We start from the raw sequence: 219,743 nt of genomic DNA, 5'->3' as shown, positions 1-219,743 counted from the left end.
TCGTACTTCAGCGTGTAGATCAGGTCGAGCCCGCTCGTCTGGCCGGCCTGGCCGCGCAATGTGAGCCGCTGCGTCAGGTCGTAGAAGATGAAGAGGGTGCCGAAGGTGCCGCCCACGCTGCGCTCGTAGGTGAGGTAGAAATCCTTCGAGAGCCGCTTGCCGAGCGTCACGGCCGACTCGCGCAGGTCGCCGCCGTTGCCCGGCCCCTTGAAGCCGAGTTCGTCCAGGCCGAAGCGGCTGGCCAGGCTGCCGCCGCTGCCGCTCTTGCTGACATGCCCGATCAGCGCAAGAGCCGCCTGCTGCAGCAATGCCGATTCGCCGCCGCTGGTGGCCGATGCGCGGCCCAGCACCACCCACGAAAGGGTTTCCGCATCCGACAGCGCGGGCTCGGAGTAGAGCTTGACGCGCGGCGCCTGCGCGGTGCCCGTGATCTGCACGCCGGCGCGTTGCGAGATGTTGGGCCGAATGGCGAGGATGTCGAGCGACGGATTGTCGAACGGGCCGTTGAAGCGCGCGAGGCCCGTTTCCACATCGAGCTGCTGTCCGTAGGCGCGGTACTGGCCCTTGACGGTTCTGACCTCGCCGGTGATGCGCGGCGGCGCATTGAGCCGGTTGCTTCGGATTTCCAGGTCGCCTTCGAGCCGGGTGGTGATGCCGCGGCCCTGCACCGCGAAGTCGTCGCCCAGGTCGAAGTTCACCACGATATCGGGCGGCTTCGCGGTCTGCGGCTTGGCAGCCTGCGCCTCATTGCGCGCGGCATCGCGCTGGGCCTGCTCCGCCGCTTCGCGGTCCTTGGCGGCGGAGCGCACGACCACGTCGGAGCCCAGGCTGGGTGCGGTCTCGTCGGGCAGGATGATCACGGCGCGGTCGGTCTTGAGCTTGCCGCGCACGTTGAACTGGCCGTTGTCGAGCCGCGCCTGCAGGTTGCCCGAGAGCGTGACCTGCCGGTCGGTGCGCACCAGCACGCGCAGCGCGCGCAGGTCGGCCTGCAGGGCCATGCGGATGCCCGTGCTCGACGAACTGGCCGCGCCCCAGCCGATGTCGCCGCGCGCGGTGAGCGAGCCGCCATCGGTGCCGGCTTCGCTGGCCGCCGTGCTGCGATTGCCGCTCTGGCCCGCGATGCGCGCGGTGCTGCCGGCGCCGCCCTTGAGCGTGAACTCGGTGATCTCGATGCGTTCGCCCGTGAGCGAGGCGCGCAGGCGGCCATCGCGCAGGTCGAGCCCTTCGACCGGCGCGCGCAGCGCAAGCTTGTCGGCGCCGAGCGTGCCGTTCCAGCGCGGTGCCGCGCGGTTGCCTGCCAGAACGGCGTCTGCATCCAGCGTGCCGGCCACGCGCCACCCGGGCGGCGCGAGCATCGACCACACGCCGAGGTTGGGCAGCGTGGCCTTCACGTTGCCGGCCAGCGGCGCATCGGCTGCCCATTGCCAGCCGCCCGCGCGCTGCTGCATGCGCGTGTTCAGCTCGGCGTTGATCTTTCCGGCGCGCTCGCTGTCCCAGGCCAATGTGGCGCGCACGGCCTGGCCCTGCGCATCGAGCCGCAGCTCGGCTTGGCGCAGGCCGGCGGGCGTGCTGGGTGCCTCAGCGCCGGCCGTGGCGGAGTTCATCGTGCGCTCGCTGGCCGTGCCGGTGCCGCGGCTCGTGATGCGCGTGACGAGGGCCGCTTCGCCGGCCTGCACGCGGATGTCGCCGCTCTGGCGCGCAAGCCGCGCGTGCGCGCGCAGCGTGGCGCCGGCATCGATGTCCCAGTCGCCGTCGAACATCAGGTCGCCGCTCACGCCCAGTTCGTTGAAGGTGGTGCTGGCGCCGAAAGCCTCGGCCCATGCCATCGGCAGGCCCTGCAGCTTGCCCTTCGACTGCACGCGAAAAGCCTGGTTGGGCGCCGCGCCGCTGCGTGTGAAGCGCAGCGGCTGCCATTCGATGCGAACGGTGCCGGGCGCCGGCCCGCGCAGCGTGGCGTCGGCCGCGGAGGCTTCCAGCTCGAGCCGGCTGGTGGTGCCGCTGCCGCTGGTCCTGATGGTGGCGGTGACTTCGCGGCCGAGCTCCACGGTCCACGGTGCGGCGGCGGTGCCCGCGGTGTTGACCCGCGCGCTGTCCTGGGCCTGCAGCCGCAGGCTGGCAAGGGCCGCGCGCCAATGGTTGGGGCCCGCAAGGCCGCCGCTCGCGCGGGCGTCGAGCGTGAGCCTTTGCGTGCCGGTGGCGGCTTCGCCCTGCAGCGCGAGCGTGGCCTGCGCCAGGCTGCCGTCGAGGGTGGCACGCACGTCCTTCAATTGAACCGTGGTGGCTGCCGCATTGGCATTGGCATTTGCGTTGGCCGCCGGCATGCGCAGGTCGAGGCGCGGCACGCCGAGCGTGGCCTTGAGGCTCGGTTCGGCCGCGCCGCGCTGGGCCGGCGCACCGGGGTTCTCGAGCCGTCGCTGGATGGTCTGCCATCCGCCCTGCCAGCTGGCATCCAGCCGCGCGGAGCCCTTGGCCGTCTTGCCGGCGAACACGTTCGCCATTTCGGGCAGGCCTTCGATCCAGCGCTGCACGGCGTCGGCGTCGTCGATGCGTGCGGTGATGTCGCCGCCGCCTTGCGACGGCGCGATGCGGCCTTCGAGCTGCGCGCCGCCGCCCGGCAACGCCAGGTCGAGCTTGCCGCTTGCGGCCTGCTCGGCCACGCGCACCTGCAGCTTGCCTTCGATGCTGGCGCCCTCGGCCTCCAGGCGCAGCGTGCGCAGGTCGAGCACCTGGTTCTTCCATTGGCCCTGCGCAAGCGCGCGGGCCAGGCCGAAGCCGGGCATCGCCTTGCTGCCGGCACCGCCTTCGGCCCGCAGTGCCAGGTCGAAGCCGATGGTGTCTTCGCGCTGCTGCGCCGTGGCCGTGCCGCTGATGGGCGCGCCCGACAGCTCGCTGTGCAGCAGGCCGGCGCGCACGCCGCGCACGGTAGCGCGCACTTGCCATGGCGCGGGCGCGGGGCTCCAGCGGCCCTCTGCTTCGATGCGACCGCCGCCCGTGCGCAGGGTGGCTCCGGGAATCGTCCAGTTGGTGCCGTCGAAGCCCACGCGCGCTTCCACCTGCTCGAGCGGCAGCGCGCCGTTGTCCCAGGGCCCGGGCACCGCATTGCGGATGCTGGCCGAGGCCTGCCAGGCCGATGCGCCGGCGGCTGCGTCGGGCTGCAGCTCGACGGTGCCCGTCAGGCGCGTGCGCGGTGCGCCGGGCCACAGGGCGGCCGCATCCACGTTGCGCAGGTCGGCCTTGGCGTCGATGACGGGCTGCGGCAGCCAGGGCGCGATGTTGGCCTGCAGCTTTGCTTCCATCGGGTTTTCCGCGGCGGGCTCGGCCGGCTTCAGCTCGGCGGCGACCAGCAGCCGCGCGTCGGTGCCGGCAAGCGTGCCCTTGATGGCCGCTTCGGCCAGCACGTCGATGCTGCGTCCTTCTGCCAGCGGTGCCTTCACGCGGCCGTTCAGCGTGGCGTCGATCGCCATGGGCGCGGGGCCCTGCAGCTTCACGCGCGCGCTGTAGTGGCCTTCGGCAATGTCGACGCCCTTGACCTCCAGCTGATGCTCGGCGCCGGTGTAGCGGTAGCTGCCCGCGAGCTGGTTGGCCTGGAGCGCGGGCGGACCGGCCCACTGCAGCTGGTCGATGCGAAACGGCAGGTCGACCTCGATGGGCAGCGCGAGCTGCTCGAGCGGCTCGGTGGGCGTGTCGCTCGGCGGGCCGCGCTTTTCGATGACGAGCCGCGCCGCGTGCACTTCGCCCAGCTGCAGCTTGCGCTTGAACAGCGGCGCGAGGTGCCAGCCGATGTCCGCCTCGTGCACCTCGACCGCCAGCTTCTCGCTTTGCCAGCGCAGCCAGCCGATGCGCCCGCCCGTGCGCAGCGAGCCCGTGACATCGCGGCTTTCGAGCGTCTGCCCGGCGGGCAGGTAGCGCGCGGCCTTGGCCAGCGCGAACGCCAGCGACTGGTTGGAGCCGAGCCACCACCACGTGCCCGCGCCCAGCACAAGCACCAGCGCGAGCAGTCCCGCGGCAGTCCACCCGAGCGCGCGCAGCACCCGCCGCGTGCGCGAGCGCCGTGCGCGCGGCGCTGGCTTGTCGGGCTGGGGTTCGGCGTCCGTCTGCATTCGTGCGTGCTGGGTCAAAAGGTGAAGCCCAGGCGAAAGTGAAGGCGGAACTTCTTCGTGTCCACGCCATAGGCAAGGTCGGCCTGCACCGGCCCCACCGGGCTGCGCCAGCGCGCACCCACGCCCACGCCAACCTTGGGCTTGAGCTCCCCGGGCTTGTCGGCCACTGCGCCCGCGTCGACGAAGACGGTGCTTTCCCACTCGGTGAGCTTGTCGTTGTAGACGAAGGGCCGCTGCCATTCGAGGCTCATCACGCCCAGGTAGCGGCCCGCCACGATCTGGCCGTCGCTGCGCACGGTGCCGATCTGGCGGTAGCTGTAGCCGCGCACCGTGGTGTCGCCGCCGGTCAGGAACATCAGCGTGGAGGGAATCTGCGCGCTTTCCTTGGCGCTCACCGCGCCGGCTTCGGCGCGCAGCTGGAACCGGCTGCGGCGCGCGAGCGTGGCGGCGTCGCGGCCGTTCGCAAAGCCCAGCGGCAGCACGCCCAGCCAGCGCGCATAGGTGCGCGTGAAAGGCACTTGTTCGCCCGTCAGCGTGTAGCCCGCGGCAAGCTCGAGCGCCAGGCCGTAGCCGCGTGTGGGCGCGGCGTTGTCGTCGAAGTAGCGGCCGGTCCAGCCCCAGTTGGCGGTCACGGCGGAGGCCGATGGCGGGGCGTTGGTGCCGCGGTTCTGGGCGTAGTCGTACTGCAGGAAGTAGCTGCGGTCGATGTGGCCGCTCGACTTGTTGCGCCCGCTGCGCACGCGGCCGCTGTCGACCACGTAGCTGCCGGAGGTCTCGCTCTTGAGTTCGGCGCCGGCAAACCAGCGCCAGCCGGTGTCGTCGGGGATGGCGTTCCATTCCGTGCCGAGCGACTTGATGTCCCGGTCGACCGACAGGCGCGACACGGCGCGCCAGCCGAGCAGCGGCAGGCGGTTGTGGATGTGGTCGATCGACAGCCGCGGCCCGTTGTCGGTGGTGAAGCCGGCGCCCAGCACCACCTTCTGCATCGGGGCTTCGCGCAGTTGCGCGATCACGGGGGCGGCCAGCGGCGTGCCGCTTTCCGTGTCGAGCGTGAGGAACACCGAGTCGTAATAACCGCTGCTGGCCAGCCGCTGCTGGGCGTCGAGCAGCTTCTGCTGGTCGTAGTCGGTGCCGGTGGGGAGCTGCGCGATGCGCCGCGCGCCGTCGGCGTCGTAGCGCTCGACGCCGCGCAGCACGAGCGGGCCGAAGCGGTAAGCCGGGCCCGATTGGTACCTGACGCTGAGCCGCACCTCCTGCCGGTCGGCATCGACCTCGGCGCGGCTCACCTCGATGCTGCCGGTGGGAAAGCGCTTGGCGGTTAGGCTGCGCAAGGCCGTGTTCTTGGCGTTGTCCCAGCCCTGCTGCGTGAAGGGCTGGCCGGCCCGCAGCGCCCAAGCGGTGCGAATCGAATCGCGCTGGGCCTCGGCGGTGGGGTCGCTGGCAATCTGGCCGCCGTAGCTGATCTGCACCGTGCTCACGCGGGTGAGCTCGCCGGGCTGCACGGTAATGACGATCTCGCGCGGGGCCTTGGTGCTGGCCGGCGTTTCGTTGAGCTCCAGCGTCAGCGTGGGCGTGAAGTAGCCCAGCGTGCCGAGCAGCTCGCGGGCATTGGCTTCCGCGGCCACCATGAGCCGCGAGATCTCGGTGGCGCCCAGGTCGTCGAGCGTGCGGTAGCGCTGGATGTCCAGGTGCAGCGCCAGGTATTCGCGCACCGCGGCCGGCCCGCGAACGTCCACCGTGAAGGCGTCGCGCCCGCCGCGCTTCTCGCCTTCCTTGGCGCCTTCGTCAGTGGACGTGGCGGCCGCATCGCCGCTGCGTACCAGTGCCGGCGCAGGGGAGTCCTTGGCCGCGTCTTTCTTGGGCAGCAGGCTGCACCCCTGCAAAAGCATGACGCCGCAAAAAAGCAAAGCCGGCAACCATGCCGGCGCAAAGACTGGGACCACCCTGAACATGGGCGGATTTTGACAGCAAGGCGAGCGGGCTCCGGAAGCATCCGGAAACACATCCGCCCGACCCGCGCCGGCTTACTTCGAAAGCATTCGCATCGCTTCCTCGAGGCCCCGCAGCGTGAGCGGGTACATGCGGTTGGACATGAGCTGCTGCATCACCGCGATGCTCTGGCGGTATTGCCACACGCCCTGCGGCTCGGGGTTGATCCAGGCGAACTTCGGAAACGCGTGCGTCAGGCGCTGGATCCACTCGGCGCCGGCCTCTTCGTTGTTGTATTCGACGCTGCCGCCGGGCTGCAGGATCTCATACGGGCTCATGGTCGCGTCGCCGACGAAGATGAGCTTGTAGTCCTTGTTGTACTTGCGCAGGATGTCCCAGGTGGCGAACTTCTCGGAGAAGCGGCGCCTGTTGTTCTTCCACATGAAGTCGTACACGCAGTTGTGGAAGTAGTAGAACTCCAGGTGCTTGAACTCGGTCTTTACGGCCGAGAACAGCTCTTCCACGCGCTGGATGTGCTCGTCCATGGTGCCGCCCACGTCCATCAGCAGCAGCACCTTCACGTTGTTGTGGCGCTCCGGCCGCATCTTGATGTCGAGGTAGCCTGCATTGGCCGCGGTGGAGTGGATGGTGTGGTCCAGGTCCAGCTCTTCGTCGTGGCCTTCGCGCGCAAACTTGCGCAGCCGCCGCAGCGCCACCTTGATGTTGCGCGTGCCCAGCTCCTGGCTGTCGTCGTAGTCCTTGTAGGCGCGCTGGTCCCACACCTTCACCGCGCTCTTGTTCTTGCCCGCGCCGCCGATGCGAATGCCCTGCGGGTTGTAGCCGCCGTGGCCGAAGGGCGAAGTGCCGCCGGTGCCGATCCACTTGTTGCCGCCCTCGTGGCGCTCCTTCTGCTCCTCGAAGCGCTTCTTGAGCGTTTCCATGAGTTCGTCCCAGCCCATCTTCTCGATCTTGGCTTTCTCTTCGGCGGTGAACTCCCGCTCCAGCGTCTTGCGCAGCCAGTCGAGCGGCACTTCCTTGGTGAAGTCGGCCAGCATCTCGACGCCCTTGAAGTACGCGGCGAAGGCGCGGTCGAACTTGTCGTAGTGCTTCTCGTCCTTGACCAGCGCGGTGCGCGAGAGATAGTAGAAGTCGTCGATGCCGCAGGCGCCATCGGAGTTGGGCCCCACCACATCGGCCTGAAGCGCCTCGAGCAGCGTGAGGTATTCCTTGACCGACACCGGCAGCTTGGCCGAACGCAGCGTATAGAAGAAATCGATCAGCATGGCGGGCCTTTCCTGGGGCTTCCCTTCAGCTTCGGGGCTTGTCGAGCAGATAGCGCAGCTGCGCCTTCACTTCGGGCCACTCGCCTGCGCGCAGGCTGTACATCACTGTGTCGCGGATCGTGCCGTCGCGGCGCATGGCGTGCCCGCGAATCACACCGTCTTTCCTCGCGCCGAGCCGCTCGATGGCCTGCTGCGAAGCGAAGTTGAAATTGTCGGTGCGCCAGCCCACCACGTTGCAGCCGAGGGTATCGAAGGCATGCGCCAGCAGGAGCAGCTTGCAGGTGGTGTTGACATGCGTGCGCTGGCAGCGCCTGGCGTACCACGTGTAGCCGATTTCGACTCGCTTCACGGCCGGCAGGATGTCGTGGAAGCTGGTGCTGCCGAGCACCGTGCCGGTTTCGGCCTCGGTCACGGCAAAGGCAAAGCGGTGGCCGGCTTCGCGCCCCTGCAGGGCGGCTTCGATGTAGGCGCGGGTTTCGTGCGGCTCGGGCACGGAGGTGATGCGCAGCTTCCAGAGCTCGCCGTCGGCCGCGGCGGCGCGCAGGCCCTCTTCATGGTCGAGCGACAGCGGCACCAGGGCCAGGTCGCGCGCCTTCAGCGTGACAGGTTCGACAAACGCCATCTCACACACCCCTGAGTTTCAGCTTCTCGGATTGCCGTATTTGCGCACATACCAGGCGCGTGCGATCTGCACCCCGCCGCCGCCGCCCAGGCCGATCAGCAGGATGCCGAAGATCTCCTTGTTGCCGTAGCCGCCCGGGCCGAAGGCATCGAGGCCCAGCAGCAGCCCGACCCACCGGCCGAGCAGCGCACCGATGACGAACAGCACCGCCTGGGCCGCGCCCAGCTTGAGCAGCTGGCCCGTGGGATGCGGCCGTGGCGATTCGCTCATCGGTTGTTCCGCTGCATGAAGACGAGCTTCTCGAACAGCGTCACGTCCTGTTCGTTCTTGAGCAGCGCGCCCACCAGGGGCGGCACCGCAACCTTGTCGTCCCTGCTCTGCAGGGCTTCGAGGGGGATGTCCTCGGCCACCAGCAGCTTGAGCCAGTCGAGCAGCTCGGAGGTGGAGGGCTTCTTCTTGAGGCCCGGCAGGTTGCGCACGTCGTAGAAGGTCTTCATTGCGGCCGTGAGCAGCTCTTGCTTCAGGCCGGGGAAGTGCACGGCGACGATGTGCTTCATCGTCTCGGCATCGGGGAACTTGATGTAGTGGAAGAAGCAGCGGCGCAGGAAAGCGTCGGGCAGCTCCTTCTCGTTGTTGGATGTGATGAACACCACCGGCCGGTGCTTGGCGCGGATGAGCTCGCGCGTTTCGTAGCAGTAGAACTCCATGCGGTCGATTTCGCGCAGCAGGTCGTTCGGGAATTCGATGTCGGCCTTGTCGATCTCGTCGATGAGAAGCGCCACCGGCTGGTCGGCCGTGAAGGCCTGCCAGAGCACGCCCTTGACGATGTAGTTCTGGATGTCCTTGACGCGCTCGCCGCCGTCCACGTCCTTGAGCTGCGAGTCGCGCAGGCGGCTCACCGCGTCGTATTCATAGAGGCCCTGCTGCGCCTTGGTGGTCGACTTGATGTGCCACTGCAGGAGCGGCAGACCGAGCGATTCGGCCACTTCCTCGGCAAGCATGGTCTTGCCGGTGCCGGGCTCGCCCTTGACGAGCAGCGGGCGCTTGAGGGTGATGGCGGCATTGACGGCCAGCATCAGGTCCTGAGTGGCAACGTAATTGTCTGAGCCCTTGAATTTCATGAATGGACGGAAAGCAAATGGAGGAGGCAGGGTGGAGAAAAGAACACACTCGATTCGCTTCGCGCAACCTCTTGGGCGGCTTGCCGGGGGTCTTGGAAGACCCTTGCATATAATCGAATGTTGATTCGAAAAACTGTATCTCCACGAGATTGTGCGCGCAAAATGAACAAGTTGTTGACCACGATGTTTGCCTTCGCTGTCGCTTGCGTGACGGTCTCGGCGCAAGCCCAGCAAGTCACGGGCAAGGCCCAGGACGGTTCCAAGAAGGTGGCAATGTGCGTGGGCTGCCACGGCATCATTGGCTACCAGGCCAGCTTTCCGGAGATCCACAAGGTACCGATGATTGCCGGCCAGAGCGCCAGCTACATCACCGCAGCGCTCACCGCCTACAAGGGCGGCGACCGCAAGCACCCCACCATGCGCGCCATTGCCGACAGCCTGAGCGAGCAGGACATTGCCGACATTGCCGCCTACTACAGCCAGCTGGGCCTGAAGGAAGGCGACGCGCCCCCGGCCGCAACGGCCAAGCCCATGCCTGAGAACATCCAGGCCCTGGTGTCCCGCGACAAGGACAACAGCTGCACCAAGTGCCACGGCGCCAACTTCAACACGCCGAACGACGGCACGGTGCCCAAGCTGGCCGGCCAGCATGCCGACTACCTCTTCGTCGCGCTCAAGTCGTACCGCGTCAAGAACAACCTGCACCTGGGCCGTTCGAACGCCGTCATGGCACAGCAGGTCGAGCCCAAGAAGTTCACCAACGCCGAACTCAAGACGCTCGCCAACTACATCAGCACGCTGCCGGGCGAACTCAAGACGGTGCCTGAATCGCGCCTGCACCGCAGCGGCGGCGAGTAACCAGCCCCAAGGCCTGGCAGCAACGCAGAGTTGCCTGCCGCGCACGAAAAAAGCCCGCTTCGAGCGGGCTTTTTTGCGACTGGCGGGTTTTACCGCACGCGGGTCAGACGTCGAAGAACACCGTTTCGTCGGCGCCCTGCATGCGGATGTCGATGCGGTAGCTCACCACGCCGCCGCGCTCCGTGCGCTGGGCAATCAGCGTGTGGCGGCGGTCGGCCGGTACGCTGGCCAGCACCGCGTCTTTTGCGTTCGCCTCGGCCTCGTCGCTGAAATACACGCGCGTGAACGCATGCAGCAGCAGGCCGCGCATCAGCACGATCACGTTGATGTGCGGGGCCTCGCCCGGCGTTTCGGCGCCCGGCTTCACCGTGTGGAACACGAAGCGGTTCTGCGGATCGGTGCCCGTGCCGGCGCGTCCGAAGGCGCGAAAGCCCATTTCACGCGCTTCGGCCGGGGTTTGCGGATAGCGGCCTTCGCCGTCCGCCTGGCTGATTTCGACCAGCGCGTCGCCGATCGGGTTGCCGTCGCCGTCGAGCACGCGGCCTTCGAGGCGGATGCGCTCGCCCGCGGCATTGTCCAGTGCCACGGCGGCGTCGAAGGGCTGGTTGAAGTCGTAGCCGTATTGCGTGGCGGTGAGGCCGTAGGCGAAGTAGGGGCCCACCGTCTGAGAGGGGGTCTGGCCGAAGTCGGCTTCCTGGGCGGTCATCAATGGCATGGGAAATCCTTTCAGCGGTTCTCGAACGGCGTTTCGTCGGCGCCGCGCAGCACGATGTCGAACTGGTAGCCCAGCGCGTAGCCCTCTTCGGTGATGTCGAGGCTGAAATCGGCGATGAGGCGGTTGCGGTAGCGCTCGGGCGTGCCGGTGATCATCGGGTCGTACTGCAGCAGCGGGTCGCCGGGAAAGTACATCTGCGTGACCAGGCGGCTCGCAAAGCTCTGGCCGAACAGCGACAGGTGGATGTGCTGCGGGCGCCAGGCGTTCGGATGGTTGCCCCACGGGTACGCTCCGGGCTTGATGGTGAGAAAGCGGTAGCGGCCCTCGCTGTCCGTCAGGCAGCGGCCCGCGCCCAGAAAGTTGGGGTCGAGCGGCGCGTCGTGCTGGTCGACCTTGTGCACGTAGCGGCCCGAGGCATTGGCCTGCCACAGCTCCACCAGCGTGTTGGCGACCGGGCGGCGGCGCTCGTCGAGCACCTGGCCGGTCAGGATCATGCGTTCGCCCAGCGGCTCGCCGTTCTTGCGCGCGTTGCGCGTCAGGTCATGGTCGAACTCGCCGATGCTGTCGTGGCCGTAGACCGGTTGCTGCAGCTCGCCCAGCGAGGCCTTCAGCGGCACCAGCGGCTTTTGCGGGCCGCGCTTCACGGTGGACTTGTAGCCGGGGTAGACGTAAGAGGGGTGGGCCTCCCAGTCGCGCGGCGTGAGGATGGCCGAGGGGGTCTTGGCCTTGGTGTTGGTCAACATGTCGTTGTCTCCTGTCGTGGGGACGGATCGAATCCGGAACCCGGACTTTAGAAGTCCCGTTCGATGATGTAAATTGAAGATTGATTCGTTCTGAATAACCAACGGTAATTGAAAAACACCGCCGACCTTCGCCAGGATTTTGTGCGCAACGTGCAGTTGCGCCACCTGCGCTGCCTTGTCGCGGTGGCGCAGGAGCGCCATCTGGCCCGCGCCGCGGAGCGGCTTTCGCTGAGCCAGCCGGCGGTTTCCAAGACGCTCTCCGAGCTTGAATCCATTGTTGGCACACGCCTGGTCGAGCGCAGCAAAGCCGGCCGGCGCGGCGTTCAGGGGCTCGCACCCGCCGGCGAGCAACTGCTGGCCCATGCCCTGCGCGTGCTCGAGGCGCTCGACGCCAGCGCCGAGGCTGTGGCACCCGCTTCGGGCGAGCGCGTCGAGCGGCTGCGCATCGGCGCGCTGCCAAGCGTGGCGCCGGCCCTGCTGCCCATGGCGCTCGCTCGCTTTCGAGAGCGGTGGCCCGCGGTTCAGGTGGTGGTGAAGACTGCGGCCAACCCGGTGCTGCTCGACGAGCTGCGCGCCGGCGAGCTCGACCTGGTGGTCGGCCGCATGAGCGATCCGCGCCTGATGGGCGGGCTCAGCTTCGAGCTGCTCTACACCGAGCCGCTGGTGTTTGCCGTGCGCGCCGGCCATCCGCTCGCGGTGCGGCCCGCCCGCGCGGTGTCGGCGCAGGCGGTGCTGGACTACCCGCTCGTGGTGTACGGCGAAGGCACGATTCCCCGCCACAACACCGAGAGCTTCCTGTCCGCGCGCGGCCTGGCGCTGCCCGCCAACGCGCTGCAGACGCTCGACGTGGCGGTGGCGCGCGGCCTGCTGGCGGTTTCCGATGCGGTGTGGATCACCCCCCTTGGCGCCGCGCGTGGGGAACTGGCCGACGCGCGCTTGGTCAGGCTGCGCATCGAAACCGCCGGCACCGACGAGCCCGTGGGCCTGCTGCTGCGCAGCGAGGCCGAGCCGTCCGCCCTGCGAGGCGCCATGGCCGCCCTGCTGCGCGAGGGCGCGAAGCAGCAGGGGGCGCTTCCAGCCCGAAAGGCCGGCTAGTCCTTGGTTGCCCGGCGCTGCACGCAGGCTACGTAGCCATCGCCGTCGGGCGGCCGTCCGGCGCGCTGGCTCTCCCACATCATCTGCCCGAGGCACTCCATCGCCTCGTGGTGCGCATCGAGCAATGAGCCGCGGCGCGCCGCCAGCAGCTCGACCGCCTGGCGGATTCCGCGCGGCTGGTCGATCGAGCATTGCTCGCTGATCGACAGATGCATCGACAGGTGCAGGAACGGGTTCTCGCGGCCGTTCGCGCCGTCGTACACGCGCGCCACCGCCGCGTCGGCATCGGCCAGGTCCTCGTGGTATTCGGGGTGCGCGTCGATCCATCCCGCGGCAATCGTCTCGAGGGCTTCCATCGGCAAGCCTTGCCGGTGTTTCGCATACACGTCGCAGAAAAAGCGGCGCACGTCTTCCTGGGAGGGATTGAACATATCTATATGAGAGAGCCGAGAAGGAGAAGAAAAAAGGGTGGGGAGATTCGCGTGTGGGTGGTCCCGGAACACGCCGGATGTTCCGGTCGCACGACGTTACATCGTTACGTAACGAACGGCTAAAAGACCCCCGCAAGGGGTATTTTCAACACCACGTTTCGCCGCTGAAAATAAAAAAATACCTATATAAATCAATGGCTTGCCTCATTCGAGGTGCGGCGACGAACAACTGTTAACGATTTGGCACGCCAGTTGCCCCTGTACATGCATCTTTGTCACAGAGGCCAACCATGAACGCACCCCAAGCATCGACCGTTTCGACCGAAGGACTCGCCGCCAGTGGCGTGGCTCCCGTGGTCATCGCCCAAGCCACCAGCATGCCGCTCGGCGCTCCCGCCGCAGCCAGCTCGATGGCGCCTGCCGCAACCGCGGCGCCTGCCGGCATCGGCACATTGTCCAATGCTACGCCGGGCGTCGCCGTGATGCGCGAAGGCGTCCGCATTCCGGTGGAGGGTAACCAGACATTGATGGCGGGCGACCGCGTGATCGTTCCCGAAGGCGGCCAGGCCAACGTGCTGTTCCCCGGCTCGGCCACCAACAAGGCGCCGCTGGCCGGCGTCTTCACCGGCGGCACTGACGCCACCATCGGCTCGACCAAGCTGCCCGGCGGCCTCGAACAAGTGAACGTGGACGTCGCCTCGGGCGACCTGCAAGTGGCCCCGCCTGACAGCGATGCCGATGCGTCCGCACTGGCGGTGACGAAGAAGGTCGCCGCGGGCGGCGGCCTCGGACTGGGCGAATTCGCACTCGGCGCACTGGGTGCCGCCGGCCTGGGTGCCGCACTCGGCGGTGGCGGCGGAGGCGATGGTGGAACGATTCCGTTCTTCGTCGGCGGCGGCGAGACAGACGCCGATGCGGATGCCGACGCCGACGCGGATGCAGATGCGGACGGCGACGCTGATGCGGATGCGGATGCGGATGCGGATGCTGACGCTGACGCTGACGCTGACGCTGACGCTGACGCTGACGCTGACGCTGACGCTGACGCCGACGCCGACGCCGACGCCGACGCCGACGCCGATGCCGACGCTGATGCTGATGCTGACGCCGATGCCGATGCCGATGCCGATGCCGATGCCGATGCCGATGCCGATGCCGATGCCGATGCTGATGCTGATGCTGATGCTGATGCTGACGCTGACGCTGACGCTGACGCTGACGCTGACGCCGATGCGGACGCCGACGCTGATGCAGATGCAGATGCAGACGCAGACGCAGACGCAGATGGCGACGCACTCCTGAACCCGGGCGACAACCTCCTCGAGGGCGTGATCGACTCGACGGACGGTAACCTCGGCCTGGGCGATTCGCTCGACCCCGTCACCGGCGTCATCGACGGCACGACCGACCTGATCGACGACATCGTTGCGCCGGTGCTCGGCTCTGAATTCACACGCGACGACCCGAACCAGTTCGATCCGGTGGACGATGTTGCCGAGACCGTGCTCGACAGCGTCGGCGGCGTGATCAGTCCCGCCCTCGACGGCCTGCTCGGCGAGGGCGCCACCGATTCGCTGGTCGGCCAGGTCGACTATGTCACCGACGCGCTTCAGAACGGTCTCGACAACCTCTTGGGTGACAACGGCATCTTGAGCGGCGCGACCACCGCGCTCGGCCTGGACGGCGTCGTCGGCGATCTCATCGGCGACTGCGGCGTGGTCGAGAACGTGGTCGAAGGCCTGCTCGGCGACAACAGCCTCGTAGCCGGCCTGGTGAGCGAAGACGGCCTCGTGGGCGGCCTGCTCGCCGAAGACGGCGCCCTCGGCGGCTTGCTTGCTGAAGACGGTGTCGTCGGCGGCCTGCTCGGCAGCGTGACGAGCGACGATGGCCTGGTCGGTGGGCTGCTGGGCGACGACGGGGTCCTGGGTGGCCTGCTCGGCGGCCCGCTGGGCGAAAATGGCCTTTTGGGTGGCCTGCTCGGCGAAGACGGCGCGCTCGGCGGCTTGGTCGGCGGTGACGGCCTCGTCGGCGGCCTGCTCGGAGGCGACGGCGCGCTTGCCGGCCTTCTTGGCAGCGAAGGCCTCACGGGCGGCTTGCTGGGTCAGGAAGGTGTGGTCGACAACCTGCTCGGCGCGAACGGTGTCGTAGGCGGCCTGATCGAAGACGGCCCGCTCGGCGGTCTGGTGGGCGGCGACTTGCTCGGCGGTGACCTGCTGGGCGGCGTGCTGGGTGAAGACGGCCTGGTCGGCAACCTGCTCGGCGGTGACCTGCTGGGCGGCGTGCTCGGTGAAGACGGTCTGGTCGGCAATCTGCTCGGCGGCGACCTCCTGGGTGGCGACTTGCTCGGCGGTGACCTGCTGGGCGGCGTGCTGGGTGAAGACGGCTTGGTCGGCAACCTGCTCGGCGGCGACCTCCTGGGCGGCGATTTGCTCGGCGGTGACCTGCTGGGCGGCGTGCTGGGTGAAGACGGTCTGGTCGGCAATCTGCTTGGCGGTGATCTCCTCGGCGGCGATCTGCTGGGCGGCGTGCTGGGAGAAGACGGCCTGGTCGGCAACCTGCTCGGTGGCGACCTCCTCGGTGGCGATCTCCTCGGCGGCGACCTGCTAAGTGGTTTGGTGGGCGACGACGGCCTGGTCGGCAGCCTGCTCGGCAACGGCGGTTTGCTCGGCGGCGTGTTGGGCGACAGCAGCCCGGTCGCGAACATCCTCGATCCGGTGCTCGACATGGCAAGCGCCGCCGGCGAGACGCTGGAGCCCGCGGTCGCCGCGGTGTCCGGGGTGGCTGAACCCGTCACCGACATCCTGGCCGGAACGGCCCCGACGCTCGCGCCGGTGATCGAGACGGTCGCCGGCCTGGTGGACACCGTGGAGCAATCCGCTCCGCTCGTGACCGACGTGGTGACCCCGATCACGAGCCTGGTCGATCAAGCGGCCGGCGCCGGCAGCGTTCTGACTCCCGTCACGAACATCCTGCACGGCTTGCTGGGTTAACGAACAAGGGCAGCAGAAGGAGAAGGAAAACTACAGCACGGGGCAGGCCATGGCCGGCCCGCCCCGTGAAAGGACCGAACATGAAAAACACTTTCCGGATACTGGCCGTCGTTGCATTGGGGGCAAGCCTTGCCGCCTGCGGAACGGGGCCCAAGAACGGACGCGAAGACGCGACGTATTACTACTCGAACAAGGCCGCTCCGGTCGCGAAGGTGGAGCCGCCTGCGCCAGCGCCGCCGGTGCAGAACAGCCCCGCCGTGTCGAAGATCGTGTATTTCGATTTCGACAAATACGACATCAAGCCGCAGTACGTCAACATCGTGGAAGCGCATGCGGGCTTTCTCAGGAACCGTCCTTCCAGCAAGGTGGTGATCGAGGGCCACACCGACTCGCGCGGCGGCCGCGAATACAACCTTGCGCTCGGCCAGCGCCGGGCCGAATCCGTGCAGCGCGCGCTCACGCAGCTCGGCGTGCCGGCCGAACGCATCGAGGCCGTCAGCTGGGGCATCGAAAAGCCGGCGTCCTCCGAAACCACCGAGGAGGGCTATCAGCTCAATCGCCGAGCGGAATTCAGCTACCGCTGAAATCCGGAGATCTGCGATGCCTTCGAGGGGAGCTTCCGGTCCGCTGCGTCAAAAACACGAGAGCACATGACAGGGCGGGATCGGTCTCCCGTATTCGATCGGGGCCGAATGATGTCCTTCTCCGACCAGCTCCACGCCTGCCATGAGCGCCTGGTCTCGGTGTGCGCGGCGCTGCCGGCGCCGTATCCGGCGTTCACGCTTTTCTTCTCGGTCAGCGATGGGTCGCAGCGCGCGCACGTGGTGCACGCGCGCGCGGCCGAGTTCGAAACCGCGTGGCGCGAAGGCGCCGGAATCATCGCGCGCTGGGTGCGCGAGAACGGCATCGTGTCGCCCTGGCTGCGCATCGACTGGGTCGAGGGCGCAAGCCCCATCGACTGGGCCCAGTTCAAGGCGCAACTCGCGGCCGTCAAGCGCAACTACTTCCGGCTCGGCCTGGCGTTCGACAAGAACTTCGAAACGGCATTCACCGAGCAGGAGCTCAATGCCAACGCCATGCTCGATGCCGATTCGACCATCGCGCATGCGGTGGTGAACATGCGCAACTTCGAGAGCTACAGCCAGGCACGCTTCGCACGCACGCTCATGCTCGACCTGCCGGCAGACCAGCCGGTGTACCTGCTGGCCACGGTGGGTGTTTTTTGCCAGCCCGACTGCGTGGTGCACAAGCTGGTGGGAACGGGACTCGATGCAGGGCGGCGCCAGGCGCCCGCGCTCACGCCGCAGTCGGTGCTCGACCTCGTGCGCAGCGGCGCCTGCTATCTCGCGCAGCAGGTCCAGGCCGACGGGCGGTTTGCCTACGGCTACTTTCCGTGCTTCGACCGCCGCATTCCGACTTCCGACCCCGCGCGCCACCCGAGCGTGCTCCACGCCATGATCGAGGCGTGGGAACTCGCGGGCGACGACAAGCTGCGTACCGCCATCGACTGTGCGCTGGACCATCTGTCGAACTGGCTCATACGGGGCTACAGGCTCGCGGACGGCAGCGAAGCCGCGTTTCTCGTCGAGGCCGGTGAAGAGATCAAGCTGAGCGGCACCGCGGCCTGCGTGCTCGCATTGGCAAAGTATTGCGAGGCAACCGACACGCGCCACTGGCTGCCGCTGCTCGACAAGCTGGGGCAGGGCATCGTGTCGATGCAGGACGCGGGCACGGGCCGCTTCAACCACGTGCTGCATGCCGCCGACCTGACGGTGAAGCATGCTTCGCAAGCCATCGCCTACGACGGCGAAGCGGCCTTGGGCCTCATGCGGCTGTATGACCTCACGCGCGACGCACGGTGGCTGGCAGCGGTCGAGAAGGCGTTCGAGCATTTCATCGCAAGCCAGCACTGGCAGGCGCACGACCACAGGCTGAGCTGCTGCGTCAACGAGCTCACCCGGTGGAGCCCGCAGGAAAAATACTTTCGCTTCGGCCTGCAGAACGTGGCCGGCTACCTGGACTTCGTGCTAGACCGCAAGACCACGTCTCCGACGCTGCTGGAGCTCATGGTGGCCGCCCAGCAGATGCTGCAGCGGCTCGAAGGCATGCCCGCCATGCAGCACCTGCTCGAAGAACTCGACGCCGAGAAGTTCCACCGCGCGCTCGAGTACCGAGCCCACTACCTGCTCAACGGATTCTTCTGGCCCGAGATGGCGATGTATTTCCGGCGGCCGTCCACCGTCACCGGGGCGTTCTTCACCCGGCACCACGCCTTTCGCGTGCGCGTGGACGACGTGGCGCAGTACGTGTCGGGCTTGGTGGCCTACCACCGCTACCTGCTCGAGCGCCGCGCAGTGCCAGGTGCTGCCGCCGGCAGTGCCCGGGAAGACGGCGCCGCGTGGACCGCCAACGAGATGGCGCGCGTCACCGGTGGCGAATGGGTCGTGCGGCCGGAGGAGGGCTGGCGCGCCACCGGCGTGGCGCAGCGCTCCTTCCTGCGCAAGGGGCGCGTGGTGTTCGAGCACCAGGTGCGCCCCTCGAAGACGCCGCTGGCCGCGGTGGCGCTCAAGGGCGTCCTGCAGCCGGCCGCCGCTGTGCTGTGTACCGATGCCGCGCCGCACCTCGACAAACGCGTGCCCGTGCTCCAGGTGCCCGACGTGCTGCAGGCGGTGCTGGCGCTGGGCGCGCATGCGCGCACCGAGTTCGGCGGGCGCGTCTGCGGCGTGCTGGGCAGCGGCACCGGCAGCAGCACCGTGGCCGCGATGCTCGGCGATGCGCTGGCTGTGTGGGGTGAAGTAGGCCGGCCGGAAGGCAATGTCAGCCTGCCTTCGGGCATTGCCTGGAACCTCACTTGCATGCCGCGACACGCCGCCTACTGGGTGCTCGAGATGGGCTCGCCGCACATGCTGGCTTCGGCGCAGCTGGTGCGCCCGATGCTGGCGGTGGTCACGGGGCTTTCGGCGGCTGCGCAAAAAACGCGCGGCCCATCGGAGGCCGCCGCGCGCCTGGACAGCCGCGTCTTCCAGGGCATGGCACCTGGCGACGGCGCCGTCCTGAACCGCGACATTCCCGAGTTCGCGACCTTCGCGGAGGCCGCGATGGCGCAGCAGCTCCAGATCGTGACCTACGGCGAGCACAAGGACGCCGATGTGCGGCTGCTCGCGTTCGACCACGGCGAAGTGCAGGCATTGGTACTCGGGGAGCCGTTTCAGCTCAGGCTCAACGCACCGGGCCGCCACATGGGTGCGAGCGCGGTGGCTGTGCTCGCGGCATTGCAGGCCATGCGCCTGAAGCTGGCCGCCGCGGTGGAGTCTTTTGCGCACTTCGAGCCGCCGGGCGGCCGCGGTGCGCTGCACACCATTCACATCGGCGGCGGCAGCTTCAAGCTGATCGACGAGACCTACGACGCCAACCCGAGCTCGATGCGCGCCGCGCTCGAGCTGCTGTCGCAGGCGCCCTGCGAGCCGGCGCGACGCGTGGCGATTCTCGGCGACATGCAGGAGCTCGGCCCCGCCGCGCAGCGGCATCACCTCGACCTGGAGCCGGAGCTGCTCGCAGCTCAACCCGACCGCGTGCTGCTGTGCGGGCCGCTGATGCGGGCGTTGCATGCGCGCATCTGCACCAAGGTCCGGTCGCACTGGTTCGTCGATGTGACCGATTTGTCGACCGCGCTCGGAGGCCTGGTGCAGCCGGGCGACTGGGTGCTGGCCAAGAGTTCCGCAGGCGTCGGCCTGTCTCGGCTGGCCCGGGTTTTGAAAGCACTGCCATGAGATTCAGCGCGTATCTGCCACTGTCCATCCAACGCTATCCGGCAGAGCCGGCAGAGCCGGCAGCGCCCGCCCGCCGCTGGTGGCTCGGCTGGCTGCAACTGCTCGGCGCCTGGCTGCTTTGCATGTTGCTGTGCGCCAACATCGCGCTGGTGCTGGCCAAGGGGCTGCCCATGGATGACGCTCGTCCGGGAGCCGGAAAACCCAGGAGATGCGTGGCCGCCGAAGGCATCCTCAAGCCTGTCGCTGCCCTCGACGAACGGCAAGGCGAGCGCCCAGGCCAGCGCCGCGATGCCGCGCCGTGTAAGGATGGATTTTTGCTTGTAACAACTGGGTAACAGTTGATAATCGTCGAGCCGTCACTGCCCAACGGATCGGCCATTTCCCATGATCAAGTTTCTCTTGCCCAGCCAGTTGGTTGCCGATGCGCCCGAACAGCCGGGCGCGAGTCCGTATGCAGGTGCGCTGAACAAGGCCTTTCGCGACGCCTATCCGCTGGTGAAGAGCGCGGCCTGGCGCTCGCTGCCCATCAGCCTCTTCGGCTTGCTGCCGTCGATCTTCCTGCTTCAGGTGTATGACCGCGTGCTCTCGCGCGGCGGCATCTCGACGCTGGCCGCGCTGGTGAGCGGCATCTTGTTTTTCCTGTGCCTCGAGTTCTGGCTGCGCGCGCGGCGCTCGCGCCTGCTGCGCAATGCGGGCGCCATCATCGATCACGGCGTGTCGGGTGCGCTGCTCCATTCGATGCTGAACCGGCCGTTGCGCGCGCTCGAAGCGCGGCCGGCTTCCATCTGGCACCAGTTCTTTCGCGACGTGGCTTCGGTGCGCGGCACGGTCAGCGGCGGCCTCGCGCAATCGATCTTCGATCTGCCGATGGCGATCTTCGCGCTGGTGGTGATCGGCATCGTCGCCTTGCCGGTCTTGCCGGTGGTCGCATTGTTCCTGGGTGTCATGGCCTTCCTGGCCTGGTGGTGGGCCGACGAGGTGCGCACCGGCCGGGTGGAAGAAGTGCAGCGCGGGCGCGGGCTCGACCGCATGACCTCCGAGATCTGCAATGCGCGCGAAACGCTCAAGACGCAATCGAACGACGGCCCCACCATCGAGATGTGGCGTCAGACCTACAACGCCTGGCTGAGCGAAAGCTTCAGCAAGAACGGCCAGATCGAATCCGCGCGCGACGGCACCACCGTGCTGCTGACGGCCTTCTCGGTGATCGTGGTGACAGTGGGCGCTGTCTCCGTGATGCAGCAGTGGATGACGGTGGGCGGCCTGGTCGCCTCGAACATGCTGGCCCTCAAGGCGCTGCAGCCGGTGGCGGGCCTGGTCTCGAGCTGGCGTTCGCTGGCCGCCGCGAAAGAGGCAGCCAAGCGGCTCGAGAAGGTGCTTTCCGAGCCGGTCGAAAAACCGCCGATCGGCATGACGCTGCCGCAGCCGCTGGGCCGCGTCACGTTCAAGGACGTGAGCTTCAGCTTCACCGAGGCCGCGCAGAAGCCGGTGCTCGAAAACGTCGACCTCGACATCGGGCCGGGTGGCCTGCATGTGATCGTCGGGCGCAACGGCGCCGGCAAGTCGACCCTCGTCAAGCTGCTGTCGGGCCTGTACACGCCCACGCGCGGCGTCATCAGCATCGGCGAGTACGACCTGTCGCAGTTCGGCCGCGAAGAGCTCTCGCGCTGGATCAGCTATCTCTCGCAAGAGGTGTATTGGTTTGGCGGGCCGCTCATCGACACCATGCGCCGCACGGCGCCGGGGCAGAGCGACGAGCAGGTGGTGGCGGCGTGCAAGCTCTCGGGTGCGCACGACTTCATCTCGAAGCTGCCCGACGGCTACCGCACCGTGGTGGGCGAAGGGGGCACCGGCTTTTCGGTGGGCGAGCGGCGCAAGCTGGCGCTGGCCATGAGCTTCCTTCGCAAGCCCTCGGTGCTGGTGCTCGACGAGCCGAGCAACGACCTCGACTTTCAGAGCGAACGCACGCTGCTTGCCACGCTGCTTGCGGTGGCCAAGGTGCGCACCGTGGTGGTGGTCACGCATTCGCTGCGCATCGTGTCGGCCGCCACGGTGGTCTATCACGTCACGGGGCAAGGCAATGTCGAACAGGGAACGGCGGCGGTGATGGTGCCGAAGCTTTTCGGTGTCAAGAAGGCGCTGGTGGCCCTGACCGACTCCACGGTGGGTGACGACGATGCGGACACGCATTCGCAGGGCAACGCCGCCGTAAACCGTTCCATGGCTTGAGCCAACCGATCGAAGAGTAGATAGGGACCGCGACTTGAAATCAGATCTGCCGCAGATACTCCAGGATGAAGAGCAGAAGCGCACAGCGCACGCATCACCGGAGGGAAAGCGCCGCCAGTGGGTCATCGGCGGCGTGGTGGCCGTGCTGGCCGTCGTCGGCCTGGGCTTTCCGATGGAAACGGTGGTGGTGGCGCCCGGCCGCGTGATTCCGTCGGACCGCGTCAAATCGATCCAGCATCTGGAAGGCGGCATCGTCAGCAACGTGCTGGTGAAGGAAGGCGACCGCGTGAAGCAGGGCCAGTCGCTGGTCGAGATCGACCTGGGCGGCAGCGGCCTCAACTTCGAGGAGCTGACCGCGCGCCACGCGGCCACGCAAGCCACTCGCATCCGTCTGTTTGCCGAGAGCCGCGGCAAGCCGCTCAAGCGCGAGAGTTTTGCGGCGGACATCGACGAGAGCGTGCTCGACGGCGAAACCGGCGCGTATGAAGCACGCGCGCTCGAGCAGCGCGGCGTGATGGCCGGTGCGGTGTCGGGGCTCGAACAGGCGCGCAGCAAGGAGCTCGAGCAGCAGGCCAAGGTCAAGGGCCTGAACGACCGGCTGGCGCTGATGCAAATGGAGCTCGAAATTTCGGAGCAGCTGCTGGCTGAAAAACTGGTCGGGCAGGTCGAGGTGCTCGAAAAGCGCAGGCTGGTAGAAGGCGTGCGAAGCGAACTCGCGGTGGCACGCCAGGGCGCCATTTCTGCCAGTGCGGCCATTGCCGAGGCACAGGCCAAGATGGCCGAGGCCGAAGGGAGGTTCCGACGCCGCGCCTCCGACGAGCTGGCCACGGTGGAGCGCCAGTTCGCAAGCCTGAGCGAAGACCTTGCGCGCGCGCGCACCCAACGCTCCCGCACCATCGTCAAGGCGCCGGCCGACGGCATCGTGAAGGGGCTGCGCAGCGCCAGCCCGGGCTGGGTCATCAAGCCAGGCGAAGCCATCATGGAAGTGGTGCCCGACAAGGACGAGGTCATGATCGAGGCGCGGCTGAACCCCAACGACCGCGGCTTTGTCGAAGTGGGACAGGCGGCGCGCGTGAAGATCACCGCCTACGACTACCTGCGCTACGGCGCCATCGATGGCAAGGTCACGCTGGTGGCCGCCGATGCAGACCGCGATCCGGCCGTTGCCAACGCGGCGCCTTACTACCGCATCCTGGTGAGCACCGGGCAGGCCTATGTAGGCCACCAGGACAACCGCGTCACCGCCGGCATGGAGTCCGAGGTCGACCTGAAAGTGGGAACCGATCCGTTCATCTGGTACATCCTTCGTCCCGTGCTCAAGCTGCGGCGCGAAGCATTTCGCGAACCATGAGGGGCAGCAGATCGGCAGGCCCGCGCCGCATGGGCCGCGGCGTTCTCTGTGCAGCGCTGTGCGCGAGCTTTGCGCTGCCGCCGGGCGCCGCCATCGCGCAGGAGCCGCCCGCGCAGCTTGTGCCGGCGCGCCGCCTTTCTCCTCCGTCGATCGGTGCCGCAAGCTATGCGCAGCGCGTGAAGCAGGCGCTGGTCGCGCTCTCGCAGGAATACCCGGAAGTGCAGACCGCGCAGGCGGCCGCCAACACCAGCAGCTTCAGCGTGGACGCTGCAAAGAAGGCGCGCTTTCCGCGCTTCAAGATGGGCACCGCCTCGGGCAACTACAACAGCGGTGCGGCCAACGCCAAGACCGAGAACTACACCGTGCTGACCGCCGAGGCGCGCGTGAGCCTGATCGACGGCGGCGCCATGAGCGCCGCGGTGCGCGCGGCCGAAGCCGGCAACCAGGCCGACGACGAGGCGGTGGTGACCACGTCGCAGAAGGTGGTGCTCGATGCGCTGACCGCCTACCTGCAGGTGCAGCGCTTCGACCTGAAGAAGCAGATCGCACGAAAGTCCACCGAGGTGGTGGCCGAGCTGTCGAAGGCCGAGGCCCGGCGTGTTGCGCTCGGCGCCGCGGGCGAGAACGACCTGAACATGGCGGCCGCGCGCCGCGCCAGCGTGGCCGCGCGCGAATCCGACTTTCAGGCGCAGCGTGATGAGGCGGTGGCCAAGTTCAACACGTACTTCAAGTTCACGCCCAATACCGATTCGCTGCCTGTGCTCGCGGCGCCCACGTTCTGGCGCATCGCTTCGCATGAAGAAGCCCTGCGCCGCGCCGAGGAGCGCAGCACCGAAATTGCCGAAGCCAAGGGCCGCGTCGCACGGGCCCAGGCGCTCGTCGATCAGCAGGAGGCCAGCATCTACCCGACCGTGGACGCGGTGTTCGTGAAAAGCAAGGACCCGCGCGGCGTGTCGCCGCAAGACCCGACGCGCGCGGCCTTCGAGCTGAACTGGAACTTCGGCAATGGCTTCGATCGCCAGTTGCGCCTGAAGTCCGCGCTGGCCGAGGTTGCCAACCAGGAAGCCAAGCTTGAAGGCGTGAAGCTCAATCTGCTGGAGCTCACATCGGCCTCATGGGCGCGCACTGTGTCGGGCCGAGAGCGCGAGCGCCAGCTGATGGAAGCGGTCAGCACATCGGGCCAGGCCTTTCGCGGCCGGCGCCGCCTGATGGAGTTCGGCCGCGAGACTTTGCCCGCCGTGCTCGACGCGCAGCTCGACTACTACAACCTGCTGTTCGACTATGTCGACGCCGTCTTCGACCTGCGCATTTCGGAGCTGCGCCTGGCGCGCACCACCGGCGAGCTGCGCATCGATCCCGAAGCCAGCAACGCGTGGATCGACCGCATCTTCGGCCCGCCGAGCCGGCCGGCCCTGAGCGAGGACGGCCTGCTCACCGCGTTGTGCATTTCGAGCAACGCGAGCTGCGCCAGCGAACCTGTTGTCGATCGCGGCGCCACCGCGGCTGCGGCGAACCCGCCGCTGCGACGGACCGCCCGCCTGGCGGAGCGCTGACCAGCGGCGAGGGGCTCAGGCGTCCTCGGGGATGCCCGGCTCTCCGTCCAAAATTTGGTACTTGCGCATCTTTTCCCACAGCACCTTGCGGCTGATGCCCAGATGCTGTGCGGTGTCCTGGCGCTTCCAGTCGTTGATTTCGAGCGCCGCGATGATGCGATTGCGCTCGCTGCCGTTCCATCCCTTGCGGTCGCCGTTGCTGTCGAGCGCCACGCCGTTGGCGCTGCCGTTGTGTCCGTTTCTTTCGGACGAGCCCGGCGTGGGCGTCGGCGTGCCGCGCGTGAGCGCAATGGCGCGCTGGATCAGGTTCTGGTCCCATGCATGCAGCTGCCGTGCAATCACGCCCACCCGTTCGGCCAGGTTGCGCAGCTGCCGCACATTGCCGGGAAAGTACGTTTCCGCCACCGCGTCGCTCAGCCAGTGCGGCGTTTCACCCAATGCCTCGAGCTCGTCGCCCAGCACGTTGGCCAGCAGTGCCTTGAAGATCGCGATCTTGTCGATCTCGCCGCGCTCTTCGAGGCTGGGCACATGCAGCTCGATCACCGCAAGCCGGTAGAACAGGTCGGCGCGGAACTCGCCATTGGCCACCATCTCGCGCAGGTTGCGGTTGGTGGCGGCCACCAGCCGAAAGTCGACCCGGACCGGCGCCGTGGCACCCAGCCGCGTGACCGCGTTGTCTTCGAGCACGCGCAGCAGCTTGACTTGCTGGTACTTGGGCAGGTCGCCGATCTCGTCGAGAAACAGCGTGCCGCCCGTCGCCTGCTCGAAATAGCCGCGATGCGCATGCACCGCGCCAGTGAACGAGCCCTTGGTATGGCCGAAGAAAAGCGACTCGAACAGACCGTCGGGAATGGCGCCGCAGTTCACCGCCACGAAAGCGCCCTTGCTGTAGTGCTGGTGTCCCAGGTGCAACTGCTGCGCAATGCGCTCCTTGCCCACGCCCGTTTCGCCGCGCACCAGCACGCTGTGGTTGCAGTCGGCAAAGGCGGACACTTCGGCAAGCAGCGATTTCATCGCGTCTGAATGCGCCACCAGCACATCGGGCGCCTGCGGCGCCACATCGCGCGCCCGCAGCTGCCGCACCAGCTTTGCCACCATCGTGCGCAGTTCGGCGCAGGTGAAGTCATACGGCAAAACGTGCAGGTACTCCGGCGGATAAGTGCGCGAATCGCGCTCGCGCGAGGCCGCTGCCACCCAGATCACCGGCATGCCCTGCAGCAGCTCGGTCGCATGCGCCAGGCCGCCGCCGTCGATGACCGTGACGCTGATGATGGCAACCGACGGCCGAAGGGCAGTGCCGCGCTCCTGCTGCGGCGCCGGCATGCCGTCGGCGCGAATCACCTCCACGTCGAAGCTCGCCATGCACCGCGCAATACGGTCGAGGATGTCGGCCTTGCCTTCCCAGACAAAGAGGTCGAGTTCGTCGAAGTTGGGGGGGGAGCTCATGTCGAAAAGGTACGCATATCAGTAAACAAGTTCGGCTCCCTGGGAGCAGCTCAACCTTGCCCCTACTTCTGTCTGGGCGAGGTTGATACCAAGTGCGTCGCTCAGCAATGTGCCGACAAGAGGGTCGAGCAGCGGTGCCAATACGGTGGATACTGCTTGTTGCAGTACATCGAGAAGGCCGCGCAGCACGCCGTTCAACGCACTGACGATTTCCAGCAGCCCATCGGATGCGCTGCCGATTGGAGGGATGACGCTGAAGAGATTGAGACCGTTGAGCGTATTGCGCAGGCTCTCGACGATGCTCTCCGTGGAAATCGCGAGATATGCGGGCGGTTGGCTCAACTCGGGGGGATCCTGGAAGGTTTGCGGCACAGAGATGGAAGCAAGGGGCGTATTTGCCTTGATCTCGAGGCCGCCGCCATAGAAGGCCTTGCGATGCGCTTCGTCGCAAAGCACGGGGATCAATCCGAGCAGCACCCGGGTGCACTGGAGAGACCCGATGTCGATGATCGGCACGGGCGTCGCGGCGGGCGGTGCATTCGACGCAAAGGCATTGCTCCTGGCCAATGCCGCCGTGTCACCCATTTTTCCGATGCGCAGGTTTGCCGCCGCTGTGGTGGTTTGAGTGACCAGCTGCTTGCCGTCGGCCGCGCAGTTGAAATCGGTTACCCGTGACTCGCCACCACCCGCGTCAAGGTTGATATCGAGCCGCATCGGCGGGGGAAGAATGTCGATATCGGTGGTGTTCTCGGTGCAGACGATCGTGCATCTGAGCACATCACCAATGACGCTGAGATCGAGACTCAGCATGCGATTCAAGAGATCCGTGACGGGGGAGACCAGGCTTGTCACTGAATTGAACACGTTGGCCATGTCGTTGAGCGCCGGCAGTTCGATCGAAATCAACGCGCGTATCTGTGCCGTACGAACATAGATGCGGTCGGGACCGTCAGGGGCCAGCTTCGCCAGTGCCGGATTGCCAACCGCGGAGAGCTGCGCGGGTTCGACGACCCTGAGGTTGGTCGTAACGTTCAGCACGCCGGGAACGGCCAGAGGCACGGCGGCCACCAACGCGTTCTTGCCATTGGCGACCTGGATCACCCCTTCTACCAGCTGAAAAAGCTGCAGGTCGAGATCCAGCCCGGCCGCATTTGTGCCGGGCTGCACGCCCAGCAACTCGCTCAGCTTCAGCACTGGTTGCGCACCGGACGCATCGGCCGCCAACTTGATCAGGCTGAGCGCATCGACCGCTGCCTGCGCCATGCCGCCGTCGCGCTGCAAGACGGTGATCATGGCTTGGATCAGCGTTCCCGCTGAAACGTCGGTGCCTAGAACTTGATCGTACTTGCCCGCCTCTATGCCCAGGTCGATTGCCAGTTGATCGAGATATGCGAGCAGCTTGAGGTTTGTATTCACCAAGCCGTTCCACCCGACGGCGTCGAGTTCGAGGCTGCCGCCCAACAGACCGCCAAGAACCGCGTTGAGCAAAGCTGATCGGGTGCTGTCCACTGTGGCGAGGGTGCTTCTGATGTTCAGGGCCGCCCAGGGTGCCCGCTTGGCCGCCAACGCCTCGACGCTGATCGCGAAAGATTGGTTGCCAGGAAGGTTCGCTAGCAGAAGCGGTGCGGTCCTGGTAAGCGTGACGCGGACGGCATTGAATATCTGGCCTGCGTCGGGTGTACCGAAATGAAGGGGCGCGGGGCGCAGCGCCGGATCCCAGTGGCCGCATTCGAGTTCCGCCGCAGCCATCGGCGTCAGCAGCCCTGGCATGTTCTGCGCGGCATTTGCCACCGCGGCAGCCGTTGCGTTGCCGCAGTTGGCGGGCAGGAGGGCCTGCGCGCCCGAGAGCGCCGCAAGATCGGCCGTCTTCTGAAGCTCGCGTTTCAGAAAGAACATGTAGCCCAGCTCAACGCCGACAAGCACGATGACCATAAGGCTCAACGCGATGACCGAAGTGATGACCACCGACCCGCGTTGCCGCCGTGCTGTTCTTCGATTGAATGCGCGCATCGTTCGCATCTGCCTATGACGAGGACCTGGCTGCCGTGGCCTTGCCAAGCAGGTGCTCGGGCATCCAGCTTCCGGTGAGCGGAACTGCCGGCAGCAGCGGATTGGCGCGGTAAGGGTAGGTCACTTTCACCGCGATTTCTCCCGACGAAACAGTCACTTCGGGAGGGGTGCCCGCCATCTTGTCCCGGAGCCATTCTTCTTTTGACGAAGGTGCGGCGCCCTTCGAGGATGGAGTGATCATGGAGAGTGCCAGCGACCGGTACACCGCCGTCCGAACATTCGCCTGCAGTTCTGCGGCCGGCGTGTCGCTGCGGAAAGACTGAGCCGCTCTCGCGCCATCCTCGGCCGCGCGAGAGATGACCTGCTGGACGTACAGAACGCCGCAGAACGTCACGAGGCCATAGATGCCGAGGAACAGAACACCGAAGACGAGCGCAAACTCGATGGCGGCAACGCCTCGCTGGCGGCGAGCCATGGCCCGTTCGAGCTTGAGCCGGCCGGGCTTCACAACGACCTCCCGTCGAGCAGCATGCTGGCCTGGCCCGCAATCCGGGCAGGGACCGCAAAACTCGGGAACGCGGGAAACAACGTATCGATCCCGCTGACAGCAACGGTCACGACCATCTGGCACCGGTTGTTCCATTCCGGGCCGCAAGGGGGCGCCGCCTGCGAGCAGTCGTCCGTTCCAGCCAGGCAAATTCTTGCCTCGACATTCCGGTTCGCTTTCAGGCCCGCGGGCAGCCAGTCGCTGCGCTCCACGGCAATGTCGTTGGCCTTGGTTTTTCTGGCTTCGAGGCTGCTCTGATAACGGAGCCCCGCACGGGCGCCGTCTTCCGCCGCGTTCTGCAGGCTCATGCGCATCGTCAACAAGAAGCCATAGCAAATCACCGCGTACAGCAGCGCAAAGATGATCAGGAACACGAACGCAAATTCGATCGCGTACACGCCGTGCTGGGCGCGTCCGGGCTTTGCGTGGTTGCGTGTTTCCATCGTGGTTCTCTTTGCGCGGCGAGGGTCGGCGTTTTGCCTATCGGCCTGCGGAAGAGGAGGCGCCACCGCCGCCCTTCGACTTGGACACCGTGGAGCCGAGGTGCTCGGGGATCGGATGCTCGAAGCTCTTGATGTAGCGCTCATAGCTGCGGCTGGCCACGCTGCCGGCAATAGGCCGGGGTGTGCGCGACGCGATTTCTCCGCTGCGTTGCCAGGCGAGCAGGCTCTGCGTCGCATCGCCCAAGAGCAGCGATGGCGGCGATTCGAACTCTTCGGTCTCGGCTTCGACCTCCCGCGCCTCCTGCACTCTCTGCGCCTCCGCGGACTGCGATGCCGGCGGCACGGCCTGCGCGCTGGCGGTGGTCGCCATGAAGAAGAGTGCGGCCGTCAACGCGATCCGTTCGGCAAGCTGGTGGTTCATGGTGTACCTCGCGAGGTCGAGTTCAGTGAAAGCGGCGCTTCAGGCGCGGAGGCCGAAGGGTGGGTCTGGCGCGCGGTTCTCATGCCGCCCGCGCCGGTCCATCGGGACGCCTTGAGCGCAAGGGGCGCCACAACAGGTTCGGCGCGAGTTCCCGCCGCTGCGGCAGCAACAACGGGCGCGGGCAGCCTGCCCGATGCGCGCATCTGCAGTGCCGCTTCGCGCACGGCCGCGCGTGTCGGCTGGGGCATGCGGTGGGCATCCATCAGCGCTGCCGCGCGCTCGGGCTGGTTGGTCACTTCGAGATAGAGCGCGAGATTGGCTTGCGCTTGGGTGCTGTCGGGGCGCAACTGCAGGGCCTGCATCAGCGGCAGCCGCGCTTCCTCGATCTGGCCCGCGCCCAGGTGCGCGTAGCCGAGATCGCTCAGCAGCAGTGCGTCGGTCGGGGTGCGGCGCTGCGCTTGCGCAAGCAGCTGGACCGCCTCGGCATAGTTGCCGCGTATGCCCGCCAGCAGGCCGAGGCCGCGGTAGCCCGCGCTTGCCAGCGGTGTGGCCAGCAGGCGCTTGTAGGCGGCTTCGGCGGCCGCGGCCTGTCCGGTGTGGCGCAGCGCTTCGGCGCGCGTGCGCGTGGATTCAGGCGACACGCCCCAGCGCTGTTCCAGGGCGTCGATGTGCGCGAGCGATGCAAACCACAGGTCTTCCTTCTGCATCTGCTCGACGAGCTTGAGATAGGTGGCCTGCGTGTCCACGGCCGCACCGGCCTTGGTGTCCGCGGCCGCTTCGGCGGCCATGCGCTGCTGCGCATCGGCGCTGGCGGCATACTGGTCCTTGGGGCCGGCGCAGCCGGTGAGGGCAAACGCCGCAGCCGCCGCGCAGGCGATGGCCAGCAAGCGGCAAGCAGGACGCGCGCTTGCGCAAAGGTCGAGTGGCTTCATTTGGCGGCGGCTCCCAGTGAACGGAAGATGGCCAGAAAGGCCGGTCCCGCAGTGACGATGACCAGCGCCGGCAGCAGTGTGGTCACCATCACCGCGGTCATCTTCACGGTGATCTTTCCGATGCGTTCCTTCATTTCGGAACGCCGGTGTTCGCGCAAGCGGTCGCTGAAGACGCGCAGCGGCTCCTGCACGGCGCCGCCGTGCTTGTCGACCTGCACCAGCAAGGACACGAGCCCGCGGAGATTCTCGTTCTTGTGCAAGGTTGCAAGGCGCTGCAGCGAATGCTCGCGGCTGCGGCCGCGGCTGTACTGGTTGTTGGCAAAGGTCAGCTCGTAGCCGAGCACGCGCAGCACATGCGAGAAGTCGCTGGCCATGATCTGCAGGCTCTGGTCCAGGCTCAGCCCCACGCCTTGCAGCAGGCGAAGCAGGTCGATGAACAGCGGCAGCTCCTGGTTCACCCGCTCGCGGCGCTTGGCGGCAATGCGGCCGAGCACCCACTTGGGTGCCATGAAGCCGATGACGAACGCGACCGCCAGCACGATGGTGACGGTGCGCTGCGGCCGGCCCGCGCTCCACAGCACGTAGACGGCAAACGGAAGAAGGCACGTGAAGAAGATGCGGGTCACCAGGAAGACCAGCTGGGCCCGCTTCGGGGAAAAGCCGCATTGATCGATGAGGTTGCGGTCCTCGTTGGCCACGAGTGCGCGGCCGATCCGCGAATCGAGCCAGTGGAACGGCAGCTCGATGTCGGGCTTTGCCGAGGCGTTGAACACGTCGGCCGCATCGACGGACACCGCGGATCCGCCCGGCGCCGTGGTGACCTGCCGGATGGCGCGGCCGATGACCTTGCCGCTGCGCGCGCGGCGCAGCTCGGCCGCAATCAGCGCGCCGGCACCGGCCATGAGGCCCAGGGCCAGCAGCGCCAGGCTGATGATCGCCAGCTGGTTGGTGGTGAAGGTCATGTGAGTTTCGCCAGCCGGTAAAGGAGTGCCGCACCGAACAGCTGAAAGCCTGCCGCGGAAAGGACCATGATGCGGCCGGTCCCGTCGTTCCACATCCCCATGAAGTAGGCGGGATTGGTGAGGATGAAGAACGCGCCCACGCTCACAGGCAGCAACCCGAGAATCCAGGCGGAAAGCCGGGTTTCGGACGACAGGGCGAGCAGCTCATGCTCGGCTTGCTCGCGATCGCGCATGAAGTTGCCCACGCGCTCCAGCAGCAGGTCGGAGCGCCCGCCGTAGCGCACGCCCAGGCCGAGGATGGACGCCAGCAGGAACATTTCTTCGATGCGCACATTGCTGGCCGTCTGGTGCAGGGCGCGATCCAGGTCCATGCCCGCGCGCACCAGCGATGCCGAGCGCTCCAGCTGGCCGCGCAGCGGCGCCTCGGTGGTGGCAATCGCAAGCTGGAAAGCCGCCTGCGTGGAGTTGCCGATGGTGATCAGCCGCACCATCGCGTCGATGTACCCGGGCAACTGGCTCACGAGCTTGCGGCGGAACTTCTGCAGCCGCAGCCAGACGGCGAACGCTGCCAGAAGAACCAGCAGCGCGAGCGCGCTCAGGCCCGACACCCAGCCGGCAAGCAGGCCCGCGAGCGCGGCCACCGTCACGATGACGGCCAACCCCAATGCGGCCATGCGGGGGGCGATCACGCCTATCAGCCATTCGGGCAGGGCCTTTTCGAGCAACCCTGCGGGCGCGGCGGCCGGGGTGCCTGCGTCTGCGTTGAGCCATGGGTCCGAGGTGACGCCCGCCATGAGGTTGTCATTGGCCGGGTCGCGCAGCGGGATGGGCATCGGCACCGGTGTGCCCGCAACCGTACTGGCCTGGATCTGCTGGTTCAGGTGCCGCGCCGCGGCCTGACGTGCCTGGCGGCCCTTGGCCCATTGCCACAGCAGCAGCCCCGCGGCTGCGAACAGCAGCGCAAGGCAGGCCACGGCGAGCAGCATTTCACGCACGGCTGTTGTCTCCCTGCTGCGCGCGTGTCAGCGACTGCCTGAAGCGCGTGATCTTGGGTGAATGCGGCGCAATGCCCAGCGATATCCAGCGGTCGCGCTCCTCGCCGTCGGGCGACGTGATCGGCTCGTAGCGGTAGAGCTCCTGCATGGCCACCACGTTGTCGTTGACGCCCGTGACTTCGCTCAGCGAGAGGATGCGGCGCTGCCCGTTCGAAAGGCGGCCGATCTGCACGATGAAATCGATGGCATTGGCAATCTGCCGGCGCAGGCTCACTTCGCTGCCCTGGTAGCCCGCAAAGCCCGCGAGCATTTCAAGGCGGTACAGGCATTCGCGCGGCGAGCTGGCGTGAATGGTTCCCATCGAGCCTTCGTGGCCCGTGTTCATCGCCTGCATCATCTCGATCACTTCGGCGCCGCGCACCTCGCCCACGATGATGCGGTCGGGCCGCATGCGCAGGCTGTTGCGCAGCAGGTCGCGGATGGACACCACGCCGGTGCCGTCGAATCCGCCCGGGCGGCTTTCGAGGCGCACCACGTGGCTGGTGCCGAGCGAAAGCTCCGCGGTGTCTTCGATGGTGATGACGCGCTCGCGCGGCGGAATGAAGGTGGCCAGCGCATTGAGCAGCGAGGTCTTGCCCGAACTGGTGCCGCCGCTCACAAGAATGTTGCAGCGCGCGCGAACCGCAATCTCCAGAAGTTGCGCCATGCCGGCGTCGAAGGTGCCGAGCTTCACCATGTCGGCCGGCGTGAGCGGCTCCTTGCGGAACTTGCGAATGGAAACCGAGAGCCCGTCGATCGCCAGCGGCTCGATGATCACGTTGATGCGGCCGCCGTCGGGCAGGCGCGCGTCGACCATCGGGTTGGATTCGTCCAGCCGCCGGCCGAGCGGCGCGAGAATGCGACGCACGATGCGCATCACGTGCTCCGCATCGGCAAAGCGCACCGTCTCGCGCTCGAGCATGCCGTGGCGCGACACGTACACGTTCTGGTAGCCGTTGATCAGGATGTCCTCGACGGCCGAATCGTTGAGCAGGTCTTCCAGCGGGCCGAAGCCCGCAAGCTCCTTGGTCAGCGCATCGGAGATGAGCTGCATCTCGCGGTCGTTGATCGGCACCCGGCGCAGCCGCACGAAGCTGTCGACCTCCAGTTCGACGAACTGCTGGATCGAGGCGCGCGACCAGCGGCCGAACTCCGCGCCGAGCTCTTCGATGCGGCTCAGCAGATGGTCATGCGTCCAGCTCTTGATGTCCTGGAACTGCTGGGAGTTGATGAACGCCTGGTCGTCGTCGGCGAATTCGAGATCGTTGGACATAAGGGCGGTTCAACCTTCACTAGAGCTTTTCCAGAAGCCGGCAAGTCGCGGAACTCGCGGCAGTCGCGCGGCCCAGCGGGATTCCTTGGCCGGCGGCTGGCCTGTGCCGGACACGAATTCCTGGTGCAGGCCGCGCGCGAGCTCGGCCACCGCTTGCGAATAGGCGTCGCCGCGCGCCGTGCGCACCAGCATTTCGCCGCGGCTTGCCGCCGCCAGCAGTTGCGTGCTGCGCGCCGGCACCACGTGGTGCAGCGGCAGTTCGAGCCGCTCGGCAACGTCCTTGGCAGACAGGCCCACGTGGCTGTCGAACTTGTTGACCACGAGCGACAGCTGCTGGGTCTCCACGCCGCGCGTGCGCAGTTCCTTGAGCATGGTCGCCGTGGAAACGATGGCGCCGATGCTCTGGTCGCACACCACCCAACTGCGCGGCGCCGCCTTCACCGTCTGTGCGACGAAGTCCAGTGTCGAAAAGCCCCCGAGGTCGGCGATCTGGAAATCGAAGAAGTCGCCGAGCCGCTTGATCAACGCCACCGAATCCGCATGCGAGATCTCGCGCACCTGCGCAAGGCTCGCAGGCAGCGGCAGCACGGCCACACCGCTTGCGTGATGGGCCAGCGCCGTGTGCAGCAGGGTCTGGTCGAGGCGGCGCAGGTTGCGCACGCCGTCGACGAAGCTGAAGCCGCTTTGCGTGTCGAGGTAAAGGAGCCCGTCTCGCGCCGGAAGCCCGAGGTCGAGCAGCGCGACGCCGCCGCGCGTGTTGCGGCCGCCCTGGGGCAGGGCGCCGGCCTGGCACAGCTGGTCCTTGAGCACGAGCGACAGGCTGGCCGCAAGCGTGGTCACGCCGATGCCGGCGCGGGCGCCCAGCAGGGCCAGCGTGCGTCCGCGCGTGCGGCCCGGCAGGCTGTTCTGGCGCTCGAGCAGCCTGCGCAGCGTGTTGACCGCGTCCGTCGGCGGCGCGGCCATGTCGACGAAGTCGTCCACGCCGGCGCGCAGCGCGGCCAGCATCGAAGCGGGCTCCGCCGAGACGCCCGTGGCCAGCACCGGCAGCGTCGGCCATTCGCGCTTGAGGCGCTGGTGAAGCTCGCTTGCCGCCGCGGCATGGTCGCCCGAAAAATCGAGAAACACCGCGGCGGGGCCGAGCATGGCCATGCGCTCGTCCAGCGACTTGGCTTCGGCGGGAAGGTTCACCACCGTGCCCAGCCGGGCGAGTGCATCGGTCAGCCAGTTGATGTGGCCGCTGTTGGGCGATGCGAAGAGGTAGGTCTCCGCACCGATGTCCGGAAGGCTGTCGCGGGGAGCGTTCATGGCGTCTGCCACCCGATCTGTGGGGTTTGTTTCAGTCAACGTGAGAAGCCCGGAACAGTGGTGCCCGAAGCGGGCCCTAGAAGATGAGCGCGCCATACGGGTCCGTCGCGCTGCTCGGCGCCGCCGGGGAGGTACGGGGCGAGATCGGTGCCGCGCGCAATCGGCTTCACCAGGTGCGGCGTGACGAGGATCACCAGTTCCTTCTCGCTCATCTGGTACTTGTTCTGCTTGAAGAAGGTGCCGAGTACCGGGATGTCGCCGAGCAGCGGGACCTTGTCGGCATTCGACGTGGTGGTGCGGCTCACGAGGCCGCCGATGATGAAGCTCTCGCCGTCGCCGAGTTCCACCGTGGTGTCGGCGCGCCGTGTGCTGATGGCGGGTACGGCCACGCCGCCGATGCTGAGCGAGTTGGTGTAATCCAGGTCGCTGGCCTCCGGCGCCACCTTGAGCACGATGCGGTCGTTCGACAGCACCGTGGGCGTGAGGGTGAGGCCGATGCCGAAGGGTTTGTATTCGATGCTCGTGGTGCCCAGGCCCTGGGGCGCCGGCACGGGCAGTTCGCCGCCCGCCAGGAAGCTCGCGCTCTGGCCCGAGAGCGCCACCAGCGTGGGTTCGGCGAGCACGCGGGCCATGCCGTTGCCTTCGAGAAAACCCACGTTCAGGCCGATGCCGGCCTTGCCGAAATTGAAGAGCAGGCTGAATGCCTGCGCGAGCGGGTTGTTGTGTTCGCCGCTGAGCGAACCGTCGGGGGCGAACGAAGCCGAACGCAGCGACGACGGCGTGAACACGCCGAAGCTGAAGCCGTTGGAGTTGGCGCGCGTGCTGAAGATGTTGAGGCCCGCCTGCTTGAGCACGCTGCGGTTGAACTCGACGATCTTGACCTCGACCTGCACCGTGCTGCTGCGCACATTGACCACGGAGCGATCGATCAGCGCCGACTTTTCTCCGCCAGCCGACATGGCTGCATCGCGCGCCTCCTGGTGTGCCTCCATGCTGTTGAGCGAGCCATTGAGCGTGGAGGTGCGGCGCCGTACTTCGAGTGCGTAGACGATGGCGTTGGCCTGGCCCTTTTCCCAGACCATGAGCGTGGTGCGGCCGGCCGCCTTGCCGGTGACGATGAGGCGCGCCGCCGGCGAGTTGGGCGATTGGCGGGTGAGCGCAACGCCCGCCACGGTTTCGTCCGCAATGGCCATGCGCTCGATGCCCTTCCCGATCAGCAGCTCCTTTTGCGTGCCCGCATCGAGGCGCAGTTGAAGCGCCACGCGCGCAGGCGCCGCCTCTGCGTCGACCGCCGTTGCGGACGCCACCGGCCAGACTCCCGAGGCCAGCAGGCACAGCACCGCAAGGGTCGGGCGCATGGAGCGCGCCGTGCCGGTTGTTTTCGCGCAAGGGGCGATCGTCATGGTGTTCGTTTCGTGGGTGGCCTGCACGTGCGGGCCACTGGTTGCTGATCAGTAGTTGATGGTTTCGCTGCGGTCGCCGCGGATGACCTCGACCTGCAGTCCGCCGCGGGAGCCGCCCGTGCGGGCCGGGGAGTTTGCCGGGGCTGCGGCGGCAACGGCGGGCACTCGCGAGTTGCCCGGCTTCCCGCCTGTCACGAAGTCGACGGCGGTCATGCCGGCCTGGGCGCGGTCCAGGCCTTCGAGCGGGGCCCTGCGGGATTCGCCGGCTTTTTGCGCCACCGGCTGCAGCGCCGTGGGCAGTTCGGCAAAAAGCTTCGGGTCGGGTTCCGACATGTCGGTCGGGTTGCGCAGCGCCAGAAGCAGGCGGCCGCTGTTCTCGGCGAGCGTCAGCCGGTTGATGTCGTCCACGGGCACCGCGAGTACGGCGGTGCGGGCTGCCTCGGCGCGCTGGGCCTGCTGCTGGGCCGCGCCGTTCTTGTCCATTCCGGAGGGCATGCCGTCGACGGAGGCGCCGCCGTAGGCCAGCACGCGCTTGCGCGACAGGAGCAGGCGCGCCTGGCTGCGATCGATGTCCTTGCCGTCGGACTTGAGCATGAGGAAGACATCGACGAAGTCGCCGGGCCGTACCTTGTGGCCCACGCCCATGACCTCGTCGGCCTTGATGGCGACCGCGCGTTCGCCTTCGCCGACGCGCAGGGCCAGTCCGGAAACCAGTTGGCCTTCGACCAGCGGCGTGCCCTCGCCCAGGTCGATGACGGGCACCCGGCCCGCGAGCTGAGCCGTCTCCTGGAAAGCGCCGGCGGGATTGATCGTGAGGCGTTCGACGCGAAGCGCGTCGGCCGGTATCGCACGGCCTGCAGGAAGCGGCTTGGAGGCCACGACCACGCGGAAGGTTTGCGCCTGGGCCGTCTTGGCCGGGGCGGCGGCCGAAGGGGCGACTGCGACCGGCGGTGGCGGCTGCCGGCTGAGCAGCCATGCGTAGCCGCCGAGCGCGAGGGCCAGGAGCACGAGGACAGCGGCAACGATTTTGGTGAGATTGATCATGGGCGGCAGGTCAAGGAAGGGGGCATTCGAGAGTCATCGATGAACAACTCGTGGTGACGGGGCGGCTAGCTACCCTGTCGACCCCAAACCATCCACACCGCGGCGGCCAGCGCGAGGTAGGCCGCATAAGGAATAAATCGAACCCGGGTGGGCGCAGGCTGGCCCTCCGGCGATGACGACGGCCCGAAGAGCGCCAGCGAAAGCCGGGGCAAAACGGGCCAGCGCTGAAGCGCGAGCCAAAGCGCGGCATGAAGACCGGCAAGGAGGCTGCCGACGAGCCATATGGGCGGCAGCGCGGAAAGGCCCACCCAGAGTCCGAGAGCTCCGGCGAACTTCACGTCGCCGGCTCCCATGACCCGGAGTGCGTAGAAAAGCAGCAGAAAGCCGAAGCCGGTGGCTGCGCCGAGCAGGGCGGCCGTCCAGTCTTGCTCGATGGGAGCCATTCCCGTTGCAAGCGCCGCAAGAGCCAGGAAGGCGCCTGCAAGCACAAGCCAGTTGGGAACGCGGCGTTGCCGGAAGTCATAGGCGGCAATGAAGAGCAACCAGACCAAATAGGCTGACGCCATTGCTTTTGCACAAATCAAGACGAGGGCGGCGTGGCGGCGGTTGAAATAGAGGATTTGATATCCGCCCAAATGGTCTTTAGGCTGGCACCGATTCCACCTGGGCCGGTAATTGCCGTAATCATCACAACCGAAATCAATCCCGCAATAATTCCATATTCAATTGCGGTGGCGCCTTCTTCGTCACGCAGAAAACGAGTAATTGAATTGAGCATGATTTACCCCTTTTAAAAGTTGTTAACAACGACTGGCAAGGCGAATGTTATCAGCGTAACTCGATGTATCAAGAGGATGGCCTCGTGAGAGGCTGTCTTTTCTGTGCTAGGGAGAAGGCGTAAGCACGATAGCGGCCAGCTTCTCGCCGCGCTCTTGGAAAGCTCTGCTTCAGAGTGAGAAATGCCTTCTGGGACAGATTCTTCCCTCTGAGGAAGAGTGTCCGCATCCCATGAACGTGGGTCGCTTGTTACGACCTTGCGGAACGTACGAAGGATTCTTGTTACGGGAACAAATGGGTTACTTGTTACGTAACGCTGCAGGTTCGAGGTCGAATGTAACGGTTAAATTTCTCATCACATCCGAGAGAAAAATCACACTTCTGGTGGCTCAATGCCGTCGCGAGGCGGTCTTGAGCAGGCACTCAACCTGGTACTTCTTCATAAAAAAGTTTCCACTCGCTGCCGTGTCGCAGCCAGTACTGGCGACGTGTGCGCCCGCTTTTTTCGCCTTCGAACACCTCGCCAAAGGTGGCGACCATGGTGTCGTCGCCGTCGCGCCAATGCAGATAGGAGACATCCTTGAGCTGGACGCGCTTGCCTTGGGCGTATTCCACTTCGTCGCGGAGAACCGAAAATCCCTCGATGGATCTCTTATTGCTGTTGCGCTGGAATTCCGGCAAATAGAATTTCTTCAGTTGCGCTTCGTTGCCGCTGGCCCGCGCTTCTTTCCAAGCTGTAATGGTGCGGGTAAACGTCTGGGCTTCTTTTTCGGCCTGGGGCGGCGAGACCCATTGCAGGCTGCGCGCCGTGACCACCGGCGTGGCTCCGATCTGCACCTTGCGCAGCAATTGCTTCAGGTCGGGGTTGGCCATGACGACGCAACCATCGCTAGCCAGCGGCGCCCGTGCAAACTGCTGCGAGGGGGTGCCGTGCAGCCAGATGCCGCCACCGGTCTTGCCGCGCCGCACGTCGTAAGGGTTGGGGTAATTGATGGGAAGCGCGCCGGCGCCATAGAAGTCGCGCAGCGACTTCGGATCGAGGCTGCTGGTGATGTAGTACACCCCGAGCGGCGTACGCGCATCGCCCTCCATGGCCTTGTCGATGCCCGACTTGCCGATTGACACGTAATAGTCGGCCACGAGCTTCAGTCCCTTGTCGGAGTTCTCGAGCAGGTAGAGCCGCGATCGCGAGGCGTCGACCGCAATGGCATAGCGGCTGCGCATCGACAGCGCCAGGAACTGCGAGGGCACGGTGCCGGCCGGCGGCCGTTCGAGCAACGCCTGCAGGCGCCGACGGGATTCCTCGCGCAGGTCGGCCATGGCGGGATCGCTGCGCAGCCGCGCAATTCCGGTGTCGGAGAAGGCGTGCGCGGGCGGCACCTGCGTTGCCAGCAGGTCGGCATAGACAAGCTGGGCAAGCTGGAAGTTGGGATGGTCGCGCACCAGGTCGCGTGCCTTTGCGAGCGCGGGCCGAGTCTTGCCGCGGCCGAACAACTCGTACACCGCAATCAGGCGGGCTTCGGCGCCGGTGGCTTGCTGGATGGCGTCCGGTGAAGATGCAGCCGATTTACGCAAGGGCTTGGCCGCCGCTGTTCTGGTTGCCGCCGCGGAGGCTTTCCTGGTGCCGGCTTTCGCTGCATTGCCGGCTCCATGTGCTGCCGTGCGCCCGGCGCCAGCCGCCTTGGGCTTGGCATTGCCGGTCTCGGTGCTGACTGGGGCCTGCGCCGACGCGTTGGCCGCGCCGGGCGCCGTCAGCAGCAAGGCCGATGCCGCCATGAGCACGGCCAGCATGTTTCCGCCGCGCTGCAGCGGAGGGTTCTGTGGCCGGCCGCGCCGGACGATGCCTGCCACTATCCGCCGACGCTTTCCTTGCGAATTTGCCATTGGTTGCCGGCGCGCTGCAGCTCCAGCGTCTTGCGGCTCGAGATGTTGAGGTTGTCGGCGCGATAGATCTGACGGAACTTGGCGGTTGCGGCTTGTCCGCTGACGTTGATCACCAGGTTCTCGATGTTCACGCTGATGCTCGACTTGCCGACGATGCGTGCGCGGCGCTCTTCTTCCCAGCTCTTGCGGCTTTGCCCGCCGCCGGGGTTGAAGTCTGGCCCGTAGGCAGCGAGATAACGGTCCATGTCCTGGCCCGCCCACGCAGAAGCCCATCCTCGCACGGCGGATTCCACCTCGGCTGTTGCGGCGGGGGAGGCTGCGGCGGGTGCCGGTGAAGCCGCGGATGCAGCGGTAGTTGCCGAAGCGGAGGGTGCGGAAGCTTCCGGTGCCTTGGCAACCACCGCAGGCGCCGGTGCGGGGGGCGCCGCCTTGGCGATCGGAGCGGGTGCAGGCGTAGCCGCAGGCGCCGGTGCCGGTGCCGGCGCCGCAGATGCCTTCACCACGGGAGCAGGCGCCGCCACCGCTGCGGTGGGCTTGCCGGCCGGCGCAGGAGTGAACAAGGTGCGGATCACCGCGAGCTTGGGTTGTACCGCCGTGTTGTTCTGGTCGAGCTGCAATGCCTTGCTGTAGGCCTGGCTGGCCAGCCGTGCATACACGTCGCCGAGATTTTCTTGCGCCGTGGCATAGCTCGGGTTGGTGCGAATCGCGCTTTCGAGTGCGCTGCGGGCCTTGTCGAACTGGTTCTGGCTGGCGTAGATCACCGCAAGGTTGTTGTACGGCTCAGGCAATTCCGGCGCGTCTTGCGTGAGCTGCGTGAAAGCAGCGATGGCTTCGGCGCGCTTGCCGGTGTCGAGCTGGATCACGCCCTTGAGGAAGCGCATCTGCGGGTCCTTCGGCTTGTCCTTCAGGAACGCGTCCGCGCGGGTCATGGCCTCGTCGAGCTTGCCGGCCTGCATGAGCCGGTCGACTTCATCGTGCTCGACCGCGGCGAGCGCGGGCAGTGCCATGCCGCAGGCGGTCGCCAGGAGCAGTGCGCGCACGGCAGGGGAAAAGCTGAAACGGGTGCGCGGCAGGCGGCTCTTGGACATTGCGGACAAGACCTTGTAAGGGAGGAGAAGGAGGGGCGGCCGGAATTGTAAGTGGGCAGTTAACCTTCGGACACAACAGCCACTCTGCCGCTCATCGCACTAGCTGGAGAGCAGAGAGGCTGCGGCTGTCAACAGTCCATCGCATAGCCACATCGATGAATACGCATCGACTTGCGCAAGGCAGCACGATCATGTAACGTTGTGTAAGCAGATTGTCAGCAATCTCCCAGTTCCTTCACTCTCTGGAGCCACCTTGAAGATCACCAAACGCCGCTTGCTGGCAAGCGGCGCAGCAGCATTTGCCGCGTCGCTTTTTGCGCCGGGTTCCCTGGCGCAGCAGCGCCCCGCAGCCGGCGCGGCCGGCGGCGACGCGTGGCCCACCAAGCCTGTTCGCATCCTTGTGGGCTTTCCCGCCGGTGCATCGCCCGATCTGGCGGCCCGCGCCATCGCCGAGCCGCTGTCGAAGATCCTGCGGCAGCCGGTCACGGTCGAGAACAAGCCGGGTGCAAGCGGCAATCTGGTAGCCGATCAGGTGGCGAAGGCCACCGACGACCACACCATCGGCGCGTTGATCAACGGCAATCTCACCATTGCGAAGCTGCTCAACCCCAAGCTCAGCTTCGACCCCGAGAAAGACTTCCTGCCGGTCGGCATCATCGGCACTGCACCGCTGGTGCTCGTGGTTTCGGGCAACGCGCCTGGCAAGACCGCGGCCGAGCTGCTGCTGTGGACGCGCAATCTGAGCAGCAGCGGCAAGTACGGCACGCCGGGTGTGGGCACGGTGGGCCACTTGGGCATGGAGCTCATCAAGAGCCGCGCCGCCATCACCGCGCAGCACAAGCCCTACACCGGCAACCCGCAAGTCATCGCGGGCCTGCTGGCCGGCGAGATCCAGCTTGCGTTGCTGCCGCCGGGCCTGGCGTTGCCGCATGTGAAGTCCGGAAAGATCAAGGCCATTGGCGTGACCTCGCCCGAGCGCAGCCCGCTGGCCAACGAGCTGCCGACCATTCGCGATGCCGACGTGCGCGGCGCGGACCTCGAGATCTGGACCGCACTGGCCGCGCCTGCAGGCATGAAACCGGCGGCCGTTGCCAAGCTGAATGCCGCGCTGGTCGAAGTGACCAGCTCGCCCGACGTGAGCCAGGCACTGCTGAAGACCGGCTGGCAGGCGCAGCCGGGCACGCCCGATGCGCTCGCCAAGCGCATGCGCTCCGACACGGCGCGCCTTGGCGGCGTGATCATCATGAAGGGCATTCAGTCAGAGACTTAGGACGCCCCCCGAAGCGCCTTCGGCGCCTCCCCCCACTGGGGGGCGCACCCGGCGGCCCGGCAAAGCCGGTTCCGCGGGTGCCTTGGAATGGGCGCTTTTCTCTACAGCAGTAGCGAGACCTTCTTTGCGGCGTCGATCAGCGCGGGGAGCATGGTCTCCTGCATCACCTTGGCGCTGGTTCGGTTGGCCTGGCCGCTGATGTTGAGTGCCGCGACCATGCGGCCCTGCTTGTTGACGATGGGTGCGGCCACGGAGATCAAGCCTTCTTCGAGCTCCTGGTTCACCAGGCACCAGTGTTGCCTGCGCGCCTGCGCCACCTTGGCCATGAGCGCATCGATGTCGGTCACCGTGTGCTTGGTGAGCGGCTCGATGCTCGAGGCTTCGAGCCGCGCGCGCACCTCGTTGTCTTCAAGGTCGGCCAGCAGCAGCCTGCCTAGCGAGGTGCAGTACGCCGGCAGCCGCGAGCCCACGCCCAGGCTGATGTGCATGATCTTCTTGGTCGGCACGCGCATCACGTAGACGATGTCGGTCGCGTCCAGCACGGCGGCCGAGCAAGACTCCTGTACTTGCTGCACCAGCGCTTCCATCACCGGCTCTGCGCGGTTCCATATAGGCATCGACGAGAGGTACGCAAAGCCCAGGTCGAGGATGCGCGGCGTGAGCGTGAAGAGCTTGCCGTCGGTCACCACATAGCCCAACGTTTGCAGCGTGAGCAGAATGCGCCGCGCGCCGGCCCGCGTGAGCCCGCTCGCGGCCGCTACCTCGCTCAACGTCTGCCGGGGGGCGCTTTCGCTGAACGAGCGAATCACCTGCAGGCCGCGCGCAAACGACTGCACGTAGCTGTCGCCGGGGGCGGGTGCCTCGGGCGTCTTGGGCGTCTTGGGCGTACCGGTCTTCAGAGCGTGGGTTGCCATGCGGGGTGATCCTCTTTAGAATTCATTATACGAACAAATGTTCGTTAGACGAACAAATTGGCGGTTCGCAGGATCGATCGGTCGCCCGAGCGGATCGCAGGCAGTTCGGTTTCTTTCTTCACTCCCGGAGACAGGCTTCATGATCAACAAGATCGCGCGCTCGGTCGCCGATGCCCTTGAAGGCATCCAGGACGGCGCCACGGTTCTCATCGGCGGCTTCGGCACCGCCGGCATTCCCGGTGAACTCATCGACGGCCTCGTCGAGCAGGGCGCCAAGGACCTCACCGTCGTCAACAACAACGCGGGCAACGGCGAAACCGGCCTGGCGGCGCTGCTCAAGGCGGGCCGCGTGCGCAAGATCATCTGCAGCTTTCCGCGCCAAGCCGACAGCCAGGTGTTCGACGGGCTCTACCGCAGCGGCAAGCTCGAGCTCGAACTGGTGCCCCAAGGCAACCTGGCAGAGCGCATTCGCGCGGCGGGCGCCGGCATTGGCGCCTTCTTCTGCCCGACGGGCTACGGCACGCAACTCGCCGGCAACCGCGAAACCCGCGAGATCGACGGCAAGCAATATGTGCTGGAGTACCCCATCCATGGCGACGTGGCGCTCATCAAGGCCGAGCGCGGCGACCGCTGGGGCAACCTGGTCTACCGCAAGGCCGCGCGCAACTTCGGCCCCGTGATGGCCATGGCATCGAAGAAGACCATTGCCACCGTGCACGACATTGCCGAACTCGGCACGCTCGACCCCGAGACCATCGTGACCCCGGGCATCTTCGTGCACCAGGTGGTGCGCATCGAACGCGTGGCGACGCAAGCCGGCGGTTTCAAGAAGGCGGCATGACCATGACAACTTACCAACGTCGCACCAAGGACCAGCTCGCCGCCCGCGTGGCGCAGGACATCTTCGACGGCGCCGTCGTCAACCTGGGCATCGGCCAGCCCACGCTCGTGGCCAACCACCTGCCAGCGGGCCGCGAGGTCATCCTGCAAAGCGAGAACGGCATTCTCGGCATGGGTCCCGCGCCCGCGGCCGGCGAAGAAGATTACGACCTCATCAACGCCGGCAAGCAGCCCGTCACGCTGCTGCCGGGCGGCTCGTTCTTTCACCATGCCGACAGCTTCGCCATGATGCGCGGCGGCCATCTCGACATTTGCGTGCTCGGCGCCTTCCAGGTTTCGGCCACGGGCGACCTTGCCAACTGGCACACGGGCGAGAAAGACGCCATTCCCGCCGTGGGCGGTGCCATGGACCTGGCCATCGGCGCCAAGCAGACCTGGGTGATGATGGACCTGCTCACCAAGCAAGGCACGAGCAAGCTGGTGCAGGAATGCAGCTATCCGCTCACCGGCATCGGCTGCGTGAAGCGAGTGTACTCCGACCTTGCTACGCTCGAATGCACGCCCCAGGGCCTGAAGCTCGTCGACCTGGTCGACGGCCTCAGCCGAGAAGAACTCGAGAAGCTCGTGGGCCTTCCCATTGCCGCCTGAAGCGGATTCATTCACTGTTGAGACAAAAGACATGACCAACCAAGCCTTCATTTGCGACGCCGTTCGTACCCCCTTCGGCCGCTACGGCGGTTCCCTCAGCAGCGTGCGCACCGACGACCTCGGCGCCGTGCCTCTCAGGGCGCTGATGGAACGCAACAAGAACGTCGACTGGCAAGCCGTGAGCGACGTGCTCTACGGCTGCGCCAACCAGGCCGGCGAAGACAACCGCAACGTCGCGCGCATGTCGGCGCTGCTGGCGGGCCTGCCGATCGAGCTTGGCGGCGCCACCATCAACCGCCTGTGCGGCTCCGGCCTCGATGCGGTCGGCACCGCGGCGCGCGCCATCCGCGCCGGCGAGGCGGGCCTCATGATTGCTGGCGGCGTGGAAAGCATGAGCCGCGCCCCCTTCGTCATGCCCAAGGCCGAAAGCGCCTTCAGCCGCAACAACGCGGTGTACGACACCACCATCGGCTGGCGCTTCGTCAACAAGCTCATGAAGGCGCAGTACGGCGTCGACTCCATGCCCGAGACGGCCGAGAACGTGGCCACCGACTACAAGATCGAGCGCGAGGCGCAAGACCTGATGGCGCTCAACTCGCAGCTGCGCGCCGTGGCCTCGCAGAAGTCCGGTTTCTTCGACGCCGAGATCGTGCCCGTGAGCGTGCCGCAGAAGAAGGGCGATGCGCTCATCGTCAACAAGGACGAGCATCCGCGCGAAACCAGCATGGAATCGCTCGCCAAGCTCAAGGGCGTGGTGCGCCCCGACGGCACCGTAACCGCGGGCAACGCCAGCGGCGTGAACGACGGCGCCTGCGCGCTGCTGCTGGCCGACGAAGCCAGCGCCGCCAAGCACGGCCTCACGCCGCGTGCCCGCGTGGTCGGCATGGCCACCGCCGGCGTTGCGCCGCGCGTGATGGGCATCGGCCCCGCGCCCGCCACGCAGAAGGTGCTGGCGCTCACCGGCCTCACGATCGACCAGATCGACGTCATCGAGCTCAACGAAGCCTTCGCAGCCCAGGGCCTTGCCGTGCTGCGCCTTCTCGGCCTGAAGGATGACGACGCACGCGTCAACATCAACGGCGGCGCCATTGCGCTCGGCCACCCGCTGGGTGCCAGCGGGGCGCGCCTGGCCACCACCGCTGTCAACCAGCTGCACAAGGGCGGCGGCCGCTATGCGCTGTGCACCATGTGCATCGGCGTGGGGCAGGGCATTGCCGTGATCCTGGAACGCGTCTGACGAACCGCCACTGCGTGGCCTGCTGCCTGGCCTGATTCGCCAAGCGGGTTTATGCGGGAAGCAAAACCTCAACTAAAGTCGAGATCGAGAGGTCTCGATGAAGAAATCCAAGCCAGCAGAACCGCCCGACTTTTCCTCCAGCCTTTCGGTGGGCGAGGTCGCGCAGCGCAGTGGGGTGCCCGTGTCCACCCTTCACTTCTACGAATCGAAGGGGCTCATTGCGAGCCATCGGGCGCCGAGCAATCACCGCCGCTATGCACGTGACGTACTCCGGCGCGTGGCCTTCATCCGCGTGGCGCAGCGCGTGGGCATTGCGCTGGCCGACATCGCCGACGCCCTTGCCACGCTTCCCACCTCCGCCGCGCCCAGCCGCGCCGACTGGGCACGGCTTTCGGCCGGCTGGCGTGCGGAGCTGGACGAGCGCATGGCCCAGCTCAAGAAGCTGCGCGACACGCTGGATGACTGCATCGGCTGCGGCTGCCTGTCGATCGACCGATGCCGCCTCCGCAATCCCGCCGACAAGCTGGCATCGCAGGGGCCGGGCGCTCACCGACTGATGGTCAGGCTCGAGCCCGCCGAAGACTGAGAACGCCGCGTCACTGCGTTCCGACGGGGAGCAGCGACATCAGCTCGTTCTTCTCCGCGGCAGACATCGCGAGCGTCAGCCGGCCGAACTCGACGCGGTAGCAAGGCAGCATCAATGCCGCCGTCAACGAATGAACGTCGTCGCTGCGCGCAAGGTATTCATTGCATGCGGCAATGCTTCGATGGATTTCGAGCGCCTGCTCGATGCGACCTGGACGGCCGGAGGGTTGCTGGTCACTGTTCATGCGACGCAATGTGCTTCCTCAACCTAACTTGAGGTCAAGCGGGAGGATCGAGAAGCCCTGCGACTCATGGGTGATCGGTGCTCCGAAACCAGGCGCGGGCGACCGTCGTTGTGCAACGTAGTGTGTTGGGCTCCCGGTTTCGACACAGTGGCATACGCAATGTGGGCCGTGTGGCCGGTGGGCGGAAAACAATCCGCCGGTCATCAACTGCGCCCTTGCGCATCGCCCGAAGGAACCACTCATGAAGCTCTCCCTCATTGCCATCGGTGCGGCCATTGCCGCGTCGGTGGGCGCCTTGACGTTTGCCGCGCCACGGCTCGGCGGCGACACGCCCGCGGGCGTGGTGCGCCCCGCGCCGGAGTTCCAGAACATCGACACATGGCTCAACTCGCCGCCGCTCAAGCTCGAGGCGTTGCGCGGCCAGGTGGTGCTGGTCGACTTCTGGACCTACACCTGCATCAACTGCCTCAACCACCTGCCGCACGTGAAGGAGTGGCACGAGAAGTACAAGGACAAGGGCCTGACCGTGGTGGGCGTGCACACGCCCGAGTTCGCGTTCGAGAAATCGACGAAGAACGTGAGGGACGCCATCCAGCGCCTGCAGATCAAGCACGCCGTAGCGCAGGACAACAGCTACGGCACTTGGAGAGCCTTCAACAACCAGTATTGGCCCGCCGTGTACCTGATCGACAAGGAGGGCCGCATCGCCTACTCGCACTTTGGCGAAGGCAGCTACGGCGCCACCGAGAAGAAGATCCAGGCGCTGCTTGCGGAACCTTCGGCCGTTGCGGCCGTTGCCCCGGCGCCGGGCGGGAGCGCCAAATGAAGAAGCTCTGGTTTGCGCTGCTCTTTTTTTGCGGGCGGCGTGGCGCACGAGGTGCGCAACCCGACCAACTGCCAGTGCATTGCGTCGGTCAGTCCTTCGCCTCGACCGACGAAGCGAGGACGTAGCCTTCGCTCCGCACGGTCTTGATGTAGCGCGGCTCGCGCGCATCGTCGCGCAGCCGCTGGCGCAGCCGGCTCACCAGCAGGTCGATGGAGCGCTCGAACAGCTCGGCCTCGCGGCCCTGGGTCAGGCTCAGCAGCTGGTCGCGGCTCAGCACCTTCTGCGGGTGGTCCAGAAACACGCGCAGCAACCGGTACTCGGCGCCGCTCAGCGCCACCATCACGCCGCTTTCGTCGATGAGGTGGCGGGCCACGGTGTCGACCTCCCATTCGCCGAATGCCAGCTTCTGCGCCGGCTCGGCGGCATTCATGTTGGGCGGCAGCATGCGCGTGCGGCGCATCACGGCGCGCAGCCGCGCGAGCAGTTCGCGCGCCGAAAAGGGCTTGGCCAGGTAATCATCGGCGCCCATCTCCAGGCCCAGGATGCGGTCGGCCTCCTCGCTGCGCGCGGTCAGCATCAGGATGGGCGTGGCCTTGTACTTGCCGGTGCGCAGGTCCCTGCACAGCGTGAGCCCGTCTTCGCCGGGCAGCATCAAATCCAGAATGATCAGGTCGAACGGACCCGACTCTTCGAGCGCGGCGCGCATGTGCCGCCCCGTGGGAACCGCAACCACCCGCAGGCCGTTCTTCACCAGGTAGGTGGTGAGCAGCTCGCGGATTTCCCGGTCGTCGTCGACGATGAGGATGTGATCGGAAGTCTTGGGTGTCATGGCAGTGAACAGGAGAAGGGTATGGCGGGAGGCGCCGCAGCCGCAATGTAGCGTCACCGCCATCCGAAGGCTGCGAACAGTGAAACGTAGTGTGTTGATTTCTTGCGCGGATACATAGGCATACGCAATGCGGGTTGGCAGGGCAGGGGCGGCCCAACAATCCGTTCGTTCGCAAACCAACGTATGTCAACCTTCATCAAGGATTCACCATGACCCGCATCGAAAAAGTCCTCTACACCGGCAAGACCCGCACCTCTTCGGGCGGCCGGGACGGCGAAGCGCGCAGCTCCGACGGCCGCCTGGACATCAAGCTCTCTTCGCCCGGCAGCGCCGGTGCCGGCACCAACCCCGAGCAGCTGTTTGCCGCCGGCTGGTCCGCCTGCTTCATCGGCGCCATGGGCAAGGCCGCCGGCCAGATGAAAGTCACGCTGCCGCCGGACCTGGCCGTGGACGCCGAAGTCGACCTGGGCATGGCCGGCAACGAGTATTTTCTGCAGGCGCGCCTGAACGTGAGCCTGCCGGGCCTGGACCGCGAAGTGGCGCAGGCCCTGACCGACGCGGCGCACCAGACCTGCCCATACTCCAAGGCCACCCGAGGCAACATCGACGTTGCCATCAACCTGGTGTGATCCGGTCCCGCCGCCCATAGAAGAAAGCGCCCATGCCCACTCCCGCGAACCTTTCTGCGAACACGGCCCGTGCCGCGAATGCCGCAAGTGCCGCCAGGGGGTGGCGCAGGCTGCTGCCGGATTCGCTGTTCTACCGCGTGACGCTGATCATCGTGGTGGGCCTGGCCGTTGCGCAGCTCCTTACTTTTGCCGCGATCCGCTATGAGCGGAACATGGCGCTTCGCGAGCTGATGATGATCGGCATCGAACGCGACATCGCGAGCTCGGTCGCCATTCTCGACCGCCTTCCCGCGGCCGAGCGCGCAAGCTGGCTCGACCGGCTGGAGCGGCGCAACTACCGCTTTGTGCTGGGCGGCAGCGCGGAGGGCACCGAGCCCGGCTCGCCCGCTTCGCGCCAGTTTGCCGCGGCCATCGCGCAAGCGATGCGCCCGTTCGAGATCGTCAAGGTGGGAGAGGTGGCCTGGCCGCCCGAGGGGCTGCAGATCCAGGTGCGGCTGGGGGACGGGTCTTCCGTGGTGGTGCATGCCAGGCGCGTGGGCATGCCTGTGTCGGGCTGGGTGATGTGGCTGCTTGTCGTGCAACTGCTGGTGCTGGCCGTTTGCGCCTGGTATGCGGTGAGGCTTGTCACGCGGCCGCTTGCGCAGCTGTCCGCCGCGGCCGACGATTTGGGCCCTGACCTCAAAGGCCAGGCGCTCGCGGAAGACGGCCCCAGCGAAGTCGCGCATGCGGCGCGCGCCTTCAACGCCATGCAGCAGCGCATCGCGGGCTACATGGCCGAGCGCGTCGAGATTTTGGCGGCCATTTCTCACGACCTGCAGACGCCCATCACCCGCATGCGCCTGCGCACCGAGCTGATGGACAACGAGCACGACCGCGAGAAGTTTCGGCAAGACCTGGACGCGATGAACTCGCTCGTGCGCGAAGGCGTTACCTACGCTCGCACGCTGCACGGCGCGACCGAGCCGCCGCTGCGCATCGATGCCGACGCGCTGCTCGAGAGCATGGTGGCCGACTACGAAGACGTGGGCCAGCAGGTGCGGCTCGAAGGCAAGGCCGGTGCGCCCATCGTGAGCCGCCCCAACGCGCTGCGCAGGATCTTGATGAACCTGATCGACAACGCGCTGAAGTTCGGCACCGACGTGCGCGTGCAGGTGCATGCCGAGGGCGGCAAGCTGGTGGTGGCCGTGCTCGACAACGGACCGGGCATTCCGCCCGACGAGCTCGAAGCGGTGCTCAAGCCTTTCTACCGCGTCGAGAGCTCGCGCAACCGCAGCACCGGCGGCACCGGCTTGGGCCTGGCCATTGCGCACCAGCTTGCCATGGCCATGGGTGCCGAGCTCACGCTGAACAACCGCGCCGAAGGTGGGCTGGAGGCCCGGCTCACGCTGGGCGCCGCGCCCGCGCACTGAACACATCCTTTCACGGACGACCCCGATCATGCTCATCCTCCTCATCGCCTATCTGGGCGGGGTGCTCACCATCCTGAGCCCCTGCATCCTGCCGGTGCTGCCTTTCGTGTTCGCACGCGCCGACCGTCCGTTTCGCTCGCACGGCCTGCCGATGCTGCTGGGCATGGCGCTGGCCTTTGCCGCCGTTGCCACGCTGGCGGCGGTGGGCGGCGGCTGGATCGTCACGCTCAACGAATATGGGCGGTATGCTGCCATTGCGATGCTCGCGCTGTTCGGCGCCACGCTGCTGTTTCCGGGCATTGCAGACCGCATGAGCCGGCCCCTGGTGGCGCTGGGCGTGCGCATGTCCGAGCCGCAAGGCAATGCCGTGCCAAGCTCGGTGTTCTCGCCGCTGATGCTGGGCGTGGGCACCGGCCTGCTCTGGGCGCCGTGCGCGGGTCCGATCCTCGGCCTCATCCTGACCGGCGCGGCGCTCAACGGCGCGAGCGTGGGTACCTCGCTGTTGCTGCTGGCCTATGCCGCGGGTGCGTGCACGTCGCTGGCGGCCGCGCTGCTGTTCGGCGGGCGCGTGTTCTCGGTCATGAAGCGGTCGCTGCACACCGGCGAATGGGTGCGGCGTGCCGCCGGTGCGGCCGTGCTGGTCGGCGTGGGCGCAATCGCATTCGGGCTGGACACCGGCCTGCTCGCGCGCCTGTCGGTCGGCACCACCTCGGCGCTGGAGCAGGCGCTGGTAGACAAGATCAAGCCTGGCAAGCCGCATGGGGAGCCGGTTGCCTTGCAGGAAGACCCGGGCTTCGTGCGGGCGTCGGACAACCGCCCGGCCGCGGTGCCTGCGCGCGGCCTGCAAGTGGAAGGCAGCTTTCCTTCGCTTGCCGGCGCTACCGAATGGATCAACTCCCCGCCGCTCACGCCCGAGGCGCTGCGCGGCAAGGTGGTGCTGGTCGACTTCTGGACCTATTCGTGCATCAACTGCCTGCGCACGCTGCCCTACCTGAATGCATGGGCCGAGAAGTACAAGGACGCGGGCCTCTTGGTGCTGGGCGTTCATACGCCGGAGTTCGCGTTCGAAAAACGCTCGGCCAATGTGCGGCGGGCGACCAAGGACCTGGACATCGGCTTCCCCGTGCCCACCGACAACGACTACGCGATCTGGCGCGCCTTCGGTAACCGGGCCTGGCCGGCGTTCTACTTCATCGATGCGGAGGGGCGCATCCGCCACCACCAGTTCGGCGAGGGCCGGTACGACAAGGCCGAGCAGGTCATCCAGCAACTGCTGGCCGAGGCGGGGCAGGCCCGCGTTCCCGCCGGGCTGGTCTCGCCCTCAGGGCAGGGTACCCAGGCGCAGCCCGCCCTCGAGACCGCCTTGTCCGGCGAAACCTACCTGGGCCACGAGCGCGCGCACGGTTTTGCCTCGCCGGGCGGCGTCGTGCGAGATCGTGCAAAGGTCTACCAGGCGGCTTCTTCGCTGCGCACCAACCAGTGGGCGCTGGCCGGCGACTGGACCGTGGAGGCCGAGCTCGCGGTGCTCTACAGTGCGAACGGCCGCATCGCCTATCGCTTTCAGGCGCGCGACCTGCACCTGGTGCTCGGTCCCACGGCCAATGGCAAGCCGGTGCGATTCAGGGTGCTGGTGGATGGCAAGGCGCCGCTGGCGGATCATGGCGCCGACACCGACGCGCAGGGCTATGGGGTTGTCGATGCGCAGAAGCTCTATCAACTGGTGCGCCAGGCCACCAATGGGACTGGCGGGCGAGACAGGCTGTTCGAGATCGAGTTTCTGGACGCGGGCGCGCAGGCCTACGCGTTCACCTTCGGCTGAGCGCTGACGCGGCCCGGGCGGGGAGGCGAATGAGCGGAGAAACGCTACTTACGCAGCCCAGGCGGTCAACGAAAGCCGCCGCAGCATGTCCGCCTGGCGCGACTCTTCGGCGTCCCGCAGGCTCTTGGCCGCGCGGGCTGCCACGTAGGCCACGTACATCGTCTCGATGGCCTTGCCCCATTCGTGCATCTTTTGCGAAACCACGCTGGTCGAGTTTGCCGACGGGTCTTCGGCCGGACAGGCGGGAACCTCGAAACCGGCTTTGCTGAGGATGGTGGCTTTCTGAAGAATGGTGAGCATGGGGCTGGCCTCTGGAATATGGGCATCAGATTAGCCATGGCGCAAGACGCGTGCCATCAGCCGCTTGACATATGTGCTTGTCAGTAAATGGCTATCCATCCCTGCAAACGGCCGCGGGTTTCTAGGCCTTAAGCCTTAGGTTGATGTCGCTTCGGCGTGCCGCCAGACCAGCGTGGCAGCGGTCAGGTCTTCGAGCGCGCTGCCCACGGCCTTGAAAACGGTGCGCTCGCCGCTGCCTGTGCGGCCCGCACATTCGCCCCGGCAGAGTGCGGCGAGCGTGCCCTGCACCTCATCGGCGCGCAGCGTGCCGGCCGCCATTGCGTCGAGCAGCTCGCCCGCTTTCTGCAGCGCCTCGGTGGTGTCGATGAAGGTGCGCGCGCCCGCAAAGCAGCGGGCATCGGCCTCGCGCATGGCGGGGGTGAAGCTGCCGATCAGGTCCAGGTGAGAGCCCGCGCTCAGCCATTCACCGCGCACCAGCGGCTCGGTCGCGAGCGTGGCGCAACTCACGATGTCGGCTTGCCGCACGGCCGCTTCGAGTGCGGTGACGGCGCGGGCATTCAAACCCTCCTCGCGCCACTGCGCGGCCAGGGCCTCTGCGCCTTCGGGCCGGTGGTTCCATACCTGCACCTCGTCGATGGGCCGCACGCTCGCATGCGCCGCGGGCAGCAGCCTGGCGATGCGGCCGGTGCCCACCACCAGCAGCCGGCGTGCATCCGCCCGCGCCAGAAACGCTGCGCCCAACGCCGATGCGGCCGCCGTGCGGCGCGCGGTGAGCTCGTTGCCGTCCATCATCGCCAGCGGCACGCCCGTGTGCGCGTGGTACAGCACATAGGTGGCGTGCAGGCCGGGCAGGCCGCGCGCCCCGTTGCCCGGAAAGACATTGATGGTCTTGATGCCGAGGAACCCCGCATCGCTCCACGCCGGCATGATGAGCACGGTGCCCTTGTTTCCGCCGGCCGTTTCGATGCTGTGCACATGCCGCGGCGGCACCTGCGCCTCGGCCGCGAAGGCGGCGCGCAGCGCGGGCACGAGCCGTGCAAAAGCCAGCGGCTCGCGGGTGGCGGTTTCGTCGAAGTGCTTCATGGTTGCCGTGGTTGCAGCGCGGCGTCGAAGAATTCGACCAGCGCGCGCTGGTAAGTGGTGCCGAAGCGATGGGTCATGGGCTCCAGATGAGCGGCACCGGCCACTTCGATCAGCCGCTTGGGCTCGCGCGCGGCCTCGAGCAGGCGGCGCGAATGGGAATGCGGAATCACTGCGTCGGCCGTGCCATGGATGAGCAGCAACGGAATGGGCGAAACGGCCGCGATGTACTTCGATGCGGCGTAGTCGTCGCTCACCAGCAGGCCTGCGCCCGGCAGCTTCTCGCTGGCAATCGATGAGTACGAATAGAAGGTCGCTTCGATGGCCGCCGCCTTCACGCCGGCCCGGTTGCCCGAACCCACCGCGGCCACCGCATTGGTGCCGCCCAGGCTCTGGCCGAAGACGAAGAGGCGCCCCGGGTCGACATCGGCGCGAGTGCGCACATGGTTCAGCGCGGCGTTGGAATCGTCGAACACCCCCTTGGGTTCCGGCTTGCCTTCGGACTCGCCGTAGCCGCGGTAGTCGAACACGAACACGTTGAAGTCCTGCTTCGGCAGCCAGGCCACGAAGCGCCAGTGCGCGGACATGTTCTGCGCGTTGCCGTGGAAATGCACCACCGTGCCCTTGGCATCCTTCGGGTTCTGGCGGCTTGCGGCGGGAATGAACCAGCCGCTCAGGCGCGTCCCGTCGGCGCTGGTAAATTGCACCGCCTCATAGCGCAGCCCGAGCGCATCGGGCGTTTCGTAGCGCACCCGGTCGGGGTAATAGAACATCGACTGAACACAGCCGGTGAGGAACACGGGCAGCGCGAGCAAGGCCAGCTTCCAGTTCATGGGTGTCGTGCGCGGGGTGTCGCCACTGCGGCGGAGTTGCGGCGGAGGATAGCTCAGCCCGCGGCAATGCGGCTCCATTCGAGCCCATGCTTCACAAGGTACTTCCGGAGCCGGTCGGCATCGTTCACCACGCTGCGCTGCGCGCGCGACGCCTGGAACAGCTGCCGCCCCGCGTCCGACAGGCTGCGCGACTCGCGGCACACGCGCACCACCGCCTCCAGCTGCAGCCGGTCGAACAGGTCGAGAGCCGATGCACGCTCATCGCCGAGCAGGGCGTCGAGGTCCACGTCCTCGGCGCCGCCGCCCGCGGTTTTCGGGCTCTCGCGGTTCCACAGCCAACGAAGCCGCGCGATCTCGGCTTCGACCAGCGCGACCGGAATGCGCCCGCCGTCCGCCAGCGTGGCCAGCCGTGTCACGCTGGCCGAGAGGTCGCGGAAGTTGCCGCACCACAGCGCTTCGGCGCTTTGCGCAAACCGCAGGTAGGCCGCGCGGGCCTCGGCGTTGAAGCGCACCACGCGGTTGTTTTCGGCCGCGTGAATGGCCAGCAGGTGGTCGAGGTTGGGCTCGATGTCTTCCGGCCGCTTTGCCAGGCCCGGCAGGTCATAGGTCCAGAGGTTGATGCGCGCGAACAGGTCTTCGCGAAAGCGACCGGCCGCCACGTCGCTGCGCAAGTCGCGGTTGGTGCCCGCAATGAGCTGGAAGTCGCTCTCCACCTCCTTGTCGGCGCCCACAGGGAAGAAGCGCTTCTCCTCGATGGCCTTGAGCAGCATCGCCTGTTCGTCGAGGCCGAGCTCGCCGATCTCGTCGAGAAAGAGCGCGCCCTGGTGCGCCGTGCGCAAAAGGCCCGCTCGCTCGCCCGCCGCGCCGGTGAACGCGCCTTTCTTGTGGCCGAACAGTGTGGATGCGGCGCCGTCGCCCCGCAGCGTGGCGCAGTTCACCTCCACGAACGGCCCCGTCATCTGGTGCCGTGCCTGCTTCAGCTCGAACATGCGCCGCGCTAGGAAGGACTTGCCCGCACCGGTCGGCCCCACCAGCAAGATCGGCGCGCGCGATCGCACCGCCACGCGTTCGATCTCGTCGATGAGCGCGTTGAAGCGCGCATTGCGCGTGGCGATGCCGCTCTTCAGGAAGGCCACCGCATCGCGCTGCTCGGCATCGAAGCGCCGCGCAATCGCGTCGTAGCGCGACAGGTCGAGGTCGATCAGCGCTACTTCGCCCGGGTTGCCCGCGCGCTGCCGCTTGGGCGGTGAGGTCTGCGCCAACACGCCCGGGATCACCCGCGATTCGGCCAGCAGGAACATGCAGATCTGCGCCACGTGTGTGCCGGTGGTGATGTGCGTCCAGTACTGCTCGCGCTCGGTGTCGAAGGTGTAGGTGCGCGCCCAGTCGTAGAGGCGCGCGTACACCTCACCGAAATCCCACGGGTCTGCCAGATCGAGCGGAACCAGGTTGACGGTGGTCTCCGGCGACACGGTGGCAATGTCGGCCTTGATCACCTCGGCCAGCGCCTTGTGCTTGAGCGTGTAGAGCAGCTCCATGCGCGAGATGACCATGTCCTCGTGCTGCGCGAGCGAAACGGTGGGGCGCCACTTCTCCCAGCGGCCGGTGCCCTGGCCGGCGTCTAGCTGCGTGCCGAGAAAGCCGATGACGACGGTTGATTTCTTCATTGTTTGGATAAATGACTATCCAAAATTATAAGAAATTCCGTCCATTTGAGCCTGCTGAATTTGGTGCGACCAGCAGAAAATCAGAAAAATCTTTTTCATATCAACAACTTAATTCAGCTGTCGCTACGGAGCTGCTGGCTGGCACACCCGTTGCAATAAGGATCACACGTTCAAGAAAACGAACGAACAAAAAGAACGCCACAAGGAGAAGTCACATGGCCAACCTTCAACTCTTCCAGACCCTGCGCGGCGCGCTGCTGCCTTCGGCCAACACGCTCAACGAAGCGGGCGGCGCAGCGTACGCGCTGTCGCCAAAGCACCAGCTGGCGCAGCTCGCGGCCACCGGCTGCCTGAACAGCACCTTCTATGCGCAAGCGCAGGACCAGCTCGACACCGTGCTGGCACTGGCCCGCGAAGTCGATCCGGTGTTCGTCGCCAAGACGGCCGTGTACGCACGCCGCGCCGGCCACATGAAGGACATGCCTGCGCTGCTGGCCGCCACGCTGGCGGTGCGCGACGTAGCACTGCTTGCCAAGGTGTTCGGCCGCGTGGTCGACAACGGCAAGATGCTGCGCAACTTCGTGCAGATGCTGCGTTCCGGCGCGGTGGGCCGCAAGTCGCTCGGCACGCGTCCGAAGAAGCTCGTGCAGCAATGGCTGCTCGAAGCAACCGAGGCGCAGCTGCTCAACGCTGCCGTGGGCAACACGCCCTCGCTGGCCGACGTGGTGAAGATGGTTCACCCGAAGCCCGCCGAAGCCTGGCGCGCCGCATGGTTCGCATGGCTGATCGATCGTCCGTATGCGCTGGAGGCGCTGCCTCCGGTGACGCAGGCCTTCGAACGCTTCAAGCGCGACCGTACGCAAGAGGTGCCCGACGTGCCGTTCCAGATGCTGACCGCGCTGGAGCTGGACGCCCAAGCCTGGGCGCAGATCGCGCAGCGCGGATCGTGGCAGATGGTGCGTCAGAACCTGAACACCTTTGCGCGCCACGGCGTGTTCGAGCTGCCCGGCCTCGCGGAAGCGGTGGCTGCCAAGCTGCGCGACCCGCAGGCCGTGGCCAAGGCGCGCGTGCTGCCGTACCAGCTGATGGCGGCCTACACCGCAACCGGCGCCGAGGTGCCGGTGGCAGTGAAGGAAGCGCTGCAGGACGCGATGGAACTCGCGCTGGCCAATGTGCCGGTGCTCGAGGGCCGCGTGGTGGTGTGCCCCGACGTGTCGGGCTCCATGAGCTCGCCGGTGACGGGCCACCGCGGTTCTGCGACCACAGCGGTGCGCTGCATCGACGTGGCCGCGCTGGTGGCTGCCGCCGTGCTGCGCCGCAATGCGGGTGCGCGTGTGCTGCCCTTCGAGACGAAGGTGGTGTCGCTGGAGCTGAATCCGCGCGATTCGGTAATGACCAACGCAGCCAAGCTGGCGGCGGTGGGCGGCGGCGGTACCTCGTGCAGCGCGCCGCTGGCGCTGCTGAACAAGGAGAAGGCGCAGGCGGACCTGGTGGTGCTGGTGTCGGACAACGAATCGTGGGCCGACCGTGCACGTGGCCGAGGTACGGCGACCATGCAGGAGTGGGAGGCGTTCAAGCAGCGCAATCCCAAGGCGCGGCTGGTGTGCATCGACATCCAGCCCTATGCGACCACCCAGGCGCAGGAGCGCGGCGATGTGCTGAACATCGGCGGCTTCAGCGACGAAGTGTTCAAGCTGCTGGCGGTGTATTCCGCGGGCGGCCTGGGCGCCGACCACTGGGTGGGTGTGATCGAAGCGACTTCGATCTGAGAGAAGAAAAGAGAAAAGGGCGCCGCGGGCTTCGGCCCGTGGTGCCCGGCTCGAAATGATTTGAATGTCGTCGTTCGGCGAATGCAGATGCGAGTACATCCAACCATGTTCTTCCTCGCATCGATTGTTGGTCGCCGAACGGGGATGAGGTTTTTTGCAGCGAATGCTGGCGGAACTACAGACTCTTAATCTCGTGGTCGCGGGTTCGAATCCCGCCGGTCGCAAGACCGTAGCTCAGTGGTAGAGCACGACGTTTCGCCGATTCTTGTCGCTGCTTTTTTATGGCAAGTGCGGATATCGAATCCGGCGCTTGAATCACACAGTCGTGAAGAATAGATTGGAGAGAGAAAAATGGAACAGAACTACAAACTGCATGAAGTAGCCAACGGCGTCCCTGTAAAAATGTGGACGAACGGCGTGCCTGTGGAAGACGAGGCGCAGAAGCAGCTCGAGAACGCGGCGCGCCTGCCCATCGTGTTCAAGCACATCGCGGCCATGCCCGACGTGCACTACGGCATCGGCGCGACCGTGGGCTCGGTGATCCCGACCTTCAAGGCCATCATTCCCGCCGCAGTGGGCGTGGACATCGGCTGCGGAATGATGGCCTGCAAGACCACGCTCAACGCACGCGACCTGCCCGATAACCTGGGACCGCTGCGTTCTGCGATCGAGAAGGCCGTGCCGCACGGATCGAACCCCAAGCGCATGGGCCGCGACAAGGGCTCGTGGGAAACGCCGCCCGATGAAACCGATGCGGCCTGGGCCAGGCTGGTGGATGAGTTCGACCTGATCTGCGAGGACTACCCGCGCCTGAAGAACACCAACAACCACAAGCACCTGGGCACGCTGGGTACCGGCAACCACTTCATCGAGGTGTGCCTCGACGAGGCGGGTGCCGTGTGGTTCATGCTGCACTCGGGTTCGCGCGGCGTGGGCAATGCCATCGGCACGCACTTCATCGAACTCGCGAAGAAGGACGCCGAGCTGCACCAGCGCAACCTGCCCGACCAGGACCTGGCGTACTTCGAGGAAGGCGCCAAGTACTTCGGCGACTACGTGCGCGCGGTGGGCTGGGCCCAGAAGTTCGCGCGTGCCAACCGCGAGGTGATGATGCAGCGCGTGGTCGCGGCCGCGCGCAAGGTCATCGCCAAGCCGTTCGAGGCGCATGTGGAAGCGGTGAACTGCCACCACAACTACGTGAGCCGCGAAACGCACTTCGGCGAAGACGTGCTCGTCACGCGCAAGGGCGCGGTGAGCGCCAAGGCCGGCGAACTCGGGATCATCCCCGGCAGCATGGGTGCCAAGAGCTACATCGTGCGCGGAAAGGGCAACCCCGAGAGCTTCATGAGCTGCAGCCACGGCGCAGGCCGCAAGATGAGCCGCACCAAGGCGAAGAAGCTCTTCACCATCGCCGACCAAATCGCCGCGACCGAGGGTGTGGAATGCCGCAAGGACGCCGACGTGATCGACGAAATTCCAATGGCCTACAAGGACATCGATGCGGTGATGGAAGCGCAGAAAGACCTGGTGGAGGTGGTTTACACGCTCAAGCAGGTGGTTTGCGTGAAGGGTTAGAAGCCCGCGCTGGTCCGAGGACGGAGGGCGTGTGCAACGGCAATCGAGTAAATAAACAATGAAAAGCAACAAGCAACGCCGCGCCGAAATCAAGGCGCACCGCCTCGAACGCGCCGCCGCGCTGAAGGTGCAACTGCGTACGCAAGACGCCCGCCAGCTGTCGGCGGGCGGTCTCGTGCCGGGCATGGCCATGGCCGACAAGTCGCGGCTTGCGCACTACAACACCACCTTTGGCGAAGTGCCGGATTTCTATCTCGATCAGGCCTACACCTGCCGTGATTGCGGCGCCAAAGAGGTGTGGACGGCCAAGCAACAGAAGTGGTGGCACGAAGTCGCGCAGGGCTCGGTGTACAGCCACGCGGTTCGATGCCGTGCATGCCGGCAGGCCCGCCGGGCCCTGCGCGATGCGGCGCTTCGGAACGAAGGCGCGAACCTGCTGGGCGACGAGGTGGCCCGGTTGCGCGCGCTTGCTGCCGAAAAGCCTGACGCTGCTGCATTGGCTCAGATAGAGGCGGCCTTGCAAAGCAAGTGGCGCAGCCTGCGTGTGGTGGCCATCGAGGTCATGGGATGCTGGGGCGGTCCCGAACAGATTGCACAACTGGAGGCTTTGGTGGCCGCCCGCCCAAGCGGGCAGAACCATCGTGTTTGGGAGCGCGAGGCGGCGGACGCTGCAGCCAAGGCGCTGCGCCGTCTGGCGGAGCTACGGCCATGATGTTGAAACTCACTTTTCTGGGTACGTCCTCAGGCACACCCACGCGCCAGCGCAACGTCTCCGGCCTTGCGGTGCAGACCGTGCTCGGTGCCGACTGGTTCCTTGTCGATTGCGGCGAAGGCACGCAGCACCGCCTGCAGAAAACGCCGCTGTCGCTGCACGACATGACTGCTGTCTGCATCACGCATGTGCACGGCGACCATTGCTACGGCCTGCCGGGTCTGCTCGCGAGCGCGGGCATGGGCAAGCGCACCAGGCCGCTGAAGCTGATTGCGCCGCTGCCGGTGTGGCAGTGGTTCGAGGCGACGCGCCGGTTGACGGACCTGCATCTGCCGTACGAGGTCGAGCATATGGATCTCGGCGCCGAGGCGCTGGTCCACGAAGCCCCGGGCCTTCGCATCGAGCGCCATGTGCTGCGCCACCGGGTGCCGAGCCACGCCTACCGCGTGCAGGTGCAAACCCGGCGCGTGCGACTCAAGGCCGACGCCTTGCGTGCGGCCGGCCTGCCGCCCGGGCCCGCATGGCGCGCGCTGCAGAACGGCGAAGACGTGCCTTTCAACGGCGCGATGCTGCGCAGTGCCGACTTTGCAGAGACGCAGATCGACACCGCAAGCGCCGTGCTGGGAGGCGACAACGCCGAGCCCGCAATGCTGCGCACGGCCTGTGAAGGTGCGCAACTGTTGGTGCACGAGGCCACCTACACGCAGGAGGCGCTCGACAAGGTTGGCGCCGGGCCCATGCACAGCTCCGCGCGCTTGGTGGCCGAGTTTGCGCAATCCGCCAAAGTGCCCAACCTGGTGCTGACGCACCTGAGTCCGCGCCACCAGAACGAAGAGGGGATGGCGGCGCTGATGGCGGAAACCCAGGCCCACTACAGCGGCAACGCGTTCCTGGCCAACGACCTGGACGTTTTTGAACTCGACGGCGCCGGCAAAGTGGCTGTCACCCGTGCCCGATCGGATGAATGAAAAAATCCGGCGGCAAGAAGAAGTTTTTATTCATGAGCAACAAAGAACAAGAATTCCTGCGCTCGGCGCACCCCATCGATCCCGCCATGCGCGTGCAGATCATGGATGCCCTGCGCGACATCGAAACGCGCCATGACGTCACGGTGCTGTTCGCCTGCGAATCCGATAGCCGCGGCTGGGGCTTTGCCTCGCCCGACAGCGACTATGACGTGCGCTTCATCTACGTGAACCGCCTGCCGTGGTACCTCACGGTTACCCCGCAGCGTGACGTGATCGAGCTGCCGATCAGTGGCGACCTCGACGTGAACGGATGGGACCTGCGCAAGGCGCTGGGCCTCATGCGCGAGTCGAACCCCACGCTGCTCGAGTGGCTGCGCTCGCCGGTGGTGTACCGTGAAGACGAGGCGGCCATGCCGCGTTTTCGTGCGCTCTCGGAGGCCGTGTTTTCCAACGCGCGTGGCTGGCATCACTACGCTTCGATGGCAAAGAAGAACTTCCGCGAGCACCTGCAGGCGGAAGAGGTGCGCTACAAGAAATACCTCTATGTGCTGCGCCCGCTGCTGGCCGCGCGATGGATCCGCACGCAGCCCGGCGTGCCGCCGATGCGCTTTGCCGACCTCGCGCAGAAAACGCTCGACCCCGTGCGCGATTCCGCGCTGATCGAAGAAATCAACGCGCTGCTCGAAGTGAAGATGCGCGCCGGAGAAGCCGCCACCAGCCCGCGCTGGCCGGGCATTCACGCGTTCATCGAAGGCGAACTGGTGGCCAATGCAGCCGAACCTGTCACACCGCTGCCGCAGGCCGAGGGTGCAGGGCTCGATGCGTTTCTCTGCGAGACCGTGCTGCGCTTCGACGCGGCCGCGTCCGCAGTGAAGAACGGAGGCCGCGCATGATTGAACTCGACGGCTCGCAGGGCGAGGGCGGCGGCCAGATCCTGCGCACCAGCCTCGCGTTGTCGGTGACAACGGGCCAGCCCGTTGCCATCGAGAAGATTCGCGCGGGCCGCGCCAAGCCGGGCCTGATGCGCCAGCACCTCGCCTGCGTTCACGCCGCGGCCGAAATCAGCGGCGCGCAGGTCGAAGGGGCCGAGCTCGGATCGCAATCGCTGCGCTTCGTGCCCGGTCCGGTGCGTGCGGGCGACTACAGCTTCACGATTGCGAGCGCGGGCAGCTGCATGCTGGTGCTTCAAACGGTACTGCCGCCGCTGCTGCTGGCCGGCACGCCGAGCCGCGTGCAGCTGCGCGGCGGCACGCACAACCCAATGGCGCCGCCGTTCCACTTTCTGGAGCGGGCCTTTGCGCCGCTGGTGCGCCGCCTGGGCGCGGACCTGCAACTGGTGCTGCGCCGCTGCGGCTTTTATCCCGCCGGCGGCGGCGAGGTCGACGCGACCATCGTTCCGTCGGCCGACGGGCTGAAGCCCTTCGACCTGATAGAGCGCGGCGCATTGCTGTCGGGCCATGCCGAGTGCCTGGCGCCGGGGCTCGCACGGCACATTGCCACGCGCGAGCTGGAAACACTGGGCAAGGCGATGGGCTGGTCGGGCGAGCAACTGCGCGTCGGCACGGCGCGGCAGAACGAAGGGCCGGGCAACGCGCTGCTCGCCACGCTGGCCTACGAGCACGTGACCGAGGTCTTCACGGCCTTCGGCGAAAAGACGCTGAGCGCAGAGCAGGTGGCGCATGCGCTGGTGAGGGAGCTGCGCGACTTCCAGAAGAGCCAGGCGGCCGTGGGGCCGCATCTGGCCGACCAGCTGGCGCTGCTGCTGGGCCTGGCTGCATGGCAAAGCGGCGATGCGGCCGCCTTCACCTGCAGCCAGGTGACCGAGCACACGCGAACCAATTGCGCGGTGATCGAGCGCTTTCTGCCGGTGCGCTATGCCATCGAAGAATTCGCTGGCGCGGCCACCGTGAAGGTGGCGCGGGCCTGAGCGGTTGCCTTACAGGCCGGCTTGCTGCGTGAACGAAACGGCAGGCTTGCTGTAAGCCGATGGCACCTGGTCGCGATAGAAGGCACGGCGATCCAGGCTTTGCAGCGGATCGTGCGCGGCGGCCACGGCCTGGGCGCGCACCGCATTGCGGTCGAGCGTGGATTGGACGGCCACCACGCCTTCCGCGGCGCTGTCCGAATACGTGTTGCCGCCGCGCGCAGCCGCCACGGCTTCGGCCTGCACGTCCGCACGGTTGGCGTACGACGTGAGGGCCTGCACGCCTTCGTAGGTTTCGGCATGTGCACCCGCGGCGCCCAGCATGGCGAGTGCGGCGGCGGAAACGGCGATGAGTTGCTTCGTGTTCATGATGAGAGTCCCCTAGGCTGAAAGTGGTGTGGTCGGCGGACATTCGTCGTTGCCACAGATGCAGTGTGAAACTGCTCCGCAGCCCGCGCTGTGCGTTTGCGCACCGCTTTTGGCAATTGCTACAGGGGCGTTGCCAAGAGGACGGGCTGCGAACAGATCACCGCAAGCGGCTCGGAGCGCCCACGCACCACCAGCGTGTCGACCTGCTCCGCGGCGTGCGCCAGGCCGGCCTGCTGCGCCGCGAACAACGAAACCACCAGCCTCGATGCGGCGGCCTTGGAATGGTCCTGCAGCCGGCTTGCCGTGTTGACCACTTCGCCGATGGCGGTGAAGGTGGTCGTGTCGAGGTAGCCCACTTCGCCCACCGCCGCACGCCCGGCGTGCAGGCCCATGCCAAAGTCCAGCCGCTGGCCGAATTGCGCCTCGAAGCCTTCGCTCCAGGCGTCCATGCGCTCGCCGATGAGCTCGGTCGCGCGCAGCGCCTGGCGGCACGCGGTGGGCAGGTCGGTCTCGAGCCCGAAGATCGCCATCACGCTGTCGCCGATGAACTGGTTGGGCACGCCGCCGCTTTCTCGCACGGCCGCACCCACCGTCGCAAAGTAGCGGTCGAGCACATAGGCCAGGTCGAACGGCCATTGCCGCTCCGACAGGCCCGACCAGCGCCGCAGGTCCACGAACAGAATGGCCACGTCGCGCTCGCGGCCGAAGCTGCTGACTGGCGCCGGCCGGCCGCTGTTGGGTGGCGGGGCGAACAGCGGAGTGACCTCGATGTCGCCGCGGGGCCGCAGCTGGCAGGCCAGCCGCACGTCGCCGGGCGCACGCACGCGCTCAAGCGTTCGCTGCTCGTCACGGCCCGGTTCGCCGATGTGTTCGGCGGGGCCGAGCACGCGCACGCGGCATGTCGAGCAGCGCGCCCGTCCGCCGCACACCGAAAGATGGGCGATGCCGTGCGAGCGGCTCGCCTCCAGCACGCTCCAGCCGCGCGGCACCTGCACGGTGCGTCCGGGGTAACGCAGCGAAACCGAAAGCCCGCACGGCCGGCGCGCCAGCCAGTGGCGCGCTCCAAACGCTGCCAGCAGGGCGGCCAGGCCAAGTGCGTAGAAGACCTCGATGCCGGTTTCCACGGCGTCGAGCGTGCGGCCCTGGGCAGCGTTCGGCACCACTGCGGGCGGTACGCCTGTCCACTGGAACTCGCGTCCCATGGAGACGAAACCCATCGCCGCGGCAAGGGGCAGCACGACTGCAAGGGCAAGCAGCAGATGGGAGAAGCGGCGGTAGCTCGGCCGTGCCCGCAGCGCAAAGTGCATGCCGATGCAGCCGTGCGTCCAGGCCGCGAACATCATGGCGAGCTGCGCCGTGGCGCCCGGCAGGTTCCACCGTCCCCAGACGACGCGCGCATACGAGCCTTCGATGCCGTAGGCCTGGTAGGCGCCGCGCATGGCCGTCAGGTGGGCGATCAGCAGCAGCGGCAGCGCGAAGCCCAGCAGTATGCGCAGGCCTTCGAGCGGGGGCATGCGCAGCGTGCGGCGCTCCCACAGCGCGGCCCCGGCAAGCGCCAGGTGAACGGTCGCGGCGCCGTACAGCAGCAGCGTGCCCGGCAGGCTGTGCCAGAAGTGCTGCACGCCGCGCAGCACCGTTTCGGCCGCGGCAAAGGAGACGATGCCCAGCGAATGGTTGAGCAAATGCGCCGTCACATAGGCCATCAGCACGAGCCCGCTTGCCCAGCGGAGATTGCGCCGGGTCGGCAGTCTCGGCAAAAAAGGGGCTTGGGGGGAACGTCTGTCCATGAACGGGTTCGAAGGGGCACCCGAGCATAATGCGCGCGCCCCTCTCACCCGGCATGGCCCCAACTACTCCTTCGACCACTCTCCGTTCCAGCCTTGCGCTGCGCCGCATCGCGCTGCTCGAGGGGCTTTCCGACCAGCGCCTGGACCTGGTCGCGCAGCAGTGCCTGTGGCACAGCGTGGAGGCCGGCAAGCCGTTGCTGCTGCGCGCCGAACAGCAAGGCGACGTGTTCCTGCTGGTCTCGGGGCGGGTGCGGGTCACCACTTATTCAGCCAACGGCCGGCAGGTCACCTTCAGGGATTCGGAAGCCGGCGAGCACTTCGGCGACATTGCCGCCATCGACGGCGGGCCGCGCTCCGCCGATGTGGTCACGCTCGAACCCAGCGTGCTCGCCAGCCTCGACAGGCTTTCCTTCATGGCCCTGCTGCGCGACGAGCCGCTGGTGGCCGAGCGCGTGATGCAGCGGCTCGCATCATTGGTGCGACAGCTGTCGGAACGCGTGATCGACCTGAGCACGCTGGGTGTGCAGAACCGCTTGCATGCCGAATTGCTGCGGCTCGCACGAATCGCGGGCGTGGAAAGCAACCAGTCGAGGCTCGATCCGGCGCCCAAGCACGCGGCCCTGGCCAGCCAGATCAGCACCAACCGCGAGCAGGTGACGCGCGAACTCAATGTGCTGGTGCGCAGCGGCGTGCTGCGCAAGGACGGCAAGGCCCTGCTGGTGGCCGACGCCGCGCGGCTCGAGCGCATGGTGTCGCAAGTGCGCGGCGACGCGGGTTGAGCCGGCGGCTTGGCCGGCTCAGTTCCAGCGGCCGCGCAGGCCCGCCAGGCTGAAGCGGCCCGCGCCCAGCAGCACCACGGCCAGCGCGCCGAACAGGTACAGGCCCTGCAGTTCGAGCGCCCAGCCCCCTTGCTTGGTCAGGGCGAACAGGTCGGTCATGTGCACCAGGCCGAAGGCCGCGAGCATGTTGATGACGACCACGCCGGCGGCGGCGCGGGTCCAGAAGCCGGCAATCATGAGCAGCGGCGCCGCGATCTCGCCCACGTACACCAGGTAGGCCAGCCCGCCCGGCAGGCCGGCCTTCACCAGAATGGCGCTGACAAAGCCCACGCCGGCCGAAATCTTGAAAATGCCGTGCAGCAGCACGAGCACGCCGATGGCCACCCGCAGCAGCAGCTTGCCGGAATCGTCCAGCGTGGCGGGCGAGGGAGAAGCGAACGAAGATGCGATCGGCGCACGCGCGGAATCGGCGGCTACGGCCTGGGTGTTCATGGCAGATCCTTGAGGAAGTTGAAGGCCCGCCGCGGAGTGCGGCGGTTGCGGTTCCAGTGTGCGCAGCCGCGGCCGGCGCGGCTGTGCGTTTACGCACACGTTTGCGCAGGTGGCCGAAGAATCCTGCGGGGCCGGCGGCGTCCTGCTACGCTTGCACGGCCCGCCACACGGCGGGCTTTTTTCTGCGCCGCCACACGGCAGCGGACCTTTTTCTGCGCAGTCTTCCATGCTCTTTCCTGTCATCACCGATCCGCATTTCTATGCGGTTGCCGTTCCGGCCGTGCTGTTGCTCGGCATCAGCAAGAGCGGGTTCGGCGCCGGCTTCGGCTCGCTTGCGGTGCCGCTGATGGCGCTCGCGGTCACGGTGCCGCAGGCCGCGGCCATCCTGATGCCGCTGCTGCTGTTGATGGACTTGCTGGGGATTGCCGCCTTCCGGCGCGACTTCGACCGGGCGCTGCTCAAGTTCCTGGTTCCGTTCGGGCTGCTCGGCACGGTGATAGGTACGCTGCTGTTCCGAACGCTTTCGGCCCATACCGTGGCGGGTATCGTCGGCGTGTTCACGCTGCTGTTCCTTGCACAGCGGCTGGTGTTTCCGCCCAAGCCCGACGATCCGCTGCCTTCGCGCGCGGTCGGCGCGGCGCTCACCGCGGTGTCGGGCTTCACGAGCTTCATCGCGCACGCCGGCGGGCCGCCGATCAATGCCTACGTGATTCCGCTGCGGCTCAAGCCGGTGGCGTTCACGGCGACGATGGCCTACTTCTTCTTCGTGGTGAACCTGAGCAAGTGGATTCCGTACGCCTGGCTCGGACTCATCGACCTGCGCACCCTGGCCACCTCGGCGGTGCTGATGCCTCTTGCGCCGCTCGGCGTGTGGGTCGGCATTCGCATTGCGCGGCGCATCAGCGCCACGTGGTTCTACCGCTTCCTGTACCTCGGCATGCTGCTGACCGGGCTCAAGCTCGTCTACGACGGGTTTCTTGCCTGAGCCCGGCGCGCCCGGTCAGAACTCGACGATCGACTTGAACCCACCGAAGATCATCCGCTTCGCATCGAAGGGCATGGTCTTCGGGTCCATTGCGGCAATGCGCGGGTCGGCCATGATCTTGGCGTTGACCGTGTCGCGGTGCTTGCGCGACTTGTAGACGATCCACGAGAAGGCCACGGTTTCGTCCGCCTTCTGCTTCACGCTCTGCGGAAACGAAGTGAACTTGCCGGGCTTCACATCGTCGGCAATGCATTCCATGTATTCGAGCGCGCCGTATTCCATCCAGATCTTGCCGGCCTTGCGCGCCAGCTTGCGATATGCCTCGACGTTGTTCGAGGGAACGGGAACAAGAAAGCCATCGACATAGCGAGCCATTGAAAGTCTCCTTGAAAGAAACGGAAAGTAGAAAAGAAAAGCGGGCCGCCGAACGGGCGTGCCCTCAAGACGCCGCCGCACGGTTTGCCGTGCTTGCGGATGCCGCGGCCTCTTCGTTGTTGCTGTTGTTCTTGTCGTTCTGGGTCGACCCCGGAGATGCGGTGCGAAGCAGCAAGGCGCCGAGCAGTCCCGCCACCGCCGCAAACACGGCGCCGACAAGAAACGCAAGGTTGTAGCCACCGGTGAGGGCAAGAGGCAGCTGCGCCCCGGCTGCCTGCATCGAGCCGGTGCGAGCCGCGGCGGCACTGGCCAGCACGGCGAGCCCGAGCGCGCCGCCCATCATGAAGGCGGTGTTGACCACGCCCGAGGCCAGGCCCGAATCGGCCGGGTCGACCTCGCTCATGGCCGCGAGCAGCACCGGGTTGAACGCCATGCCGGCACCCAGGCCGAGCAGCATCATCCCGGGCAGCACGTCGACGACAAAGCTGCCGTTGACGGGCGCACGCGCGAAGAGCGCAAGGCCGATGGCCGCGAGCCACAGCCCGGCCGCGAGCGGCTTGCGGATGCCGAAGCGCATCACCAGCCTGGCCGAGAGGCCGAGCGAGAACACCGCCATGATGATGTTGGCCGGCAGGAAGGCAAGGCCGATCTGCATTGGCGTGTAGTTCAGCACCAGCTGCATGTACAGCGCGGAAATGAAGAACCACGCAAACATTGCCGCCGCCCACAGCACGCCCACCACGTTGGCGACCGACACGCTGCGCAGGCGGAAGAGGCCCAGCGGCATCAGCGGGTGCTGCACGCGCGCCTTGATGGTGATGAAGATCGCGAGCAGCACCACGGCGGCGCCGAGCAGGCCCAGCGTTTGCGTGGAACCCCAGCCGGCTTCGTTGCCGTTGACCACGCCGTAGACCGCGAGCATGAGCGACAGCGTGACGGTGACGGCGCCCGCCACGTCGAGCTTTTCGCCGTGCGCCTGGCCGCGCGCGTTGGGCAGCAGCGCCACGCACAGCGCATACACCGCCACGCCGATCGGCAGGTTCACCAGAAAGATCCAGTGCCAGCTCAGCGAGCTCGTGAGAAGCCCGCCCAGCAGCACGCCGATGCTGCCGCCGCCCGCGCAGACAAAGCCGTACACGCCCATCGCCTTCGCGCGGTCGGCCGGTTCGGTGAACAGGTTCATGATGAGCGAGAGCGAGACGGCCGAAACCACCGCGCCGCCCAGCCCCTGCACCGCGCGCGCCGCAATCAGCACGCCCTGCGAGTTGGCAATGCCGCAGGCGAGCGATGCGAGCGTGAAGAGCACGAGGCCGATGAGGAAGAGCCTGCGGTGCCCATACAGGTCGCCAAGCCGCCCGCCCAGCAGCAGGAAGCCGCCGAAGGTCAGCATGTAGGCGTTTACCACCCAGACCAGCGAGGTCTCGGTGAAGCCCAGGTCGGTGCGGATCGAAGGCAGCGCCACGTTCACGATCGTGGTGTCCAGCACGATCATCAGCACGCCGAGGCACAGCACCATCAATGCGAGCCAGCGCTTCCGGTTGTTGTCGAGTGTGTCGGTCATGAAGAATGATTCCCTGCAGTTTGCGAGTGAGGTGGTTTCAGACCAGCGGCTTGCCGCCGTTGATGAGCCACGGCGTGCCGAAGCGGTCGGTCACCATGCCGAAGCCCTCGACCCAGAAGGTCTTCTCGAAGGGCATGGAGACGGTGCCACCTTCGGCGAAGGCGTCGAACACGCGGCGCGCTTCGGCGACGGTCTCCAGGGTCAGCGCAACGCCGAAGCCCTTCATGCCTTCGTAGGTCTGGCCGGGCATGGTGTCGGAGGCCATGAGCATGCCGTCGCCGTAGGCAAGGGAGGCATGCATGATGCGCTTCTTGACGTCGGCCGGCATCTGCTCGGTATCGGGCGCTTCGCCGATGGTCATCATCATCTGCATGGTGCCGCCGAGCGTCTTCTCGTAGAAGCGCATGGCTTCGGCTGCGTTGCCGTCGAACGTGAGGTAGGCGTGAATGGGAGACATGGTGTTTCCTTTCGGCGGTTACTTTTGTGAATCCACCACCAGCATCCAGCCGATGCCGAAGCGATCGGTCAGCATGCCGAAGCTGGAACTGAAAAACGTCGGCGTCAGCGGCTGCATCACCTGGCCGCCATCGGCCAGCGCGTCGAACCATTGGCGCGCCTCGGCGTCTGTGCTGGCGCTGAGGGCGAGCATGATGCCCTTGAATTCCGCTTGGCCGGAACACCGTCCGTCGGAAGCCATCAGCTCGGTTTCGCCGATGCGCAAGACGGAGTGCATCACCTTGTCGGCGGCCGGCATGCCGCCGGCGCAACCTGCTTCAGCTTCGCCCGCCGGCATTTCGGGCGCGTCGCTGTAGCGCATGAGCTGCACGACTTCGGCGCCGAGCGCCTTCTTGTAGAACGCGATGGCTTCGTCGCAGCGGCCTTCGAACGACAGATAAGACTGGACTTTCATGGCAGATCCTTTGGACTGAGGAGGAAAGGGTGCGCAGAAGACCTGCGCGAATACGGAATACCTAGTTTGTGTACACCGTCCACAAAGAATAGCAGACATAATGGACACTGTCCACATGGAGATTCCGATGAGCCCCCCCGTCGTTCCGTCCGCCCCCGTTCCGCCTGCCGCCCGAAGGACCTACCGGCATGGCGACTTGCGACGGGCGCTGCTCGAAGCGGGCGTGGAGCTGGCCCGCGACGGCGGCCCCGATGCGGTGGCGCTGCGCGAGGTGACGCGGCGCGCGGGCGTGGTGCCGAACGCGGCGTACCGGCATTTCGCGAGCCGGCGCGAGTTGCTGCTGGCGGTGCGCGCAGCGGCGCTCTCGGCGGCTGCCGTCTCCATGGAAAAGGAACTGGCGGTACTGCACCGCGATCAGCCGCCCTTGGACTTTGCACGGGCGCAGGTGCGGGCCATCGGGACGGCCTATCTGCGTTTCGCGCAGGCCGAGCCCGGGCTTTTTCGCACGGCTTTCGTGGTGTCGTCTGAAGATGCCGAAGGCGAGGTGGGCCCGGCGAGCGTGGGCGCCAGCGGGATGGGGCCCTTTCAGCTGCTGGGCGCGGCAATCGACCGGCTCGTGGAGGTGGGCGCGCTCGAGGCTTCGCACCGGCCGGATGCCGAATACCTGGCCTGGTCGGCCGTGCACGGGCTGGCACTGCTGATCATCGACGGGCCGCTGAAAGGCATCGGCGCCGAAGCGGCCCACGCGCTCGGGCAGCGCCTGATCGACATGGTGGAGCGCGGCCTCTAGCCGCAGCTTCTCGGAGGCGGGGGGGCTACAGGTATATCTTCTGCAGCAGCCGGATCAGCGTTTCGCGTTCGCGCGCCGTGAGCCGTGCGCTGGCATCGGCCTCGAGCTGCGTCACTGTCTGCTCGGCCTCGCGAATGAGCTTGTCGCCCGCTTCGGTGAGATGCAGGCCGACGGCGCGGCCGTCGTGCGGATGCGGCTTGCGCTCGATGAGCCCGCGGCTGTCCAGCGTGGCCACCAGGCTCACCAGGTTGGGCGGCAGGATGTCGAGCGTGTTGCACAGCTGGCGCGACGTGGCGCCCGGGTTGTGCGCCAGCAGCGAGAGCACCGAAAAGTCGATCTGCTTGAGCCCGTAAGGCGCCATGCGTTCGGCGAAGACGCCGCTGATGATCAGCCAGGCGCGGCGCGCGTTGTAGCCGACCAGGGCTTCGAGCATGCGGGCATCGAGCCGGTCGGACTTGCCGTTGCCGGGCGCTGCCGGCTCTGCCTTGGCGGAACTGTTTTTGGATGGACGAGGCATGGCCCGAGCGTAACCCGCGGCCGGCCCGGCCGGGCTTCCGTCAGCTTGATGCAGCGGGAGTTTTTGCGGCGTCGTGCGACATGGCAACGGCTTCGCAGGCGCGCTTGACGATGCCCAGCCGCATCTCGAACTCGGGCAGCACCCAGCGCCGGAATGCCGCGGCGGGGCCGGCCCTGGCGGCGCGTTCCGCATCGGATGCCTCGGCCGCGTCGATGCGCGCCCAGGCCCAGGCCATCAGGGTGAGCATCACCACGCGCAGGTAGTCGTCGGCCACTTCGTAGGGCAGCACGGGGTTGGCATGTGCGGCCATGGCAATGGTGGTGCCCAGGTAGCGCAGCTGCGCGAGCCGGCGCTGCACGTCGGCATCGGCTTCGCGCGAGGCGTCGAGCGTGTCGCGCAGTTCAAGCAGCACGGCCGACATGGCGGCGCCGGCGTCGGGCAGCACCTTGCGCACCAGCAGGTCGATCGCCTGGATTTCGTTCGTGCCCTCGTAGATCATGGTGACGCGCGCATCGCGCACGATCTGTTCGATGCCCCATTCGCGCACGTAGCCGTGGCCGCCGAACACCTGCAGGCATTCGCTCGCGCCATGAAAGGCCTGCTGCGTGCAGGCGGCCTTCAGAACCGGGGTGACCAGCGAACACCAGCGCTGGGCGCGGTCGCGCGCCTTGGCGTCGGCATCGTGCGTGGCCACGTCGAGCATCAGCGCGGTGCGGTAGGCGAGCGTGCGGCCGGCCTCGACCCACGCGCGCTGCGTGTTCAGAATGCGCCGGACGGCAGGGTGTTCTGCAATCAGGTCGGCGGCTTCGGTGCCCCGGGTTGCGGGCAACGCGCCTGGGGCGCGCATCTGGCGGCGCTCCGCGGCGTAGGCATCGGCCTTCTGCCAGGCGGCATCGAGCAGGCCGACGCCCTGCAGCGCCACGTGCAGGCGCGCCGCATTCATCATCACGAACATCGCGGCCAGGCCGCGGCCCGGCTCGCCGACCAGCCAGCCCGCAGCTTCGTCGAAGCGCATGACGCAGGTCGGGCTGCCGTGCAGGCCCATTTTTTCTTCGATGCGTTCGCAATGCACCGCGTTGCGCGTGCCGTCCAGCAGCACCTTGGGTGCGAGCACCAGCGACAGGCCCTTGGGTCCCGCGGGCGCATCGGGCAAGCGGCAGAGCACCAGGTGCACGATGTTCGGCGTCAGGTCGTGCTCGCCGCCTGAAATGAAGATCTTGCCGCCGCTCACCCGCAGGCTGCCGTCGGCCTGCGGCACGGCGCGCGTGCGCACCTGGCCCAGGTCGCTGCCTGCGTGGGCTTCGGTCAGGCACATGGTGGCGAGCCATTCGCCCCTGGCGATCTTCGAGAGATAGCGGGCCTTCAGTTCGTCGCTGCCGTGATGTTTGAGGCAAGCGTAGGCGCCGTGCAGCAGGCCCGGCGCCATGGTGAACCCGTGGTTTGCTGCGCTCAGCCATTCGTAGAGAACGGCTTCGAGCACGGTCGGCAAGCCCTGGCCGCCGTCTTCCGGCGCCGCCGAAAGGCTGGGCCAGCCGCCGTCGACCAGCGCTTGGTAGGCCTCGCGAAAGCCTGGCGGCGTGGTGACTTCGCCGGCGGCGAAGCGACAGCCGATCTCGTCTCCGCCGCGGTTCGATGGCGCGACCGCCTCGGCCACGAAGCGTGCCGCTTCCTCCAGCACCTGGGCCTGCAGCGCCTCGTCGGCTTCGGCAAAGGGCGCGAGTGCGCCGAGCCGCACAGGCGCGTCGAGCACCGCGTTCAGGATGAATCGGCTGTCTTCGGGGCGGGGGCCGTAATCCATTGACGTATCAGGACTCGGCGGTGAAGCCGATCTTCTTGACCAGCGGACCCCAGCGCTCGTATTCGGCCTGGAGCGATTTCTTCATGTCTTCGGGCGAGGAGCCGTGCGCGATCAGGCCGACCGACAGCAGGCCCTCGGCCACGGTCTTGTCCTTGAGGGCCGCCTGGATCGCGGTGCTCGCCGCGGCGACAACGCTGGCCGGCGTCTTGGCGGGCGCGAAGAAGCCGAACCATTCGTCGGCCACGATCTCCGGGAAGCCCTGCTCGATGAAGGTGGGCACATCGGGCAGGTAAGCCACGCGCTGCGCACCCGAGGTGGCGAGCACACGCAGCTTGCCGGCCTTGGCGAAGGGCAGGTAGTCGCCGACGGGCGTCATGCTTGAGGCGATCTGCCCGCCCACCACGTCGTTGATGGCCGGCAGCGAGCCGCGGTAGGGAATGTGGCGCAGGTCGGTGCCGCTGTTCAGGCCGAGCAGCGCGCCGAGAAAGTGCGGCGTGGAGCCCGCGCCCGGCGAGCCGTAGCTGGCCTGACCGGGATTGGCCTTGGCCCAGGCGATGTAGTCCTTCAGCGTCTTCACAGTGGCCGGCACCATCGGTCCGACCGCGAGGCCGTGTGTCATGACGGCGCCGATCGAAACGGGCGCGAAATCGGCAAGGCCGTAGCTCAGCTTGGTGTAGATGTGCGGGTAGGTCGACAACGCGGAGGCCTGCGCGAGGCAAAGCACCGAGCCGTCGGCCACCGAAGACTTGAGCGTTTCGAGCGCAATGCGCCCGCCCGCGCCGGGCTTGTTCTCGACCACTGCGTTGATCTTCGAGAACGGCGTATCGCCGAGCTTCTCGGCCACGCGTCGCGCCACACTGTCGCCCGCGCTGCCGGCAGGAAAGCCGTAGTAGATTTTTGCCTGCTGCACCGCCTGGGCGAGTGCGGCAAGCGGATGCAGGGCGCCGAATGCGGCTGCGCCGCCGAGTGCTGTCACGAACTGACGTCGATTGGTCATGGTCTTGTCTCCTGTATTTTTTCGAGGGGCTGGAATCAGCGCGGCGCCATGCGCAAGGCGCCGTCGAGGCGAATCACTTCGCCGTTCAAATGCCCGTTGGTCACGATGTGGCAGGCCAGCTCGGCAAATTCCGAAGGCTTGCCCAGCCGCGGCGGAAACGGAATCGACGCAGCCAGCGACTGCTGCACGGCTTCGGGCAGTTCCATCAGGAGCGGCGTGGCAAAGAGGCCCGGCGCCACGGTGCACACGCGAATGGCGTGCTGCGCCAGGTCGCGCGCCATCGGCAGCGTCATGCCCACCAGGCCGCCCTTCGATGCGCTGTAGGCCTGCTGGCCCACCTGGCCGTCGAAGGCCGCGACCGATGCGGTGAAGAGCATCACGCCCTTTTCGCCGTTGTCGAGCGCATCGAGCTTGGCGCAGCGTGCTGCGAACAGGCGCGCCATGTTGTAGCCGCCGATCAGGTTGATGTTGACCACGCGCACGAAGTCTTCGAGCGGCGCGGGGTTGCCGTCCTTGCCGACGATGCGCTTCGCGCTGCCGATGCCCGCCACGTTCATGAGGATGCGCGCGGGGCCGTGCGCCGCGGCCGCCTTGTCGAGCGCGGCGTTGACGCTCTCGGTATCGGTGATGTCGCAGACGCATGCCACGCCACCGATCTCCGAAGCCACCTTTTCGGCGAGCTCCGCATTGCGGTCGAGCACGGCCACCTTGGCGCCCAGCCGCGAGAGTTCGCGCGCGGTGGCTTCGCCCAGGCCCGATGCGCCGCCGGTGACGAGTGCTGCTTGTCCTTCGATCTTCATGGTGTGTGTCTCCTGGATGTGGGTCAGCGGGGCTTCAAGGTGAAGGGCAGGGTGTCGGCATGCAGCGCCTCGACCAGGTGGGCGCGGTGCTTGAGCACGGCGCGCTGGTTGATGGAGCCCTTGTCGGTCACTTCGCCCTTGTCGATGGAAGGCGGCTCGGCCATCAGGTGCAGTCGCGCGATGCGGTTGGCGCTGCCGGTGCCCATGGCGGCCAGTTCGTTGGCCACCTGCTGGAAGTGCGCCTGCACCGGCGCGCTTTCGAGCACCTGCTGCATCGTTGCGTCTGCCGGCAGGCCGGCGAGCTCGCGCACCTTCTGCGTGGGGAAGATCAGCGCACCGACTTCCTTCAAGTTGATACCGGTCAGCACCGCGTCTTGCACATAGGGTGCACCGGCCGCGATGATCTTCGCGCGCAGCGGGCCCACGCTCACGAAGGTGCCGGTGGCCAGCTTGAAGTCTTCGGCAATGCGGCCGTCGAAGCGCAGGCCGCGGTGGATGTTGTTCTCGTCGATCCACTTCACCGCGTCGCCGGTGCAGAAGAAGCCCTCTTCGTCGAGAGCCTCGGCCGTGGCCTCTGGCGCGCGCCAGTAGCCGGGCGTGATGTTGGGGCCGCGGTAGCGCACCTCGGTCTTGCCGTCGACCTGGATCAGCTTGAGCTCGATGCCCGCCGCCGGCAGGCCGATGTCGCCCGACTTGACCTCGGGGCCGGTAACGTACAGCGCGAACGGGCCCGACTCGGTCATGCCCAGCCCCGTGCCCATGACGATGCGCTCGCCCACTTCAGCCTCTTGCGTCTTGTGCAGGCTGTCCCAGATGGGCTGCGCGAGCGCAGCGCCGGAATAGAAGAACATCTTCACGCGCGACAGCAGGTTGCGGCGCAGCACCGCATCGGTTTCCATGGCGTGCGCAATGGCCTCGAAGCCGGTCGGCACGTTGAAGTAGATGGTGGGCGCGATCTCGCGCAGGTTGCGCAGCGTCTCGGCCATGCCGCCGGGCGTGGGTTTGCCGTCGTCGATGTAGAGCGTGCCGCCGTTGTCCAGCACGATGCCCACGTTGTGGTTGCCGCCGAAGGTGTGGTTCCACGGCAGCCAGTCGACCAGCACCGGCGGCTCTTCGCCAAGCGCGGGAATCGATTGGCGCAGCTGCTGCTGGTTGGCGCACCACATGCGGTGCGTGTTGATCACCGCCTTGGGCATCTTGGTGGAGCCCGAGGTGAACAGGAACTTGGTGATGGTGTCCGGGCCGGTGGCGCGCATCGCGGCGTCGATGGCCGGTGTTGCGGGCGTGGCGGCGAGCGCGTCCAGGGGGGTGGTGGCGCGGCCTTCGAGCTGGCCTTCGGCGAGGACGACCTCGGTGCCGGCCGGCACCACGGCCTGGATGGCGCGGGCGTAGCGAGCGGCGTCGGCGGCGAAGACAAGGCCCGGCGTGAGCGTCTCCAGCACGTGGCGCAGCTTTTCGAAGTCCTGGCTCACCAGCGAGTAAGGCGGGGACACGGGGCAATACGGCACGCCGGCATAAAGGCAACCCAGGGCCAGCAGCGCGTGTTCGATGCTGTTCTCGCTGAGGATCGCGACCGGGCGGCCCGGGCTCAGGCCGCGATCGAGCAGGGCCTGGCCGATGCTGCGCGCCTTCTGCAGCGCCTCGGCGTAGCTCACGCGCTGCCAGTCGCCGGTGCTGCCGTCGGCCAGCCGTTCGCGGCAGGCGATGAAGGTGCGCTCGGGCGCCGCTTCGGCCCAGTGCGCCAGGCGGTCTGTCATGCGGTCGCGGTAGGGGCCGAGCTCTGTTTCAGCGCGCAGGTACTGCGTGCCCGGCGCGCCTTCGCGCAGCACTGCGCGCGTGACGCCGAACGCCAGCGGACGGTATCGGATCGTGGTCATCCCTTGCTCACCTTGGCGCCGCGGCCTTCGAGGAAATCGCGCACGCGCTCCTTGGCCTCTGGCGCGTTCTGCACGATGCCGGACATCAGTGCCTCGGTAAAGAAGCCGTGGTCGGCCGACTGCTCGGCAATGCGCGGCAGCGCATGCATGAGCGCGTAGTTGGTGAGCGGCGCGTTGGTGGCAATGCGCTTGGCGAGTTCAAAGGCCTTGTCGAAAGCGGCGCCTTCGTCGACCAGGTATTGCGCGAAGTTGGCGCGCTCGCCGTCTTCCGCGTTGTAGACACGGCCGGTCATCATCATGTCGGTCATGCGGGCCACGCCGATCAGCTTGGGAATGCGGACCGAGCCCCCGCCGCCCACGAAGATGCCGCGCGAGCCTTCGGGCAGCGCATAGAAGGTGGAGCGGTCGGCCACGCGGATGTGGCAGGCGCTGGCCAGCTCCAGGCCGCCGCCCACCACCGCGCCGTGCAGCGCGGCAACCACCGGCACCGGGCCGTGCTGGACGAGGTCGAGCGCGGCGTGCCACAGGCGCGAATGCTGCATGCCCTGGCCCGCGTCGCGCTCTTTCAGTTCGCTCAGGTCGAGGCCGGCGCAGAAGTGCGGGCCTTCGCCGTCGAGCACCGCCGCGCGCACGGTGGAGGGCAGGGTCTCGAAGGTATTGCGCAACGCGAGGATCAACCCGTCCGAAAGGGCATTGCGTTTGGCGCCGCGCGTCAGGCGAACGATGGCGACTTCGTCGCGAATGTCGAGTTGGAGGTCGGGATTGGTCATGATTGCATTCGTGTGTGAGTTGGATTATGGTTATGATAAATAATCAATTCAAGGCACTTGAGCGCCCCAAAGCCTAGGGACTTACCCGTACCGGAGACAACGAGATGGACCACAAGAACCTCATCGCGATCGATATCCACACCCACGCCGAAGTGAGCTGCTGGAACCCGTTCGACAACTACGGCGAGGAATACGACCGCGCCGCGGACAAGTACTTCGGCTCGAGCGGCCGTCCGACCATTGCCGAGAGCGTGGCGTACTACCGTGAAAGAAAGATCGGCCTGGTGATGTTCATGGTCGACGCCGAGTCGAACATGGGCCGCCGGCGCATTCCGAACGAGGAAATCGCCGAGGCTGCGCAGAAGAACAGCGACATGATGATCGCCTTCGCCAGCATCGATCCGCACAAGGGAAAGATGGGGGCGCGCGAGGCGCGGCGGCTCATCGAAGAGCATGGCGTGAAGGGCTTCAAGTTCCACCCGACGGTGCAGGCTTTTCACCCCTACGACAAGATGGCTTGGCCGCTCTATGAGGTGATTGCCGAGCACAAGCTGCCGGCCATCTTCCACACGGGCCACAGCGGCATCGGCTCGGGCATGCGCTGCGGCGGCGGCCTCAGGCTGGAGTACAGCAACCCGATGCACCTGGACGACGTGGCCATCGACTTTCCGGACATGCAGATCGTGATGGCGCACCCCAGCTTTCCGTGGCAGGACGAAGCGCTGAGCGTGGCCACGCACAAGCCCAATGTGTGGATCGACCTGTCGGGCTGGAGCCCCAAGTATTTTCCCAAGCAGCTGGTGCAGTACGCCAACACGCTGCTGAAGGACCGCATCCTGTTCGGCAGCGACTACCCGCTGATCACGCCCGACCGCTGGATGAAGGACTTCGAGACCGCCGGCTTCAAGCCCGAGGTGATGCCGGGCATCTTGAAGGGCAACGCGGTGCGGCTGCTCAAGCTGGAAGGCTGACCGGGAGCCAGCCGAAGGGCGGGCTCAGCCGTCCGCCTCTTCCTTCTCGTCGAACCGGTCCCAGTCGCGGCCCGAACGGCGCTGCCGTTCCTCGCGTTCGCGCGCCATCTGCTCCTCGAACTGCTGGCGGCCTGCCTTGTTGGCCGCAATGAGCTTGGCGCGGTCCTTGTAGTGCGGGTAGATCTCCTCGCTCAGCAGGATGTTCCGGCGACGGAACCGCATGGCCGTTTCGCGCGCCTCGTGCGCGGGCCAGCCTAGCGCCTCGAGCGTCGTGCGGGCGCTGCGCAGCGACGATTCGAACACCTCGCGTTCCACATCGGTCACGCCGCGGTCGCGCAGCTGGAAAAGGTGCGTCACGTTGCGGGCCCGCGCGATGATGCGTGCCTGCGGAAAGTGCTCCTTCACCAGGTCGACGATATCGAGCGACTGCTCGATGTCGTCCACCGCCACCACAATGGCCTTGGCCGTGCCGGCGCCCGCGGTGCGCAGCAGGTCGAGCCGCGTCGCGTCGCCGTAGAACACGCGAAAGCCGAACTGGCGCAGACCTTCGACCGTGTCGGCATCGTGGTCGAGCACCGTCACGCGCAGGCCTTGCGACATCAACATGCGCCCCACGATCTGCCCGTAGCGCCCGAAGCCGCAGATCAGCACCTTGGCGTCCTGCTGCTCTGAAATTTCTTCGAGCTGCGCGCCGTTGTTGCGGCTGTAGCGCGGCAGCACGAACTTGTCGAGCAGCACCAGCAAAAGCGGCGACAGCAGCATCGACAGCGCCACGGCGCCGATCAGGAGCGAGGTGATTTCGGGCGGCAGCACGTCGGGCCCCGCGGCCTGGAACACCACGAACGCGAACTCGCCGCCCTGCGCCAGCAGCAGCGTGAACACGGGGCGCTCCTGGTAGGCCAGGCCCATGGCCTTGGCCAGCGCATAGATCACCGCCAGCTTGATGGCCATGAAGCCGACCACCAGCGCGGCCATGAGCCAGGGGCTCGCGATCAGCACGCCGAAGTTGATCGACATGCCTACGGCGATGAAGAACAGGCCGAGCAGCAGGCCCTTGAAGGGTTCGATGTCGGTTTCGAGCTCGCGCCGGTATTCGCTTTCGGCCAGCAGCACGCCGGCAAGAAAGGCGCCGAGCGCCATCGAGAGGCCCACGAACTGCATCAGCGCGGCAATGGCCACCACCAGCAGCAGCGCCGCGGCGGTGAAGATCTCTGGCGTGTCGCTGCGCGCGATCCAGCGCAGCAGCGGGCGCAAGGCAAGACGGCCGCCCAGGATGATGCCGGCGATCACGCCGACGATCTTCAGGCCCTCGAGCGTGCGGTCGAGCCCGCTGAGCGACTGTTCTGCGGCCGTGGCGCCCGCCAGCAGGGGCAGCAGCGCGAGAATGGGAATGGCCGCCACGTCCTGGAACAGCAGGATCGAAAAGCCGGCCTGGCCGCTCGGCGTCCTGAGCAGATTGCGTTCGCCGAACACCTGCAGCGCAATGGCCGTGGACGAGAGCGCCAGGCCGAGCGCCGCCACCAGCGCCACGCGCCATTCGGCGCCGGCCGCCCAGCCCACGGCAAACAGCACCGCCGCGCAGCTCAGCACCTGCGCGGCGCCCCAGCCGAAGATGGGGCGGCGCAGGTTCCACAGTCGCTTGGGTTCAAGCTCCAGGCCCACGAGAAACAGCATCAGCACCACGCCGAACTCGGCGAAATGCAGCACTTCTTCCACGCTGGAAACAAGGCCCAGCCCCCAGGGGCCGATGGCGATGCCGGCCACGAGGTAGCCGATGATCGAGCCGAGGCCCAGGGCCTTCGAAAGCGGCACCACCAGCACGGCGGCGCTCAGGTAGATAAGGCTGCTGGTCAGCCAGGCGGGTGCGTGTTCCATGCTCAGGCCGAGCCTTTCTTGCCGCTGTTTTCTTCTTCGTTGGCGGCGGACATGAAAGCCAGGCCATGGGTCATTGCGGATTGGAAGGCGCCGGAGGTCGCCGCGCCCGGCTCGTCGTGCTCGGCGGGGCGATCGGTCTCGGGCACGGGGCAGGCCACGCACGCATCGAGCTCTTCCAGTTCGGGCCAGTCGGGGTAGCTGCCGAGCCGCTGGGCGAACACGTCGACATGGGCTGCCACGTCGGCTTCGCTGGCGCTGCGCGCGCCGTGAAAGACCAGCGGCGGCAAGAAGCGCATGCCGCACAGCGCTGCGGTCTGCTCGTAGGGCGGCAGGAAGGCGTCGAAGAAATAGCGGTGATAGCTTTGCGGGTGGTAGCTCTGCTCGGGGCTGCCCGTGGTGACGGCCAGCCACAAGTCCTTGCCCTGCAATGCGGTGCCGCCCGGGCCGTAGGCCCAGCCGTAGCCGAGCACGTCGTCGAGCCAGAGTTTTTGCAATGCCGGCATCGAATACCACTGGATCGGGTGCAGCAGCACCACCAGGCTGGCTTTGGCAAGCCGCGCCTGTTCGGTCTCGATGTCGATGGAAAAGTCAGGGTAGCTGCCGTAGAGGTCGTTCACCTCCACGCCGGGCACCGAACGCGCGGCGGCCAGGAGCCGGCGGTTGACGCGGGAATCGCGCCAGTGCGGATGGGCCGCAAGCACATAGATGCCGCCGGATTCGGCGCCGGCGGCAGCCGCGGGGGTTGTTGTCGTCATGCCGCGAACATAGCTCAAGATCGGCGCCTGCCGGCCGGGTGCGCCTCGTGTCGCTACGATGCGGGCTGTTCCAGCTCTGGAGGAGATGCTCATGCCGGTGGTTCTGGTCGCCAACCCCAAGGGTGGCGTAGGCAAGTCGACGCTCGCGACGAACATCGCAGGCTATTTCGCGAGCCGCGGCCATGCCGTGATGCTTGGCGACGTGGACCGCCAGCAATCGTCGCGCCTCTGGCTCGGCCTGCGGCCGCCGCAGGCGCGGCCCATCGCCACCTGGGAGGCCACGGGCGACAGCGCCGTGGTGCGGCCGCCGCGCGGAACCACGCATGCCGTGCTCGACACGCCGGCCGGCCTGCACGGATGGCGCTTCAAGGAAGTGCTGGCCCTGGCCGACCGGGTGATCGTGCCGCTGCAGCCGAGCATCTTCGACATCTACGCCACGCGCGATTTTCTCGACCGGCTGATGGAGCAGCGCCGTGCCGAAAAAACCAAGATCAGCCTTGTGGGCATGCGCGTGAACGCCCGCACCCTGGCCGCCGATCGGTTGAACGAGTTCATCGCAAGCCTGGGCGTGCCGGTGCTGGGCGAGCTGCGCGACACGCAGAACTACGTTCAGCTCGCGGCGCGCGGGCTCACGCTGTTCGACATCGCGCCCGGACGCGTGCAGCGCGACCTGGAGCAGTGGCAGCCGATCTGCGAATGGCTGGAGGGCTGAGGCTTTCGGCTGTCGCGGTGCCGACACCCGCACCCGCGGCCTTGGCGCCAGAATGCCGCGCATGACCAAAAAGACATTCCAGACCCTTCAGGATCTTGCCGCCTGCGTTGGCCAGGAAGTCGCCGTGAGCGACTGGATCACCATCACGCAGGAGCAGGTTAACCAGTTCGCCGAAGCCACGGGCGACCACCAGTGGATCCATGTCGACATCGAGCGCGCCAAGGCCGGCCCCTTCGGCGGGCCGATTGCCCATGGCTTCCTGACGCTGTCGCTGCTGCCGCGCTTCTACGAGACGGCGCTGGACGTGGTCGAGTCGCGCATGGGCGTGAACTACGGGCTGAACCGGGTGCGCTTCATGTCGCCGGTGCCGGTCGGCAAGCGGCTGCGCGCGCGCATGAAGCTGCTCACGGCCGAGCCGATTGCGGACGACGGCATCCAGATGACCTGGGAAACCACGATCGAGCTCGAAGGCGCGGCCAAGCCGGCCTGCGTGGCGGAGTCGGTGGTGCGCCGCTACCGCTGAGTTCGCCTCGGCTGGCGGCAGGAACACCCGCTCAGCTGAATCCGTTCTGCCGCCAGGCTTCGAACACGGTCACTGCCACCGCGTTCGAAAGATTGAGGCTGCGCTGCCCCTCGCGCATCGGCAGGCGCAGGCGTTGGGGCTCGGCAAAACCCTCTCGCACCGCCGGCGGCAGCCCGCTCGTCTCTGATCCGAACACCAGCCAGTCGCCGGGTTGGAAGCGAACGTCGTGCACGGCGCGGGTGCCGCGGGTGGTGAGCGCAAACATGCGCCCGGCCGCGGGCTTTTCGGTGTCGAGCAGGGCCTGCCAACTTGCATGGCGCTTGACCTCGGCGTACTCGTGGTAGTCGAGCCCGGCGCGGCGCAGCAGCCGGTCTTCCATCGAAAAGCCGAGCGGCTCGACCAGGTGAAGCGCGCAGCCTGTGTTGGCCGCCAGGCGGATCACGTTGCCCGTATTCGGCGGGATTTCGGGGTGGACCAGGACGATATGGAACATGCGCCGATTGTCGCGGTGGCGCGCCCGCTCAATGCGGCGCAGCGGTCCGCGCCAGCACCACAGCCGTGATGTGGGCCGCGCCGGCCAGCCGCAGCGCCGCGGCCGCCGAAAAGAGCGAGGCACCCGTCGTCATCACATCGTCGACCAGCACCACGCGCCGGCCCTGCAGCTGGCTCGCGCGCAGGGGCTCCACCGCGAAGGCGCCGCGCAGGTTGCGAAGGCGTTCGGCGCGCGCAAGGCCGATCTGCGCCGGCGTGTCGCGGGTGCGCAGGAGCAGCGTGGCGTCGGTCTTGGCGGGCGCCAGCCGGCGCGCCAGTTCGAGTGCCTGGTTGAAGCCGCGTTGGCGCAGCCGGGCGGGTGCCATGGGCATCGGCAGTACGGTGTCGCAGTTTTCCAGCGCCGGTTCTACCCAAGGCACGCTGCGCATCAGCGTCGACAAGGGCCCGGCCCAGCCCGCCTCGCCGCGGAACTTGAACTGGGCGATGCATTCGGGCCACGGCCACGCATAGTCGCAGGCCGCAAGGCAGGCATCGAGCGGCGGCGGATCGCCCATGCATTCGCCACACCGGACCACGCCCTGCGGAACAGCCAGCGCACAGCTGCCGCAGCGATCGGCCTGAGGCGCAAAGCGGGCCACGCAGGCATCGCAAACGCGCCGGGAAGGCCAGGCGCGGCACACCTCGCACTGGCTGGGCAGCCGTGCAAGCAGAGAGGTCAAAGGTCGACGGGCCCAACGGCTGAACATGGCCTCAATATACTCACGGCCCCATGGCCACCGACCCCGCAAGAAGACCGCCGACCATCGATCCCACGGCGGCCGCACGCTGGAGGCGGCTCGCGCCTGCCGACGGCTCCCCCTGGCTGCACGAGGAAATCGGCCGCCGCATGGAAGACCGGCTGCAATGGATCAAGGCGCAGCCACGCACCTGGGCCGACTGGGCCCCCCTTCGCGGCGGCCTGGAGGCGCACGAACTCGTGGCCCGGCGCTATCGCGAGGCTGCCTGCTTCGTGATCGAACCCGAACCGGCCCTTGCCGCCGCAACCAGCCAGGTGTTGGCAGCGCCCTGGTGGAGCGCGCGCCGATGGCAGGGCGGCAAGGCGCGCTTCGATGCGCCGCCGGAAGACGGCGTCGACCTGCTCTGGGCCAACATGTCGCTGCATATGGCGGCCGACCCCGAGGCGCTCATCGCGCACTGGCACCGGCTGGTGGCGACCGACGGCTTCCTGATGTTCTCGTGCCTGGGCCCCGACACGGTCCGCGAGCTGCGGGCCCTGCACGCGCGGCTTGGCTGGCCGGCGGCGGGCCACGAATACACCGACATGCACGACTGGGGCGACATGCTGGTGCATGCCGGCTTTGCCGAGCCGGTGATGGATATGGAACGCATCGTGCTTACCTGGGCCACGCCCGAGGCGGCGCTTGCCGAGCTGCGAACGCTCGGGCGCAACCTGCATCCGGCGCGCTTTCCGGCGCTGCGCGGCAAGGCGTGGCACCGGTCGCTGAAAGCGGCACTGCCCGAACTGGCGCCGGCGGAAGAGGCCGGCGGGCGCATTGCGCTGACCTTCGAAGTCATCTATGGCCACGCCTTCAAGCCGGCGCCGCGCGTGGCGCTTTCGGCCGAGAGCGCGGTGTCGCTGCGCGAGATGCGCTCGATGCTTCAGCGCGGCCGGCCCGGCGCCTGAGCCGCCGGGCCGCTCCCAAGGCGAAGACCGTAGCGCGCAGCGCGGAGGCTAACGATGAGCCGCCGGGGGCCAAAGCTGCGCATCTTGCGGGCGGGCACCTGTGTCTACCCGCTACAATCCGCCGTTGCGTGAAACTCGCGGGTGTTGTTCCGCGAACGAGGTCTGTCCGATCCTGTGGAGACAAGGGGTTGGCCGGCGTCGACGCACCGATTTGCTGAACTCGCCCGTGTCGAATTCCGTGTTTCGTTTTGCCACCGTTTCAGGCCAGAACATCCACTGGTTCCTGAAGCGCAATTGCTCGGTGACGCCGAGCCAGCTGGGCTGGCTCTACGCCTCGCTGTGCGTGGTGTCGCTCGGTATCGGTACGGTGTTCTGGCTGCTCGGGGCGCCGCTGGTGCTGCCCTTTGCCTGGCTCGAATTGGCGGCGGTGGGATTTGTATTCATGCTGTACGCGCGGCACGCGACCGATGGAGAAAAGATCGCGTTGCAGGGCGGACGGCTGGTGGTGGAGCTCGAGAACGGTGGAGACTACGAGCGCACGGAATTTCTGCCGCACCAAGTGCGGATCGAACCGCAGGCCGGCGATCGCTCGCTGATCGAGGTCTCGGGTCAGGGTCGATCGGTCAGGGTGGGGCGCTATGTACGCCCGGAGTTGCGAGCCGCACTGGCGCGCGAGATTCGCATGGCGTTGCGTGGCGCCTGAACGGCTCGCGCGGCGCTGCACGGTTGGGTTTGTTGAAAAAATTGAGAAACGTGAACACGATGAAGAGCATTTGGCGCAACAAGTACAGGCCGGCGAATCTGTTGCTGGCGGCCGGCGCGGCTTTCAGCGGCGCGGCGCACGCAGTCAACGATCTGCCCGGCGGCCCCTCGGTGCGCCAGCTGAATCTTCCGCTTGGCGTTACCAAGATTGCGCAGGAACAGCACTTCCTGCACACGGTGATGATGATCCTGTGCACGGTCATCTTCGTCGCCGTGTTCGCGGTCATGTTCTATTCGATCTGGAAGCACCGCAAGTCGGTCGGCCACAAGGCGGCCAACTTCCATGAATCGGTGGTGGTCGAGGTCATCTGGACCATCGTGCCGTTCATCATCGTGATCGTGATGGCGCTGCCCGCCACCAAGGTGCTGGTGGCCCAGAAGGACACCACCAACGCCGACCTCACCATCAAGACCACCGGCTACCAGTGGAAGTGGGGCTATGACTACCTCACGGGCGAAGGCGAGGGCCTGGCCTTCATCTCCACGCTCGACAGCTCGCACCGCGCCATGTCCGATGCCGGCGCCAAGGGCGAGATGCCCGCCGACTACCTCTTCAAGGTCGACAACCCGCTGGTCGTGCCGGTGCAGAAGAAGGTCCGCATCATCACCACCGCCAACGACGTGATCCACGCATTTGCAGTGCCTCAGCTCGGCATCAAGCAGGACGCGATTCCCGGCTTCGTGCGCGACACCTGGTTCCGCGCCGAAACCGTGGGCGACTACTACGGCCAGTGCCAGGAACTCTGCGGCAAGGAGCACGCCTACATGCCCATCCACGTGAAGGTGGTTTCGGCCGCCGACTACACGGCGTGGGTCGACACCAAGCGCAAGGAAGCCGCCGCCAAGCTCGACGACCCGAGCAAGGTCTGGACGCTGCCCGACATGATGGCCCGCGGCGAGAAGGTCTACGCGGCCAACTGCGCGACCTGCCACCAGGCCAACGGCAAGGGCGCGGGCCCGATCAAGGCGCTCGACGCCAGCCCCAAGGTGGTCGACGCCGACCACAAGGTGCAGCTGCTGGTGCTGCTCAACGGCCAGAACAACGGTGCGATGCCGCCCTGGAAGCAACTGAGCGATACCGACCTGGCCGCCGTTGCCACCTATACCAAGAACAGCTGGTCGAACAAGACGGGCCAGCTGGTGCAGCCGGCCGAAGTTCTGGCCCTGCGCGGCAAGTGATCGCGAAGATCGAGCCCAAGCGCCCCGCGACGAAGAAATTGCAAGGAACAATGAAATGAGTGCAGTCCTCGACCCCCACGGTCACGCCCACGACGGCCACGCACACGATCACGACGAGCACCATGCAGCGCCCACCGGCTGGCGCCGCTGGGTGTTCGCCACCAACCACAAGGACATCGGCACGCTCTACCTGCTGTTCAGCTTCACGATGCTGATGGTGGGCGGTGTGCTCGCGCTGCTGATCCGCGCCGAGCTGTTCCAGCCCGGCCTGCAACTGGTCAACCCCGAGCTGTTCAACCAGTTCACCACCATGCACGGTCTGATCATGGTGTTCGGCGCCATCATGCCGGCGTTCGTGGGCTTTGCGAACTGGATGATCCCGCTGCAGATCGGCGCATCCGACATGGCCTTCGCGCGCATGAACAACTTCAGCTTCTGGCTGCTGATTCCCGCGGCGCTGATGCTCGTGGGTTCGTTCTTCATGCCCGGCGGCGCACCCGCTGCCGGCTGGACGCTCTACGCCCCGCTCACGCTGCAGATGGGCCCCTCGATGGACGCTGGCATCTTCGCGATGCACATCATGGGCGCCTCGTCGATCATGGGCTCGATCAACATCATCGTCACCATCCTGAACATGCGCGCGCCCGGCATGACGCTGATGAAGATGCCGATGTTCTGCTGGACCTGGCTCATTACCGCCTACCTGCTGATTGCCGTGATGCCCGTGCTCGCAGGCGCCATCACCATGACGCTGACCGACCGCCACTTCGGCACCAGCTTCTTCAACCCCGCCGGCGGCGGCGACCCGGTGATGTACCAGCACATCTTCTGGTTCTTCGGCCACCCCGAGGTCTACATCATGATCTTGCCGGCCTTCGGCATCATCAGCCAGATCGTGCCGGCGTTCTCGCGCAAGAAGCTGTTCGGCTACGCCTCCATGGTGTACGCCACCTCGTCGATCGCGATCCTGTCGTTCATCGTCTGGGCGCACCACATGTTCACGACCGGCATGCCGGTCACGGGCCAGCTGTTCTTCATGTACGCGACCATGCTGATCGCGGTGCCGACGGCCGTGAAGATCTTCAACTGGATTGCCACCATGTGGCAGGGCTCGATGACCTTCGAGACCCCGATGCTGTTCGCCGTGGGCTTCATCTTCGTGTTCACGATGGGCGGCTTCACCGGCCTCATCCTGGCCATTGCCCCCATCGACATCCAGCTGCAGGACACCTACTACGTGGTGGCCCACTTCCACTACGTGCTGGTGGCCGGCTCGCTCTACGCGATGTTCGCGGGCTACTACTACTGGGCGCCCAAGTGGACGGGCGTGATGTACAGCGAAACGCGCGGCAAGATTCACTTCTGGTGGTCGCTGATCTCGTTCAACATCACCTTCTTCCCGATGCACTTCCTGGGCCTGGCCGGCATGCCGCGCCGCTATGCCGACTACCCGATGCAGTTCGCCGACTTCAACGCGGTGGCCTCGATCGGCGCCTTCGGCTTCGGTCTTGCACAGGTCTACTTCTTCTTCTTCATCGTGCTGCCGACCATGCTCGGCAAGGGTGAGAAGGCGCCGCAAAAGCCATGGGAAGCCGCGGAAGGCCTCGAGTGGGAAGTGCCGTCGCCGGCGCCTTTCCACACCTTCGAGAACCCGCCCAAGCTCGATGCGACCGCCACCAAGGTGATCGGCTGAACGCTGCACGGCCGCCGGCCCGCATGACGACAATGACCACGCCCGAACAAAGAAAGAGCAACCGACGCATGGGGCTCACGCTGGCCTCCATCGCCGTGATGTTCTTTCTCGGATTCCTGGTCCGCATGATCTGGTTCAGCGGACGCTGAAGCGAACGGAGCCGCACGCATGAGCCTCGGTCAACGCATCAAGCGCGCCAATGTCCGCATGGTCGGCAAGCTGGCCGTGGTGGCCTGCGGCATGTTCGCGTTCGGCTATGCGCTGGTGCCGCTCTACCGCGCCATCTGCGAAATGACCGGCATCAACATCCTCGCGCTCAACGAGCTCGAAGTGCCGGGCGGCGCAAGCGGCGGCAAGAACGTGCGCGTTCCCGACAACTCCCAGGTCGACACCAGCCGCACCATCACGGTCGAGTTCGACTCCAACGTCCGCGGCGGCCTCTGGGACTTCAAGCCCGCCGCGCGGACGATGCAGGTGCACCCCGGCCAGCTCAATACGGTGGTTTACGAGTTCCAGAACGTGCAGAACCGCCGCATGGCGGCGCAGGCCATCCCGAGCTATGCGCCGCAGCAGGCCGCGCCGTACTTCAACAAGCTCGAGTGTTTCTGCTTCAACCAGTACACCCTCGACCCCGGTGAGAAGAAGGAGTGGCCGGTCGCGTTCGTGATCGACCCGAAGATCTCCAAGGACGTGAAGACGATCACGTTGTCGTACACCTTCTTCGAAGTCGGCGGCAAGACGCCGGCGGCGCCGGTCGCCGCTGTTTCCAATACCGCCCATGAGCCCCGCTCGTGACCGCCGACCCGAATTCGCCGCCGCGCAAGGCCACGCTGTGGGACACGGTGAAGGCCGTCTGCTGGTCGTTCTTCGGCGTGCGGAAGAAAAGCGCCTACCAGGACGACCTGGCCAAGCTGAACCCGCTGCACATCATCGCGGTGGCATTTGCCGCGGTCATTGTTTTCATCGTCGGCCTGGTGCTGCTGGTGCGCTACGTGGTTGCGCCCTGACCGCGCGCCGCAGGGCCCACGACATCCAGACCCCATCGAATTGAATCGAGAGAAGAAAGAAAGCCAGGAGCTGATATGAGTTCAACCACCCACGGCACCACGCCCTACTACTTTGTGCCCGGGCCATCGGCCTACCCGGTCATGGCCTCGATCGGCCTGTTCTTCGTGATTCTTGGCGCCGGCCAGTGGATCAACGGCCACCAGTGGGGCGCGTGGTCGCTGCTGCTCGGCATGGTCGTGTGGCTTGCCACGTTGTTCGTGTGGTTCCGCGCCGCCATCGGCGAGAGCGAAAGCGGCCAGTACGGCCACAAGATCGATCTCTCGTACCGCTGGAGCATGAGCTGGTTCATCTTCTCCGAAGTGATGTTCTTCGGCGCTTTCTTCACCGCGCTGTGGTGGGCCCGCACCCACGCGCTGCCGGCGCTCGGCAGCCTGGACAACGCGCTGCTCTGGCCCGACTTCAAGGCCGTGTGGCCCAGCATTGCCGCTGGTGCAACCGGTTCGCCGGCCGACATCGTCGAGCCCTTCCAGACCGTCGGCCCGTTCTGGCTGCCCACGATCAACACCGCGCTCCTGCTGAGCTCGGGCGTCACGCTCACCATTGCGCACCATGCGCTGCGCGCCGACCATCGCGCCCAGTGCATCCGCTTCATGTGGCTCACGGTGCTGCTCGGCGTGGTCTTCCTGGGTGTCCAGGGCTATGAATACTTCCACCTGTACACCGACCTGAACCTCAAGCTCAGTTCGGGTGCCTACGGTTCGACCTTCTTCATGCTGACCGGCTTCCACGGCCTGCACGTGTTCATCGGCATGCTGATGCTGCTGTTCATTACGCTGCGCCTGCAAAAGGGCCACTTCACGCCGGAGCGCCATTTCGGCTTCGAAGGCGCGGCCTGGTATTGGCACTTTGTCGACGTGGTGTGGCTTGGCCTTTACGTGCTGGTCTACTGGCTTTGAGCGAAACCCGCGGCATACAAACAAAAAGGCGCCGGAAGGCGCCTTTTTCATGGTTCTCGTGGAACGAGCACCATCTACTTGCCGAGCGGGAGCCCGGTGGGCCGGATGTACCCGAGTTTCCAGGCGAGCAGCATGCAGAGGAACAAAACCACGGAGATGCCGATCCGAAAGGTGAGCGCGCGCGCCATGCCGCCGCTTTTGGCGCGCCCGTTGCGCCCGTCTTTCAGCATGTAGAAGAGCGCAAAGGCAAGGCTCGCGAAGATGCCCAGGAAAGCCAGGGCGACGAAGTATTTCATGACCCCGATTATCGGCCGCGCGCCTCATCCCTTCCAGTGACGCCGGAACCCCTTCGACCCGCCGCCAGGGCGCCGAGGCGAGGCCGCTTCGTGCTGGTCACGCTGGCCGCGGTGCTGACCTTGGCCGCCACGGTCTCCCTGGGCCGCTGGCAGCTTTCGCGCGCCGCGCAGAAGGAGGCGCTGCAGGCCGAGATCGAAGCCCAGAAGCAGAAGCCGCCGCTCGACCAGGCCGAATTTCTCGCGCTGGAGGCACCCGCCGGCGAGTTGCATCGGCCCGTGCGGCTGCGCGGCCTCTGGCTGACGCCGCAGACGGTCTACCTGGACAACCGGCAGATGCACGGCGTGCCCGGTTTCTATGTGCTGACCCCGTTCGCCCTCGAAGGCAGCGACCAGGCCGTGATGGTGCAGCGAGGCTGGGTGCAGCGCAATTTCAATGACCGCAAGCAATTGGGCGCGGTCGAGACGCCGGTCGGCATCGTCGAAGTCACCGGGCTGATCGAGCCGCCGCCCGGCCACTTGTTCGAACTCGGCAAACCGGCCGCCGCCGCCTCGGCACCGGAAGGCGAGGGGTCTTCGCCCATCCGGCAGAATCTCGACCTGGAATCGTTCCGCGCCGAAACCAAGCTGCCGCTGCGCACCGACGTGTCGCTGCAGCAGGTCGGCCCCGCTTCCGAGGGGTTGCAGCGCGACTGGCCGGCCCCCGCACTGGGTCTGGAGAAGCACTACGGCTATGCATTCCAGTGGTTCGGGCTCTCAGCCCTCGTGGTCATCCTCTATGTCTGGTTCCAATTCATTGCCCCCTTCCGCCGCTCCAGGCGCCGCACACACGATGCAAGCAGCCTCTGACGAACCCCTGGGCCTGACGGTGCACTCGATGCCGTCGCCCAACCAGGCACTCGACGGCGCCGAGGGCCGCCGCACGGTCGTCGGGCGCTGGAAGATGATTGCCGTGATGCTGATGTGCGCCGCGCCCGTCATCGCGTCCTACTTCACCTACTACGTGATCCGGCCCGAAGGCCGCAGCGTCTATGGCGAGCTCATCGATCCGCAGCGCGTGCTGCCGGCGCTCACCGCCACCGACCGCAACGGCGCGCCGGTCGACGTTGCCACGCTCAAGGGTCAGTGGCTGCTGGTTGCGGTGGCCGATGCGGCCTGCAATGCGCTCTGCGAACAGCAGCTCTACCTGCAGCGCCAGCTGCGCGAAAGCCTGGGCCGCGAAAAAGACCGGCTCGACCGCGTCTGGCTCGTGAGCGACGCGGCCCCCGTGCCCGCGCGCCTGGAGAACGGCCTGCGCGGCGCCACCGTGCTGCGCGTGCCGGCCGAGCAGCTTGCCCAGTGGTTTGCGCCCGTTCAAGGCCATTCCCTGGCCGAGCACCTGTACGTGGTCGATCCCATGGGCAACTGGATGATGCGTTTTCCGGCCGGCATGGATGCCAAGGGTGCCAGCCGCGCCAAGCGCGATCTCGACCGCCTGCTGCGCGCTTCCGCCTCCTGGGACGAACCCGGCCGCTGACACCGCATGGACACCGGCTCGCTCTACGACCTCACACCGATCGCCTGGCTGATGGCGGCCGGCGTGCTGATCGCGCTCGGCCCGCTGGCGTGGGTGTGGCGCCGCAATGCCGGCGCCGGTCCGGCGCGCCGGCTGCACGCGCTCACCGTGCTCACGCTGTTTCTCACTTTCGACCTCACGCTCTTCGGCGCCTTCACTCGGCTCACCGATTCGGGCCTGGGCTGCCCTGATTGGCCCGGCTGCTACGGCAACGCGAGCCCGGTCGGCGCGCGCCACGAAATTGCAATGGCGCAGTCGGCCCAGCCGACCGGCCCGGTGACGCACAGCAAGGCATGGGTCGAGATGGTCCACCGCTATCTGGCCACCGGAGTGGGCGTGCTCATCCTCGTGCTCGCGGGGGGCACCTGGATCGTGCGGCGCCGCCAGCGCCGCCTGCCCGTGCAGGCGGAGGGCGAACACGCCACGCTCAGCGCGTGGTGGCCGGCGGTGACGCTGGTCTGGGTCTGCCTGCAGGGCGCATTCGGCGCGCTCACCGTGACCTGGAAGCTCTTTCCGGCGATCGTCACGCTTCACCTGCTGGGCGCCGTGGTGCTGCTGGTGCTGCTGTGCATCCAGGCCGTGCGCTACCGGCAGGCCGCCGCGGACCGGCTACCCACTGCCGTATCGCCCGCATTGCGCAACGGGTTGCTTGCCACTTCTGCATTGCTTCTGCTGCAGATTGCGCTCGGCGGCTGGGTCAGCACCAATTACGCCGTGCTGGCGTGTACCCAGTTTCCGACCTGCCAGGGCAGCTGGTGGCCGCCGATGAACTTTGCGCAGGGCTTCGAAATCTGGCGCCACCTGGGCGTGACAGGCAGCGGCGCGCCGCTCGATTTCTCGGCGCTCACGGCCATTCACTATGCGCACCGGCTGATGGCCTACGCGGTGTTTGCGGCGCTGGGTGTGCTCGCGTGGCGCTTGCGCCGCATCGAGCCGCTGCGGCCGCAGGCCGGATGGTTGGCGGGCCTGGCCCTGCTGCAGCTTGCAACCGGCCTGGGCAACGTGCTGCTCGGCTGGCCGCTCGCGGCCGCCGTGCTGCACACCGGCGGCGCCGCGGCGCTGGCCGTCGTGCTGACCTGGGCAATCTGCGAAAGCCGCCGCGGGACCGCGGCCGCAACCGTACACAACAAAGACAAGGCGCCCGGCGCCCTGCAAGAAAACCAGAGGAGGGCTACCGCGTGAGTACGCCGATTTCCGTGGAGCAGGCGAGCACCGCCAACGTGCTGCGCCAGTTCTATGCGCTGACCAAGCCGCGCGTGGTGCAGCTGATCGTTTTCTGCGCCCTCATCGGCATGGTGCTGGCCGTACCCGGTGCCCCGACATGGCCCGACGTGCAGCGCGCACTGCTGGCTTGCGTCGGCATCTGGCTGGTTGCGGGTGCTGCGGCGGCGTTCAACTGCCTGGTCGAGAAGGGCATCGACGCCAAGATGAAGCGCACCGCGTGGCGGCCCACCGCGCGCGGGCAGCTCAGCGACCTGCAGGCCCTGGTGTTCTCCGCGCTGCTGTGCGTGGCGGGCTCGGCGCTGCTGTGGTTCAAGGTCAACCCGCTCACCATGTGGCTGACCTTTGCCACCTTCGTCGGCTATGCGGTCATCTACACCGTGATCCTCAAGCCGCTGACGCCGCAGAACATCGTGATCGGCGGCGCCTCGGGCGCGATGCCGCCGGTGCTGGGCTGGGCCGCCATGACGGGCGAGGTCGGCCCCGAGGCGCTCATCCTGTTCCTCATCATCTTCCTGTGGACGCCGCCGCACTTCTGGGCGCTGGCGCTCTACCGTGTCGAGGACTACCGCAAGGCCGGCTTGCCGATGCTGCCCGTGACGCACGGCAACGAGTTCACGCGGCTGCAGGTGCTGCTGTATACCTTCATATTGTTCGCGGCCTGCCTCATGCCTTTCATCTACGGCATGAGCGGCTGGCTCTACCTGGCCGTGGCGGTGGGCGTGAGCATCGGCTTCACGGGCTATGCCTTTGCGCTCTGGCGCAATTACTCCGACGCGCTGGCGCGCAAGACCTTCCGGTTTTCGCTCATTCACCTGAGCGTGCTGTTCGCGGCATTGCTCGTCGACCACTATCTCCGCTGATCGAAATGTCCGTATCCATGAACAAGCGAAATGCTCTCAAGTTGATCATCGGCAGTGCAGGGTGGGCGGGTGCTGCCGCCACCCTCGGCCTGGGGCTTTCGGGCTGCAGCGAACCCAAGCCGAGCTTCAACGCGGTGGACATCACCGGCGCTGATTACGCCAAGGACTTCTCGCTGAAAGACGCCGACGGCAAGGTCCGCACCATGGCCGACTTCAAGGGCAAGGTGGTGGTGCTGTTCTTCGGCTACGCGCAGTGCCCCGATGTGTGCCCGACCACCATGACCGAAATGGCCCAGGTCAAGCAGCAGCTCGGCAGCGACGGCGACAAGCTGCAGGTGGTGTTTGTCACGGTCGATCCGGCGCGCGACACGCCCGAAGTGCTCAAGGCCTACATGGGCGCCTTCGACCCGGCCTTCGTCGCGTTGATTCCCACGCCCGAGCAGCTCGCCGCGGTCGCCAAGGACTTCAAGGTCTACTACAAGAAGGTCGAGGGCAAGACCCCGACCAGCTACTCGATGGACCATTCGGCGGCCAGCTTCGTCTACGACACCGAAGGCCGCGTGCGCCTCTACGCACGCTACGGCACCGGCGTGGCGCCCATGGTGTCCGACGTGAAGGCGCTGCTCAAGGCCTGAACACGCATTGAATCGGCCGATGGACGCTGCTGCCGTTGCCTTCGCCCCGGTCGATCACCTGAAGACGCGCAAGGGCGCGTTCCGCATCGCGCTCATTCCGCCCGAAGTGCTGCACGCACTGAACGACGGGTTGCTCGAAACCGTCAACCTCAACGAATTTCTGGCGCTGGAGCTGCCGCAGCTGGCGCGCAGCGTGGCGGGCCATATCGGCCTGGATCCGGCGAGCGAGCGGCTGGCCGACACGCTCGCGATGCTCGGTGCCTTCAAGCCGATGCAGCGCCACGGCCACATTGCGCGTGCGCTCTACGACCTGGCGGCACTGCATGCCGAGCGCGATGCCGTCGCGCACCGGCTGGCCACGCACGCCAGCGACGTGGCGCGCTGCTGGGCCGCACAGTGGGTGGCGCTTTCCGGGTTGCCGCTGGCGGCGCAACTGCAGGCGGTGCGCCGCTTTGCCGCCGACTCGCACTTCGGCGTGCGCGAAATCGCCTGGATGGCGGTGCGCGAAGCCGTCATCGGCTCGCTCGACGAATCGCTGGTGCTGCTGCAGCCCTGGGCAGCCGATGCCGACCCGAACATCCGCCGCTTTGCCAGCGAGCTCACGCGACCGCGCGGCGTGTGGTGCGCGCAGATCGAGGCGCTCAAGGCCGAGCCCTGGCGCGCGCTGCCGCTCATCGAGCCGCTGCGCGCCGACCCCAGCCGCTATGTGCAGAACTCGGTGGCCAACTGGCTCAACGACGCGAGCAAGACCCAGCCGGAGTGGGTCGATCGGCTCTGCACGCGCTGGACCGACGAGTCGGACACGACGGCAACCCGGTACATCGCCAAGCGCGCGCTGCGGACCCTTTCGAAGCAGGCGTGACTGAATGAAAAAAGCCCGGCATCGCCGGGCTTTTTTCTGGGCGAAGAGCCCAGCGAGGCTCACGCGTAGTCGGCCAGCGCCTTCTTCATCTTCTTCATCGCCGCGACTTCGATCTGGCGAATGCGCTCGGCGCTCACGCCGTACACCGCCGCCAGGTCGTGCAGCGTCATGCCGCCCGAACCGTCGTCGTTGACCTTGAGCCAGCGCTCTTCCACGATGCGGCGGCTGCGTTCGTCCAGCGCCTCGAGCGCCGTGGCGATGCCGTCGCTCGAGAGCCGGTCGCGCTGCTGCGATTCGAGCAGGGCGGTCGGTTCCTGCGTGGCGTCGGCCAGGTAGGCGATCGGGCCGAAGGCTTCATCGCCGTCGTCCGACGGACCCGGATCGAGCAGCACGTCGCCGCCCGACAGGCGGGTTTCCATTTCGAGCACTTCCTCGGGCTTGACGTTGAGCCGGGTCGCCATTTGCGACACCTCGTCGGGGCTCAGCGTGTCGCGGTGCGTGCCGTTGTCGGCTGCGGCCGAGTCGGCCTTGAAGCCCTGTTTCATCGAGCGCAGGTTGAAGAACAGCTTGCGCTGGGCCTTGGTCGTCGCGACCTTGACCATGCGCCAGTTCTTCAGGATGTACTCGTGAATCTCGGCCTTGATCCAGTGCATGGCGTAGCTCACCAGCCGCACGCCCTGGTCGGGGTCGAAGCGCTTCACGGCCTTCATGAGGCCGACGTTGCCCTCCTGGATCAGGTCGCCGTGAGGCAGCCCGTAACCCAGGTATTGGCGCGAAATGGACACCACGAGGCGCAGGTGCGAGAGGATCAGCGCACCGGCCGCTTCGAGGTCGTTGTGGTCGCGCAAACGGCGTGCGAAGCCCTGCTCTTCTTCGAGCGTGAGCATAGGCAGGCGGTTGGCGGCCGAAATATAAGCGTCCAGGTTGCCCAGCGGCGGCACCATCGACCATGGATTGGCGACGGCGAGCTGGTTGGCAGAGGCTCCAGACAGCGTGGTCATCAGGGGAAACTCCTTTGTATCGGGCATATTAGCACTCGATTAGAGGGAGTGCTAAGCCAAGGGTTCCCCCTAAGTTTCTATCGGGTCGATAGCCAAAGCTGTCGGCACGAGGGCGGTGCGGCCCGAGGCGCCGTCCGACTCGGGGCTTACCAGCGGATACCCAGGCGCAAAAACAGCCTCGAGAGTACGAACAGCGGCCCCACCCAGAGGTATTGGATGTCTTCGAAGAACGAAGGTTTCCTGCCTTCTATCTTGTGGCCGATGAACTGGAAGATCCATGCCACTACAAAGATGGCGGCCGAAATCGGCAGCACAAGGGTGCCCATGGCCTGAACTGCCGCCAGCACCAAGGCCGTTCCGGCCAGCATGGTGATCAGGAAGGTGGGCGAACGCAGGGTGGCGTAGTAGACGAGGCTCGCCGCCACGAAGCCGTACGCCACCCAGGGATGCAGCGCATACAGCAGGCCGACGATGCTCAGCATGATGGCGGGGATCGCGACGAAGTGAATCAGCTCGTTGGTTGGGTGGCGGTGGCTCTCGCCATAGTGGGCAAGCAGCCGGTCGACCTTGCGGTCGCCTGCCGCGGTGGGGGCATCGGCGGTGTGCATGATGTTCTGTCTCCAAAGCGTCGCTCGGTACGGCGATGTACCTGCATGGTGCCTCCGCGGCCAAGCGATGGCAAGTGCTATGAAAAAAGTAGCGATGCCTTCGCGCGACCTCAACCGTGGGCCATGACTTAGGGCACTGTTGCGCGTTCGGGCCGTCGCTAAGATCGGCCGCGTGGCTCTTCCGCTCGAATCTTCATCCCCTTCGTCGCCTTTGATCGCGGAACCCGTCCCCGCCCGCCCGCCCACCGCCATCCTGGTGGTGGACGACCACGATCTGCTGCGGCTCGGCGTGCGGGCGCTGGTGCAGGCACAGGCCGCTTCTTCCGGCGCGAGCATCGAGGTATTCGAAGCCGGCAATGTGGCTCGCGCGCTGGCGCTCTATGAAGAGCATCGGGACTCGATTGGCCTGGTGCTGCTGGATCTGGCGCTGCCCGACACCCATGGCCTCAGCGGCTTGGCTGAATTTCGCCTGCGCTACCCGGCGGCCCGGATCGTGGTGCTTTCGGGCACGGGCAACACGTCCCTGGCCCAAGGCGCGGTGGCCCTGGGTGCGAGCGCCTTCCTCCCCAAGTCGGCGGATCTGAAGGAGGTGGTGGGCTTTATCCGTGCCTGCGGCCTGCTCGATGGGGGCGTTGCGCAGACTGCGCCTCTCCCCGTCATGAAGACGCTCGGCAGCTACGCCGAAACGGCCCACGCCAGCGCCTGGCAGGAACTCACCCCGCGCCAGATGCAGGTGCTGCAGTGGGTGCTCGAAGGCAAGGCGAACAAGCAAATTGCCCAGATAGCAAACCTGAGCGAAGGCACGGTGAAGAACCATGTATCGACCATCCTGCTGCTGTTCGGCGTGCGTTCGCGCGCGCAATTGATCAGCAGCCTGCGTTGAGCCCGTCGCCCACGGCCGCCGACACGCCGCTGAGCCAGCGGGTGCTGCGCGAGCACGTGGCGTCGGTGTATTTCAACTACAAGGCGACGTTCCTGGCTCGCCTGGTTTTCGTTCTGGTGCTCGGCGGGTTCATGTACCTGCAGCTGGGCGATCCCATGGTGCTGCCGTTCGTCGTGCTGCACCTGGCGCTGTACCTGGGCATGTACTTCACGCCGCGATGGAACCCGTCGGTGCCGGCAGCGGAAAGCGCCTGGTGGGCCCGCAAGATCACCCGCATCGTGACGCTGCTCGGGTTTGCCGATGCGCTCGCACCCTGGATCTTCGTGCCCGCCGGCAATCTGCCCGTCACCGCCGCGCTGATGGTGGTGATGATGGGCAACTGCGCACGCGCGGTGCAGTCACTGCGGCCGCTAAAGGCGGCGCTGTTCGGCCACACGCTGCCGATGATGGGCGGGCTGATCGTCGCGCTGGCATGGCAGGGGGATTCGATTCATCTCTTTCTCGCGGCCTTTGCTGCGATCTATCTCGTCCTGATGCTGCGCGTGGGCGTGCAGGAGCACCAGCTCCTGGCGGACTCGCTGGCCCTGCGCTTCGAAAAGGAAGCGCTGGCCGTGCGGCTGGAGGAACAGATCGCCGCCACCGAGCGCGCCAGCGAAGAAAAGACCCGCTTCCTCGCCAGCGCCAGCCATGACCTGCGGCAGCCGCTGCATGCCATTGCGCTGTTCGGCGCCGCGCTCGAAAACGAATTGCGCGGCCGTCCCGAAGGGGCCCATGCGGAGCGCCTGATGCGCGCGGTGAACGCGCTGGGCACCTCGCTCGACACCATGCTCGACGTGTCGCGGCTCGACGCGGGTGTGGTCACGCCGGAGATCCGGGCGGTGCAGCTCGACGCCTTGTTCCTGCCGCTCAACCACATGTTTTCGCCGCAGGCCGAACAGAAGGAGCTGCAGCTGCGCGTGCGGGCAAGCGGACTGTGGGTGCGCAGCGATCCGCAACTGCTGCACCGCATGCTCTCCAACCTGATCGACAACGCGCTCAAGTACACGGTGAGCGGCGGCGTGACCGTGAGGGCGCGGGCGCGCGGCGACGCCGTGTGGATCGAAGTGCGCGACACCGGCGTCGGCATCGCGCCCGAGCAGATCGGCCGCATCTTCGAAGAGTTCTACCAGGTCGGCAACCCGGGCCGGGACCGATCGCAGGGGCTGGGTATCGGCCTGTCGATCGTGCAGCGCCTGTCGCGCCTGCTGGACCATCCGCTGCAGGTGCATTCGCGCCCGGGGCGGGGCACCCACTTCCGTGTGGTGTTGCCCGCCGCCGCGCCTCTGGCGGCTTCCACCCTGCAGGGCGCCGAGGCTCAGCGGCAGCGCGCCGCAGGAACGCAGGCGCTGCCCCGACGCGTGCTGCTGGTCGACGACGAGGCGGAAATCCGGGAGGCCATGGGCGAGCTGCTGCGCTCCTGGTCCATTGAGGTGGAGGCCGTGGCCGACGAGGCACAGGCGGAAAAGGCCTTGGCGCGGGCGGAAGACCAGGCGCGGCCCTTCGACCTGTTGGTGTGCGACTACCGCCTGGCCGAGGGCAATGACGGGCTGGACGCCGGCCAGCGCCTTCGCCGGCGCCGAGGCACCGACATGCCGCTGTTGCTGGTCACCGGCGAAACCGCACCCGAACGCTTGCAGCGCGTCCGGGCGTCGGGCGTGGCGGTGCTGTTCAAGCCGGTCGATGCCGGCAAGCTGATTCGAACCCTGAGCGAACTCGCGCCCACCGGCGCGACATGACCTTTGGCACTGGTGTGCGGATGGGGCGCGCTTTACCTTTGCGCGGTCTCACACATCAATGTTCCCAGGGAGTGATTTCATGCAAGCAAAACTATTGATATCGGCACTCGCCGCGACTCTGGCGGCCTGCGGTGGAGGCGGTGATGGCGGCGGCGGTGGCTTCGCCGGCCTGCCGGTGGTACCGGCGCCCGCACCGGCTCCCGCTCCTCCTGCGCCACCGCCCCCGGCGCCACCGGCGCCCGCTCCGGCTCCGGTTCCCGCCACGCGCACTTTCATGTACGAGGCCTTGGCCCCCTCCGCCGACGCATCGGCGTTTCTCGACCGGTTGAATGCGCAGGGCGCGAGAGCCTTTCGCTTCTTCAGCGGCCTTGCCTTCACCACGGGCCCGACGAGCACGGAAGTCGTCGAGGCTTACGTGAAGGATGCCCAGACCACCTACATCTTCGAACTGCTGCCCGATACCGCTTCGGTGGGCGACCTGCAGGCGCAGCTCAGCGCCCAGGGCGCCAGGGGCTTCAAGTGGGGCGGGCCGTACATGGTCGGTGGCCAGATCCGCGCGCTCTATCGCAAGGACAACAGCGCCTCGTCGACCTACGCCTATTCCGTGCTGACGGCGCCTACCGACAGTGCCGGCTATCTGGCACAGGTCAACGCCCAGGGCGGCAACGGTTACTTCAGTGTCGCCGGCGCCTACATGGTCGGCGGGACCACGGTGCTGGTATACCAGAAGGACTCGCAAGGCAGTGCAACCTATGGCTACGAGGCGCTGGGCCAGCCTGGCAGCGACGCCGATTTCCTCGCGCAGCTCGAGGCTCAGGGCGCCCGGGGCTTCCGGTTCAAGACGGGCTATGTCTTCTCGGATGGCATGAGGCTGCTCTACGAGAAAGACCTGACGCAGTCGGCCACGTTCAGCTACCAGAACCTGCAGCCCGCGGGCAACAGCGCGGACTACATCGTGCAGGCGAACGCCGAGGGCGCCAAGGGCAACGCGCTGGTGGGCGACTACGCGCTGCCGAGCGGCCAGATCCGAACGCTCTACATCCGGCCAACCAACTGCACGGGCTTTCTCTGCGATACCCGCTCGCTGTTCGGGTTCTAAGCAGCTTCTAAGCGGCGGCGGGCGCTGCTGGCGGCACCTCAGCCCAGCAGCGCCTGCGCGAACTCGCGCGCGTTGAAGGTCTCGAGGTCTTCCAGCTTCTCGCCCACGCCGATGAAGTAGACCGGAATCGGCCGCTCGCGCGCAATGGCGCAGAGCACGCCGCCCTTGGCCGTGCCGTCGAGCTTGGTCACCACCAGGCCGGTGAGGCCCAGTGTCTCGTCGAAAGCCCTGACCTGCGCCAGGGCGTTCTGCCCGGTGTTGCCGTCGATCACCAGCAGCACCTCGTGCGGCGCGGTGGCGTCGGCCTTGGTGACGACGCGCTTGATCTTCTTCAGCTCGTCCATCAGGTGCAATTGCGTGGGCAATCGGCCCGCGGTGTCGACCAGCACCACGTCCTTGCCGCGCGCCTTGCCGGCGGTGACCGCGTCGAAGCTCACGGCCGAGGGGTCGCCGCCTTCCTGGCTCACGATCTCGACCGTGTTGCGGTCGGCCCAGACCAGCAACTGCTCGCGCGCCGCCGCCCGGAAGGTGTCGGCCGCCGCGAGCAGCACCGAGGCGCCCTCGTTGGCCAGGTGCTTGGTGAGCTTGCCGATGGATGTGGTCTTGCCCGCGCCGTTGACGCCGGCCACCATGATCACCGTCGGCGAGAACTGGCCGATCACCAGCGGCTTTTCGAGCGGCCGGAGCAGGTCGGTGATGGCGTCGGCCAGCAGCCGCTTCACCTGCACGGCGTCGGTCGCCATCTGGCGCTTGACGCGGCCGCGCAGGTCGTCGAGCAGGAATTCGGTGGCCTTCACGCCGGTGTCGGCCATCAGCAGCGCCGATTCGAGCTCTTCGTACAGCGCCTCGTCGATCTGCGCATTGACGAACACCGCCTGGATGCCGGTGCCGGTCTTGCGCAGGCCGGTCTTGAGCTTGTTGAGCCAGCCCTTGCGTTCGGCCGCCACATCGGCAATGAGGGCGGGAGCGGGTGGGGCGGGTGGAGCAACGGCCGGCTCTGCGGGGGCAGGTGCCGGGGCCACCGGTGTGAAGACGGGCGCAGCGGGTGCCGGGGCCACGACGGGGGGCGGGGGGGGCGGAGCGGGCGCCGCGGAGGGCGGCACTGCAGGCTCGGCCGGTGGAGGCGCCGTTTCCTCCACGGCAGGCTTGGAGCCGAACCAGGTGGACGGCGAGAACACCGAGCGCGCGGGGGCAGGCTCGGGTGCCGGTACCGGCTCGGCTGCCGGGGAGGGCGCCGGCGCGGCCGGGGATTCGGCGGGTGGTTTTTTCTTGAAGAAACTGAACATCGGGAGCTTTTTACAATCCGACCCATTCTATGAAACACCCCTCGCCACGCCGTGCTGCGTCTGGTGCGGTGCTGGCAATGGCGCTTTCGGCGCTGTGGGCCATGCCTGCACAGGCCCAGCCCACACCGGCTTCTCCTGCTCCTTCCACCGCCGTTTCGCCCGCCGATGCCGCGGCGGCACCCGCTCCCCAGCAGTTCACCCTTGCCAACGGCATGACGCTGCTGGTGCTGCCCGACCGGCGCGCCCCCACCGCGGTGCAGATGGTCTGGGTTCGCGTGGGCTCCGTCGACGAGGTCGACGGCACCTCGGGCGTGGCCCATGTGCTCGAGCACATGATGTTCAAGGGCACCAGGACCATCAAGCCGGGCGAGTTCTCGCGCCGCGTGGCGGCCCTGGGCGGCCAGGAAAACGCATTCACCTCGCGCGACTTCACCGGCTACTACCAGCAGATCCCGGTGACCAGCCTCGAGCAGGTCATGAAGCTTGAATCGGACCGCTTCGCCAACAACCAGTGGTCCGACGACGAGTTCAAGCGCGAGATCGAAGTGGTCAAGGAAGAGCGCCGCATGCGCACCGAAGACCAGCCGCGCGCCTTGCTCGGCGAACAGCAGAACGCGGCGATCTTCACGGCCTCGCCCTACCACCGGCCCGTGGTCGGCTGGATGAGCGACCTCGACGCGATGACGCCCGACGACGCACGCGAGTTCTTCCGGCGCTGGTACGTGCCCGCCAACGCCGCCGTGGTGGTGGTCGGCGATGTCGACGTGGCCAAGGTGCGGGCGCTGGCCGAAAAATATTACGGCAGTATTCCCGCGCGCGCCGTGCCCCCGCGCAAGCCGCGCATCGAGCCGGCGCAGCGCGGCATCCGCCGTATCGAGTTCAAGGCGCCGGCCGAGCAGGCCTATGTGTCGCTCGCATTCCGCATTCCGCAACTGGAAAAAATCGATGATGCGGCCACCGACGTGTGGGCGCTCGAAGTACTGTCGGCCGTGCTCGACGGCTACACCGGCGCGCGGCTCGATCGCGCCCTGACCCAGGGCCCCGACCGCGTTGCCGATTCCGCCAGCGCCTACTCGGGCCTGGCCGGCCGGGGACCGCAGCTGTTCACACTCGTGGGTGTGCCCGCGAACGGCAAAAGCCCCGAAGCGGTTGAGGCGGCGCTGCGGGCCCAGGTGGCGCGCATCGCGAAGGAAGGCGTGGGCGAGGCCGAACTCGCGCGCGTCAAGACGCAATGGGTGGCCAGCGAAACCTACAAGCGCGATTCCGTGATGGCGCAAGCCCGCGAACTCGGGAGCAACTGGGTGCAGGGGCTTCCGCTCGACTCCAGCGCCCGCATCATCGCGAAGCTGCAGGCCGTGACACCGGCCCAGGTGCAGGCGGTGGCTGCCAACTATTTTGGAGACGACCAGCTCACGGTGGCCACCTTGCGCCCCTTGCCGCTGGAAGCCAAGCCCCGCGGCCGCGGTTTTGCAGCGCCCGCAGGCGAGTTGCGCTGAAGGGCCCGGATTTCCATGACCACAATGAAAAAAATTCTCCGTCCTGCGCTGTTCGCCGTCGTTGCCGCCTTGGCGGGCGCGGCGCAAGCCGCGCTGCCCATCGAACACTGGACACTCGCGAGCGGCGCCAGGATCTACCTGGTGTCGACCCAGGCGTTGCCCATCGTCGACGTGCAGATCGATTTCGACGCCGGCAGCCGGCGCGACCCGGCGGCGCAGGCCGGCCTGGCCGCCGTGACCGCGACCATGGTCGAGAAGGGCGTGCGCGCCGGCAAGAACGGCGAGCCGGCGCTCGACGAGAACGCGCTGGGCGAAGCCTGGGCCGACCTGGGCGCCGAGTTCAATGCCAGCGCCGGCACCGATCGCGCCAGCTATTCGCTGCGCACCTTGTCCGACCCGGCGCTGCTGACCAAGGTCGTCACGCTCGCTTCACGCGAGCTCGGCGAGCCGGCCTTTCCCGACGATGTGTGGCAGCGCGAACGCGAACGCATCAAGGCGTCGCTCAAGGAGGCCAACACCAAGCCGGCGACCATCGCGGGCCGTGCCTTTGCGCAGGGCGTGTACGGCGGCCACCCGTACGGGCAGGAAGTCACCGAAGCCACGCTGGCGCGGATCGACACCGCGGCCATGCGGCAACGCTACCAGCAGCTCATCGTGCCGTGCCGCGCCAAGCTCAGCATCGTCGGCGCCGTGACCCGCGCCGAGGCGGAAGCCATGGCCACCGCACTGCTCTCGCGGCTGCCCGGCCCCGAAGCCTGCACGCCGCTTCCTGCCATCGCACCGGTGGCTGCGCTCCAGGCGCCGAAGGACGAGCGCATTCCGTTCGCTTCGGCCCAGGCCCACGTCTTCATCGGCCAGCCCGGCTATCCGCGCAAGGACCCGGACCACTTCGCACTCACGCTCGGCAACTACGTGCTGGGCGGCGGCGGCTTCGTCTCGCGGCTCACCAACGAAGTGCGCGAGAAGCGCGGCCTGGCCTACAGCGTTTACAGCGGGTTTTCGCCGGGGCTGGACGCCGGAGCATTCCGCGTCGGCTTTCAGACGCGGCCCGACCAGGCCGAAGAGGCGGTGAAGATATCCCGCGAAGTGCTTGCCAAGTTCGTGGCCGAAGGCCCGACCGACGCCGAGCTCAAGGCCGCCAAGGACAACCTGATCGGCGGCTTCCCGCTCCTGATGGATAGCAACCGCAAGCTCATCGGCAACGTGGCCAACATCGCGTGGCACGACCTGCCGCTCGACTACCTCGACACCTGGACCGCGCGCATGAACGCGGTTACCGCGGCCGAGGTGCGCGCCGCCTTTGCGCGCAAGCTGCAGCCCGAACGCATGGTGACGGTCGTGGTCGGCGGCAAGTAGGCAAACAAACAGCGTTTCAGCGCAGGGCGTGCGCGCCGCTGCCGGCGGCTGCGTGCACCGTCGTCCGGAGGCGTTCGAGGAGTTGCGGCGCGGCGCGCGCCTGCTGCCAGTAGAGCGGCACCTGAAGCGCCGAGCCGGGCACCAGCTCCACCAGCGCGCCCGCGCGCATCGCATCGGCCGCCATGCTGACGGGGAGCATGCCCCAGCCCATGCCGGCGCACGCCGCTTCAAGGAAACCATGTGCCGAGGGCAGCCAATGGCGTGGCGTCTCGATGCTGCGATGGCAGATGCGCCGCACCCAGCGCGCCTGCAGCCGGTCCTTGCGGTCGAACACCAGGCTGGGTGCGTTTGCGAGCGTTCGCGCGCCCATGCCCTTGGCGAAATAACGCTGCACGAACTCCGGGCTCGCGGCCGCCACGTAGTGCATGGTGCCCAGCGCCTCGCTGTTGCAGCCGGCCACCGGCTGTGCCAGTGCGGTGACGGCGGCGAGCACGGCGCCGCTTCGCAGGCGCTCGGCGGTATGGTCCTGGTCATCCACGGTCAGGTCGAGTAAAGCGGATTCTTCCTGCTTCGCAAAGGCCGCGGCGGCTGCCATGAACCAGGTGGCCAGGCTGTCGGCGTTCACCGCCACGCGCACCGTGACCCGCTCGCGCTCGTTGCCGCTCCTGCCGCCCATGCCGAGCGCGGGCATCGCGTCGCGCAATTCGTGCTCCAGCATGCCCACGCGTTCGAAGTGGCGGCAGAGCTGCTGGCCGGCTTCGGTGGCCACGCAAGGCTGGCCGCGCACCAGCAGCGCACCGCCCGTGCGTTCCTCGAGCAGCTTCACGCGCTGCGAAACCGCCGATGGCGTGACGTTCAGAGCGCGGGCCGCGCGCTCGAAGCTGCCCTCGCGTACCACGGCGGCCAGGGCATTCAGGGCGGCGTAGTCGAGCATGGTCGGTGTGAATTAGAAAAACTGAATATGGCTTAGGAAGTTTAGTTTGAATTAATCGGCCGGCGGCGGCAAGCTGGCGCCATGGTCACCGAACAAATCACCACCGCATTCGCCAACGGGCTCTTCATGAGCCTGGTGCTCATCGTCGCCATCGGCGCGCAGAACGCTTATGTGCTGCGCCAGGGCCTGCGGCGCGAGCATGTGAGCGCCGTGGTGCTGTTCTGCGCAGCGAGCGACGCGATCCTCATCACGGCTGGCGTGGCCGGCATGGCGCAGGCGCTGCAAGGGCGGCCCGCCGTGGCCACGGCGCTCGCGGGGCTCGGCGCGCTGTTCCTCGGTGTCTATGGGTTGCGCGCGCTGTGGCGTTCGCGTCAGCCGGGTGCGCTGCAGGCGGCGGCCCAAGGCGCATCGCTCTCCCGCGCCGCCGTGCTGGCGCAGGCGGCGGGCTTCACGTTGCTGAACCCTCATGTCTACCTCGACACCGTGCTGCTCGTGGGCAGCACCGGCGCCCAGTACGGCGGCGTGCTCAAGGTCTGGTTCGTCGCGGGGGCGGCGCTTGCAAGCGCGCTGTGGTTCTCGGCGCTGGGCTTTGGTGCGCGGTGGCTGGCGCCGGTGTTTGCGCGTCCCCGTGCCTGGCAGATGCTCGACGCGCTGATCGGCGGCACGATGCTCGTGCTTGCCGCGCTGCTCGCGCGGCGAGCCTTTCTCGGCATCTAGCACCGCATGCGGCGGCGTTAAGCTTGCCGCATGCCCCAGAAGAAAGCCGCAGCCGCCAGGCGCCCCGCCTCCCCATCGTCGCCGTCGTCTTCCCGATCGAAATCGCGGCCGAGCGAGGTGCGCATCATCGGAGGCCAGTGGAAGCGCACCCGCCTTTCCGTGGCCGACAAGCCGGGCCTGCGTCCCACGCCCGACCGCGTGCGGGAGACGCTGTTCAACTGGCTTGCGAGCATCGCGGGGGCGGGCGGCGGCGAATTGCCGGGCTGGCATTGCGTCGACGCATTCGCGGGCACCGGTGCCCTGGGCCTGGAGGCCGCTTCGCGCGGCGCCGCGAGCGTGCTGCTGTGCGAGCAGGACGCCGCTCTGGTGGCGCAGTTGCAGGCCGCGAAAACCAAGCTTTCGGCCGAGGCCGTTCGCATCGAGCGCGGCAACGGGCTCACCGCGCTCGAGCGCGTCGCTGCGGGCAGCCTGGATGCCGTATTTCTCGACCCGCCTTTCGACAGCACCTCCCTCTATGAACCTTCGCTGCGCGCCGCGGCACGCGCCGTCAAAGCCGGAGGTGCCATCTACCTGGAAGCGCCGCGACATTGGACCGACGAGGAGCTTGCCGCCGTCGGTCTTGTTGGTTTTCGTTACTTAAAGGCAGGCGCCGTGCATGCACATCTGCTGCGGCACGTTGCAAACGGGACTGCATAATCCGCCGGACAAGCCGCACCGGCTGCATGAGGAAGAAGCAACCATGGCCAGCAACGTGATCGCGGTTTATCCCGGCACTTTCGATCCCATCACCCTCGGCCACGAGGACGTGGTGCGGCGCGCAACCCAGCTTTTTCCCAAGGTCATCGTCGCGGTGGCGGCGGGCCACCACAAGAAGGCGCTGTTCACCCTGCAGGAACGCATGAACATGGCGCGCGAGGCCGTGAAGCCGTACAGCGACCAGGTCACGGTCGAGAGCTTTTCGGGCTTGCTGCGCGACTTCGTGGTGGCGCGCGGCGGCAAGGCCATGGTGCGCGGCCTGCGCGCCGTGACCGACTTCGACTACGAATTCCAGCTGGCGGGCATGAACCGCTCGCTGATGCCCGATGTGGAAACCGTGTTCCTCACGCCCAGCGACAAATACCAGTTCATCTCGAGCACCTTCGTGCGCGAAATTGCGATGCTCGGCGGCGAGGTCCACAAGTTCGTTTCGCCCGATGTGGAGACGCATCTGGCCGCCAAGGTGCGCAGCCTCGGTCGTGAATAGGTCCTCCCCCAGTCTTCGCGCACTTCGTGTCGCTTCGCCAACCCCCTCGCCGGGGGCAACACCAGCGGCCCGGCAAAGCCGGTTCCGCGGTGTTCCACGAAGATGCAAGACTGTCATCCGCATAGACGGCAAGGGCTGAGATGAGCAGCCAACTTCCGTCCCCCCGCCTGCATCCGCTGGGCGACGCTGCTTTGCTTTGCGAACTGGCGCCGCCCGCCACGCTGGCGCAGCAGCAGCAGATCTGGGCGCTGGGTGCCGAGGTGCAGCAGTGGCCGGGCGTGGGCGAGGTGCTGCCGGGCATGAACAATCTCACGCTGACTTTCGATCCGACGGCGATCGATATCGATGCGTTGATGGCGCGGGTCAACGAGGCTTGGCCACGGCTGTCAGCAGCCGCCATCGAAGGCCGGCTGGTGGAGATTCCAGTGGCGTATGGTGGCGAGCACGGGCCAGACCTTGCCGATGTCGCGGCGCACACCGGGCTGACGCCGGCCGAAGTGGTGCGGCGTCACAGCGCCGGCGAATACGTGGTCTACCTGCTCGGCTTTTTGCCGGGCTTCGCCTTCATGGGCGGGCTGCCGCCCGAACTCGCCACTCCGCGCAGGGCCGAACCGCGCACAGCGGTACCCGCGCGGTCGGTGGGCATCGGCGGCGAGCAGACCGGCATTTATCCGCTGGTGTCGCCGGGCGGCTGGCAACTGATCGGCCGCACTTCGCTGGAGCTTTTCGACCCGACGGCCGAACCGCCGACCTTGCTGCGTCCGGGCGACCGCGTGCGCTTCATCGTCGAAAGCGTCGAGACATGATGCTGGTCCAGAAACCCGGCATGCTGGCCTCGGTGCAAGACCTGGGGCGCCATGGGCATCGCCAGGTCGGCATCTGCCCCGGCGGCGCACTCGACGTGCTGGCGCTCACGCTGGCGAACCGGCTGGTCGGCAATGCCGACGGCGCGGCCGGTCTCGAAATCACCATGGGCGGCTGCGAGATCCGGTTCGAAACCGACACGCGCATCGCGTTGGCCGGAGACGATTTCGCCGCATGCCTCGACGGCGCACCCGTCTGGCCTTGCTGGAGCATGCCTGTCGCGGCGGGGCAAACGCTCAAGCTCGCGGGCGCCAATGCGCCCGGCGCGAAGAAGGCCGGCTTGCGCAGCTGGCTCGCGGTGGCAGGCGGTATCGACGTGCCGCTGGTGCTCGGGTCGCGCAGCACCGATCTGAAGGCCGGCTTTGGCGGCCACCAGGGGCGGGCACTGCGCAAGGGCGACCGGCTCGCGCTGGGCGCGGCGTCGCTCGATGCCGCCCAACTCGCGCGGCGGCCCTTCGGGCTGCGCGGCCCCGAATGGGGACCGGAGCAGGGCGATTCGGCCATCGAGTTGCGCGTGCTGCCGGGACCCGAATTCGACCAGTTCACCGCGGCCTCGCATGCGCAGCTCTGGAGCGAGCGCTGGCGCATCACCGCGCAGAGCAACCGCATGGGAAGCCGGCTCGCGGGCGCTGAACTCAAGCGCAAGCGCAGCATCGACATGCTCTCATCGGGCGTCATTCCCGGCACCATCCAGGTGCCGCCCTCGGGCCAGCCGATCATCCTGATGGGCGACGCGCAGACCACAGGCGGCTATCCGCGCATCGGCGTGGTGATTCGCGCCGACCTCTGGAAGCTTGCGCAGGCGCCGCTCGATGGCCGGCTGCGGCTGGTGCAGGTCGACATGGCGGCGGCGCTCGAAGCGTGGGCCGAGCAGCAGCGCTACCTCGCGCAAGTGGCGCAAGGGCTGGCGGCTGCGGGTTGGAGCAGACCGGCATAGACTGTGCGAGCAGTGGGCGCGTGCGGCATCGATGTGCCGGCCGCCTGAACAAGGAATCAACCCAAATGCAAATCGACCTGAATGCCGACCTCGGCGAAGGCGCCGGCAGCGATGAAGCGCTGCTTGGCCTCGTGAGCTCGGCCAACATCGCCTGCGGCTGGCACGCGGGCGATGCCAAGACCATGCGGCAGTGCGTGCGCTGGGCCATCGAACACGGCGTGGCCATTGGCGCGCACCCCAGCTTTCCGGACCGCGAGAACTTCGGCCGCAGCACCATGCACCTGCCGCCTGACGAGATCGTGGCCAATGTGCTCTACCAGGTCGGCGCGCTCGCAGCGATCGTCAAGGCCGAAGGCGGCAAGCTCTCGCACGTCAAGCCGCACGGGCAGCTCTACAACCAGGCAGTGAAGGAGCCCGAGCTTGCCGACGCGCTGTGCGAGGCGGTGCGGCGCTTCGATCCGTCGCTCAGGTTCTTCGGCCTTGCAGGCAGCGGCATGATCGACGCCGCACGGCGCGCCGGCCTCACGCCCGTGGAAGAAGTATTTGCCGACCGCGGCTACATGCCCGACGGCAGCCTTGTGCCGCGCAGCCAGCCCGGTGCGCTCATCGAAGACGAAGAACAGTCGCTTGCCCAGACGCTCTCGCTGGTGCGCGACCGCAAGGTGACCGCCATCGACGGCAGCACCGTGCCCGTCAACGCCCAGACCGTGTGCCTGCACGGCGACGGTGCCCACGCATTGGCGTTTGCGCGCCGCATTCGCGACCGCCTGCAGCAAGAAGGCATCGCGGTTCGCGCGACGGCCTGAGAGCACTGTTAGTCCGTGGTGCAGCGAACCAACGTCCTGCTGACCGGTTTCGACCCGTTCGACCGCGAAGCCCTCAACCCTTCATGGGAGGCTGTGCGCGCACTCGACGGCTGGAAGTGCGGCCGCGCCACCGTGCATGCGCGCCAGATGCCCTGCGTTTTCGGCGATGCCATCGAGGCGCTTGCGGGCGCCATGGACGACCTGCAGCCGCAGCTGGTGCTGTGCATCGGCCAAGCCGGTGGACGCGCGGAGATCACGCCCGAGCGCGTGGCCATCAACATCGACGACGGCCGCATTGCCGACAACGCAGGCCGGCAGCCGATCGACACCCCCGTGGTGCTCGGCGCGCCCACGGCGTATTTCTCGACGCTGCCGATCAAGGCCATCGTGCGCGACCTGCGCGCAGCCGGCGTGCCCGCGTCGGTGTCGAACACCGCTGGCACGTTCGTCTGCAACCACATCTTCTACGGCCTGATGCACCGCATGGCCACGCACCCGGTGCCGGGGCTGCGCGGCGGGTTCATTCATATTCCCTACCTGCCCGAGCAGGCGGCGCGCTTTCCGGGCTCACCCAGCATGTCGCTGGCCACCATGGTCGAGGCGCTGCGCATTGCGGTGGCCACCGCGCTGGCGGTGGAAAAGGACATTGCCGAAACCGGCGGTCAGCTCCACTGAGCCAGCCAGGAGAGCAGCGCCGCATTGACGAGCGCGGGCTTCTCCATGGTCAGCATGTGGCCGCACTGCGGCAGCCACACCACTTCCGCATGCGGCACCAGCGCCGCAATTTCGCGCGTGCAATCGGGCGGTGTCAGCCGGTCCGTGTCGCCGCACACCAGCAGCACCGGCGCACGGAGCGAAGGCAAGTGGGTGCGCGCATCGGGGCGCCGCATCACCGCACGGTTCTGGCTGATGAGCTGCTGCGTGCCGGCGTCCAGCACGATTTCGACATAACGCTCGACCAGCGCCTGGTCGGCTGCCTGCGCCGGGTGAAACGCGAACACGACGTTGGGCTCGATCACGTCGCGCAATTCGCCGCGCTCGAACAGCTCGATAGCGCTTTCGCGCAGCTCGTACATGTCGGGCGCCTCGGGCCGGGCATTGGTGCCTAGCAGCGCAAGCCCCGCAATGCGCCCGGGCGCCTGCCGTGCGGCTTCCATGGCCACCATGCCGCCCATTGATGCGCCGCAAAGCACCAGCGGGCCGGGGTTCTCGCGCAGCACGGCCGCGGCCATGTCTTCGATGGTGTCGTGCCGCATGTGGGCATCGCTCACGCGCGCGTCGAACATGGCCGGAAGAACGGGAAGCTGGGCTTCCCAGAGGCGCTCGTCGCAGGCGAGGCCGGGCAGCAAGACAAGGTGTGGCATGAGCGGATTTTGCGTCATCGCGCCCTCCGGCGTAACGGCATAGGCTTCTTGGCCAGAAGCCATTTGGCGGCGGAATCGACATACTTTCAATTGCTGCGCGATCTGCGGTTCGCGCGTTTCCGCTTCATACCGAGGACAAGAAAATGAACCTGGTTCAACGTGTGCAGGACATCCTGCTCAAACCCAAGACCACCTGGCCCGCCATCGACGCAGAGCCCGCCGACACCGCGTCGCTCTACAAGAACTACGTGATGATCCTCGCGCTGATACCAGCGGTGGCGGGCTTCATCGGCCTGTCGGTCATCGGCTTCGGCGCCTTCGGCGTCAACTTTCGTGTGCCCGTGGTCACAGGGCTCGTGAACATGGTCGTCGGTTACGTGCTCTCGCTCGTCATGGTGTTTGTGCTGGCGTTGATCATCGATGCGCTGGCACCGACTTTCGAGGGCTCGAAGAGCCAGATCGGCGCGCTCAAGCTGTCGGCCTATGCCAGCACGGCGAGCTTCCTGGGCGGGGTGTTCAGCCTGATCCCGTCGCTGTCGATCCTGGGCGCGCTCGCGGCGCTCTACGGCATCTACCTGATCTACGTGGGCTTGCCGGTGCTCATGAAGTGCCCGCCCGACAAGGCGCTGGCATACACGGCGGTGGTGGTGGTTTGCGCCATCATCGGCGGCGTCGTGATCGCCTGGGTGCTTTCGCTTCTCACACCCTCGCCCACGCGCGTGAGCGCGGCACCGTTCGCAGTGCAGGTGGCGGCCATGCAACAGATGGTGCCGCCGAGGCTCTGAGCGCCGCGCATGCGGTGGAGAATGGGCGTTCCATGCCAACGCCCACACCCGACTCCGCGACCGAACTCATCCTGATCCGCCACGGCGAAACGGCCTGGAACCGCGAACTGCGTTTCCAGGGGCATGCCGATGTGCCCCTCAACGACATGGGGCACGAGCAGGCGCGACGACTGGGTTTGCGGATGGCGGGCGAAACGGCGCAGCACATCGTCAGCAGCGATCTCATGCGCGCGCAGCAGACCGCGGCGCCGGCATCGCTGCAGCTGTCGCTGCCGGTGGTCACGACGGCGGGGCTGCGCGAGCAGCACTTTGGCGTGGTCGAGGGCATGCGGGCCGACGAAATACAAGCCCTGCACCCCAGGGCATGGGAAGAGTGGCTGCAGTTCCGCGAGGACCACGCCATGCCCGAGGGCGAGTCGGCACGCGAATTCCACTCGCGCATCGTCGCGGCCCTGGGCAACCTCGCAGCCACCTACCGCGGCCAACGCCTCGTGGTCGTCACCCACGGCGGCGTGCTCGACATGGTGTGGCGCACCGCGCGCGGCCTCAGCCTCAGCGGGCCGCGTCAGAGCGACATTCCCAATGCGGGCTTCAACCGCATCCGCATTGCCGACCCTGCAATGCCGGACGCGATCGAGATCGTCGACTGGGCCGATACGCGGCACCTTGCCGACCTGCCGCCGCAGCCGGTGTACGACCAGCGGCGGCACCTCGAGAAGAACTGAACAGCGAAAGGCCGCGCCTCTTCGAGCGAGGTGCAGCTGCCGGTTTTTCTTTTCTCAAAGGCGAGAAACCAGTTCTCCGAGCCCAAGCCGCGCATACACATCGCCGGCCTGCCGCCGCAGCCGCAGCGATTCGGGTTGGCCGTTGAGCTGCTGCTGCAGGATGCCCTGCGCCCCCGTGAGCGTGGCTTCGCTGCCAGCACGCACGAGGGCATCGAGGTACACCTGCTCGAAGAGGTCACGCTGCGCATGGCTGCCGCCGATCTCTATAAGGCGAGGCAAGGCGCTGCCGAGCCCGTCAATGGCGCGAGCGAAGTCGCCTCGCGCATGGGCAATGAGCCCGCGAGCGGCCGGCACGCACACGTGCTGCCACGCGGGGCGGGTCGAGACGGGTGCGCGCGGCGCATAGGCCTCGATGTTGCGCAGCAGCGCATCTGCTTCGGGCCGACCCGCTCGGGCCAGGCCATAGAGGTACTGCAGGTCGAGAAAGGGCAGCACATGGTCGGCCTGGCGCTGCACGAGATAGTGGCCCACGTCGCCCCACCGCGTGCCGACATCGATACCCGCAAGCTCGAAGCGCGCCAGCAGCGAGCCCGCGCCGATCTGGTCTTGCGAGTAGTCCTTGGCTACGCCCCACACTTCGCGGTCGTACACCGCGAGCGCTTCGGCATCGCGTCCGAGCTCGATGAGGAACAGGGCCACGTGCCACCAGTTGTGCGTCACCATGAACGAATTGAGCCCGGTCCAGGTGTCGCTCACGCTGTGCATGAACGCCAGGCCTTCGGAAAGCCGGCCTTCGGTGAGCATCACATGCGCCAGCGCGTGGTGGGCCCATGGTTCCTTGCGGCACATGCCGATGGCGTGGCGGGCGCTGGCCTCGGCCTCGCGCATCAGGTGGCACTGCTCGTAGCCGAAGGCGGCCATGCCGTGCACGTAAGGCACGTCGGACGCGGCCGGCAATGCGGCAAGCGCGAGCCGGAGCATGCCCGGACAGTCGCCGGTATTGAAGCAGTGGTATTGCCCCAGCTTCACCGACACCAGGTCGCGCGGGTACTCGCGCGCCTGCTCCGCGTGCAGGGCGATGGCCCTGATGATGTCGCCGTTCGCCCAGGCTTCGATCGCCGCGATGTAGCGTTGCTCGCGCGGCGTGGCTCGCCCGATTGCGGCGCGTGCCTTTTCGAGGAAGGGGCGTGCGTTGGCAGCGGCATCGCGCGATTCAGCGAAGAGGTGCAGCGTTGCGCAATAGGCCTGCACCAGCGGGCTTGCGTCGCTGTCGGCCGCGGCGAGAAGATTCACCGCGCGCGCCTCCGTCGAAACGAAGCCCATGACGAAGTCGTCGAGAAGCGGCAGGCTGGCGGCATCGTCGAGCGTGAGCGGGTTGCCGAAGCTGTCGGCATGCAGGGTTGCGGAAGGCATGGCGGGATGGTGCCATGCCCCGCCGCGGGCTTCAAACGCCCGCTTGCTGGTGGCGGTACTCCTGCGTCCTTCCGCCGTAGCCGTAGGCCGCGCCGCGGGCGTCGATCACGTGGATGTACGACACCTCGTGCAGATTCGGCCGCAGCCTTGCCATGGCGGCATGCACCTCGCGCAGGTAGCGCGCCTTTTCGGCCTTGGTGTTGGTTTCGTCGGTGACGCTGATGTCCAGGTGAAACGCCGACTTGCCAAGGGAGGCCAGCGACCGCCCGCCGATGAACCACGTTTCGGCGGCGATGTACTGCACCGTGATGGCGATCACCGGCAACTGCTTGCCGAGCACGCTCTGGGTGAGCTCGACAACAGCGTCGACGGTCTTGCGGGTGAGATCGGCGTCGGGCTCGCCCGAGAGATGAACAACGATATGCGGCATTTGGAACTCCGTGAATGAGTGAACGATGGGGCTATTCTGCGCACTGCAGTGTCATCGGAAAAGCGGGAAGATATGATGGCAACCATCGAATTAACGAATGGATGAACCATGCAGACATTCGACCTGGAACAGCTGCGCACTCTTGCTGTGGTGATCGATGCCGGCAGCCTCACGGCGGCCGCACCGCGCGTTTTTCTTTCGCAGTCGTCGGTGAGCGAGCAGATCCGCAAGCTCGAAGAGCGGGCAGGGCAGTCATTGCTCACGCGCAGCAAGAGCGGGGTAGTACCGACCGAGGCGGGCACGCGGCTGCTGGCCTATGCGCGGCGCATCCTCGCGCTCAGCGACGAGGCCTTTCGCGACCTGCACGGCGAAACCCTGCAGGGCGAGCTGCGGCTCGCCGTGACCGACTACTTTCGGCCCGGCGATCTCACGCAACTGCTGGCACGGCTCGGCAAGAGCTATCCGCAGGTGCGGCTGAACGTGAGCATCCTGAAGAGCGACGCGCTGCGGGCGGCCCATGCGAACGGCGAATTCGACGTGGGGCTGGCGATGAACATCGCAGGCGCATCCTCTTCGCCGGAGCAGGGCTCAAAGGCGCCGGTGATACGCCGTGAATCGCTCGTGTGGCTCGGCGCAGCCGGCATGCGGCTGGCCAAGGGCGAACCGCTCCGGCTGCTGGCCTTGCCGGACACCTGCTCGTTGCACCAGTACACCGTGGCGCTGCTTCGGCGCCGCAAGGTGCCGTATGTGCTGGCGCATGTGGCGTCGGGCGTGGCGGGGTTGCAGTCGGCATTGGCCGCGGGGCTCGGCGTGGCGTGCTTGAACGAGTCTGCTGCGTGCGAGGGCGTGGGGCGGGTGGCAGGGCCGCATGGATTGCCGGCTTTGCCCCGGGTTGCATTTCAATTTCTACCTGGCCGGCGGGGAGAGACGGAGTTTGTGACCCGGGCCCGGGAAATGCTCGTGACTCACCTGGTGTGACAGCATCCATGAGGTGGCGCGAGACTTGCGTCAAACTGCCTCACATGAACGCGCCACAACCCAGAACCCCGGCGGATTTCTTGCGGCACTCCCGCTTCGACGACGCACAGGCCATCTTTTCAGGCACGTTGTTCGTCGCCATTGCCATGATGTTGTTCGGCCAGGCGGGCCTGCTCACGGGCGGCACGGCCGGCATCGCGTTTCTCCTGCACTACGCCACCGGCGTGAGCTTCGGCAAACTCTTCTTCCTGGTCAACTTGCCGTTCTACTGGTTCGCATGGCGCCATATGGGGCGAGCCTTCACCATCAAGACGTTCTCGGCCATTGCATTGCTTTCGGTCATGACCGACTGGGCGCCGCGCTATATCTCGATCGATTCCCTGCACCCGGCCTTCGCAGCCGTGCTCGGCGGATTGCTGCTGGGCACCGGTTGCCTGTTTCTCGCCCGACACCGTGCGAGCCTGGGTGGTGCGACGGTGCTGACGCTGTACCTGCAAGAGAAGCGCGGTTGGCCTGCCGGCAAGGTGCAGATCGGCATCGATTGCACGGTGGTGTTGCTCGCGCTGCTCGTGATTCCGCCGCAGCGCGTGGGCTGGTCGGTGCTGGCGGCTGTGGTGATGGGGCTTTTCTTGTGGATCAATCACAAACCGGGGCGGTACGCTGCGACTTGATTTGTCGGCGTTTTTTTTGGGTGCCGCTATTCAGGGCTTGTGCAAAGGCCACCGGGTACTCCCCTCCGCGAATGTCCCCCGGCTTCGCCTCCTCCTTTATTTCGCTGCGGGGAGCACCCGATGCCCTGTGCACCTGGGCACGCGGCTATTGATCCTGCGATCAACGACCGCTGCGCACAACACACCCGTCGGCGGGTGTGCCGCCCTGAACAGAAGCTGTAAAAGCGCTAAGGCAGAACAGGCCAAGCCCACTGCGGCTCCCGAATCTGCTCGAACGCACGAGACACGCGCAGCACACCGAGATCGTCAAAGCGCTTCCCGGCAATCTGCAGCCCGATGGGCAGTCCGTTCGCCGAGTACCCGCAGTTCACTGAAGACGCAGGCTGCTCCGACATGTTGAACGGCACCGTGAACCCGATGTGCTCCAGCGGCCGCAGCGGATCGTTGGTCGGCGAAGGCGCTTCCGCGGCTGCGGGCATGTTGGGCGACACCGGCGAAATCACGTAGTCGAACCGTGCGCAGGCCTGCACCGCCGCCACGCGCGTTGCATGGAACTGGCTGAAGCCGCGGAACACATGTTCGCCGCTGAACTCGGCCGCACTCTCGGCCCACTCGCGAATGTAGGGCAGCACCTTGGCGCGCTGGTCGGCGCGCAACGCCTTCATGTCCACCAGCGAGCGCATGCGCCACAGATGGTCCATGCCGTCGAGCATGGCTTGCGACATGAAAGGCTGCATGGTTTCGACGATGGCTCCGGCCTTCTCGAACAGGCGGGCCGCACGCTCGACCGCCGCCTCGATCTCGGGCTCTACCGCCAGGCCGCAGCCCGCGTCGAGCAGCAAGCCGATGCGCAGCCCTCGCAAATGGTCGGGCGTGACATCGAAGCTTGCCCAATCGATGTCCTGCGGCGGCAGGCTCATGCTGTCGCGCGCATCTGGCTTGGAGAGCACCTGCATCATCAGCGCGGCATCAGCCACGATGCGGGTCATGGGGCCCGCGGCGCGCCCCATGTACGGTGGATCGATGGGAATGCGGCCCAGGCTCGGCTTCAGCGTGAAGATGCCGCACCAGCTTGCGGGCAGCCGCAGCGAGCCGCCGATGTCGGTGCCGATGTGCAGCGGGCCGTAGCCGGCGGCAGCCGCCGCGCCGGCACCGGCGCTGGAGCCGCCGGGCGTCTTGCTAAGGTCCCACGGATTGCGCGCCAGCTTGTGAAAGCTCGAAAGCCCCGAAGACAGCATGCCGTAGTCCGGCATCGTGGTCTTGCTGACGATCACCGCGCCGGCTTCCTTCAGCCGCGCGGCCGGTGGGGCGTCGGCGGTTGCAGGCTTCAAGTCGACGGCGGCCGTGCCAGCCGGCATCGGGTCGCCGCGGGTGGCGATGTTTTCCTTGATGGTGGCGGGCACGCCGTCGAGCGGGCCCAGCGCTTCGCCGCGCTGCCAGCGCGCTTCCGAAGCCCGCGCCTGTTCGAGCGCGGCTTCGGGCCTGAAGAGCCAGGTGGCCTGCAGCTTCGGTTCCCAGCGCTCGATGTGCGCGATGACGGCCTGCGTCACCTCGACCGGCGACAGGCGCTTGGTGCGGTAGGCGGCGGAGAGCTCCTGGGCGGAAAGGTCGTTCAATGCAGAGGAGAGGGAAGACACGTCCGCGCTCATCCCCATGACAGCGCCGACAGGTCGTTCACGAAGATCGGGTTCTCCTTCCAGAGGCCCCTCACGTTCTTCTTCGCGATGGTCGGGAACTGCGGCTGGTACAGGAAGCCGTTGGCCGCGTCGGCGGCCAGCATCTTCTGCGCCTCGCCGAGCAGCTTGCCGCGTTCGGCCGCATTGCCCGTGGACTTGATCTTGTCGAACAGCGTGTTGAAGGCCTTCGACTGGTAGCCCCAGTAGTAGTCGGCCTTGGCGTAGTTGCCGAGGTCGAAGGGCTCCACGTGCGACACGATCGACAGGTCGTAGTCCTTGTTGCCATAGGTGCCGCTGAGCCACTGGGCCCACTCGACGTTCTGCACCTTCACCGTGATGCCGATCTTGGCCAACTGGGCCACGATCACCTCGCCGCCCTGGCGCGCATAGGGCGGCGGCGGCAGGGTCATGGTGAGTTCGAGCGGCGTCTTCACGCCGGCTTCGGCGAGCAGCTTCTTGGCCTTTTCCACGTCGAATGGATTGACGGCAGTGGTGTCGACGTAGCCTGCGGCGCCCGGCACGTAGTGGCTGCCGATCGGCACGCCGAAGCCGTCGGCCGCGCCTTCGATCACGGCCTTGCGGTCGATGGCCGAGAGGATCGCACGGCGCACGCGCACGTCGTCCAGCGGCTTCTTCTTGTTGTTGATCGAGAGAATGGTCTTGGCGCGCGAGCCGGCCAGGATGGTCTGGAACTGAGGGTTGTTCTTGAACTGCGGCACCACGCGCGTGCCGATGCGCGTGAACACATCGACATCGCCTGCCAGCAGCGACGCGGCCTGCGCGGCGGCGTCGGCAATGAAGCGGAATGTGACCTTGTTGATCTTCGCGGTGCCGGGGCTGCGAAAGCCGTCCCACTTGCTCAGCGTGATCGAGGAGCCCTTGGCCCAGTTGTCGAGCTTGTAGGGGCCGGTGCCCACCGGCTTGGTGGCGTTGGTGTCGGCGCTCTTGGGCTCGACGATCACCGCCGTGGCCTGGCCCAGCACAAAGGGCAGGTCGGGGTCGATTTCCTTGTTGATGATGACCACGGTGTAGTCGTCGACCACCTGCGTGCTCAGGTTCGCGAAGGTGCGCTTGTCCTTGTTGGTGCTCTTCTCGCCGCCCGCGCGGTCGAAGGCGAACTTCACGGTGTTGGCGTTGAAGGGCTCGCCGTTCTGGTACTTAAGGCCGCGCTTGAGCTTGAAGGTATAGGTCTTCAGGTCGGGCGAGACTTCCCAGCTCTCGGCCAGGAGAGGCGTGACGTTGCCGTCGGCGTTGATCTTGGTGAGCGTCTCGAGGATGTTGTAGTGCACCACTTCCCCGATCGCGGCGGCGGCACCCGCAGTGGGGTCGAGCCCCGGCGGCTCGAGCGCCATGCCGATCACGATGGCGTCCTTCCGCCCCTGCGCCATGCCGGCGACAGGAGTGGCCAGGGCAACGGTGGCGCCGGCGGTGGCAAGGAGGGTGCGACGATTCAGCATACGGTGTGATCTCCGGAAAAACTGGGTGTGCGATTTGGCTGCTGCAACGCGCACGGCGCCCCGAATGGAGGCGCCGCGCCGCGGAGCAAGGGCACGCAGCACGAAAGATGCCACGCGCGCAGCCAAAGTCATTCTCTCGCAGCGGGCGCGTTGCTGCTTGCCTGCAGCGGCGCTTTTTCCTCGGGACGTACCCGGATGCGGATTTGCGCGGCGTTTACTCAGGCGGCCAGCAGCGTGCCGCCCGCGGGCGTGCGCGGCACCGCGTCGAGCAGGGTGCGCGTGTACGGGTGCTGCGCATTGCGAAAGAGCTCGCCGGGCGGGCCTTGTTCGACGATCTTGCCCTTCCACACCACGCAGACCTCGTCGCACAGGTGGTTCACCACCGCGAGGTCATGGCTGATGAGCAGGTAGCTGATGCCGAACTGCTGCTGCAGGTCCTGCATGAGGTTGAGCACCTGGGCCTGCACGGACACGTCGAGCGCGCTCACGGGCTCGTCGGCCACGATGAGCTTGGGGCGCGTGATGAGCGCGCGCGCAATCGCGATGCGCTGGCGCTGCCCGCCCGAAAATTCGTGCGGATACTTGTCCATGTCGGTGGTGCGCAGGCCCACCGCGGCCAGCGCCTCCGAGGCACGCTCGCGCTGCACGGCACGGCCGGTTTCGGCCAGCGCCTCGAGCGGCTCGGCCACGATGCGCGCCACCGTCTGGCGCGGATCGAGCGAGCCGTAGGGGTCCTGGAACACCATCTGGAAGTCGCGCCGCGCCGTGCGCAGTTCGCTTCGGGGCAACTGGTGCAGGTCGCGGCCCAGCATGCGCACGCTGCCCGCGGTGGGCGTGTCGAGCGCCATCACCAGGCGCGCGATGGTCGACTTGCCCGAGCCCGATTCGCCGACGATGCCGAGGCTGCGGCCGGCCTCGACCTTGAAGCTCACGCCGTTCAACGCCTTGACGAGCGGCGGCGGGCCGAAGAGTTTTTCGCGCGGCAGGGCGTAGTGGCGCACGAGGTCGGTCACCTCGAGCAAGGGTTGGGTGCTGACGGATTGGCTCATGATGCGAGCGCGCCTTCTGAGGCAATCTCTTCGAGCCGGATGCACCGCACGGCATGGTCGTGCGGCAGCATCGTGGGCGGAGGCCGGGTCGCATGGCAGGCGTCGACGGTGTACTTGCATCGGCCCGCAAAAGGGCAGCCTTGCGGCAGGTCGATCAATTCGGGCACGCTGCCGCGAATGGTCGCCAGGCGGATGCCGCGCGGTGCGCCAAGCGCCGGCCGCGCCGCGAACAGCCCCTGCGTGTACGGATGCGCGCGCTCTGCAAACACGGTGTCGGTCGGGCCGCTTTCGACCACGCTGCCGCCGTACATCACCAGCATCTTCGACACGCTCTGCGCGATCACGCCAAGGTCGTGCGAGATCAGGATCAGCGCCATGCCGCGCTCCGCGACCAGGCCCTGGATGAGATCGAGGGTCTGCTTCTGGATGGTGACGTCGAGCGCGGTGGTGGGCTCGTCCGCAATGAGCAGGTCGGGGCCGCAGGCCAGTGCCATGGCAATGCCGATGCGCTGGCGTTGCCCGCCCGAAAACTGGTGCGGGTAGGCATCGAGCCGCGAAGCCGCATCGGGAATGCCCACCCGCTCCAGCAATGCGAGCACCTCCTTGCGTGCATCCGCGCCTGTGAGCCCGCGGTGCAGGCGCAGCGGCTCGCCGACCTGGCGGGCAATGGTGTGCACCGGGTTCAGCGCCGTCATCGGCTCCTGGAAGATCATGCCGATGCGGTTGCCGCGAATCCGGCACATGGCTTTTTCGCCCAGGCCCACTAGCTCGGTGCCGTCGAAGCGGATGCTGCCGCTGACCTTTGCGGTGGCGGGCAGCAGGCCCATGAGCGACTGCACCGTGATCGATTTGCCGCAGCCCGATTCGCCCACGATGCCCAGCGTTTCGCCGCGTTCGAGCGTGAAGCCGATGCCGCGCACGGCCTCGGCGGGGCCGCGCTGCGTTTGCAGCTCGACGTGCAGGTCCTTGACTTCGAGAAGAGGCATGGCTTAACGCGCCCTCGCCAGGCGCGGGTCGAGCAAATCGCGCAGGCCGTCGCCCAGCAGGTTGAGCCCCAGCACCGCAAGCGCAATGGCCATGCCCGGAAACACCGCGAGCAGGGGCGACTGGAACATCATGGTCTGCGCCTCGTTGAGCATGCGGCCCCAGGAGGCCTGCGGCGGTTGCGTACCCAGCCCAAGGTACGAGAGGGCGGCCTCGGCGAGGATGGCAATCGCGAATCGGATGGTGATCTGCACGATCAGCACGGCCGAGATGTTGGGCAGCACATGCTGCATGGTGATGGCGAAGGAGCCCTTGCCGCAGGCGCGCGCCGCCGCCACGTATTCGCGCGACCAGATGGCGTTGGCCGATGCGCGCGTGATGCGCGCGAACGTCGGGATGTTGTAGATGCCGATCGCGATGATCGCGTTGACGATGCCCGCGCCGAATACGGCCGTCATCATGATGGCCGACAGAATGGCCGGGAAGGCGAGCGAGAAATCGGTGAGCCGCATGATGGCTTCCTCGACCCAGCCGCGCCGCGCCGCGGCCAGCAGGCCCAGCGCCGTGCCGACGACAAGGCCGATGCCCACGGCAATCACGCCCACCAGGATGGACGCCCGCGCGCCCACCAGCAGCAGCGAGGCCACGTCGCGCCCATAGGTGTCGGTGCCCAGCCAGTGCGCGCCCGAGGGCGGCTTGAGCTTGTTGGGCATGTTCATCTCGTAGGGCGACCACGGCGTCCACACCAGCGAGACGAAGGCGGCCAGCAGCAGGAGCAGCGTGAGCACGCCGCCGAGCACGAAGCTGCGGTGCCGCAGCGCGCGGCGCCAGAAACCGGGAACCTTGAGCGCCGCCGCGCTCGGAACAGTCGTCGCGCTCATATGTCGCTCGCTTTGATGCGCGGGTCGATCACGGCGTAGAGCACGTCGACCACGAAATTCACGATGACCACCAGGGCGGCGAGCAGCATCACGCAGTTGCGCACGACGATCAGGTCGCGGTTGCCGATGGCCTCGAAGATCAGCCGGCCCAGGCCGGGAAGGTAGAACACTTTTTCGATCACGATGGTGCCGGCCAGCAGTTCGGAAAACTGCATGCCCATGACCGTGACCACCGGAATCATCGCGTTGCGCAGCACATGGGTCCAAAGCACTGCGCGCTGCGAAACGCCCTTGGCGCGCGCAGTGCGCACGAAGTCTTCCCGCATCACTTCGAGCACCGCCGAGCGCGTGATGCGCGCAAGGATGGCCGCCTGCACCACCGCGAGCGACAAGGCCGGCAGCAGCAGCGACTTGATGCCCGCGAAGACACCTTCCCCCCAGCCCTCGAAGCCGCCGGCCGAGAACCACTGCAGCTGCACGGAGAACACCAAAATGAGCAGGATCGCGAACCAGAAATTGGGAATGGCGATGCCCACCTGCGTGAGGCCCATCAGGCCCACATCGCCGAGCTTGTTGTGGCGCGCGGCGGCGGTAACGCCCACAAACAGTGCGAGCACCGTCGTCAGCGCCATCGCGAGCAGCGCCAAAGGCACGGTGAGCGCGAGCCGTTCCAGGATGAGGTCGAGCACCGGCGTGCTGTAGGCGTAGCTGTCGCCCAGGTTGCCGGTCAGGATGCCCCCAATCCACTGCCAGTAACGCGTCCAGGCGGGCTGGTCAAGGCCGAGCTTGGTGGCCAGCGCGGCCACTGCTTCCGGCGCGGCGTCGGGACCCATGAGCAACTGCGCGGCGTTGCCGGGCAGGATCTCCAGGACAAGAAACACTATGACCGAGGCGCCGATCAGCGTGGCGATCAGCGTGGCGAGGCGCTTGAGAATAAACAGGCTCATGGGGCGGGGCGCAGCATAACCCGACTCGTGCAACAAGCGTGCCTTGTTCGCGATAATCGGGTATGGCCCTCATGATCACCGACGACTGCATCAACTGCGATGTCTGCGAGCCCGAGTGCCCGAACGATGCGATCTACATGGGCGCCGAGTTCTACGAGATCGACCCGCGCAAGTGCACCGAATGCGTGGGCCATTTCGATGAACCGCAATGCGTGCAGGTGTGCCCGGTTGCGTGCATCCCCATTAATCCGGAGCACGTGGAAAGCCGCGAGACGCTGTGGCAGAAGTTCGAGCGGCTTGCCGCGGCCAAGGTAGCAGCCGCGGCCGTGGAGCCGCGGCCGCCAGTGCCTTCAGCCGGCGTCTGAGCCGGACGACGGTTTTCGCTTTTTCTTGCTGCCTGCCACATCCGGCGGCGAGGCTGGTTTCCCGGCGGAAGCGCCACTGAAGCGCGTGCTCGACTTGTGCGGCTCGGAGGCGAGTTTTCGGGCGCGTGCCTGCGCGAGTTGCTCGGAAGACCTGAGCTTTCGCTCGGCGACGGCGGCCTGCCGGGCCTCGTGGGCGGAACGGCGATCGCGCTCGTAGGCTTCTTTTTCCTGCGACAGGCGAATGCGCTCGAGCTGATCGGCGCGAACCTCGGCCTTGTGCGTGGCGGCCTCCGAGGCGCGGCGGTCCGCATCGGTGCGCAGATCGTCGACCTTCACCGGTTTTCCGCCCTCGCAGGGCCGGTCGGTGTAGGTGTTGCCGCAGCGGTAGGTTTCGGACTTTCCCTGTGCCGCAGCGGGTAGCCAGACAACACTTGATGCTATTAAAAATATAGCTATGCCGGTTTTCCTGGTCTGGGTGGCTCTTCTGCTTCTTCTCATTTTTATTTCTCTCCCTTTTCTCTCCCGCGCTCTCGTTGCCGGCTGACTAGGTGGCGGCGGGCGTGCCTCCATCGCCGGGCTCTCGCCGCGGCGGTTTGGGCCGAGGCGGTTTGCTCGTGTGAATGATCAAGGTGGCCTTTTCCATCTCGCCCGCCACCAGGGCAGGGGCCGCATGCAGCGTGCGCACGATGGCGTCCTCGATGGCTTCGCGCTGTTCCTTCAGCGGCTTCTTGAGCACCCAGTTGATCACCTCCGACTTCACGCCGGGATGGCCGATGCCCAGGCGCAGGCGCCAGTAGTCGCCGGTGCCCAGCTGTGCATGGATGTCGCGCAGGCCGTTATGGCCCGCGTGGCTGCCGCCGAACTTGAGCTTGGCCTGGCCGGGCACCACGTCGAGCTCGTCGTGCACCACGAGGATTTCCTCGGGCGCGATCTTGAAGAAGCGGGCCAATGCGCCCACAGATTTGCCCGACAGGTTCATGAAGGTTTGCGGCTCGAGCAGCCACACGCTCTGCCCGCCGATGTTCGCGCGCGCCGCAAGGCCGTGATAGCTGCGCTCGGGCACGAGGTTGAGCTTCCAGTCGCGTGCGAGCGCGTCGATCCACCAGAAGCCCGCGTTATGCCGTGTGGCTTCGTATTCAGGCCCGGGATTCCCGAGGCCGACAAACAGCTTGATCATGAGGGAATTATCTCGCCGCCCCAAAAGCAAAAGGCCCGCACGAAGCGGGCCTTTTGCAGGGTGCGGGAAGAATTACTTCTTCGCAGCGGGCTTTGCCGTCTTGGCGGCAGGCTTGCCGGCAGCTGCTGCGCCTTCGGCAGGTGCTGCGCCTTCAGCGGCGGGTGCCGGCTCTTCGGCGACCAGTGGAGGCACGGCCGACACGATGACGGGGTTCAGCTTGCCGTGGCTCACGAACTTCACGCCCTTGGGCAGCTTGATGTCGCTGACGTGCAGCGTGGCGTTCTTCTTGAGGCCGGAGAGGTCGACCTCGATGAACTCGGGCAGGTCGCTCGGCAGGCAGCTCACTTCGAGCTCGTTCATCACGTGCGTCACGAGGTTGTGGTCGAGCTTGACGGCGTCGGACTCTTCTTCACCCTTGAAGTGAAGCGGCACCTTCATGTGCAGGCGGGTCTTGGCATCGACGCGCTGGAAGTCGATGTGTTGCACCAGCTGGCGGAACGGGTGGTACTGCACGTCGCGCAGCAGCACTTTGCTCGTGGTGCCGGCGAGTTCCATTTCGAGGATCGAGGCGTGGAAGGCTTCCTTCTTGAGGGCGTGCCACAACGCGTTGTGATCGAGCTCGATCAGCTGGGGCTTGCCTTCACCACCATAGACGATACCGGGCGTCTTGCCCGAGATGCGGAGACGGCGGCTCGCACCCGTGCCCTGCTTGGCGCGCTCAAAAGCGACGAATTTCATAACAACTCCTGTGAGAGTCCACCGCGACCAGTGCGACTCCGGTTCAACAAGGGCGCCGTTCCGGAAAAAGGAAGTGGCGCCCGCTTTTTGCTCAGAACAGGTTGTCCTGGTCCGAGAACAAACTCATGACCGACTCGCCCTTGGCAATGCGCTGGATCGTTTCGGCGATCAGCGGTGCCACGGAGAGTTGGCGGATCTTTCCGCAGGCCAAAGCGCCGTCGGAAAGAGGAATGGTGTTGGTCACGACCACTTCGTCGAGTGCGGAGTGGGTGATGCGTTCGATGGCCGGGCCCGAGAAGATCGGGTGCGTGCAATAGGCGTAGACGCTTTTTGCGCCGCGCTCCTTGAGCACTTCGGCCGCCTTGACCAGCGTGCCGGCTGTATCGATCATGTCGTCCATGATCACGCAGTTGCGGCCGTCGATTTCGCCGATCACGTTCATGACCTCGCTCACGTTGGCCTTCGGGCGGCGCTTGTCGATGATGGCAAGGTCGCAGTTCAGCTGCTTGGCCAGCGCGCGTGCGCGCACCACGCCGCCCACGTCGGGCGACACGACGATCAGGTCTTCGTAGTTCCTCTGGCGAAGATCGCCCAGCAGCACCGGCGACGCATAGATGTTGTCGACCGGAATGTCGAAGAAGCCCTGGATCTGGTCGGCGTGAAGGTCCATGGTGAGCACGCGCTCGACGCCCACGGTTTCAAGCAGGTTGGCAACCACCTTGGCCGAGATCGGCACCCGGCTGGAGCGCGGGCGGCGGTCCTGGCGGGCATAGCCGTAGTAGGGAATCACGGCGCTGATCCGCTCGGCCGAAGCGCGCTTCAGCGCGTCGACCATGATGAGCAGTTCCATCAGGTTTTCGTTGGTCGGTGCGCAAGTGGACTGCACCACGAACACATCGCGCGCCCGGACGTTCTGGTTGATCTCGACGGTGACTTCGCCGTCGGAGAAACGTCCAACGCGCGCGGCACCCAGCGAGGTACCGAGGTTTTGCGCGATTTCTGCGGCCAGGCCAGGATTGGCGTTGCCGGTGAAAACCATGAAATCAGGGTGATTAGCCTGCATGAGCGCGTCCCGGCAGTCGAATGGCTTTTAGGAAGCCGCCAAAGAGTTTGAGTCGTGGTGGCGGCTTGGAGGCCGCCGATTATTGCAGCCGGTAGGCTGCAAAAGAAGCACTGCGGCCCGTGGGCCGCAGTCTGAAAGCGCTGCGGCGGTGAGACCGCAGCCTGAAGAGATTTGGCAGGGGAGAAAGGATTCGAACCTTTGCATGCTGGAATCAAAATCCAGTGCCTTAACCAACTTGGCGACTCCCCTACACGGGTCGATGGTTTTCACCACAAACCGATATATGTCGCATCGGACCCATCACGATCCGATTATCTTCAGGTCGCCCATCCCCAAAGTGGATGAACGGCCAGGTTGCTGCATTGACGAACCTGCCAGCCCGCGGGGGCTTCGGCCAGTTTCGCTTCTTGCGGCCCTTGCGGCAATTTCGCGAATACCGAACTTCCGGAGCCGGTCATCCGGGCTTTGAATCCTTGGGCGCCGAGCCATTCGATGGCTTCGGTGACCGCGGGGCAAAGCCGCTCTGCAACCGGCTGCAGGTCGTTGTGGCCGAAGTCGAAAACCTTGAAAGCGGTGCTTTCCGGGTTTGGAGCTTCAAGCTGTTCGCTATCTGCAGCAAAGCCCGAGATTATAGCAACAGGAGTGGAGCGTTGAAGGTCCGGCGCAGAAAAAATTAAGCGCGTGTCGAGTCCCTCGGGTGGCTTGGCCACAACGAAACGTGCCGCGGGCACATTCACGGGGGTGATTTTCTCGCCGATTCCCTCGACCCAGGCATTGCGGCCCCCAAGGAAAAACGGCACGTCGGCACCCAGTTTCACGCCTATTTCGGTCAGGCGCGCCAGCGGTAGGTTCAGGTTCCAGAGGCGGTTGAGCGCCAGCAGACAGGTGGCGGCGTCCGAAGAGCCTCCGCCCATGCCGGCTTGCGCCGGAACCTGCTTGGCAACGCCGATATGGGCCCCCTGGCCGGGGCTGGCATGCACCTGCAGCGCCCGCGCCGCGCGCAGCACCAGGTCGTCGGGCGGCAATTTGGTCGTCAGGTCTTCGCGGCTGAGTTGCCCGTCGCGCCGCAGTTCGACGTGCAGCGTGTCGCACCAGTCGATCAGCATGAAGACCGACTGCAGCAGGTGGTAGCCGTCTTCGCGCCGGCCCGTGATGTGCAGGAAGAGGTTGAGCTTGGCCGGTGCGGGAAGGTCGTAGATCGCCTTCATGACCGTTCGAACACGATGCGCAGGTCGGCCGTGGGCCCCGGGTTCTCACGCGTGGCCTGCAGGCGGCCGTTCGCCACCTGCGCCAAGTCGGGGCGCCAGCCCGGAACGCGGTCGTCGCGGCCCGCGAGCCAGCCGAAGAGTGCGCCGACGGGTATTGCGGCACCGGTGGCGGCTTCGATCAGCGTATCGACCGATTCGTAGCGCCGCACTTCGCTGCCGTTCTTGAGCAAGGCCTCGCCGGGCGACCAGTGCAACTGGGCCAGCGTGTTGCCGATGGGGCTCGTGAGCGACAGCTCGCCCGCTTCGGGAGAGCCGCGCAATTCGAACAGGGCGGAGAAGGTTTGCACCGGCTGGCTGTCGATGCGCAGCGACATGCGGCCGCTCCATGTATCCGTGCCCTGGGGCGCGCCGCCGGAGAGCTGCGCACAGCCGGCCGTTACCAGGAGCGCCGCAACGCCCGCCGCCAGGAAGCCCCTGCGGCCGCCGTGAAGATCCGGGACAAGCATTGCCCTCACGGCTTGACCCGCAGGCGCTTGAGCGTCTCCTGCAGGGTTTCGTTTTCGGCGTCGCTCAGCAAAGCCTCTTTCCAGATCGTGACGGCCCGGTCTTTCTGGCCGACCGTCCAGAGCACTTCACCAAAGTGCGCGCCGATCTCCGGATCGGGCCGCGTCTTGTAGGCCGCCTCAAGGATGCGAATGGCTTCGGTGGTGTTGCCCAGCCGGAATTCCACCCAGCCCAGGCTGTCCGCAATGAACGGATCTTGCGGCGCCAGCTGCACCGCTTTCTGGATCAGCGTGCGTGCCTCGTCGAGCCGGATCTTGCGATCGGCGAACGAGTAGCCGAGCGCGTTGTAGGCATTCTGGTTTTCGGGCTTGAGCTCGATCAGTCGGCGCAGGAGCCGCTCCATTTCGTCGAGTCGGTTGAGCTTTTCGGCCACCATGGCCTGGTCGTAGATCAGGTCGGTGTCGTTCGGCGCGGCCGCCGAGGCTTGCGCCAGCATGTCGTAGGCCGCCTGATATTGCTTGGCGTCGCGCAGCAACTGCACTTCGGCGAGGAACTTCTGCTTCTTGTCCTCCGGCGTGCGCTCGGGCAGGCCACGCAGCACTTCGCGCGCCTGCGGCAGCTTGCCTTGGCGTGCCAGCAGGCCGGCGCGGCGTGTCTGCGCCACGACCAGGTCGTCGGTGCTGTCGACACGTGCGAGCCAGCGCTCGGCGCCCGTGAAGTCCTTGCGGCGCTCCGAGAGTTGCGATAGAAGCAGGTAGGCCTGCGTGGTGCCGCGCTGGCGATCGTCCGCATCCTTCTGGTCTTTTTGGGACGCGGCGAGCTCGACATAACGCTTGAGCGATGTTTCGGCGGCCCCGTCCTGGCGCGCCTGCGCCTGAAGGCTGCCGAGCAGCAGCCAGGGTTCGGCCAGCTCGGGCCGCGCCGAGGTCAGCGCCTGCAGTTGAGCGCTGGAGTCGGCGAAGCGGCGGTTCTCGACCAGCACGCGTGCGTAGGCAACGCGCAGGTCGGGCGAGGCCTTGGGGTTGTTGGCAAGGTAGCGTGTGACGATCGGCTCGGCCAGCGGTTGGCTGGGGTCGATCATTTCGAGCGCCAGCGCGGCCGGCGCGTCAGAGGCGGGGTCGATTTCCTGGCCCTTGAACGCAGCGTCGAGCGCACCAGTGGTGTCGCCCGCATTCAGCCGCATCCGGCCCACCGTTGCCCAGGCCAGCCCGCCGGTGGCCGGCTTGTTGAGTTCATCGGCCAGTGCCCGCTCGACCACCGAGGCGGCCAGTTTCTTGTCGGTGGAGCGCGAGTAGTTGCGCACGATCACCGCCATGAGCATGGGGCGTTCGACTTGCGAGGTGGCGGCGACTTCGGCGCGCAGCAGCTCGGCCGTTTCGCCGATGCGATTGAGTGCGATGAGGATCTGCAACTCGATGCGGCGTGCATCGCGCGAGTTGGGCAGCGTTTCCTGCCAGGCGCGGGCCGCTGCAAGCGCTGCATCGCCCGAGCGCGATTGCAATGCGATTTCGACCGCGCGCTGAAACAGCTTGCCGTCGCGCAGGCGCCTCGCCGCGTCGAGCACCAGCGCGTAGCCCGCGCCGGGATCGCCGGAGCGCGTGGTCATTTCGCCCATCAGGATTTCGTAGAACAGCTCGGCCGTGAGCGCCGATGGCTGCGCGACGGGTTCGCTCGCCGGCTTGGCCGCGACCGGCGCCGCAGCCGGAGGCCTTGCGCCCGGCCGGGACGGGGTCGGCCGCTCGATGATGGGCGCCGGGCTGTTGGGCGCGGCGGGATCGGAGGTTTGCGCGTGAACCGCGCAAGCAAGCAGCACGAGAGACGCGGCCGCCGCAAGGCGGTGTCGGCGGGGCGATGGAATCATCGAACCATAATAATCCAAGCTTTTGAGCGAGCACCGCGTGGGGCTTCATTGCAGCCCGGAGTTTTTATCTTATGCCAGAGCTTCCAGAAGTCGAAGTGACGCGGCGCGGTTTTGCCGAACGCATTGCCGGTGCACGCATCGATGCGGTGCGCATCGGCAAGCCCTTGCGATGGGCGCTGATGGTCGAGCCCGAGGCACTCGTGGGCCGACAGGTGCTGCAGGTGCGCCGGCGCGGCAAGTACCTGCTGATCGACCTGGATCGCGGCCTGCTGCTGCTGCACCTGGGCATGTCGGGCAGCCTGCGCTTCGATGCAGCGCTGCCGCCGCCCGGCGTTCATGATCACTTCGATCTCGTGACCGACCGGGGTACCCTGCGGCTCAACGATCCGCGCCGCTTCGGTGCCGTGGTCTACGTGGAAGACGAAGCGGCGCCATGGGCCATCAAGCTGCTAGGCGGACTGGGCATGGAGCCGCTGGGCGACGGATTCGACCTCGACGCGTTTCACGCCGGGCTTCGGAAGCGCCGCACCGCGGTGAAGCAGGTGCTGCTCGCGGGCGATGTGGTGGTGGGCGTCGGCAACATCTATGCGTCGGAGGCGCTGTTTCAGGCGGGCATTCGCCCGACCCTGTCTGCCGCGCGAATCAGCCGGCCGCGCGCCGCCAAGCTTCATGCGGCGGTACGCGAAATTCTGGCCAGGGCGGTGGAGAAGGGCGGCAGCACGCTGCGCGATTTCTCCAACGTGGACGGGCAGAACGGCTATTTCCAGCTCGAAGCCACCGTCTACGGCCGCGCTGGCGAGCCTTGTCGGGTCTGCGCAACGCCGATACGGCAGCTACGCCAAGGCCAGCGTTCCACTTACTATTGTCCAAATTGTCAAAAATAGTTTTCTGGCACCCACGTTCGAATATCCTGCAAACGGTTGCTCCACAGCTTGCGATGCTATATTTGTAAGTTGTTTCTTACATATTTCCTTTGAGCCGCTCTTTCAACCAACAACTCGATCAGCACGGCGCCTGGCGAAGCAATTTTGCTCACCGCCTCCAGTGGCTGTCCCGCTGGCTGACCGAGAACGAGCTGCTCGACCAAGCCGTGGCCGAGCGCCTGCGCGGCCTCGAGCTGCAGATTCGCAACAGCAAAGTCATGGTCGCGTTCGTGGCCGAGTTCTCGCGCGGCAAGTCGGAGCTGATCAACGCGATCTTCTTCGCCGGCTACGGGCGGCGCATCATGCCGGCCAGCGCGGGGCGCACCACGATGTGCCCGACGGAACTGGGCTACGACGCCGCGGTGTCGCCCAAGCTGCGGCTGCTGCCGATCGAAACCCGGCTGGAACCCCATTCGCTCACGCACTGGCGCGAGAAGCCCACGCGCTGGACCGAAATTGCAATCGACGTAGAGAACGCCGAGCAGCTGGCCCAGGCCATGGGCAAGGTGGCCGAAGTGCGCTGGGTCAGCAAAGACGAGGCGCATGCGCTCGGCTTCTGGAACGAAGAAACACCCGACGACAACCCGGTGCAGGACGCCGAAGGCCGGGTGGAAATTCCGCGCTGGCGCCACGCCATCCTGAACATGCCGCACCCGCTGCTGGAGCAGGGGCTGGTCATTCTGGATACTCCGGGCCTGAACGCGATTGGCGCCGAGCCCGAACTCACGGTCAGCCTCATTCCGCAGGCGCATGCGGTTGTCTTCATCCTGGGTGCCGAAACCGGGGTGACGCGTTCCGACCTGTCCATTTGGCGCGAGCATCTGGTCACCGAAAACGAAGGCAGCGACACGCGCTTCGTGGTGCTCAACAAGATCGACACCATGTGGGACACGCTGAGCACGCCCGCGCAGATCGAAATGCAGATCGAGCGCCAGCGTGAAGTGGCGGCCAAGTTTCTCGAGGTTCCGCTCGTGCAGGTGCTGCCGGTGTCGGCGCAAAAGGGCCTGCAGGCAAAGATCCAGCGCGACGGGCGGCTGCTCGAAGCCAGCCGTTTGCCGGCACTCGAAACGCTGCTCGCCGAAGGCGTGCTCGGCAAGCGCGAAACCATGCTGCGGCTTGCCGTCGACGCCGGCATGGTGGCACTGCGTGTCGAAGCCGAGCGCATCCTGAAGGTGCGCCAGCGCGACCTGTCGGAGCAGGCGCTCGAGCTGCAGGGCCTGCGCGGCAAGAATGTTTCGGTGATCCGCCATATGCGCGCCCGCATCGATCAGGAGCAGAACGAGTTCGAGGGCAGCAACACGCGCATCCTTGCGCTGCGCTCCGTGCAGGGCAAGTTGCTGCGCGAGGTGTATGCCGTGCTCGGCCGCACCGCGCTCAAGGAGGACATGGTGCGGCTTTCGACCGCGCTCAAGCGCCCCGGCATCAAGCTCAACGTGCGCAAGGTGTACGGCGAGACCTTCGATTCGCTGCGCAACAACCTGCGCGAAGTGCAGGCCACCACGGCCGAGATCCAGTCGATGCTGCACGCCACCTTCCGCCAGCTCAACGCGGAGCAGGGCTTCAACCTGCAGGCGCCCGCCGAGCCCGACCTGACGAGCTTCGAGCAGGAGCTGAGCCAGATCGAGCGCAGCCACATTCATTACCTGAGCGTCGGCAATCTGCTGAGGCTGGCACAAGCGGATTTCTGCGACAAGCTGGTGCGCGCACTCGCCAGCCGGCTGCGGCTGGTCAACGAAGCGGCCATGACCGAAGTCGAACGCTGGAGCAAGGGTGCCAGCGCACAGATCGATGCGCAGCTGAAGGAGCGCCGCCGCACCTTCAGCAAGCGCATCGAGGCGATCGAGCGCATCCAGAATGCGGCCGGCAACCTCGACGAACGCCTGCTCGAACTTGCCGCGCAAGAGAGCAGCCTGGCCGAGCTGCATCTTCGGCTGCAGGAATTCACTTCGATGATCGCGCAACAGGGAAGGCCGGCCGCCGCGGCCGCCATCGGCGAACTGCGTGCGGCCTGATAGCCCGCTGACCGGCGGCGCAATGCAGGAGTTGCACGTGCCGGCTGATTTTGCGCAGCGTGTCGTGGCCTGGCAGCGCAGCCACGGGCGCAGCGAGCTGCCATGGCAGAACACGCGCGATCCGTACCGCGTGTGGCTGTCGGAGGTCATGCTCCAGCAGACCCAGGTTTCGACGGTGCTCGGTTACTTTGCGCGCTTTCTCGAGCGCTTCCCCACTGTGCGGGCCCTGGCCGACGGTACCGAAGACGAGGTGTTCGGGCTCTGGAGCGGCCTGGGCTACTACAGCCGCGCGCGCAACATGCACCGCTGCGCCCAGGAGGTGGTTGCGCGCTTCGGCGGAGAGTTTCCGCGCACGGCCGCCGAGCTCACCACCCTGCCGGGCATCGGCCGTTCCACCGCATCGGCAATTGCGGCCTTTTGCTTTGGCGAGCGCGTGGCAATTCTCGACGGCAACGTGAAGCGCGTGCTGACGCGCGTGCTCGGCTTTGGCGGAGACATGTCTTCGTCGGCGCAGGAGCGCGCGCTCTGGGACAGGGCCACGCAGCTGCTTCCGCCAGACGGGCAGAAGGAAGCCATTGCGGGCTACACGCAGGGCGTGATGGATCTGGGCGCCACGGTTTGCCTGCCGCGCAAGCCGAGCTGCATGATCTGCCCGGTGAACAGCATCTGCACCGGCTTGCGCGAAGGCCAGCCGGAGCGCTATCCCGTCAAGACCCGCAAGCTCAAGCGCAGTGCCCAATCGCTCTGGATGCTGCTGGCGCGCGATGCGCAAGGCCGCGTCTGGCTGGAAAAGCGTCCGGCCAAGGGGATCTGGGCCGGGCTCTATTGCCTGCCGGTGTTCGAGAGCCGCGAAGACCTGCTCGCCGCACTGCCGCCGGCCGCGCAGCGCAAGGCGCAAGACCTGCAGCCCTTCGTGCACGTGCTGACCCACAAGGACTTGCATCTTCACCCGGTGATGCTCCACGGCGGCCAGCCGCAAGGCGAGACCGCGCGCTGGGTGGATGCGGAAGAGTGGGGGCGGCTCGGGTTGCCGGCGCCGATGCGCAAGCTGCTGGAAAGCAGCGCGGGCTAGCTGCTCAGATTGCGTCGAGTTCGCGGTGCCGCTTGAGGGCACCCCAACGCGCGCCAAAGGCACGTGCCAGCTGTTCAACCAGGAACACCGAGCGATGCTGGCCGCCGGTGCAGCCGATGGCCACCGTCACGTAGCTGCGATGGTCTCGCGCCAGCGCATCGAGCCAGCGGGAAAGAAACTGCTCGATGTCGTCGTACATGCGCGCCACGTCATCGTGTTCGCGCAGCCATTCGACCACCGGCGCATCGCGGCCGGTGAGAGGCCGCAAGGTCGGCACGTAATGCGGATTGGGGAGCATGCGCACGTCGAATACGTAGTCGGCGTCCAGCGGTACGCCGCGCTTGAAGGCGAACGATTCGAACACCAAGGTCAGCGCGCTCTGCGGCGCGGAGATCAGCGCCTTGATGTAGCTCTGCAGCTGCGCCGGCCTGATCAGGCTCGTGTCGATCACGTCGGCGCCGTCGCGCAGGTCGGCCAGCAGCTCGCGCTCCAGTTCAATGGCTTGTATCAGCGCGCGCTCCTGCTCGGGCGCGTCGGTGCGGCCCTCCTGGCGCGACAGCGGGTGCCGCCGGCGGGTTTCCGAATAGCGCCGCAGCAGGGCGTCGGTGGTGGCGTCGAGAAACAGCGAACGCAGCGAAACACCGTCGTGCCGCAGCGCCTCTAGCTGTTGCGGAACGATCGGCAGCGACACGCCGCTGCGCACGTCCATCGCAATCGCAACACGCTTGGCTTCCTGCTCGTGTTGTAGCGCGATGAAGGGCGTCAACAATTCGGGCGGCAGGTTGTCGACGCAGTAGTAGCCCGCGTCTTCCAGCGCATGCAGCGCCACGGATTTGCCCGAACCCGACATGCCGGTGATGAGCACCAGATCGAGGTTCATCACAGCGTCGCCGACGTCTTGTGGCCCAGCATTTCTCGGGCATGCGCCAGCGAGGTGTGCGAAACCTTTTCGCCGCCGAGCATGCGGGCGATTTCCCGGGCGCGGTTCTCGTCGTCCAGGCGCGAAACGCCGCTTTCGGTGCGCGGGCCGTCCTGGCCGGCCGCTGCCGTCTGGCGCTTGGCCACCACCAGGTGGTGATCGGCGCAGGCAGCCACTTGCGGCAGGTGCGTGACGGCCAGGACCTGGCGGTCGCGCCCGAGCTGCTTCATGAGGCGCCCCACGGTCTCTGCAACAGCGCCGCCCACACCGGCATCGACCTCGTCGAAGATCAGCGTCTGCGCGGCGCCAAGCTGGCTCGTGGTGACCGCAATGGCCAAGGCAATGCGGGAGAGCTCGCCGCCCGACGCCACCTTGCCGATGGGGCGGGGGGTGCTGCCCGGATGGCCGCTCACCAGAAAGGCGACGTCTTCGAGCCCCGCGCGGCCCGGCTGCGCCAGCGGCTGCAGTTCGACTTCGAACCGGCCACCCTGCATGCCCAGCCCCTGCATGGCCTGCGTGACCGCTTCGGAGAGGCGCGGCGCGGCCTGCTTGCGCGACTTGGCAAGCGCCTTGGCTTCCTTCATGTAGGTCTGTTGTGCAGCCTGTTCGGCACGCTCCAGGCTTTCGAGGTCGCTTTGTGCGTCCAACGCCTTCAGCTCGGCTTGCCAGCCAGCGAGCAGCGCGGGCAGGTCGTCGGGCGTGCGCTTGTAGCGGCGCGCCAGCGACATCCACAAGCCCATGCGCTCGTCCAGTTCGGCAAGGCGCTGCGGATCGGCCTCGGCGTTGCGCAGGTAGCCGTGCAGCGAATGCGCGGCGTCGGAGGCCTGCGCCACGCTGGAGGCCAGCACTTCGCCGAGCGCGCGGAATTCAGGCTCGATGTGCTCGCAGTTCTGCAGCAGTGTCACCGCGCGTGAGAGCGCCGCCAGGGCGCCGTTGTCGTCGTCTTCGAGCGCCTGGCTTGCGCCCTGCGCCGCATCGATGAGCGCCTGCGCATTCGAAATGCGTGCGTGGTTGGTCGAGAGCTCTTCCCACTCGCTTTCGGCGGGGGCCAGCTTCATCACTTCGGCAATCTGCCATTGCAGCCGTTCGCGCTCGCGCTGCAGCGAATCTTGCGCGGAGCGCGCATTGTCGAGTGCCGAGATCGCTTGCCGCCAGCTGTGCCAGGCCGAGTCCAGCGCATCGGTGCGCACGCCGGCATACGCGTCGAGCAGGCCGCGCACGGCCTCGGGGCGCGTGAGGCTTTGCCATGCATGCTGGCCGTGAATGTCGAGCAGTCGGTCGCCGAGCTCCCGCAATTGCGTGGCCGTGGCCGGGCTGCCGTTGATCCAGCCGCGGCTGCGGCCTTGCAGGTCCACCGTTCGGCGCAAGAGCAGGGCGTCGCCCGATTCGAATCCGCCTTCGTCGAGCCAGGCCGCAAAGGCCGGGTCGGCATCGAATTCAGCGCTCACGTCGAGGCGCTCGGCGCCCTCGCGCACCGCGCCTGCATCGGCGCGGTTGCCGAGCGCCAGTTGAAGCGCGTCGATCAATATGGATTTGCCCGCGCCGGTTTCGCCGGTGAGCACCGTAAATCCGGTGGACAGGTCGAGTTCGAGTGATCGCACGATCACGAAGTCGCGCAGTGCGATGCGTCGCAGCGCCATCTCAGGAGCCCCCTTCGTTCCAATGAAGTTTCTTGCGCAGCGTGTCGAAATAGCTCCAGCCGCGCGGGTGCAGAAAGCGCACCCGGAAGTCGGAGCGCCGCACCACCACCCGGTCGCCGATGGCGAGCGAGGCCAGGGACTGCATGTCGAAATTGGCGCTGGCGCCGCGCCCCGACACCAGCTCGATCACGATCTCGTCCGCGTCGGGCAGCAGCACCGGGCGGTTCGACAAGGTGTGCGGTGCGATGGGTACCAAAACCCACCCTGGCACCGCCGGGTGCAGCAGCGGCCCGCCGGCCGACAGCGCATACGCGGTCGAGCCCGTCGGCGATGCGATGATCAGGCCGTCGGCGCGCTGGTTGGCGACGAAATGCCGGCCCACCGAAACCCGCAACTCGACCATGCCCGAGGTGGAGTCGCGGTTCACCACCACATCGTTCATTGCCAGTGCATCGAACACCGACACACCGTCGCGCATGACCTGCGCATGCATGAGGCTGCGGTGGTCTTCCTCGTATTCGCCGGCCAGCATGGGAATCAGCGTGGCCTGGTAATTGTCGAGCGGAATGTCGGTAATGAAGCCGAGCCGACCGCGGTTGATGCCGATCAGCGGAATGCCGTAGCACGCCAGTTGCCGGCCAATGCCCAGCATGGTGCCGTCGCCCCCGACCACCAGGCCCAGGTCGCAGCGCTGGCCGATCTCTTCTACGCTCAGTGCCTCGTAGCGGCCGCCTGCGATGGCGTCCGCAGCGGCCTCTGCAGCGGCGGATTTTTCGACAAAAACAGTGCACCCTTGCGATTCCAGGAAGGCGCCAATATCTTCCATGACGCCGTCGCGCGCGTCCGCTTGCGCCCGGGCGCCTGAAGCCTGGTATTTGCCGATCAGGGCGACGTTGCGGAAGCGGGAAGTCATGTACAAATTACAACACTAAAATCTTGCAATGCTGGACGACCGTGCCAAGTTGCTCCTCAAGACTTTGGTGGAGCGTTACATCGCCGAAGGCCAACCGGTCGGGTCGCGGACTTTGTCGCGCGCGCCGGGGCTGGACCTTTCGCCCGCGACCATCCGCAACGTCATGTCGGACCTCGAGGCGCTGGGACTGATTGCAAGCCCCCACACCTCCGCCGGCCGCATTCCCACGGCCCGTGGCTACCGGCTTTTCGTCGACACCATGCTCACTGCCGAGCGCGAGCAGATGAGTGCGCCGAGCCTGGCACCCGACCAGCCGCAGAAGGTGATAGCCAACGCGGCCAGCCTGCTGTCCAACCTGTCGCAGTTCGTCGGCGTCGTCATGGCGCCTCGGCGGGCGTCAGTGTTCAAGCAGATCGAGTTCCTGAAGCTTTCCGAGCGGCGGCTGCTGGTGATCATCGTCTCGCCCGACGGCGACGTGCAAAACCGCGTGATCTTTCCCGAGGCCGACTATTCGCAGTCGCAACTGGTCGAGGCGTCGAACTACATCAACGCCCACTATGCGGGCCTCACCATCGAGCAGGTGCGCGACCGCCTCCAGTCCGAGGTGGAAAAGCTGCGCGGCGAGATCGCCGCCTTGATGCAGGCCGCCGTCAAGGTCAGCTCCGAGGTGCTCACCGAAGCACAGGAAGACGACGTTGTGATCTCCGGCGAGCGCAACCTGCTCTCCGTGACCGACTTTTCGAGCGACATGGGCCAGTTGCGCCGCGCCTTTGAACTGTTCGAACAAAAGGCGCAACTCATGCGGCTGCTCGATGTGTCGAGCAAGGCGGAAGGCGTGCGCATCTTCATCGGCGGCGAGAGCCAGGTGGTGCCCATCGAAGAGCTTTCCATCGTCAGCGCCAACTACGAAGTCGACGGGCAGGTCGTGGGTACCCTGGGCGTCATCGGCCCGACCCGCATGCCTTACGAGCGAATGATCCAGATCGTCGACATCACCTCGCGCCTGGTCAGCAACGCGCTGAGCCACCGTAAGTGAGCCGCACGGCGAATAGAATCGGGGTCTCTCGTGGGCCGTTAGCTCAGTTGGTTAGAGCAGCGGACTCATAATCCGTTGGTCGATGGTTCAAGCCCATCACGGCCTACCACTTGCATGCATTTCTGAGCTGTCCGGTTTGGGCCAAAATGGATGCTATAATCGATAGCTGTGCGGCTGTAGCTCAGTTGGATAGAGTACTTGGCTACGAACCAAGGGGTCGTGGGTTCAATTCCTGCCAGCCGCACCACTCTCTTAAAGGGTTAGGACATCAACGTGTCCTAACCCTTTTTCTTTTGCCTATCGGCATGCCAAAGAGGGGCCTCCAGGCAAGGTGGTCACGTCGATGGGATCTCTGCCAATGCTCGTGGCAAACCACCGAAAGGTGTTCGTCCGGTTGTCGCCGCGGCCCGTGGTCCGCACGAACAGATAGCCCGACGTCGCATTGCCCAGTCCGTCGACCGGAATGCCCGCCGCCCGAAGCGCCGCGACTTCGGCGCTGGCGCTCATGCCGAAGGGCAACTGCAACGTGATGGTCGCGTTATGAATGACCTGAGTGACCATTGCTTCCCGCCAGAGTCCATGGAGCTCAGAGCTTCCCTCCCGTTCAACTCATCAGTAGCAAGGCCCGGGAATCAAGAATGTGACTTATTTCACGTGAAGGCAAATTGTTAACGTTTATTGATACCGTAACAATTAGTCTGGAAGACATGGGTCGAAGCCTGCCGGACGGGGAAACGGCTTAGAGTGAATCATGGGTACTCACGCAAAAAGACTCGCATTTCCGCTCCTTTTCTTGTTGTCCTTGGCCGCGGGCTCGGCCTGGGCAGGAAAGATCACCTGCATTCCGGGCGCGAACAGCGGAACCACCTCGTCCCTCAGTTCGATCCGCAGGATTTCAATCGACGAGCACTCGCGCACCGTCAACATGGACGTCGTTCGCTCCAGGACGAAAGATACGGAAACCATGGGCAAGCTCAGAGCGGACCTGGTGAACATGGAAGAAGGCCAGTCCGGCGAGCCCGTCTATGTCTTCAACTCCATTCCGACGGTCGGGGTCGAAACCACGAGCCTCTTCAAACTGTTCAAGACAACGGAGTGGCGCCTGATGAGCGCCGGCGTAACGTTCGTGAACAAGGTGCCCGCGCTGCGCGCCGTCGAACAAAGCGTGGTTTTCGACTGCAAGCGCTCCGACCTGGGGTGAAGCAAGCCGGCCGGCACGCCAGGCCTCGCCCCCACGGATCGGGGCACAATATGTTGAACGGGCGACTCAGGAGTTCGCCGCACTTCATCATGAAGGCCTGCAACGAAAGTTGCGGGCCTTTTTAACTTCGGAGGTTTTGCCTTGAGCAAAGCATTCACCAAGGAAACCGACGCCGACGAAGACGACGACGGCGGCGAAAGCGCCGGTCCGGCGCTGCCCAGCGGCAGCAAGAACTACATCACGCCGGCCGGATATGCCCGGCTGCGCGACGAATTGCTGCAATTGATGGACGAAGAGCGACCCAAGGTCGTCGAGGCGGTGCATTGGGCGGCCAAGAATGGCGACCGCTCGGAAAACGGCGATTACCTCTACGGCAAAAAGCGACTGCGAGAAATCGATCGGCGCATCCGCTTTCTGACCAAGCGGCTCGAGATTGCCGAGGTGACCGACCCCTCGGTGCACCATGGCAGCGACCAGGTTTTCTTTGGCGCCACGGTGCGCTATGCCGATGAAAGCGGCGACGAGCGCAGCGTGACCATCTTGGGCATCGACGAAGCGGACAGCGCCCAGTCGCAAGTCAGCTGGATCTCGCCCATCGCGCGGGCCTTGCTCAAGTCCCGAGAGGGCGACGTGGTGAAGCTCGTGACGCCGGGCGGGACGCACGAGGTCGAGCTGCTGTCTGTGAGCTATCCCGCTCCGGGTTCAGGCACTGCGCCGTAAGCGCGCCTCCGGCTTCAGGCGGAATTTCAGGGCGCGGGAACCGTCCGAGCAGCCGTCAGCACCGACGCAGTGCGCCGCGCCGCGCGCAACACCGCATCGAGATGGCTCCGGTCGCGCACGGCAATCACAAAGCGCAGGTCGGTCGAGTCCTGCGGCGTTTCATCGGCCATTTCGACGTGCGTGATGTCCGCTTCAGCATCCGCCAGGGTCGCGGCCACGCGGGCCAGCACGCCCTTGTCGTTGCGCACGGTAATCACCACGCCGGTTTCGAAAGCACGTGTGGGCTCGTCGGCCCATTCGACCGCGAAGAAGCGCTCGCTGTCCTTGTGCCGCAGGCGTTGGCCGACGCCGCAGCTTTCGGTATGCACCACCAGGCCTTCGCCATGCCCCAGATAGCCGACGATCTCATCGCCCGGAATTGGGCGGCAGCACAGGGCAAAGCGAACGGAGGAGTTCTCGCTGCCGTCCAGCGTCACGGCGCCCTGCGAAATGGTTTCGTGCGAAATGAAGCGCTCGCGGCTCAGCAGCAGCGCATCCGGCCGCTCGCCCAGTTCGGAGAGCATGGCCACGAGCCGTTTGGCGACGATGCTGGCAATTCGCTTGCCCAGTCCGATGTCGGTCAGCAGCTCGGCGCGCGTGCGGTTGCCGGTGAAGCGCAACAGCTTTTCCCACAGCGCCTGATGCTCGGCATCGTCGGCCGGCAGCTTGCTCAGGCCTTCGGCGCGCAACGCCTGCGCGAGCAGTTTTTCGCCCAGCCCTTCGGATTCAGCGTGAGCCAGCGTCTTCAGATAGTGGCGGATCTTGGAGCGCGCGCGGCCGGTTCGAACAAAGCCGAGCCAGGCAGGATTGGGCGTTGACACCGGCGCGGTAATCACCTCGACCACGTCGCCGTTCTTCAGCTCGGTGCGCAGCGGCACCTGGTCGCCGTTGATACGCGCAGCAGACGTGTGGTCGCCGATGTTGCTGTGAATGGCGTAGGCAAAGTCGACCACCGTGGCGCCGCGCGGCAGCGCCAGGATCTGGCTCTTGGGCGTGAACACGTAGACCGCATCAGGAAACAGGTCGACCTTGACGTGGTCCCAGAACTCGGCCGCGTCGCGGGTTTCGTCCTGAATGTCGAGCAGCGACTGCAGCCACTTGGTGCCGAGCCGGTCGTTGCTTGCCGCATTCGGCTCCGCGGCCTTGTAGAGCCAATGCGCCGCCACGCCCGATTCGGCCACCACGTGCATGGCCTCGGTGCGCAGCTGAAACTCCACGTTCACACCCGCCGGGCCCACCAGCGTGGTGTGCAGCGACTGGTAGCCGTTGAGCTTGGCAATGGCGATGTGGTCCTTGAACTTGCCCGGCAGCGGCTTGTACATCTGGTGCAGGATGCCAAGGCCCGTGTAGCAGGCGATCACGTTCGGCACGATCAGCCGAAAACCGTAGATGTCAGTCACCTGGGCAAAGCTCAGGTGCTTTTCTTCCATCTTGCGGTAGATCGAATAGAGCGTTTTTTCGCGGCCCGCAATCCGCAGCGTCATGCCGGCGGCCGAGAAGGCGGACTCGACCTCTTTCTGCACCTTCTGGATCAGGTCGCGCCGACGGCCTCTCGCCTTGGCAACGGCCTTGGACAGCGTGGCGTAGCGCCAAGGCTTCAGATGGCGGAACGAGAGTTCTTGCAGCTCGCGATAAGTCTGGTTCAGGCCGAGCCGGTGTGCGATGGGCGCATAGATCTCGAGCGTTTCGCGCGAGATGCGGGCCCACTTTTCGCGCGGCGCATCGTCCAGCGTGCGCATGTTGTGCGTGCGGTCGGCCAGCTTCACCAGAATGACGCGCACATCGCGCGCCATGGCCAGAAGCATCTTGCGGAACGATTCGGCCTGGTTTTCTTCGCGCGTGTTGAACTGCAGCTTGTCCAGCTTGGTGAGCCCGTCGACCAGCTCGGCAACCGGGGCGCCAAAGCGCTCGATCAGTTCCGGCTTGGTAACGCCGCAATCTTCGATGGCGTCGTGCAGCAGGGCGGCCATCAGCGCCTGCGCGTCGAGCTTCCATTCGGCGCATTGCGCAGCCACGGCAATCGGGTGCGTAATGTAGGGCTCACCGCTGTTGCGCAACTGGCCCAGATGGGCCTCGTCGGCAAAGCGGTAGGCGCGGCGGACCAGCTCGGTGTCCTCGGGGCTCAGGTAATCGAGCCTGGCCGTCAGCGCGGCAAAGCTTGCGGCGGCCGCATTCAGCGCCGCCGGGCTCGGCTTTGGCGTGCCCGAAGGGGCATGGGACTGATGTTTGGCAACCGCACTCATGGCTACCACTTTAGCGTGACCGCTGTATGGACGCGTCCAGACGTAAAAAAAGCACCGCTTTGCGGTGCCTTTTCGTTGCAGGGCTGCGTCAGATCAGCCCGGCACCTTCTTGAGCATTTCAATGCCGATCTTGCCTTCGGCGATCTCGCGCAGGGCGGTCACGGCGGGCTTGTTCTTGCTCTCGATCTTGGGCGCGTGGCCCTGGCTCAGCATGCGCGCACGGTAGGTGGCGGCCAGAACCAGCTGGAAGCGGTTGGGGATCTGAAGCAGACAATCTTCGACGGTGATGCGGGCCATGATGAGAATCTTTCGGTCAGTGAGCAGGAAATCAGGGGATGTTCAGTGCGGCGAATGTGTCGGCACGTGCGCGGCGCTGTGCAGAGTACCGAAGCCGCTGAGCGTGGACGATCGCCTTGAGATCGAAAAGCGCGCGCTCAAATAACTCGTTGATTATAACGAAGTCGAATTCCCCCGCCCGGGCCATCTCTTCGGCGGCATTCTTGAGCCGCAGCTCGATGACGGCGGCGCTGTCTTCCCCGCGCCGCTCCAGCCGGGAGCGCAGTTCTTCCCAGCTTGGCGGCAGGATGAAAATCATGACCGCGTTCGCAAAAGTCTTGCGGATCTGGATGGCACCCTGAAAGTCGATTTCGAGAATGACGTCCGCCCCCTGGGCAATCCGCTCCTCAATGGCCTTTTTGGAGGTGCCGTACCGGTGGCCGTGCACATGGGCCCATTCCACAAAGCCGTCTGCGGCAATCATGGCGTCGAACTCCGACGGCGAGGTAAAAAAGTACTCCCGGCCGTGCTTTTCTTGTCCGCGCGGTGGCCGCGTGGTGTGCGAAACCGAGGGCTGAACGGCCGTGTCCAGTTCCATGAGCGCTTTGACCAGGCTCGATTTGCCGGCACCGCTGGGTGCCGCCACCACAAAAATGTTGCCCGGATAGTCCATTCGCTCGCTCATTCGATGTTTTGTACCTGTTCGCGCATCTGCTCGATCAGCACCTTCATGTCCACGCCAATGCGGGTGAGCTCCAGCGCTGCGGACTTGGAGCCCAGTGTATTGGCCTCGCGGTGCAGTTCCTGGATCAAAAAGTCCAGCCGCTTGCCGATTTCGCCACCCTTCTTGAGCAGCCGCTCGATCTCGTCCAGGTGCGAGTTCAGCCGCGTGAGCTCTTCCGCCACGTCGATGCGAATCGCAAAAGCCGTCGCCTCGTTCAGCGCCCGGTCTTGCGCGGCCTCGGGCAGGGTGCCGCCGGTCAGGCCCATGGCCTCTTGCCAGCGCTCGAGGAAGCGCGCGCGCTGCTGCTCGACCAGTTGCGGAATCAGCGGGCCGGCCTGTTCGACCAGCGTACGCAGCTGGGCAAGGTGGGCTTCGAGCATCTTGGCGAGCCGCGCGCCTTCGCGCTGGCGGGCGGACATCAGCGCGTCCAGCGCTTTGCCGGCCACGTCGAGCAGGTCGCTGCCCCAGTCGCCACGGGTGGTGCCGTCGCCGCCGGCCAGCCGCAATACGTCGGCGACGCTCAGTTCGCGGGCGCCGGGCAGCCAGGCCTTGATGCCGTCCTGCACGCCGTTCAGCCGCTGCAGCAGCTTGACCGATGGCTCGACGATGCCGCCCTGCGCGGTGTTTTCGATGGCGGCCCGCACTTCGACCTTGCCGCGCTTCAGCTTGCCCGTGAGCAGCTCGCGCAGCGCGGTTTCATGCTGGCGCAGTTCTTCCGGCAGTTTGAAGGTGAGGTCGAGAAAGCGGCTGTTGACCGAGCGTATTTCGACCCCGAGTCGGCCTGCGGCGGTAGGCCGTGCTTCGGCTTCGGAGTGGCTGCCAACGGGGCCGTTCTGGCCACTGGCATAGCCGGTCATGCTGTAAACTGGCATTGCGCCTCACTGTGGTTTTTGCTGTATGCACCGAGGCGTCGGCATGGCGTTCGCTTGCCGCACCATCGCCTTCGGGCGAAACTCCCGGATTATGTCAAAGGTCAAGCCTTCGCCCCTGCTGCCTGATACGGTCATTGGCGGTTACCGCATCGTTCGCCGGCTTTCAGCAGGCGGGTTTGGCGTCGTCTATCTCGCCATCGACCCCAGCGGACAGCAGGTTGCCATCAAGGAATACCTGCCTTCCTCCCTTGCAACCCGCGGGCCCGGCGAGCTCACGCCCGAGGTCGCGCCCGAAAAGCTGTCTCTCTACCGGCTCGGCCTGAAGAGCTTTTTCGAGGAAGGCCGCTCGCTCGCGCAAATCTCGCATGCCTCGGTGGTCAGCGTTCTCAACTTCTTTAGAGAGAACGAAACCGTCTACATGGTCATGAACTACCTGGAGGGCGCGACCCTGCAGGACTTTGTGGTGACCGCGCGCGACCTGAAACGGCCCAAGGTCTTCCGCGAATCGACCATCCGCTCGCTTTTCGATGAAATTCTGCGCGGCCTTCGCATCGTGCACCAGTACAAGATGCTCCACCTGGACATCAAGCCCGCCAACATCTTTGTCACCGACGAAGACCGCGCCGTGCTGATCGACTTTGGTGCCGCACGCGAAGTGCTCAGCAAAGAGGGCATCTTCATCCGCCCTATGTACACCCCCGGCTTTGCCGCCCCCGAGATGTACCGGCGCGACTCGTCGATGGGCCCCTGGACCGACATCTACGCCATTGGCGCCTGCATTTACGCCTGCATGCAGGGCTACCCGCCCAACGACGCTCCGCGCCGCATCGAGAAAGACCGGCTCAGCCTGTCGCTGTCGCGCCTGCGCGGCGTGTATTCGGACAACCTGATCGAAGTGGTCGAGTGGTGCATGTCGCTCGACCCGCTCTCCCGTCCCCAATCGGTCTTTGCGCTGCAAAAAGAACTGAGCCGCGAAGGCGAGCGGCGCTACACCAAGCTCACCGTCGGCGAAAAGGTGCGGCTTTCTTTCGACAACATCCGCTCCTTCGACAAGAAGGCCCTGCCCAGGGCGGCGGCACCTACCACCCGTCCGGCATGAAATTCTCGGTATTCCAGGTCAGCCGCAAAGGCGGCCGTCTCAAGAACGAAGACCGCATGGGCTATTGCTACACGCGGGAGTCCGGCCTTTTTGTGCTGGCCGACGGCATGGGCGGCCACCCCGAAGGCGAGGTTGCGGCCCAACTGGCCTTGCAGACCATTGCGGCCCTGTATCAGCGCGAGGCCCGCCCGACGGTCAAGGACGCCAAGGCCTTCCTGGCCGAATCGGCCATGGCGGCGCACCAGCAGATCATGCGGTACGCAAGCCACAAGGCCATGCTCGACACGCCGCGCACCACCGTTGTCGCGGCCCTGCTCCAAGGCACCACGGCCACCTGGATGCACTGCGGCGACTCGCGCCTTTACGTGGTGCGCGACGGCCGCCTGCTCACTCGCACGCGCGACCATTCGCATGCCGAGCGCCCGCGCCCCCAAGGGGCGGACATGCCCGTCAACCGCAACCTGCTGCTCACCTGCCTGGGTTCGCCGACCACGCCGCTGTTCGATATTTCGGCCCCGCTGCAACTGCAGCGCGGCGACCGCATCATGCTGTGCTCCGACGGCGTGTGGGGCGTGCTCGACGACGCCGTCATCGTGCACACTCTGTCTTCCGACAAGCCCGTGTCCGACGCCGCGCCAGACCTGGCTGAAATGGCGCTGCGCAAGGGCGGCGCCCACAGCGACAACGTGACGCTCATCGCGCTCGAATGGGAAACGCCCGATTCAACGGGCGAAGACCGCGGCGTTTCCACCGAAACCATCGACGACGGCGTGTTTGCCTCCACCATCCAGGCCGGCATGCCCTCCGACGGCGAGATCGACGACATGGACGAAGACGCCATCGAGCGCTCCATTGCCGAAATCAACGAAGCCATTCGCCGTTCTGCCGCCAAGAAAATCTGATTTCAAGGCTGCTTCGGCTTGCGGGGCTGCCTCCGCTCTTGTTTCACATACCTCTACAAAAATGACTGCTTTCACACGAAGCGGCGGCCGTGCCGCCGACCAGCTGCGCCCCGTTCGCATGACCCGCGGCTTCACCATTCACGCTGAAGGCTCGGTGCTCATCGAATTCGGCCAAACCCGCGTGCTGTGCACCGCCTCCATCGAAGAGCGCGTGCCCCCGCACAAGCGCGGCAGCGGTGAAGGCTGGGTGACGGCCGAATACGGCATGCTGCCGCGCGCCACCCACACCCGCAGCGACCGCGAAGCCGCCCGCGGCAAGCAAAGCGGCCGCACGCAAGAGATTCAGCGCCTTATCGGCCGCTCGATGCGCGCCGTGTTCGACCTGGCCGCGCTGGGCGAGCGCACCATTCACCTCGACTGCGACGTGCTGCAGGCCGATGGTGGCACCCGCACCGCGGCCATTACCGGCGCCTTTGTTGCCGCGCAAGACGCCGTCAACAAACTGCTGGCCGCCGGCACCATTCCCGCGTCGCCCATCCGGGGCCACGTGGCCGCCATTTCTGTCGGCATCGTGGCCGGCACGCCGCTGCTCGACCTGGAATACACCGAAGACTCCGCCTGCGACACCGACATGAACGTGGTGATGACCGGCGCCGGCCATTTCGTCGAAGTGCAGGGCACCGCCGAAGGCGCGGCTTTTTCGCGCGACGAGATGAACATCCTGCTCGGCCTGGCCGAAAAAGGCATCGGCGAACTCATCGTCATGCAGCAGCAGGCTTTGCTCTCTAAATAACCAATGGCGGCAATGCAACTGGTCCTGGCCTCCAACAACGCCGGCAAGCTTGCCGAGCTGCAGCAGCTGTTTGCGGATCTGTCGGTCACGCTCGTGCCCCAATCGGCACTGGGCGTGGGCGAGGCCGAAGAGCCGTTTCGCACCTTTGTAGAAAACGCCCTCGCCAAGGCGCGCCATGCCAGCGCCGCCACCGGCCTGCCCGCCATTGCAGACGATGCCGGCCTTTGCGTTGATGCCTTCGGCGGCCTGCCCGGCGTCGACACCGCGTTTTACGCCACCCAGTTCGGCTATGCCAAGGGCGATGCCAACAACGTGAAGGCTCTGCTCGAGCAACTGAACGGCGTGGCCAACCGCCGCGCCGCACTCGTCAGCACCCTGGTTGCGCTGCGCGGCCACGACGACCCCGAACCCCTCATTGCCGTAGGCCGCGTGGTCGGTGAAATTGCCCAGGCGCCCATTGGCGACAACGGCTTCGGGTTCGACCCCGTCATGTACCTGCCCAGCTTTGGCAAAACCTTTGCCCAACTGCCGCCCGAGGTAAAAAACGCCAACAGCCACCGGGGCCAGGCGGCAAAGGCCATGCTCGCCCTGATGCGCGAACGCTGGTTCTGATGGCTGACTGACCCATGGCCACCGTGTTTCCCATTCAGCCGGCGCAGGCCGCGGGCGCTCCGCAGGCCAACGACGTGCTGCACTGGATGCGGCCCGGCCCGTTGCAACTGGCCGCGCTGCCGCCCCTGTCGCTCTACATTCATTTGCCGTGGTGCCTGCGCAAGTGCCCTTACTGCGACTTCAACTCGCACGAGTGGCGCGCCACCAGCGAGGCCGAGGCTGAAGGCATTCCAGAGGCGGCGTACCTCGATGCGCTGATTGCCGACCTGGACGCCGCGCTGCCCCTTATCTGGGGCCGCACCGTTCACACCATTTTTTTAGGCGGCGGAACGCCCAGCCTTTTTTCGCCCCAGGCCATAGACCGCCTGCTGGGCGACGTGCGCGCCCGCCTCAAGCTCGCGCCCGAGTGCGAAATAACGCTTGAAGCCAACCCCGGCACCTTCGAGCGCAACCGCTTTCGCGCCTACCGCAGTGCGGGCGTTACCCGCCTTTCGGTGGGCGTGCAGAGCTTTAACGACGAGCACCTGAAAGCGCTTGGCCGCGTGCACGACCGCGCCCAGGCCATTGCCGCAGTGGAAGAGGCCGCCAGTGCGTTCGACACCTTCAACCTCGACCTGATGTACGCCCTGCCGGGCCAGACCATCGAGGGCCTGGACGCCGACCTGTCGCAAGCGCTGGCGCTCGCGCCGCCGCACATATCGGTGTACCACCTCACCATTGAGCCCAACACCTGGTTCGCCAAGTTTCCGCCCGCCTTGCCTGAAGATGATTTGGCCTACGCCATGCTCGACCGCATCACCGAGCGAACCGCCGCCAACGGCATGGCGCGCTACGAGGTTTCTGCCTATGCGCGCAGCGGCCACACCTGCGCGCACAACCTCAACTACTGGCAGTTTGGCGACTACCTTGGCATTGGCGCCGGCGCCCACAGCAAACTGAGCTTTGCGCACCGCATCGTGCGCCAGGTGCGCTTTCGGGAGCCGCGCCTGTACATGCAAAACGTCAGCGCCGGCACGGCCGTGTCGCAAAGCGACGAGGTTGCGCTGGCCGACCTGCCGTTCGAGTTCATGCTCAACGCGCTGCGCCTGAAAGAAGGCTTTACGCTGCCTCAGTTCAGCGAGCGCACCGGCCTAGCCATGACCAGCATTCAAAAAGGCCTGGAAGAAGCCGAGCGCAAGGGCCTCATCGCCCGCGACCTGCACCGCGTGTGGCCCACCGAACGCGGGCTGGATTTTTTGAGCGACCTGCAGACGCTTTTCTTGCCCGAGGATTGAAGGGCCAGCGTCAGCATAAAATCGACGGTTCCGGAGAGTTGGGTGAGTGGTTTAAACCAGCAGTCTTGAAAACTGCCGACGTGAAAGCGTCCGTGAGTTCGAATCTCACACTCTCCGCAATTTGAGGGTTCCCCATCGACCCTCTGACTCCCCCAAACCCCCTGTTTTCATTGGAGAGAAGCTAGAACGGAAGTTCTGGCAGGTTCCTCGGCGTCCGTCATAATCCTTCTGTTTTTAGTGGCAAGGATAGTGGAAAGGACGGATATGCCTAAGAAGGCGGCAGAACTCGGGGCGCTGCAGGTCGGCCGGCTGACAAAGCCAGGCGCTCATGCGGTCGGAGGCGTGGCGGGCCTGAAACTGAAGATCAACGAGGCCGGGGCTCGCTCGTGGGTTCTACGTGCCACGGTGGCGGGCAAGATCCGCGACATGGGGCTCGGTGGCTTTCCCGATGTGACCCTCGCGCAGGCCCGAGAACGGGCCAGGGCTGCACGCGACAAGATCCATGCAGGGGAAGACCCCATCCAAGCCCGCCAGGCGGCCCGTAGCGCCGTTGCAGCGGCCAGCGCCAAGGCTCGGACCTTCGAGCAGTGCGTCGAGGCCTACCTGAAGGCCAAATCCGGGGAGTGGAAGAACGCCAAGCACCGCGGCCAGTGGAGCAGCACGCTCGACCTCTACGCGAAGCCGACGATCGGCAAGATGCTCGTGCAAGACATCGACCTATCCCATTTGCTGACGGTGCTGGAGCCCATCTGGACCACAAAGACCGAAACCGCATCGCGCCTGCGCGGCCGGATCGAGACCGTGCTCGACTGGGCGACCGTGCGGGGCTACAGGAAGGGCGAGAACCCGGCCCGATGGAGGGGCCACCTCGACCAACTCCTAGGCCGCCCGCGGAAGATTAAGAAGGTCGTCCACCACCCCGCGCTGCCTGTCGAGCAGGTCGGTGCCTTCATGCGCGATCTGCGCCAGGTCGAAGGCATGAGCGCCCGGGCGCTGGAGTTGGCGGTGCTGACTGCGACGCGATCGGGTGAAGTGCGCGGGGCTCGGTGGGACGAGATCGACCTCGATGCCAAGCTGTGGATCGTGCCGGCCGACCGCATGAAGGCCAAGAAGGAGCATCGCGTGCCGCTGTCGAAGCAGGCGCTGCAGCTCCTCGAAGCCTTGCCGCGCATCGATGGATCAGAACTGGTGTTCCCCGGCCGCAAGCCTCTCCAGCCGCTCAGCGACATGTCCTTGACCGCTTGCATGCGCCGGATGGACTACAAGGACGCGAAGGGCAGGGTATGCGTGCCGCACGGCTGCCGCAGCACGTTCCGGGACTGGGTAGCGGAGAAAACCGCCTTCCCGGGCGACCTGGCCGAGATGGCGCTGGCGCACACCCTCGATTCAGCCGTAGAGGCCGCCTACCGCCGCGGCGACATGCTCGCCAAGCGGCTCAAGATGATGCAGGCCTGGGCGGACTACTGCGACACCATTCCGAAGACTGGAAATGTGGTGTCTCTCAATACCTGCGTAGCCGGTCAAGGCGATCAAGTGTGAGCGAGAATCCGAGACCCCTCGGGTCTAGAAACCTCAAAAAAACACCTGACGCCTCCATCAAGGTGGGGTTTCTCCGATTTGAAACGGAGAAACTCTCAGGAGGTGGGCCCCATGCGGTCGCCTCTCACGCTGAGGCGACTTCCGCCATCTTGGCGGCGCACGGCTCGGTCGGAAGGCCCGCGAGATCAAAGATGCCCGCTAGACAGAGAGTGGCGTATACGTCCAGGGCCTGCAGAAGGGCCACGACCTCCACATCTGGGTGGGCCGCGCCGATGCCATCGGCATCGAACCAACGAGCGATTTGCCGCTGCTCTCCATGTGCGTAGTCAGACATGGATTCCCATGCAGACCGCTTGATCTGCGAAAAAATTCTTGTCGTCCCCAAGCGTAGATCGAGGCGTCGAACCATTGTTTCTATTTTCGGAAGAATGCCTTGCGCTTCGAAGCGCTCGATTTCTTGTGGAGATGCACACATGTGTGCCCAACTCGCGCGGACCCAAGCCTCGTAGATCGAGCGGCATAGCGCAAAAGCCGCACTCCGGGCGCCACGTTGCACCAGCAACATGATTGCCTCTCGATGGTCAATAGCAATGGCATACCAAGCGGCGGCGAACCTCTTGCCGTCGCTCGCGTCAACCGTGGTGGGGTGGTGTGCCTGGATCCAATCCGAAAGCCGTTGAGATCTCGCAAGCGCCGCCGTGACGATGTCCTCCGAAGTCATTCGATAGCCTCCTCAGCTCCGCGCATTCTGCTCTGAGGCTCGTTCCACGCGAAACGTACTAGGGTTTGTTCGAATAAACCGACTACGTTTAATCCTTGCGTCAGCGGATAAACGTATTACACTTATTCGGAAGGAGAAAGCGATGACCAAAGAACAAAAGGATGCTCTGGCGAGAGCCCGTGGCCGCCCAGCTCTACCGGAAGAGTTGCGCACGATACCGGGCACTGTTCGCCTTACACCAGCGCGCTGGGAAAAGCTCCGTTTGCTGGGGGCCGCGTGGCTCTCTCAGGCGATCGACAGAGCCAAGATCCCGAAGGAATGACCGCCGCGTCTCAGGGCGGCCGACATGGAGATTCCCATAACGGACATCTGAGGCACAAAAGCGAACGGCCACAGGAGTGGAGTCCTGCAGCCGTTCTAACCAAACGTGCACACCTCGGAAAGGACCGCACATCATGGCTACCAAAATTATCGGGCAAACCGCGCCCACCGCCCATACCCTGAACAGCGAAGCCGTCAAGGCGAAGATGCGCGACATCAGTACGATGGTCACTGAGACAAGGGGGCTCGCTAGCCTCTGTTTGTGGATCAACGATGCACGCCACCTCATCGAGACGGTGCGTGACTGCTCCCGGATCGACCCCGTCCTCGAGAAGAGCCTTCAGCAGAACTGTGTACCCGTCTGCATGGCGGAATGGGACGATGACGCTGCGTGTGGCATGCAGTACCTGATCATCCGCCAGAGGGTGAACTTGGACGCAGTCGCTGAGATCGCCGACGACATCGCCTATCAGGGTGGCTGCCGTGGCTAAGCCCTTCTCCCTCGGGTCCAAGGTGACGCACCGCGACGGCCGCCCCCTTGGTCTTGGAATGACCTTCAGGGCGCCCTTCGTAGTGATTCGCCATGGCGTTGTGATCGCCGACTACGGCGAAGATGAAGCCGCCGCCGAAGCCCACTATCGCCGGCTTTCTCGCTGGGGCTCGAGTCAGCCTCAGACAGCTTCCGCGGTCGGCGTCGCGCTATAACCCATTTGCCGCGCCTAGGCTGATCCCCGAAAACCCGTGAACCTGACGGGCTGGCGCGGCTTCCTATTCAGGTTGCGTGAGGTACGCCATGACACCAGAACAACAAGACTTGGGGCTCGGAGTGTTCCGAGCTGCGCAGCGGCTTGAGCAGGGGCTGCAGTTTCTCTATGAGCGGCTTTTCGCTACCAACGGCGTCAGCTTCGAAGCGTTCGTCGGCCCCGTCAGAGGTGACTCGCTCGGAGTGAATAGTGCGGTGTTCGAAGAGTTGGAGCAGATCATCACCGACCCGGACCCCGACGCTTTGCTGGCAATGGGAGACGCTTACTACCATGCCGTGCTGAAGGTCGCCTACGCCCTTTCGATGATGTCGATTCACTTCGCCATGGCCGGCCGGTACACATGGGCCTGGGAACGCGTTGCAGCAGGGACCGCTTGGATGGGCTTTCTCAATGGCCGCATGCGGCGCTTGTGGGAGGAGGGGGCCTTAAAGAGCGAAGCCGGCGTCCGCCTCAACGACATCATCCACAAGGAAGATCGATCTAGCAGGGAGGAGGCAATGGAGTGGTACGACGCGCACCGTGCAGAGTTCAAGAACGACGAAGATCGGGCGCTGGAGATCACAAAGCTCGTCCCGTACGAAATCGGCACTGTGCTGAAGTGGATCAAGAAGCACAGAAAGACGAAAAAGTAAATGCCCTCTCGACACGACAGGCCGGGGGCTCGCCGTGAGGTACCGGCATGTCGGCTCCGATAGGGGCTAACGCCTCCGCTGCGGAAAACTGAGAGTCCTTTCCTGACCGGGAACCACCCCGGGAGTTCACAGGAAAAGGACATGCAAACCAAACCATCACGCAGCGTGCGCCCCGCCCAGGCGCAGCACTTCCTTGGCATCGGAAAGACCGCATTCTGGCGTTGGGTGAAGGAACGCCCGGACTTTCCCCGCCCCATCAAGCTCGGTCGTAGCGTCACGGTGTTCAAGCTGGACGAGCTCGTTGCCTGGCGCGACAAGCAAGGCGAGAAGCAAGCCGGGGTGACGCAGTGAGCGGGCCGGAGAAGGCCTTTGCCACGCTCCAGGCCAAGGCGGCACTGCATGGCTTCGAATGCACCATCACTCGCGCCGGCAACATCGTCATGTCGCGCCGTGGTGGGGCTTGGATATTCGGGACGCTGACGGAGGCCGGGAACTGGCTGAGCCTATCCATCGGCGAGGTGCCCAAGGAGTGCGCTGAGTGAGCAACGCCGTCACGACCCTCTGCACTCCGATGCGGCTCACGCCTGCGCAGAAGGCCGTGCTGATGTGCCTGGCCGACTATGCCGATGACGCGGGGCTCGCATGGCCGTCGGTGCCCAAGATTGGCGCATGGACCTGCCTACAGCGCACGGCAGTCATCGAGGCGTTGAAGGCTCTTGAAGGAACGGGGCTCGTGACCGTCGACCGGCGCTCCGGCGTGAACAACCGATGCCGCATCAATGTGGACAAGGTTGTGGAAAAAGTCGAGGCTTATCCCCAGAAACAAGCGAACCACTCCGCAAGGCGAACCCGTCCGGGAAACGGACCAGTCCGTGAGACGGACGCCCACCCGTCCGGGAGACGGACTACACCCGTCCGGGAAACGGACCAGACCCGTCCGGGAAACGGACCCAAACCATCAATACCCAACATAGAACCATCAGTGACACACCAGCGCTCGCGCAAGCGCGCTGCAGCACCTTGCCCGGCGGATGTCCCCCAAAGCCTCATGGACGAGTGGCTGGCCGTGCGCAAGGCCAAGCGAGCGGGCCCAGTCACCGACACGGTGCTCAATGCCATCAGGCGTGAAGCTGCCAAGGCGGGGCTCGGCATAGCGGACGCAATCACCGCGTGCGTTGAGTTCAGTTGGCAAGGCTTCGAGGCGGAGTGGTACGCGCAGCGTAGGCCGCAGGCAGCGGCTACCAGCGTTGCTGCTGGCGATCCCGACTCCCGCGCGTCGATCGAGGCTGAAGGCCTCAGGCTGGGGCTCGGGGCTTGGACTCAGACGGAGCAGTGGGCGGCTTACCGAGCACGGGTCCGAGCAGCGCAGTCCACAGCCCTCCGATCATGAATGAGATCGTTTCTCGTTGCCGGGGAGGGGTGGGGGAAAAGTTGAAAGACACCCTGCTTCCGGAAACCGGGCACTACCTCACGCAGAGAAAAAATTCCCCCCTATGTTTTTGTTAATCAACAAATGGGCGGCCTGTTAACGGACGAAAACCCAGTGCTGGCGGGGCTTCCGGGCAGTTTTTATTCATTTGATTCCCTGATTTTTTCAAACGATTTTGTTAAGGCTTAACACCATGTCCAACTTCATCCCCGCGTCAAACGCGACCACTCTTTCGCAGCGCTGCGCGGCCTGGTGAGCATCACCCAACGTCATTGAACGGCATCCAGCAGCATGGAGTTATGCCCGGCCGCTGCGCATCCTCAAGGCTTCAACTTCAGCCCCAAAGGGTCAGCGTTCATGACGAAATCTCGTTCCTTCCTCCTAATCGCACTCGGGGTCATCGCCTGCGCAGCTATGGCCCTCGGCGTCGACTTCTCCAACGGACACCAGATCGCGGCCTTTGGCCTGCAGTTCGATCCCTCCCTCATCGGTCTCGCTGCCGCCGGCACGATTGATACCGATGGCATCAAGGCCGAACTCAAGCGAATTGCGGACGATACGAAGGAAGTAACGAGCGGCTTCTCTGCGCGCCTGCAGAATGTGGAGCAGGTCGTCGCAGGCGCTGAATTTCGTGGCGGGCTCAATGCTTCTGGTGCCCCGCAGCGCGTGAGCGCCACAGTTCTCGCCGATGCGGAAAGCTCACTCGAATCCTTGCGCAACGGCACCACCAAGAGCGTCCGCATGTCGCTGCCGTCGTTCTTTCCGCAGGCCGCAGCGATTACGTCCGGTGACCTGCACATCCCCGCAGAGCGCGACTCCGAGGTCTATGGCCCCCTGCGCCGTCCCTATTCTGTGCGTGACCTTCTGATCACCCGCCCGACCAGTGCACCGTCGATCGAATACTTGCGCGGCACTCGTACCGGCAGCTCGACGTGTACCGCGCGCAGTCGCTGCTGCAGAACGCGAGGGTGCGGCAAGAAGAGTTCCGCATGCGCGTTGCGCAAGACCTGCAATGGTTGAACGTGCTGGTCGGCCAGCCGGTGCCGCCCGACACGGGCAGCGCACGGCCCTGGCCGCAGAGCTCGACGGCAACGGTTGCGGCAGGCCTGCCGTCGAGCCTGCTTCAAAGGCGTCCGGATCTTCTGGCGGCCTATTCGCGGGTGGAAGCCGCCAACGCGGGCGTGGGTGCGGCCAAGGCAGCCATGTTGCCCACCATTTCGCTCACCGCGCTGGCGGGCGGCATCAGCGGAGACTTGTCGACGCTGCTGAGCAGCGGCAACAGGAGCTGGGCCGGCGTGCTGGGCGTGTCGCTGCCCATCTTCGATTGGGGCCGTCGCTCAGCCAACATCACCGGCAACGAGGAGCGGCTGGCCGCCGCCATGGCCTCTTACGAGTACGCGGCGCAAGTCGCATTCCGCGAGACCGCCAATGCGCTGATTGCCGACGACCACATGCGCCCGCAACTCGAGGCACAGCACGCCCGCGTGCAGGCGCTCGAAAAGGTGGCGAGCATTTCGCGTACGCGGTTCCGCGGCGGCCTGGAAGATTATTTTTCGAGCCAGGACGCGCAGCGCGAGCTTTATGCCGAGCAACAGCAGCTGATCGAAATGCAACTCAAGCAGGCTGTGAACATGGTGAATCTTTACAAAGCGCTTGGGGGTGGCTGGCGCGGCGCGTAAATGGCATCGCATCAGCGCATGCAAGCGCGTCAAATTTCACGACTTGAGTGGATCGTCGACTGCGCGCTGTCGTCGTCGCGCCGCTCCCTGCGTTCTTGATTGCAGACTGCGCTCGCGCTGGGCATCCGCCCCCGGGTTGCCAGTCGCAATCAAGACTTCAGGGAGATTACAAATGAAGATTCAGCACTCGATGGCTCACGTTCTGGTGACCACCGCCATGGCCTTTGCAATTGCGCCGGCAATGGCGCAAGGCATTGCACAAGCGCCAAAGACCGACATGCCCGCCATCTCGGGCAACATGTACATGCCGGCCGGACAACAAAACCAGACCGGCGGCCCCATGGGCGAAACCGGCACCACGCTGCAAGCCGCCATGCCCGCCGCACCTGTGCGCGTGGTTGCCCCGGCACCGGCGCCCGAACCAGTGCGCATGGTGGCGGCGCCGGCACCGGCACCCGTTGCTGCGCCAATGCCCGCACCTGAGCCGGCGCCCGCACCGCCGGTGCGCCGCGCCCGCGCAGACCGCGGCTGATCGACGGCCCCACCGGCGCCTGAACGCGGCCGCCAATCCTGATTGGCGGCCGCGCTTCGAGCCGGGCTCTCGTGCCATGTTTTTCTGCTGCTCATGAAGAACTCCCTGCTCCTATCCCTTGCACTCGCATGCGGGGCCACCTTCATTCATACGGCAGCTGGTGCTGCCGAGACCTTCGCAAGCATCGAAGCATCGGTTGAAGTGCGGCAGCTGGCGCAGGCAGCGACCAGCACGCAAGACAACCAAGGCCTTCCTTTCGCCATCGTCGACAAGAAGAAGGCGCGCGTTTTTATTTTTGGCGCCGACGGAACCCTGCAAGGCGCATCGCCCGTGCTGCTGGGGCTTGCGCAAGGAGACGAGTCGGTGCCCGGCATCGGCGAGCGAAAGCTTTCCGACATACGCCCTGATGAACGCACCACGCCCGCCGGCCGCTTTGTCTCAGAGCCCGGCATCAACCTGCAAGGCGAAGATATTGTTTGGGTGGACTACGGCGCGGCCGTGTCCATGCATCGCGTTCGAACGAGCAACAAGTCAGAGCGGCGCCTGGAGCGGCTGGCGTCGGCAAATGCGGAAGATCACCGCATCTCCTACGGCTGCATCAATGTGCCCGCGGCGTTCTACGACACCTATGTGAAGCCGGTGTTCGGCAGTGCGCGCGGCGTGGTCTACGTCTTGCCCGAGAAGCAGCCTGCACGCGCGTATTTCAGGTTTCTGCCCGAAGGCGACGGTTGACCCGGCGCCGGGCTTTGTACAGCGGTGCGCTGCATGTTGGCACGCCGGCCCGAACGCGTTCGAACCGACGATCGCCCACTTTGCATTGGGGCTGATGCCCCGATGGATCAGCCCACCTGGTTGATCGCGTCCTTCAACGCCTTGCCGGCGGCGAACTTGGGGCTCTTGCTGGCCTTGATGGTGATCGCTTCGCCGGTCGACGGATTGCGGCCCTGGCGCTCGGCGCGGCTGGCCACGGTAAAGGTTCCGAAGCCGATCAGCTGAACGGTTTCTCCACGCACCAGGGCGCGCGACAGATGCTCGAGCGCCGAGTCGAATGCGCGGCCTGCGTCGGCCTTGCTGAGGTTGGTGTCTTCTGCGATTGCGGCAATGAGGTCGGTCTTGTTCAAAACAGGAGTTCCTTTCAATAGAACGGTTGGAAAAAGTAAGGTACAGCCCCCGAGTTTGACTGAATGCGAATGCCGAATTTCCGCTCGGCGCGAACTTCGCAGCTGGGTGTGTGGCGTACTGGACAGAGTTGTACCCTAGTTATGTTTTCTCCACGTAAACCGATGCGGAACGTGAAGCAATTCCTGTAGCAATTCGGGTACAGCACGTATCTTCGTGGCCAGCAAAAAATGGGCAACTGCTGATGTTGCCGGCTTGCGCACCCACACAATGAACAACTCGGTATCTTCGGTCCTTCGCACGCGAAACTGGCAAAGCACACTCACCGCTGTCCTCATCGGGCTGCTGATCGTGATGGCAGTGCTCATGAAATGGCTCGTGCAGTCCCAGGTCGACGCGGCGCAGGAGCGCCGCTCTCTCGAAGCGCTCGCGCGCGAAGCAGAAACGCGTTGTTTTGCACTGGCATCGCATCGCGCAACTGAGGCGTGCCGTGCAGCGCATGCGTCAGCCGCCGCAAGCGGAACTCCCATCAGATAAAACCAATGCGCTGTCAGCGCTTGCGGCCCCTGGCCGAAGGCGCCTGCGGCTTTGCACTTGCGGCGGCCTCGAGCGGCGCGCACCCCGCAAACTCCTCCGATCCCACATTCAACAGCGGCAGCAATGCCGCGACAGGTGCTACGGCGCCCAAGGCGATTGCGGCACCCAGTTTGAGCGCAACCGCACCCTTGTCGACGCCGACATCGGGGTTCTTGAAAGTGCCTTTCACGTAAAGCGGCGAGCGCAGCGAAAGCACGCGCAGCGCCTTGTTCCGCGGCTGGATCTCCAGTGCCAGCTGCTCGCTGGACAAGTTGATTTGCCCTGTCACGTTGATGGTCGATTCGTCGGTGTCCAGCACAAACGAGCGCGTTTGCATCACGCCCTGCGTCACCTTGAAGTCGCTTGCCAGGCAGTTCAGCTGAACCTGCTTGTCGCCGAAGATCTGGGTTGCCACCACGTTGCCGATGTTCAGGCCCATGGCTTCGAGCAGGAACTTGCTCATGGTGCCCTTGCTGACCAGTGCTTTCACTTCTCCGCTCGACGTGCCCAGCAAGCTCGCGACCGAGTTGCCGACCGCGGACAAGGCCGCATCGCCGCCGACTTCGCCCAGGCTGGCCTGCATGGTGTTCAGCGTTGGAAAAAGCTCCTTGATCTTCAGGCGGCGCGCAGAAACCCGCAGGTCCGCGCGAATCGGGTTTTGCCTGCCGTCGAGCTTGATGGTGGCGGCCAGGGTGCCGCCAGCCACGCCAAAGCTCAGCGGCGTGAGCGACAGCACGCTGTCCTTCAGATGCAAATCCGCCACCAGGCTGTCGATGGGCAGGTCCTTGACGTGGATGATCTTGCGGCCGGCGAATTTCACGTCGGCGTCGATGCTGCCCCAGCTTGCCGTATCGAACTTTTCCACCGGCAGCACCTTGTCCGTCGGCTGAACGGCGGCGGCGCCACGCTTGGCCTTGCTGGCATTGGAATCCGCGCCGATCAATGGTGCCAGGTCTTCCAGCCGCAACTGGTTGGATTGCACCTGCCCGCGCAGCAATGGCCGCGGGTGCTGCGAGATGTATTCGAGCGTGCCGCCAATGTCGCTTTCGCCCACGCTGCCCTTGAAATGTTCGTACAGCCAGCGCCCACCGGCCTTGTCGAGCTTGCCGACCAAGTGGCCTTCGGTACTGAACGGCGGCGTGTTGGGCAGGGTGATGCCGGTGATCGGGTACAGGTGCGCCATGCTCGCGCCCGAAAGCTTCAGCCGCAGGTCCAGCGCGGCGAGCGCATCGGGCTTGGTCAAAGTGCCTGCGATGTCGATGCGCGTGGTGCCGATCTGCACGCCTGCCTGCAGCGGGTAGGGCTTCTTGTCCTGCTGCAGCGAAAGCACCGCGCCAGCCCGGCCGCTGCCGTGCAGCGGTGCCTGGCGAAACGTGCCACCGAGTTTCCAGCCGATGCCGTAGCCCTCAGCGGTTTCGCGCGGCAGGCTCTCGACGTCGATCTTGAGATTGAGCTTTGCCTGTGCATCGACAAGCTTCACCGTGCCGTGGTTCAGCACCAACCGCTGCAGGTCGAGCTTCCAGGCCGATGGCGCCGTGTTGTCGGTGGCCAGTGTCCAGTTGTTCTTGCCGTCCGCGGTGCGTTCGAGCGAAAGAACGGGGCCCGCGAGTTCCAGCGTGGGAATGCGGATCGTGTGGTCGAGCAGCGGCAGCGGGTTCAGCGAAAACGTCAGCTGCTTGATTTCTGCCAGGTGCGGGCCGGTCTTGCTCCAGTCCGCATTGCCCAGGGTGATGTCGTGCGCGCTCAACCTCGGCCAGGGCACCCAGCGGCGCCAGCCTGTTTCAGTCTCGGGGTTGTTCCACTGCAAGACCAGGTCGCCGCGGATGGCAAACGGGCGCCCGGTCGCTTCGCTCACGCGTTGGTTGATCCAAGGCCGCGCACGATTCCAGTCAAGGCTCAGGACAAGTGCGATGCCGATGGCCGCCAGGCCCAGCAGGAGAAGCAGGGTCCAGGCGGCAACGCGTGGGATTTTTGATTTCAATAGAAAACGCTATGCGCGCTTGATCAGGCGAACGATGAACAGGAGCACCACCGCACCGACAGTGGCAACGATCAGGCTGCCGACAAGGCCGCCACCCATCGACACGCCGAACGTGCTGAACAAAAAGCCCCCGAGAAAAGCACCGATCACACCCACGATGAGATCGCCCACCAAGCCGAAGCCACCACCCTTGACCAGAATGCCGGCCAGCCAGCCGGCGACCAGGCCCACAACCAGAAACCACAAAAGACTCATTACCTACTCCCTTGATCGACCACGATTGGCCTTGGAGCGGCAAGGGTAGCAGCGGTGCAGGCAATGGCCCGGAAACGATCAAGTCGAACTGTGAACTTGTGCTTTGTTGCCGAAAAATCGCAATCGCCTCTAACGCAGCACAAGCACCGGAATGTGCGAATGCGTCAGCACATGCAGAGTTTCGCTGCCCATCAGCAGGCGCGCAAGGCTGCGCCGGCCATGCGAGGCCATCACGATCAGGTCGCATTGCTGGTTCTTGGCCGTCGAGATGATGGCCTCGGCCACCTGGTTGGACTTGATCACGATGGCTTGCGCGCTGCGCACGCCCTTGGCTGCCGCAGTGGTCCGCACCGTATCGACCAGGCGCTGGGCGTCGTTGTCCACCTGTTCCTGCGAGGCCTCGATTTCGCGCTGGTTCATCACCATCGAGCCTTCGAAGTAGCCATAGGGCAGCAGGTGGGTGACGGTCACGCTCACCAGTTCGGCCCGCGCCAGCAAGGCCAGGTCGATGGCGGCGTCGACCGCTTTGTCGGAGAGTGAAGAGCCATCGGTTGCGACGAGGATGCGCTTGTACATGGCCTGCTCCTTGGCCCCCGGCACTGCGGGTGCCTTCACAGTCCAGTCTAGTACCCGGCAAGCGGGCCTACAAGCCAGGGAGCTGGGCGGCAGCCTCTAATCGCAAGCGACGGAACAGCGATGCTCCTTCGCGCGCTCTCAGCCGAGGTCGAGCTTCTTGTGTTCGCCCAGCGACGGCGGCTGATTGCCGGTGATGGCCGCCTTGGCCATCTTCAGCAACTGCACCATCTTGCTTTCCTTCACGTCCCAGTATTCGGCGCCGATGATCTCGACTGCGAGCAGCGCCAGGTTCGGGTCGGTCGCGCCGCCGGGAAACCAGGCCTTGGCCGCCGGGTTGAAAAGAGCTTCCTTCTTGGCCTGGTCTTCCCGCAGCGTGGCGCGGCCGGTCACGGACACGTAGCTGTCGGCGTCGGTGTTGGCGTAGGCAATGTTCACGCTGGGGTCGCTTTCCACATGGCGCGCAATGTCGCCATTCCTGGGCACGAAGAAGTAGAGCGTCGAGCCTTCTTCGATGTTCTTGCTCTGCGTGGTGAGCGGATGGCTGTGCAGCTGGCCGTCGGCGTGGCGATGGGTCAGCATGCCGTAGCGGGTGTCCTTGATCAGGTCCCAGAGCTTGGCGTGTTCGTCGGTAGTGGTCATGGCTTGGTTGCTCTCCATTGTTCGTTCGCGGGGGTCGCGTGGTTCGAAATTCGAAGGCACCACCGTAGGCGGCCGAAAGCCGGCGCCATGAGGAAGTTGAGCGCATGCGCGTGTCATCCGATGCCGACGCAAGGGCGGCACGGCTACCAACGACGCGCGGAGGTCAGTCGGCGGTGAGCATGCCGCGCTTCTCGATGAAGGCGACCACCTCGGCCACGCCGGTATGGGTCTTGAGGTTGGTCATCACGTACGGCCGCTGGCGGCGCATGCGCTGCGTGTCCTGCTCCATCACGTCGAGGTTCGCGCCCACGTACGGCGCGAGATCGGTCTTGTTGATGACGAACAAATCGCTCTTGGTGATGCCGGGGCCGCCCTTGCGCGGAATCTTCTCGCCGGCCGCCACGTCGATCACGTAGATGGTCAGGTCCGACAGTTCTGGGCTGAAGGTGGCTGCAAGGTTGTCCCCGCCCGATTCGACGAACACCACGTCGGCATCGGGAAAGTCCTCGAGCATGCGGTCGATGGCCTCTAGGTTGATCGACGCGTCTTCGCGGATGGCGGTGTGCGGGCAGCCGCCGGTTTCCACGCCCATGATGCGCTCGGCGGGCAAGGCGCCGGCCACGGTAAGCAGGCGCTGGTCTTCCTTGGTGTAGATGTCGTTGGTGATGGCAACAAGGTCGTACTTGTCGCGCATCGCCTTGCAGAGCATTTCGAGCAGGGTGGTCTTGCCCGAGCCGACCGGACCGCCGATGCCCACGCGCAGCGGCGGAAGTTTCTTGGTGCGATGGGGAATGTGGTGCAGGGCGGAGGTCATGGCAAAGGTCCGTTTCGGTCAGCTTCTGAAGAGGCGCGAGTATTGTGTTTCATGGCGTGCCGACAACACGGCCAAGAGGGGTGCAAAGGCCTGGCGCTCGTGGTCATCGAGCTGCATGGCGCGCTCGACGGCGGAGGGAATTTCATTTGCGAGCCGGGCAAGAATGCGCTGGCCCGCGCTCTGGCCGAGCGGCACGGCCTTGACTGCCGCGGCCACCATGTTCTCGGCCCAGCCGAAGGCGAAGGCAAGGCAGCCGTCGTGCACCGAGGCACCGGTGCGGCTTGCGGCAAAGGCAAAGGCGATGGGGTAGGTCGCGGGCAGGTCTGCGAAGACCTCGGCTGTGTCTGCGTGGTGCAGCTTGAGCCATTCGACGAACGAGCGGCCCATCTGTTCGGTCTGCAGGAAGAACTCGGCCGATTCGCGCGTTGTCACCACCCAGCGGTTGAGTTCGTGGATGCGCGGGGCATCGTCCGCGCGCCACGCAGGAATGGCTTGCGCTACCAGCGCGAGGTCGGCGCGTGCGAAGCTCAGGTACAGCTGGTCGGAGAGCCACTCGATGGCTTTTGATTCCGAATCGATGCCGGCCCATTCGACGGCTGCTTCGACGCCTTCTGAATAGGAAAAGCCGCCCACGGGGAGGGCCGGGGATGCTAGCCAGATGAGCTGAAGGAGGCTTTGTGCGTCGGGCATGTCAGCTGTTCGTTTGGCGCTGCTTGGTGGCGCGCTGTTGTTCAGGGCGTGTGCAAAGGCCGCCGGGTACTCCCCTCCGCGAATGTCCCCCGCCTTCGGCTCCTCCTTTATTTCGCTGCGCGGAGCACCCGATGCCCTGTGCACTTGGGCACGCTGCTGGCGCTCGACCGATCAACGACCACTGTTCATAACGCTCCCGTCGATGGGGTGCCTTGCGCAGCGAAATAAAGGAGGAGGCCGCAGGCCGGGGGACATTCGCGGAGCAAGGTACCCCGTCGGCGGGTGCGCGCCCTGAACACCCCGAGTTACGCATGGCCATGGTCGTCGAGCAGCTCCGGTGCAAGCACCAGCGGCTTGGGGCCTTTTGCATGCGAGTGACCATGGTCGTGCGCGTGGTCATGGCTGTGGCCAGCGCCGTGCGAATGCTCGTGTGATCCATAAGCGCCGCCCTCAGGCTCGAACGCTTCCTCGACCGCGACGACGATCAGGTGCATCGAGCGCAGCATGTCGGCCAGCACGTGGTCGGGTTCGATCTTTAGGTGGTCGGGCTTCAGCTCGATCGGTACATGCCGGTTGCCCAGGTGATAGGCCGCGCGCGTCAGGTCGAACGAGGTGCCGTGGGCCGTGCAATGCGTGATGCGCAGCACCGGTTGCGGCGCGGCGATCACGCGGACCAGCGAGCCGTCTTCGGCCACCAGCACGTCGCCGCCGCGCACCGCAGTGCCGCGCGGCAGGAACACGCCGATCTGCCGGCCCTGCGAATCGGTGGCGTCGAAACGGCTTTTCTGGCGCACGTCCCAGTCGAGTTCGATGGTGGCGGCGCGCTTCAGCAGAACGGGCGCGAGGCCGCGGCCCTGGGGCATGAGTTTGTTGGCGATGAGCATGGTGCGAATGGGCGCCTCGGGGGCGTGAAGCGACGGGATGAATACCTTCGAGGATACGCAGCCTGTCAAGCGGGCGCCGGGGGCCGCTTCAAGGCCCTACCGGCTCCGCTTCAGAACAGGAAATACCGCTGCGTCAGCGGCAACTGCACCGCCGGGTCGCAGGTCAGCAGATGTCCGTCGGCGCGCACCGCATAGGTCTGCGCATCGATCTCCATCTTCGGCGCGTAGCTGTTGTGGATCAGGTCTTTCTTGCGCACGTTGCGGATGTTCTTTACTGCGCTGAGGTGCTTGGCCAGGCCGTAGCGTTCCTTGATGCCCGCGGCCAGCCCGGCCTGCGAAACGAAAGTGAGCGAGCTTTTGGCGAGCGAGCCGCCGTAGCTGCCGAACATCGGGCGGTAGTGCACCGGCTGCGGCGTGGGAATCGACGCGTTGGGGTCGCCCATGGCGGCCATGGCGATGGTGCCGCCCTTGATGAGGGTGAAGGGCTTCACCCCGAAGAAGGCCGGCTTCCAGATGACGATGTCGGCCCACTTGCCCACTTCGAGCGAGCCCACCTCATGCGCAATGCCGTGCGCAATGGCGGGGTTGATCGTGTACTTGGCCACGTAGCGCCTGGCGCGGAAGTTGTCGTTGCGCTCGTTGTCTTCCGGCAGCTTGCCGCGCTGCAGCTTCATCTTGTGCGCCGTTTGCCAGCAGCGCAGCACCACCTCGCCGACGCGGCCCATGGCCTGGCTGTCGGAGCTGAACATGCTGATGGCGCCCAGGTCGTGCAGCACGTCTTCGGCGGCAATGGTTTCCTTGCGGATGCGCGACTCGGCAAAGGCCAGGTCTTCGGCAATGCCGGCGTCCAGGTGGTGGCACACCATGAGCATGTCGACGTGTTCGTCGAGCGTGTTCACGGTGTAGGGCATGGTGGGGTTGGTGGAAGAGGGGAGAAAGTTCTCCTCGCCCACCACGCGCAGGATGTCGGGGGCATGCCCGCCGCCCGCGCCTTCGGTGTGAAAGGCGCAGATCGAGCGGCCGCCCACGGCGGCAATGGTGTTCTCGACAAAGCCCGATTCGTTGAGCGTGTCGCTGTGGATCGCAACCTGCGTGTCGGTGGCGTCGGCCACGTCCAGGCAGTTGCTGATGGCCGAGGGCGTGGTGCCCCAGTCTTCGTGCAGCTTCAGGCCCATGACGCCGGCCTCGATCTGCTCGTGCAGCGCATCGGGCAGGCTGGCGTTGCCTTTGCCGAGAAAGCCCAGGTTCATGGGGAACGCGTCGGCCGCCTGCAGCATGCGTTCGATGTGCCACGGGCCGGGAGTGGCCGTGGTCGCGAACGTGCCGGTGGCCGGACCCGTGCCGCCGCCCAGCATGGTGGTCACGCCCGAAGCAAGCGCTTCCTCGATTTGCTGCGGGCAGATGAAGTGGATGTGGCTGTCGATGCCGCCGGCGGTGACGATGTTGCCTTCGCAACTGATGATCTCGGTGCCCGGGCCGATGGCGATGTCCACGCCCGGCTGTACGTCGGGGTTGCCGGCCTTGCCGATGGCGGCGATGCGGCCGCCCTTCAGGCCGATGTCGGCCTTGACGATGCCCCAGTGGTCGAGGATCAGCGCGTTCGTCAGCACGGTGTCGACGGCGCCGCCGGCGGTCGGTCCGCTGCCCTTGCCGTCGCGCGTGCGCTGCGATTGGGCCATGCCGTCGCGAATGGTCTTGCCGCCGCCGAACTTCACCTCTTCGCCGTAGCCGCCGGCGCGCAGGGTGTAGTCGGCTTCGACCTCGATCAGCAGGTCGGTGTCCGCAAGACGAACCCGGTCACCCACGGTCGGGCCGAATATCTCGGCGTATGCACGCCTTCCGATCGTTGCCATGGCTTAGAGCTTTCCTTGAACGAGGCCGCGAAAGCCGTAGACGACGCGGTCGCCCGAAAAGTCGACCAGCTCGACTGTGCGCTGCTGCCCCGGCTCGAAGCGCACCGCCGCGCCAGAGGCGATGTTGAGCCGCATGCCGCGCGCGGCCTCGCGGTCGAAGCCGAGCGCGCCGTTGGTCTCGGCGAAGTGATAGTGCGAGCCGACCTGGATCGGCCGGTCGGCGGTGTTCTGCACCACCAGCGTGAGCGTGCGGCGGCCAGGGTTGAGCGTGTGCTCGCCGTCGTCGGTAAAAAGTTCGCCGGGAATCATGGTGTCGCGGCGCCTTTCAGACGGCCTGCGAGAGCAGCGTCGCGCCCAGCGCCACCACCGCGGCGCCTGCCACCCGCGGCAGCCAGGCATTGGCATGGCGCAGCGCCCAGCCGAGCCCGATGCCCGCGAGGTGCAGCAGCACGGTCGCGCCGACCATGCCGGCCAGGGTCAATGCCGCACCCTGTCCGCTCGCGAGTTCGTGGCCGTGCGCCACGCCGTGGAAGATGGCGAACACGCCCACCACCGCCGCGGCTACCGCGGCCGGCAGGTGGGTGCGCGTTGCAACCAGCAGGCCCAGCACGAGCAGCGAAGCCGCGATCATCGGTTCGACCGCCGGCAGCTGCACGCCTGCCAGCCCCATCAGCGCGCCCACGAGCAGCATGCCCGCGAAAGCCAGGGGCGCCCACAGCAGATCGGGCCAGGCGCGGCGCGCGGCCAGCGCGCTCCAGAGTCCGACCGCGACCATGGCAGCGAGGTGGTCCGCACCCGTGAGCGGGTGCAGAAAGCCGGTGGTGAAGCCGTGGTGCACGCCGCCGTCGGCACCGGTGTGGGCGCTGGCCGCGAGCGGCAGCAGCATGGCAAGGAGGGCGAGAGTCTTGGAAGCGTTGTGGCGCATGACAGGGCTTTCTTGTTCTGGAAAAGAGTCAGACGATGGGTTGGTGGACGGTGACCAGCTTGGTGCCGTCGGGAAAGGTGGCTTCCACCTGGATGTCCGGAATCATCTCGGCGATGCCGTCCATCACGTCGGCGCGGGTGAGCACGGTGCGGCCTTCGCTCATGAGCGCCGCAACGCTCTTTCCGTCGCGGGCACCTTCCATGACGGCAGCGGAGATCAGCGCGACGGCTTCGGGGTAGTTGAGCTTCAGCCCCCGCGCCTTGCGGCGTTCGGCCAGCAGTGCTGCGGTGAAGATCAGCAGCTTGTCTTTTTCGCGCGGGGTCAGTTCCATGGGAGGGCGGCGTCGGGTGCGTGGAGGTCGGCCATTATTGGGCAGGCTTCGGCTTTGCAACAGTCGTGCCGGTGTTCGCCAAAAGACGTATGGATGGCACGAAAGCTGCACCGAAACGGTGTGAACCCCGCCGAGACTTCCACCACCCCCGACGACGCGCCGCAGCGCATCGTCAAGGTGCGGCGCGACTACAACAGCTGGGTGGCGAGCGAAACGCTCGAGGACTACGCGCTGCGCTACACGCCGCAGCGCTTTCGCAAATGGTCCGAATGGCGGGTGGCCAACACGGCTTTCGGCGCGGCGTCCTTTCTCATACTGGAGGCGGTGGGCGCCACGCTGCTGGTGCAATACGGTTTCGCCAATGCGTTCTGGGCCATCGTGGTGACGGGCCTCATCATCTTCCTGGCGGGCCTGCCGATCAGCGTGTATGCCGCGCGCTACGGCGTCGACATGGACCTGCTCACGCGCGGCGCGGGCTTCGGCTATATCGGCTCCACGCTTACTTCGCTCATCTACGCGTCGTTCACCTTCATCTTCTTCGCGCTCGAGGCGGCGGTGATGGCCTATGCGCTCGAACTGGCGCTGGGCGTGCCGCCAGTCTGGGGCTACCTGGTGTGCGCGCTGGTGGTAATTCCGCTGGTCACTCACGGCGTGTCGGCCATCAGCCGGCTGCAGCTTTGGACCCAGCCGCTGTGGCTGGTGATGCTGGTGGTGCCTTTCGTTTTCGTGTTGGTGCGCGATCCTGGTGCGTTTGCCGGCATCGTGCACTACAACGGTGTGAAATCGGGTGCGAAAGGTTTCGATCTGCACCTGTTTGGCGCTGCGCTCACGGTCGGCATCGCGTTGATCACCCAAATGGGGGAGCAGGCCGACTACCTGCGCTTCATGCCCGCGCGCACCGCCGTGAGCGCCCGGCGCTGGTGGGCGGGCGTGCTGGCCGGCGGGCCCGGCTGGGTGGTGCTGGGCGTGCTCAAGATGCTGGGCGGCGCACTGCTGGCCTACCTGGCCATCACGCACATGGTGCCGGTCGAGCGCGCGGTCGATCCCAACCAGATGTACCTGGCGGCCTATGAATACGTGTTTCCGAACTACGGCTGGGCCGTGGCCGCGACAGCGCTGTTCGTGGTGATTTCGCAGCTCAAGATCAACGTGACGAACGCGTATGCGGGCTCGCTGGCGTGGAGCAATTTCTTCTCGCGCGTGGCGCACAGCCACCCGGGGCGGGTGGTGTGGGTGGTGTTCAACGCGCTCATCGCCTTCATGCTGATGGAGATGAACGTGTTCGAGGCGCTGGGCGACGTGCTCGGCCTGTTCGCCAACATCGCCATCGCCTGGATGATGGCTGTGGTGGCCGACCTGGTCATCAACAAGCCGCTGGGCCTGTCGCCGCCAGGCATCGAGTTCAAGCGGGCGCACCTGTGGGACATCAACCCCGTGGGCGTCGGTGCGATGGCGCTGGCTTCGCTGCTTTCGATCACCGCACACCTCGGCGTCTTCGGGCCGCTGGCGCAGGCTTTCTCGGCGCTCATTGCGCTTGGCACGGCGCTGGTGGTTTCGCCGCTGATCGCTTGGGCGACCGACGGCAAGTACTACCTGGCGCGCGGTTCGGCCGGCAATGGCGCGGTCGCCTTTGTCCCGGCCGAGGGCCCGCGGGCGGTTCGCTGGGCGCGTGTCGAGAATGATGTGGACGAGCGCGGCGCCGATGGCAGCTACCAGCGGCTCAAGGTGCAGCACTGCGTGATCTGCGAGCGCGAATACGAGGGGCCGGACATGGCCCATTGCCCCGCCTACCAAGGGGCGATCTGCTCGCTGTGCTGCACGCTCGATGCGCGCTGCGGCGATTTGTGCAAGCCGCACGCGAGCCTTTCGGCGCAGTGGTCGTCGGCGCTGCGCTGGCTGCTGCCGCGCCTCAGCTGGCGTTATCTCGACACGGGGCTCGGGCATTTCCTGCTGCTGATGCTGATCATCGTGCCGGTGCTGGCCGTGGTGTTCGGCGTGCTTTACCAGCAGGAGCTGCGTGCGCTGGGCGAAAGCGCGCTGCAGCTCGCATCGCAGTCGGAGCTCGCCGAGGCGCTGGCAGGCGTGCAGCAGTCGTCGCTGCGCTCGGGCTTTCTCAAGGCGTACATGGCGCTGCTCGTGATCGCGGGCGTGGTGGCCTGGTGGCTGGTGCTGGCGCACCAGAGCCGCAAGGTCGCGCAGGAAGAATCGAACCGCCAGACCCATCTGCTGATGCGCGAAATCGAGCTGCACCGCGCCACCGACCGGGCACTGCAGTCGGCCAAGCAGACCGCGGAAGAGGCGCGCGAAGTCGCGGAGCAGGCGAAGCTTGCGGCCGAAGAGGCCCGCCGCGCGGCCGACCAGGCCAACCAGGCCAAGAGCCGCTACATCAGCGCCATCAGCCACGAACTGCGCACGCCGCTCAACAGCATCCTCGGCTATGCGCAGTTGATGGGCGAAGACCAATCGGTGCCGCCGCACCGCCAGCAGGCGGTGGCGGTGATCAAGCGGGGCGGCGAGCACCTGCTGTCGCTCATCGAGGGCACGCTGGCCATTGCCCACATCGAGGCCGGCAAGCTCACCCTGCATGCCAGGCCGATGCGCTTTGCCGACACCCTGCGCGAGCTGGCCGACATGTTCGAGCTGCAGGCGGCCGAAAAGGGCCTGCGCTTCCGCTTCGAGACGACGGGAACCTTGCCCGAGGTGGTGCGCGCCGACGAAAAGCGGGTGTGCCAGATCCTCATCAACCTGCTGGGCAACGCGATCAAGTTCACCACCGCGGGCGAGGTAACGCTGCGGCTTTCATACGCACGCGAGTTCGCCTCGGTCGAAATAGAAGACACCGGGCCCGGCATGACGGCCGAAGACATCGAACGCATCTTCGAACCCTTCACGCGCGGCGATGCGGCCGCGGCCGCAACGCCCGGTGCGGGGCTCGGCCTCACCATCGCCAAGATGCTGACCGACCTGATGGGCGGCGAGATGAAGGTGAGCAGCACGCCCGCGGAGGGCTCGCTGTTCTGCGTGCGGCTCTTCCTGCCGCGCGTGCACGAGACCGTAGGCGCCTTGGGCCGCGCCGCCCCGGCGCAGCGCGCGCGGCGCGGCTACGAAGGGCGCCGCCGGCAACTGCTGGTGGTCGACAACGAAGAGGCGGACCGCGATCTGCTCGGCCACGTGCTGGCGCCGCTCGGCTTTGGCCTGCGCACCGCCGCAAGCGGGCACGACGCGCTCGACCTCATCGCAGCCGGCTACCGGCCGGACGCGATGTTCGTCGACCTGGCCATGCCGGGCATCGACGGCTGGGAGACGATCCGCCGGGCGCGCAAACTCGGTCTGACCGATGCGCCGGTGGCCATCGTTTCGGCCAATGCCTTCGACAAGGGGCTGGAGAACGACGTGGGCATTGCGCCCGAAGATTTCTTCGTCAAGCCGGTGCGGCACTCAGAGCTGCTCGACTGGCTAGAGCGGCGGCTCGGCCTGCAATGGACGGACACGGCCGCCAAGCCGCAGCCCGCAGCCGCGCCGCGCGTCGTGCAGGCGCCTTCGCTTTCGAGGCTGCGCGCACTCGACGAAGCCGTGAGCCTGGGCTACTTTCGCGGCATCATGAACCAGCTCGACGAGATCGATGCCGAAGAGCCCGAATGCAAGGCATGGACCGAAGCGCAACGCGTGCTCGCCCGCCAGTTCCAGTTCGAGGCCATGGGCCGCGCGCTTGCCGCGGCCGTGAGTGCGGCCTGAAAATTTGCGGCGAACATCGACCCCATGGAAACCACACCGCTTGCGAAAACGTTGCGCGAACAGGGCGCCAACAGCGACCTGGTGCTGATCGTCGACGACGTGCCCGATAACCTCGCGGTGCTGCACGACGCGCTGGACGAATCCGGCTACACGGTGCTCATTGCCACCAACGGCGAACAGGCGCTGCAGCGCGCCGCGCAGGCCCGCCCCGACATCGTGCTGCTCGACGCGATGATGCCGGGCATCGACGGTTTCGAGGTGGCGCGCCGGCTCAAGGCCGATGCTGCGACAGCGCACATTCCCATCGTGTTCATGACCGGACTCACCGAAACCGAGCATCTGGTGGCCGCGCTCGAGGCGGGCGGAGTCGACTACGTCACCAAGCCGATCAAGCCCAAGGAGGTGCTGGCGCGCATGAACGTGCACCTGCAGGGCGCCCGACGTGCGCGGCAGGACGCGCGCCAGGCCGGTCAGGCCCGCAATGCGCTCGATGCCTTCGGCTATGCCAGCATTACCGTGCGCCTGCCCGAGGGCCGGCTGATCTGGCAGACGGCGCTCGCGCGCGACCTGCTGCAGCGCTATTGCGACACCCGTGCGCCCGAAACACCGCCCGAGGTGCTCGAGTGGCTACGCCGCCATGCGCCCGACGCGAGGGAGCGGGGCATCGAGCCGCCGGCGCTATCCATCGTGAAGAGCGCCGGGACCACCTCAAGCGCAAGCAGCCTCAGCCTTCGCCTGCACCGGCAGACCGGGCAGGACGACGATGGCGACGAATGGATGATCGTCATGCGCGAGATTTCGGACACGGGCGTGATCGAGGCCATGAGCCTGAGCCTGAAGCTCACGGCGCGCGAGGCCGAGGTGCTCTATTGGGTGGTGAAAGGCAAGACCAACAAGGACATCGGCGAGATTCTCGGCAGCAGCCCCGCCACGGCCAAGAAGCACCTGGAGCGGGTGTACGTGAAGCTCGGCGTGGAGACGCGCACGGCCGCCGCCGGCGTGGCCATCAAGCGCATCCGCGAGCTGCAGCCGCAGTTCGAGATCTGAGGCAATCGGTGGGGGCGCTGCGGCGTCACCGCGGCGACTTTCGCCGTCCCTAGAATGCCCGGTCCCGGGATGCAGGCGATGAAGAAAAACAGATTCACAACAACGATTCGACGGCCCCGACTTGCGTGGTTGCCCCTAGCGGCCTGCGCCCTGACGAGCGCGGGTGTTCAAGCCGCCGGCCATTTCGACGTCGACGATGCCGGCACGCTCGATGCGGGCCGCTGCCAGTACGAAGCCTGGTGGGGCCGTACCGGCCCAGAGCCGGTGACGGTGCTGCATGCCGGCCCGTCCTGCCGAGTCGGGCCCGTCGAACTCGGGCTGAACATCGAGCGGCTCTCGGTGGAGCGCATGCATTCGGTCACCGTGGGGCCGCAGCTCAAATGGAACTTCTTCGGGCTGGCGGCCGATGCGCCGCTGAGCGCGGCAATTGCGCTCGGCGCCGTGTTCGACGTGACGCGCGGCGGCCGTGCCGGCGGACAACTGGTGCTGCCGGTCACCTGGCGCCCGCTGGATCGCCTGCAGCTCCACGCCAACATCGGCGCCGACTGGGCCACAGGCACCGGCGCGCGCACGCCGCGCGGCGGGCTGGCGGCGGAATGGGCGCTCGATGACAAGGTCTCGCTGATCGCAGAGCGCAGCCGCGCAACGGGCGTCTGGACTTCGCGCATCGGCTGGCGCTTCGGCCTCACGCCGCAGATCAGCCTGGACGTGAGCGCTTCACGCACCGGGGCGGGCTCCCGCGGCGTGAACGGCTTCGTCGTGGGGCTCAACCACGAGTTCGGCTGGAAGTAAGTAGCCGGCCGGGATCAGCGCAAATAGCGCTGAATGCGTTTTTCGTCTTCCGCCAGTTGCCGACGCATGAGCGAAAGAAAGTCGCGGGCGGTGGTCGAAAGCACCTTGCCTGCTGGCATGGCCAGCACGCATAAAAAGAACACGTCGACTGAGAGGCGGCGCACCACGAGTCCGCGTTCGGCGTAGTCGAGCGCGGTGATCGGGTTGACGAGTCCCACACCCAGTCCGCGCAGGGCCATTTCGCACACGCTGGCCGCGTAGGGCGTCTGCACCATCACCCGGAGCGCGACGCCGCGTTCGGCAAGCGCGGCTTCGAGTCCGCGGTGGGAAGGATCCTCGGGGTTCAGCGCCAGGAAAGGCACTTGTGCAAGCTGCTCCGGCTCGATGCGCTTGAACCGTGCCAGCGCGTGGCCTTGCGGCATCACGACCACGCCGGGAAAGCGCGCGAAGGTCGAGTGGTCGATGCCTTCGAGCGACAGTTCGTCGGCCATCAGGCCGAAATCGGAAATGCCCTTGGCCACGCGGTCGCGCACGTCCTTGGAGCTGAGCACCTGCAACGACACCTGCGGCCAAGGGCTGTCGCCGCGCTGCGCCTTCAGGCGCGCCAGCGCACGCGGCATGAAGCCCAGCCCAAAAGCCGGATAGCAGCTGAGTTCGAGCTGGTTGGTGCCGAAGTCGCGCAGGCTGCGCATGCGGTGCTCGATGGCTTCCATGCCGATGAAGACTCGCTCGACTTCCGTCAACAGCGCGCGCGCCTCGGGCGTGGGCACCAGCCGACCCCCTGTGCGCTGGAACAGGACCATGCCGGCCTGCGCCTCGAGCCGCTTGAGCGACTGGCTGATGGCGGGCTGCGTCACATGCAGGAGCGCCGCGGCCTTGCGGGTGGAGCCGGCGCGCATCAGGGCACGGAAGGTCTCTATTTCGGTGAAGCGCATCGATAAGTTTTCTTATCGCTTGAGTATTTCAAGCTAGATGATTTTATTTGTAGATGCCTAAGATTTAGGCACGACTTCCTACCCCAGACCGCCTGAAACATGCCCGCGCCCGTCATGCACTTCAAGTTCGCCTCGCCTTCCGAGCTGCCCGCCGATTCGCCGGGCACCGCGCGGGCACGCCCGCCGCAGCCGGTGAGAAACCCCCGCTTGCAGGGCTTTCGTTGCCTGCGCTGCGAGGCTCCTTATCCGCTCACCCTGGCGAACGACGGCTGCCCGGCCTGCCGTGCCACGGGCGTCCACGCCGGCTTGCGTGCCAGCTACCTGCCCGAGAGCGGCGGCCCGCTGCCCATGCCTTACACGCCAGGGTTCACGCTGGGCGAGGGCGGCACGCCGCTGCTCGAGATGCCGGAACTGGCGCGCGAGTTCGGCGTGGCGCGCCTTGCGCTGAAGGACGAATCGTCCAACCCCACCGGCTCGCACAAGGACCGCATGACGGCCGTAGGTGTGGCCCAGGCGCTGGACTTCGGTGCCCACACGCTGGTGCTGGCCTCGTCGGGCAACGCCGCGATTTCCGCGGCGCACTACGCCTGGGCCGCGGGCCTGGGTTGCGAAGTGGCAACCTATGAAGGCCTGCCGGCCGCCTATGCACGGCAGCTCGACGCCCTCGGTGCCCGGCGATACACCTTTGCCGACAACGCCGGGCGGTGGGCGTTTGTGCGTGAGCGCTCACAACATGCGGGCTATTTCGCGCTGACGAACTACCGCCTGCCCGCATTGGGCAGCGCGCCGCTGGCAATCGAAGGCTACAAGCCCATCGCCCTGGAGTGCCTGAACGAGGGCGGCCTGCCCGATCACATCGTGATTCCGACGGCGCGGGGCGACCTGGCGTGGGGCATCCACGCGGGCTTTCGCGATCTTCTGGCCGCCGGACGCATTGCGCGCCTGCCGCGGCTCTGGCTGGTGGAGCCTTTTGCGCGCCTCTCGCGCGTGCTGGCGGGCGGCGCACTCAACGGCGCGTATCCCGGCCACACCGCGCAGTTTTCCACCGCCGGGTCCACGGTGACCTTCTTGCAGTGGCAGGCGGCCATCGCCTCCGGGGGAGGGGCGGTGGTGGTCAGCGACGACCAGGCCCGCGCCGCGCGGCGGAAGCTCACGGCAGCCGGCGTGAGTGCCGAGCTCTGCGCCGCGGGCGGGCTGGACGCCGTGCGCCAGCTGCGCGAAGGCGGCGCCATTGCTGGGGATGCCCACGTGGTGCTGATGCTTACCGCCAACGCCTCGCGCGATCCGAGCTGGCCCAACGAGGCCGCCTGAGCTCCCGAGTTACCCAAAGGAATCGAAACCATGCAAGCAATGCAACGCCGCGCCTTCCTGGCTGCCGGTTCGGCCGCTCTCTTCGGCGCCACGGCGCAGCGCGCATGGGCGGCCTTTCCCGACAAGCCCATCAAGCTGATCGTGCCGTGGGCGGCGGGCGGTAGCACCGACGCCATTGCGCGCGCCATGGCGCAGCGCATGAGCCAGACGCTCGGCAGCTCGGTGATCGTCGACAACCGGCCCGGGGCGGCCGGACAGATCGGCACCGAGGCGGCAGCCAAGGCAACGCCCGACGGCTACACGCTGGCGATCGTCGAGTTGCCGCACGCCATTGCGCCGGCAGTGACTGCGCGGTTGCCCTACGACCTGCTGCGCGACTTCACGCCGGTAACGATGATCGGCACCTCCCCGCTCGTGTTCTTTGCGGGCATGGACGACGACAGCCGCGACTTCAAGACCTTCATCAAGACGGCTGCTGCCCGGCCGATGCCGCCGGCCATTGCGCACAGCGGAGCCGGCACGGTGAGCCACCTGGCGGCCGAACTGCTGGCGAACCGCGCCAAGATCAAGTTCAACATGGTTCCCTACCGCGGGTCGGCGCCGGCGCTCACCGACGTGGCGGCGGGTACGGTGGGCGGGCACTTCGCAACGCTGGCCAGCGGCTCCAGCCTGATGGGTGCCAACCGGATCCGCCCGCTCCTGGTGACGAGCGCGCAACGCGTGAGCCTTCCGGGGCTCAGGGAGGTGCCCGCCCTTACCGAAAGCGGACTCAAGGGGCTCGAGATCGACCAGTGGTGGGCGCTGGTGGCGCCCGCCACCACGCCGCTGGAGGTGATCGAGCGGCTGCGGCGTGAAGCTATCGCGGCGCTGGACCATCCGTCGGTGAGGGAGCGCATGACGTCCCTCGGCGTGCAGCTGAAGGGTTCCACCACGGGCGAGCTGCGGGCTTTCATGCGTGCGGAGGCCGAGCGCTGGCAGAAGGTGGCGCACGACATCGGCCTTCAGCCGCAATAGACGGGATAGAGATGACCAGGGCCGGGGGAGGAGGCGCGGTCTGCCGCCTTTTTCTTTCAGCGCCCGGATTGGACCTTGATCCGGATCGTGTTCACGTCCCAGCCCCGGTTTCGCAGCCGGGTGACCAGCATGGGCGACAGCTGGCGCAACTTGGCGGCCGCAGCGCTGCCATTGACCAGCAGGCACCACACATCCCCTTCGGCCGGGCCTGCCTGCACGGCCGGGCGCATGGCCGGCGGAATCAATCCCTCCACGGCCCGCAGCCGGTCGCCAGAGTCACGCGCACGCGCAATCAGGCTCGCCAGGGTCGGCGAACCTTCGGCGGCCTGGTGCAGCGTGACGGGCGGGACGGAGCGGCGATTCATGGGTAATCCGGAGGGTGGGACAAGGGCAGCTAAAATGCCCGGTTTGCCGACGCTTGCGCCGGCAGATCCGGTCTGAGCCGCTTGCTTTCGAGGCTTGCATTCGAAGAAGGCGCGCCCAACTGCTTTCACCATATCTTAGGGAATCCGGTCGCAGTGCCTGCCTGGTCAGGTGCACGCCCATCTCCACGCCAATGGCAACCAACTTCCTGACCCAGATTTTCGGCAGTCGCAACGACCGGCTCCTCAAGCAGTATCGCAAGACGGTGGAGCGCATCAATGCGCTGGAACCCGAATTCGAGAAGCTCACCGACGACGGGCTGCGCGCCAAGACCCAGGAATTCAAGGACCGCATCGCCAAGGGCGAAACCCTCGATGCCCTGCTGCCCGAAGCTTTTGCCACGGTGCGCGAAGGCTCCAAGCGCGTCATGAAAATGCGCCATTTCGACGTGCAGCTGCTCGGCGGCATGGCGCTTCACAACGGCAAGATCGCCGAAATGCGCACCGGCGAAGGCAAGACCCTGACCGCCACGCTGCCGGTGTACCTGAATGCCCTGTCGGGCAACGGCGTGCACGTGGTCACGGTGAACGACTACCTCGCCAACCGCGACGCCCAGTGGATGGGCCGCCTGTACAACTTCCTGGGTCTTACGGTGGGCATCAACCTGCCGCAGATGCCGCGCGAAGAAAAGCAACAGGCCTACGCGAGCGACATCACGTACGGCACCAACAACGAATACGGCTTCGACTACCTGCGCGACAACATGGTGTACGAGCCGGGCGACCGGGTTCAGCGCGCGCTGAACTACGCCATCGTCGACGAGGTGGACTCCATCCTGATCGACGAGGCCCGCACGCCGCTGATCATCAGCGGCCAGGCCGAAGACCACACCGAGCTCTACCTGGCCATCAACAAGGTGGTGCCTCTGCTGACCAAGCAGGAAGGCGAAGCCGATCCGCGCACGGGCGAGGGCGTCACGGTGCCGGGCGACTTCACGGTCGACGAGAAGACGCACCAGGTGTTCCTGACCGAAGACGGCCACGAGAAGGCCGAGCAGCTCTTGAGCGAATTCAAGCTGCTGCCCGAAGGCGCCTCGCTCTACGATCCGGCGAACATCACGCTGATGCACCACTTGAACGCGGCGCTGCGTGCACGGCACCTGTACCACCGCGACCAGCATTACGTGGTGCAGCAGGGCGAAGTGGTCATCGTCGACGAATTCACCGGCCGCCTGATGACCGGCCGCCGCTGGAGCGACGGCCTGCACCAGGCCGTGGAAGCCAAGGAAGGCGTGCAGATCCAGGCCGAGAACCAGACGCTCGCCTCGATCACCTTCCAGAATTACTTCCGCCTGTACAACAAGCTGGCCGGCATGACCGGCACGGCCGACACCGAGGCCTACGAGTTCCAGGAAATCTACGGTCTCGAGACCGTCATCATTCCGCCGAACCGCATCAGCAAGCGCGAAGACCAGCTCGACCGCGTCTACAAGACCACGCGCGAAAAGTACGAAGCGGCCATCCAGGACATCCGCGAGTGCTACGAGCGCGGCCAGCCGGTGCTGGTGGGCACCTCGTCGATCGAAAACTCCGAGATCATCGACGGCCTGCTCACCAAGGCGGGGCTGCCGCACCAGGTGCTCAACGCCAAGCAGCATGCGCGCGAAGCCGACATCGTGGCGCAGGCCGGCCGCACGAAGATGATCACCATCGCGACCAACATGGCCGGGCGCGGTACCGACATCGTGCTGGGCGGCAACATCGAGAAGATGATCGAGGCGGTCGAGAACGACGAGTCGCTCGACGAGGCCGCGAAAGAGGCCGAGGTGGCGCGCATCCGCGCCGAGTGGACCAAGGACCATGAATTCGTCAAGTCGCTGGGCGGCTTGCGCATCATCGCGACCGAGCGCCATGAGTCGCGCCGCATCGACAACCAGCTGCGTGGCCGTTCGGGCCGCCAGGGCGACCCGGGCTCTTCGCGCTTCTACCTGAGCCTGGACGATCCGCTGATGCGCATCTTTGCGGGCGACCGCGTGAAGGCGATCATGGATCGCCTGAAGATGCCCGACGGCGAAGCCATCGAAGCGGGCATCGTCACGCGCAGCATCGAAAGCGCGCAGCGCAAGGTCGAGGCGCGCAACTTCGACATTCGCAAGCAGCTGCTCGAGTACGACGACGTGTCGAACGACCAGCGCAAGGTGATCTACCAGCAGCGCAACGACATTCTCGACGCGGCCGACCTCACGGCGCAGATCGCGGCGCTGCGCGAAGGCTGCTTCATCGATCTCGTGCGGCAATACGTGCCGGCCGAATCGGTCGAGGAACAGTGGGACCTGGCAGGGCTCGAGAAGACGCTTTTCAACGAGTGGGGCATCGACATGCCCCTGAAGAAGGACATCGAGGCGGCCGAGGCCGTGGACGACAACGACCTCGTCGACAAGGTGGTCAAGACCGCCAACGACAGCTTCGATGCCAAGGTGGCGCTGATCGGCCAGGAGAACTTCACCCAGTTCGAACGCATGGTGCTGCTGCAGAGCATCGACACGCACTGGCGCGAACACCTGGCCTCGCTCGACTACCTGCGCCAGGGCATTCACCTGCGCGGCTATGCGCAAAAGCAGCCCAAGCAGGAATACAAGCGCGAAGCCTTCGAGCTCTTCGGCCAGCTGCTCGATTCGGTCAAGAACGAGGTCACGCGCCAGCTCATGACGGTGCGCGTGCAGTCGGGCGAGCAGCTCGAGCAGGCGGCGGATGCGCTCGAGAGCCGCGGCGAAAACGTATCCAACATCACCTACAGCGCGCCGACCGAAACCGGCGAGGTCGAGGTTCGCCTCGACGAGGAAAACCAGCGCCGGATCGCCGCCGCCGGATTGGGGCTTGGCACGCTCAGCGCCGAGGCGGCCGCCTTTGCGCGCGTGGGCCGCAACGACCCGTGCCCCTGCGGCAGTGGCAAGAAGTACAAGCAGTGCCACGGCAAGCTCAGCTGACCCAGAAACTCCGGAAGAGAACCTCCCATGCCCGTGAACCTGTCCGCCCCTGATCCCGCCGCCTTGTTCGCGGTGCCCGGCGTCCGCATCGGCGTGGCCGAAGCGGGTGTGCGCAAGGCCAACCGCAAGGACCTGACCGTCGTGCTGATCGACGAGGGATCGGCGGTCGGAGGCGTGTTCACCCAGAACCGTTTCTGCGCGGCGCCGGTGCAGGTCTGCCGAGACCACCTGGCGGCCAACTACGGCATTCGCGCGATGGTCATCAACACCGGCAACGCCAATGCCGGCACGGGCGAAGACGGCCTGATGCGCACGCGCTCCACCTGCATTGCGCTGGCGCGCCACCTCGAAATCGCACCCGAGCAGATCCTGCCCTTCTCGACCGGCGTGATCATGGAGCCGCTGCCGGTCGACCGCATCGAAGCCGGCCTGCCCGCCGCGCTGGCCGACGCTTCGGAGAACCACTGGGCGCGTGCGGCCGAAGGCATCATGACCACCGACACGATTCCCAAGGCGTTCAGCCAGCAGGTTCAGATCGGCGGCGCCACGGTCACCATCACCGGCATCAGCAAGGGCGCCGGCATGATCCGCCCGAACATGGCGACCATGCTCGGCTTCATGGCCACCGACGCAAAGATCGACCCGTCGCTGGTCCAGCCGCTGGCCAAGCGCCTGGCCGACGCTTCGTTCAACCGCGTGACCATCGACGGCGACACCTCGACCAACGACTCGTTCGTGGTCATCGCCACGCAGAAGGCCGCGCACGCAACCACCACTTCGCTCGATTCGCCTGAAGGGCAAGCGCTCGTGGCTGCGATGCAGAACGTGGCGCGCCAGCTCGCGCAGGCCATCGTGCGCGATGGTGAAGGCGCCACCAAGTTCATCACCATCCAGGTCGAGGGCGGCCGCAATCCGGAAGAGTGCAAGCAAGTGGCCTATGCCGTGGCGCATTCGCCGCTCGTCAAGACCGCTTTCTTCGCGAGCGACCCGAACCTGGGCCGCATCCTGGCGGCCGTGGGCTACGCGGGCATTGCCGATCTCGACCAGACTGGCATTGATCTGTTCCTGGACGATGTGCACGTGGCGGTGAAAGGCGGACGCAATCCGTCGTACCGCGAGGAAGACGGCCAGCGCGTGATGAAGCAAAGCGAGATCACCGTGCGCATCGGCCTGGGCCGCGGGAACGCAAGCGAGACCGTGTGGACCTGCGACCTGAGCCACGATTACGTGACCATCAACGCCGACTACAGGTCATGAATGAGCAGTTCCAGAAGCTGATCGAGCGCGCCGAGCAGCTGATCGGCCGCATCGAATCGATCTTGCCGCAGCCGCTGGCTGCACCTGCCGACTGGAACGCGTCGATCGCGTGGCGCTATCGGCGCCGCAGTTCGGGCCATGGCGTGCTCGAGCCGGTCAAGCATGTGGCCGCAATGGCGCTCGATTCGCTGAAGGAAATCGACGTCCAGAAGGAAAAGATCGAGCGCAACACGCGCCAGTTCGTCGAAGGCAAGCCAGCCAACAACGTGCTGCTGACCGGTGCGCGCGGCACGGGCAAGTCGTCGCTCATTCGTGCCTGCCTCCAGGCCTATGCACCGCAGGGACTGCGCCTGATCGAAGTCGACAAGGCCGAACTGACCGACCTGCCGGACATCGTCGAGGTGGTGTCGCAGCGGCCCGAGAAATTCATCGTGTTCAGCGACGACCTGAGCTTTGACGAAGGCGAGCCGGGCTACAAGGCGCTGAAGTCGATTCTCGACGGCTCGATCGCTGCGGCCACGCCCAATGTGCTGATCTACGCGACCAGCAACCGGCGCCACCTGCTGCCCGAATACATGAAGGACAACCTGTCATACACCCACACCGAGGACGGCGAAGTGCATCCCGGCGAGGTGATCGAAGAGAAGATTTCGCTGTCGGAGCGCTTCGGCCTGTGGGTCAGCTTCTATCCGTTCAGCCAGAACGAATACCTGGCCATCGTCGCGCAGTGGCTGTCGTCCTTCGGCGTCGGCGAGGCCGCCATCGAGGCGGCGCGGCCCGAGGCGCTCGTATGGGCACTCGAGCGAGGCTCGCGCAGCGGCCGCGTGGCCTACCAGTTCGCGCGCGACTACGCGGGGAGGGCCAGCGCATGAGCGCGCAGCCGCAATCCCAGGGCCGCAAACACACTGAGGTGGCTGTCGGCGTGCTGATCCGTCCAGCGGACGACGCATTGCTGCTGTCGACGCGCCCCGAAGGCAAGGCGTACGCGGGCTTCTGGGAGTTTCCAGGCGGCAAGATCGAGGCGGGTGAAACGGTCGAGCAGGCGCTGCGGCGTGAACTGCAAGAAGAACTCGGCATCACCATTGCGGGCGCCGAGGTCTGGAAGATCACCGAGCACGACTATCCGCATGCACTGGTGCGGCTGCACTGGTGCAAGGTGACGGCCTGGAGCGGCGAATTCGAAATGCGCGAAGGGCAGGAAATGCGCTGGCAGCAGCTGCCGCTGGACGTGACGCCCGTGCTGCCCGGCGCGATGCCGGTGCTCGGATGGCTGGCCGAGGAACGCGGCACTCCATACGTCGCCGGGTCAGCGGCGTAGGCCCTCTTCAAAAAACAATCAGGACCGCCACAGCGCGTTCAACGACCCCTCGAGATGCTGCATCCCAAGTACCGACCGGACATAGACGGCCTGCGTGCCATTGCCGTGGCCTCCGTGGTGATCTATCACGCGTTTCCCGGTGCGCTGCCCGGCGGCTTCATCGGTGTCGACATCTTCTTCGTGATCTCGGGCTTCCTGATCTCGACCATTCTTCTGCAGAGCCAGGTGGCGGGCGATTTCAGCTATCGCGACTTCTACGCCCGGCGCATCCGGCGCATCTTTCCGGCACTCATCCTGGTGCTTTTGGCCACCTTGTGCTTCGGCTGGTACATGCTGCTGTCCGACGAGTTCGCGCAGCTGGGCAAGCAGGTCACGGGCGGTGCGGCCTTCTTTGCCAATTTCGTGTTCTGGGCGGACGCCGGCTATTTCGATACCGCCGCGGAAACCAAGCCGCTGCTGCATCTGTGGTCGCTCGGCATCGAGGAGCAGTTCTACATTTTCTGGCCGGTGCTGCTGGGCGTGGCCTGGCGCCGGCGCTGGCCGATGATCCGCGTGATCCTGGTCATTGCGGTGGTGTCGTTTCTCGTCAATGTGCTCACGATTCATCCGTTTCGCACGGCGGCTTTCTATTCGCCGGCTTCGCGCTTCTGGGAGTTGATGGTGGGCGGCATCCTCGCGTGCATGCGGCTGAAGCCAGCAGCGCCGAGCCGCATGCGCAGCCACGTGCAGTCTTTCGTCGGGGTGGGCCTGCTCGCACTCGGGCTGGTGATGATCCGTGGCGACAAGGCCTTTCCCGGCTGGTGGGCCTTGCTGCCCACGCTGGGTGCCGTGAGCTGCATCGCGGCCGGGCCCACGGGCTTCCTCAACAAATACCTGCTGTCGAACCGCGTGATGGTTTGGATCGGGCTCATCAGCTACCCGCTCTATCTCTGGCATTGGCCGCTGCTCGCCTATGCGCGCATCCTGAGCGACGGTTTGCCGTCACTGCCTGTGCGCGTGGGAGCGGTTGTTGCGAGCGTGGTGCTGGCCTGGTTGACCTACCGGTTCGTCGAGCGCTACACGCGCACGCGCACCAGCCCCGGCTTGCTGCGCGTGCTGGCGGGCCTGGGCATTGCGCTGGTGGTCGTGGGCCTGGTGGTTTTCTCCGGGGCACTGCAACCGCGCCACCACGACATCCGTCTCCAGCAGATCTCCGAGGCCGCGGCCGACGTGGGCTACTACGACGACTTCAAGAACTACGAACTCGGGCGGCATCTGCTCTACCAGGTCGGCAAGGGCCCGCACAAGAGCCTGTTGATCGGCGACAGCCATGTTCAGCAATACGGACCGCGCGCGGAGGAACTCGCCCGCACGGCGCCGGGCAAGGCGAACACCATCTACTTCGCGACGCAGGGGGCCTGCCCACCGATTCCCGGTGTTTATGCAGACGCGAACATAGGCTGCGCCGAGCGGCGCACTGCGGTGCTGGAGTTTGCCCGCAGCCCCGAGATCGACACGGTGGTGATCGGCGGCTGCTGGAACTGCTACTTCATCGCGGGCGGTGCGCCAGGCTATTACTTCCGTGATGCGAGCGGCGCGGCCCATCAGTTCCGCGGCGGCGACGGTATGGCGCTGGCATTCGACTCGCTCGGCCAGCTGCTGCGCGAACTGTCGAGCAAAGGCAAGAAGGTCTATTTGCTGCTCGACATTCCGGTGACCCCCGATTTCGAGCCGAAGCGCCTGCTAGAGGGCAGTCGGCTGACGTCCATGAAAGTATCGACCACGATGCCGACGCTGCCGATACCCCAAGACCAGCGTGAACTCAATGACAAGCTGCGGGAGATCGGGATTGCGAGCGGCGTGGAGGTGATCGATGCGGTTGCCAACCTGTGCACGGCGGATGGCCAGTGCCTGCGGACCATGTCCGATGGTGCCCCCGCATACAAGGACGCCGGCCACTTGCGGCCCAAGTACACGCGCTCGTTTGCGACCTACATGGATCGCGCGCTGCTGAACGAGGGCAGCGCAGCGCCGAAGAAATAGCGATAGCGCGGCTGCCGCCGCAGCCAGCTACTGCTGCAGCTTCGGATCGCCGAAGGGCTCGTCGTCCGGCGGCTCTTCAGCGGGCATCCTGAATTCCTCGTTGGCCCAGGCACCGAGATCGATGCCTTTGCAGCGCGCGCTGCAAAAGGGCCGATAGGGGTTGCTGGCGGCATAGATGCTATCGCCGCCGCAGGCCGGGCAGCGGACGATCCGCTCGCCGACGTCGTTGTGGGTCCTGCCGTTGCTCATGGCGTGTGTGTCTTGACGCGCTGCCGCGCTCAGGCGCAGAGCGTGAGTTCGAAGGCGGCGTCTTCCGTGCTCTGGTGCAGGCGGTCGTCGGCCTCGTGGCGCATCATTCGCACCGAAACCATGAGCCGGTTGCCGCTGATTTCAGGCACGAGTCCGAGTGCCGGGTCGATCCGCAGGCGCAGCAGCTGGAAGCTGCGCCCCTGCGGCAGGTTCTGCTGGAACTGCCCGTGGGTGGCGATCACCTTGTAGGGCACATCGGCCTCGCGCAGCAGCTTGAGGAGCAGGTAGATCGATTCGGCGAGTGGCGCGAGCGTGCCCGACCAGCGCTCCAGATCCGTGCGCCGGCTCGCCGCGCTGCGGTGCTGCCAGGCGTAGTACGCGGGCAGGTCGAACTCGCACGTGCCGCCCGGAATGCCGGCACGGCTGCGAATGCTCATGAGCCACTCGTTTTCGGTCAGCGCCTGACCGGCCTTGCCGGAGACGCTGTTGAGTGCCGAAAAATTGCGCTCAAGCTGGGTGACGACCTGGTCCAGCGCCGCCTCGGCGATCGCCGGGTTGCCACGATAACTGTTGAAGACGTTCTTGTGCTTCTCGAGATCGCGCATGACGTCGGCCTTGAGGTCGGCGCGCGCGGCAACGTCCATGATCTCGAAAATCGTGACCAGGGCGAAATGATGGGAGAGCGCGGATTCGGCGGGCACCAGTTCGCCGAGGCGGCGGAACAGGTGCTCCAGCCTCAGGTAGGTCCGGATGCGCTCGTTGAATGGGTACTCGTAGAGGATCACGCGTTCGGGTTCATGTGAGGGACGAGTTCAAGGCGATTTCGCGGCCGCCGGGGCGGGCTGCACTTCACGCACAGCCTCCAGCATACGCTGACCGAAGAGCAGATACCCGGCGGTGGAGACGTGCGTTTCGTTGGCAGGATACAAGTCCGTGATTTTGAAGCGGTTCTGCTCGGACAGTGTAAAAAGATCCGGCCCGATCTTCAGGTCGTTGAACGTGCTGCGGAACGCGGCGGCGTGGTTCTGGTCGAGGTATACCGTGCTCTTGTTGGGCACGACCATCCAGATGATGCGCAGGGAAGGAGCCATTTTTTCGGTGAACTTCGCCATGAAGATGGCGGAGTCCGCGGTGAGCGGGTCCATCAACCGATCTTCTGCGGTCATGAGCAATTTGTTGCAGGCGACGTGGCTGAATTGCTTGCAGCCGTCGGGTACCGTGCGGGCATCGATGAGCGGGCCCCAGCGGTCGGGTGTGTTGGTCCAGCTTTCGGAGCGTTCGATCGCGCGGGTATTGCGGTAGGTCAACCAGCCCCTCAACAGTTCCGCGTCCCAGTTCAGCCGGAAGCCGGTAAGAGCAGGCTTGGACGGGTTTTCGAACGGAGGAGGCGAAGGCACGAACGGGCGCTTCATGGCTGCGCATTCCTTGGACTCCTCGATGCGCCCCTGAAGCAGGCGCTCGATGCTTTCGATGATGACGACCTTGCCCTTGAAGCCGGACTTGCGCACCCAGTCCGAGAAGTCGCGGCACATTGGCCCGGTCTTGTCCCAATGCGTGGTCGCAACGCGGTAGCCGGCGCCGACCAACTCCGACTGCCAGGCATAGCGGACAGAAAAGCTGTCGCCGATCACGAGCACATCGGCTTCCTGGAGCGGAAAAGCCTTGATGTTGGCGTCCGGAATGGGCGGGGGAGGATGGCGCCACCCAAATTCGCGCTCGGAAATACGTCCGATACGGGTCAGGTCTCCGTAGGGAATGGGAGACAGCAGGCTGATGACCAGCAGCGCGTAGCAGGCGAGAAAGCCTGCTGCGAAGATGGCGAGCCACATGCGGGCCGGTTTCGTGTCTTCCATGTCAGAACTGGAAATAGAGGAAGGGACTGTAGTTGCCGAATTTCGACACGCACAGGCCGAAGAGGAAAACGCATCCCAACGCCGTCAGCGCCGTTGCAATGCGGTTGAGCGCGGGGCGGCCGGCCAGCGCGGCGATGGACGGAATCCAGCGGTCGAGCGTGATGGTCGGAGGCAGCGCCAGGCAGATGACGAGGCCGGCCAGCATGGTCTGGAAGAACTCGGGTTTGCGGAACGGCACCTTGAACTCGCCGAAAGCACTCGGAATCACGCCGTGCATGCCCAGCATGCCCTTGTAGATCTCGATGGCCGCCGTCATGCTGTCCGCGCGGAACACCACCCACGCCACCATCACGCACAGGAAGGTGACGAACCATCCGAGCACGCGGCCGAGGCCAGACGAGCTTGTCTTGCCGCGGCGGACCGTGGCGTTCCAGAGGTGGTTGACCATGAGGAAGAGGCCGTGCAGCGCGCCCCAGATCACGAAGGTCCACGCGGCGCCATGCCACAGGCCGCCCAGCAGCATGGTGAGGAACAGGTTCAGGTAGCGCCGGGCCGGGCCCTTGCGGTTGCCGCCGAGCGGTACGTAGAGATAGTCGCGCAGGAAGTTCGAGAGCGAGATGTGCCAGCGGCGCCAGAACTCGATGATGTTGGTCGACTTGTACGGTGAGCGGAAGTTGAGCGGCAGCTGCACGCCCATGCACAGGGACAGGCCGACCGCCATGTCTGAATAGCCCGAGAAGTCGAAATAGATCTGCAGCGTATAGGCAAGCACGCCGAGCCATGCGGTGTACAGCGAGGGCAGCACGCCCTCGTGAACGCCCTTGAACATCATGTCCGCATACTGCCCGAGCGGGTCGGCGATCAGCATCTTCTTGGCCAGGCCGAAGGTGAAGATGCCTAGGCCGAGCGCGATGTTGCTGGCGTTGACCCGGTAGGTGGACGGATTGCCGAACTGCGGCATCATCTGCGCGTGATGCAGCACCGGGCCGGCGATCAGGTGCGGAAAATAGGTGACGAACAGCACGTAGTGGATGAAGCTGCGCTCATGCACCTTGCCTTGCCAGCAGTCGACCAGGAAGGCGATCTGGGTAAAGGTGTAGAACGAGATGCCGATCGGCAGCACGATGTGCAGCATCGGGATCTGCGAGAGGCCCGCCGCGGCCAGCCCGTCGTTCACATTCGAAACGAAGAAGTTGGCGTACTTGAAGATTGCCAGCACGCCGAGGTTGACCACCAGCGCAACGATCAGCAGGGACTTTCGCTTGCGCTCGTCCCGGCCTGGGGCGGGTGTCAGGCGCAGGCCGAACCAATAGTTGATGCAGATCGACGCCAGCAGCAGCGGAAGCGCCTTGACGCTCCACCAGCCGTAGAAGAACAGCGACGCCAGGGCAAGAAAACCGGCGGCGGCCCGGGCATTGCGCTTGCCGATCAGGAAGAAACCGATCAGGACCAGCGGAAAGAAGACAAAAATAAAGGGATACGAGTTGAAAAGCATCGCGGGGAATGGCACCCCGGTGGCGCCTTCTCTGTCTTGATCGTTGTGCAGCCGCTGCTGCGGCAAGTCTCGAATTATCGCGTGCCGGGCGAGGCCCACAGCTTCCAGAGACTCCGCACCTCTCTGCCGAGTTCCTCCAGCGAGGGCGACTCGTTGAAAATGACCGCGTCCGCGGCCGCCCTGCGCAACCTGCGCGGCGCCTGCTGGGCGATTACAGCGCGCACCCCCTCGGGCGTCCAGCCGGAGCGCGCCACGACGCGCCGCAGCTGCGTTTCCTCGGTGGCATCGACCACCAGCACGCGGTCGACCAGGGCCCGCCAGCGGCCGGATTCGACCAGGAGCGGCACATCGAAGACCACCACCGCGTCGGGCCCGGCGTTGGAGGCCATGCGCTGCGTTTCGGCGCCGATCAGCGGATGCAGGATCGATTCGAGGCGCTTTTTGGCGCTGCTGTCGGCGAACACGAGCTGACGCATCGCCGCGCGGTCGAGCCCTCCGTCCGCCGCGATGACGGCGCGGCCGAAGGTGGCCTCGAGGGCGGGCATTGCAATGCCCCCTGGTTCCGCAATGCGGCGCGCGATGGCGTCGGTGTCGACGAGCACGGCGCCCTCGGCGACCAGCAATGCCGCGACAGTGCTCTTGCCGCTCCCGATTCCGCCCGTCAAGCCGATGCGCTGCATCACGCGCTCTTCAACGGATCAATGGGTCGAGCGGAAAGGCGAAGGGAATCCATTGCCGAGCAACGTCGGGGCCGGCGACGAGGCAGACCAAGCCCGCACCGGCGAGAAAAGGACCGAACGCCATCGGAATGTCCTTGTGCGCCAGCTTGCCGACAAGCCGCAGCGTAAGGCCGATCACGGCGCCCACCAGCGAAGAAACGAGGACGATGGCGATGAGGTAGTCGGCCCCGAACCATGCGCCCAAGGCAGCCAGCAGTTTGAAGTCGCCATATCCCATGCCCTCCTTGCCTGTGGCCAGGCGATAGCCATGGTACACAAGCCAGAGGCTCAGATAGCCGAACACGGCGCCCCAGACTGCCGAACTCAGCGCAATGCCCGTCCAACCCATCGCCGCGCCGATGAGTCCCAGCCAGAGCAGCGGGTAGTTGAGCGAGTCCGGCAGGAACTGCGTATCGAAATCGATCAGGAACTGGCACACCAGCAGCGACGCAAACGCGGCCCAGAGTGCCCCGGTGGGCGTCAGGCCGAAGCGATAGGCGCAAAGGGCGAAGAGCGCGCCCGTGATCAGTTCGACCAGCGGATAGCGCGGGCTGATCGAGGTCTTGCAGGCGGCGCAACGCCCTCGCAGCACCAGGTAGCTCAGCACCGGAATGTTCTGGTACCACCGGATCTTGTGCCCGCAAGCCCCGCAGCGCGAAGCCGGCTGAGCCAGGGTGAAGGGCGGCAGGGTCTCGATGGCCAGAGCGGCCCTGTCGGCCGCTGCTTCGAGCCCTGCAGGAGGCGCTGATTTCGGTCCGAACACCAGCGTCCAGAGCGAAGGCGCATCCTTGGACGACATGAGATTGGCCACGGCGTCCGCCAGCCAACTGCGGTACATCATCACCGGGGTGCGGTAGATCACCACATTGAGGAAGCTGCCGACCAACAGGCCCAGCACGCCCGCGAAAGCGGCGTCGAACTCCCGCGAAACCAGCATCAAACCACTTGGCCCAGCTTGAAGATCGGCAGGTACATCGACACCACGATGCCGCCGATGATCGTGCCCAGGAACACGATGATGATGGGCTCCATCAGGCTCGAGAGGCCGGCAACCATGTCGTCCACTTCGGACTCGTAGAAGTCGGCGGCCTTGCCCAGCATGTGGTCGATGGAACCGGATTCCTCGCCGATGGCCGTCATCTGGATCACCATCGAAGGAAACAGGTTGACGTTGGTCATGGCCGTGGTGAGGCTGGTGCCGGTCGAGACCTCTTGCTGGATCTTGGCCGTGGCGTCGCCGTAAACGGTGTTGCCCGATGCGCCACCCACTGAATCAAGCGCTTCGACGAGCGGAACGCCGGCTGCAAACATGGTGGCGAGGGTGCGGGTCCAGCGGGCCACGCAGGATTTTTCAATGAGAGTGCCGAAGATCGGAACGCGCAACAGCGCGCGGTCCATCACCCGCTGCACTTTTTCATTGCGCTTCCAGGCCTGCAGGAAGAAGTAAATGCCGCCGCCAATTCCGCCGAAGATCAGCCACCAGTAAGAGACGAAGAACTCGCTGATCCCGATCACGATCAGGGTTGGGGCTGGCAAATCGGCACCGAAGGAAGTGAACACTTCCTTGAATGCCGGAATCACGAAGATCATGATGATCGCAATCACCACGAAAGCCACGACGACCACGGAGATGGGATACATCAACGCCGACTTGATCTTGGACTTGATCGCCTCGGTCTTCTCCATGTACGTGGCAAGACGGTCCAGCAGGTCTTCCAGGATACCGGCGGCTTCACCAGCCTCCACCAGGTTGCAATAGAGGTTGTCGAAATACTTCGGGAACTTGCGGAACGCCGCCGAAAGCGAAGTTCCGGTCTCCACGTCGCTGCGGATGTCGTTCAGCAGCTTGGCAACGCTCGGATTGGCATTGCCCCGGCCCACGATGTCGAACGACTGCAGCAAGGGAACGCCCGCCTTCATCATCGTTGCCAACTGGCGGGTGAAGATCGCGATGTCCTTGGGCTTGATCGTCTTGCCCGAGCGCATGCGGCGCTTCTTGATCTTGGATGCAAGAACGCCCTGGCGGCGCAATGCGGCCTGCACCTGGTTCTCGCCGGCGGCACGGAGTTCGCCGCGCACCAGCTTGCCGTTGCGGTCCTTGCCTTCCCACTCGTAGACAGATTCCTTGAGCGTGTTTGAAGTGCGCTTGGATGCCACTGTTGCCATTCGATCTCCGATTTCTTACGGTGTGTTCGTTATTCGTTGGTGACCGCCACCACTTCTTCGAGTGAGGTGAGCCCTTGCATGACTTTTCTGAGCCCGGACTGCCGCAGCGAGCGGACGCCCTCGGCCTCAGACTGGCGTGCGATGTCCAGCGCGCTGCCGTCGCGCAGGATGATGGCCTGTATGGCTTCGGAGATCGGCATCACCTGGTAGATACCTACCCGGCCCTTGTAGCCGCCGTTGCACGCGGAGCAGCCGACCGGACGATAAGGCTTCCAGGAGCCGTCGAGCTCTTCTTCCTTGAAGCCCGCATCGAGCAGGGCCTGGCGCGGCACGTCGGCCGGCGCGCGGCAGAGGTGGCATAGGCGGCGAGCCAGCCGCTGGGCAGTGATCAGGATGACGCTCGACGCAATATTGAACGGGGCGATGCCCATGTTCCGCATGCGCGTGAGCGTGGTCGGCGCGTCGTTCGTGTGCAGCGTCGAAAGCACCAGGTGGCCCGTTTGCGCGGCCTTGATCGAGATGTCGGCCGTTTCGAGGTCCCGGATTTCACCGACCATGATGATGTCGGGATCCTGCCGGAGAAAGGCGCGCAGCGCGGCGGCGAACGTGAGTCCGGCGCGTTCGTTGACGTTGACCTGGTTCACCCCAGGAAGGTTGATTTCAGACGGGTCTTCCGCCGTCGCAATGTTGACGCCGGGCTGGTTCAGCAGGTTCAGGCAGGTGTACAGCGACACCGTCTTTCCGGAGCCCGTGGGGCCCGTCACCAGCACCATGCCGTAGGGTCGGCCGATCGCGCTCAGCAGCCGCTCCTTTTCGTCCGCGTCGTAACCAAGCGCGTCAATGCCCAGGCGCGCGCTGCTCGGATCCAGAATACGGATCACGATCTTCTCGCCGAACAGCGTGGGCAGGGTGCTCACGCGAAAGTCGATCACGCGGTCCGGGCCGATCTTGAGCTTCATGCGCCCGTCTTGCGGAATACGCTTCTCCGAGATGTCGAGCCGGGAGATGACCTTGATCCGCGAGGCCAGCTTTTCCTTGATGAGCGTCGGCGGGCTGGCGATCTCGCGCAGTTCGCCGTCGATGCGAAAGCGCACCCGGTAGTTGTGCTCGTAAGGCTCGAAGTGAATGTCCGAGGCACGCATGCTGACGCCATCGAGCAGCATCTTGTGCAGGAATCGGACGACCGGGGCATCCTCGACTTCGGCGATGGCCGCCTGTTCATTCGTATCGCCCGAGGTGTCCGCCGTGACCTCGTCGAACTCGAAATCCCCGCCGCCGACGATATTGTTGAGGGTTTCCGACGCGCTGACCGCGGCGGCCTCGATCATGCGCGACAGCTTGTCGTACTCGGCAATGACCCAATCCACACCCATCTGGGATGCGAACTTGATCTTTTCCACCGCCTGCTGGTCGGAGGGGTCCGCTGTTGCAACGATGAGACGGTTGTTGCGCTTGCTGAGCACCACGATGCGGTATGCAAGGCAGAGCTTCGGATCGAGCAGGTCCTTGGGCAGCCGCTGATGGTCGATCGCGTCCAGGTCGAGCAACGGGGCGCCGAAGGCGGAAGAAAGCGTGTGGGCCAAGTCGGCCGCCGAGACGGCACCGCTGCCGGTCAGCTCTGCAATGAAGCTGGTTCGGCTGCTCAGCGACTTCTGATAGATGTCTTCCGCTGTCTTAGCAGGAAGTTTGCCGGCCGAAACCAAGGCGCGCGCAAGGCCCGGCAGGGCGATTTGCGTGTTTTCTTTAACAGGAAGTTCGGCGGCAGCCATTCAGCGAATTGCAAAAGATGTGAAAAAATGCTTCACGATCATCGCTGAACACCCGCGTCCTGTAAATCGCTACACAGCAACAGGCACGGGCATTGTTGGTGCCAGCCTCAAAGACTGGTCGGGGTGAGAGGATTCGAACCTCCGGCCTCTACGTCCCGAACGTAGCGCTCTACCAGGCTAAGCTACACCCCGATTGGTTGCAAAAAAGAGAAAGTCGTCCTTGCCAACTCTTGTGAGGTGTTCAGGCACGTCGCTCAAGCAACTGAGCCGCCAATTGTAGCAAACCGTCGGCGTGCAAATTGGACGGAAAGTCGCGCAGTGCGTGAATCGCACGTTTCGCTTCGTCGGCGGCCGCGGCGCGCGATGCTTCCAGCGCCCCGGTGCTGTGGACGATTTCCACGATATTGCCCAGTTGGGCCGTGTCGCCCGCCTGGATTGCCGCGCGCACCAGTGCGGCCTGCTCGGCATTGCCGCGCCGCATGGCGAAGATCAGCGGCAGTGTGGTCTTGCCTTCACGAAGGTCGTCGCCCACGTTCTTGCCTGTTTCATGTGCATCCCCGGCATAGTCGAGCACATCGTCGATGACCTGGAAGGCAGTGCCCAGCGCCTGGCCGTAGGTGGCGCAGGCCTCCTCGACTTCGGGCGTGGCGCCGGCCAGAACGGCGGCAAGCCGCGTGCTGGCTTCGAAAAGCTTGGCGGTCTTGGAGCGGATCACGCGCAGGTACGCAGCTTCGTCCAGCGACGCGTCGTGCATGTTCATCAGCTGCAACACTTCGCCTTCGGCGATCACGTTGGTCGCTTCGGCCAGGATTTGCATGATGCGCATGTTGTTCGCATCCAACATCATCTGGAAGGCGCGCGAGTACAGGAAGTCGCCGACCAGCACGCTGGCCGGGTTGCCGAACGATTCGTTGGCCGTAGGGCGCCCGCGCCGCAGGGTCGATTCATCGACCACGTCGTCGTGCAGCAGCGTGGCGGTGTGGATGAACTCCACCACCGCCGCCAGGTTGAAGCGCTGCTCGCCGGTGTATCCGAGGGCTCCCGACATGAGCAGCAGCAGTGCCGGCCGCAGGCGTTTGCCGCCCGCGGAGATGATGTATTTGGAAACCTGGCTGACCAGGGGCACCCCCGTATCGAGGCGCCGCGCAATCACACGGTCGACTTCGACCATGTCGCCGGCGATCAGATCCAGCACGGTGGCGGTGGGGGAGGTATCGGCGGCGTGAACTGGCAAAGCGTTTGCGCGCGGCGCGTCTGAGTACGGAAGGTAGCGGCGGCACAAGGCCGGAAGGCGCAGATTATAGGGACGAGCCGGAGGCCGTCCGGGGCCGGCCTGTGCCCAAACCATGTTAGCGCGTGCAAACCGTGCTAGAATCTAGGGCTCTGCGGAATTCGCCGTAGAGCTCATATTCCCAAGAGGTTCACATGTACGCGGTCATAAAAACCGGCGGCAAGCAGTATCGCGTTGCTTCCGGCGAAAAAATTAAAGTAGAACAGATTGCTGCGGATGTAGGCCAGGAAATCGTGATCGATCAGGTTCTCGCAGTCGGCAACGGCAGCGAAATCAAGGTTGGTACGCCCCTGGTGTCCGGCGCAACGGTGACAGTCACGGTACTGTCGCACGGCAAGCACGACAAGGTTCGCATCTTCAAGATGCGCCGTCGTAAGCACTATCAGAAACGTCAAGGCCATCGCCAGCAGTTCACCGAACTGCAAATCGGCGCGATCGCCGGCTAAGGAGCAGATTCCATGGCACAGAAAAAAGGCGGCGGCTCAACGCGAAACGGGCGCGATTCCAAGCCCAAGATGCTCGGTGTGAAGGCCTTCGGCGGCGAACTGATCAGCGCAGGCTCGATCATCGTGCGCCAGCGCGGCACCCAGTTCCACCCCGGCGTGAACGTCGGCGTGGGCAAGGACCACACGCTGTTCGCACTGGTCGACGGCCACGTGTCGTTCGGCGTCAAGGGCGCACTGAACAAGCACATGGTCAATGTGACCCCCGCGGCATAAGCCCAGGTCACTTCGATCAGCTCGAAGCCCCGCTTTGCCGGGGCTTCTTCATTTGTACACTGGATACCCCATGAAGTTCGTCGACGAAGCCTTCATCGACATCGCCGCAGGCGATGGCGGCAACGGCTGCGTGTCGTTCCGTCATGAAAAATACAAGGAATTCGGCGGCCCGAACGGCGGCGACGGCGGCCGCGGCGGCCACGTCTACGCGGTGGCCGATTCCAACCTCAACACCCTGGTCGACTTCCGCTATTCGCGCCGCCACGAGGCCAAGCGCGGCGAGCATGGCATGGGCTCCGACATGTTCGGCGCGGCCGGCGACGACATCGTGCTGAAGATGCCCGTCGGCACCATCATCAGCGATGCCGAAACCGGCGAAGTGCTCTACGAGCTGCTGAAGGAAGGCGAAGTCATCACCATTGCCAAGGGCGGCGACGGCGGCTTCGGGAACATGCGCTTCAAGAGCGCCATCAACCGCGCTCCCCGCCAGAAAACGCCCGGCTGGCCCGGCGAAAAGAAAAGCCTCAAGCTCGAACTCAAGGTGCTCGCCGACGTCGGCCTGCTCGGCATGCCCAACGCGGGCAAGTCGACGCTGATCAGCGCCATCTCGAACGCTCGCCCGCGCATTGCGGACTATCCCTTCACCACGCTGCATCCGAATCTCGGCGTGGTTCGCGTGGGCCCGGAGCAGAGCTTCGTGGTGGCAGACCTTCCGGGCTTGATCGAAGGCGCTTCGGAAGGCGCCGGCCTGGGCCACCTGTTCCTGCGCCATCTCCAGCGCACCCGATTGCTGCTGCACGTGATCGATCTTGCACCGTTCGACGAGTCCGTCGATCCGGTGGCACAGGCCAAGGCCATCGTCGGCGAGCTGAAGAAGTACGACACCGCGCTCTACGAGAAGCCGCGCTGGCTCGTGCTCAACAAGCTCGACATGGTGCCCGGCGACGAGCGCGCCGCGCGCATCAAGGACTTCGTGAAGCGCATGCGCTTCAAGGGTCCGGTGTTCGAAATCTCCGCGCTCACGCGCGAGGGCTGCGAGCATCTGGTGCAGGCGGTGTATCAGCACATCAAGGCGCAGCAGGTGGCTGAACAGGTTCCGGCCGAGGTTGATCCGCGCTTCGCCGAATTGCCGCCCGATCCAAACTGAGAGCCGCGCGGCCTCGTCGGGCAGCCGATGCCCGCTTCGAGGCCAGTGCGACAGGCTTTCCACACATGGCAGAACAAGCAGCTTTCAAGACCGACCGCCACAGCCTCAAAATGACCTCGAATTCCGGATCCACTGCCTTGCGGGACGCCCGCCGAATCGTCGTCAAGGTGGGCTCGAGCCTCGTCACCAACGAAGGGCGGGGCCTGGACGAACGCGCCATCGGCGAATGGTGCCGCCAGCTTGCGGCGCTGGTGCGCGATGGGCGAGAGGTCGTGATGGTGTCGAGCGGCGCCATTGCCGAAGGCATGAAGCGTCTTGGCTGGCGCACCCGGCCGCATGAGGTGCACGAGCTCCAGGCGGCTGCCGCCGTCGGGCAGATGGGCTTGGCCCAGATGTACGAGACCAAGCTGCGCGAGAACGAAATGGGCAGCGCGCAAGTGCTGCTGACCCATGCCGACCTCGCCGACCGCGAGCGCTATCTCAATGCGCGCTCCACCCTCGTCACGCTGCTCAGGCTTGGCGTGGTGCCGGTCATCAACGAGAACGACACCGTTGTCGTCGACGAGATCAAGTTCGGCGACAACGACACGCTCGGTGCGCTGGTCGCCAACCTGGTCGAGGCCGATGCGCTGGTCATCCTCACCGACCAGAAGGGCCTCTTCACCGCCGATCCGCGCAAGGACCCGGACGCCAAGTTCGTGCACGAGGCGGCGGCGGGCGATCCGGCGCTCGAAGCCATGGCGGGTGGAGCGGGTTCCAGCCTCGGCCGCGGCGGCATGATCACGAAGATCCTCGCGGCCAAGCGCGCGGCCGGCTCCGGCGCTTCCACCGTGATTGCCTGGGGCCGCGAACCCGAGGCCCTGCTGCGCTTGGCACGCGGCGAGGCCATCGGCACTTTGCTCGTCGCCCAGACGGCCAAGCACCAGGCCCGCAAGCGCTGGATGGCGGACCACCTGCAGTTGCGCGGCTCCGTGACCGTGGATGCCGGCGCCGCGGCCAAGGTGCGCGCCGAAGGCAAGAGCTTGCTGCCCATTGGCATGACGGGTGTATCAGGCGAGTTTTCGCGCGGCGACGTGATTGCCGTGCGCGACACCGACGGCGTCGAACTGGCCCGCGGCCTGGCCAACTACTCGAGCGTCGAAGCCCGGTTGCTGTGCCGCAAGCCGTCATCGGAGTTCGAGCGCTTGCTGGGCTATGTTGCAGAGCCAGAGATGGTGCACCGCGACAACATGGTGCTGATGCCGAGCTGATGAAAAACGGGGCCCAAGGCCCCGTTACTGTTTCACTGGACTTCGCGAACCGGATTGCGCAGGTTTCGCACCATGTCCCCGACCGAATTGCGCGGTGCATTGCCGCGGCACAGCGCCTGGACTGACAGCGCCTTGGCGTAGCGCGAGTTCAGGTCGTCGATGCGCTTCCATTCGGGCGTCTTGGTTTCCTGCCAGGTCCCGTTGTTGTAGCGGGCATAGCTCTTCATCTCCGCGGTCGAACAGCGCACGCCTTCGTAAAAGGCGTTGGCGCCTCCGCCGTTGCGGTTCTGTGCCACCACCACGTAGCGCACGATGCCGTCCGGCGTGATGGCGATGGTGTTCGGATCGACGCCGAACTTCAGCGTCATGTAGGGAGGCATCTCGATCGGCAGCAGACGGCTCTCGCTGAATGCGGGCGGCGGCGGTGCCGTGGTTTCCGCCCACTCGGTGTCCGCCTCGGTCCGCTTGGGCGGCGGCGGCATGCCGGACTGCGCCCAGTCTGGGTTGTCGGTGTCGTGCTTGCCCGATGCGCATCCGGCAAGTACGGCCACGCACAGGAGAAGCAGGGCGCGTTCAGCGTTGCGACGGAAGGAAAGGCGCTTTGTTGTCGGGAGAAGAAGGTTCATCGCTCACTGAAGGAATGTCGGGATGCGGATCGAAACTGCCGCCGGGCGGCAGGTCCAGACCCGCGGGCGCGCCGCCGTCTGGCGTGTGGCGCTCGAACTCGCGGGCTCGCACGTTGCTGCGCAGAAAACGGTTGCGGAAATCCTGCCGCGGCAGGTAGCGAGCGAGCTCGGTCAGTGCCATCTCGTAGACGCCGCGTTTGAATTCGACGACCACATCGAGCGGCACCCAGTAATCGTGCCATCGCCAGGCGTCGAACTCGGGATGGTCGGTCGCGCGCAGGTTCAAGTCCCAGTCGTGACCGATCAATTGCAGCAAATACCAGATTTGCTTCTGGCCCTTGTAGTGGCCCCGTGCGTCACGGCGAATGAACCGATCCGGCACCTCGTAGCGCAACCAGTCACGGGTACGGGCCACGATGCGCACGTGCTCCGGATGGAGCCCGACTTCCTCGTGCAGTTCCCGGAACATGGCTTGTTCGGGACTTTCCCCGCGGTCTATGCCGCCTTGCGGAAACTGCCAGGAATGCGTGCGTATGCGTTTGCCCCAGAAAACCTGGTTTCTCTGGTTGAGCAGGATGATGCCGACGTTGGGCCTGAAGCCGTCCCGGTCGAGCATAATCAAACCCCAATTTTTGAACTGAGTCGATTATGCATGCCGGGTTGCGCTCGGCAAGCGGCCAGTTCGAGGCTCACGGGTTCCCGGAGGTCTCTCCCGGCGCCTGTTTTCCCTACGACTTTGAATCCACCAGCGCGATCCCGATGAAAGCTTCCCGATTTTTTGTCTCCACCCTCAAGGAAGCGCCGGCCGACGCCGAAGTCGCGAGCCATCGGCTCATGATGCGCGCCGGCATGATCAAGAAGCTCGGCACCGGCATCTATACCTACATGCCCATGGGCCTGCGTGTGATCCGCAAGGTCGAGGCCATCGTGCGCGAGGAAATGAACCGCGCCGGTGCCGTCGAGCTCACCATGCCCGTGGTGCAACCGGCCGAGTTCTGGCAAGAGACCGGCCGCTTCGAGAAGATGGGGCCCGAGCTGCTGCGCATCAAGGACCGGCATGACCGCGACTTCGTGATCCAGCCGACCAGCGAAGAAGTGGTGACCGATATCGCGCGCCAGGAAATCCGCAGCTACAAGCAGCTGCCGAAGAATTTCTACCAGATCCAGACCAAGTTCCGCGACGAGCGCCGTCCACGCTTCGGCCTCATGCGTGGGCGCGAGTTCATCATGAAGGACGCCTACAGCTTCGACCGCGACCTGGATGCCGCCAAGGCCAGCTACCAGGTCATGGCCGATGCGTATCGCCGCATCTTCGACCGCTTTGGCCTGCGCTACCGTGCCGTGGCGGCCGACAGCGGCGCCATCGGCGGCGACCTGAGCGAAGAGTTCCAGGTGATTGCCGCCACCGGCGAAGACGCCATCGTCTATTGCCCCGAGAGCAATTACGCCGCCAACATGGAAAAGGCCGAGGCGTTGCCCCCGGCCGGCCCGCGCCCCGCGGCAGCCAAGGCGCTCGAGAAAACGCCCACCCCCGGCAAGAGCACCTGCGCCGATGTGGCCGAGCTGCTCGGCGTGCCGCTCTCGACCACCGTCAAGTCGCTGGTACTAGCAACCGACATCGTCGATGAGGCCGGCAACCTGAAGGGCTCGCAGGTGTGGCTGCTGCTTTTGCGCGGCGACCACGACATGAACGAGATCAAGGTCAGCAAGGTGCCGGGCCTGGACAAGGGCTTCCGCTTCGCGACCCTGGCCGAGATCGACGACCACTTCGGCTGCAAGCCTGGATACCTCGGCCCGCTGAATCTCAAGAAGCCGGTCAAGCTCGTGGCGGACCGCGAAGTCGCCGTCATGGCCGACTGGATCACCGGCGCCAACGAAATCGACTTCCACATGACCGGCGTCAACTGGGGCCGCGACCTGCCCGAGCCCGAGCTGGTGGCCGACCTGCGCAACGTGGTGGCCGGCGACCCCTCGCCCGACGGCAAGGGCGTGCTGGCCATCGAGCGCGGCATCGAGGTCGGCCACGTCTTCGTGCTCGGCACCAAGTACAGCAAGGACATGAACGCCACCTACCTCGACGAAGCCGGCAAGCCGCAGTTTCTCGAGATGGGCTGCTACGGCATCGGCATCACGCGCCTGCCCGCCGCCGCCATCGAACAGAACCACGACGAGCGCGGCATCATCTGGCCGGACGCGCTGGCGCCGTTCACCGTGGTGGTCTGCCCCATCGGCATGGACCGCAGCCCCGAGGTCAAGGTGGCCGCCGAGGCGCTCTACGAGCAACTGCTCGCAGCCGGCGTCGACGTGCTGCTCGACGACCGAGGCGAACGCCCGGGCGCGATGTTCGCCGACTGGGAGCTGATCGGCGTGCCGCACCGCGTGGTCATTTCGGACCGCGGCCTCAAGGAAGGCCAGCTCGAATACCAGCATCGCCGCGACACCGCGGCCACCAAGGTGCCGGCCGCCGGCATCGCCGAATTCATCATCGGCAAGCTCGCCAAATGAGCGTGGAGGGCGGTCTCTCGCGACGCCAGTGCCTGGGCGCCGCCGCTGCAGCGGGCGCCGTGGCGGCGCTGTCGCTGCCGCAGGCCGCCCATGCCGGCGCGCAGATCGAAGAGCCGCTGATCGACTCGGTGCGCACCGCGCTGAGTTCGGCCATCCACAACAAGGCGCCGCCGGTTCCCGAGTTTTCGAGCACCGAAGCCCGCTTGAACTACCTGCGCTGGCTCGGCGAAATGAGCGAGCGCCTCAAGAAGAAGATTGCCGACTGGCCCACGCGCAAGGAGTTTCTCCAGACCGTCTGGTATGAAGCCAAGCGCTCGGGCCTCGACGTGAGCCTGGTGCTCGGGCTCATCCAGGTCGAAAGCAACTTCCGCAAGTTCGCGGTGTCCAGCGCCGGTGCGCGGGGCTACATGCAGGTCATGCCGTTCTGGACCCGCGTGATCGGCGACAGCGACCCCGCCAAGCTGTTCCACATGCAGACCAACCTGCGCTTCGGCTGCGTCATCCTGCGCCACTACCTCGACCGCGAGAAGGGCGACCTGTACATGACCCTCGGCCGCTACAACGGCAGCCGCGGCAAGTCGCCGTATCCGAACGCCGTGTTTGCCAACCAGCGCCTCTGGACCTTCGTGGAGAGAGACCGCGCAGCCGCCTGATCCTGCGCGAAGACGGGGGCGAGCTAAGTGCGTGTGACCATCACCTGGTCGATGCGGTAGCTGTCGACGTCCATCACCTCGAAGGTGTAGCCGCCCCAGCTCACGCTGTCGGTGCGCTTGGGCACGCGGCGCAGCATCACCATCAGGAAGCCCGCCAGGGTTTCGTATTCGTCCGAATGGGGCAGTTCGTCGATGTGCAAGGCGCGCTGCACATCCTGGATCGGCGTCACGCCGTCGATCAGCCACGAATTCTCGTCGCGCTTCACGATCTGCTCTTCGTCCGGCAGCGACACCAGGTCGCCCATCACCGTGCTCATCACGTCGTTGAGAGTGATCACGCCCACCACCAGGCTGTACTCGTTGACGATGATCGCGAAGTCTTCATGCGCCTGCTGGAACTGCTCGAGCACTTCGGTGAGCGACAGCCGGTCGGGAACGACCAGCGCCTTGTGCAGCGGCAGCCCCTTGTCGAAGGCCAGCGGCTGCCCGCTCAGCACGCGCTGGAACATGTCCTTCGCGTCGACGTACCCGAGCACGTGGTCGATGTCGCCGTCGCACACCGGGTAGGCCGAGAAAGGCTCGGCCACGATGCGCGCCCGCAGCACTGACTCCGGATCGTCGTGCAGAAACCAGGCGATGTTGTCCCGCACCGTCATCACGCTGCTGACCAGGCGCGTGTCCAGCTCGAACACATTGGCGATCACCTGCTGCTCTCGCACCGCGAGCACGCCCGCGCGCGCGCCGGCCTCGGTCATGGCCAGGATATCGGCCGAGGTGATCTTGTCGTCGCGCACGAGCGGCATGCCCAGCACCTTGAAGAGCATGTCGGTCGAACGCGTGAACAGCCAAACCAGCGGCTTGAACGCCGTGATCAGCAGCAGCATCGGTCCGACCATGCGCACGGCGATGTGCTCCGGGTTGCTCATTCCGAGCCGCTTGGGGAACAGGTCGGCAAAAACCAGGAACACCGCAATGACGATCACGAACGAACACAGGAAAGCCACGTTCGCAGAGGCTTCCACACTCATCCAGTTCTCGAAGAAGCGCGCGAAGTACGGACTGAGCGAGCCCTCACCCACCACGCCGCCGAGGATGGCCACCGCGTTGAGGCCGATCTGCACCACCGTGAAGTAGTGGCCCGGCTGCTCCTGCACGCGCAGCACGCGCTCGGCCCGGGCGTCGCCTTCGTCGGCCATCTGGCGCAGGCGCAGGCGCCGCGAGGCGGCAAGAGTGATCTCGGCAAGTGAGAAGAATGCGCTCATCGCGATCAGAAAGACGATGATGAGCAGGCTTTGGGTCAGGGTCATGGTGGCACTTCGAAGAGTGCCATGGTGCCATGACATGGCGCCCATTCCGGCGACTGCCGCGGAACCGGGCTTGCCCCGCTGCCGTAAAGCCTAGACGCCGCCGTTGGGGTGCGTTGGATCGACCCAGAGCACCGATTCCGGTTTTTCGACCGGCTCGATGTCGAGATTGACGGCCACCGCCTCGCCGTCGCTGCGGCACAGCACGCACTCGAGCGGCTCGGTCGCGCTGGCGTTGATTTCCTGGTGCGGCACGTAGGGCGGCACGTAGATGAAGTCGCCCGGTCCGGCTTCGGCCGTGAACTCGAGTTTTTCACCCCAGCGCATGCGCGCGCGGCCGCGCACGACATAGATCACCGATTCAAGATGACCGTGGTGATGGGCGCCGGTCTTGGCGTCTGCGTGGATGGTGACGGTGCCGGCCCACAGCTTCTGCGCACCGACACGGGCAAAGTTGATGGCTGCCGCCCGGTTCATGCCGGGCGTCTGGGCCGTGTTGACGTCGAGCTGGTTGGCCGCGACCACGCGCACGCCGTCGTGCTTCCACGCCGGCGCCGGAGCGCCATCGCGCGAGTGACCGTCGTGGTCGTGGCTCATGAGGGCCCGAAAGACGAATCAGGCGGGGTTGCTGCCGCCCAGCACTTGCTGCAGCTCGCCCGACTCGTACATCTCCATCATGATGTCCGAGCCGCCCACGAATTCGCCCTTCACGTAGAGCTGGGGAATCGTCGGCCAGTTGCTGTATTCCTTGATGCCCTGGCGGATGCCGTCGTCTTCGAGCACGTTGACGGTCTTGAGCGTCTTGGTGTCGACGCCGACCGCCTTGAGGATCTGGATGGCACGGCCCGAAAAGCCGCACATCGGAAAGCTCGCGTTGCCCTTCATGAAGAGCACGAGGTCGTTGGTCTTGACGAGATCGTCGATGCGTTGTTGAGCGTCGGACATGGGGACTCCTGAAAAAGTGGGCTTGAGGGGATTATTTCACCGGGCGCCAAATTCCGCCGGAACAGCGCGCGATGCCGGCAAGGTCATCGCGGCTTTGAACTTCCGCGAAACCGCGTGTTTCCAGCAACTGGCGCACTACGGCGGCTTGGTCATGGCCGTGTTCCAGCAGCAGCCAGCCGCCTTCTGCGAGGTGTGAGGGCGCGTTCTGCACGATCTGGCGGATGTCGTCGAGCCCGTCGGCCCCCGCAACCAGCGCGGCCGGAGGCTCGTGCCGCAGCGCGGGCAGATGCGGGTCGTCGATTGCGATGTAAGGCGGATTGCTGGCGATGACCGCGTAGCCGTGAGCCGCGCCGTCCAGCCAATGGGCCTGGCGGAAGCGCACCGGCAGGCCAAGGCGCTGCGCATTGGCCTGTGCCACGGCCAGCGCATCGGCGCTGGCATCGACCGCGTCGACCTGCGCGTCCGGCCGCGCATGCTGCAGCGCCAGTGCGATGGCTCCGCTGCCGGTGCCCAGGTCGAGCACGCGCGGCGCATCACGGCCCTCGAGGCATTCCAGGGCCCACTCGACCAGCGTTTCGGTGTCGGGGCGCGGCACCAGCACCCGCGCGTCCACTTGCAGTGAAAGGCCGTGAAATTCCTTTTCGCCGAGCAGGTAAGCCACCGGCTCGCCCTTCCGCCGGCGCGACAGCCGTTCCGAGAGCGTGGACCACGCCGCATCGGACATCGCATCGGTGCCGTGCGCCAGCAGCCACGCGCGGTCGTGCGGGGCGCGGCCCAGCGCATGCAGCAGCAGCAACTGGGCATCGAGCCTGTCGATGCCCAGCGCCACCGCCGCAGCCAGCGCCTGCGCCACGGTGGAAGGCGTGGTGGCAGTCTTCATCGTCACGCCGGCAGGCTCGATTCGAGCTCGGCCAGCTGCTCGGCCTCGCGCGCGGCGCGCAGGGCGTCCAGCACGTCGCCGAGGTCGCCCTCCATGATCGCCAGCAGCTTGTAGAGCGTGAGATTGATGCGGTGGTCCGTGAGCCGGCCCTGCGGAAAGTTGTAGGTGCGAATGCGGTCCGAGCGGTCGCCGCTGCCGATCAGCCCCTTGCGCATCGCCGCGTCCTTGGCGGCGCGCTCGCTGCGCTCCTTCTCCTGGATGCGCGCGGAAAGCACCTGCAGCGCCTTGGCCTTGTTGCGGTGCTGGCTGCGGTCGTCCTGGCACTCGGCCACGATGCCGGTGGGAATGTGCGTGATGCGGACGGCCGAATCGGTCTTGTTGATGTGCTGGCCGCCGGCGCCGCTCGCCCGGTAGGTGTCGATGCGCAGGTCGGCCGGGTTGATCTGCACCGCCACGGTTTCGTCGGGCTCGGCCAGCACGGCCACCGTGCAGGCGCTGGTATGGATGCGGCCTTGGGTTTCGGTGGCCGGCACACGCTGCACGCGGTGGCCGCCCGACTCGAAGCGCAGGTGCCCGAACACGTCGTCGCCGACGATGCGGATCACCACTTCCTTGTAGCCGCCGAGCTCGCTCTCGCTTTCGCTCACCACCTCGCAGCGCCAGCCGGCGCGTTCGCAATAGCGCGTGTACATGCGCAGCAGGTCGCCCGCGAACAGGGCCGATTCGTCGCCGCCCGTGCCCGCGCGAATTTCGAGGAACGCGTTGCGCGCATCGTCCGGGTCCTTGGGCAGCAGCAGGCGCTGCAGTTCTTCCTCGAGCTGCGTCAGCTCGGCCTCGGCACCCGCGATTTCTTCTTGCGCCATCTCGGCCATGTCGGGGTCGTCGAGCATTTCGCGTGCGCCGGCAATGTCGGCCTCGCGCTGCTTGTAGCGTTCGTAGCGGCCCGCGATCTGCGTGATTTCGGCATGCTCGCGCGAGATGGTCCGGTACTGCGCCATGTCGCTCATGATGTCCTCGCGCGACAGCAGAAAGTCGAGTTCGCCGAGGCGCTGCGCGTAGCGCTCGAGTTGATGGCGCAGAAAAGGTTTCACGTCGAAAAAGGGCCGAAAAGAAGGAGAGAGAGAGCGCGGCTCGCGGCGGCAAGGCGCGGGATGGCCGCGGCAACCAGGCCGGGCCGGCGGCGGCAAGCGTCGCTAACGCTCTTTGCGCAGGAAGAGCCGCGAAATCGTCTGGGCCGTCTGCTCGCGCGAAGCCGCGTCGCCCGCGTGCAGTTCGGCCAGCGCGCCGTGCAGCATCTTCTGCGTGAGCCCGCGCGACATGGCTTCGAGCACCGCATCGACCGATTCACCCTTGGCCAGCAGCTTGCGCGCGCGGGCCATCTCGGCGGCGCGCCACTCGTCGGTCTGCGCGTTGAGCTGTTGAATGAGCGGCACCGTGCCGCGCTGGCGCAGCCAGTGCATGAAGCTTTGCACGCCGGCGTCGATGATGACCTCGGCCTGCGCCACCGCCGCCTGCCGGTTGGCCTGGCCCTGCTGCACCACCTGGGCGAGATCGTCCACGGTGTAGAGATAGATGTCCTCGAGCGCCTTTACCTCGGGCTCGATGTCGCGCGGCACCGCCAGGTCGACCATGAACATCGGGCGGTGCTTGCGGGCCTTGAGCGCGCGCTCCACGGCGCCCAGGCCGATGATCGGCAGCGTGCTCGCGGTGCAGCTCACCACGATGTCGAACTCCGCAAGCCGCGCCGGCAGGTCGGCCAGCCGCATGGCCTCGCCGCCGAAGCGCGAGGCCAGCTTTTCGCCGCGTTCCAGCGTGCGGTTGGCAATGGCGATCGACTTCGGGTCCTTGGCGGCGAAGTGCGTCGCGGCCAGGTCGATCATTTCGCCGGCGCCCACGAACAGCACGCGCGTCTGGTGCAGGTCTTCGAAGAGCTGGCCCGCCAGCCGGACCGCGGCGGCCGCCATGCTGATGGAATGCGCGCCGATTTCGGTGGCGGTACGCACTTCTTTCGCCACCGCGAAAGAACGCTGGAACAGCTGGTTGAGCGTGCTGCCGAGTGCGCCGGCGGTTTCTGCCGCGCGGACGGCGTCTTTCATCTGCCCAAGGATCTGGGCTTCGCCCAGCACCATGGAGTCGAGCCCGCTGGCTACGCGGAAGGCATGGCGGGCGGCCTCGTCGTCGTGCAGCGTGTAGGAGTGTGAGCGCAGCAGCGCCGGTGCCACGCCGCCGTTTTCAGCCAGCCAGCCGACCGTGTGGTCGAGCGCGGCGTGCTCGGCGGCGCAATAGATCTCGGTGCGGTTGCACGTCGAGATGATCGCGGCCTCGACCTGCGGATGGCGTCCGGAGGCGAACGAACTGCGCAGACTCTGCAGCGTGGGTGCCAGCTGATCGAGCGCGAACGCAAAACGACCGCGCAGATCGAGCGGCGCGGTCGTGTGGTTCAACCCGAGGGTCCAGACTGACATATCTCCTGATTATAAAATCAGCAGGAGCTGCACGGCTGCCGAGGGGTTTGTCGCAGAGCCATCAACACGAAAGGGCGCCACTGGCGCCCTTGGCTTTATCTGGCGGTCCTCGCCTCGACAGCCTCGACACCTCCCTTCACTTTCCCCGCTCCATGTCCCTGCTGGATCTACTCAACCACCTGCTCAACTTTGTAGCGCCCGCCCTGGCCGTCGGTTTCCTGTGCGCGCTGGCGGGCCGGGTTTTCGGCCGCCGGGCGGCGGGTGCGCCGGCCTGGTGGATCCAGGGCGCAGTTAATTTCGGCGTGGGGGTGCTGGCGCTCCTGGGTGGACTGGTCCTTTCTGGTCGCGATGGCGCGATGCTTACCTACGCGGCGCTTGTCGTGGCCTGCGCTACAAGTCAGTGGATGGTCGCAAAAAGTTGGGGGAAATAGGTCAGCAGAGAAACAATTTTCACGCGCCGCGTGTCAAGATGTTACTTAGGTTAATATATTAATTGAAATGGTAATTTTTCACACTTGAGAATGATTTTGGGCAAACTGGCTTGAGCATGCATTGGCAAGACGGCCCACGGACGGTATAGATGTATTTGCATCCACTTATTGCCAGCGTTCCCCAGGAAGAACGGGCAGCGTTTGTCCAGCGCATCGAACTTCGTTCCTACCGCCGAAACGAGGTCGTGCTGGGTGCGGATGACTGGACCGACCGTGTGTACTGCGTTGCCACAGGCCTGCTGCGGGTGGTGGTGCAAGGAAGCGAGGACAGCGGCGATGTCACCACCGACTTCATCCGCCAGGACGATCTCTTCCTGAATGCCGCCCCCATCGAGGAGCGCTACCAGCCCGGCGCCATGCTGATCGCGGCACTGCCCACCTCCCTTTACCTGGTGCCCACGCTGGAGCTGCGCGCCCTGTGCGAGCGGCACCCGGCCGTGACGATGGGGCTGCTCGAAGTGGTGATGAAGCGCACCACGGTGCTGCGCAGGCAGATCCGGCAGATTTCCTCGGCCTCGTCCGAACGGCTCATCAGCCGCATCCTGCATGAGCTCACGGTGCTGGCCCCGGGTACCGGCGGCGGCTACGACAAGCGCATCACCCAGTCGGTCATCGCTTCTTATTCAGGGCTTTCCAGGATGCAGGTCAACAAGACGATGCGGGACCTGGAACGCCGCGGCCTGGTCAGGCGCGACGAGCACGGCGTCTATGTTCCGCCGCACTTCGCGTCGTCGGATTTCCAGGAGCTTGCGCCCGGAGAGTCGAGCCCTCCGAGCCCGCCGGCGAATCCGCCCGGCGAGGTGGACCCGTCGTTCTTTTCGGAGTTGTTCGAAGCGCCCAAGTCGGGCAAACCCTGCAAGGGCTGAGGTCCCGTTCCTTGGCGTTCGCTGTTTAGCCGACCGCCAGCCGGGTCCCGGTGCCGCTTGCGGGTTTGCGGATGCCGTCGGGTCCGTAGAAGGGCTGGGCGCTGGCCTGCAGGTAGTGCAACGCGTTTTGCGTGAAATCCAGTTGGCTGTACACCATCGAACCGTTGCGGCGGTTGTCCGCCCTGGCTTGCTCCGCAAGTTCGACCAGTGCCGTCCATGCGGCGAGCGACGCTTCGCCGTCGGCGGCCGCGGCCGCATCGGCGCCTGCGCGGCCAGGATCGAATCCGCGCGCCACCTGGGCCGACTCGCGGGCCTGGTCGAGTGCCGCCATGCGGTCGAGCAGGCCCGTCTTGCGTTCGGTCAGCGGGGGCAGCTCCGCGAAGCGGCCGTTCTTCATGGCGTCCGCTTCCTGGTCGAGCAGGGCCAGGAATTCCTCGACGCAGGATTTCTCCGCCAGCAGGTGAACCAGCATGGTGCTCACAGCTTGCCGTTTTCGTACAGCAGTTCGCGCACGCTGCTCAGCAGGCCGCGGGCGATCCGCTCGGGATGGATTTCATAGCGCCCGGCCCGGATGTCCTCGCGGATGGCCGCCACGCGCGCTGCGTCGAAGTCGGCATTGGGCGCGTCGGGCAGCGAATGCACCTGGCCCGACGAGAGCTGCACCACGTCCTTGCCGCCCTGGACGGCCTCGGTGCCGCTGGCTGGCGATGACGATGCACCCTTGCTGGTTCGGGTGAGCAGGGTGGCCGAGGGGGCGGATGGATCGATTTTCAAGATGGTTCCTCAAAGGGCTGCCTTGTGTATCGGCAGGTCGGGCCAAAACTTTAGGGCTTGGCGCATTGCGCGGTGAATTCGGCTACTGCGTCAGCCGGATCTGGCCTTCCTCGTCGGCCACGCCGCTGACCAGGCGGCCGTCCAGGGTCTTGGCCCGCACTGTGGAGCCCGCCCCGGCGCTGGTCATCGCCCGGGCTTCGGTACTGACACTGTAGCCGGGGCCTTCGGCAACAACCTTGACCGTCTGGCCCTGCTGGATCACGGACACGCCGCGCACCAGTTCGCGCCGCAGCGGCGCCCCCGATGCGATGCGGTTGGCCGCCACCACGCCTTCGAGCTCCGCGGCGTCCGTGACGACGGAGCGGGGCAGGGCGGTGAGATCGCCGTTGCGCGCGGCAAAGTCGCCCGCGCCCAGTGCCTTCCCGGTTTCGATGTTCCGCAACGCGACGAAGTAGCGCCCTTCGACCGCGACGTGGGCCAGCACGTAGCGCGTCCACGGCTTCTGGTCCGAATGGCAGCGCAGGCCGACCGACACGCGGCCCCAGGCCGCGGCGCCGCGCGGCAGAAAAGCCTCGAGCGCATCGCACGGCGGCAGCGGGCCCGAGCCCGGCGCCTCCACGCGGATGCCGACCTTGCCCGGCAACCCGGCGGTTTGCGCCTGCAGCAACTTGTCCACGGCGGCGCGCGCGTCGCCTTCAAGTGGCGCCGCGGCAACGGACGTGGCCACCGCGAATCCTGCCGCCAAGGCTGGCAGCACGATCTTCAGGAGGCGCTTGTGGGAGTGGGGTTTTTCCATCATGGGTGCCTGGCAATTCTAGGAAGACGCACCCGATCCGAAGATTCGAAGTGCACCCCAAATGCCCCTTTGTTCGGCCCATTGCGAAAGCAGTGCATGCATAGACTCGCTTTCCATCAGTCGCCATGCCCGCCAGGGACGCGATGCCACAAATGATGGAAACACATGATCGACAAGCTGGATGCGGCACTGCGCTTCAACCGCGAAGCACTCAATCTTCGGACACAGCGCCAGGAAGTGCTGGCCGCCAACATCGCACACGCCGACACGCCCAACTACAAGGCGCGTGACTTCGACTTCGCAAGCCGCCTGACGCAGGCCGTCGAGCACGGCCGCGCGTCGCAGTCGGTGCAGATGGCCGCCACGTCGCCCCGCCACATCCAGGCCCAGGCGTCGTCTTCGATGCCCGATGGCGACCTGCTGTACCGCGTGCCGAGCCAGTCCAGCATCGACGGCAACACCGTCGAGATGGATGCCGAGCGCATCAACTTCGCCGACAACGCGCTGCGCTACGAGGCCAACCTCACGGTGGTCAGCGCCAAGATCAAGTCGCTGCTCGCCGCGGCGCAATAAGCACAGGAGAGCAACGCATGCCGCATCCCAGCGCATCCATGAACATCTTCAGCGTGGCGGGCTCCGCCATGTCCGCGCAGTCGCAGCGCATGAACGTGACGGCGAGCAACCTCGCCAACGCCGAAAGCGTGGCCGGCCCCGACGGCAAGCCCTACCGCGCCAAGCAGGTCGTGTTCGAAGTGGCCTCTTCCGGTTCCGGCCAGCAGGACATCGGCGGCGTCAGGGTTGCGCGCGTCGTTGAAGACGCCTCGCCGCTGAAGATGGTCTTCGACCCGAAGAACCCGCATGCGAACCCCGAAGGCTACGTGTCGATGCCCAACGTCAACGTGGTCGAGGAGATGACCAACATGATCTCCGCCTCGCGCAACTACCAGGCCAACGTCGAGGTGCTGAACACCGCCAAGACCCTCATGGTCAAGACGCTGAGCATCGGCCAGTAACCCCCGTACACCCACACAACAAGCCATGGCCATTTCCGACACTTCCTCCATCTCCGGGCTCAACGCAGCCACCGCCGCATCGAGCGCGGGCAATACCTCCGAGGTGGACAGCGAACAGCGCTTCCTGAAGCTGCTGGTGACGCAGCTGAACAACCAGGACCCGCTCAACCCGATGGAGAACGCCGAGCTCACCTCCCAGCTCGCGCAGATGAGCACCGTGAGCGGCATTGAGCGGCTCAACACGGCGCTGAACGGCCTGGTGAACCAGACCGGTGCCAACCAGGTGCTGCAGGCGGCATCCCTCATTGGCTACAACGTGCTGTCGCCCGGCAACACCATCGGCACCACCGAACCGAAGGCCGGCGAAGAGCCGGCGGCCGTGCCCTTTGCGGTGCAGCTGCCCGGCACGGCCGGCGAGGTCGAAGTGAAGATCGTCAATGCCGCAGGCCACACGGTGCGCACCATGTCGCTCGGCTCGATGACCGAAGGCGTCAACCCCTTGAGCTGGGACGGCAAGGCCGACGACGGCACCGTGGCAGCGCCCGGTTCGTACACCTTCACGGTTTCGGCCAGCAACAACGGCACCGACGTGAAAGCCACCTCGCTGGTCTTCTCGCAAGTGGCGGCAGTCAAGCAAAGCGCCGACGGCATCACGCTCGAGCTGATGTCGGGCAACAGCATCGGCCTGGCCGATGTGCGCATGTTCCTCTGAGTACCTCCCGCATGTGTTTTTCATTGGCAGCGGCCCTGGCGCCGCGAGCCGCTTCCATTTCTTCCTCGCACTGAAACAAGGATTCGATCATGGGCTTTTCCCAAGGTATCAGCGGCTTGTCCGCAGCCGCCGCCAACCTGGACGTCATCGGCAACAACATTGCCAACTCCAACACCGTCGGCTTCAAGTCGGGCGCGGCAACGTTCCAGGACGTGTATGCGGGCTCGCGCGTCGGCCTCGGCGTTGCGGTGTCGGGCATCGTGCAGAACTTCACTCAGGGCTCGGTGCAAACCAGCAGCCGGCCGCTCGACGTGGCGATCCTCAACGGCGACGGCTTCTTCCGGCTCAGCAGCCCGAGCGGCGAGGTGATGTATTCGCGCAATGGCCAGTTCACGCGCGACAAGGACGGCTTCATCGTCAATGCCGCCGGCCTGCGCCTCACCGGCTATGGCGTTTCCGCCACGGGCGGCCTCGACGGCGGCACGCCGGGCCCGCTGCAGGTCCAGACCACGGCCATGAACCCCAAGGCCACCACCGCCATCGAAGCCCGCTTCAACCTGGACATGCGCGGCACGGTGCCCACCAAGACGCCGTTCTCTCCCACCGATTCGGACACGTTCAACTATTCGAACGCGCTCGGGCCGATCTTCGACTCGCTCGGCAGCCCGCATGAACTCGGCGTCTTCTTCGTGAAGACCGGCGCCAATGCCTGGGACGTGTACGGCGCCGCAGATGGCGCGGCGCTCAACGGCGGCGCGCCGATCTCCACGATGACCTTCGACGGCAACGGCAACCTGCTCACGCCCGCCGGCGGCTCGATCACCCTGCCGGCGATGAACTTCGGCAATGGCTCGGTGCCGCTCAACGCCACGGTGGACCTGTCGGGCACCACGCAGTTCGGCAATGCCAACGAAATCAACGCGCTCAAGCAGGACGGCTACACCTCCGGCACGCTGACCTCGTTCTCCATCAACCCCGACGGCACCATCACCGGCAAGTTCTCCAACGAACAGACCACGCTGATGGGCCAGGTCGTGCTGACCTCGTTCGCCAACCCCAACGGCCTGGAGCCCAAGGGCGAGAACGTCTGGGCCGAAACGCTGGCCTCGGGCCAGCCGCTTACCGGCACGCCGGGCGCCGGCACCAAGCAGGGCTCGCTCGCCTCGGGCGCGCTGGAAGCCTCCAACGTCGACCTGACCTCCGAGCTCGTCAACCTCATCGTTGCGCAGCGCAGCTACCAGGCCAACGCGCAGACGGTGAAGACGCAAGACCAGGTCGTCCAGACGCTGATCAACATCCGCTGAGCAGCTTATGGACCGCATGCTGTATGTCGCGATGAGCGGCGCCAAGCAGGCGATGGAGCAGCAAGCCTCCGTCGCCAACAACATGGCGAACGCCTCCACGCCCGGATTCCGCGCGCAGATCAACAGCTTTCGCGCAGTGCCGGTAACCGACGGCGGCCCGGAAGCGTCGACACGCTCCTACGTGGTGGCCACCACGCCGGGTGCCGACTTCAGCCATGGTCCGCTGACCGAAACCGGCCGCGCGCTCGATGTCGCGGTGCACGGCGACGGCTGGCTCGTGGTGCAGACGCCTGACGGCGGCGAAGCCTACACCCGCGTGGGCAACCTGCAGGTGAACGCCGAAGGCCAGCTCACCACCATGGGCGGGCGCGCAGTGCTCGGCGATGCCGGCGCACTCGTGGTGCCGCCCGGCTCCGCGGTATCCATTGCCGCCAACGGCCTTGTCACGGCGCGCGGGGCCGGCGACCCGGCCATCGGCATTGCCGAGGTGGGCCGGCTGAAGCTGGTCAACCCGCCCACCGCCGATCTCGTGCGCGGTGCCGACGGCCTCTTTCGCATGCGCGAGGGCCTGCCGCCCGCCGAAGCCGATGCCGCCGTCACGGTGACCACCGGTGCCGTCGAGGGCAGCAACGTCAACGGCGTCGAGGCCATGGTGGCCATGATCGCCAACGCCCGCAGCTTCGAAATGCAGATGAAGTCGATGCGCACCGCGGACGACAACGCGCAGTCGGCCAACAAGCTGCTGGCGTACGGCTGAAGCCTGCGCCCTACATAACTCCCAAGGAATTTTCACCATGATGCGCTCGCTCTACATCGCCAAGACCGGTCTCGATGCACAACAGACCCAACTCGACGTGGTGTCGAACAACCTCGCCAACGTCGGCACCACGGGCTTCAAGCGAAGCCGTGCCGTGTTCGAGGACCTGATGTACCAGAACCTGCGCCAGGTCGGCGGCCAGACTTCGGACCAGACCCGCCTGCCTTCGGGCCTGCAGGTTGGCACCGGCGTGCATGTGGTTGCCACCGAGCGCATCCACTCGCAGGGCAATCTCACCAAGACCGACAAGCCGACGGACGTTGCCATCAACGGCGGCGGCTTCTTCCAGGTGCTGATGCCCGACGGCACCACCTCGTACACGCGCGACGGTTCCTTCCAGACCGACCGCGACGGCCAACTGGTCACGGCCAGCGGCTTTCCGGTGCAGCCGGCCATCACGCTGCCTGCCAACGCCACCAGCCTCACGGTGGGCCGCGACGGCATCGTGTCGATCACGCAGGCCGGCTCCACCAACACGGTGCAGGTCGGGCAACTGCAGTTGGCCACGTTCCTGAACCCCGCCGGCCTGCAGAGCAAGGGCGAGAACCTCTATGCCGAAACCGACGCATCGGGCGCACCGAACCAGGTGAACCCCGGCATCGATGGCGCCGGCATCCTGAGCCAGGGCTACGTCGAGGCGTCGAACGTCAACGTGGTCGAAGAGCTCGTGAACATGATCGCCACCCAGCGTGCCTACGAGATCAACAGCAAGGCGGTCCAGACCTCTGACCAGATGCTGCAGCGCCTGGCGCAGCTATGACCTCCCCCAGTCTTCGCGCACTTCGTGTCGCTTCGCCAACCCCCTCACCGGGGGCAACACCAGCGGCCCGGCAAAGCCGGTTCCGCGGTGTTCCTGGAAGGGTGCAGAGCCTCTTGTTGGCAGTGGTCGCCGTGCTGGCCTCGGGCTGCGCGCAGGTTCCGCGAGAGCCGCTGGTGCACCAGCCGATGACGGCGCGGGCCGAGAACATGGCTTCTGCGCCGCGGCGTGCGAACGGCGCGATCTTCCAGGAGGGCCCCGGCGGCAGTGCGCTGTTCGAGGACCGCAGGCCGCGCAACGTCGGCGACATCCTGACCATCGTCATCAGCGAGCGGGTCAATGCCAGCAAGAACTCCGGCGCAACCGCGAGCCGCACCGGCAGCCTGGCCGCCGACTTTGCCGGTGGCATTCCCAAGCTGCTGGGCTCGCTGCTCGATGGCCAGGACGCCAAGCTGTCCGGCGGCAACAAGCTCGATGCCAAGGGTGGCGCCAACGCCAACAACACCTTCAACGGCGTGATCACGGTCACCGTGGTGGACGTGATGCGCAACGGCAACTTGCTTGTCAGCGGCGAGAAGCAGATGGGCATCAACCAGGGTACCGAATACATCCGGTTCTCGGGCGTGGTGAATCCGCGCACGGTCTCGGGCAACAACACCGTGCCGTCCACCCTGGTGGCCGACGCACGCATCGAATACACGGCCAAGGGCTACATCGACGAAGCGCAGCACATGGGTTGGATGCAGCGCATCTTCCTCAACGTCATGCCGTTCTAGCACCATGAAAAACATCTGCAATACCGTGCGCCGTATCGGCCTGCTGGCGCTGTGCGCCATGGCCCTGCATTCACCCGCCCATGCCGAGCGGCTGAAAGAGCTGGCAAGCATCCAGGGCGTGCGCGACAACCCGCTGATCGGGTACGGCCTGATGGTGGGCCTGGACGGCACGGGCGACCAGACCATGCAGACGCCGTTCACCACGCAAAGCCTGAACAACATGCTGCAGCAACTCGGCATCACGATTCCGCAGGGCGTGAACATGCAGCTGAAGAACGTGGCGGCGGTCATGGTCACGGCCACGCTGCCATCGTTCGCACGGCCCGGGCAGAACATCGACGTGACGGTGTCGTCCATGGGCAATGCCAAGAGCCTGCGCGGCGGCACGCTGCTCATGACGCCGCTCAAGGGCGTCGACGGGCAGGTGTATGCCATCGCCCAGGGCAACATGGTGGTCGGCGGCGCCGGCGCATCGGCCAACGGCAGCAAGGCGCAGATCAACCAGCTCAGCTCGGGGCGCATTCCGGCCGGCGCGCTGGTCGAGCGCGGCGTCGAGGCGCCGGTGGGCGGCGAAGGCACGTTCTCGCTCGAACTCAACCGATCCGATTTCGGCACGGTGCAGCGCGCGGTCGATGCCATCAACCGGCAGTTCGGCCCCGGCACCGCGCAGGCGCTCGATGCCCGCGTGATCCATGTGCAGGCCCCCGCGCCGCAGGAGCGCGTCGGCTTTCTCGCGCAGCTCGAAAGCCTGGAGGTCACGCCGACCCAGGCCGTGGCGCGCGTGGTCGTCAACGCACGCACCGGCTCCGTGGTCATGAACCAGGCGGTTCGCGTGAACGACTGCGCGGTGGCGCACGGCAACCTGTCCGTGGTCATCAACACCGAACCCGTGGTGAGCCAGCCCAACGCCTTCGCCGGCGGTCAGACCGTGGTCGGGCAGACCTCGCAGATCTCGATCAACCAGGGTGGCGGCGCATTGCAGATGGTGCGCGGCGGCGCCTCGCTGGCCGACGTGATCAAGGGCCTGAACAGCCTGGGCGCCAATCCGCAGGATCTGGTGTCAATCCTGCAGGCCATGAAATCCGCCGGCGCGCTGCGCGCCGAGCTCGAAATCATCTGAGTACCGGCATGGCAATCACGGAAAGCAGAAGCAGCGGCGCGCTGGACCAGCGCCTTGCACTCGACGTACAGAGCGTCGATGCATTGCGGCACACCGTACGCAGCTCGCCCGAAGAGGGCCTGAAGCAGGTCTCGCGGCAGTTCGAGGCGCTGTTCATGAACATGGTGCTCAAGAGCATGCGCGAGGCCACGCCTTCGAGCGGCCTGCTCGAGAACCGCGACGAGAAGGTCTACCTGTCGATGCTCGACCAGCAGCTTGCGCAGAACCTCTCCGGCCGCGGCGTCGGCCTGGCCGAGGCGATGCTCGCGCAACTCAGCCGCGCTTCGGCGTCGGGCGGTGAATCCGAAGGCGGCGCCGAGGGCATGTCGCTCGCGCCTCGCGCCGGGATGGCGCTCACGCCGCAATCGGGCATTCCCATTGGCTCGGCGCCGCCTTCACCGGTGCCGGCAAGGGCGCCGGCCGCATCGGTCGATCTGAGCATCTACCAGCGCAACAGCGAGCGTCCGGTCACGGCCGCTGTCGCATCGCTGCAAGGCAATGTCGACAGTTTCGTGCAGCGCATGGGCGGCTCCGCGCAGGTGGCCAGCGCCGCCAGCGGCGTCCCCGCGCCGCTCATTCTTGCGCAGGCCGCGCTGGAGTCGGGCTGGGGCAAGCGGGAGATCCGCGCCGACGACGGCACGCAGAGCTTCAACCTGTTCGGCATCAAGGCCGACCGCAGCTGGAAGGGCCCGGTGGTGGAAACCACCACCACCGAATACGTGGACGGTGAACCACAGCGTATTCGCGCCAAGTTCAGGGCCTACGCCTCGTACGACGAAGCCTTTACCGACTACGCCAAGTTCATCACGCGCAATCCGCGCTACGCCAACGTGCTGGCGGCCGACACGCCGGCCGAAGCCGCGCACGGCCTGCAGAAGGCCGGCTACGCAACCGATCCCCAGTACGGGCAGAAGCTCGTTCGCATCATGCAGAAGTTCAGCTGAAGGAATTTATATGACAGAGATCATGACCGCCCCCCCACAAAACCACCGCGGCGCGGCGGCGTCCGCCGTTTCGAGCCGGCTGGAGGTCGTGACCTTCACGCTGGGCCAGGAAGAGTACGGAATCGACATCCAGAAGGTGCAGGAGCTGCGCGGCTACGACGCGGTGACGCGCATTGCCAATGCGCCCGAATACATCAAGGGCGTGGTGAACCTGCGCGGAATCATCGTGCCGATCATCGATATGCGCATCAAGTTCCAGCTGGGCGCGCCGACCTACGACCAGTTCACGGTGGTGATCGTTCTGAACATCGGCGGCCGCGTGGTGGGCATGGTGGTGGACAGCGTGTCGGACGTGATCACCTTGAGCGCGGAGCAGATCAAGCCGGCGCCCGAGATGGGCGCGGTCCTGGACACCGATTACCTGATCGGCCTGGGCACGCTGGACGAACGGATGCTGATCCTGGTGGACATCGACAAGCTGATGTCCAGCGACGAGATGGGCTTGATCGAAAAAGTCATCTGACGTGACGCAAACGGAGCAACCGAAATGAAAAATCTGAAAATCGGCACACGGCTGGGCATTGGTTTCGCTTTGGTGCTGGCGCTCATGGCCTGCATTGCAGGCATCGGTGTGTTCCGTTTGCAAGGCGTAGGCAACGCTGTGCAGGAGATGGTGCAACGCTCGCTCGTGAAAGAGCGGCTGGCTGCGAACTGGCTGCTGAACACCAGCAGCAACAGCGTGCGCACCTTCGCGCTGGTCAAGAGCAACGATGCGCAAGTGCAGGAATACCTGCAAAAGCACATGAGCAAGACCAGTGCGAGCATTTCCGAGACGCAGTCCAAGCTGGAGGCCATGCTCGATTCGCCGGAAGAGCAGGCGATCAGCGCCGACATCAAGGAAAAGCGCACCCAATACGTGGGCCTGCGCAACACCATCCTCAAGCTCAAGGCAGAGGGCAAGCAAGACGAAGCAGCCCAGCTCACCAATGACAAGCTGGTGCCGATGCTGGACGTGTACGACGCGAGCATCCGCAGCATGCTGACGCACCAGGCGGAGCGGATCGACAAGGCCGCGGAGGCCGTGGAAGGCCTGAACCGCGCAGGCCGCGCCAACGTGATCGTGCTGGCCGTGGTTGCGCTGATGCTAGGCGCCGTGCTGGCATGGCTCCTGACCCGCAGCATCACACGCCCGTTGAACGAGGCGGTGCGCGTGGCGCAAACCGTGGCGGACGGCGACCTCACGAGCCATATCGAATCGTCGTCCACCGACGAGACGGGCCTCTTGATGCAGGCGCTGAAGAACATGAACACGAGCCTGGCGACCGTGGTCGGCGGCGTGCGCACCGGCACCGACGCCATCGCCACCGCCTCGGGCCAGATTGCCGCGGGCAACCAGGATTTGTCTTCCCGCACCGAAGAGCAG

Annotated in this window: 226 protein-coding genes and 5 tRNA genes; 115 read left to right on the top strand and 116 right to left on the bottom strand. The window is 66.1% G+C overall.

From position 1 onward, the window contains the following. From EJI00_RS09200 to EJI00_RS09175, 6 genes are all read right to left on the bottom strand, one after another. Positions 1-4,100 (bottom strand): translocation/assembly module TamB domain-containing protein (locus EJI00_RS09200; RefSeq protein ID WP_126747146.1); only part of this gene is annotated, 4,100 nt, incomplete at its 3' end. Between the two features lie 14 nt (positions 4,101-4,114). Continuing rightward, the gene (locus EJI00_RS09195) at positions 4,115-6,052 is read right to left on the bottom strand and encodes an autotransporter assembly complex protein TamA (RefSeq protein ID WP_126747145.1); all 1,938 of its coding nucleotides are present in this window, start codon (positions 6,050-6,052) and stop codon (positions 4,115-4,117) included. Positions 6,053-6,124: 72 nt separating this feature from the next. Continuing rightward, on the bottom strand, positions 6,125-7,312 hold the full coding sequence (locus EJI00_RS09190; RefSeq protein ID WP_126747144.1) for a vWA domain-containing protein: 1,188 nt from the start codon (positions 7,310-7,312) through the stop codon (positions 6,125-6,127). 25 nt (positions 7,313-7,337) lie between these two features. Further along, positions 7,338-7,934: a GNAT family N-acetyltransferase gene (locus EJI00_RS09185; protein ID WP_126747143.1), complete on the bottom strand. Its 597-nt coding sequence runs from the start codon at positions 7,932-7,934 to the stop codon at positions 7,338-7,340. Positions 7,935-7,952: 18 nt separating this feature from the next. After that, entirely contained in the window at positions 7,953-8,204 is a 252-nt protein-coding gene (locus tag EJI00_RS09180) for a hypothetical protein (RefSeq protein ID WP_126747142.1), read from the bottom strand. Continuing rightward, entirely contained in the window at positions 8,201-9,055 is an 855-nt protein-coding gene (locus tag EJI00_RS09175) for an AAA family ATPase (protein ID WP_126747141.1), read from the bottom strand. The genes EJI00_RS09180 and EJI00_RS09175 overlap by 4 nt, the downstream gene beginning before the upstream one ends. 162 nt (positions 9,056-9,217) lie before the next feature. On the opposite strand from EJI00_RS09175, the gene EJI00_RS09170 reads away from it, so the two are divergent. Continuing rightward, entirely contained in the window at positions 9,218-9,913 is a 696-nt protein-coding gene (locus EJI00_RS09170) for a c-type cytochrome (protein ID WP_126747140.1), read from the top strand. Between the two features lie 103 nt (positions 9,914-10,016). Here EJI00_RS09170 and pcaG read toward each other — a convergent pair whose 3' ends face one another. Both pcaG and pcaH read right to left on the bottom strand, forming a co-directional pair. Next, a complete protein-coding gene (pcaG, locus tag EJI00_RS09165; RefSeq protein WP_126747139.1) occupies positions 10,017-10,628 on the bottom strand; it encodes a protocatechuate 3,4-dioxygenase subunit alpha in 612 nt (203 codons plus the stop codon). 11 nt (positions 10,629-10,639) lie between these two features. After that, complete coding sequence (gene pcaH, locus EJI00_RS09160; RefSeq protein ID WP_126747138.1) at positions 10,640-11,371, bottom strand: protocatechuate 3,4-dioxygenase subunit beta; 732 nt, start codon at positions 11,369-11,371, stop codon at positions 10,640-10,642. A 108-nt stretch (positions 11,372-11,479) separates the two neighbouring features. Between pcaH and EJI00_RS09155 the strand changes: the two genes are divergently transcribed. Next, complete coding sequence (locus EJI00_RS09155) at positions 11,480-12,466, top strand: LysR substrate-binding domain-containing protein (RefSeq protein WP_126747137.1); 987 nt, start codon at positions 11,480-11,482, stop codon at positions 12,464-12,466. Here EJI00_RS09155 and EJI00_RS09150 read toward each other — a convergent pair. Further along, entirely contained in the window at positions 12,463-12,897 is a 435-nt protein-coding gene (locus tag EJI00_RS09150) for a DUF1841 family protein (RefSeq protein ID WP_126747136.1), read from the bottom strand. The two genes, EJI00_RS09155 and EJI00_RS09150, sit on opposite strands and share 4 nt — an antisense overlap. A gap of 290 nt (positions 12,898-13,187) precedes the next feature. On the opposite strand from EJI00_RS09150, the gene EJI00_RS09145 reads away from it, so the two are divergent. From EJI00_RS09145 to EJI00_RS09115, 7 genes are all read left to right on the top strand, one after another. Continuing rightward, entirely contained in the window at positions 13,188-15,887 is a 2,700-nt protein-coding gene (locus tag EJI00_RS09145; protein ID WP_126747135.1) for a hypothetical protein, read from the top strand. An 80-nt stretch (positions 15,888-15,967) separates the two neighbouring features. Next, positions 15,968-16,471 (top strand): peptidoglycan-associated lipoprotein Pal, encoded by a 504-nt coding sequence (gene pal, locus EJI00_RS09140; protein ID WP_126747134.1) that lies wholly within the window; start codon positions 15,968-15,970, stop codon positions 16,469-16,471. Positions 16,472-16,579: 108 nt separating this feature from the next. Continuing rightward, on the top strand, positions 16,580-19,657 hold the full coding sequence (locus EJI00_RS09135; protein WP_126747133.1) for a glutamate ligase domain-containing protein: 3,078 nt from the start codon (positions 16,580-16,582) through the stop codon (positions 19,655-19,657). Continuing rightward, positions 19,654-19,992, top strand: a complete 339-nt coding sequence (locus EJI00_RS09130; protein WP_126747132.1) for a hypothetical protein — start codon at positions 19,654-19,656, stop codon at positions 19,990-19,992. The genes EJI00_RS09135 and EJI00_RS09130 overlap by 4 nt, the downstream gene beginning before the upstream one ends. A gap of 49 nt (positions 19,993-20,041) precedes the next feature. After that, the gene (locus EJI00_RS09125) at positions 20,042-21,886 is read left to right on the top strand and encodes a peptidase domain-containing ABC transporter (RefSeq protein WP_126747131.1); all 1,845 of its coding nucleotides are present in this window, start codon (positions 20,042-20,044) and stop codon (positions 21,884-21,886) included. A 34-nt stretch (positions 21,887-21,920) separates the two neighbouring features. Beyond that, positions 21,921-23,237: an HlyD family type I secretion periplasmic adaptor subunit gene (locus tag EJI00_RS09120; RefSeq protein ID WP_126747130.1), complete on the top strand. Its 1,317-nt coding sequence runs from the start codon at positions 21,921-21,923 to the stop codon at positions 23,235-23,237. Beyond that, a complete protein-coding gene (locus EJI00_RS09115; protein ID WP_126747129.1) occupies positions 23,234-24,790 on the top strand; it encodes a TolC family protein in 1,557 nt (518 codons plus the stop codon). The genes EJI00_RS09120 and EJI00_RS09115 overlap by 4 nt, the downstream gene beginning before the upstream one ends. Positions 24,791-24,805: 15 nt before the next feature. Here EJI00_RS09115 and EJI00_RS09110 read toward each other — a convergent pair whose 3' ends face one another. The 16 genes from EJI00_RS09110 to EJI00_RS09035 form a co-directional block, all read right to left on the bottom strand. Next, a complete protein-coding gene (locus EJI00_RS09110) occupies positions 24,806-26,236 on the bottom strand; it encodes a sigma 54-interacting transcriptional regulator (RefSeq protein WP_126747128.1) in 1,431 nt (476 codons plus the stop codon). Positions 26,237-26,254: 18 nt separating this feature from the next. After that, complete coding sequence (locus tag EJI00_RS09105) at positions 26,255-28,246, bottom strand: TadG family pilus assembly protein (RefSeq protein WP_185868095.1); 1,992 nt, start codon at positions 28,244-28,246, stop codon at positions 26,255-26,257. A gap of 13 nt (positions 28,247-28,259) precedes the next feature. Then, positions 28,260-28,754 carry a TadE/TadG family type IV pilus assembly protein gene (locus EJI00_RS09100; RefSeq protein WP_260590593.1) on the bottom strand — a complete coding sequence of 165 codons (495 nt, stop codon included), beginning with the start codon at positions 28,752-28,754 and terminating at the stop codon, positions 28,260-28,262. Next, a complete protein-coding gene (locus tag EJI00_RS09095; RefSeq protein ID WP_126747126.1) occupies positions 28,751-29,236 on the bottom strand; it encodes a TadE/TadG family type IV pilus assembly protein in 486 nt (161 codons plus the stop codon). The genes EJI00_RS09100 and EJI00_RS09095 overlap by 4 nt, the downstream gene beginning before the upstream one ends. A 37-nt stretch (positions 29,237-29,273) precedes the next feature. Beyond that, the gene (locus tag EJI00_RS09090; RefSeq protein WP_221885033.1) at positions 29,274-29,657 is read right to left on the bottom strand and encodes a DUF3613 domain-containing protein; all 384 of its coding nucleotides are present in this window, start codon (positions 29,655-29,657) and stop codon (positions 29,274-29,276) included. Then, complete coding sequence (locus tag EJI00_RS09085) at positions 29,654-30,589, bottom strand: hypothetical protein (protein ID WP_185868094.1); 936 nt, start codon at positions 30,587-30,589, stop codon at positions 29,654-29,656. The genes EJI00_RS09090 and EJI00_RS09085 overlap by 4 nt, the downstream gene beginning before the upstream one ends. Further along, positions 30,586-31,551 carry a type II secretion system F family protein gene (locus EJI00_RS09080; RefSeq protein ID WP_126747125.1) on the bottom strand — a complete coding sequence of 322 codons (966 nt, stop codon included), beginning with the start codon at positions 31,549-31,551 and terminating at the stop codon, positions 30,586-30,588. Before EJI00_RS09080 ends, EJI00_RS09085 begins: the two co-directional genes overlap by 4 nt. Beyond that, positions 31,548-32,537, bottom strand: a complete 990-nt coding sequence (locus EJI00_RS09075; protein WP_260590604.1) for a type II secretion system F family protein — start codon at positions 32,535-32,537, stop codon at positions 31,548-31,550. Before EJI00_RS09075 ends, EJI00_RS09080 begins: the two co-directional genes overlap by 4 nt. 1 nt (position 32,538) lies before the next feature. Next, complete coding sequence (locus EJI00_RS09070; protein ID WP_126747123.1) at positions 32,539-33,858, bottom strand: CpaF family protein; 1,320 nt, start codon at positions 33,856-33,858, stop codon at positions 32,539-32,541. Between the two features lie 9 nt (positions 33,859-33,867). Then, a complete protein-coding gene (locus tag EJI00_RS09065; RefSeq protein WP_126747122.1) occupies positions 33,868-35,163 on the bottom strand; it encodes a CpaE family protein in 1,296 nt (431 codons plus the stop codon). Between the two features lie 35 nt (positions 35,164-35,198). Further along, the gene (locus EJI00_RS09060; protein ID WP_260590588.1) at positions 35,199-36,566 is read right to left on the bottom strand and encodes a type II and III secretion system protein family protein; all 1,368 of its coding nucleotides are present in this window, start codon (positions 36,564-36,566) and stop codon (positions 35,199-35,201) included. A 48-nt stretch (positions 36,567-36,614) separates the two neighbouring features. Further along, entirely contained in the window at positions 36,615-37,610 is a 996-nt protein-coding gene (gene cpaB, locus EJI00_RS09055; protein WP_126747121.1) for a Flp pilus assembly protein CpaB, read from the bottom strand. 65 nt (positions 37,611-37,675) lie between these two features. Then, positions 37,676-38,245: an A24 family peptidase gene (locus EJI00_RS09050; RefSeq protein ID WP_312846480.1), complete on the bottom strand. Its 570-nt coding sequence runs from the start codon at positions 38,243-38,245 to the stop codon at positions 37,676-37,678. Beyond that, positions 38,191-38,388 (bottom strand): Flp family type IVb pilin, encoded by a 198-nt coding sequence (locus EJI00_RS09045; protein ID WP_126747119.1) that lies wholly within the window; start codon positions 38,386-38,388, stop codon positions 38,191-38,193. The genes EJI00_RS09050 and EJI00_RS09045 overlap by 55 nt, the downstream gene beginning before the upstream one ends. Before the next feature lie 422 nt (positions 38,389-38,810). Beyond that, complete coding sequence (locus EJI00_RS09040) at positions 38,811-40,271, bottom strand: murein L,D-transpeptidase family protein (RefSeq protein ID WP_126747118.1); 1,461 nt, start codon at positions 40,269-40,271, stop codon at positions 38,811-38,813. Then, positions 40,238-41,359 carry a nuclear transport factor 2 family protein gene (locus EJI00_RS09035; RefSeq protein ID WP_126747117.1) on the bottom strand — a complete coding sequence of 374 codons (1,122 nt, stop codon included), beginning with the start codon at positions 41,357-41,359 and terminating at the stop codon, positions 40,238-40,240. The genes EJI00_RS09040 and EJI00_RS09035 overlap by 34 nt, the downstream gene beginning before the upstream one ends. Before the next feature lie 253 nt (positions 41,360-41,612). Between EJI00_RS09035 and EJI00_RS09030 the strand changes: the two genes are divergently transcribed. Next, complete coding sequence (locus EJI00_RS09030; protein ID WP_126747116.1) at positions 41,613-42,629, top strand: Bug family tripartite tricarboxylate transporter substrate binding protein; 1,017 nt, start codon at positions 41,613-41,615, stop codon at positions 42,627-42,629. A 101-nt stretch (positions 42,630-42,730) separates the two neighbouring features. Here EJI00_RS09030 and EJI00_RS09025 read toward each other — a convergent pair whose 3' ends face one another. Then, positions 42,731-43,543 carry an IclR family transcriptional regulator C-terminal domain-containing protein gene (locus tag EJI00_RS09025; protein ID WP_126747115.1) on the bottom strand — a complete coding sequence of 271 codons (813 nt, stop codon included), beginning with the start codon at positions 43,541-43,543 and terminating at the stop codon, positions 42,731-42,733. 139 nt (positions 43,544-43,682) lie between these two features. Between EJI00_RS09025 and EJI00_RS09020 the strand changes: the two genes are divergently transcribed. From EJI00_RS09020 to soxR, 4 genes are all read left to right on the top strand, one after another. Beyond that, positions 43,683-44,384, top strand: coding sequence for a 3-oxoacid CoA-transferase subunit A (locus tag EJI00_RS09020; RefSeq protein ID WP_126747114.1), 702 nt, complete (start codon positions 43,683-43,685; stop codon positions 44,382-44,384). Continuing rightward, the gene (locus EJI00_RS09015) at positions 44,381-45,031 is read left to right on the top strand and encodes a 3-oxoacid CoA-transferase subunit B (protein ID WP_126747113.1); all 651 of its coding nucleotides are present in this window, start codon (positions 44,381-44,383) and stop codon (positions 45,029-45,031) included. Before EJI00_RS09020 ends, EJI00_RS09015 begins: the two co-directional genes overlap by 4 nt. A 31-nt stretch (positions 45,032-45,062) precedes the next feature. Continuing rightward, entirely contained in the window at positions 45,063-46,268 is a 1,206-nt protein-coding gene (gene pcaF, locus EJI00_RS09010; RefSeq protein WP_126747112.1) for a 3-oxoadipyl-CoA thiolase, read from the top strand. A 97-nt stretch (positions 46,269-46,365) separates the two neighbouring features. Further along, the gene (soxR, locus tag EJI00_RS09005) at positions 46,366-46,854 is read left to right on the top strand and encodes a redox-sensitive transcriptional activator SoxR (RefSeq protein ID WP_126747111.1); all 489 of its coding nucleotides are present in this window, start codon (positions 46,366-46,368) and stop codon (positions 46,852-46,854) included. Positions 46,855-46,864: 10 nt separating this feature from the next. Here soxR and EJI00_RS09000 read toward each other — a convergent pair whose 3' ends face one another. Beyond that, on the bottom strand, positions 46,865-47,098 hold the full coding sequence (locus tag EJI00_RS09000) for a hypothetical protein (RefSeq protein ID WP_126747110.1): 234 nt from the start codon (positions 47,096-47,098) through the stop codon (positions 46,865-46,867). Positions 47,099-47,339: 241 nt separating this feature from the next. Here EJI00_RS09000 and EJI00_RS08995 point away from each other — a divergent pair, with 241 nt between their 5' ends. Next, positions 47,340-47,924: a thioredoxin family protein gene (locus EJI00_RS08995; protein WP_126747109.1), complete on the top strand. Its 585-nt coding sequence runs from the start codon at positions 47,340-47,342 to the stop codon at positions 47,922-47,924. A gap of 88 nt (positions 47,925-48,012) precedes the next feature. Here EJI00_RS08995 and EJI00_RS08990 read toward each other — a convergent pair whose 3' ends face one another. Next, positions 48,013-48,753, bottom strand: coding sequence for a response regulator (locus EJI00_RS08990; protein ID WP_126747108.1), 741 nt, complete (start codon positions 48,751-48,753; stop codon positions 48,013-48,015). Positions 48,754-48,962: 209 nt separating this feature from the next. On the opposite strand from EJI00_RS08990, the gene EJI00_RS08985 reads away from it, so the two are divergent. The 3 genes from EJI00_RS08985 to EJI00_RS08975 are packed head-to-tail and all read left to right on the top strand — an operon-like array spanning position 48,963 to position 52,610. Next, a complete protein-coding gene (locus EJI00_RS08985) occupies positions 48,963-49,382 on the top strand; it encodes an organic hydroperoxide resistance protein (protein ID WP_126747107.1) in 420 nt (139 codons plus the stop codon). Between the two features lie 32 nt (positions 49,383-49,414). Then, entirely contained in the window at positions 49,415-50,791 is a 1,377-nt protein-coding gene (locus EJI00_RS08980) for an ATP-binding protein (protein ID WP_126747106.1), read from the top strand. A gap of 28 nt (positions 50,792-50,819) precedes the next feature. Continuing rightward, on the top strand, positions 50,820-52,610 hold the full coding sequence (locus EJI00_RS08975) for a cytochrome c biogenesis protein DipZ (protein WP_126747105.1): 1,791 nt from the start codon (positions 50,820-50,822) through the stop codon (positions 52,608-52,610). Positions 52,611-52,658: 48 nt separating this feature from the next. On the opposite strand, the gene EJI00_RS08970 is transcribed toward EJI00_RS08975, so the two are convergent. From EJI00_RS08970 to rtcR, 4 genes are all read right to left on the bottom strand, one after another. Further along, entirely contained in the window at positions 52,659-52,910 is a 252-nt protein-coding gene (locus EJI00_RS08970; RefSeq protein ID WP_126747104.1) for a hypothetical protein, read from the bottom strand. A gap of 135 nt (positions 52,911-53,045) precedes the next feature. After that, on the bottom strand, positions 53,046-53,993 hold the full coding sequence (locus tag EJI00_RS08965; RefSeq protein ID WP_126747103.1) for an ornithine cyclodeaminase family protein: 948 nt from the start codon (positions 53,991-53,993) through the stop codon (positions 53,046-53,048). Continuing rightward, positions 53,990-54,823, bottom strand: coding sequence for an alpha/beta hydrolase (locus EJI00_RS08960; RefSeq protein WP_126747102.1), 834 nt, complete (start codon positions 54,821-54,823; stop codon positions 53,990-53,992). The genes EJI00_RS08965 and EJI00_RS08960 overlap by 4 nt, the downstream gene beginning before the upstream one ends. Positions 54,824-54,876: 53 nt before the next feature. Then, positions 54,877-56,490: an RNA repair transcriptional activator RtcR gene (gene rtcR / locus EJI00_RS08955; protein ID WP_126747101.1), complete on the bottom strand. Its 1,614-nt coding sequence runs from the start codon at positions 56,488-56,490 to the stop codon at positions 54,877-54,879. Between the two features lie 215 nt (positions 56,491-56,705). Here rtcR and EJI00_RS08950 point away from each other — a divergent pair, with 215 nt between their 5' ends. The 6 genes from EJI00_RS08950 to rtcA all read left to right on the top strand — a co-directional run bounded on the left by EJI00_RS08950 (position 56,706) and on the right by rtcA (position 63,441). Continuing rightward, positions 56,706-58,259 (top strand): vWA domain-containing protein, encoded by a 1,554-nt coding sequence (locus tag EJI00_RS08950; protein ID WP_126747100.1) that lies wholly within the window; start codon positions 56,706-56,708, stop codon positions 58,257-58,259. 351 nt (positions 58,260-58,610) lie between these two features. Beyond that, entirely contained in the window at positions 58,611-59,834 is a 1,224-nt protein-coding gene (locus EJI00_RS08945) for an RtcB family protein (RefSeq protein ID WP_126747099.1), read from the top strand. Between the two features lie 58 nt (positions 59,835-59,892). Further along, the gene (locus tag EJI00_RS08940) at positions 59,893-60,546 is read left to right on the top strand and encodes a zinc-ribbon domain containing protein (protein WP_126747098.1); all 654 of its coding nucleotides are present in this window, start codon (positions 59,893-59,895) and stop codon (positions 60,544-60,546) included. Then, the gene (locus tag EJI00_RS08935) at positions 60,543-61,514 is read left to right on the top strand and encodes a ribonuclease Z (protein WP_126747097.1); all 972 of its coding nucleotides are present in this window, start codon (positions 60,543-60,545) and stop codon (positions 61,512-61,514) included. Before EJI00_RS08940 ends, EJI00_RS08935 begins: the two co-directional genes overlap by 4 nt. 32 nt (positions 61,515-61,546) lie before the next feature. Further along, on the top strand, positions 61,547-62,407 hold the full coding sequence (locus EJI00_RS08930; RefSeq protein ID WP_126747096.1) for a nucleotidyltransferase domain-containing protein: 861 nt from the start codon (positions 61,547-61,549) through the stop codon (positions 62,405-62,407). Continuing rightward, positions 62,404-63,441 carry an RNA 3'-terminal phosphate cyclase gene (rtcA, locus tag EJI00_RS08925; RefSeq protein WP_126747095.1) on the top strand — a complete coding sequence of 346 codons (1,038 nt, stop codon included), beginning with the start codon at positions 62,404-62,406 and terminating at the stop codon, positions 63,439-63,441. The genes EJI00_RS08930 and rtcA overlap by 4 nt, the downstream gene beginning before the upstream one ends. Before the next feature lie 9 nt (positions 63,442-63,450). On the opposite strand, the gene EJI00_RS08920 is transcribed toward rtcA, so the two are convergent. Together EJI00_RS08920 and EJI00_RS08915 are read right to left on the bottom strand one after the other, a co-directional pair. After that, positions 63,451-63,807 (bottom strand): alpha/beta hydrolase, encoded by a 357-nt coding sequence (locus EJI00_RS08920; protein ID WP_126747094.1) that lies wholly within the window; start codon positions 63,805-63,807, stop codon positions 63,451-63,453. Positions 63,808-63,926: 119 nt separating this feature from the next. Next, the gene (locus EJI00_RS08915) at positions 63,927-65,594 is read right to left on the bottom strand and encodes an adenylate/guanylate cyclase domain-containing protein (protein WP_126747093.1); all 1,668 of its coding nucleotides are present in this window, start codon (positions 65,592-65,594) and stop codon (positions 63,927-63,929) included. Positions 65,595-65,623: 29 nt separating this feature from the next. On the opposite strand from EJI00_RS08915, the gene EJI00_RS08910 reads away from it, so the two are divergent. Further along, on the top strand, positions 65,624-66,373 hold the full coding sequence (locus EJI00_RS08910; RefSeq protein WP_126747092.1) for a Crp/Fnr family transcriptional regulator: 750 nt from the start codon (positions 65,624-65,626) through the stop codon (positions 66,371-66,373). Between the two features lie 18 nt (positions 66,374-66,391). Here EJI00_RS08910 and EJI00_RS08905 read toward each other — a convergent pair whose 3' ends face one another. Then, positions 66,392-66,865 carry a DoxX family protein gene (locus EJI00_RS08905; RefSeq protein WP_126747091.1) on the bottom strand — a complete coding sequence of 158 codons (474 nt, stop codon included), beginning with the start codon at positions 66,863-66,865 and terminating at the stop codon, positions 66,392-66,394. 226 nt (positions 66,866-67,091) lie between these two features. On the opposite strand from EJI00_RS08905, the gene EJI00_RS08900 reads away from it, so the two are divergent. After that, a complete protein-coding gene (locus EJI00_RS08900; protein WP_126747090.1) occupies positions 67,092-67,850 on the top strand; it encodes a sulfite exporter TauE/SafE family protein in 759 nt (252 codons plus the stop codon). 15 nt (positions 67,851-67,865) lie between these two features. Here the strand turns inward: EJI00_RS08900 and EJI00_RS08895 are convergent, their stop codons facing one another. The 4 genes from EJI00_RS08895 to EJI00_RS08880 all read right to left on the bottom strand — a co-directional run bounded on the left by EJI00_RS08895 (position 67,866) and on the right by EJI00_RS08880 (position 70,696). Further along, on the bottom strand, positions 67,866-68,225 hold the full coding sequence (locus EJI00_RS08895; protein WP_126747089.1) for a DUF1428 domain-containing protein: 360 nt from the start codon (positions 68,223-68,225) through the stop codon (positions 67,866-67,868). Between the two features lie 64 nt (positions 68,226-68,289). Continuing rightward, positions 68,290-69,786 carry a DHA2 family efflux MFS transporter permease subunit gene (locus EJI00_RS08890; RefSeq protein ID WP_126747088.1) on the bottom strand — a complete coding sequence of 499 codons (1,497 nt, stop codon included), beginning with the start codon at positions 69,784-69,786 and terminating at the stop codon, positions 68,290-68,292. A 37-nt stretch (positions 69,787-69,823) separates the two neighbouring features. Continuing rightward, a complete protein-coding gene (locus tag EJI00_RS08885) occupies positions 69,824-70,243 on the bottom strand; it encodes a VOC family protein (protein ID WP_093016673.1) in 420 nt (139 codons plus the stop codon). 18 nt (positions 70,244-70,261) lie between these two features. Further along, positions 70,262-70,696 carry a VOC family protein gene (locus EJI00_RS08880; RefSeq protein ID WP_126747087.1) on the bottom strand — a complete coding sequence of 145 codons (435 nt, stop codon included), beginning with the start codon at positions 70,694-70,696 and terminating at the stop codon, positions 70,262-70,264. Between the two features lie 127 nt (positions 70,697-70,823). Here EJI00_RS08880 and EJI00_RS08875 point away from each other — a divergent pair, with 127 nt between their 5' ends. Then, positions 70,824-71,486, top strand: a complete 663-nt coding sequence (locus EJI00_RS08875) for a TetR/AcrR family transcriptional regulator (RefSeq protein ID WP_126747086.1) — start codon at positions 70,824-70,826, stop codon at positions 71,484-71,486. Positions 71,487-71,511: 25 nt separating this feature from the next. Here EJI00_RS08875 and EJI00_RS08870 read toward each other — a convergent pair whose 3' ends face one another. Genes EJI00_RS08870 through EJI00_RS08845 form a run of 6 tightly spaced genes read right to left on the bottom strand, consistent with a single transcriptional unit; the run spans position 71,512 to position 78,245 of the window. After that, a complete protein-coding gene (locus tag EJI00_RS08870) occupies positions 71,512-72,003 on the bottom strand; it encodes a MarR family winged helix-turn-helix transcriptional regulator (protein ID WP_126747085.1) in 492 nt (163 codons plus the stop codon). 40 nt (positions 72,004-72,043) lie between these two features. Beyond that, a complete protein-coding gene (locus EJI00_RS08865; protein WP_126747084.1) occupies positions 72,044-73,801 on the bottom strand; it encodes an acyl-CoA dehydrogenase family protein in 1,758 nt (585 codons plus the stop codon). A 7-nt stretch (positions 73,802-73,808) separates the two neighbouring features. Beyond that, a complete protein-coding gene (locus EJI00_RS08860) occupies positions 73,809-74,798 on the bottom strand; it encodes a Bug family tripartite tricarboxylate transporter substrate binding protein (protein ID WP_126747083.1) in 990 nt (329 codons plus the stop codon). Positions 74,799-74,833: 35 nt separating this feature from the next. Continuing rightward, complete coding sequence (locus EJI00_RS08855; RefSeq protein WP_126747082.1) at positions 74,834-75,598, bottom strand: SDR family NAD(P)-dependent oxidoreductase; 765 nt, start codon at positions 75,596-75,598, stop codon at positions 74,834-74,836. Positions 75,599-75,621: 23 nt separating this feature from the next. Continuing rightward, a complete protein-coding gene (locus EJI00_RS08850; protein WP_126747081.1) occupies positions 75,622-77,475 on the bottom strand; it encodes a feruloyl-CoA synthase in 1,854 nt (617 codons plus the stop codon). Beyond that, positions 77,472-78,245 carry a crotonase/enoyl-CoA hydratase family protein gene (locus EJI00_RS08845; RefSeq protein ID WP_126747080.1) on the bottom strand — a complete coding sequence of 258 codons (774 nt, stop codon included), beginning with the start codon at positions 78,243-78,245 and terminating at the stop codon, positions 77,472-77,474. Before EJI00_RS08845 ends, EJI00_RS08850 begins: the two co-directional genes overlap by 4 nt. Positions 78,246-78,349: 104 nt before the next feature. Between EJI00_RS08845 and EJI00_RS08840 the strand changes: the two genes are divergently transcribed. After that, positions 78,350-79,216: an amidohydrolase family protein gene (locus EJI00_RS08840; RefSeq protein WP_126747079.1), complete on the top strand. Its 867-nt coding sequence runs from the start codon at positions 78,350-78,352 to the stop codon at positions 79,214-79,216. A gap of 24 nt (positions 79,217-79,240) precedes the next feature. On the opposite strand, the gene kefC is transcribed toward EJI00_RS08840, so the two are convergent. Continuing rightward, positions 79,241-81,091, bottom strand: a complete 1,851-nt coding sequence (gene kefC, locus EJI00_RS08835; protein WP_126747078.1) for a glutathione-regulated potassium-efflux system protein KefC — start codon at positions 81,089-81,091, stop codon at positions 79,241-79,243. 2 nt (positions 81,092-81,093) lie between these two features. Then, positions 81,094-81,846, bottom strand: a complete 753-nt coding sequence (locus tag EJI00_RS08830; protein WP_126747077.1) for an NAD(P)H-dependent oxidoreductase — start codon at positions 81,844-81,846, stop codon at positions 81,094-81,096. Between the two features lie 91 nt (positions 81,847-81,937). Between EJI00_RS08830 and EJI00_RS08825 the strand changes: the two genes are divergently transcribed. Continuing rightward, complete coding sequence (locus EJI00_RS08825) at positions 81,938-82,558, top strand: ParA family protein (protein ID WP_126747076.1); 621 nt, start codon at positions 81,938-81,940, stop codon at positions 82,556-82,558. A 52-nt stretch (positions 82,559-82,610) separates the two neighbouring features. Next, positions 82,611-83,081 (top strand): MaoC family dehydratase, encoded by a 471-nt coding sequence (locus EJI00_RS08820; RefSeq protein WP_126747075.1) that lies wholly within the window; start codon positions 82,611-82,613, stop codon positions 83,079-83,081. 31 nt (positions 83,082-83,112) lie between these two features. On the opposite strand, the gene trmL is transcribed toward EJI00_RS08820, so the two are convergent. After that, positions 83,113-83,574: a tRNA (uridine(34)/cytosine(34)/5-carboxymethylaminomethyluridine(34)-2'-O)-methyltransferase TrmL gene (gene trmL / locus EJI00_RS08815; protein WP_126747074.1), complete on the bottom strand. Its 462-nt coding sequence runs from the start codon at positions 83,572-83,574 to the stop codon at positions 83,113-83,115. A 28-nt stretch (positions 83,575-83,602) separates the two neighbouring features. Next, entirely contained in the window at positions 83,603-84,319 is a 717-nt protein-coding gene (locus EJI00_RS08810) for a ComF family protein (protein ID WP_126747073.1), read from the bottom strand. Between the two features lie 23 nt (positions 84,320-84,342). Between EJI00_RS08810 and EJI00_RS08805 the strand changes: the two genes are divergently transcribed. The 8 genes from EJI00_RS08805 to EJI00_RS08775 all read left to right on the top strand — a co-directional run bounded on the left by EJI00_RS08805 (position 84,343) and on the right by EJI00_RS08775 (position 90,855). Next, a complete protein-coding gene (locus tag EJI00_RS08805; protein ID WP_126747072.1) occupies positions 84,343-85,257 on the top strand; it encodes a biotin synthase in 915 nt (304 codons plus the stop codon). Between the two features lie 226 nt (positions 85,258-85,483). Continuing rightward, a complete protein-coding gene (locus EJI00_RS08800; RefSeq protein WP_126747164.1) occupies positions 85,484-85,960 on the top strand; it encodes a DUF2244 domain-containing protein in 477 nt (158 codons plus the stop codon). 59 nt (positions 85,961-86,019) lie between these two features. Then, positions 86,020-87,198, top strand: a complete 1,179-nt coding sequence (coxB, locus tag EJI00_RS08795; protein WP_126747163.1) for a cytochrome c oxidase subunit II — start codon at positions 86,020-86,022, stop codon at positions 87,196-87,198. 55 nt (positions 87,199-87,253) lie between these two features. Further along, on the top strand, positions 87,254-88,891 hold the full coding sequence (gene ctaD, locus EJI00_RS08790) for a cytochrome c oxidase subunit I (protein WP_126747071.1): 1,638 nt from the start codon (positions 87,254-87,256) through the stop codon (positions 88,889-88,891). A 32-nt stretch (positions 88,892-88,923) separates the two neighbouring features. Continuing rightward, entirely contained in the window at positions 88,924-89,040 is a 117-nt protein-coding gene (locus EJI00_RS25255) for a cytochrome oxidase small assembly protein (RefSeq protein WP_221885034.1), read from the top strand. A 19-nt stretch (positions 89,041-89,059) separates the two neighbouring features. Further along, on the top strand, positions 89,060-89,686 hold the full coding sequence (locus EJI00_RS08785) for a cytochrome c oxidase assembly protein (protein ID WP_126747070.1): 627 nt from the start codon (positions 89,060-89,062) through the stop codon (positions 89,684-89,686). Continuing rightward, positions 89,683-89,898, top strand: a complete 216-nt coding sequence (locus EJI00_RS08780) for a DUF2970 domain-containing protein (RefSeq protein WP_126747069.1) — start codon at positions 89,683-89,685, stop codon at positions 89,896-89,898. The genes EJI00_RS08785 and EJI00_RS08780 overlap by 4 nt, the downstream gene beginning before the upstream one ends. Positions 89,899-89,973: 75 nt before the next feature. After that, positions 89,974-90,855: a cytochrome c oxidase subunit 3 gene (locus tag EJI00_RS08775; RefSeq protein WP_126747068.1), complete on the top strand. Its 882-nt coding sequence runs from the start codon at positions 89,974-89,976 to the stop codon at positions 90,853-90,855. A gap of 74 nt (positions 90,856-90,929) precedes the next feature. Here the strand turns inward: EJI00_RS08775 and EJI00_RS08770 are convergent, their stop codons facing one another. After that, a complete protein-coding gene (locus EJI00_RS08770; RefSeq protein ID WP_185868093.1) occupies positions 90,930-91,151 on the bottom strand; it encodes a twin transmembrane helix small protein in 222 nt (73 codons plus the stop codon). Between the two features lie 36 nt (positions 91,152-91,187). Here EJI00_RS08770 and EJI00_RS08765 point away from each other — a divergent pair, with 36 nt between their 5' ends. The 6 genes from EJI00_RS08765 to EJI00_RS08740 are packed head-to-tail and all read left to right on the top strand — an operon-like array spanning position 91,188 to position 96,284. Next, on the top strand, positions 91,188-91,997 hold the full coding sequence (locus EJI00_RS08765) for an SURF1 family protein (RefSeq protein WP_126747066.1): 810 nt from the start codon (positions 91,188-91,190) through the stop codon (positions 91,995-91,997). Beyond that, entirely contained in the window at positions 91,981-92,664 is a 684-nt protein-coding gene (locus EJI00_RS08760) for an SCO family protein (protein ID WP_126747065.1), read from the top strand. Before EJI00_RS08765 ends, EJI00_RS08760 begins: the two co-directional genes overlap by 17 nt. Positions 92,665-92,670: 6 nt before the next feature. Continuing rightward, a complete protein-coding gene (locus EJI00_RS08755) occupies positions 92,671-93,885 on the top strand; it encodes a COX15/CtaA family protein (protein ID WP_126747064.1) in 1,215 nt (404 codons plus the stop codon). Beyond that, positions 93,882-94,787, top strand: a complete 906-nt coding sequence (gene cyoE, locus EJI00_RS08750) for a heme o synthase (RefSeq protein ID WP_126747063.1) — start codon at positions 93,882-93,884, stop codon at positions 94,785-94,787. Before EJI00_RS08755 ends, cyoE begins: the two co-directional genes overlap by 4 nt. Before the next feature lie 17 nt (positions 94,788-94,804). Next, the gene (locus EJI00_RS08745) at positions 94,805-95,422 is read left to right on the top strand and encodes an SCO family protein (protein WP_185868092.1); all 618 of its coding nucleotides are present in this window, start codon (positions 94,805-94,807) and stop codon (positions 95,420-95,422) included. 19 nt (positions 95,423-95,441) lie between these two features. After that, positions 95,442-96,284, top strand: coding sequence for a DNA alkylation repair protein (locus tag EJI00_RS08740; RefSeq protein ID WP_126747061.1), 843 nt, complete (start codon positions 95,442-95,444; stop codon positions 96,282-96,284). 59 nt (positions 96,285-96,343) lie between these two features. Here the strand turns inward: EJI00_RS08740 and rpoH are convergent, their stop codons facing one another. After that, the gene (gene rpoH / locus EJI00_RS08735) at positions 96,344-97,285 is read right to left on the bottom strand and encodes an RNA polymerase sigma factor RpoH (RefSeq protein WP_018906715.1); all 942 of its coding nucleotides are present in this window, start codon (positions 97,283-97,285) and stop codon (positions 96,344-96,346) included. A gap of 146 nt (positions 97,286-97,431) precedes the next feature. Continuing rightward, on the bottom strand, positions 97,432-97,896 hold the full coding sequence (locus EJI00_RS08730; RefSeq protein WP_126747162.1) for a DUF962 domain-containing protein: 465 nt from the start codon (positions 97,894-97,896) through the stop codon (positions 97,432-97,434). 169 nt (positions 97,897-98,065) lie between these two features. Between EJI00_RS08730 and EJI00_RS08725 the strand changes: the two genes are divergently transcribed. The 3 genes from EJI00_RS08725 to EJI00_RS08710 all read left to right on the top strand — a co-directional run bounded on the left by EJI00_RS08725 (position 98,066) and on the right by EJI00_RS08710 (position 101,650). Then, positions 98,066-98,776: a response regulator transcription factor gene (locus EJI00_RS08725; RefSeq protein WP_126747060.1), complete on the top strand. Its 711-nt coding sequence runs from the start codon at positions 98,066-98,068 to the stop codon at positions 98,774-98,776. Then, positions 98,773-100,551 (top strand): hybrid sensor histidine kinase/response regulator, encoded by a 1,779-nt coding sequence (locus tag EJI00_RS08720; RefSeq protein ID WP_260590574.1) that lies wholly within the window; start codon positions 98,773-98,775, stop codon positions 100,549-100,551. Before EJI00_RS08725 ends, EJI00_RS08720 begins: the two co-directional genes overlap by 4 nt. Positions 100,552-100,630: 79 nt before the next feature. Beyond that, on the top strand, positions 100,631-101,650 hold the full coding sequence (locus EJI00_RS08710) for a hypothetical protein (RefSeq protein ID WP_185868091.1): 1,020 nt from the start codon (positions 100,631-100,633) through the stop codon (positions 101,648-101,650). A gap of 38 nt (positions 101,651-101,688) precedes the next feature. Here EJI00_RS08710 and ftsY read toward each other — a convergent pair whose 3' ends face one another. Beyond that, positions 101,689-102,936 (bottom strand): signal recognition particle-docking protein FtsY, encoded by a 1,248-nt coding sequence (gene ftsY, locus EJI00_RS08705; protein ID WP_126747057.1) that lies wholly within the window; start codon positions 102,934-102,936, stop codon positions 101,689-101,691. Between the two features lie 29 nt (positions 102,937-102,965). On the opposite strand from ftsY, the gene EJI00_RS08700 reads away from it, so the two are divergent. Beyond that, positions 102,966-104,432 carry a M16 family metallopeptidase gene (locus EJI00_RS08700; protein WP_409514012.1) on the top strand — a complete coding sequence of 489 codons (1,467 nt, stop codon included), beginning with the start codon at positions 102,966-102,968 and terminating at the stop codon, positions 104,430-104,432. A gap of 15 nt (positions 104,433-104,447) precedes the next feature. Next, on the top strand, positions 104,448-105,788 hold the full coding sequence (locus EJI00_RS08695; protein WP_126747056.1) for a M16 family metallopeptidase: 1,341 nt from the start codon (positions 104,448-104,450) through the stop codon (positions 105,786-105,788). A 16-nt stretch (positions 105,789-105,804) separates the two neighbouring features. Here the strand turns inward: EJI00_RS08695 and EJI00_RS08690 are convergent, their stop codons facing one another. Then, positions 105,805-106,722 carry a LysR family transcriptional regulator ArgP gene (locus EJI00_RS08690; RefSeq protein ID WP_126747055.1) on the bottom strand — a complete coding sequence of 306 codons (918 nt, stop codon included), beginning with the start codon at positions 106,720-106,722 and terminating at the stop codon, positions 105,805-105,807. Positions 106,723-106,803: 81 nt separating this feature from the next. Here EJI00_RS08690 and EJI00_RS08685 point away from each other — a divergent pair, with 81 nt between their 5' ends. The 7 genes from EJI00_RS08685 (at position 106,804) to pcp (ending at position 111,964) form a co-directional block, all read left to right on the top strand. Next, positions 106,804-107,439, top strand: coding sequence for a LysE/ArgO family amino acid transporter (locus tag EJI00_RS08685; RefSeq protein WP_126747054.1), 636 nt, complete (start codon positions 106,804-106,806; stop codon positions 107,437-107,439). 30 nt (positions 107,440-107,469) lie between these two features. Next, a complete protein-coding gene (locus EJI00_RS08680) occupies positions 107,470-108,135 on the top strand; it encodes an RsmD family RNA methyltransferase (protein WP_126747053.1) in 666 nt (221 codons plus the stop codon). A gap of 43 nt (positions 108,136-108,178) precedes the next feature. Beyond that, positions 108,179-108,682: a pantetheine-phosphate adenylyltransferase gene (coaD, locus tag EJI00_RS08675; protein ID WP_126747052.1), complete on the top strand. Its 504-nt coding sequence runs from the start codon at positions 108,179-108,181 to the stop codon at positions 108,680-108,682. Positions 108,683-108,822: 140 nt separating this feature from the next. Then, positions 108,823-109,488, top strand: a complete 666-nt coding sequence (gene pxpB, locus EJI00_RS08665) for a 5-oxoprolinase subunit PxpB (protein WP_126747051.1) — start codon at positions 108,823-108,825, stop codon at positions 109,486-109,488. After that, entirely contained in the window at positions 109,485-110,483 is a 999-nt protein-coding gene (locus EJI00_RS08660; protein ID WP_126747050.1) for a biotin-dependent carboxyltransferase family protein, read from the top strand. Before pxpB ends, EJI00_RS08660 begins: the two co-directional genes overlap by 4 nt. A 65-nt stretch (positions 110,484-110,548) precedes the next feature. Continuing rightward, positions 110,549-111,289, top strand: a complete 741-nt coding sequence (gene pxpA, locus EJI00_RS08655) for a 5-oxoprolinase subunit PxpA (protein ID WP_126747049.1) — start codon at positions 110,549-110,551, stop codon at positions 111,287-111,289. Between the two features lie 15 nt (positions 111,290-111,304). Then, entirely contained in the window at positions 111,305-111,964 is a 660-nt protein-coding gene (pcp, locus tag EJI00_RS08650) for a pyroglutamyl-peptidase I (protein ID WP_126747048.1), read from the top strand. Here pcp and EJI00_RS08645 read toward each other — a convergent pair. Next, complete coding sequence (locus EJI00_RS08645) at positions 111,952-112,653, bottom strand: alpha/beta fold hydrolase (protein WP_409514011.1); 702 nt, start codon at positions 112,651-112,653, stop codon at positions 111,952-111,954. The genes pcp and EJI00_RS08645 overlap by 13 nt on opposite strands. Before the next feature lie 143 nt (positions 112,654-112,796). On the opposite strand from EJI00_RS08645, the gene EJI00_RS08640 reads away from it, so the two are divergent. Both EJI00_RS08640 and EJI00_RS08635 read left to right on the top strand, forming a co-directional pair. Beyond that, positions 112,797-113,438 carry a Yip1 family protein gene (locus EJI00_RS08640; RefSeq protein WP_126747046.1) on the top strand — a complete coding sequence of 214 codons (642 nt, stop codon included), beginning with the start codon at positions 112,797-112,799 and terminating at the stop codon, positions 113,436-113,438. 32 nt (positions 113,439-113,470) lie between these two features. Beyond that, the gene (locus EJI00_RS08635) at positions 113,471-114,163 is read left to right on the top strand and encodes a histidine phosphatase family protein (RefSeq protein ID WP_126747045.1); all 693 of its coding nucleotides are present in this window, start codon (positions 113,471-113,473) and stop codon (positions 114,161-114,163) included. A 54-nt stretch (positions 114,164-114,217) separates the two neighbouring features. On the opposite strand, the gene EJI00_RS08630 is transcribed toward EJI00_RS08635, so the two are convergent. Next, positions 114,218-115,576 (bottom strand): tetratricopeptide repeat protein, encoded by a 1,359-nt coding sequence (locus EJI00_RS08630; protein ID WP_126747044.1) that lies wholly within the window; start codon positions 115,574-115,576, stop codon positions 114,218-114,220. A gap of 31 nt (positions 115,577-115,607) precedes the next feature. Continuing rightward, positions 115,608-116,006 carry a tautomerase family protein gene (locus EJI00_RS08625; protein WP_126747043.1) on the bottom strand — a complete coding sequence of 133 codons (399 nt, stop codon included), beginning with the start codon at positions 116,004-116,006 and terminating at the stop codon, positions 115,608-115,610. Positions 116,007-116,114: 108 nt separating this feature from the next. Between EJI00_RS08625 and EJI00_RS08620 the strand changes: the two genes are divergently transcribed. Beyond that, positions 116,115-116,984 (top strand): LysR family transcriptional regulator, encoded by an 870-nt coding sequence (locus EJI00_RS08620; protein WP_126747042.1) that lies wholly within the window; start codon positions 116,115-116,117, stop codon positions 116,982-116,984. Between the two features lie 44 nt (positions 116,985-117,028). Then, positions 117,029-117,655, top strand: a complete 627-nt coding sequence (locus tag EJI00_RS08615; protein WP_126747041.1) for a YitT family protein — start codon at positions 117,029-117,031, stop codon at positions 117,653-117,655. A gap of 227 nt (positions 117,656-117,882) precedes the next feature. Here EJI00_RS08615 and EJI00_RS08610 read toward each other — a convergent pair whose 3' ends face one another. The 6 genes from EJI00_RS08610 to EJI00_RS08585 all read right to left on the bottom strand — a co-directional run bounded on the left by EJI00_RS08610 (position 117,883) and on the right by EJI00_RS08585 (position 124,649). After that, positions 117,883-119,304 (bottom strand): amidase, encoded by a 1,422-nt coding sequence (locus EJI00_RS08610; RefSeq protein WP_126747159.1) that lies wholly within the window; start codon positions 119,302-119,304, stop codon positions 117,883-117,885. Beyond that, entirely contained in the window at positions 119,301-120,788 is a 1,488-nt protein-coding gene (locus EJI00_RS08605; protein ID WP_126747040.1) for an ABC transporter substrate-binding protein, read from the bottom strand. Before EJI00_RS08605 ends, EJI00_RS08610 begins: the two co-directional genes overlap by 4 nt. 218 nt (positions 120,789-121,006) lie before the next feature. Beyond that, the gene (locus EJI00_RS08600; RefSeq protein WP_126747039.1) at positions 121,007-121,837 is read right to left on the bottom strand and encodes an ATP-binding cassette domain-containing protein; all 831 of its coding nucleotides are present in this window, start codon (positions 121,835-121,837) and stop codon (positions 121,007-121,009) included. Further along, positions 121,834-122,823: an ABC transporter ATP-binding protein gene (locus tag EJI00_RS08595; RefSeq protein WP_126747038.1), complete on the bottom strand. Its 990-nt coding sequence runs from the start codon at positions 122,821-122,823 to the stop codon at positions 121,834-121,836. Before EJI00_RS08595 ends, EJI00_RS08600 begins: the two co-directional genes overlap by 4 nt. A gap of 3 nt (positions 122,824-122,826) precedes the next feature. Further along, positions 122,827-123,702, bottom strand: coding sequence for an ABC transporter permease (locus EJI00_RS08590; protein WP_126747037.1), 876 nt, complete (start codon positions 123,700-123,702; stop codon positions 122,827-122,829). Further along, entirely contained in the window at positions 123,699-124,649 is a 951-nt protein-coding gene (locus EJI00_RS08585; protein ID WP_126747036.1) for an ABC transporter permease, read from the bottom strand. The genes EJI00_RS08590 and EJI00_RS08585 overlap by 4 nt, the downstream gene beginning before the upstream one ends. 62 nt (positions 124,650-124,711) lie before the next feature. Between EJI00_RS08585 and EJI00_RS08580 the strand changes: the two genes are divergently transcribed. Then, positions 124,712-125,014 (top strand): YfhL family 4Fe-4S dicluster ferredoxin, encoded by a 303-nt coding sequence (locus EJI00_RS08580; protein WP_126747035.1) that lies wholly within the window; start codon positions 124,712-124,714, stop codon positions 125,012-125,014. On the opposite strand, the gene EJI00_RS08575 is transcribed toward EJI00_RS08580, so the two are convergent. From EJI00_RS08575 to EJI00_RS08540, 8 genes are all read right to left on the bottom strand, one after another. Then, on the bottom strand, positions 125,000-125,350 hold the full coding sequence (locus tag EJI00_RS08575) for a hypothetical protein (protein ID WP_260590564.1): 351 nt from the start codon (positions 125,348-125,350) through the stop codon (positions 125,000-125,002). The two genes, EJI00_RS08580 and EJI00_RS08575, sit on opposite strands and share 15 nt — an antisense overlap. Positions 125,351-125,558: 208 nt before the next feature. Beyond that, positions 125,559-126,191 carry an aminoacyl-tRNA hydrolase gene (pth, locus tag EJI00_RS08570; RefSeq protein ID WP_126747034.1) on the bottom strand — a complete coding sequence of 211 codons (633 nt, stop codon included), beginning with the start codon at positions 126,189-126,191 and terminating at the stop codon, positions 125,559-125,561. Between the two features lie 72 nt (positions 126,192-126,263). Then, positions 126,264-126,929 (bottom strand): 50S ribosomal protein L25/general stress protein Ctc, encoded by a 666-nt coding sequence (locus tag EJI00_RS08565; protein WP_126747033.1) that lies wholly within the window; start codon positions 126,927-126,929, stop codon positions 126,264-126,266. Positions 126,930-127,020: 91 nt separating this feature from the next. Next, the gene (locus EJI00_RS08560) at positions 127,021-127,992 is read right to left on the bottom strand and encodes a ribose-phosphate pyrophosphokinase (protein WP_126747032.1); all 972 of its coding nucleotides are present in this window, start codon (positions 127,990-127,992) and stop codon (positions 127,021-127,023) included. A gap of 172 nt (positions 127,993-128,164) precedes the next feature. Beyond that, a tRNA-Gln gene (locus tag EJI00_RS08555) sits at positions 128,165-128,241 on the bottom strand. A 68-nt stretch (positions 128,242-128,309) separates the two neighbouring features. Further along, on the bottom strand, positions 128,310-129,200 hold the full coding sequence (gene ispE / locus EJI00_RS08550) for a 4-(cytidine 5'-diphospho)-2-C-methyl-D-erythritol kinase (RefSeq protein WP_126747031.1): 891 nt from the start codon (positions 129,198-129,200) through the stop codon (positions 128,310-128,312). After that, complete coding sequence (locus EJI00_RS08545) at positions 129,197-129,706, bottom strand: lipoprotein insertase outer membrane protein LolB (protein ID WP_126747030.1); 510 nt, start codon at positions 129,704-129,706, stop codon at positions 129,197-129,199. The genes ispE and EJI00_RS08545 overlap by 4 nt, the downstream gene beginning before the upstream one ends. A 5-nt stretch (positions 129,707-129,711) precedes the next feature. Beyond that, a complete protein-coding gene (locus EJI00_RS08540; protein WP_126747029.1) occupies positions 129,712-131,565 on the bottom strand; it encodes a tetratricopeptide repeat protein in 1,854 nt (617 codons plus the stop codon). 71 nt (positions 131,566-131,636) lie between these two features. On the opposite strand from EJI00_RS08540, the gene mutM reads away from it, so the two are divergent. The 3 genes from mutM to mutY all read left to right on the top strand — a co-directional run bounded on the left by mutM (position 131,637) and on the right by mutY (position 135,572). Then, on the top strand, positions 131,637-132,449 hold the full coding sequence (mutM, locus tag EJI00_RS08535; protein WP_126747028.1) for a bifunctional DNA-formamidopyrimidine glycosylase/DNA-(apurinic or apyrimidinic site) lyase: 813 nt from the start codon (positions 131,637-131,639) through the stop codon (positions 132,447-132,449). A gap of 89 nt (positions 132,450-132,538) precedes the next feature. Beyond that, positions 132,539-134,500, top strand: a complete 1,962-nt coding sequence (locus tag EJI00_RS08530; protein ID WP_126747027.1) for a dynamin family protein — start codon at positions 132,539-132,541, stop codon at positions 134,498-134,500. 22 nt (positions 134,501-134,522) lie between these two features. Beyond that, positions 134,523-135,572: an A/G-specific adenine glycosylase gene (gene mutY, locus EJI00_RS08525; RefSeq protein ID WP_126747157.1), complete on the top strand. Its 1,050-nt coding sequence runs from the start codon at positions 134,523-134,525 to the stop codon at positions 135,570-135,572. Positions 135,573-135,576: 4 nt separating this feature from the next. Here the strand turns inward: mutY and rapZ are convergent, their stop codons facing one another. The 3 genes from rapZ to EJI00_RS08510 are packed head-to-tail and all read right to left on the bottom strand — an operon-like array spanning position 135,577 to position 139,044. After that, positions 135,577-136,452: an RNase adapter RapZ gene (rapZ, locus tag EJI00_RS08520; protein WP_126747026.1), complete on the bottom strand. Its 876-nt coding sequence runs from the start codon at positions 136,450-136,452 to the stop codon at positions 135,577-135,579. Next, on the bottom strand, positions 136,452-138,131 hold the full coding sequence (gene recN, locus EJI00_RS08515) for a DNA repair protein RecN (protein ID WP_126747025.1): 1,680 nt from the start codon (positions 138,129-138,131) through the stop codon (positions 136,452-136,454). The genes rapZ and recN overlap by 1 nt, the downstream gene beginning before the upstream one ends. A gap of 1 nt (position 138,132) precedes the next feature. Next, positions 138,133-139,044, bottom strand: a complete 912-nt coding sequence (locus EJI00_RS08510) for an NAD kinase (RefSeq protein WP_126747024.1) — start codon at positions 139,042-139,044, stop codon at positions 138,133-138,135. A gap of 28 nt (positions 139,045-139,072) precedes the next feature. Here EJI00_RS08510 and hrcA point away from each other — a divergent pair, with 28 nt between their 5' ends. From hrcA to EJI00_RS08495, 3 genes are all read left to right on the top strand, one after another. Continuing rightward, the gene (hrcA, locus tag EJI00_RS08505; protein ID WP_126747023.1) at positions 139,073-140,080 is read left to right on the top strand and encodes a heat-inducible transcriptional repressor HrcA; all 1,008 of its coding nucleotides are present in this window, start codon (positions 139,073-139,075) and stop codon (positions 140,078-140,080) included. Positions 140,081-140,112: 32 nt separating this feature from the next. Continuing rightward, positions 140,113-140,189: transfer RNA gene (locus tag EJI00_RS08500), tRNA-Ile, on the top strand. A gap of 61 nt (positions 140,190-140,250) precedes the next feature. Then, positions 140,251-140,327, top strand: a tRNA-Arg gene (locus EJI00_RS08495). A 50-nt stretch (positions 140,328-140,377) separates the two neighbouring features. Here the strand turns inward: EJI00_RS08495 and EJI00_RS08490 are convergent. Together EJI00_RS08490 and EJI00_RS25375 are read right to left on the bottom strand one after the other, a co-directional pair. Beyond that, on the bottom strand, positions 140,378-140,641 hold the full coding sequence (locus EJI00_RS08490) for a hypothetical protein (protein WP_126747022.1): 264 nt from the start codon (positions 140,639-140,641) through the stop codon (positions 140,378-140,380). Positions 140,642-140,839: 198 nt separating this feature from the next. Continuing rightward, the gene (locus EJI00_RS25375; protein ID WP_260590560.1) at positions 140,840-141,007 is read right to left on the bottom strand and encodes a hypothetical protein; all 168 of its coding nucleotides are present in this window, start codon (positions 141,005-141,007) and stop codon (positions 140,840-140,842) included. 37 nt (positions 141,008-141,044) lie between these two features. Here EJI00_RS25375 and EJI00_RS25370 point away from each other — a divergent pair, with 37 nt between their 5' ends. Beyond that, complete coding sequence (locus EJI00_RS25370) at positions 141,045-141,281, top strand: hypothetical protein (protein WP_260590558.1); 237 nt, start codon at positions 141,045-141,047, stop codon at positions 141,279-141,281. A gap of 141 nt (positions 141,282-141,422) precedes the next feature. Next, positions 141,423-142,001 (top strand): transcription elongation factor GreB, encoded by a 579-nt coding sequence (gene greB / locus EJI00_RS08480; RefSeq protein WP_126747020.1) that lies wholly within the window; start codon positions 141,423-141,425, stop codon positions 141,999-142,001. Between the two features lie 26 nt (positions 142,002-142,027). Here the strand turns inward: greB and EJI00_RS08475 are convergent, their stop codons facing one another. The 4 genes from EJI00_RS08475 to EJI00_RS08460 all read right to left on the bottom strand — a co-directional run bounded on the left by EJI00_RS08475 (position 142,028) and on the right by EJI00_RS08460 (position 146,155). Beyond that, positions 142,028-144,283 carry a RelA/SpoT family protein gene (locus EJI00_RS08475; protein WP_126747019.1) on the bottom strand — a complete coding sequence of 752 codons (2,256 nt, stop codon included), beginning with the start codon at positions 144,281-144,283 and terminating at the stop codon, positions 142,028-142,030. Positions 144,284-144,376: 93 nt separating this feature from the next. Further along, the gene (gene rpoZ / locus EJI00_RS08470; protein ID WP_021009011.1) at positions 144,377-144,580 is read right to left on the bottom strand and encodes a DNA-directed RNA polymerase subunit omega; all 204 of its coding nucleotides are present in this window, start codon (positions 144,578-144,580) and stop codon (positions 144,377-144,379) included. 31 nt (positions 144,581-144,611) lie between these two features. Next, positions 144,612-145,232, bottom strand: a complete 621-nt coding sequence (gene gmk / locus EJI00_RS08465) for a guanylate kinase (RefSeq protein WP_015867099.1) — start codon at positions 145,230-145,232, stop codon at positions 144,612-144,614. An 8-nt stretch (positions 145,233-145,240) separates the two neighbouring features. Then, on the bottom strand, positions 145,241-146,155 hold the full coding sequence (locus tag EJI00_RS08460) for a YicC/YloC family endoribonuclease (protein WP_126747018.1): 915 nt from the start codon (positions 146,153-146,155) through the stop codon (positions 145,241-145,243). 91 nt (positions 146,156-146,246) lie between these two features. Between EJI00_RS08460 and EJI00_RS08455 the strand changes: the two genes are divergently transcribed. The 7 genes from EJI00_RS08455 (at position 146,247) to EJI00_RS08425 (ending at position 152,374) form a co-directional block, all read left to right on the top strand. After that, complete coding sequence (locus EJI00_RS08455; protein WP_126747017.1) at positions 146,247-147,254, top strand: serine/threonine protein kinase; 1,008 nt, start codon at positions 146,247-146,249, stop codon at positions 147,252-147,254. After that, positions 147,251-148,156: a PP2C family protein-serine/threonine phosphatase gene (locus EJI00_RS08450; protein ID WP_126747016.1), complete on the top strand. Its 906-nt coding sequence runs from the start codon at positions 147,251-147,253 to the stop codon at positions 148,154-148,156. The genes EJI00_RS08455 and EJI00_RS08450 overlap by 4 nt, the downstream gene beginning before the upstream one ends. Positions 148,157-148,217: 61 nt before the next feature. Continuing rightward, positions 148,218-148,949 (top strand): ribonuclease PH, encoded by a 732-nt coding sequence (gene rph, locus EJI00_RS08445; RefSeq protein ID WP_126747015.1) that lies wholly within the window; start codon positions 148,218-148,220, stop codon positions 148,947-148,949. A 12-nt stretch (positions 148,950-148,961) separates the two neighbouring features. Continuing rightward, positions 148,962-149,561 (top strand): RdgB/HAM1 family non-canonical purine NTP pyrophosphatase, encoded by a 600-nt coding sequence (rdgB, locus tag EJI00_RS08440; protein WP_126747014.1) that lies wholly within the window; start codon positions 148,962-148,964, stop codon positions 149,559-149,561. A 14-nt stretch (positions 149,562-149,575) separates the two neighbouring features. Next, complete coding sequence (hemW, locus tag EJI00_RS08435) at positions 149,576-150,835, top strand: radical SAM family heme chaperone HemW (protein ID WP_126747013.1); 1,260 nt, start codon at positions 149,576-149,578, stop codon at positions 150,833-150,835. 32 nt (positions 150,836-150,867) lie between these two features. Then, a tRNA-Ser gene (locus EJI00_RS08430) sits at positions 150,868-150,952 on the top strand. A gap of 147 nt (positions 150,953-151,099) precedes the next feature. Then, on the top strand, positions 151,100-152,374 hold the full coding sequence (locus tag EJI00_RS08425) for a tyrosine-type recombinase/integrase (protein ID WP_126747012.1): 1,275 nt from the start codon (positions 151,100-151,102) through the stop codon (positions 152,372-152,374). 124 nt (positions 152,375-152,498) lie between these two features. Here the strand turns inward: EJI00_RS08425 and EJI00_RS08420 are convergent, their stop codons facing one another. Further along, positions 152,499-153,095: a DUF6988 family protein gene (locus EJI00_RS08420; protein WP_126747011.1), complete on the bottom strand. Its 597-nt coding sequence runs from the start codon at positions 153,093-153,095 to the stop codon at positions 152,499-152,501. A gap of 142 nt (positions 153,096-153,237) precedes the next feature. On the opposite strand from EJI00_RS08420, the gene EJI00_RS08415 reads away from it, so the two are divergent. The 9 genes from EJI00_RS08415 (at position 153,238) to EJI00_RS08370 (ending at position 159,184) form a co-directional block, all read left to right on the top strand. After that, positions 153,238-153,417, top strand: a complete 180-nt coding sequence (locus tag EJI00_RS08415; RefSeq protein ID WP_126747010.1) for a hypothetical protein — start codon at positions 153,238-153,240, stop codon at positions 153,415-153,417. Between the two features lie 133 nt (positions 153,418-153,550). Next, a complete protein-coding gene (locus EJI00_RS08410) occupies positions 153,551-153,907 on the top strand; it encodes a hypothetical protein (RefSeq protein ID WP_126747009.1) in 357 nt (118 codons plus the stop codon). Positions 153,908-154,209: 302 nt separating this feature from the next. After that, positions 154,210-154,812, top strand: coding sequence for a hypothetical protein (locus tag EJI00_RS08405; protein WP_126747008.1), 603 nt, complete (start codon positions 154,210-154,212; stop codon positions 154,810-154,812). A 141-nt stretch (positions 154,813-154,953) separates the two neighbouring features. Next, a complete protein-coding gene (locus tag EJI00_RS08400) occupies positions 154,954-155,163 on the top strand; it encodes a helix-turn-helix transcriptional regulator (protein ID WP_126747007.1) in 210 nt (69 codons plus the stop codon). A 187-nt stretch (positions 155,164-155,350) separates the two neighbouring features. Further along, complete coding sequence (locus EJI00_RS08390) at positions 155,351-156,202, top strand: helix-turn-helix domain-containing protein (protein WP_126747005.1); 852 nt, start codon at positions 155,351-155,353, stop codon at positions 156,200-156,202. A 396-nt stretch (positions 156,203-156,598) separates the two neighbouring features. Beyond that, positions 156,599-157,261 (top strand): hypothetical protein, encoded by a 663-nt coding sequence (locus EJI00_RS08385; protein ID WP_126747004.1) that lies wholly within the window; start codon positions 156,599-156,601, stop codon positions 157,259-157,261. Next, the gene (locus tag EJI00_RS08380; protein ID WP_260590549.1) at positions 157,231-157,920 is read left to right on the top strand and encodes a TolC family protein; all 690 of its coding nucleotides are present in this window, start codon (positions 157,231-157,233) and stop codon (positions 157,918-157,920) included. The genes EJI00_RS08385 and EJI00_RS08380 overlap by 31 nt, the downstream gene beginning before the upstream one ends. Positions 157,921-158,092: 172 nt before the next feature. Next, positions 158,093-158,452 carry a hypothetical protein gene (locus EJI00_RS25065; protein WP_185868089.1) on the top strand — a complete coding sequence of 120 codons (360 nt, stop codon included), beginning with the start codon at positions 158,093-158,095 and terminating at the stop codon, positions 158,450-158,452. A 93-nt stretch (positions 158,453-158,545) separates the two neighbouring features. After that, positions 158,546-159,184, top strand: a complete 639-nt coding sequence (locus tag EJI00_RS08370; protein WP_260590547.1) for a L,D-transpeptidase — start codon at positions 158,546-158,548, stop codon at positions 159,182-159,184. A 107-nt stretch (positions 159,185-159,291) separates the two neighbouring features. Here EJI00_RS08370 and EJI00_RS08365 read toward each other — a convergent pair whose 3' ends face one another. Then, complete coding sequence (locus EJI00_RS08365) at positions 159,292-159,573, bottom strand: HU family DNA-binding protein (RefSeq protein ID WP_126747002.1); 282 nt, start codon at positions 159,571-159,573, stop codon at positions 159,292-159,294. Between the two features lie 214 nt (positions 159,574-159,787). On the opposite strand from EJI00_RS08365, the gene EJI00_RS08360 reads away from it, so the two are divergent. Next, complete coding sequence (locus EJI00_RS08360) at positions 159,788-160,108, top strand: general secretion pathway protein GspL (protein ID WP_260590545.1); 321 nt, start codon at positions 159,788-159,790, stop codon at positions 160,106-160,108. 13 nt (positions 160,109-160,121) lie between these two features. Here the strand turns inward: EJI00_RS08360 and EJI00_RS08355 are convergent, their stop codons facing one another. The 11 genes from EJI00_RS08355 to EJI00_RS08305 form a co-directional block, all read right to left on the bottom strand. Further along, complete coding sequence (locus EJI00_RS08355; RefSeq protein ID WP_260590543.1) at positions 160,122-162,128, bottom strand: AsmA family protein; 2,007 nt, start codon at positions 162,126-162,128, stop codon at positions 160,122-160,124. Positions 162,129-162,137: 9 nt separating this feature from the next. Next, positions 162,138-162,383, bottom strand: a complete 246-nt coding sequence (locus tag EJI00_RS08350; protein WP_126747001.1) for a GlsB/YeaQ/YmgE family stress response membrane protein — start codon at positions 162,381-162,383, stop codon at positions 162,138-162,140. A gap of 129 nt (positions 162,384-162,512) precedes the next feature. Then, positions 162,513-162,959: a universal stress protein gene (locus EJI00_RS08345; protein ID WP_126747000.1), complete on the bottom strand. Its 447-nt coding sequence runs from the start codon at positions 162,957-162,959 to the stop codon at positions 162,513-162,515. A 138-nt stretch (positions 162,960-163,097) separates the two neighbouring features. Then, complete coding sequence (locus tag EJI00_RS08340; protein WP_126746999.1) at positions 163,098-163,598, bottom strand: pyridoxamine 5'-phosphate oxidase family protein; 501 nt, start codon at positions 163,596-163,598, stop codon at positions 163,098-163,100. A gap of 163 nt (positions 163,599-163,761) precedes the next feature. After that, positions 163,762-164,412, bottom strand: coding sequence for an urease accessory protein UreG (gene ureG, locus EJI00_RS08335; protein WP_015867022.1), 651 nt, complete (start codon positions 164,410-164,412; stop codon positions 163,762-163,764). An 18-nt stretch (positions 164,413-164,430) separates the two neighbouring features. After that, on the bottom strand, positions 164,431-165,102 hold the full coding sequence (locus tag EJI00_RS08330) for an urease accessory protein UreF (RefSeq protein WP_126746998.1): 672 nt from the start codon (positions 165,100-165,102) through the stop codon (positions 164,431-164,433). A gap of 305 nt (positions 165,103-165,407) precedes the next feature. Then, positions 165,408-165,986: an urease accessory protein UreE gene (gene ureE / locus EJI00_RS08325; protein ID WP_126746997.1), complete on the bottom strand. Its 579-nt coding sequence runs from the start codon at positions 165,984-165,986 to the stop codon at positions 165,408-165,410. A 110-nt stretch (positions 165,987-166,096) separates the two neighbouring features. Next, entirely contained in the window at positions 166,097-167,839 is a 1,743-nt protein-coding gene (gene ureC, locus EJI00_RS08320; RefSeq protein ID WP_126746996.1) for an urease subunit alpha, read from the bottom strand. A gap of 3 nt (positions 167,840-167,842) precedes the next feature. Next, positions 167,843-168,148 (bottom strand): urease subunit beta, encoded by a 306-nt coding sequence (locus EJI00_RS08315; RefSeq protein ID WP_126746995.1) that lies wholly within the window; start codon positions 168,146-168,148, stop codon positions 167,843-167,845. Positions 168,149-168,164: 16 nt separating this feature from the next. Continuing rightward, positions 168,165-168,764, bottom strand: a complete 600-nt coding sequence (locus tag EJI00_RS08310; RefSeq protein WP_126746994.1) for a HupE/UreJ family protein — start codon at positions 168,762-168,764, stop codon at positions 168,165-168,167. A gap of 28 nt (positions 168,765-168,792) precedes the next feature. Continuing rightward, positions 168,793-169,095: an urease subunit gamma gene (locus EJI00_RS08305; RefSeq protein ID WP_015867014.1), complete on the bottom strand. Its 303-nt coding sequence runs from the start codon at positions 169,093-169,095 to the stop codon at positions 168,793-168,795. Positions 169,096-169,188: 93 nt separating this feature from the next. On the opposite strand from EJI00_RS08305, the gene EJI00_RS08300 reads away from it, so the two are divergent. The 3 genes from EJI00_RS08300 (at position 169,189) to EJI00_RS08290 (ending at position 174,669) form a co-directional block, all read left to right on the top strand. Beyond that, positions 169,189-172,830, top strand: a complete 3,642-nt coding sequence (locus tag EJI00_RS08300) for an ATP-binding protein (protein ID WP_260590538.1) — start codon at positions 169,189-169,191, stop codon at positions 172,828-172,830. Between the two features lie 24 nt (positions 172,831-172,854). Next, positions 172,855-173,877, top strand: a complete 1,023-nt coding sequence (locus EJI00_RS08295; RefSeq protein WP_126746993.1) for a response regulator transcription factor — start codon at positions 172,855-172,857, stop codon at positions 173,875-173,877. A gap of 129 nt (positions 173,878-174,006) precedes the next feature. Continuing rightward, positions 174,007-174,669 carry a hypothetical protein gene (locus EJI00_RS08290; RefSeq protein ID WP_260590537.1) on the top strand — a complete coding sequence of 221 codons (663 nt, stop codon included), beginning with the start codon at positions 174,007-174,009 and terminating at the stop codon, positions 174,667-174,669. A 14-nt stretch (positions 174,670-174,683) separates the two neighbouring features. Here the strand turns inward: EJI00_RS08290 and EJI00_RS08285 are convergent, their stop codons facing one another. Next, positions 174,684-175,604, bottom strand: a complete 921-nt coding sequence (locus EJI00_RS08285; RefSeq protein WP_126746992.1) for a LysR substrate-binding domain-containing protein — start codon at positions 175,602-175,604, stop codon at positions 174,684-174,686. 99 nt (positions 175,605-175,703) lie between these two features. Here EJI00_RS08285 and EJI00_RS08280 point away from each other — a divergent pair, with 99 nt between their 5' ends. Together EJI00_RS08280 and EJI00_RS08275 are read left to right on the top strand one after the other, a co-directional pair. After that, a complete protein-coding gene (locus tag EJI00_RS08280; RefSeq protein ID WP_126746991.1) occupies positions 175,704-176,915 on the top strand; it encodes a pyridoxal-phosphate dependent enzyme in 1,212 nt (403 codons plus the stop codon). A 30-nt stretch (positions 176,916-176,945) separates the two neighbouring features. Continuing rightward, complete coding sequence (locus EJI00_RS08275; protein WP_126746990.1) at positions 176,946-177,929, top strand: Bug family tripartite tricarboxylate transporter substrate binding protein; 984 nt, start codon at positions 176,946-176,948, stop codon at positions 177,927-177,929. A gap of 56 nt (positions 177,930-177,985) precedes the next feature. On the opposite strand, the gene EJI00_RS08270 is transcribed toward EJI00_RS08275, so the two are convergent. Then, positions 177,986-178,294, bottom strand: coding sequence for a hypothetical protein (locus tag EJI00_RS08270; protein ID WP_126746989.1), 309 nt, complete (start codon positions 178,292-178,294; stop codon positions 177,986-177,988). A 191-nt stretch (positions 178,295-178,485) separates the two neighbouring features. On the opposite strand from EJI00_RS08270, the gene secA reads away from it, so the two are divergent. The 5 genes from secA to EJI00_RS08245 are packed head-to-tail and all read left to right on the top strand — an operon-like array spanning position 178,486 to position 185,875. Then, positions 178,486-181,278 carry a preprotein translocase subunit SecA gene (secA, locus tag EJI00_RS08265; protein WP_126746988.1) on the top strand — a complete coding sequence of 931 codons (2,793 nt, stop codon included), beginning with the start codon at positions 178,486-178,488 and terminating at the stop codon, positions 181,276-181,278. A gap of 27 nt (positions 181,279-181,305) precedes the next feature. Continuing rightward, positions 181,306-182,535 (top strand): bifunctional glutamate N-acetyltransferase/amino-acid acetyltransferase ArgJ, encoded by a 1,230-nt coding sequence (argJ, locus tag EJI00_RS08260; RefSeq protein ID WP_126746987.1) that lies wholly within the window; start codon positions 181,306-181,308, stop codon positions 182,533-182,535. Continuing rightward, complete coding sequence (locus tag EJI00_RS08255; protein WP_126746986.1) at positions 182,532-183,407, top strand: ATP-binding protein; 876 nt, start codon at positions 182,532-182,534, stop codon at positions 183,405-183,407. Before argJ ends, EJI00_RS08255 begins: the two co-directional genes overlap by 4 nt. Then, positions 183,404-183,853, top strand: coding sequence for an 8-oxo-dGTP diphosphatase MutT (mutT, locus tag EJI00_RS08250; protein WP_126746985.1), 450 nt, complete (start codon positions 183,404-183,406; stop codon positions 183,851-183,853). Before EJI00_RS08255 ends, mutT begins: the two co-directional genes overlap by 4 nt. Positions 183,854-183,907: 54 nt before the next feature. After that, on the top strand, positions 183,908-185,875 hold the full coding sequence (locus tag EJI00_RS08245) for an acyltransferase family protein (RefSeq protein ID WP_126746984.1): 1,968 nt from the start codon (positions 183,908-183,910) through the stop codon (positions 185,873-185,875). A gap of 27 nt (positions 185,876-185,902) precedes the next feature. Here EJI00_RS08245 and EJI00_RS08240 read toward each other — a convergent pair whose 3' ends face one another. The 10 genes from EJI00_RS08240 to EJI00_RS08195 all read right to left on the bottom strand — a co-directional run bounded on the left by EJI00_RS08240 (position 185,903) and on the right by EJI00_RS08195 (position 195,360). Further along, positions 185,903-186,124 (bottom strand): DNA gyrase inhibitor YacG, encoded by a 222-nt coding sequence (locus EJI00_RS08240; protein ID WP_126746983.1) that lies wholly within the window; start codon positions 186,122-186,124, stop codon positions 185,903-185,905. Positions 186,125-186,153: 29 nt separating this feature from the next. Continuing rightward, positions 186,154-186,909: a cell division protein ZapD gene (gene zapD / locus EJI00_RS08235; RefSeq protein ID WP_126746982.1), complete on the bottom strand. Its 756-nt coding sequence runs from the start codon at positions 186,907-186,909 to the stop codon at positions 186,154-186,156. Positions 186,910-186,936: 27 nt separating this feature from the next. Next, positions 186,937-187,977, bottom strand: a complete 1,041-nt coding sequence (locus EJI00_RS08230; RefSeq protein ID WP_126746981.1) for a hypothetical protein — start codon at positions 187,975-187,977, stop codon at positions 186,937-186,939. A gap of 1 nt (position 187,978) precedes the next feature. Beyond that, positions 187,979-189,472, bottom strand: coding sequence for an MBOAT family O-acyltransferase (locus EJI00_RS08225; protein WP_126746980.1), 1,494 nt, complete (start codon positions 189,470-189,472; stop codon positions 187,979-187,981). A gap of 74 nt (positions 189,473-189,546) precedes the next feature. After that, positions 189,547-190,152: a dephospho-CoA kinase gene (gene coaE, locus EJI00_RS08220; protein WP_126746979.1), complete on the bottom strand. Its 606-nt coding sequence runs from the start codon at positions 190,150-190,152 to the stop codon at positions 189,547-189,549. Positions 190,153-190,162: 10 nt separating this feature from the next. Then, a complete protein-coding gene (locus tag EJI00_RS08215; RefSeq protein WP_126746978.1) occupies positions 190,163-191,128 on the bottom strand; it encodes a prepilin peptidase in 966 nt (321 codons plus the stop codon). Further along, positions 191,128-192,357 (bottom strand): type II secretion system F family protein, encoded by a 1,230-nt coding sequence (locus EJI00_RS08210; protein WP_126746977.1) that lies wholly within the window; start codon positions 192,355-192,357, stop codon positions 191,128-191,130. The genes EJI00_RS08215 and EJI00_RS08210 overlap by 1 nt, the downstream gene beginning before the upstream one ends. Positions 192,358-192,386: 29 nt before the next feature. Next, positions 192,387-194,126, bottom strand: a complete 1,740-nt coding sequence (pilB, locus tag EJI00_RS08205) for a type IV-A pilus assembly ATPase PilB (RefSeq protein WP_126746976.1) — start codon at positions 194,124-194,126, stop codon at positions 192,387-192,389. Between the two features lie 115 nt (positions 194,127-194,241). Further along, positions 194,242-194,318 (bottom strand) — tRNA-Pro (locus tag EJI00_RS08200). 49 nt (positions 194,319-194,367) lie between these two features. Further along, positions 194,368-195,360: a polyprenyl synthetase family protein gene (locus EJI00_RS08195; protein WP_126746975.1), complete on the bottom strand. Its 993-nt coding sequence runs from the start codon at positions 195,358-195,360 to the stop codon at positions 194,368-194,370. 191 nt (positions 195,361-195,551) lie between these two features. Here EJI00_RS08195 and rplU point away from each other — a divergent pair, with 191 nt between their 5' ends. The 4 genes from rplU to proB all read left to right on the top strand — a co-directional run bounded on the left by rplU (position 195,552) and on the right by proB (position 198,533). Beyond that, positions 195,552-195,863 (top strand): 50S ribosomal protein L21, encoded by a 312-nt coding sequence (rplU, locus tag EJI00_RS08190; protein WP_028259151.1) that lies wholly within the window; start codon positions 195,552-195,554, stop codon positions 195,861-195,863. Between the two features lie 12 nt (positions 195,864-195,875). Beyond that, positions 195,876-196,136, top strand: a complete 261-nt coding sequence (rpmA, locus tag EJI00_RS08185) for a 50S ribosomal protein L27 (RefSeq protein ID WP_028259150.1) — start codon at positions 195,876-195,878, stop codon at positions 196,134-196,136. 70 nt (positions 196,137-196,206) lie between these two features. Then, on the top strand, positions 196,207-197,283 hold the full coding sequence (gene cgtA / locus EJI00_RS08180; protein ID WP_126746974.1) for an Obg family GTPase CgtA: 1,077 nt from the start codon (positions 196,207-196,209) through the stop codon (positions 197,281-197,283). Positions 197,284-197,393: 110 nt separating this feature from the next. Continuing rightward, positions 197,394-198,533, top strand: coding sequence for a glutamate 5-kinase (proB, locus tag EJI00_RS08175; RefSeq protein WP_126747151.1), 1,140 nt, complete (start codon positions 197,394-197,396; stop codon positions 198,531-198,533). Between the two features lie 32 nt (positions 198,534-198,565). Here proB and EJI00_RS08170 read toward each other — a convergent pair whose 3' ends face one another. Further along, positions 198,566-199,084: a CNP1-like family protein gene (locus tag EJI00_RS08170; protein WP_260590534.1), complete on the bottom strand. Its 519-nt coding sequence runs from the start codon at positions 199,082-199,084 to the stop codon at positions 198,566-198,568. A 22-nt stretch (positions 199,085-199,106) separates the two neighbouring features. Next, on the bottom strand, positions 199,107-199,775 hold the full coding sequence (locus EJI00_RS08165; RefSeq protein WP_126747149.1) for an RNA pyrophosphohydrolase: 669 nt from the start codon (positions 199,773-199,775) through the stop codon (positions 199,107-199,109). 143 nt (positions 199,776-199,918) lie between these two features. On the opposite strand from EJI00_RS08165, the gene EJI00_RS08160 reads away from it, so the two are divergent. Both EJI00_RS08160 and EJI00_RS08155 read left to right on the top strand, forming a co-directional pair. Continuing rightward, on the top strand, positions 199,919-201,664 hold the full coding sequence (locus tag EJI00_RS08160; protein WP_126746973.1) for a proline--tRNA ligase: 1,746 nt from the start codon (positions 199,919-199,921) through the stop codon (positions 201,662-201,664). Further along, positions 201,661-202,317: a lytic transglycosylase domain-containing protein gene (locus EJI00_RS08155; protein WP_126746972.1), complete on the top strand. Its 657-nt coding sequence runs from the start codon at positions 201,661-201,663 to the stop codon at positions 202,315-202,317. Before EJI00_RS08160 ends, EJI00_RS08155 begins: the two co-directional genes overlap by 4 nt. Positions 202,318-202,340: 23 nt before the next feature. Here EJI00_RS08155 and EJI00_RS08150 read toward each other — a convergent pair whose 3' ends face one another. The 6 genes from EJI00_RS08150 to hemA form a co-directional block, all read right to left on the bottom strand. Continuing rightward, complete coding sequence (locus EJI00_RS08150; RefSeq protein ID WP_126746971.1) at positions 202,341-203,624, bottom strand: hemolysin family protein; 1,284 nt, start codon at positions 203,622-203,624, stop codon at positions 202,341-202,343. A 90-nt stretch (positions 203,625-203,714) separates the two neighbouring features. Continuing rightward, the gene (locus EJI00_RS08145; RefSeq protein ID WP_126746970.1) at positions 203,715-204,218 is read right to left on the bottom strand and encodes a cupin domain-containing protein; all 504 of its coding nucleotides are present in this window, start codon (positions 204,216-204,218) and stop codon (positions 203,715-203,717) included. An 18-nt stretch (positions 204,219-204,236) separates the two neighbouring features. Then, positions 204,237-204,566 (bottom strand): Grx4 family monothiol glutaredoxin, encoded by a 330-nt coding sequence (grxD, locus tag EJI00_RS08140; protein WP_124960760.1) that lies wholly within the window; start codon positions 204,564-204,566, stop codon positions 204,237-204,239. A gap of 31 nt (positions 204,567-204,597) precedes the next feature. Further along, entirely contained in the window at positions 204,598-205,446 is an 849-nt protein-coding gene (gene prmC, locus EJI00_RS08135) for a peptide chain release factor N(5)-glutamine methyltransferase (protein ID WP_126747148.1), read from the bottom strand. Between the two features lie 2 nt (positions 205,447-205,448). Continuing rightward, positions 205,449-206,537, bottom strand: a complete 1,089-nt coding sequence (gene prfA, locus EJI00_RS08130) for a peptide chain release factor 1 (RefSeq protein WP_126746969.1) — start codon at positions 206,535-206,537, stop codon at positions 205,449-205,451. 102 nt (positions 206,538-206,639) lie between these two features. Further along, complete coding sequence (gene hemA, locus EJI00_RS08125) at positions 206,640-207,911, bottom strand: glutamyl-tRNA reductase (RefSeq protein WP_126746968.1); 1,272 nt, start codon at positions 207,909-207,911, stop codon at positions 206,640-206,642. 152 nt (positions 207,912-208,063) lie between these two features. On the opposite strand from hemA, the gene EJI00_RS08120 reads away from it, so the two are divergent. Continuing rightward, complete coding sequence (locus tag EJI00_RS08120) at positions 208,064-208,342, top strand: hypothetical protein (RefSeq protein ID WP_126746967.1); 279 nt, start codon at positions 208,064-208,066, stop codon at positions 208,340-208,342. Between the two features lie 149 nt (positions 208,343-208,491). Beyond that, the gene (locus EJI00_RS08115; protein ID WP_126746966.1) at positions 208,492-209,268 is read left to right on the top strand and encodes a Crp/Fnr family transcriptional regulator; all 777 of its coding nucleotides are present in this window, start codon (positions 208,492-208,494) and stop codon (positions 209,266-209,268) included. A 25-nt stretch (positions 209,269-209,293) separates the two neighbouring features. Here EJI00_RS08115 and EJI00_RS08110 read toward each other — a convergent pair whose 3' ends face one another. The 3 genes from EJI00_RS08110 to flgA all read right to left on the bottom strand — a co-directional run bounded on the left by EJI00_RS08110 (position 209,294) and on the right by flgA (position 210,841). Next, complete coding sequence (locus EJI00_RS08110) at positions 209,294-209,740, bottom strand: flagella synthesis protein FlgN (protein WP_126746965.1); 447 nt, start codon at positions 209,738-209,740, stop codon at positions 209,294-209,296. Between the two features lie 5 nt (positions 209,741-209,745). Further along, positions 209,746-210,042: a flagellar biosynthesis anti-sigma factor FlgM gene (gene flgM / locus EJI00_RS08105; RefSeq protein ID WP_126746964.1), complete on the bottom strand. Its 297-nt coding sequence runs from the start codon at positions 210,040-210,042 to the stop codon at positions 209,746-209,748. Between the two features lie 82 nt (positions 210,043-210,124). Next, positions 210,125-210,841, bottom strand: a complete 717-nt coding sequence (gene flgA / locus EJI00_RS08100) for a flagellar basal body P-ring formation chaperone FlgA (RefSeq protein WP_260590531.1) — start codon at positions 210,839-210,841, stop codon at positions 210,125-210,127. A 162-nt stretch (positions 210,842-211,003) separates the two neighbouring features. Here flgA and flgB point away from each other — a divergent pair, with 162 nt between their 5' ends. The 11 genes from flgB to EJI00_RS08045 form a co-directional block, all read left to right on the top strand. After that, positions 211,004-211,411 carry a flagellar basal body rod protein FlgB gene (gene flgB / locus EJI00_RS08095; protein ID WP_126746963.1) on the top strand — a complete coding sequence of 136 codons (408 nt, stop codon included), beginning with the start codon at positions 211,004-211,006 and terminating at the stop codon, positions 211,409-211,411. A gap of 38 nt (positions 211,412-211,449) precedes the next feature. Beyond that, positions 211,450-211,851, top strand: a complete 402-nt coding sequence (gene flgC, locus EJI00_RS08090; protein WP_185868096.1) for a flagellar basal body rod protein FlgC — start codon at positions 211,450-211,452, stop codon at positions 211,849-211,851. Between the two features lie 25 nt (positions 211,852-211,876). Then, positions 211,877-212,563 (top strand): flagellar hook assembly protein FlgD, encoded by a 687-nt coding sequence (locus tag EJI00_RS08085; RefSeq protein WP_126746961.1) that lies wholly within the window; start codon positions 211,877-211,879, stop codon positions 212,561-212,563. Positions 212,564-212,652: 89 nt separating this feature from the next. Then, positions 212,653-213,867, top strand: a complete 1,215-nt coding sequence (flgE, locus tag EJI00_RS08080) for a flagellar hook protein FlgE (RefSeq protein WP_126746960.1) — start codon at positions 212,653-212,655, stop codon at positions 213,865-213,867. 7 nt (positions 213,868-213,874) lie between these two features. Then, on the top strand, positions 213,875-214,624 hold the full coding sequence (locus EJI00_RS08075; protein WP_126746959.1) for a flagellar basal body rod protein FlgF: 750 nt from the start codon (positions 213,875-213,877) through the stop codon (positions 214,622-214,624). Between the two features lie 37 nt (positions 214,625-214,661). Further along, positions 214,662-215,444, top strand: coding sequence for a flagellar basal-body rod protein FlgG (gene flgG / locus EJI00_RS08070; protein WP_126746958.1), 783 nt, complete (start codon positions 214,662-214,664; stop codon positions 215,442-215,444). 113 nt (positions 215,445-215,557) lie between these two features. Further along, the gene (locus tag EJI00_RS08065) at positions 215,558-216,217 is read left to right on the top strand and encodes a flagellar basal body L-ring protein FlgH (protein ID WP_312846478.1); all 660 of its coding nucleotides are present in this window, start codon (positions 215,558-215,560) and stop codon (positions 216,215-216,217) included. A 4-nt stretch (positions 216,218-216,221) separates the two neighbouring features. Then, positions 216,222-217,337, top strand: a complete 1,116-nt coding sequence (locus EJI00_RS08060) for a flagellar basal body P-ring protein FlgI (protein ID WP_126746956.1) — start codon at positions 216,222-216,224, stop codon at positions 217,335-217,337. Positions 217,338-217,345: 8 nt separating this feature from the next. After that, positions 217,346-218,320 (top strand): flagellar assembly peptidoglycan hydrolase FlgJ, encoded by a 975-nt coding sequence (gene flgJ / locus EJI00_RS08055; protein ID WP_126746955.1) that lies wholly within the window; start codon positions 217,346-217,348, stop codon positions 218,318-218,320. 22 nt (positions 218,321-218,342) lie between these two features. Further along, on the top strand, positions 218,343-218,843 hold the full coding sequence (locus EJI00_RS08050; RefSeq protein ID WP_126746954.1) for a chemotaxis protein CheW: 501 nt from the start codon (positions 218,343-218,345) through the stop codon (positions 218,841-218,843). Positions 218,844-218,867: 24 nt separating this feature from the next. Next, positions 218,868-219,743 (top strand): MCP four helix bundle domain-containing protein (locus EJI00_RS08045; RefSeq protein ID WP_126746953.1); only part of this gene is annotated, 876 nt, incomplete at its 3' end.

It is taken from the genome of Variovorax sp. DXTD-1 (assembly GCF_003984625.1).
In the GTDB taxonomy this organism is placed as follows: domain Bacteria; phylum Pseudomonadota; class Gammaproteobacteria; order Burkholderiales; family Burkholderiaceae_C; genus Variovorax.
Note: the sequence above shows the minus strand (reverse complement) of the source record. Positions and strands in the feature narration are given on the sequence as shown.

Coding starts and splice junctions, on each gene's coding strand:
- EJI00_RS09195 (WP_126747145.1), bottom strand. CDS start 6,052: ATGTTCAGGGTGGTCCCAGTCTTTGCGCCGGCATGGTTGCCGGCTTTG.
- EJI00_RS09190 (WP_126747144.1), bottom strand. CDS start 7,312: ATGCTGATCGATTTCTTCTATACGCTGCGTTCGGCCAAGCTGCCGGTG.
- EJI00_RS09185 (WP_126747143.1), bottom strand. CDS start 7,934: ATGGCGTTTGTCGAACCTGTCACGCTGAAGGCGCGCGACCTGGCCCTG.
- EJI00_RS09180 (WP_126747142.1), bottom strand. CDS start 8,204: ATGAGCGAATCGCCACGGCCGCATCCCACGGGCCAGCTGCTCAAGCTG.
- EJI00_RS09175 (WP_126747141.1), bottom strand. CDS start 9,055: ATGAAATTCAAGGGCTCAGACAATTACGTTGCCACTCAGGACCTGATG.
- EJI00_RS09170 (WP_126747140.1), top strand. CDS start 9,218: ATGAACAAGTTGTTGACCACGATGTTTGCCTTCGCTGTCGCTTGCGTG.
- pcaG (WP_126747139.1), bottom strand. CDS start 10,628: ATGCCATTGATGACCGCCCAGGAAGCCGACTTCGGCCAGACCCCCTCT.
- pcaH (WP_126747138.1), bottom strand. CDS start 11,371: ATGTTGACCAACACCAAGGCCAAGACCCCCTCGGCCATCCTCACGCCG.
- EJI00_RS09150 (WP_126747136.1), bottom strand. CDS start 12,897: ATGTTCAATCCCTCCCAGGAAGACGTGCGCCGCTTTTTCTGCGACGTG.
- EJI00_RS09145 (WP_126747135.1), top strand. CDS start 13,188: ATGAACGCACCCCAAGCATCGACCGTTTCGACCGAAGGACTCGCCGCC.
- pal (WP_126747134.1), top strand. CDS start 15,968: ATGAAAAACACTTTCCGGATACTGGCCGTCGTTGCATTGGGGGCAAGC.
- EJI00_RS09135 (WP_126747133.1), top strand. CDS start 16,580: ATGATGTCCTTCTCCGACCAGCTCCACGCCTGCCATGAGCGCCTGGTC.
- EJI00_RS09130 (WP_126747132.1), top strand. CDS start 19,654: ATGAGATTCAGCGCGTATCTGCCACTGTCCATCCAACGCTATCCGGCA.
- EJI00_RS09125 (WP_126747131.1), top strand. CDS start 20,042: ATGATCAAGTTTCTCTTGCCCAGCCAGTTGGTTGCCGATGCGCCCGAA.
- EJI00_RS09115 (WP_126747129.1), top strand. CDS start 23,234: ATGAGGGGCAGCAGATCGGCAGGCCCGCGCCGCATGGGCCGCGGCGTT.
- EJI00_RS09110 (WP_126747128.1), bottom strand. CDS start 26,236: ATGAGCTCCCCCCCCAACTTCGACGAACTCGACCTCTTTGTCTGGGAA.
- EJI00_RS09105 (WP_185868095.1), bottom strand. CDS start 28,246: ATGCGCGCATTCAATCGAAGAACAGCACGGCGGCAACGCGGGTCGGTG.
- EJI00_RS09095 (WP_126747126.1), bottom strand. CDS start 29,236: ATGGAAACACGCAACCACGCAAAGCCCGGACGCGCCCAGCACGGCGTG.
- EJI00_RS09090 (WP_221885033.1), bottom strand. CDS start 29,657: ATGAACCACCAGCTTGCCGAACGGATCGCGTTGACGGCCGCACTCTTC.
- EJI00_RS09085 (WP_185868094.1), bottom strand. CDS start 30,589: ATGAAGCCACTCGACCTTTGCGCAAGCGCGCGTCCTGCTTGCCGCTTG.
- EJI00_RS09080 (WP_126747125.1), bottom strand. CDS start 31,551: ATGACCTTCACCACCAACCAGCTGGCGATCATCAGCCTGGCGCTGCTG.
- EJI00_RS09075 (WP_260590604.1), bottom strand. CDS start 32,537: ATGCTGCTCGCCGTGGCCTGCCTTGCGCTGCTGTTCGCAGCCGCGGGG.
- EJI00_RS09070 (WP_126747123.1), bottom strand. CDS start 33,858: ATGTCCAACGATCTCGAATTCGCCGACGACGACCAGGCGTTCATCAAC.
- EJI00_RS09065 (WP_126747122.1), bottom strand. CDS start 35,163: ATGAACGCTCCCCGCGACAGCCTTCCGGACATCGGTGCGGAGACCTAC.
- EJI00_RS09060 (WP_260590588.1), bottom strand. CDS start 36,566: ATGACGATCGCCCCTTGCGCGAAAACAACCGGCACGGCGCGCTCCATG.
- cpaB (WP_126747121.1), bottom strand. CDS start 37,610: ATGATCAATCTCACCAAAATCGTTGCCGCTGTCCTCGTGCTCCTGGCC.
- EJI00_RS09045 (WP_126747119.1), bottom strand. CDS start 38,388: ATGCTCAATTCAATTACTCGTTTTCTGCGTGACGAAGAAGGCGCCACC.
- EJI00_RS09040 (WP_126747118.1), bottom strand. CDS start 40,271: ATGGCAAATTCGCAAGGAAAGCGTCGGCGGATAGTGGCAGGCATCGTC.
- EJI00_RS09035 (WP_126747117.1), bottom strand. CDS start 41,359: ATGTCCAAGAGCCGCCTGCCGCGCACCCGTTTCAGCTTTTCCCCTGCC.
- EJI00_RS09025 (WP_126747115.1), bottom strand. CDS start 43,543: ATGGCAACCCACGCTCTGAAGACCGGTACGCCCAAGACGCCCAAGACG.
- EJI00_RS09020 (WP_126747114.1), top strand. CDS start 43,683: ATGATCAACAAGATCGCGCGCTCGGTCGCCGATGCCCTTGAAGGCATC.
- EJI00_RS09015 (WP_126747113.1), top strand. CDS start 44,381: ATGACCATGACAACTTACCAACGTCGCACCAAGGACCAGCTCGCCGCC.
- pcaF (WP_126747112.1), top strand. CDS start 45,063: ATGACCAACCAAGCCTTCATTTGCGACGCCGTTCGTACCCCCTTCGGC.
- soxR (WP_126747111.1), top strand. CDS start 46,366: ATGAAGAAATCCAAGCCAGCAGAACCGCCCGACTTTTCCTCCAGCCTT.
- EJI00_RS09000 (WP_126747110.1), bottom strand. CDS start 47,098: ATGAACAGTGACCAGCAACCCTCCGGCCGTCCAGGTCGCATCGAGCAG.
- EJI00_RS08995 (WP_126747109.1), top strand. CDS start 47,340: ATGAAGCTCTCCCTCATTGCCATCGGTGCGGCCATTGCCGCGTCGGTG.
- EJI00_RS08990 (WP_126747108.1), bottom strand. CDS start 48,753: ATGACACCCAAGACTTCCGATCACATCCTCATCGTCGACGACGACCGG.
- EJI00_RS08985 (WP_126747107.1), top strand. CDS start 48,963: ATGACCCGCATCGAAAAAGTCCTCTACACCGGCAAGACCCGCACCTCT.
- EJI00_RS08980 (WP_126747106.1), top strand. CDS start 49,415: ATGCCCACTCCCGCGAACCTTTCTGCGAACACGGCCCGTGCCGCGAAT.
- EJI00_RS08975 (WP_126747105.1), top strand. CDS start 50,820: ATGCTCATCCTCCTCATCGCCTATCTGGGCGGGGTGCTCACCATCCTG.
- EJI00_RS08970 (WP_126747104.1), bottom strand. CDS start 52,910: ATGCTCACCATTCTTCAGAAAGCCACCATCCTCAGCAAAGCCGGTTTC.
- EJI00_RS08965 (WP_126747103.1), bottom strand. CDS start 53,993: ATGAAGCACTTCGACGAAACCGCCACCCGCGAGCCGCTGGCTTTTGCA.
- EJI00_RS08960 (WP_126747102.1), bottom strand. CDS start 54,823: ATGAACTGGAAGCTGGCCTTGCTCGCGCTGCCCGTGTTCCTCACCGGC.
- rtcR (WP_126747101.1), bottom strand. CDS start 56,490: ATGAAGAAATCAACCGTCGTCATCGGCTTTCTCGGCACGCAGCTAGAC.
- EJI00_RS08950 (WP_126747100.1), top strand. CDS start 56,706: ATGGCCAACCTTCAACTCTTCCAGACCCTGCGCGGCGCGCTGCTGCCT.
- EJI00_RS08945 (WP_126747099.1), top strand. CDS start 58,611: ATGGAACAGAACTACAAACTGCATGAAGTAGCCAACGGCGTCCCTGTA.
- EJI00_RS08940 (WP_126747098.1), top strand. CDS start 59,893: ATGAAAAGCAACAAGCAACGCCGCGCCGAAATCAAGGCGCACCGCCTC.
- EJI00_RS08935 (WP_126747097.1), top strand. CDS start 60,543: ATGATGTTGAAACTCACTTTTCTGGGTACGTCCTCAGGCACACCCACG.
- EJI00_RS08930 (WP_126747096.1), top strand. CDS start 61,547: ATGAGCAACAAAGAACAAGAATTCCTGCGCTCGGCGCACCCCATCGAT.
- rtcA (WP_126747095.1), top strand. CDS start 62,404: ATGATTGAACTCGACGGCTCGCAGGGCGAGGGCGGCGGCCAGATCCTG.
- EJI00_RS08920 (WP_126747094.1), bottom strand. CDS start 63,807: ATGAACACGAAGCAACTCATCGCCGTTTCCGCCGCCGCACTCGCCATG.
- EJI00_RS08915 (WP_126747093.1), bottom strand. CDS start 65,594: ATGGACAGACGTTCCCCCCAAGCCCCTTTTTTGCCGAGACTGCCGACC.
- EJI00_RS08910 (WP_126747092.1), top strand. CDS start 65,624: ATGCGCGCGCCCCTCTCACCCGGCATGGCCCCAACTACTCCTTCGACC.
- EJI00_RS08905 (WP_126747091.1), bottom strand. CDS start 66,865: ATGAACACCCAGGCCGTAGCCGCCGATTCCGCGCGTGCGCCGATCGCA.
- EJI00_RS08900 (WP_126747090.1), top strand. CDS start 67,092: ATGCTCTTTCCTGTCATCACCGATCCGCATTTCTATGCGGTTGCCGTT.
- EJI00_RS08895 (WP_126747089.1), bottom strand. CDS start 68,225: ATGGCTCGCTATGTCGATGGCTTTCTTGTTCCCGTTCCCTCGAACAAC.
- EJI00_RS08890 (WP_126747088.1), bottom strand. CDS start 69,786: ATGACCGACACACTCGACAACAACCGGAAGCGCTGGCTCGCATTGATG.
- EJI00_RS08885 (WP_093016673.1), bottom strand. CDS start 70,243: ATGTCTCCCATTCACGCCTACCTCACGTTCGACGGCAACGCAGCCGAA.
- EJI00_RS08880 (WP_126747087.1), bottom strand. CDS start 70,696: ATGAAAGTCCAGTCTTATCTGTCGTTCGAAGGCCGCTGCGACGAAGCC.
- EJI00_RS08875 (WP_126747086.1), top strand. CDS start 70,824: ATGAGCCCCCCCGTCGTTCCGTCCGCCCCCGTTCCGCCTGCCGCCCGA.
- EJI00_RS08870 (WP_126747085.1), bottom strand. CDS start 72,003: ATGCCTCGTCCATCCAAAAACAGTTCCGCCAAGGCAGAGCCGGCAGCG.
- EJI00_RS08865 (WP_126747084.1), bottom strand. CDS start 73,801: ATGGATTACGGCCCCCGCCCCGAAGACAGCCGATTCATCCTGAACGCG.
- EJI00_RS08860 (WP_126747083.1), bottom strand. CDS start 74,798: ATGACCAATCGACGTCAGTTCGTGACAGCACTCGGCGGCGCAGCCGCA.
- EJI00_RS08855 (WP_126747082.1), bottom strand. CDS start 75,598: ATGAAGATCGAAGGACAAGCAGCACTCGTCACCGGCGGCGCATCGGGC.
- EJI00_RS08850 (WP_126747081.1), bottom strand. CDS start 77,475: ATGACCACGATCCGATACCGTCCGCTGGCGTTCGGCGTCACGCGCGCA.
- EJI00_RS08845 (WP_126747080.1), bottom strand. CDS start 78,245: ATGACCAATCCCGACCTCCAACTCGACATTCGCGACGAAGTCGCCATC.
- EJI00_RS08840 (WP_126747079.1), top strand. CDS start 78,350: ATGGACCACAAGAACCTCATCGCGATCGATATCCACACCCACGCCGAA.
- kefC (WP_126747078.1), bottom strand. CDS start 81,091: ATGGAACACGCACCCGCCTGGCTGACCAGCAGCCTTATCTACCTGAGC.
- EJI00_RS08830 (WP_126747077.1), bottom strand. CDS start 81,846: ATGACGACAACAACCCCCGCGGCTGCCGCCGGCGCCGAATCCGGCGGC.
- EJI00_RS08825 (WP_126747076.1), top strand. CDS start 81,938: ATGCCGGTGGTTCTGGTCGCCAACCCCAAGGGTGGCGTAGGCAAGTCG.
- EJI00_RS08820 (WP_126747075.1), top strand. CDS start 82,611: ATGCCGCGCATGACCAAAAAGACATTCCAGACCCTTCAGGATCTTGCC.
- trmL (WP_126747074.1), bottom strand. CDS start 83,574: ATGTTCCATATCGTCCTGGTCCACCCCGAAATCCCGCCGAATACGGGC.
- EJI00_RS08810 (WP_126747073.1), bottom strand. CDS start 84,319: ATGTTCAGCCGTTGGGCCCGTCGACCTTTGACCTCTCTGCTTGCACGG.
- EJI00_RS08805 (WP_126747072.1), top strand. CDS start 84,343: ATGGCCACCGACCCCGCAAGAAGACCGCCGACCATCGATCCCACGGCG.
- coxB (WP_126747163.1), top strand. CDS start 86,020: ATGAAGAGCATTTGGCGCAACAAGTACAGGCCGGCGAATCTGTTGCTG.
- ctaD (WP_126747071.1), top strand. CDS start 87,254: ATGAGTGCAGTCCTCGACCCCCACGGTCACGCCCACGACGGCCACGCA.
- EJI00_RS25255 (WP_221885034.1), top strand. CDS start 88,924: ATGACCACGCCCGAACAAAGAAAGAGCAACCGACGCATGGGGCTCACG.
- EJI00_RS08785 (WP_126747070.1), top strand. CDS start 89,060: ATGAGCCTCGGTCAACGCATCAAGCGCGCCAATGTCCGCATGGTCGGC.
- EJI00_RS08775 (WP_126747068.1), top strand. CDS start 89,974: ATGAGTTCAACCACCCACGGCACCACGCCCTACTACTTTGTGCCCGGG.
- EJI00_RS08770 (WP_185868093.1), bottom strand. CDS start 91,151: ATGAAATACTTCGTCGCCCTGGCTTTCCTGGGCATCTTCGCGAGCCTT.
- EJI00_RS08760 (WP_126747065.1), top strand. CDS start 91,981: ATGCAAGCAGCCTCTGACGAACCCCTGGGCCTGACGGTGCACTCGATG.
- EJI00_RS08755 (WP_126747064.1), top strand. CDS start 92,671: ATGGACACCGGCTCGCTCTACGACCTCACACCGATCGCCTGGCTGATG.
- EJI00_RS08745 (WP_185868092.1), top strand. CDS start 94,805: ATGAACAAGCGAAATGCTCTCAAGTTGATCATCGGCAGTGCAGGGTGG.
- EJI00_RS08740 (WP_126747061.1), top strand. CDS start 95,442: ATGGACGCTGCTGCCGTTGCCTTCGCCCCGGTCGATCACCTGAAGACG.
- rpoH (WP_018906715.1), bottom strand. CDS start 97,285: ATGACCACGCTGTCTGGAGCCTCTGCCAACCAGCTCGCCGTCGCCAAT.
- EJI00_RS08710 (WP_185868091.1), top strand. CDS start 100,631: ATGCAAGCAAAACTATTGATATCGGCACTCGCCGCGACTCTGGCGGCC.
- ftsY (WP_126747057.1), bottom strand. CDS start 102,936: ATGTTCAGTTTCTTCAAGAAAAAACCACCCGCCGAATCCCCGGCCGCG.
- EJI00_RS08700 (WP_409514012.1), top strand. CDS start 102,966: ATGAAACACCCCTCGCCACGCCGTGCTGCGTCTGGTGCGGTGCTGGCA.
- EJI00_RS08695 (WP_126747056.1), top strand. CDS start 104,448: ATGACCACAATGAAAAAAATTCTCCGTCCTGCGCTGTTCGCCGTCGTT.
- EJI00_RS08690 (WP_126747055.1), bottom strand. CDS start 106,722: ATGCTCGACTACGCCGCCCTGAATGCCCTGGCCGCCGTGGTACGCGAG.
- EJI00_RS08685 (WP_126747054.1), top strand. CDS start 106,804: ATGGTCACCGAACAAATCACCACCGCATTCGCCAACGGGCTCTTCATG.
- EJI00_RS08680 (WP_126747053.1), top strand. CDS start 107,470: ATGCCCCAGAAGAAAGCCGCAGCCGCCAGGCGCCCCGCCTCCCCATCG.
- coaD (WP_126747052.1), top strand. CDS start 108,179: ATGGCCAGCAACGTGATCGCGGTTTATCCCGGCACTTTCGATCCCATC.
- pxpB (WP_126747051.1), top strand. CDS start 108,823: ATGAGCAGCCAACTTCCGTCCCCCCGCCTGCATCCGCTGGGCGACGCT.
- EJI00_RS08660 (WP_126747050.1), top strand. CDS start 109,485: ATGATGCTGGTCCAGAAACCCGGCATGCTGGCCTCGGTGCAAGACCTG.
- pxpA (WP_126747049.1), top strand. CDS start 110,549: ATGCAAATCGACCTGAATGCCGACCTCGGCGAAGGCGCCGGCAGCGAT.
- EJI00_RS08645 (WP_409514011.1), bottom strand. CDS start 112,653: ATGCCACACCTTGTCTTGCTGCCCGGCCTCGCCTGCGACGAGCGCCTC.
- EJI00_RS08640 (WP_126747046.1), top strand. CDS start 112,797: ATGAACCTGGTTCAACGTGTGCAGGACATCCTGCTCAAACCCAAGACC.
- EJI00_RS08635 (WP_126747045.1), top strand. CDS start 113,471: ATGCCAACGCCCACACCCGACTCCGCGACCGAACTCATCCTGATCCGC.
- EJI00_RS08630 (WP_126747044.1), bottom strand. CDS start 115,576: ATGCCTTCCGCAACCCTGCATGCCGACAGCTTCGGCAACCCGCTCACG.
- EJI00_RS08625 (WP_126747043.1), bottom strand. CDS start 116,006: ATGCCGCATATCGTTGTTCATCTCTCGGGCGAGCCCGACGCCGATCTC.
- EJI00_RS08620 (WP_126747042.1), top strand. CDS start 116,115: ATGCAGACATTCGACCTGGAACAGCTGCGCACTCTTGCTGTGGTGATC.
- EJI00_RS08615 (WP_126747041.1), top strand. CDS start 117,029: ATGAACGCGCCACAACCCAGAACCCCGGCGGATTTCTTGCGGCACTCC.
- EJI00_RS08610 (WP_126747159.1), bottom strand. CDS start 119,304: ATGAGCGCGGACGTGTCTTCCCTCTCCTCTGCATTGAACGACCTTTCC.
- EJI00_RS08605 (WP_126747040.1), bottom strand. CDS start 120,788: ATGCTGAATCGTCGCACCCTCCTTGCCACCGCCGGCGCCACCGTTGCC.
- EJI00_RS08600 (WP_126747039.1), bottom strand. CDS start 121,837: ATGAGCCAATCCGTCAGCACCCAACCCTTGCTCGAGGTGACCGACCTC.
- EJI00_RS08595 (WP_126747038.1), bottom strand. CDS start 122,823: ATGCCTCTTCTCGAAGTCAAGGACCTGCACGTCGAGCTGCAAACGCAG.
- EJI00_RS08590 (WP_126747037.1), bottom strand. CDS start 123,702: ATGAGCGCGACGACTGTTCCGAGCGCGGCGGCGCTCAAGGTTCCCGGT.
- EJI00_RS08585 (WP_126747036.1), bottom strand. CDS start 124,649: ATGAGCCTGTTTATTCTCAAGCGCCTCGCCACGCTGATCGCCACGCTG.
- EJI00_RS08580 (WP_126747035.1), top strand. CDS start 124,712: ATGGCCCTCATGATCACCGACGACTGCATCAACTGCGATGTCTGCGAG.
- pth (WP_126747034.1), bottom strand. CDS start 126,191: ATGATCAAGCTGTTTGTCGGCCTCGGGAATCCCGGGCCTGAATACGAA.
- EJI00_RS08565 (WP_126747033.1), bottom strand. CDS start 126,929: ATGAAATTCGTCGCTTTTGAGCGCGCCAAGCAGGGCACGGGTGCGAGC.
- EJI00_RS08560 (WP_126747032.1), bottom strand. CDS start 127,992: ATGCAGGCTAATCACCCTGATTTCATGGTTTTCACCGGCAACGCCAAT.
- ispE (WP_126747031.1), bottom strand. CDS start 129,200: ATGAAGGCGATCTACGACCTTCCCGCACCGGCCAAGCTCAACCTCTTC.
- EJI00_RS08545 (WP_126747030.1), bottom strand. CDS start 129,706: ATGCTTGTCCCGGATCTTCACGGCGGCCGCAGGGGCTTCCTGGCGGCG.
- EJI00_RS08540 (WP_126747029.1), bottom strand. CDS start 131,565: ATGATTCCATCGCCCCGCCGACACCGCCTTGCGGCGGCCGCGTCTCTC.
- mutM (WP_126747028.1), top strand. CDS start 131,637: ATGCCAGAGCTTCCAGAAGTCGAAGTGACGCGGCGCGGTTTTGCCGAA.
- mutY (WP_126747157.1), top strand. CDS start 134,523: ATGCAGGAGTTGCACGTGCCGGCTGATTTTGCGCAGCGTGTCGTGGCC.
- rapZ (WP_126747026.1), bottom strand. CDS start 136,452: ATGAACCTCGATCTGGTGCTCATCACCGGCATGTCGGGTTCGGGCAAA.
- recN (WP_126747025.1), bottom strand. CDS start 138,131: ATGGCGCTGCGACGCATCGCACTGCGCGACTTCGTGATCGTGCGATCA.
- EJI00_RS08510 (WP_126747024.1), bottom strand. CDS start 139,044: ATGACTTCCCGCTTCCGCAACGTCGCCCTGATCGGCAAATACCAGGCT.
- hrcA (WP_126747023.1), top strand. CDS start 139,073: ATGCTGGACGACCGTGCCAAGTTGCTCCTCAAGACTTTGGTGGAGCGT.
- EJI00_RS08490 (WP_126747022.1), bottom strand. CDS start 140,641: ATGGTCACTCAGGTCATTCATAACGCGACCATCACGTTGCAGTTGCCC.
- EJI00_RS25375 (WP_260590560.1), bottom strand. CDS start 141,007: ATGTTGACGGTGCGCGAGTGCTCGTCGATTGAAATCCTGCGGATCGAA.
- EJI00_RS25370 (WP_260590558.1), top strand. CDS start 141,045: ATGGGCAAGCTCAGAGCGGACCTGGTGAACATGGAAGAAGGCCAGTCC.
- EJI00_RS08475 (WP_126747019.1), bottom strand. CDS start 144,283: ATGAGTGCGGTTGCCAAACATCAGTCCCATGCCCCTTCGGGCACGCCA.
- rpoZ (WP_021009011.1), bottom strand. CDS start 144,580: ATGGCCCGCATCACCGTCGAAGATTGTCTGCTTCAGATCCCCAACCGC.
- gmk (WP_015867099.1), bottom strand. CDS start 145,232: ATGGACTATCCGGGCAACATTTTTGTGGTGGCGGCACCCAGCGGTGCC.
- EJI00_RS08460 (WP_126747018.1), bottom strand. CDS start 146,155: ATGCCAGTTTACAGCATGACCGGCTATGCCAGTGGCCAGAACGGCCCC.
- EJI00_RS08455 (WP_126747017.1), top strand. CDS start 146,247: ATGTCAAAGGTCAAGCCTTCGCCCCTGCTGCCTGATACGGTCATTGGC.
- EJI00_RS08450 (WP_126747016.1), top strand. CDS start 147,251: ATGAAATTCTCGGTATTCCAGGTCAGCCGCAAAGGCGGCCGTCTCAAG.
- rph (WP_126747015.1), top strand. CDS start 148,218: ATGACTGCTTTCACACGAAGCGGCGGCCGTGCCGCCGACCAGCTGCGC.
- rdgB (WP_126747014.1), top strand. CDS start 148,962: ATGCAACTGGTCCTGGCCTCCAACAACGCCGGCAAGCTTGCCGAGCTG.
- hemW (WP_126747013.1), top strand. CDS start 149,576: ATGGCCACCGTGTTTCCCATTCAGCCGGCGCAGGCCGCGGGCGCTCCG.
- EJI00_RS08425 (WP_126747012.1), top strand. CDS start 151,100: ATGCCTAAGAAGGCGGCAGAACTCGGGGCGCTGCAGGTCGGCCGGCTG.
- EJI00_RS08420 (WP_126747011.1), bottom strand. CDS start 153,095: ATGACTTCGGAGGACATCGTCACGGCGGCGCTTGCGAGATCTCAACGG.
- EJI00_RS08415 (WP_126747010.1), top strand. CDS start 153,238: ATGACCAAAGAACAAAAGGATGCTCTGGCGAGAGCCCGTGGCCGCCCA.
- EJI00_RS08410 (WP_126747009.1), top strand. CDS start 153,551: ATGGCTACCAAAATTATCGGGCAAACCGCGCCCACCGCCCATACCCTG.
- EJI00_RS08405 (WP_126747008.1), top strand. CDS start 154,210: ATGACACCAGAACAACAAGACTTGGGGCTCGGAGTGTTCCGAGCTGCG.
- EJI00_RS08400 (WP_126747007.1), top strand. CDS start 154,954: ATGCAAACCAAACCATCACGCAGCGTGCGCCCCGCCCAGGCGCAGCAC.
- EJI00_RS08385 (WP_126747004.1), top strand. CDS start 156,599: ATGACGAAATCTCGTTCCTTCCTCCTAATCGCACTCGGGGTCATCGCC.
- EJI00_RS08380 (WP_260590549.1), top strand. CDS start 157,231: ATGCGCGTTGCGCAAGACCTGCAATGGTTGAACGTGCTGGTCGGCCAG.
- EJI00_RS25065 (WP_185868089.1), top strand. CDS start 158,093: ATGAAGATTCAGCACTCGATGGCTCACGTTCTGGTGACCACCGCCATG.
- EJI00_RS08370 (WP_260590547.1), top strand. CDS start 158,546: ATGAAGAACTCCCTGCTCCTATCCCTTGCACTCGCATGCGGGGCCACC.
- EJI00_RS08350 (WP_126747001.1), bottom strand. CDS start 162,383: ATGAGTCTTTTGTGGTTTCTGGTTGTGGGCCTGGTCGCCGGCTGGCTG.
- EJI00_RS08345 (WP_126747000.1), bottom strand. CDS start 162,959: ATGTACAAGCGCATCCTCGTCGCAACCGATGGCTCTTCACTCTCCGAC.
- EJI00_RS08340 (WP_126746999.1), bottom strand. CDS start 163,598: ATGACCACTACCGACGAACACGCCAAGCTCTGGGACCTGATCAAGGAC.
- ureG (WP_015867022.1), bottom strand. CDS start 164,412: ATGACCTCCGCCCTGCACCACATTCCCCATCGCACCAAGAAACTTCCG.
- EJI00_RS08330 (WP_126746998.1), bottom strand. CDS start 165,102: ATGCCCGACGCACAAAGCCTCCTTCAGCTCATCTGGCTAGCATCCCCG.
- ureE (WP_126746997.1), bottom strand. CDS start 165,986: ATGCTCATCGCCAACAAACTCATGCCCCAGGGCCGCGGCCTCGCGCCC.
- ureC (WP_126746996.1), bottom strand. CDS start 167,839: ATGGCAACGATCGGAAGGCGTGCATACGCCGAGATATTCGGCCCGACC.
- EJI00_RS08315 (WP_126746995.1), bottom strand. CDS start 168,148: ATGATTCCCGGCGAACTTTTTACCGACGACGGCGAGCACACGCTCAAC.
- EJI00_RS08310 (WP_126746994.1), bottom strand. CDS start 168,764: ATGCGCCACAACGCTTCCAAGACTCTCGCCCTCCTTGCCATGCTGCTG.
- EJI00_RS08305 (WP_015867014.1), bottom strand. CDS start 169,095: ATGGAACTGACCCCGCGCGAAAAAGACAAGCTGCTGATCTTCACCGCA.
- EJI00_RS08300 (WP_260590538.1), top strand. CDS start 169,189: ATGGCACGAAAGCTGCACCGAAACGGTGTGAACCCCGCCGAGACTTCC.
- EJI00_RS08295 (WP_126746993.1), top strand. CDS start 172,855: ATGGAAACCACACCGCTTGCGAAAACGTTGCGCGAACAGGGCGCCAAC.
- EJI00_RS08285 (WP_126746992.1), bottom strand. CDS start 175,604: ATGCGCTTCACCGAAATAGAGACCTTCCGTGCCCTGATGCGCGCCGGC.
- EJI00_RS08280 (WP_126746991.1), top strand. CDS start 175,704: ATGCCCGCGCCCGTCATGCACTTCAAGTTCGCCTCGCCTTCCGAGCTG.
- EJI00_RS08275 (WP_126746990.1), top strand. CDS start 176,946: ATGCAAGCAATGCAACGCCGCGCCTTCCTGGCTGCCGGTTCGGCCGCT.
- EJI00_RS08270 (WP_126746989.1), bottom strand. CDS start 178,294: ATGAATCGCCGCTCCGTCCCGCCCGTCACGCTGCACCAGGCCGCCGAA.
- secA (WP_126746988.1), top strand. CDS start 178,486: ATGGCAACCAACTTCCTGACCCAGATTTTCGGCAGTCGCAACGACCGG.
- argJ (WP_126746987.1), top strand. CDS start 181,306: ATGCCCGTGAACCTGTCCGCCCCTGATCCCGCCGCCTTGTTCGCGGTG.
- EJI00_RS08255 (WP_126746986.1), top strand. CDS start 182,532: ATGAATGAGCAGTTCCAGAAGCTGATCGAGCGCGCCGAGCAGCTGATC.
- mutT (WP_126746985.1), top strand. CDS start 183,404: ATGAGCGCGCAGCCGCAATCCCAGGGCCGCAAACACACTGAGGTGGCT.
- EJI00_RS08245 (WP_126746984.1), top strand. CDS start 183,908: ATGCTGCATCCCAAGTACCGACCGGACATAGACGGCCTGCGTGCCATT.
- EJI00_RS08240 (WP_126746983.1), bottom strand. CDS start 186,124: ATGAGCAACGGCAGGACCCACAACGACGTCGGCGAGCGGATCGTCCGC.
- EJI00_RS08230 (WP_126746981.1), bottom strand. CDS start 187,977: ATGGAAGACACGAAACCGGCCCGCATGTGGCTCGCCATCTTCGCAGCA.
- EJI00_RS08225 (WP_126746980.1), bottom strand. CDS start 189,472: ATGCTTTTCAACTCGTATCCCTTTATTTTTGTCTTCTTTCCGCTGGTC.
- coaE (WP_126746979.1), bottom strand. CDS start 190,152: ATGCAGCGCATCGGCTTGACGGGCGGAATCGGGAGCGGCAAGAGCACT.
- EJI00_RS08215 (WP_126746978.1), bottom strand. CDS start 191,128: ATGCTGGTTTCGCGGGAGTTCGACGCCGCTTTCGCGGGCGTGCTGGGC.
- EJI00_RS08210 (WP_126746977.1), bottom strand. CDS start 192,357: ATGGCAACAGTGGCATCCAAGCGCACTTCAAACACGCTCAAGGAATCT.
- pilB (WP_126746976.1), bottom strand. CDS start 194,126: ATGGCTGCCGCCGAACTTCCTGTTAAAGAAAACACGCAAATCGCCCTG.
- rplU (WP_028259151.1), top strand. CDS start 195,552: ATGTACGCGGTCATAAAAACCGGCGGCAAGCAGTATCGCGTTGCTTCC.
- rpmA (WP_028259150.1), top strand. CDS start 195,876: ATGGCACAGAAAAAAGGCGGCGGCTCAACGCGAAACGGGCGCGATTCC.
- cgtA (WP_126746974.1), top strand. CDS start 196,207: ATGAAGTTCGTCGACGAAGCCTTCATCGACATCGCCGCAGGCGATGGC.
- proB (WP_126747151.1), top strand. CDS start 197,394: ATGACCTCGAATTCCGGATCCACTGCCTTGCGGGACGCCCGCCGAATC.
- EJI00_RS08165 (WP_126747149.1), bottom strand. CDS start 199,775: ATGCTCGACCGGGACGGCTTCAGGCCCAACGTCGGCATCATCCTGCTC.
- EJI00_RS08160 (WP_126746973.1), top strand. CDS start 199,919: ATGAAAGCTTCCCGATTTTTTGTCTCCACCCTCAAGGAAGCGCCGGCC.
- EJI00_RS08155 (WP_126746972.1), top strand. CDS start 201,661: ATGAGCGTGGAGGGCGGTCTCTCGCGACGCCAGTGCCTGGGCGCCGCC.
- EJI00_RS08150 (WP_126746971.1), bottom strand. CDS start 203,624: ATGACCCTGACCCAAAGCCTGCTCATCATCGTCTTTCTGATCGCGATG.
- EJI00_RS08145 (WP_126746970.1), bottom strand. CDS start 204,218: ATGAGCCACGACCACGACGGTCACTCGCGCGATGGCGCTCCGGCGCCG.
- grxD (WP_124960760.1), bottom strand. CDS start 204,566: ATGTCCGACGCTCAACAACGCATCGACGATCTCGTCAAGACCAACGAC.
- prmC (WP_126747148.1), bottom strand. CDS start 205,446: ATGAAGACTGCCACCACGCCTTCCACCGTGGCGCAGGCGCTGGCTGCG.
- hemA (WP_126746968.1), bottom strand. CDS start 207,911: ATGTCAGTCTGGACCCTCGGGTTGAACCACACGACCGCGCCGCTCGAT.
- EJI00_RS08120 (WP_126746967.1), top strand. CDS start 208,064: ATGTCCCTGCTGGATCTACTCAACCACCTGCTCAACTTTGTAGCGCCC.
- EJI00_RS08115 (WP_126746966.1), top strand. CDS start 208,492: ATGTATTTGCATCCACTTATTGCCAGCGTTCCCCAGGAAGAACGGGCA.
- EJI00_RS08110 (WP_126746965.1), bottom strand. CDS start 209,740: ATGCTGGTTCACCTGCTGGCGGAGAAATCCTGCGTCGAGGAATTCCTG.
- flgA (WP_260590531.1), bottom strand. CDS start 210,841: ATGATGGAAAAACCCCACTCCCACAAGCGCCTCCTGAAGATCGTGCTG.
- flgB (WP_126746963.1), top strand. CDS start 211,004: ATGATCGACAAGCTGGATGCGGCACTGCGCTTCAACCGCGAAGCACTC.
- flgC (WP_185868096.1), top strand. CDS start 211,450: ATGAACATCTTCAGCGTGGCGGGCTCCGCCATGTCCGCGCAGTCGCAG.
- EJI00_RS08085 (WP_126746961.1), top strand. CDS start 211,877: ATGGCCATTTCCGACACTTCCTCCATCTCCGGGCTCAACGCAGCCACC.
- flgE (WP_126746960.1), top strand. CDS start 212,653: ATGGGCTTTTCCCAAGGTATCAGCGGCTTGTCCGCAGCCGCCGCCAAC.
- EJI00_RS08075 (WP_126746959.1), top strand. CDS start 213,875: ATGGACCGCATGCTGTATGTCGCGATGAGCGGCGCCAAGCAGGCGATG.
- flgG (WP_126746958.1), top strand. CDS start 214,662: ATGATGCGCTCGCTCTACATCGCCAAGACCGGTCTCGATGCACAACAG.
- EJI00_RS08060 (WP_126746956.1), top strand. CDS start 216,222: ATGAAAAACATCTGCAATACCGTGCGCCGTATCGGCCTGCTGGCGCTG.
- flgJ (WP_126746955.1), top strand. CDS start 217,346: ATGGCAATCACGGAAAGCAGAAGCAGCGGCGCGCTGGACCAGCGCCTT.
- EJI00_RS08050 (WP_126746954.1), top strand. CDS start 218,343: ATGACCGCCCCCCCACAAAACCACCGCGGCGCGGCGGCGTCCGCCGTT.